Origin of the sequence: Nitrospira sp. ND1, assembly GCF_900170025.1 — a bacterium.
Classification (GTDB): domain Bacteria; phylum Nitrospirota; class Nitrospiria; order Nitrospirales; family Nitrospiraceae; genus Nitrospira_A.
Genome location: NZ_FWEX01000005.1, coordinates 288,357 through 519,042 on the forward strand (window position 1 = coordinate 288,357; position 230,686 = coordinate 519,042).

Annotated in this window: 211 protein-coding genes, 1 tRNA gene and 10 pseudogenes (2 of these 222 only partly in view); 176 read left to right on the forward strand and 46 right to left on the reverse strand. The window is 58.3% G+C overall.

The features are described 5' to 3' along the window. From NSND_RS01460 to NSND_RS01470, 3 genes are all read left to right on the forward strand, one after another. Positions 1 to 132: the final stretch of an HD-GYP domain-containing protein gene (locus tag NSND_RS01460; RefSeq protein WP_080877278.1), read on the forward strand. 1,215 nt of this gene lie to the left of the window's left edge; 132 of the gene's 1,347 nt are visible here — the last part of the coding sequence; the start codon falls outside the window, past its left edge; the stop codon is at positions 130 to 132. 68 nt (positions 133 to 200) lie between these two features. Beyond that, entirely contained in the window at positions 201 to 2,393 is a 2,193-nt protein-coding gene (locus tag NSND_RS01465) for a B12-binding domain-containing radical SAM protein (protein ID WP_080877279.1), read from the forward strand. A 261-nt stretch (positions 2,394 to 2,654) separates the two neighbouring features. Then, complete coding sequence (locus NSND_RS01470; RefSeq protein WP_080877280.1) at positions 2,655 to 3,485, forward strand: PEP-CTERM sorting domain-containing protein; 831 nt, start codon at positions 2,655 to 2,657, stop codon at positions 3,483 to 3,485. A 361-nt stretch (positions 3,486 to 3,846) separates the two neighbouring features. Here NSND_RS01470 and NSND_RS01475 read toward each other — a convergent pair whose 3' ends face one another. Continuing rightward, positions 3,847 to 4,482, reverse strand: coding sequence for a peroxiredoxin (locus NSND_RS01475; protein WP_080877281.1), 636 nt, complete (start codon positions 4,480 to 4,482; stop codon positions 3,847 to 3,849). A 211-nt stretch (positions 4,483 to 4,693) separates the two neighbouring features. Between NSND_RS01475 and NSND_RS01480 the strand changes: the two genes are divergently transcribed. Continuing rightward, entirely contained in the window at positions 4,694 to 5,062 is a 369-nt protein-coding gene (locus tag NSND_RS01480) for a pentapeptide repeat-containing protein (RefSeq protein WP_080877282.1), read from the forward strand. 15 nt (positions 5,063 to 5,077) lie between these two features. On the opposite strand, the gene NSND_RS01485 is transcribed toward NSND_RS01480, so the two are convergent. The 5 genes from NSND_RS01485 to NSND_RS01505 form a co-directional block, all read right to left on the reverse strand. Further along, the gene (locus NSND_RS01485; protein ID WP_080877283.1) at positions 5,078 to 8,026 is read right to left on the reverse strand and encodes a DUF748 domain-containing protein; all 2,949 of its coding nucleotides are present in this window, start codon (positions 8,024 to 8,026) and stop codon (positions 5,078 to 5,080) included. Positions 8,027 to 9,381: 1,355 nt separating this feature from the next. Next, on the reverse strand, positions 9,382 to 9,954 hold the full coding sequence (locus NSND_RS01490; RefSeq protein ID WP_080877284.1) for a hypothetical protein: 573 nt from the start codon (positions 9,952 to 9,954) through the stop codon (positions 9,382 to 9,384). A gap of 366 nt (positions 9,955 to 10,320) precedes the next feature. After that, positions 10,321 to 10,563 (reverse strand): hypothetical protein, encoded by a 243-nt coding sequence (locus NSND_RS01495; protein ID WP_080877285.1) that lies wholly within the window; start codon positions 10,561 to 10,563, stop codon positions 10,321 to 10,323. A 2-nt stretch (positions 10,564 to 10,565) separates the two neighbouring features. Then, a complete protein-coding gene (locus tag NSND_RS01500) occupies positions 10,566 to 11,279 on the reverse strand; it encodes a hypothetical protein (protein WP_080877286.1) in 714 nt (237 codons plus the stop codon). Next, positions 11,276 to 11,485, reverse strand: a complete 210-nt coding sequence (locus tag NSND_RS01505; RefSeq protein ID WP_080877287.1) for a helix-turn-helix transcriptional regulator — start codon at positions 11,483 to 11,485, stop codon at positions 11,276 to 11,278. Before NSND_RS01505 ends, NSND_RS01500 begins: the two co-directional genes overlap by 4 nt. Before the next feature lie 202 nt (positions 11,486 to 11,687). Here NSND_RS01505 and NSND_RS01510 point away from each other — a divergent pair, with 202 nt between their 5' ends. After that, a complete protein-coding gene (locus NSND_RS01510) occupies positions 11,688 to 12,353 on the forward strand; it encodes a hypothetical protein (RefSeq protein WP_080877288.1) in 666 nt (221 codons plus the stop codon). 63 nt (positions 12,354 to 12,416) lie between these two features. Here the strand turns inward: NSND_RS01510 and istB are convergent, their stop codons facing one another. Together istB and istA are read right to left on the reverse strand one after the other, a co-directional pair. After that, the gene (gene istB / locus NSND_RS01515) at positions 12,417 to 13,181 is read right to left on the reverse strand and encodes an IS21-like element helper ATPase IstB (RefSeq protein WP_369974234.1); all 765 of its coding nucleotides are present in this window, start codon (positions 13,179 to 13,181) and stop codon (positions 12,417 to 12,419) included. An 11-nt stretch (positions 13,182 to 13,192) separates the two neighbouring features. After that, a complete protein-coding gene (istA, locus tag NSND_RS01520) occupies positions 13,193 to 14,530 on the reverse strand; it encodes an IS21 family transposase (RefSeq protein WP_080877289.1) in 1,338 nt (445 codons plus the stop codon). Positions 14,531 to 14,747: 217 nt separating this feature from the next. Between istA and NSND_RS01525 the strand changes: the two genes are divergently transcribed. The 8 genes and pseudogenes from NSND_RS01525 to NSND_RS21995 all read left to right on the forward strand — a co-directional run. Beyond that, positions 14,748 to 15,809 (forward strand): integrase core domain-containing protein, encoded by a 1,062-nt coding sequence (locus NSND_RS01525; protein ID WP_080877290.1) that lies wholly within the window; start codon positions 14,748 to 14,750, stop codon positions 15,807 to 15,809. Positions 15,810 to 15,816: 7 nt separating this feature from the next. Beyond that, positions 15,817 to 16,158 (forward strand): annotated as a pseudogene (locus NSND_RS01530) (IS3 family transposase); the annotation flags it as partial. 742 nt (positions 16,159 to 16,900) lie between these two features. Continuing rightward, positions 16,901 to 17,401 (forward strand): rolling circle replication-associated protein, encoded by a 501-nt coding sequence (locus NSND_RS01535; protein WP_143833342.1) that lies wholly within the window; start codon positions 16,901 to 16,903, stop codon positions 17,399 to 17,401. A gap of 240 nt (positions 17,402 to 17,641) precedes the next feature. Then, positions 17,642 to 18,700, forward strand: coding sequence for a protein kinase domain-containing protein (locus tag NSND_RS01540; RefSeq protein ID WP_080877293.1), 1,059 nt, complete (start codon positions 17,642 to 17,644; stop codon positions 18,698 to 18,700). Positions 18,701 to 18,756: 56 nt separating this feature from the next. Next, positions 18,757 to 20,190, forward strand: a complete 1,434-nt coding sequence (locus NSND_RS01545) for a tetratricopeptide repeat protein (protein WP_143833343.1) — start codon at positions 18,757 to 18,759, stop codon at positions 20,188 to 20,190. Between the two features lie 211 nt (positions 20,191 to 20,401). Then, a complete protein-coding gene (locus NSND_RS01550) occupies positions 20,402 to 20,701 on the forward strand; it encodes a ribbon-helix-helix domain-containing protein (RefSeq protein ID WP_080877295.1) in 300 nt (99 codons plus the stop codon). Positions 20,702 to 20,759: 58 nt separating this feature from the next. Then, positions 20,760 to 21,038, forward strand: coding sequence for a helix-turn-helix domain-containing protein (locus NSND_RS21990; protein ID WP_369974226.1), 279 nt, complete (start codon positions 20,760 to 20,762; stop codon positions 21,036 to 21,038). A gap of 352 nt (positions 21,039 to 21,390) precedes the next feature. Further along, positions 21,391 to 21,984, forward strand: a pseudogene (locus tag NSND_RS21995) (site-specific integrase); the annotation flags it as partial. A gap of 157 nt (positions 21,985 to 22,141) precedes the next feature. Here NSND_RS21995 and NSND_RS01565 read toward each other — a convergent pair. After that, positions 22,142 to 22,217 (reverse strand) — tRNA-Thr (locus NSND_RS01565). Between the two features lie 307 nt (positions 22,218 to 22,524). On the opposite strand from NSND_RS01565, the gene NSND_RS01570 reads away from it, so the two are divergent. The 41 genes and pseudogenes from NSND_RS01570 (at position 22,525) to fliW (ending at position 60,588) form a co-directional block, all read left to right on the forward strand. Continuing rightward, positions 22,525 to 23,940, forward strand: coding sequence for a sigma-54-dependent transcriptional regulator (locus tag NSND_RS01570; protein WP_080877297.1), 1,416 nt, complete (start codon positions 22,525 to 22,527; stop codon positions 23,938 to 23,940). Between the two features lie 296 nt (positions 23,941 to 24,236). Further along, positions 24,237 to 26,291, forward strand: a complete 2,055-nt coding sequence (locus NSND_RS01575) for a tetratricopeptide repeat protein (RefSeq protein ID WP_159450570.1) — start codon at positions 24,237 to 24,239, stop codon at positions 26,289 to 26,291. Beyond that, a complete protein-coding gene (locus tag NSND_RS01580; RefSeq protein ID WP_080877299.1) occupies positions 26,291 to 27,580 on the forward strand; it encodes a two-component system sensor histidine kinase NtrB in 1,290 nt (429 codons plus the stop codon). The genes NSND_RS01575 and NSND_RS01580 overlap by 1 nt, the downstream gene beginning before the upstream one ends. Continuing rightward, a complete protein-coding gene (locus NSND_RS01585) occupies positions 27,577 to 28,995 on the forward strand; it encodes a sigma-54-dependent transcriptional regulator (protein ID WP_080877300.1) in 1,419 nt (472 codons plus the stop codon). The genes NSND_RS01580 and NSND_RS01585 overlap by 4 nt, the downstream gene beginning before the upstream one ends. Before the next feature lie 169 nt (positions 28,996 to 29,164). After that, positions 29,165 to 29,572 (forward strand): flagellar basal body rod protein FlgB, encoded by a 408-nt coding sequence (flgB, locus tag NSND_RS01590; protein WP_080877301.1) that lies wholly within the window; start codon positions 29,165 to 29,167, stop codon positions 29,570 to 29,572. A gap of 60 nt (positions 29,573 to 29,632) precedes the next feature. Next, positions 29,633 to 30,082, forward strand: coding sequence for a flagellar basal body rod protein FlgC (gene flgC / locus NSND_RS01595; protein ID WP_080877302.1), 450 nt, complete (start codon positions 29,633 to 29,635; stop codon positions 30,080 to 30,082). Positions 30,083 to 30,084: 2 nt separating this feature from the next. After that, positions 30,085 to 30,396 carry a flagellar hook-basal body complex protein FliE gene (gene fliE / locus NSND_RS01600; protein ID WP_080877303.1) on the forward strand — a complete coding sequence of 104 codons (312 nt, stop codon included), beginning with the start codon at positions 30,085 to 30,087 and terminating at the stop codon, positions 30,394 to 30,396. Positions 30,397 to 30,445: 49 nt separating this feature from the next. Beyond that, on the forward strand, positions 30,446 to 32,002 hold the full coding sequence (gene fliF / locus NSND_RS01605) for a flagellar basal-body MS-ring/collar protein FliF (protein WP_080877304.1): 1,557 nt from the start codon (positions 30,446 to 30,448) through the stop codon (positions 32,000 to 32,002). A gap of 11 nt (positions 32,003 to 32,013) precedes the next feature. Next, positions 32,014 to 33,009 (forward strand): flagellar motor switch protein FliG, encoded by a 996-nt coding sequence (gene fliG / locus NSND_RS01610; RefSeq protein ID WP_013248823.1) that lies wholly within the window; start codon positions 32,014 to 32,016, stop codon positions 33,007 to 33,009. Continuing rightward, positions 33,010 to 34,059 carry a response regulator gene (locus tag NSND_RS01615; protein ID WP_080877305.1) on the forward strand — a complete coding sequence of 350 codons (1,050 nt, stop codon included), beginning with the start codon at positions 33,010 to 33,012 and terminating at the stop codon, positions 34,057 to 34,059. It abuts the gene before it with no gap. After that, positions 34,049 to 35,356 (forward strand): FliI/YscN family ATPase, encoded by a 1,308-nt coding sequence (locus NSND_RS01620; protein WP_080877306.1) that lies wholly within the window; start codon positions 34,049 to 34,051, stop codon positions 35,354 to 35,356. Before NSND_RS01615 ends, NSND_RS01620 begins: the two co-directional genes overlap by 11 nt. Further along, the gene (locus NSND_RS01625; RefSeq protein ID WP_080877307.1) at positions 35,353 to 35,793 is read left to right on the forward strand and encodes a flagellar FliJ family protein; all 441 of its coding nucleotides are present in this window, start codon (positions 35,353 to 35,355) and stop codon (positions 35,791 to 35,793) included. The genes NSND_RS01620 and NSND_RS01625 overlap by 4 nt, the downstream gene beginning before the upstream one ends. A 65-nt stretch (positions 35,794 to 35,858) precedes the next feature. Continuing rightward, a complete protein-coding gene (locus NSND_RS01630; protein WP_143833345.1) occupies positions 35,859 to 36,422 on the forward strand; it encodes a MotE family protein in 564 nt (187 codons plus the stop codon). 513 nt (positions 36,423 to 36,935) lie between these two features. Then, positions 36,936 to 38,195: a flagellar hook-length control protein FliK gene (locus tag NSND_RS01635; RefSeq protein ID WP_159450571.1), complete on the forward strand. Its 1,260-nt coding sequence runs from the start codon at positions 36,936 to 36,938 to the stop codon at positions 38,193 to 38,195. 11 nt (positions 38,196 to 38,206) lie between these two features. Then, positions 38,207 to 38,497 carry a flagellar hook assembly protein FlgD gene (locus tag NSND_RS01640; RefSeq protein WP_049787298.1) on the forward strand — a complete coding sequence of 97 codons (291 nt, stop codon included), beginning with the start codon at positions 38,207 to 38,209 and terminating at the stop codon, positions 38,495 to 38,497. Positions 38,498 to 38,570: 73 nt separating this feature from the next. Continuing rightward, the gene (gene flgE, locus NSND_RS01645) at positions 38,571 to 39,794 is read left to right on the forward strand and encodes a flagellar hook protein FlgE (RefSeq protein ID WP_080877310.1); all 1,224 of its coding nucleotides are present in this window, start codon (positions 38,571 to 38,573) and stop codon (positions 39,792 to 39,794) included. A gap of 333 nt (positions 39,795 to 40,127) precedes the next feature. Further along, positions 40,128 to 40,664: a flagellar basal body-associated FliL family protein gene (fliL, locus tag NSND_RS01650; RefSeq protein WP_080877311.1), complete on the forward strand. Its 537-nt coding sequence runs from the start codon at positions 40,128 to 40,130 to the stop codon at positions 40,662 to 40,664. 24 nt (positions 40,665 to 40,688) lie between these two features. Beyond that, complete coding sequence (gene fliM, locus NSND_RS01655; RefSeq protein ID WP_080877312.1) at positions 40,689 to 41,660, forward strand: flagellar motor switch protein FliM; 972 nt, start codon at positions 40,689 to 40,691, stop codon at positions 41,658 to 41,660. Next, entirely contained in the window at positions 41,651 to 42,064 is a 414-nt protein-coding gene (gene fliN / locus NSND_RS01660) for a flagellar motor switch protein FliN (RefSeq protein WP_369974235.1), read from the forward strand. Before fliM ends, fliN begins: the two co-directional genes overlap by 10 nt. Before the next feature lie 57 nt (positions 42,065 to 42,121). Then, on the forward strand, positions 42,122 to 42,490 hold the full coding sequence (locus NSND_RS01665; RefSeq protein WP_080877314.1) for a FliO/MopB family protein: 369 nt from the start codon (positions 42,122 to 42,124) through the stop codon (positions 42,488 to 42,490). Continuing rightward, the gene (gene fliP / locus NSND_RS01670) at positions 42,477 to 43,277 is read left to right on the forward strand and encodes a flagellar type III secretion system pore protein FliP (protein WP_200810454.1); all 801 of its coding nucleotides are present in this window, start codon (positions 42,477 to 42,479) and stop codon (positions 43,275 to 43,277) included. The genes NSND_RS01665 and fliP overlap by 14 nt, the downstream gene beginning before the upstream one ends. A 10-nt stretch (positions 43,278 to 43,287) precedes the next feature. After that, on the forward strand, positions 43,288 to 43,557 hold the full coding sequence (gene fliQ, locus NSND_RS01675; RefSeq protein ID WP_013248837.1) for a flagellar biosynthesis protein FliQ: 270 nt from the start codon (positions 43,288 to 43,290) through the stop codon (positions 43,555 to 43,557). A 16-nt stretch (positions 43,558 to 43,573) separates the two neighbouring features. Further along, positions 43,574 to 44,362, forward strand: a complete 789-nt coding sequence (fliR, locus tag NSND_RS01680; RefSeq protein ID WP_080877315.1) for a flagellar biosynthetic protein FliR — start codon at positions 43,574 to 43,576, stop codon at positions 44,360 to 44,362. After that, on the forward strand, positions 44,355 to 45,437 hold the full coding sequence (gene flhB / locus NSND_RS01685; protein WP_080877316.1) for a flagellar biosynthesis protein FlhB: 1,083 nt from the start codon (positions 44,355 to 44,357) through the stop codon (positions 45,435 to 45,437). The genes fliR and flhB overlap by 8 nt, the downstream gene beginning before the upstream one ends. A gap of 22 nt (positions 45,438 to 45,459) precedes the next feature. Beyond that, positions 45,460 to 47,568, forward strand: a complete 2,109-nt coding sequence (flhA, locus tag NSND_RS01690) for a flagellar biosynthesis protein FlhA (RefSeq protein ID WP_080877317.1) — start codon at positions 45,460 to 45,462, stop codon at positions 47,566 to 47,568. Further along, entirely contained in the window at positions 47,565 to 48,848 is a 1,284-nt protein-coding gene (flhF, locus tag NSND_RS01695; protein ID WP_080877318.1) for a flagellar biosynthesis protein FlhF, read from the forward strand. The genes flhA and flhF overlap by 4 nt, the downstream gene beginning before the upstream one ends. A 28-nt stretch (positions 48,849 to 48,876) precedes the next feature. Beyond that, positions 48,877 to 49,743, forward strand: a complete 867-nt coding sequence (locus NSND_RS01700) for a MinD/ParA family protein (protein ID WP_080877319.1) — start codon at positions 48,877 to 48,879, stop codon at positions 49,741 to 49,743. Positions 49,744 to 49,761: 18 nt separating this feature from the next. Then, complete coding sequence (locus tag NSND_RS01705; RefSeq protein ID WP_080877320.1) at positions 49,762 to 50,523, forward strand: sigma-70 family RNA polymerase sigma factor; 762 nt, start codon at positions 49,762 to 49,764, stop codon at positions 50,521 to 50,523. 159 nt (positions 50,524 to 50,682) lie between these two features. Beyond that, complete coding sequence (locus tag NSND_RS01710) at positions 50,683 to 51,558, forward strand: diguanylate cyclase domain-containing protein (protein ID WP_080877321.1); 876 nt, start codon at positions 50,683 to 50,685, stop codon at positions 51,556 to 51,558. 278 nt (positions 51,559 to 51,836) lie between these two features. Continuing rightward, positions 51,837 to 52,604 (forward strand): flagellar hook-basal body protein, encoded by a 768-nt coding sequence (locus tag NSND_RS01715; RefSeq protein ID WP_080877322.1) that lies wholly within the window; start codon positions 51,837 to 51,839, stop codon positions 52,602 to 52,604. A gap of 9 nt (positions 52,605 to 52,613) precedes the next feature. Then, a complete protein-coding gene (gene flgG / locus NSND_RS01720; RefSeq protein WP_013248846.1) occupies positions 52,614 to 53,405 on the forward strand; it encodes a flagellar basal-body rod protein FlgG in 792 nt (263 codons plus the stop codon). Positions 53,406 to 53,438: 33 nt separating this feature from the next. Further along, positions 53,439 to 54,236 carry a flagellar basal body P-ring formation chaperone FlgA gene (flgA, locus tag NSND_RS01725; protein ID WP_080877323.1) on the forward strand — a complete coding sequence of 266 codons (798 nt, stop codon included), beginning with the start codon at positions 53,439 to 53,441 and terminating at the stop codon, positions 54,234 to 54,236. A gap of 109 nt (positions 54,237 to 54,345) precedes the next feature. Further along, positions 54,346 to 54,939: a flagellar basal body L-ring protein FlgH gene (locus NSND_RS01730; RefSeq protein ID WP_159450573.1), complete on the forward strand. Its 594-nt coding sequence runs from the start codon at positions 54,346 to 54,348 to the stop codon at positions 54,937 to 54,939. Between the two features lie 241 nt (positions 54,940 to 55,180). Continuing rightward, positions 55,181 to 56,171: pseudogene (locus NSND_RS21565) on the forward strand (flagellar basal body P-ring protein FlgI). A 36-nt stretch (positions 56,172 to 56,207) separates the two neighbouring features. After that, positions 56,208 to 56,519 carry a rod-binding protein gene (locus tag NSND_RS01740; RefSeq protein WP_159450574.1) on the forward strand — a complete coding sequence of 104 codons (312 nt, stop codon included), beginning with the start codon at positions 56,208 to 56,210 and terminating at the stop codon, positions 56,517 to 56,519. Between the two features lie 104 nt (positions 56,520 to 56,623). Then, a complete protein-coding gene (flgM, locus tag NSND_RS01745) occupies positions 56,624 to 56,929 on the forward strand; it encodes a flagellar biosynthesis anti-sigma factor FlgM (RefSeq protein ID WP_080877326.1) in 306 nt (101 codons plus the stop codon). Between the two features lie 73 nt (positions 56,930 to 57,002). Continuing rightward, positions 57,003 to 57,455 (forward strand): flagellar protein FlgN, encoded by a 453-nt coding sequence (gene flgN, locus NSND_RS01750; RefSeq protein WP_080877327.1) that lies wholly within the window; start codon positions 57,003 to 57,005, stop codon positions 57,453 to 57,455. An 11-nt stretch (positions 57,456 to 57,466) separates the two neighbouring features. After that, positions 57,467 to 58,861, forward strand: coding sequence for a flagellar hook-associated protein FlgK (flgK, locus tag NSND_RS01755; protein ID WP_080877328.1), 1,395 nt, complete (start codon positions 57,467 to 57,469; stop codon positions 58,859 to 58,861). A 31-nt stretch (positions 58,862 to 58,892) separates the two neighbouring features. After that, the gene (gene flgL / locus NSND_RS01760) at positions 58,893 to 59,783 is read left to right on the forward strand and encodes a flagellar hook-associated protein FlgL (protein WP_080877329.1); all 891 of its coding nucleotides are present in this window, start codon (positions 58,893 to 58,895) and stop codon (positions 59,781 to 59,783) included. 73 nt (positions 59,784 to 59,856) lie between these two features. Beyond that, entirely contained in the window at positions 59,857 to 60,102 is a 246-nt protein-coding gene (csrA, locus tag NSND_RS01765) for a carbon storage regulator CsrA (protein ID WP_013248855.1), read from the forward strand. A 9-nt stretch (positions 60,103 to 60,111) separates the two neighbouring features. Then, entirely contained in the window at positions 60,112 to 60,588 is a 477-nt protein-coding gene (fliW, locus tag NSND_RS01770; RefSeq protein WP_080877330.1) for a flagellar assembly protein FliW, read from the forward strand. A gap of 336 nt (positions 60,589 to 60,924) precedes the next feature. Here the strand turns inward: fliW and NSND_RS01775 are convergent, their stop codons facing one another. Both NSND_RS01775 and NSND_RS01780 read right to left on the reverse strand, forming a co-directional pair. Further along, positions 60,925 to 63,696, reverse strand: a complete 2,772-nt coding sequence (locus NSND_RS01775; RefSeq protein ID WP_159450575.1) for a response regulator — start codon at positions 63,694 to 63,696, stop codon at positions 60,925 to 60,927. Positions 63,697 to 63,773: 77 nt separating this feature from the next. Beyond that, the gene (locus NSND_RS01780; RefSeq protein ID WP_080877332.1) at positions 63,774 to 65,027 is read right to left on the reverse strand and encodes an HD-GYP domain-containing protein; all 1,254 of its coding nucleotides are present in this window, start codon (positions 65,025 to 65,027) and stop codon (positions 63,774 to 63,776) included. A gap of 213 nt (positions 65,028 to 65,240) precedes the next feature. Between NSND_RS01780 and NSND_RS01785 the strand changes: the two genes are divergently transcribed. The 19 genes from NSND_RS01785 (at position 65,241) to NSND_RS01875 (ending at position 89,741) form a co-directional block, all read left to right on the forward strand. After that, complete coding sequence (locus NSND_RS01785; RefSeq protein WP_080877333.1) at positions 65,241 to 65,954, forward strand: flagellar brake protein; 714 nt, start codon at positions 65,241 to 65,243, stop codon at positions 65,952 to 65,954. 196 nt (positions 65,955 to 66,150) lie between these two features. After that, positions 66,151 to 67,344, forward strand: coding sequence for a DegT/DnrJ/EryC1/StrS family aminotransferase (locus NSND_RS01790; protein ID WP_080877334.1), 1,194 nt, complete (start codon positions 66,151 to 66,153; stop codon positions 67,342 to 67,344). 52 nt (positions 67,345 to 67,396) lie between these two features. Beyond that, complete coding sequence (locus tag NSND_RS01795; protein WP_080877335.1) at positions 67,397 to 68,344, forward strand: NAD-dependent epimerase/dehydratase family protein; 948 nt, start codon at positions 67,397 to 67,399, stop codon at positions 68,342 to 68,344. A 30-nt stretch (positions 68,345 to 68,374) separates the two neighbouring features. Next, positions 68,375 to 69,445: a GHMP family kinase ATP-binding protein gene (locus tag NSND_RS01800; RefSeq protein WP_080877336.1), complete on the forward strand. Its 1,071-nt coding sequence runs from the start codon at positions 68,375 to 68,377 to the stop codon at positions 69,443 to 69,445. A gap of 2 nt (positions 69,446 to 69,447) precedes the next feature. Further along, positions 69,448 to 70,209: a sugar phosphate nucleotidyltransferase gene (locus tag NSND_RS01805; protein WP_080877337.1), complete on the forward strand. Its 762-nt coding sequence runs from the start codon at positions 69,448 to 69,450 to the stop codon at positions 70,207 to 70,209. 95 nt (positions 70,210 to 70,304) lie between these two features. After that, entirely contained in the window at positions 70,305 to 71,429 is a 1,125-nt protein-coding gene (locus tag NSND_RS01810) for a pyridoxal phosphate-dependent aminotransferase (protein ID WP_159450577.1), read from the forward strand. Further along, positions 71,413 to 72,921: a B12-binding domain-containing radical SAM protein gene (locus NSND_RS01815; protein ID WP_235000132.1), complete on the forward strand. Its 1,509-nt coding sequence runs from the start codon at positions 71,413 to 71,415 to the stop codon at positions 72,919 to 72,921. The genes NSND_RS01810 and NSND_RS01815 overlap by 17 nt, the downstream gene beginning before the upstream one ends. Positions 72,922 to 72,946: 25 nt before the next feature. Next, complete coding sequence (locus NSND_RS01820; protein ID WP_080877339.1) at positions 72,947 to 74,785, forward strand: thiamine pyrophosphate-binding protein; 1,839 nt, start codon at positions 72,947 to 72,949, stop codon at positions 74,783 to 74,785. 10 nt (positions 74,786 to 74,795) lie between these two features. Next, entirely contained in the window at positions 74,796 to 80,156 is a 5,361-nt protein-coding gene (locus tag NSND_RS01825; protein WP_080877340.1) for a glycosyltransferase, read from the forward strand. Then, positions 80,146 to 81,339 carry a glycosyltransferase family 9 protein gene (locus NSND_RS01830; RefSeq protein ID WP_159450578.1) on the forward strand — a complete coding sequence of 398 codons (1,194 nt, stop codon included), beginning with the start codon at positions 80,146 to 80,148 and terminating at the stop codon, positions 81,337 to 81,339. Before NSND_RS01825 ends, NSND_RS01830 begins: the two co-directional genes overlap by 11 nt. After that, positions 81,336 to 83,153, forward strand: a complete 1,818-nt coding sequence (locus tag NSND_RS01835; protein ID WP_080877342.1) for a CgeB family protein — start codon at positions 81,336 to 81,338, stop codon at positions 83,151 to 83,153. The genes NSND_RS01830 and NSND_RS01835 overlap by 4 nt, the downstream gene beginning before the upstream one ends. After that, positions 83,150 to 84,826 (forward strand): glycosyltransferase family 9 protein, encoded by a 1,677-nt coding sequence (locus NSND_RS01840; protein WP_080877343.1) that lies wholly within the window; start codon positions 83,150 to 83,152, stop codon positions 84,824 to 84,826. The genes NSND_RS01835 and NSND_RS01840 overlap by 4 nt, the downstream gene beginning before the upstream one ends. Before the next feature lie 44 nt (positions 84,827 to 84,870). Further along, positions 84,871 to 85,413: a hypothetical protein gene (locus NSND_RS01845; protein ID WP_080877344.1), complete on the forward strand. Its 543-nt coding sequence runs from the start codon at positions 84,871 to 84,873 to the stop codon at positions 85,411 to 85,413. 236 nt (positions 85,414 to 85,649) lie between these two features. Beyond that, a complete protein-coding gene (locus NSND_RS01850) occupies positions 85,650 to 86,477 on the forward strand; it encodes a flagellin N-terminal helical domain-containing protein (RefSeq protein ID WP_080877345.1) in 828 nt (275 codons plus the stop codon). A gap of 67 nt (positions 86,478 to 86,544) precedes the next feature. Then, the gene (locus NSND_RS01855; protein ID WP_080877346.1) at positions 86,545 to 86,916 is read left to right on the forward strand and encodes a flagellar protein FlaG; all 372 of its coding nucleotides are present in this window, start codon (positions 86,545 to 86,547) and stop codon (positions 86,914 to 86,916) included. Positions 86,917 to 86,943: 27 nt separating this feature from the next. Then, positions 86,944 to 88,335, forward strand: a complete 1,392-nt coding sequence (gene fliD, locus NSND_RS01860) for a flagellar filament capping protein FliD (protein WP_080877347.1) — start codon at positions 86,944 to 86,946, stop codon at positions 88,333 to 88,335. 14 nt (positions 88,336 to 88,349) lie between these two features. Then, entirely contained in the window at positions 88,350 to 88,742 is a 393-nt protein-coding gene (fliS, locus tag NSND_RS01865) for a flagellar export chaperone FliS (RefSeq protein ID WP_080877348.1), read from the forward strand. Further along, entirely contained in the window at positions 88,729 to 89,073 is a 345-nt protein-coding gene (locus tag NSND_RS01870) for a hypothetical protein (protein ID WP_080877349.1), read from the forward strand. The genes fliS and NSND_RS01870 overlap by 14 nt, the downstream gene beginning before the upstream one ends. Positions 89,074 to 89,129: 56 nt before the next feature. Continuing rightward, complete coding sequence (locus tag NSND_RS01875) at positions 89,130 to 89,741, forward strand: PilZ domain-containing protein (RefSeq protein WP_080877350.1); 612 nt, start codon at positions 89,130 to 89,132, stop codon at positions 89,739 to 89,741. 296 nt (positions 89,742 to 90,037) lie between these two features. On the opposite strand, the gene NSND_RS01880 is transcribed toward NSND_RS01875, so the two are convergent. Beyond that, positions 90,038 to 90,967 carry a nucleotide-binding protein gene (locus tag NSND_RS01880; RefSeq protein ID WP_080877351.1) on the reverse strand — a complete coding sequence of 310 codons (930 nt, stop codon included), beginning with the start codon at positions 90,965 to 90,967 and terminating at the stop codon, positions 90,038 to 90,040. 198 nt (positions 90,968 to 91,165) lie between these two features. On the opposite strand from NSND_RS01880, the gene NSND_RS01885 reads away from it, so the two are divergent. The 9 genes from NSND_RS01885 to NSND_RS01925 all read left to right on the forward strand — a co-directional run bounded on the left by NSND_RS01885 (position 91,166) and on the right by NSND_RS01925 (position 99,878). After that, entirely contained in the window at positions 91,166 to 91,396 is a 231-nt protein-coding gene (locus NSND_RS01885; RefSeq protein WP_080877352.1) for a helix-turn-helix domain-containing protein, read from the forward strand. Between the two features lie 110 nt (positions 91,397 to 91,506). Beyond that, complete coding sequence (locus NSND_RS01890) at positions 91,507 to 92,370, forward strand: CheR family methyltransferase (protein WP_080877353.1); 864 nt, start codon at positions 91,507 to 91,509, stop codon at positions 92,368 to 92,370. A 12-nt stretch (positions 92,371 to 92,382) separates the two neighbouring features. Beyond that, positions 92,383 to 92,763 (forward strand): chemotaxis response regulator CheY, encoded by a 381-nt coding sequence (gene cheY, locus NSND_RS01895; RefSeq protein ID WP_080877354.1) that lies wholly within the window; start codon positions 92,383 to 92,385, stop codon positions 92,761 to 92,763. 26 nt (positions 92,764 to 92,789) lie between these two features. Beyond that, the gene (locus tag NSND_RS01900; protein ID WP_080877355.1) at positions 92,790 to 93,440 is read left to right on the forward strand and encodes a protein phosphatase CheZ; all 651 of its coding nucleotides are present in this window, start codon (positions 92,790 to 92,792) and stop codon (positions 93,438 to 93,440) included. An 8-nt stretch (positions 93,441 to 93,448) separates the two neighbouring features. Further along, the gene (locus NSND_RS01905; protein ID WP_080877356.1) at positions 93,449 to 95,341 is read left to right on the forward strand and encodes a chemotaxis protein CheA; all 1,893 of its coding nucleotides are present in this window, start codon (positions 93,449 to 93,451) and stop codon (positions 95,339 to 95,341) included. Positions 95,342 to 95,436: 95 nt separating this feature from the next. Next, entirely contained in the window at positions 95,437 to 96,420 is a 984-nt protein-coding gene (locus NSND_RS01910) for a chemotaxis protein (protein WP_080877357.1), read from the forward strand. 81 nt (positions 96,421 to 96,501) lie between these two features. Next, complete coding sequence (locus tag NSND_RS01915; RefSeq protein ID WP_080877833.1) at positions 96,502 to 97,599, forward strand: protein-glutamate methylesterase/protein-glutamine glutaminase; 1,098 nt, start codon at positions 96,502 to 96,504, stop codon at positions 97,597 to 97,599. A 48-nt stretch (positions 97,600 to 97,647) separates the two neighbouring features. Next, positions 97,648 to 99,333 (forward strand): methyl-accepting chemotaxis protein, encoded by a 1,686-nt coding sequence (locus NSND_RS01920; RefSeq protein WP_080877358.1) that lies wholly within the window; start codon positions 97,648 to 97,650, stop codon positions 99,331 to 99,333. A gap of 26 nt (positions 99,334 to 99,359) precedes the next feature. Continuing rightward, positions 99,360 to 99,878 carry a chemotaxis protein CheW gene (locus tag NSND_RS01925; RefSeq protein ID WP_143833347.1) on the forward strand — a complete coding sequence of 173 codons (519 nt, stop codon included), beginning with the start codon at positions 99,360 to 99,362 and terminating at the stop codon, positions 99,876 to 99,878. A gap of 57 nt (positions 99,879 to 99,935) precedes the next feature. Here NSND_RS01925 and NSND_RS01930 read toward each other — a convergent pair whose 3' ends face one another. Then, positions 99,936 to 100,178, reverse strand: a complete 243-nt coding sequence (locus NSND_RS01930) for a hypothetical protein (RefSeq protein WP_143833348.1) — start codon at positions 100,176 to 100,178, stop codon at positions 99,936 to 99,938. A gap of 129 nt (positions 100,179 to 100,307) precedes the next feature. On the opposite strand from NSND_RS01930, the gene NSND_RS01935 reads away from it, so the two are divergent. The 26 genes and pseudogenes from NSND_RS01935 to NSND_RS22000 form a co-directional block, all read left to right on the forward strand. After that, positions 100,308 to 101,078 carry a flagellar motor protein gene (locus NSND_RS01935; RefSeq protein ID WP_080877360.1) on the forward strand — a complete coding sequence of 257 codons (771 nt, stop codon included), beginning with the start codon at positions 100,308 to 100,310 and terminating at the stop codon, positions 101,076 to 101,078. 82 nt (positions 101,079 to 101,160) lie between these two features. Next, on the forward strand, positions 101,161 to 101,940 hold the full coding sequence (locus NSND_RS01940) for a flagellar motor protein MotB (protein WP_080877361.1): 780 nt from the start codon (positions 101,161 to 101,163) through the stop codon (positions 101,938 to 101,940). Between the two features lie 111 nt (positions 101,941 to 102,051). Then, entirely contained in the window at positions 102,052 to 102,282 is a 231-nt protein-coding gene (locus NSND_RS01945) for an STAS domain-containing protein (RefSeq protein ID WP_080877362.1), read from the forward strand. Positions 102,283 to 102,322: 40 nt separating this feature from the next. Further along, on the forward strand, positions 102,323 to 103,438 hold the full coding sequence (locus NSND_RS21570; RefSeq protein WP_080877363.1) for a methyl-accepting chemotaxis protein: 1,116 nt from the start codon (positions 102,323 to 102,325) through the stop codon (positions 103,436 to 103,438). Positions 103,439 to 103,475: 37 nt separating this feature from the next. Beyond that, positions 103,476 to 103,847 (forward strand): response regulator, encoded by a 372-nt coding sequence (locus NSND_RS01955; RefSeq protein WP_013248894.1) that lies wholly within the window; start codon positions 103,476 to 103,478, stop codon positions 103,845 to 103,847. Positions 103,848 to 103,967: 120 nt separating this feature from the next. Further along, complete coding sequence (locus NSND_RS01960; protein ID WP_080877364.1) at positions 103,968 to 106,085, forward strand: chemotaxis protein CheA; 2,118 nt, start codon at positions 103,968 to 103,970, stop codon at positions 106,083 to 106,085. A 60-nt stretch (positions 106,086 to 106,145) separates the two neighbouring features. Continuing rightward, the gene (locus NSND_RS01965; protein WP_080877365.1) at positions 106,146 to 106,655 is read left to right on the forward strand and encodes a chemotaxis protein CheW; all 510 of its coding nucleotides are present in this window, start codon (positions 106,146 to 106,148) and stop codon (positions 106,653 to 106,655) included. Between the two features lie 25 nt (positions 106,656 to 106,680). Then, positions 106,681 to 109,131, forward strand: coding sequence for a methyl-accepting chemotaxis protein (locus tag NSND_RS21880; RefSeq protein ID WP_159450579.1), 2,451 nt, complete (start codon positions 106,681 to 106,683; stop codon positions 109,129 to 109,131). Positions 109,132 to 109,336: 205 nt separating this feature from the next. After that, complete coding sequence (locus NSND_RS01975) at positions 109,337 to 109,798, forward strand: DUF420 domain-containing protein (protein ID WP_013248898.1); 462 nt, start codon at positions 109,337 to 109,339, stop codon at positions 109,796 to 109,798. A gap of 4 nt (positions 109,799 to 109,802) precedes the next feature. Beyond that, positions 109,803 to 110,621, forward strand: a complete 819-nt coding sequence (locus NSND_RS01980; protein WP_080877367.1) for a CheR family methyltransferase — start codon at positions 109,803 to 109,805, stop codon at positions 110,619 to 110,621. Between the two features lie 5 nt (positions 110,622 to 110,626). Further along, on the forward strand, positions 110,627 to 111,244 hold the full coding sequence (gene cheD / locus NSND_RS01985) for a chemoreceptor glutamine deamidase CheD (protein ID WP_080877368.1): 618 nt from the start codon (positions 110,627 to 110,629) through the stop codon (positions 111,242 to 111,244). A gap of 78 nt (positions 111,245 to 111,322) precedes the next feature. Then, on the forward strand, positions 111,323 to 112,372 hold the full coding sequence (locus NSND_RS01990; RefSeq protein WP_080877369.1) for a protein-glutamate methylesterase/protein-glutamine glutaminase: 1,050 nt from the start codon (positions 111,323 to 111,325) through the stop codon (positions 112,370 to 112,372). Positions 112,373 to 112,402: 30 nt separating this feature from the next. Then, on the forward strand, positions 112,403 to 112,741 hold the full coding sequence (locus NSND_RS01995) for an STAS domain-containing protein (protein ID WP_080877370.1): 339 nt from the start codon (positions 112,403 to 112,405) through the stop codon (positions 112,739 to 112,741). 32 nt (positions 112,742 to 112,773) lie between these two features. Beyond that, entirely contained in the window at positions 112,774 to 113,124 is a 351-nt protein-coding gene (locus NSND_RS02000) for an STAS domain-containing protein (RefSeq protein ID WP_080877371.1), read from the forward strand. Positions 113,125 to 113,147: 23 nt separating this feature from the next. Next, positions 113,148 to 114,416 (forward strand): PP2C family protein-serine/threonine phosphatase, encoded by a 1,269-nt coding sequence (locus NSND_RS02005; protein WP_080877372.1) that lies wholly within the window; start codon positions 113,148 to 113,150, stop codon positions 114,414 to 114,416. Continuing rightward, complete coding sequence (locus NSND_RS02010; protein WP_159450580.1) at positions 114,416 to 114,775, forward strand: Hpt domain-containing protein; 360 nt, start codon at positions 114,416 to 114,418, stop codon at positions 114,773 to 114,775. The genes NSND_RS02005 and NSND_RS02010 overlap by 1 nt, the downstream gene beginning before the upstream one ends. Beyond that, complete coding sequence (locus NSND_RS02015; protein WP_080877374.1) at positions 114,772 to 115,671, forward strand: ATP-binding response regulator; 900 nt, start codon at positions 114,772 to 114,774, stop codon at positions 115,669 to 115,671. Before NSND_RS02010 ends, NSND_RS02015 begins: the two co-directional genes overlap by 4 nt. 104 nt (positions 115,672 to 115,775) lie before the next feature. Continuing rightward, positions 115,776 to 116,015 (forward strand): hypothetical protein, encoded by a 240-nt coding sequence (locus tag NSND_RS02020; RefSeq protein ID WP_080877375.1) that lies wholly within the window; start codon positions 115,776 to 115,778, stop codon positions 116,013 to 116,015. Between the two features lie 385 nt (positions 116,016 to 116,400). Beyond that, positions 116,401 to 117,501: a non-hydrolyzing UDP-N-acetylglucosamine 2-epimerase gene (gene wecB, locus NSND_RS02025; RefSeq protein ID WP_080877376.1), complete on the forward strand. Its 1,101-nt coding sequence runs from the start codon at positions 116,401 to 116,403 to the stop codon at positions 117,499 to 117,501. A gap of 69 nt (positions 117,502 to 117,570) precedes the next feature. After that, entirely contained in the window at positions 117,571 to 117,798 is a 228-nt protein-coding gene (locus NSND_RS02030) for a DUF433 domain-containing protein (protein ID WP_080877377.1), read from the forward strand. Further along, positions 117,798 to 118,163 carry a DUF5615 family PIN-like protein gene (locus tag NSND_RS02035; RefSeq protein WP_080877378.1) on the forward strand — a complete coding sequence of 122 codons (366 nt, stop codon included), beginning with the start codon at positions 117,798 to 117,800 and terminating at the stop codon, positions 118,161 to 118,163. The genes NSND_RS02030 and NSND_RS02035 overlap by 1 nt, the downstream gene beginning before the upstream one ends. A 51-nt stretch (positions 118,164 to 118,214) precedes the next feature. After that, positions 118,215 to 118,424, forward strand: a pseudogene (locus NSND_RS20820) (UDP-N-acetylglucosamine 2-epimerase (non-hydrolyzing)); the annotation flags it as partial. Positions 118,425 to 118,690: 266 nt separating this feature from the next. Next, positions 118,691 to 118,930, forward strand: coding sequence for an AbrB/MazE/SpoVT family DNA-binding domain-containing protein (locus NSND_RS02040; RefSeq protein WP_080877379.1), 240 nt, complete (start codon positions 118,691 to 118,693; stop codon positions 118,928 to 118,930). After that, a complete protein-coding gene (locus NSND_RS02045) occupies positions 118,927 to 119,322 on the forward strand; it encodes a PIN domain-containing protein (RefSeq protein WP_080877380.1) in 396 nt (131 codons plus the stop codon). The genes NSND_RS02040 and NSND_RS02045 overlap by 4 nt, the downstream gene beginning before the upstream one ends. A 3-nt stretch (positions 119,323 to 119,325) precedes the next feature. Then, positions 119,326 to 119,559: pseudogene (locus NSND_RS02050) on the forward strand (UDP-N-acetylglucosamine 2-epimerase (non-hydrolyzing)); the annotation flags it as partial. Beyond that, positions 119,550 to 119,594 (forward strand): annotated as a pseudogene (locus NSND_RS22000) (hypothetical protein); the annotation flags it as partial. The pseudogenes NSND_RS02050 and NSND_RS22000, both read left to right, overlap by 10 nt. Before the next feature lie 139 nt (positions 119,595 to 119,733). On the opposite strand, the gene NSND_RS02060 reads toward NSND_RS22000, so the two are convergent. The 3 genes from NSND_RS02060 to NSND_RS02070 form a co-directional block, all read right to left on the reverse strand. Further along, positions 119,734 to 119,988 (reverse strand): Txe/YoeB family addiction module toxin, encoded by a 255-nt coding sequence (locus tag NSND_RS02060; RefSeq protein WP_080877381.1) that lies wholly within the window; start codon positions 119,986 to 119,988, stop codon positions 119,734 to 119,736. Then, positions 119,985 to 120,236, reverse strand: a complete 252-nt coding sequence (locus NSND_RS02065; protein ID WP_080877382.1) for a type II toxin-antitoxin system Phd/YefM family antitoxin — start codon at positions 120,234 to 120,236, stop codon at positions 119,985 to 119,987. Before NSND_RS02065 ends, NSND_RS02060 begins: the two co-directional genes overlap by 4 nt. Before the next feature lie 395 nt (positions 120,237 to 120,631). Then, on the reverse strand, positions 120,632 to 122,503 hold the full coding sequence (locus NSND_RS02070; RefSeq protein ID WP_143833349.1) for a heparinase II/III family protein: 1,872 nt from the start codon (positions 122,501 to 122,503) through the stop codon (positions 120,632 to 120,634). 361 nt (positions 122,504 to 122,864) lie between these two features. Between NSND_RS02070 and NSND_RS02075 the strand changes: the two are divergent. The 10 genes and pseudogenes from NSND_RS02075 to NSND_RS02120 all read left to right on the forward strand — a co-directional run. Next, positions 122,865 to 123,527: pseudogene (locus NSND_RS02075) on the forward strand (GDP-mannose 4,6-dehydratase); the annotation flags it as partial. Between the two features lie 290 nt (positions 123,528 to 123,817). Then, positions 123,818 to 125,155, forward strand: a pseudogene (locus NSND_RS02080) (IS1182 family transposase). A gap of 163 nt (positions 125,156 to 125,318) precedes the next feature. Next, positions 125,319 to 126,578, forward strand: coding sequence for a glycosyltransferase family 4 protein (locus NSND_RS02085; RefSeq protein WP_080877384.1), 1,260 nt, complete (start codon positions 125,319 to 125,321; stop codon positions 126,576 to 126,578). Between the two features lie 30 nt (positions 126,579 to 126,608). Beyond that, entirely contained in the window at positions 126,609 to 128,075 is a 1,467-nt protein-coding gene (locus NSND_RS02090) for a lipopolysaccharide biosynthesis protein (protein ID WP_080877385.1), read from the forward strand. After that, the gene (locus tag NSND_RS02095) at positions 128,072 to 129,292 is read left to right on the forward strand and encodes a hypothetical protein (protein WP_080877386.1); all 1,221 of its coding nucleotides are present in this window, start codon (positions 128,072 to 128,074) and stop codon (positions 129,290 to 129,292) included. The genes NSND_RS02090 and NSND_RS02095 overlap by 4 nt, the downstream gene beginning before the upstream one ends. Continuing rightward, the gene (locus NSND_RS02100) at positions 129,267 to 130,472 is read left to right on the forward strand and encodes a family 10 glycosylhydrolase (RefSeq protein WP_080877387.1); all 1,206 of its coding nucleotides are present in this window, start codon (positions 129,267 to 129,269) and stop codon (positions 130,470 to 130,472) included. The genes NSND_RS02095 and NSND_RS02100 overlap by 26 nt, the downstream gene beginning before the upstream one ends. Positions 130,473 to 130,474: 2 nt before the next feature. After that, positions 130,475 to 131,944 (forward strand): phenylacetate--CoA ligase family protein, encoded by a 1,470-nt coding sequence (locus tag NSND_RS02105; protein WP_080877388.1) that lies wholly within the window; start codon positions 130,475 to 130,477, stop codon positions 131,942 to 131,944. A gap of 232 nt (positions 131,945 to 132,176) precedes the next feature. Continuing rightward, complete coding sequence (locus NSND_RS02110) at positions 132,177 to 133,271, forward strand: glycosyltransferase family 4 protein (protein ID WP_080877389.1); 1,095 nt, start codon at positions 132,177 to 132,179, stop codon at positions 133,269 to 133,271. A 165-nt stretch (positions 133,272 to 133,436) separates the two neighbouring features. Then, positions 133,437 to 135,206, forward strand: coding sequence for a heparinase II/III family protein (locus NSND_RS02115; RefSeq protein WP_159450581.1), 1,770 nt, complete (start codon positions 133,437 to 133,439; stop codon positions 135,204 to 135,206). Continuing rightward, the gene (locus NSND_RS02120) at positions 135,187 to 135,927 is read left to right on the forward strand and encodes a WecB/TagA/CpsF family glycosyltransferase (RefSeq protein ID WP_200810458.1); all 741 of its coding nucleotides are present in this window, start codon (positions 135,187 to 135,189) and stop codon (positions 135,925 to 135,927) included. Before NSND_RS02115 ends, NSND_RS02120 begins: the two co-directional genes overlap by 20 nt. 132 nt (positions 135,928 to 136,059) lie before the next feature. On the opposite strand, the pseudogene NSND_RS02125 reads toward NSND_RS02120, so the two are convergent. Then, positions 136,060 to 137,171, reverse strand: a pseudogene (locus NSND_RS02125) (IS3 family transposase). 68 nt (positions 137,172 to 137,239) lie between these two features. Next, a pseudogene (locus tag NSND_RS02130) lies at positions 137,240 to 137,485 on the reverse strand (transposase); the annotation flags it as partial. A gap of 457 nt (positions 137,486 to 137,942) precedes the next feature. Here NSND_RS02130 and NSND_RS02135 point away from each other — a divergent pair. The 11 genes from NSND_RS02135 (at position 137,943) to NSND_RS02185 (ending at position 153,354) form a co-directional block, all read left to right on the forward strand. Then, positions 137,943 to 138,632 (forward strand): VPLPA-CTERM sorting domain-containing protein, encoded by a 690-nt coding sequence (locus tag NSND_RS02135; protein WP_080877391.1) that lies wholly within the window; start codon positions 137,943 to 137,945, stop codon positions 138,630 to 138,632. Between the two features lie 141 nt (positions 138,633 to 138,773). Next, positions 138,774 to 140,327, forward strand: coding sequence for a VPLPA-CTERM-specific exosortase XrtD (xrtD, locus tag NSND_RS02140; protein ID WP_159450583.1), 1,554 nt, complete (start codon positions 138,774 to 138,776; stop codon positions 140,325 to 140,327). Between the two features lie 2 nt (positions 140,328 to 140,329). After that, positions 140,330 to 141,958 (forward strand): glycosyltransferase family 4 protein, encoded by a 1,629-nt coding sequence (locus NSND_RS02145; protein ID WP_080877393.1) that lies wholly within the window; start codon positions 140,330 to 140,332, stop codon positions 141,956 to 141,958. Positions 141,959 to 141,972: 14 nt separating this feature from the next. After that, positions 141,973 to 144,399, forward strand: a complete 2,427-nt coding sequence (locus NSND_RS02150; protein WP_159450584.1) for a tetratricopeptide repeat protein — start codon at positions 141,973 to 141,975, stop codon at positions 144,397 to 144,399. A gap of 105 nt (positions 144,400 to 144,504) precedes the next feature. After that, positions 144,505 to 145,023, forward strand: a complete 519-nt coding sequence (locus NSND_RS02155) for a polysaccharide biosynthesis/export family protein (RefSeq protein WP_235000135.1) — start codon at positions 144,505 to 144,507, stop codon at positions 145,021 to 145,023. Positions 145,024 to 145,167: 144 nt separating this feature from the next. Beyond that, positions 145,168 to 146,262: a hypothetical protein gene (locus NSND_RS02160; RefSeq protein WP_143833351.1), complete on the forward strand. Its 1,095-nt coding sequence runs from the start codon at positions 145,168 to 145,170 to the stop codon at positions 146,260 to 146,262. Positions 146,263 to 146,291: 29 nt separating this feature from the next. Beyond that, complete coding sequence (locus tag NSND_RS02165; protein WP_080877397.1) at positions 146,292 to 148,061, forward strand: GumC family protein; 1,770 nt, start codon at positions 146,292 to 146,294, stop codon at positions 148,059 to 148,061. 61 nt (positions 148,062 to 148,122) lie between these two features. After that, positions 148,123 to 148,947, forward strand: a complete 825-nt coding sequence (locus tag NSND_RS02170; RefSeq protein ID WP_080877398.1) for a CpsD/CapB family tyrosine-protein kinase — start codon at positions 148,123 to 148,125, stop codon at positions 148,945 to 148,947. Between the two features lie 7 nt (positions 148,948 to 148,954). Further along, a complete protein-coding gene (locus tag NSND_RS02175) occupies positions 148,955 to 150,355 on the forward strand; it encodes an AAA family ATPase (RefSeq protein WP_080877399.1) in 1,401 nt (466 codons plus the stop codon). A 34-nt stretch (positions 150,356 to 150,389) separates the two neighbouring features. Further along, on the forward strand, positions 150,390 to 152,540 hold the full coding sequence (locus NSND_RS02180) for a bi-domain-containing oxidoreductase (protein WP_080877400.1): 2,151 nt from the start codon (positions 150,390 to 150,392) through the stop codon (positions 152,538 to 152,540). A 91-nt stretch (positions 152,541 to 152,631) separates the two neighbouring features. Then, positions 152,632 to 153,354 carry a response regulator transcription factor gene (locus tag NSND_RS02185; RefSeq protein ID WP_159450585.1) on the forward strand — a complete coding sequence of 241 codons (723 nt, stop codon included), beginning with the start codon at positions 152,632 to 152,634 and terminating at the stop codon, positions 153,352 to 153,354. On the opposite strand, the gene NSND_RS02190 is transcribed toward NSND_RS02185, so the two are convergent. Next, positions 153,322 to 154,185, reverse strand: coding sequence for a CHAD domain-containing protein (locus NSND_RS02190; RefSeq protein WP_080877402.1), 864 nt, complete (start codon positions 154,183 to 154,185; stop codon positions 153,322 to 153,324). The genes NSND_RS02185 and NSND_RS02190 overlap by 33 nt on opposite strands. Positions 154,186 to 154,304: 119 nt before the next feature. Here NSND_RS02190 and NSND_RS02195 point away from each other — a divergent pair, with 119 nt between their 5' ends. After that, positions 154,305 to 154,802, forward strand: coding sequence for a SixA phosphatase family protein (locus NSND_RS02195; RefSeq protein ID WP_080877403.1), 498 nt, complete (start codon positions 154,305 to 154,307; stop codon positions 154,800 to 154,802). Between the two features lie 173 nt (positions 154,803 to 154,975). Here NSND_RS02195 and NSND_RS02200 read toward each other — a convergent pair whose 3' ends face one another. The 9 genes from NSND_RS02200 to NSND_RS21130 form a co-directional block, all read right to left on the reverse strand. After that, positions 154,976 to 156,529, reverse strand: coding sequence for a Ppx/GppA phosphatase family protein (locus tag NSND_RS02200; protein WP_080877404.1), 1,554 nt, complete (start codon positions 156,527 to 156,529; stop codon positions 154,976 to 154,978). Beyond that, the gene (phoU, locus tag NSND_RS02205; RefSeq protein WP_080877405.1) at positions 156,530 to 157,198 is read right to left on the reverse strand and encodes a phosphate signaling complex protein PhoU; all 669 of its coding nucleotides are present in this window, start codon (positions 157,196 to 157,198) and stop codon (positions 156,530 to 156,532) included. It abuts the gene before it with no gap. Between the two features lie 20 nt (positions 157,199 to 157,218). Then, complete coding sequence (gene pstB / locus NSND_RS02210) at positions 157,219 to 158,082, reverse strand: phosphate ABC transporter ATP-binding protein PstB (protein WP_080877406.1); 864 nt, start codon at positions 158,080 to 158,082, stop codon at positions 157,219 to 157,221. 18 nt (positions 158,083 to 158,100) lie between these two features. Beyond that, positions 158,101 to 159,750: a phosphate ABC transporter permease PstA gene (pstA, locus tag NSND_RS02215; protein ID WP_200810459.1), complete on the reverse strand. Its 1,650-nt coding sequence runs from the start codon at positions 159,748 to 159,750 to the stop codon at positions 158,101 to 158,103. Continuing rightward, a complete protein-coding gene (locus NSND_RS02220) occupies positions 159,743 to 161,947 on the reverse strand; it encodes an ABC transporter permease subunit (RefSeq protein WP_235000136.1) in 2,205 nt (734 codons plus the stop codon). The genes pstA and NSND_RS02220 overlap by 8 nt, the downstream gene beginning before the upstream one ends. Before the next feature lie 23 nt (positions 161,948 to 161,970). After that, on the reverse strand, positions 161,971 to 162,990 hold the full coding sequence (locus tag NSND_RS02225; protein WP_080877408.1) for a PstS family phosphate ABC transporter substrate-binding protein: 1,020 nt from the start codon (positions 162,988 to 162,990) through the stop codon (positions 161,971 to 161,973). A 251-nt stretch (positions 162,991 to 163,241) separates the two neighbouring features. Beyond that, positions 163,242 to 163,946, reverse strand: coding sequence for a helix-turn-helix transcriptional regulator (locus NSND_RS02230; protein ID WP_235000137.1), 705 nt, complete (start codon positions 163,944 to 163,946; stop codon positions 163,242 to 163,244). Positions 163,947 to 163,989: 43 nt separating this feature from the next. Beyond that, positions 163,990 to 164,301, reverse strand: a complete 312-nt coding sequence (locus tag NSND_RS02235; protein WP_159450588.1) for a DUF2934 domain-containing protein — start codon at positions 164,299 to 164,301, stop codon at positions 163,990 to 163,992. Positions 164,302 to 164,516: 215 nt separating this feature from the next. Continuing rightward, entirely contained in the window at positions 164,517 to 164,687 is a 171-nt protein-coding gene (locus NSND_RS21130) for a hypothetical protein (protein WP_159450589.1), read from the reverse strand. A gap of 217 nt (positions 164,688 to 164,904) precedes the next feature. Between NSND_RS21130 and NSND_RS21135 the strand changes: the two genes are divergently transcribed. Further along, positions 164,905 to 165,609: a response regulator transcription factor gene (locus NSND_RS21135; RefSeq protein WP_080877411.1), complete on the forward strand. Its 705-nt coding sequence runs from the start codon at positions 164,905 to 164,907 to the stop codon at positions 165,607 to 165,609. A 109-nt stretch (positions 165,610 to 165,718) separates the two neighbouring features. Here the strand turns inward: NSND_RS21135 and NSND_RS02245 are convergent, their stop codons facing one another. Both NSND_RS02245 and NSND_RS02250 read right to left on the reverse strand, forming a co-directional pair. Then, positions 165,719 to 165,958, reverse strand: coding sequence for a hypothetical protein (locus NSND_RS02245; RefSeq protein ID WP_080877412.1), 240 nt, complete (start codon positions 165,956 to 165,958; stop codon positions 165,719 to 165,721). Between the two features lie 162 nt (positions 165,959 to 166,120). Then, the gene (locus NSND_RS02250; protein WP_080877413.1) at positions 166,121 to 166,669 is read right to left on the reverse strand and encodes a phosphate-starvation-inducible PsiE family protein; all 549 of its coding nucleotides are present in this window, start codon (positions 166,667 to 166,669) and stop codon (positions 166,121 to 166,123) included. A gap of 224 nt (positions 166,670 to 166,893) precedes the next feature. On the opposite strand from NSND_RS02250, the gene NSND_RS02255 reads away from it, so the two are divergent. Further along, entirely contained in the window at positions 166,894 to 167,532 is a 639-nt protein-coding gene (locus NSND_RS02255) for a response regulator (protein WP_080877414.1), read from the forward strand. A 3-nt stretch (positions 167,533 to 167,535) separates the two neighbouring features. Here the strand turns inward: NSND_RS02255 and NSND_RS02260 are convergent, their stop codons facing one another. After that, a complete protein-coding gene (locus NSND_RS02260; protein ID WP_080877415.1) occupies positions 167,536 to 167,931 on the reverse strand; it encodes a phosphate-starvation-inducible PsiE family protein in 396 nt (131 codons plus the stop codon). Between the two features lie 519 nt (positions 167,932 to 168,450). Between NSND_RS02260 and NSND_RS02265 the strand changes: the two genes are divergently transcribed. Together NSND_RS02265 and NSND_RS02270 are read left to right on the forward strand one after the other, a co-directional pair. Next, positions 168,451 to 169,611 (forward strand): PstS family phosphate ABC transporter substrate-binding protein, encoded by a 1,161-nt coding sequence (locus NSND_RS02265; protein WP_080877416.1) that lies wholly within the window; start codon positions 168,451 to 168,453, stop codon positions 169,609 to 169,611. A gap of 162 nt (positions 169,612 to 169,773) precedes the next feature. Then, on the forward strand, positions 169,774 to 170,469 hold the full coding sequence (locus NSND_RS02270) for a hypothetical protein (protein WP_080877417.1): 696 nt from the start codon (positions 169,774 to 169,776) through the stop codon (positions 170,467 to 170,469). A gap of 447 nt (positions 170,470 to 170,916) precedes the next feature. On the opposite strand, the gene NSND_RS02275 is transcribed toward NSND_RS02270, so the two are convergent. Further along, positions 170,917 to 172,428, reverse strand: coding sequence for a porin (locus tag NSND_RS02275; RefSeq protein ID WP_080877418.1), 1,512 nt, complete (start codon positions 172,426 to 172,428; stop codon positions 170,917 to 170,919). 259 nt (positions 172,429 to 172,687) lie between these two features. Here NSND_RS02275 and NSND_RS02280 point away from each other — a divergent pair, with 259 nt between their 5' ends. Then, entirely contained in the window at positions 172,688 to 173,377 is a 690-nt protein-coding gene (locus tag NSND_RS02280) for a response regulator transcription factor (protein WP_080877419.1), read from the forward strand. 236 nt (positions 173,378 to 173,613) lie between these two features. On the opposite strand, the gene NSND_RS02285 is transcribed toward NSND_RS02280, so the two are convergent. The 4 genes from NSND_RS02285 to NSND_RS02300 all read right to left on the reverse strand — a co-directional run bounded on the left by NSND_RS02285 (position 173,614) and on the right by NSND_RS02300 (position 178,930). Further along, entirely contained in the window at positions 173,614 to 173,997 is a 384-nt protein-coding gene (locus tag NSND_RS02285; RefSeq protein WP_159450591.1) for a CBS domain-containing protein, read from the reverse strand. A 212-nt stretch (positions 173,998 to 174,209) separates the two neighbouring features. Then, entirely contained in the window at positions 174,210 to 174,785 is a 576-nt protein-coding gene (locus NSND_RS02290; protein WP_080877421.1) for an OmpA family protein, read from the reverse strand. 74 nt (positions 174,786 to 174,859) lie between these two features. Then, on the reverse strand, positions 174,860 to 178,558 hold the full coding sequence (locus NSND_RS02295; RefSeq protein WP_080877422.1) for an aldo/keto reductase: 3,699 nt from the start codon (positions 178,556 to 178,558) through the stop codon (positions 174,860 to 174,862). A 147-nt stretch (positions 178,559 to 178,705) separates the two neighbouring features. Continuing rightward, positions 178,706 to 178,930, reverse strand: coding sequence for a hypothetical protein (locus NSND_RS02300; protein WP_080877423.1), 225 nt, complete (start codon positions 178,928 to 178,930; stop codon positions 178,706 to 178,708). Between the two features lie 450 nt (positions 178,931 to 179,380). On the opposite strand from NSND_RS02300, the gene NSND_RS02305 reads away from it, so the two are divergent. From NSND_RS02305 to rnd, 4 genes are all read left to right on the forward strand, one after another. Beyond that, positions 179,381 to 180,823 (forward strand): NAD-dependent malic enzyme, encoded by a 1,443-nt coding sequence (locus NSND_RS02305; protein WP_080877424.1) that lies wholly within the window; start codon positions 179,381 to 179,383, stop codon positions 180,821 to 180,823. Positions 180,824 to 180,970: 147 nt separating this feature from the next. Beyond that, positions 180,971 to 182,230 (forward strand): putative Na+/H+ antiporter, encoded by a 1,260-nt coding sequence (locus NSND_RS02310; protein ID WP_080877425.1) that lies wholly within the window; start codon positions 180,971 to 180,973, stop codon positions 182,228 to 182,230. Between the two features lie 116 nt (positions 182,231 to 182,346). Further along, entirely contained in the window at positions 182,347 to 182,976 is a 630-nt protein-coding gene (locus NSND_RS02315; RefSeq protein ID WP_159450592.1) for a J domain-containing protein, read from the forward strand. A gap of 3 nt (positions 182,977 to 182,979) precedes the next feature. Further along, positions 182,980 to 184,185: a ribonuclease D gene (rnd, locus tag NSND_RS02320; protein ID WP_080877427.1), complete on the forward strand. Its 1,206-nt coding sequence runs from the start codon at positions 182,980 to 182,982 to the stop codon at positions 184,183 to 184,185. Positions 184,186 to 184,387: 202 nt separating this feature from the next. Here rnd and NSND_RS02325 read toward each other — a convergent pair whose 3' ends face one another. Together NSND_RS02325 and arsC are read right to left on the reverse strand one after the other, a co-directional pair. After that, positions 184,388 to 184,630, reverse strand: a complete 243-nt coding sequence (locus tag NSND_RS02325; protein WP_200810460.1) for a DUF6116 family protein — start codon at positions 184,628 to 184,630, stop codon at positions 184,388 to 184,390. Positions 184,631 to 184,710: 80 nt separating this feature from the next. Beyond that, on the reverse strand, positions 184,711 to 185,061 hold the full coding sequence (arsC, locus tag NSND_RS02330) for an arsenate reductase (glutaredoxin) (protein WP_080877428.1): 351 nt from the start codon (positions 185,059 to 185,061) through the stop codon (positions 184,711 to 184,713). A gap of 102 nt (positions 185,062 to 185,163) precedes the next feature. On the opposite strand from arsC, the gene NSND_RS02335 reads away from it, so the two are divergent. Next, positions 185,164 to 185,541 (forward strand): hypothetical protein, encoded by a 378-nt coding sequence (locus tag NSND_RS02335; protein WP_080877429.1) that lies wholly within the window; start codon positions 185,164 to 185,166, stop codon positions 185,539 to 185,541. A gap of 135 nt (positions 185,542 to 185,676) precedes the next feature. Here NSND_RS02335 and NSND_RS02340 read toward each other — a convergent pair whose 3' ends face one another. Further along, positions 185,677 to 186,066: a hypothetical protein gene (locus NSND_RS02340; RefSeq protein ID WP_080877430.1), complete on the reverse strand. Its 390-nt coding sequence runs from the start codon at positions 186,064 to 186,066 to the stop codon at positions 185,677 to 185,679. Between the two features lie 3 nt (positions 186,067 to 186,069). Further along, positions 186,070 to 186,297: a hypothetical protein gene (locus NSND_RS02345; RefSeq protein ID WP_143833353.1), complete on the reverse strand. Its 228-nt coding sequence runs from the start codon at positions 186,295 to 186,297 to the stop codon at positions 186,070 to 186,072. Between the two features lie 233 nt (positions 186,298 to 186,530). On the opposite strand from NSND_RS02345, the gene NSND_RS02350 reads away from it, so the two are divergent. The 4 genes from NSND_RS02350 (at position 186,531) to NSND_RS02365 (ending at position 191,648) form a co-directional block, all read left to right on the forward strand. Continuing rightward, positions 186,531 to 187,664: a citrate synthase gene (locus tag NSND_RS02350; RefSeq protein WP_080877432.1), complete on the forward strand. Its 1,134-nt coding sequence runs from the start codon at positions 186,531 to 186,533 to the stop codon at positions 187,662 to 187,664. 289 nt (positions 187,665 to 187,953) lie between these two features. Next, the gene (locus NSND_RS02355; protein WP_080877433.1) at positions 187,954 to 188,409 is read left to right on the forward strand and encodes an Hsp20/alpha crystallin family protein; all 456 of its coding nucleotides are present in this window, start codon (positions 187,954 to 187,956) and stop codon (positions 188,407 to 188,409) included. Between the two features lie 231 nt (positions 188,410 to 188,640). Beyond that, positions 188,641 to 190,095: a class II fumarate hydratase gene (locus tag NSND_RS02360; protein ID WP_200810461.1), complete on the forward strand. Its 1,455-nt coding sequence runs from the start codon at positions 188,641 to 188,643 to the stop codon at positions 190,093 to 190,095. 182 nt (positions 190,096 to 190,277) lie between these two features. Further along, positions 190,278 to 191,648: an FAD-dependent oxidoreductase gene (locus NSND_RS02365; protein WP_080877434.1), complete on the forward strand. Its 1,371-nt coding sequence runs from the start codon at positions 190,278 to 190,280 to the stop codon at positions 191,646 to 191,648. A 21-nt stretch (positions 191,649 to 191,669) separates the two neighbouring features. Here NSND_RS02365 and NSND_RS02370 read toward each other — a convergent pair whose 3' ends face one another. Further along, the gene (locus tag NSND_RS02370) at positions 191,670 to 192,530 is read right to left on the reverse strand and encodes an NAD(+)/NADH kinase (protein ID WP_080877435.1); all 861 of its coding nucleotides are present in this window, start codon (positions 192,528 to 192,530) and stop codon (positions 191,670 to 191,672) included. 286 nt (positions 192,531 to 192,816) lie between these two features. Here NSND_RS02370 and NSND_RS02375 point away from each other — a divergent pair, with 286 nt between their 5' ends. The 14 genes from NSND_RS02375 (at position 192,817) to thiE (ending at position 207,079) form a co-directional block, all read left to right on the forward strand. After that, on the forward strand, positions 192,817 to 195,246 hold the full coding sequence (locus NSND_RS02375) for an ATP-dependent Clp protease ATP-binding subunit (RefSeq protein WP_013248988.1): 2,430 nt from the start codon (positions 192,817 to 192,819) through the stop codon (positions 195,244 to 195,246). Between the two features lie 248 nt (positions 195,247 to 195,494). Continuing rightward, on the forward strand, positions 195,495 to 196,553 hold the full coding sequence (gene tsaD, locus NSND_RS02380) for a tRNA (adenosine(37)-N6)-threonylcarbamoyltransferase complex transferase subunit TsaD (RefSeq protein ID WP_080877436.1): 1,059 nt from the start codon (positions 195,495 to 195,497) through the stop codon (positions 196,551 to 196,553). Then, positions 196,504 to 198,273 carry a GTPase HflX gene (gene hflX / locus NSND_RS02385; protein ID WP_235000138.1) on the forward strand — a complete coding sequence of 590 codons (1,770 nt, stop codon included), beginning with the start codon at positions 196,504 to 196,506 and terminating at the stop codon, positions 198,271 to 198,273. The genes tsaD and hflX overlap by 50 nt, the downstream gene beginning before the upstream one ends. Before the next feature lie 33 nt (positions 198,274 to 198,306). Next, positions 198,307 to 198,978, forward strand: coding sequence for an endonuclease III (gene nth / locus NSND_RS02390; protein ID WP_080877438.1), 672 nt, complete (start codon positions 198,307 to 198,309; stop codon positions 198,976 to 198,978). After that, entirely contained in the window at positions 198,975 to 199,853 is an 879-nt protein-coding gene (locus NSND_RS02395; protein ID WP_159450593.1) for a YicC/YloC family endoribonuclease, read from the forward strand. Before nth ends, NSND_RS02395 begins: the two co-directional genes overlap by 4 nt. Before the next feature lie 30 nt (positions 199,854 to 199,883). Beyond that, positions 199,884 to 200,600, forward strand: a complete 717-nt coding sequence (gene gmk / locus NSND_RS02400) for a guanylate kinase (RefSeq protein WP_080877440.1) — start codon at positions 199,884 to 199,886, stop codon at positions 200,598 to 200,600. After that, positions 200,593 to 200,955 (forward strand): DNA-directed RNA polymerase subunit omega, encoded by a 363-nt coding sequence (gene rpoZ, locus NSND_RS02405; RefSeq protein ID WP_080877441.1) that lies wholly within the window; start codon positions 200,593 to 200,595, stop codon positions 200,953 to 200,955. The genes gmk and rpoZ overlap by 8 nt, the downstream gene beginning before the upstream one ends. Positions 200,956 to 200,964: 9 nt before the next feature. After that, positions 200,965 to 202,224 carry a bifunctional phosphopantothenoylcysteine decarboxylase/phosphopantothenate--cysteine ligase CoaBC gene (coaBC, locus tag NSND_RS02410; RefSeq protein ID WP_080877442.1) on the forward strand — a complete coding sequence of 420 codons (1,260 nt, stop codon included), beginning with the start codon at positions 200,965 to 200,967 and terminating at the stop codon, positions 202,222 to 202,224. 3 nt (positions 202,225 to 202,227) lie between these two features. Then, positions 202,228 to 202,905: a tetratricopeptide repeat protein gene (locus NSND_RS02415; protein ID WP_080877443.1), complete on the forward strand. Its 678-nt coding sequence runs from the start codon at positions 202,228 to 202,230 to the stop codon at positions 202,903 to 202,905. A 143-nt stretch (positions 202,906 to 203,048) separates the two neighbouring features. Further along, entirely contained in the window at positions 203,049 to 203,543 is a 495-nt protein-coding gene (aroQ, locus tag NSND_RS02420; RefSeq protein WP_369974236.1) for a type II 3-dehydroquinate dehydratase, read from the forward strand. A 25-nt stretch (positions 203,544 to 203,568) separates the two neighbouring features. Further along, a complete protein-coding gene (efp, locus tag NSND_RS02425; protein WP_013248998.1) occupies positions 203,569 to 204,129 on the forward strand; it encodes an elongation factor P in 561 nt (186 codons plus the stop codon). Continuing rightward, positions 204,126 to 204,701, forward strand: a complete 576-nt coding sequence (accB, locus tag NSND_RS02430) for an acetyl-CoA carboxylase biotin carboxyl carrier protein (protein ID WP_235000139.1) — start codon at positions 204,126 to 204,128, stop codon at positions 204,699 to 204,701. The genes efp and accB overlap by 4 nt, the downstream gene beginning before the upstream one ends. Positions 204,702 to 204,883: 182 nt before the next feature. Further along, positions 204,884 to 206,233, forward strand: coding sequence for an acetyl-CoA carboxylase biotin carboxylase subunit (accC, locus tag NSND_RS02435; RefSeq protein WP_080877445.1), 1,350 nt, complete (start codon positions 204,884 to 204,886; stop codon positions 206,231 to 206,233). Positions 206,234 to 206,464: 231 nt separating this feature from the next. Continuing rightward, positions 206,465 to 207,079, forward strand: a complete 615-nt coding sequence (gene thiE / locus NSND_RS02440) for a thiamine phosphate synthase (protein ID WP_080877446.1) — start codon at positions 206,465 to 206,467, stop codon at positions 207,077 to 207,079. Here the strand turns inward: thiE and bioD are convergent. Further along, on the reverse strand, positions 207,003 to 207,767 hold the full coding sequence (gene bioD, locus NSND_RS02445) for a dethiobiotin synthase (RefSeq protein ID WP_080877447.1): 765 nt from the start codon (positions 207,765 to 207,767) through the stop codon (positions 207,003 to 207,005). The two genes, thiE and bioD, sit on opposite strands and share 77 nt — an antisense overlap. 273 nt (positions 207,768 to 208,040) lie before the next feature. Further along, positions 208,041 to 208,796, reverse strand: coding sequence for an SDR family NAD(P)-dependent oxidoreductase (locus NSND_RS02450; RefSeq protein WP_080877448.1), 756 nt, complete (start codon positions 208,794 to 208,796; stop codon positions 208,041 to 208,043). A 109-nt stretch (positions 208,797 to 208,905) separates the two neighbouring features. Between NSND_RS02450 and NSND_RS02455 the strand changes: the two genes are divergently transcribed. After that, positions 208,906 to 209,811 carry a hypothetical protein gene (locus NSND_RS02455; RefSeq protein ID WP_080877449.1) on the forward strand — a complete coding sequence of 302 codons (906 nt, stop codon included), beginning with the start codon at positions 208,906 to 208,908 and terminating at the stop codon, positions 209,809 to 209,811. Here the strand turns inward: NSND_RS02455 and NSND_RS02460 are convergent. After that, positions 209,701 to 212,682, reverse strand: coding sequence for a proline dehydrogenase family protein (locus NSND_RS02460; RefSeq protein WP_159450594.1), 2,982 nt, complete (start codon positions 212,680 to 212,682; stop codon positions 209,701 to 209,703). The two genes, NSND_RS02455 and NSND_RS02460, sit on opposite strands and share 111 nt — an antisense overlap. A gap of 386 nt (positions 212,683 to 213,068) precedes the next feature. Between NSND_RS02460 and NSND_RS02465 the strand changes: the two genes are divergently transcribed. From NSND_RS02465 to amrB, 14 genes are all read left to right on the forward strand, one after another. Beyond that, entirely contained in the window at positions 213,069 to 213,902 is an 834-nt protein-coding gene (locus tag NSND_RS02465; RefSeq protein WP_080877451.1) for an acyl-CoA desaturase, read from the forward strand. Positions 213,903 to 214,163: 261 nt separating this feature from the next. Beyond that, positions 214,164 to 215,051, forward strand: a complete 888-nt coding sequence (locus tag NSND_RS02470; RefSeq protein ID WP_080877452.1) for an Mrp/NBP35 family ATP-binding protein — start codon at positions 214,164 to 214,166, stop codon at positions 215,049 to 215,051. 44 nt (positions 215,052 to 215,095) lie between these two features. After that, the gene (locus NSND_RS02475) at positions 215,096 to 215,401 is read left to right on the forward strand and encodes a Rieske (2Fe-2S) protein (RefSeq protein WP_080877453.1); all 306 of its coding nucleotides are present in this window, start codon (positions 215,096 to 215,098) and stop codon (positions 215,399 to 215,401) included. Between the two features lie 78 nt (positions 215,402 to 215,479). Beyond that, the gene (locus tag NSND_RS02480; protein ID WP_080877454.1) at positions 215,480 to 215,848 is read left to right on the forward strand and encodes a hypothetical protein; all 369 of its coding nucleotides are present in this window, start codon (positions 215,480 to 215,482) and stop codon (positions 215,846 to 215,848) included. A 7-nt stretch (positions 215,849 to 215,855) separates the two neighbouring features. Further along, entirely contained in the window at positions 215,856 to 216,209 is a 354-nt protein-coding gene (locus NSND_RS02485; protein ID WP_080877455.1) for a hypothetical protein, read from the forward strand. Positions 216,210 to 216,346: 137 nt separating this feature from the next. Next, complete coding sequence (locus NSND_RS02490) at positions 216,347 to 216,793, forward strand: DUF4124 domain-containing protein (protein WP_080877456.1); 447 nt, start codon at positions 216,347 to 216,349, stop codon at positions 216,791 to 216,793. A gap of 98 nt (positions 216,794 to 216,891) precedes the next feature. Next, positions 216,892 to 217,266, forward strand: a complete 375-nt coding sequence (locus tag NSND_RS02495) for a hypothetical protein (RefSeq protein WP_080877457.1) — start codon at positions 216,892 to 216,894, stop codon at positions 217,264 to 217,266. Beyond that, positions 217,263 to 219,113 (forward strand): glutamate mutase L, encoded by a 1,851-nt coding sequence (locus NSND_RS02500; protein ID WP_235000140.1) that lies wholly within the window; start codon positions 217,263 to 217,265, stop codon positions 219,111 to 219,113. The genes NSND_RS02495 and NSND_RS02500 overlap by 4 nt, the downstream gene beginning before the upstream one ends. Before the next feature lie 314 nt (positions 219,114 to 219,427). Further along, positions 219,428 to 220,555, forward strand: coding sequence for a hypothetical protein (locus NSND_RS02505; RefSeq protein ID WP_080877458.1), 1,128 nt, complete (start codon positions 219,428 to 219,430; stop codon positions 220,553 to 220,555). Continuing rightward, positions 220,552 to 221,799 carry a DUF6754 domain-containing protein gene (locus tag NSND_RS02510; protein ID WP_080877459.1) on the forward strand — a complete coding sequence of 416 codons (1,248 nt, stop codon included), beginning with the start codon at positions 220,552 to 220,554 and terminating at the stop codon, positions 221,797 to 221,799. Before NSND_RS02505 ends, NSND_RS02510 begins: the two co-directional genes overlap by 4 nt. After that, complete coding sequence (locus tag NSND_RS02515) at positions 221,796 to 222,446, forward strand: hypothetical protein (RefSeq protein WP_080877460.1); 651 nt, start codon at positions 221,796 to 221,798, stop codon at positions 222,444 to 222,446. Before NSND_RS02510 ends, NSND_RS02515 begins: the two co-directional genes overlap by 4 nt. A gap of 101 nt (positions 222,447 to 222,547) precedes the next feature. Then, the gene (locus tag NSND_RS02520) at positions 222,548 to 223,393 is read left to right on the forward strand and encodes a hypothetical protein (RefSeq protein WP_080877461.1); all 846 of its coding nucleotides are present in this window, start codon (positions 222,548 to 222,550) and stop codon (positions 223,391 to 223,393) included. A 4-nt stretch (positions 223,394 to 223,397) separates the two neighbouring features. Continuing rightward, positions 223,398 to 224,153 (forward strand): hypothetical protein, encoded by a 756-nt coding sequence (locus NSND_RS02525; RefSeq protein WP_080877462.1) that lies wholly within the window; start codon positions 223,398 to 223,400, stop codon positions 224,151 to 224,153. Positions 224,154 to 224,298: 145 nt separating this feature from the next. Next, positions 224,299 to 225,561, forward strand: coding sequence for an AmmeMemoRadiSam system protein B (gene amrB / locus NSND_RS02530; RefSeq protein WP_080877463.1), 1,263 nt, complete (start codon positions 224,299 to 224,301; stop codon positions 225,559 to 225,561). A gap of 905 nt (positions 225,562 to 226,466) precedes the next feature. Here the strand turns inward: amrB and NSND_RS02535 are convergent. After that, positions 226,467 to 226,853: a hypothetical protein gene (locus NSND_RS02535; RefSeq protein ID WP_143833355.1), complete on the reverse strand. Its 387-nt coding sequence runs from the start codon at positions 226,851 to 226,853 to the stop codon at positions 226,467 to 226,469. 165 nt (positions 226,854 to 227,018) lie between these two features. Continuing rightward, positions 227,019 to 227,540, reverse strand: a complete 522-nt coding sequence (locus NSND_RS02540) for a peptidylprolyl isomerase (protein WP_143833356.1) — start codon at positions 227,538 to 227,540, stop codon at positions 227,019 to 227,021. A 418-nt stretch (positions 227,541 to 227,958) separates the two neighbouring features. Here NSND_RS02540 and NSND_RS02545 point away from each other — a divergent pair, with 418 nt between their 5' ends. The 3 genes from NSND_RS02545 to NSND_RS02555 form a co-directional block, all read left to right on the forward strand. Continuing rightward, positions 227,959 to 229,488 carry a ComEC/Rec2 family competence protein gene (locus NSND_RS02545; RefSeq protein ID WP_080877465.1) on the forward strand — a complete coding sequence of 510 codons (1,530 nt, stop codon included), beginning with the start codon at positions 227,959 to 227,961 and terminating at the stop codon, positions 229,486 to 229,488. Positions 229,489 to 229,649: 161 nt separating this feature from the next. Next, positions 229,650 to 229,901, forward strand: coding sequence for a hypothetical protein (locus NSND_RS02550; RefSeq protein ID WP_143833357.1), 252 nt, complete (start codon positions 229,650 to 229,652; stop codon positions 229,899 to 229,901). A 175-nt stretch (positions 229,902 to 230,076) separates the two neighbouring features. Next, positions 230,077 to 230,686, forward strand: partial view of a class I SAM-dependent DNA methyltransferase gene (locus NSND_RS02555; RefSeq protein ID WP_080877467.1) — the beginning only. Its footprint extends 950 nt past the window's final position; only the first 610 of its 1,560 coding nucleotides appear in the window; the start codon lies at positions 230,077 to 230,079; the stop codon falls past the right edge of the window.

A 230,686-nucleotide genomic window follows, 5' to 3' on the forward strand; every position in this document is an offset into this window, starting at 1 on the left:
CTCCAAACAGAGTCGGAGCTCAGCATTCTTCGGGCCATGCCGCGTGACGAGTTGCCAGGGAATGTGGTCGAGTACTTTCGCATCAAGCGATGGACCGGGTACTTTATCCAATCGTCCATGCGCGCAGCCTAGACAAACCGGGCGGCTCGCCCCGAGCGCACAACTGGCAGCGCTACCCTGCAGTATGGTATCTCCCTCGCATGGCCAAGCCACGCGTCCTCCTGCTTATTCCTCCGTTGACCCAACTGAATACGCCCTATCCTGCGACCGCCTACCTGACGGGATTCCTGCATTCACGGGGATATGAGACCGCGCAAGCCGACCTCGGCCTTGAAATGGTGTTGCGCCTCTTCTCTCGATCGGGGCTGGAACGGGCGTTTTCCCGCATCAAGCAGACGGATCGGCCGTGGCGAGGGGAAGTCCAACAAATCCTGGCCCTTGAAGACGCTTATCTCGAAACCATCGAGCCCGTGATCGCGTTTCTCCAAGGGAAAGACCCGATGTTAGCTCCCCACCTCGCACGCCCGGGATTTCTTCCGGAGGGCCCCCGTTTTGCCGCTGATCGTCGGCCCGGAGAAGGATCGCTCGCAGCCTCGCCGACGGACACCGCCCGGCACCGCGCCACGCTGTACATTGAGGACCTCACGGACCTCCTCCAGAGTACCGTTGCTCCCCACCTGTTTCTCAATCGTTACGCCGAACAAATCATGCAGGCCACCTCGTCATTCGACCGGATCGAGGACGCTCTGACTCGACCGCTCAGCCTCACGGACGAATTGCTGCTCGAGGCGCTCCGGCCTCATCTCCACCGGACCGTACCCGATGTCGTGGGCCTCACGATTCCCTTTCCCGGCAATCTGTTCGGCGCCTTGAGGATTGCGCAGGCGATCAAGGCACAATCACCACCTACCGTCATCGTCTTGGGTGGCGGATATGTGAACACCGAGCTGAGACGACTCGAAGACCCACGACTGTTCCAGTACGTGGATTATGTGACGCTGGATGACGGGGAACGCCCCTTCCTCTGCCTCTTGGAACACCTGGCAGGCGGGCGGCCCGAGCTCCTGCTCCGACGGACGTTTCTCTGCAGAGACGACCGCGTCATATTTCGAGACGGCAGTCATGAACCGGACATTCCGATGCATGAGCTCGGCCGACCGACCTATGCCGGACTCCCACTGACCGACTACCTCTCAATCCTCGACAGCCTGAACCCCATGCATCGACTCTGGTCGGAAGGCCATTGGAACAAGTTGACCGTGGCGCACGGCTGTTATTGGAAGCAATGCACGTTCTGCGATGTCGGGCTGAACTATATTTCGCGCTATGAGGTAACTCCGACCGACGTCCTGATCGACCAGATCGAGGCGTTGATTCAAGAGACCGGGCAACGGGGCTTCCATTTCGTCGATGAAGCCGCACCGCCGGCCGCGCTCAAAGCCCTGGCCCTTCGCCTGCTCGAAACCGGCCTGACCATTTCCTGGTGGGGGAACATTCGATTCGAAGAGGCGTTCTCCCCCGATTTGGCACGGCTGCTGGCGGCATCCGGCTGCATCGCTCTTACCGCCGGGCTCGAAGCCGCGTCTGATCGCTTGTTGGAACGGATGAAGAAAGGGATTACGGTAGACCAAACGGCGCGGGTGGCGGCGGCCTTTCGCCAGGCCGGCATCCTGGTGCATGCTTATCTCATGTACGGGTGTCCCGGTGAGACTATCGCCGACACGGTAGATTCACTGGAACGTGTGCGGCAACTGTTTGCGAACCATCTCCTGCAGTCCGCCTTCTGGCACAAATTTACAGCCACGGCCCACAGTCCCATCGGGCTCAATCCGGCTGCGGAAGGCCTCACGATCCTCGGCCCGACATTCGGAGGGTTTGCCGAAAACGATCTCCGCCACGCCGACCCCAACGCGACCTGCCCACCCTGGCTCGGCGAAGGCCTGCGCGCCGCGTTGCTCAACTACATGGAACAGGCCGGATTCGATATCCCGTCACAACGCTGGTTCTCACATCGGGTCAAACCGCCACGGGTAACGAAGACCTGGCTCACGCAGGCGCTGGCGGCTTCCTCTGCCGTGCCACTGACTGCCGAACGACGTTGCGTCTGGATCGGCGGCAGGCCTGTGGTCGCGGCAACCGGACGTACGCGCACCAAGGTCATTCTTCCGACACGCACAGAGGATTTTACGATCAGCCTGGCGTCTCCGCACGCTGAATGGCTGCTCCGCTTCCTGCACGAATCGACTCCTTCGCCTAGCCGGAGAAATCACGCATACCCCCGCCTCGCCGAAGTCCGCGATCGATTTCCGGCCGCCGGCGCGCGCGGATTCGATCGATTCAGCAGGGGCTCCGCCTGGCAATCGATCCGCCAAGCGGGCCTCCTCCTGGTGTAAGACTTCGCGCGTTTCCACCACCCGTACCTCCCCAATAGTCACGCGCATCTATCCACACACGACTGCATGGTTTTCCGTACATCGAATGTATCAACTTAAGACATTTGTTCATTCATGAAGCATTCGAAAATGTGACTTGTAGTACTTATTAGCATTTTGTTGTAAATGACGAAAAAATCATGCGCAGCGTGTTGACATCTCTGCGTACTTACACTACATGTGGGGCCTACTTATGAGCTCACTTTACAGAGGAGATGCACTATGCTCATCACACGATTGCTAACCCCATTGCTGGCTACCGGCATTCTCTTGTCGGCGCCGCTTTCGGCCTTAGCTATCGCCGTCTATTCGTCCTCCGGTCCGAACGCCGCATCGATTCAAGGTTCCGTCGATGGCTTCAGAAACGATCTCGGAACGAACAACGGCGTGGGTGGCTCGTTCACAGGCGGTCGCCGGGAAATCAATTGGGACGGGGTGCCTGCCGGATTCTCCGACCCTAACAATCTGCCGGGAAACTTCTTCAATTCCAATTCGGCTCGCGGCGCCGTATTTGAAACGCCTGGATCCGCATTCAGGGTCAGTGCAAACTCTGGCTCGGCTACGCCGGTTCGCTTTGGCAGCATCAATCCCTCTTTTCCAAGCAGTTTTTCCGTGTTCAGTTCCCAGAAACTCTTTACCGCCATCGACAGTAACATCGTGGATGTAAGATTCTTTGTACCCGGCACCAATCAACCGGGAGCCGTGCGCGGGTTCGGGTCGCTCTTCACCGACGTCGATTTGGCCGGTCCTACCACGATTGAGTTTTTTGACTTTCACAACAACAGCCTGGGCAAACAAACTGTCCTCAACACGCCGGGTGTGACCAGTCTTTCCTTTCTGGGTGTCTCTTTGGAGCAGGCCATCATTAACCGCGTCAGGATTACCGCAGGAAACGCCGCCCTCTCGGCGCTGGACGGATTCGACTTTGTCGCCATGGATGATTTCATCTACGGCGAACCGCAAGCAGTCCCGGCTCCGGCCGCCGTCCTTCTCCTCGGAAGCGGCTTGGCTGTCCTGGTGTGGGCGCGGCGGAAGTCTCTCCTTCCCGATTAACCAGGGTTTGCACCTTTCCAATGGCAAGGGGGAGTCGGCCTGAAGCTGACTTCCCCCTTGTGCGTTCTACGCGTCGTTTCCTAAGCCTATCGATCTCTTGCTTCGCCACCTCGTATCTTGCTTCAGGCCACGTTACCTAAGCGCGCTATTCTGGATCGCGATCGACACCCTTACGACGCAGACGACAGCCGCAGATCCACGCCTTGTGGATTGACGGGGACTGGATATAGAACCAGGCGGCAAGGAGGGAACAGCTCAATCGGTGACTAAACGTCCTGCAGATTACGGCTCTTACTGAAACGAAAAGAGGAGCCGACCTATTGGCAGGCTCCTCTCATCTCGACCATCGTCGAAGCTCGCGCTACTTATTGGGCTGCGGAGTCAGCCGAAGATAGGGCTTGATCGATTTGAAGCCCTTCGGAAACAGCGTCTTGGCTTCGGCATCGTTCACCGCCGGGGTGATGATGCAATCCTGCCCGTCCTTCCAGTTCACCGGGGTCGCCACCTTGTATTTCGCCGTCAGCTGCAGGGAATCCACCACGCGCAGCAATTCGTCGAAATTCCTCCCGCAGGAGGCCGGATAGGTCAGCATCAACTTGATCTTCTTATCCGGCCCGATCACGAACACCGAACGCACCGTCATGCTATCCAGCGAGTTCGGGTGGATCATGTCATACAGATCGGCGACCTTCTTCTCCGGGTCGGCAATGATCGGGTAACTGACCGTACAATTCTGGGTTTCGTTGATGTCCTTGGTCCAGCCGCGATGCGAATCCAAGGGGTCCACGCTGATGGCGAGAACCTTCACGCCACGCTTATCGAACTCCCCTTTGATCCTCGCCATATAACCCAATTCTGTCGTACAGACGGGGGTATAGTCCTTCGGATGTGAAAACAGAATCCCCCACCCGCCGCCCAGCCACTCGTGAAAGTTGATCGTCCCTTCCGTCGTCTCAGCTGTAAAGTTTGGGGCATCGTCGCCCAATCGTAGTCCCATGATTTCCTCCTTCAATATCCGGTCTGACCTGGTGATGGCACTGCGTACGGGAGCAGAAAGACGAGATTAGAGTACCGTTTCTCGTCAGTCCGGCGCAAGCGGAAGCTTGCGCGAAGAATGCCGCAAGACCGGTGGCGGGACGAACCGCCTGCCGCCACTCAAGTTTTCACTCGCGTATCCGATAAGAAACTCAGGTGCCACAGGAGAGCGTATGGAGAACACGAAACCACCCGCCACCGGACTCCGAATCTCCGACGATCCCATGTACCGCTTGCTTCGAGAGGGGTGCATCAAGGAGTTCAACGTCAAACGGGCGGGAGGCGAACCGGTGGACCTGACCCGCTGCGACTTGCGGGGCCTCGACCTGCGTGGGCTGGAGACGGATGGATTGGACTTCAGCGAGTGTTACTTTCGGCAAGCCGATCTTCGAGGTATCGATTTCCGCAACGCGAAGCTCGAAGGAGCCAGCATCAATGCGGCCAAGATTTCCGGAGCCTACTTTCCCACCGAATTGAGCGCGAGTGAAATCGAGCTCTCACTGCTGCACGGGACACGAATGCGGTACCAGCCCAAGCCCTGACCCTACCCAGACCGCTCAACTTCCCGTCAGATTCAGCCTGACCCGAACCTGTTTTCCCTCTGAAGGCGCCAGTTCCGCGTCGATCAGGAAGACGCGATCCTCGGGCAACCCGCCCTGCTCGATCAGCCGCTCACGAATGGCCCTGGCGCGCCCTTGTGCCAATAGGCGCAACTCCGACTCCTCAACCGTCATTGCCGGAAAGAGCTGTTGTCGCAGTTCGTCGGCCGTCAACACCCGTTCGACGAATTTCCCCCCCGGGAGCTCTTCACGCTTCATCGGTTGCTTTCCCAACTTCTCCGCATAGAGATCACTCAGGAGTTCAAACTCCCGCGAGGGCGAGGGCACAGCTTGCAGATTTTTGGTTCCCCCCTGAGTAAATCGTCGCTGCACCTCGGTCACAATTTTCTGCAACGCCAGGGCTTCGCGGTCTCGCGCAGGATCGGCCGCACCCGCCACATCCACCCGTAACGCCGGTCGTTCCTGGAGTGCCTTGGCAATCGACTCGACCTTTCGCTGCTCCACACTCTCCAGGACTTCGCTTCCGGCCATGAATTCGATGAACTGCAAGTCTTCACCGCTGCCGCCGACAAGGCCCCCCAGCGCCGAAAACGGAGAGGTGGCCACTTTGGTGATCAGATTGACCAACGCATTCAGCACCACTCGGCCGTAGCGAAAGTCCGGTTCATTCAGATCACCGCGCACCGGCATATCGATATCGATCCGCCCCCGTCGGTCTTTCAACAACCCCACGGCCAGACGAACCGGCAGGCTCGTAGCATCCGGGCTGTCGGTTTTCTCCCCGAAGGTCAGCTGATCGACCAGGACCTTGTTTTCCCCCACAAGTTGCTGCTTCGACACCTGATACATGAGGTCGAGCGAGAGCTTGCCCTTGGTGATCGGATAGCCGACATACTTGCCCGCGTAGGGCGACACCGCCGTCAGGTCGACGCCCTTGAACAGGAAGGTCAGATGCGTATACGTATCCTCGCTCAGGGGATTGATCTGCCCCTGAATCTTGAGCGGTGCCACTTCGTCGACTGTCCCGGTCAGGGCCACCTCCGCTTTCGCGATCTGCTTGGAGGACAGGCCCTTGATCGTACCGCTCAGATTTTGAATCCCGGTTGTGATAACCGGTTCGATCGACTCGTCGATGAACGTGGCCGACAATTTGGACAATCGGACGACATTCACGTCGATGGGAATCGGAGCCGTCGCCTTCTTGACAACTGTCGCCTCAACCGGCTTCGATACCGGCGGCTGTGCCGGACCTTGAGCAGGAGCCTTCATCACACGCGAAAGATTCGTGGTTCCGTCTTTGGCCGTCACAAACCGGATCGCCGGATCGCGCCACGCAATCTCCCCGATCTTCACCCTCGTCGGGGCCACCTCCAGCGCGACCTTGTTCAGCCCCAGTGCCGTCCAGCCAAGGAACTCATGGGCAGACACTCCGTCGGCCACATGCAGACTATTCAGCCCCAGCTGTCCCGTGTACTGGATCATCGGTTCCGGGTCATGTTGGCTGCGATACACCAGCTCCCCGTCCAATTCCAATTCGCCGTCTCTGATTTCAACCTGCATGCGACGGTCGAGATAGGGCTGAAAGGGCCGCAGACCGATATGCGCCAATTTGAGGGTGAGCGCAGTTTGCAGGGGTTCCAGTTGCAGCGTGCCCTTGCTCTCAACGGTGCCCTGTTGATTGAGCCGAAAACCGGCTGACACCGGCCACGAGCCCTTCAACGGCACATGGATCCCGTTCACCGTCACATGCAGGTCATCGATTGCCAACTGCGCCGGCGTCTTTAGACTCCGATCTTCGAACGCCACCTGCGCCTTGGTTACCTCAATCGCCTGCACGTCCACCGACCAGGACTGCCCGGAATCCGTCGCAGGCCGCTGCGGCTCAACCGGGTCCTCCCGGGAAGCCGCAACCGGAGTAAAGAGTGGTTTAAAATTCACGACGCCGTCCTCGGCAAGCCAGGCACGGATCTCTGCACCGCTCAGCGCAATCGTCCCGACTCCCGCCTCCCGCTTTGGAAGGTCCATGCGAATGCCTTCGAACGCCAACGCCGGCACCGTCATGACCGGATCACGCTCCCCCGCCGCAGACAGCCGGAAATCGGACAGTAGGAATTTTCCCTCGTTCACCTGCAGGTTGACCGGAGCAGCCGAAGTATCAAAGTGATACCGGGCATCGACGAGGACGGCCCCGCTCAGGATGTCGAATCGAAATCGATCGCGCAGACTCGGCCAGAACGTGTTGAGTTTGACGTTTGACAGAGAGACATGCCCGTCGGATTCCAGCGGATCGAGGTGGACCGTCCCTTCCCAGGCCAGCGTTTCGCCCTCGCCGAACTCGGCCGAGAAGGCATAGGCGTTTTCACCCCCGCGCCGGGTGCCGAAATTGCGCAGCGTGATCTCAATCGGCACCACATCGATCGTCACCGGTTTGCGTTTCGAATCGTCCCGGTACTCGATGACCCCCTGCCGGATGCTCAGAAGACGGATCTCGACCGGCGGCACAGGGGCGTTCTCCGCCTTGGTATCGGCTGGTGGGGCAAGATCGGCCGGTGAGTCTTGAGACGGCGGCACCAGCCCCAGCAGATTCAACGTGCCATCGGCCCGGATGTGGACAAGGCCAAAGGGGAGGGTCAATCGGATTTCGTCGAACAGATAGGCCGACCGCACCAACGAGGTCCCTTCGAAGTCCACGAAGAGTTCTTCGAACCCCAGCATGGGCGTCTGATCCGGCTCCCGAATCTCGAAGGCCGTCAACATCAGCGAAAAGGTAAATGGATTGATCCGGACGTCACCGAGCACGACAGGGTGCCGAAGACGTTCGGCCAAGGCAGGAATCGCGTAGGTCTTGACGGCATAGGGCGCGACGACAAAACCGAGCAGCGCATAGAGCGCGACGATGCCACAGAGCACAATGAGGGCTGTTCGATACCGCGACAAGAGCGTCATGTCAGGAACACGTTGAGGAGGTGGTGCGCCCGGTTGGAATCGAACCAACGACCCTCAGCTTAGAAGGCCCACCAGAAGCCAATGATATTAATAAAGATTTAGTGTGATTGTATCGCCTAAACGAATGCTAAACCAAGCGAAAATCTTCCTTACAGGTGGGATCAAGTAGGATTAGGTTGGACTGGCATTCGGGAGTGAAACTGGGAGCGAACCGGGAGTAAAACCGGGAGTGGAATTCGGAGGAATTTCTGAAGAACTATCAGGTTCTATCTGGCTAGGACGTGGGCCCTGCATTGTCACGATAAAGTGTGCTCTACCGTAGAACTGAAATCCCCACAAAGATGAATCTGGAGCGTCCCACGCTCTGCAATAGCGGTATTTGAACACCGTGTCGCCTATGTTCACTAAATTTGATGACGTCAGGATTTCAGTGAGTGGTGCGAGATCGGGTCTATAGTGCGTCTCAACCGTCACTCCTGGAGTCAATCTTTGCCGGTAGTGATGCCACATTAGGCCCACCGCTATGCGTTCAACGACTCGCCGTATCCGGAGCGAGTTAAAGCCGATTTGTGCCGCCCTTCCCACGTAAAGGCCCCCTGGTGTCCTTACTTCACAAAGTCTGGCTTGGCTCAGTACCGCTCTGCGCAAACCAAGCCCTGTGTTTGGCATGACTCGTTCCGCCCAGAGTCTGGTTGCGACTGGATCTCTGTATGCGGCCTCACCCGCGACCATGAGACGAAAATATTCGTCATCCAATTTGAATGATTGATTGCAGGTCGGGCAGGCTGGCACCGTTACGAGATTTAGAGGTCTGGGCTTAGGGAAAAGACATTTAGGCGGGACGTGATCTCTCGTAGGTATTAAATTTGTCGCACTACAATAAATGCAGATTAATTCTGGGCCCTTGGAAGGAGGCATTTTATTGTAATCGTATTCCGTTCTTTGGCATGGTTCTATAGCAGATCTATTGTTTGACCTTCTGCGACAAGACCGTCGCATCGCGGGCGATGTACTTATTCGAAAGGCCCAAAGTGCGACTGATTGCGATTTATCGCGCTAGTCTATGAAATATAAAGAGAAAGTGGTCATAGCCGCGCCAACTCGGTTAGGACCATTTATGACCAAATTCGACCTGGAACCGTGACCAAAACCGTGACCAAGAAACTACTTAGATCAGGAAGACACCTTCTAGCTCACAGGATGGAATGGCTCCACGCCCTTTATCTATTATCTATCGAACCCTTGAGTTCATCATGCAACGGCAATCCTAGCACTGCGTGAGTTACATCGAGCTCCCTTGAACAGCGATTTTGGTTTCGAAGCCATAGATGGTCGGCTTATGGCTAAAAGCAACTTCACACCAGTTTGCCAGTCTGAAGTGCTTTGCCGATCCCGAAGGCAATCCGCCGCGATGCCAACGCTTGCGGAAACTCTACCTTAATAGGAGCAAGGTCATTTCCGATTATCCAAGCATGATCTAATCCGGGCTGACCGACGAGTCCCAGGTACTTCGTCTCGGTACGGAGAAACACACATTCGATAACTTTCCAGCTTTCAGCATGAGCACGACCTTCCTTTGCAGCAAACGAGGCAAAGGCCGCTCTTCGCTCGCTAAGAGGGGGTACTTGGGGATCACCTATGACAACAGTGTCGTCAGATACTGGCTCGCGGTCAGCGATCCATCCAGATCCGGTGTATTCGATTAGGAGATCCTGAACGGTCATACCGGATTTGGGTATGTATTCGAGGCAATTGTTTGATGAAATAGCAAAGAATGGCTCATCCTCATCGAACTCGAAAATAACTAGGTCTGAGTCTTGATGCGCGAGAGTAAGAACGAACGGGACATTTTCGCTAGGTGTTCCATCGGTACTGAACTCCAAGGCGAGATATTCGTTCATTTGCAAACGTAATTCCGACATTTCCATGATAGATCACTCAGCAGTAAGAAGAGTGTGTCTATTGGGAACCCCGCCCCTGTCCCCGCGAGTCCAGCCTCGTGATTCTACTTTAACCATATAGATCAAGTGAAGCGGGGGCTGCGCCCCCGATCCCCCCGGCCGTCCGGTCCAATGGTCCGGATCGGCCGGGCGGCCTCGTTGGTCGGAATCTATGCGCGACCAATCTCCCCATGGTTTTAGTACCCCTATTCTCTTCTATACGATTGCAACCAACATTCAAACAGGGCGGCGGCCAAGCTGACGCATCGCCGCCTTTCAAAAGGTTGGAGCATCCTTCCCTCTCACCCGTGAGGGATAGTGGACGGGTGACAGGGAGAAATGGATTAGAACGTATCACCGTCGCCCCGTCAGCCCTGCACACTCCACACAAAGCCAGACTTCGCACATCACGTCGTTCTCCGCATAACAGAACCGCACCCACGCTCGTTCAATTTGGCAGAACTCACAGAGCCGTTCCTTGGTATGTTCAGGACAAAGCCAGGCTTTCCGCGCCCGGTCATAGGTGGTCGCTTCCCGTCCGCAACAGGCCGGGCCGAACAGACTCGGCAGCTTTAGATCGCATCGATGCCAGATCATCCTCACACCTCCTGGTAGACCAGCCCCTTCCCCAGCACGAGTTGCAGAATGGTGCCGCTAAACCAAATGGGATGCCCAGAGAGCAGATCCTCCCAGGTCTTAATGAACACGATTCGAGGGATTTCGATCTCGCCCCTGATCCGGCGATAGGCGTTCCGGGTGGACCACTGGTGGCGCATTTCTTCCCAGAGTCGGCTGATGGGAAAGCCGAGGGACCGTTTCCAGGACCAACACATATTCACGTAGCCGCATTGATCTTGGACGTATTGGCTGATGACGTAGCGGCTCAGCCGGTTCCGGGACCGATGGCTGGGCTGATAGGCCTTGATCCAGACGACTGGAGCCCCGTGGAGGGCCTGCCATTGCGTGGAGAGCCATTCCTGAGAGATCCAGAAGCGGCGAGCACGCTCCCCATCCGGCACCCGCCAAGCCCAAAAGATGTGCAGCACGCCATGCCCTTCTTCCGTCCTGACCTGGTAATACTCCAAGCCCTGAAAGCCGAGTTGACGTTCGATCCGTTGACGCAGTTGCTTGTGATGATACGTCAGCTTCTCCGCATCCCCGCCTTCCGCCGTGGACAGCGTGACCCACAGCACTTGGAACTGGTGGCATTCCCAGAACCAGAGGAGCGACCGCACCCGGTGATAGCCTCGTTTCTGCTTTCGCGTCCATTCCCCCGCCACTGGTTCCCGCCGAAACTCCTTCCAGCGGCTCATCGGGCAGCCTCCGCTTGAGGAATCACCGGCCTCAGGCCGGCAGCCAGAATCCGTTCCAATTCCTCAATGGGAATCCGCACGGCGCGCACCGACGGCTTCACATAGGCGATCTGCCGTTTCAGGATGGCTTTCCTAATCGTGCTTTCTTTGAGCCCTAACCGGTTCGCCGCTTCTCGAATGGTGATCAATTTTGTACTGGGGACCATCGGACACCTCCTTACAGAATGGTTCAAAAATGATCACGGCTGATATTATTGAGCCGTGATTCTTCTTGACACCCATTAGCAAGGCGGAGGTACACTTGCCAAACACATTCCGGTGGAGACGGCCCTTTCGCACGACACATTTTTCGGTGGTGTTGGGATTAAGAACTGAGGGAGGGGTCCACGTGAAAAAGGAGCCGAAGGCATGAGCGCACAGGGACATGCAGAGCAGGACTTTCAATTGGAGTATGAGAAGGCGATGGAGCGTATCCAGACGATGCCAGATGGCGCCGTGGGTTGGATGCTCCGGTTTTTACAGACCGACCTGGAGGCCTTGACGCCCACGGAATGGACGCTGGTGGCGTTTGAGGTCGCGGCCTTTGTCGATGAGACGGGGGAGCGGTATGGCGGGATGATGGCCCCGGAAAGTGGCTGGAGCGTGGAGGGCGTGCCTCATGCGAAGAACTATCAGACGATACCGAGTCGCAAAGAAGCCCTGGACATTCAAGCTACCGTCCTGGAGCAGTTAGAGCTCTATTGGCATGAAGGCTACACCACCTTCACGTTTCCGCAGATGACGCTGGTAGCGGTGTCGCCGGGTGAGGGGTCTGACGAGGCCGGGACGGTCATCGTGAGCGCGAAACGCAAGGCGAAGGAGTTTGAATACCGATTTGTCCACCTCCTGGCCCAAACGGGGGACTACATTCGACGCTGTCCGGAATGCGCCACGATCTTTTTCGCGATCCGACGCGACCAGCTATACTGTCAGCCGCGCTGCCAAAACCGAGTCGCAGCGAGAAAGTGGCGCGAGGCCCAGAAGACCGGGGAGCGAAAGGAGAGCCACCGTGGCAAGAAAAGCAGGAAAGGATAGAGGCATCTGTCAAGGGTCACCCAAATGTCCTCAGTTCGGGGCATCGAAAATTCCCCACCCGGATTACGTCGTCGTCGCGTCGTCCATTCGCACGAGCCCCGCTTTCAGCTTCTCCTTGAGCCGGTAGGAGTGCCCGCGGATATTGATCGTGATCGCGTGGTGGAGCACCCGATCCAGGATCGCCGTCGCGAGCACCCGGTCCCCGAACACCTCCCCCCAGGCGCCGAAACTCTGGTTACTGGTCAGAATCATCGGCCCCTTCTCGTAGCGCCGTGAGATGAGTTGGAAAAACAAATTGGCGCCGGTCCGGTCGATCGGCAGATAGCCAATCTCATCGATGATCAGGAGGCGGGGAATCGTGTACAGCTTCAGCTTGTCGTCCAGCCGATTCTCCGTGAGGGCCCGGGTGAGCGTCGCAATCATGGCGGCCGCGGTGGTGAACAACACGCGATAGCCCTGTTCGATCGCTTTGAGCCCCAACCCAATCGCCAGATGGCTTTTGCCGACGCCGGGCGGCCCGAGCAGCACGACGTTCTCGCCGTGCTCGATGAAGTGGCAGGTCGCGACCTGCTGCAGGTGCTTCTTATCCAGCGAGGGTTGGTAGGTAAAGTCGAAGGCCTCCAGGCTCTTCACGAACGGGAAGCGGGCGAGACTGGTGCGCATCGTGATGTTCTTTTCGGCCTTGGCGGCCACTTCTTCGCCCAGCACCTGGTCGAGGAAGTCGGCGTAGGAGAGGTCCTTGGCCGCCGCCTCTTGCAAGAGCGCATCGAGCCGCTCGCGGCTCTTCAAGAGCCGCAACCGCGTCAACTGTTCACGGAGCCGTTCCAGTTGTGCCGGGTTCATCGCGGCACCTCCTGCGCCGTCGCGCTCCCGCACACCGCCTCATAGCACGCCAGATCCCGCACTTCGACCTCCGGCATCGCGCCCGGAGGCAGGGCCGGGGCCGTCCAAGTGGATCGGCGTTGGCGGGCGGTCCGTGCACTGGCGCCGGGGCCGTGCTCGGGTAGGATGCAGAATTGGTGGGTGCCGGGTAAGACCGGATGCCGCGCGACCTCCCGGTCGCGATGGAAGATGTACACGAGATCGCCCCGGCGCTGCACCTCGACCCGCTGGCCGATGAGGCGGAAGGGCACGGAGTAGCGGTTGGTCGCCAAGCTGACCAAATAGTCCTCGGCCACGATCCGTGAGACACGGGCCTCCTGCTGGAAGCTGCGTTGCCCCGCCAGTGGCACCAGCTGCCCGCGTTCTCGCGCAAAGCGTGCAATGGGGGGTTCGTGGGTCGTGCCGTGCAGCCGACAGTCTGCGATGGTGGCGTTCCATTCATCCAGCTGGGCTTGGAAGTCCACGAGATCGATGAACGTCCGGCCGGGCAGAAAATTCCGCTTCACATACTTCACACCTGATTCGACTTTGCCCTTGGTCTGCGCCCGGTACGGTCGACAGACCCGCGGCTCAAAGCCCCAATAGTCGGCAAACGCTTTGAAGGTGGGATTCCAGATCCGCCGCCCCGTGTCATCCGCGTAACACACGGTGCGTGGGCGATCATAGAGATGCTCCCGGGTGTGGCCGCCGAAATGGGCGAAGGCCCGTTCATGGGATTCGAGAAACTGGGCGAGCCGCTCATCCGCACAGGCGTAATAGAACCCGCGGCGACTGAAGCCCAGCGTGAGCACGAACACGTGGACGACCTGCGGGCCGGCGCGAAAGGACACCAGGGCTTGGCCCCAATCAATCTGACTTTGCTGCCCCGGTGGGGTCTCAAACCGGAGCAGGGCCCGGTCTGCGTGCCCCTGGACTTCGCGCAGCGGGGCCACACACCGCTTCACGGTCTCGTAACTGCCGGTATAGCCGCGGCTTGCCCGCAGCTCCTGATACAGAATCCGCGCCGAGTACCCGACCTGTGGGGCGCGGGTCTGCACAAAGTCGGCATGGGCGGTCAGGAGGGTCTCCGCGACCACCGCCCGCTGGTATGGGCGCCAGGTCGGCTGTCGCAGACTGCGGCGTACGGTCTTGCGATCCAGGTCCAATCGCCGCCCAATCTCAGAAATGGACACGCGCTCCTCATCAAACAACCGCCGGATCTCCGCCCACCGTTCCTGATCCACCATGCACGCCTCCCCAGGTTGGTCCACCTGGACGCGCATGATCGTCGTCTCGCTCGTCTCGTCAAGTCCCATCTCCCGCCTCCTTCTGGTAGAGGGTGGGGAGAATTCAATGACCACACCTGGGGATTATTGGATGACCGCTGACACTCGCGTGCCGTCATCGGCTGGGCGATGGGCCCGCGCTTGACCGGAGAGTTAACCGAACAGGCCCTCCGCATGGTGAAATATCTTGTTGAGAATGGGCCCCTCCACTGCGCTAGAGTCGCAGCGCCATTGAAGGAGGGACAGTATGTCGACGATCACGACCAAGGAGTTGACGACACTGAAGATCCCCAGACGGTATCACCACACCGTCAAGAGCCGCCTCGCCATCGTGCACTATGCAACGGACTTCGGGATCAAAGGAGCGGCCCGGCGGTTCGGCCTGGATCGGAAGACGGTCCGAGCGTGGCGCCGCCGCTTGCAGGCCGCCGGTCTCGTGGGCCTGGTTCCGCGCTACCCGCCGATCCGTGCACGCCGCATTGCGGAGTCGACCGTGGCGTTGATTGAACACGCCCGGCGCGATCTGATGTACGGGGCGGTCCGCACCCGGATTTGGCTCGAGCGTGTCCATCGGATCCGGGTCGCCGCGGCTACGATTCGCCGGATCTGCCACCGGCTCGGCTATCCATCGCTCCGCCGAAAACCCTCACGACGTCCTCGGCAACTAACGCTCTTCAGTCGCGAGCGACCGGGGGACTGTGTCCAGGTGGACGTCAAGGAAGTCAAAGTGGCAGGTGCGAAGTATTTCCAATACACCGCTATCGACGACTGCACGCGCTATCGGATTCTCCGTCTCTATCCCCGGAAAAATCATCAGACCAGTCATACCTTCTTCAGCACCCTTCGGGCCGCGCTCCCATTTCCCATCCGCAAAGTACAGGTCGACAACGGCGCAGAGTTCTCGCTCGCCTTTGCCCTCACGGTTCAACAGGCTGGGGTGCGGCTACGCTACATCAAGCCGCGATGTCCGGAGCAGAACGGCAAAGTCGAACGCAGTCATCGTGTTGATAACGAGGAGTTTTGGAGTCGGTCAACATTTGCCGGTTTCGCACCGGCGGCCGAAGCCGTACTGGCCTGGGAACACCGTTACAACCACGAGCGCTTCTCCATGGCCCTTAATGGCCTCACCCCGGCCGAGAAACTCGCAACATTCATGGCTCCGTCTCCGCTTCCGTCAGGCACCGTCCTCCCGCATCCGGTTCCCGCTTCGACCTCGACCATGGACCCGCCGCCAATCGCGTGTCCTGAGCCACTTGTGCGACGCGTGCTCTGCCACAGTCACGACCTAAACCCTGGGGTCACTTCTTGACAAGTCATTACACATGGCGCTCGCCACGCGGCAGCCCTCAGCAGGACTCCTGCATCACTCCGATCGCGGGGGGCAATATGCGGCAGGGGCCTACCAGCAGTTGCTCACCACGTATGGCATCACGGCCAGCATGAGCCGCACCGGCAATTGCTGGGACAACGCCTGTGTCGAGAGCTTCTTCGGAACATTGAAGCGGGAACTCGTGTACCATCGGCACTATGCCACACGAGCGGAAGCGAAACAGGACATCTTCGAATACATCGAGGTGTTCTACAATCGGACGCGTCGGCACTCGACCCTCGGCTATGACTCCCCGGCCGAGTACGAAGCGAGAGCCGCAGTCGCGTAACCTGGTGTCCATCAAATCGGGGGAAGGTCACACGTCCGTCTGATTTGTGGAGCTGGCGAGAGGAATCGAACCCCCAACCGGCGGTTTACAAAGCAGTCCTGAGCCTCTTTCCTCACATCACTCTACAGCATCAGATCCAATAGAATCGCCTGATCCACCATTGGGTTAGGCGATAGTGCCATGTTGCGTGGAGTTGTCATTCAAAAGGGTAAAAAGGGCGGTTACGGTTACACTTTTGGTTACACTTTTTGAGGTGAGGTCGAGCGTGGACAGGACAGAGAAAGAACCAACGCAGCAATCGAGGCTGTCCCGCTCGGCCGGTGATGCCGGTGCGCGGGGTGGCGCAAGCCACCCGCGCACGGGAGCCGCGCCAGCGGCATCTCCTAAACTTGACAGGAGGACATTTCTCGGCGAACACACCTGGCCTCACATCACACTACCTCCCGCAGGAAACGTCTGGTCCATCACGATTCATGATTTTGGAAAACAATGGGTTGAAATGTCTTGGGGAAGGTTAGATCCGATTCAAGGCAAGAGAGGAGAAAAAGGCGCATCGCGGAATAGAAAGATGAACGAGTCACGGGCACGAGGCCGGGCCAAAGGCACTATTCGGAAGAAATGCCTGACCATCGGAGCCGACCATCTGGTGACCTTGACCTACCGAGCGAATGTGAATGATCGAGACCGTGTCTTACACGATCTGGAACGGCTACGGCGAGCACTCTCGCGATCAGGCTGTTCCATGCCTTATGTCGCGGTCCTGGAACGGCAACAGCGTGGGGCGTTGCATCCGCATCTGGCGGTGAAGGGTTTTCGGGATGTGCGGCTATTGCGGCGGTGCTGGTACAAAATCGTCGGCAATGGTCAGGGACAAGTGAACGTCAGAGGGCCCCGGCCAGGAAGTTCACCGGTTAAACTTGCCCGTTACCTGTCGAAATACATCAGCAAGGATTTCGACAATATGCCGCGTGAGTTTGAAGAGCACAGATACTTTTGCTCATTAGGCGTCAAGGTGCCGACGGAAAAACATGAGTTTATCCTGGACCGAAGGGCAACAGACGTGGAAAGGAAAATGTACAGCCTCATGCGACGAGAGGCGTTACGTCGCGTTGGCGTCTGCTGCCGTCTCACGGAATGGATGGGTGGGGCAGGCACCTACGGCTGGATGGCTGGTTTTGAAGATGCCTCAATCCGGACGGTTAGCAAAACTGATGAAAGTGTGCCGATTGGTCCAAGCCCGTGACAGTTCCACGCCGGAGCATGCTATAGCGCAGGCGTTCTGGGGGAAAGGGGGTGTCGAAGACTCCCCCTTCTACGAAACGTTTATATCGCATCGGTGTTATTGAATTAACCCTCTGCAACTAGTGAATCAATGTGAGCAGGCGATTGAAGCGATTCGATTATCAGCATAAAATGCCTTCAACCCTCTCCCTCAATACTTATTGTCTTTTGTATCACTGTCATAAAAAGGATTGACTGACATATGAATGGTCGCCAAGTCCCCAACGTTGCCTCGACTCCGGCGGAGAATTTGGAAAATATGGATCTCGGCAACGGCTGGACTGTAGCAAGCAGAATCACACGTAAGAAAAGGAGCACGGGGGGGCACTTCTCCATCGGATACAAAGTCGTGGGTGCGCAGGGTAAAGAAGCTTTTATGAAAGCATTGGACTTTTCGGCAGCTTCGCAGTCACAAGATCCTATCCGCGAGCTACAGAAGCTTACTGAGGCATATAACTATGAGCGTGATTTACTGACGAAGTGTAAGAATCGTCGATTAAACCGTGTGATGGTACCCATCATCGATGGCACGATACATGTTCCGGGCTATGGAATTTATAGTCCGGTTTCCTACTTAATATTTGAACTTGCTAAAGGCGACATAAGGGATGTCCTGTCAGATTTCTCAAAGTTTGACCTGGTGTGGTGCCTAAAGTCCCTTCATAACGTAGCAGTGGGGCTGCATCAATTACACAGTTCGGGAATTGCTCATCAGGACCTTAAGCCCTCCAATGTCTTATTCACCAACACTAACGAATCGAAACTCGCCGATCTGGGCAGGGCTACTGCTCAAGACCATCCTTCTCCTATCCATCATTATCAGGTGCCCGGAGATTTAGGCTATGCCCCAATTGATTTGAGTTATACCCCGACAACTGTCGATGGTTTCGAAAAGAGATTTTTGGCAGATTTGTACTTGATGGGAAGTCTATTCTTTTTCCATTTCACAGGTGTAGCAGCGGTCCATGCATTGCGAATGAAGATTCAGGGAGTACCTTTGAGTAATACTTCGTTCCTGGCCGATCTTCCCTACCTTCAACACGCTTACGAAGAGACACTTGTTGATCTGAGGAGGGGAGTTGAGCCACTAGCCGGTGCTCTTGTAGAACCAATTATTCAGATCGTCAGGCAGCTTTGTGAGCCTGATCCTAAAAGGCGTGGTGACCCGCGATGGAAAGATTCCATAGTGCCTAGCTATAACATGGAAACCTATATTTCCAGACTAGACTTGCTCTGCAAAAAGGCCGAGTTGCTGCTATGAGTCTAGGAGCACTAGATAAAGATCGACAGGTAATCCCCCGATGGCATACCTACCCAATGGCGAGGTGGCTGGGAGTAACTGCGTCAGTTGAAGGTCAATTGCCAACGCCAGCATTGGGTGATGATTATCAGGAGAAGGTTGCCTCCTGGGAAAAATCAAAGCGTTTAGGTCACGCATCAGATCTGGTCGGCAATGCGCTTATATTGAATCAATTTGGTGATCAGAGCGCTATAGCTGCAGCGCAGTTCATTTTTGATAATAGCGAAAAAGCCTCTCCTCTTCTCTTGGAAGTTGCAGAAACGTTTCTTCGCCTATCGAAAAATGAATCGCTTGCACTCCCCAATGTCATAGTCCCAGATGAGAACAATCGCGTCCGAGAAGTAATTTCTAGATTGAAGGCAAGAACGAGAGAATATCCAAGAAATCCAATTTTGTGGATGGATCTGGCATTTTATTACAGTGCACTAGGCCAAACCGAATTAGCCGATCGGGCTGTGACTGTCGCACTGTCATTGAACCAGGAAAATCGGTATCTCCTGCGGTCTGGAGCGCGCTTCTTCATGCACCTGGGGACGCCAGATAAAGCACTTTATTATTTGCGCAAAAGCAACAGTGGACAACAAGACCCTTGGATTGTGGCTGCTGAAATTGCCATCACAGATACCATCGAAGGGACCTCTCAGCGAATGAAAAGTGCGCGAACCATGCTTGAAAATAAGTCCTACGCCAAGTTCCATCTTTCAGAGCTTGCCAGCGCATTAGGAACTATAGAATTAAAAAGCGGAGCACGAAAAAAGGGGAATAAGCTATTTGCTCTCGCCCTGGAAGAGCCCACCGAAAACACTCTGGCTCAGATAACCTTTCTGCAGAACCGTCACGGGGAACCGAGGGGAGCGATTAGTCCTGACCGCTCTGCTCAATCATTTGAAGCAGAGGCAATGTTAAAGGCGCATAACTATGATTTTGATGGCGCTCTAGATGCCTCAAAAAAATGGTTCGCGTATCAACCCTTCAGCTCCCGTCCTGCCGTACATGGATCGTACATAGCAGGCGTCGCTCTTGGAAAGTATGAAGAAGCCATAAAGGTGGCACGGATGGGACTTCTCTCGTCACCTAAGGACGTCATGCTTAAGAACAATCTTGCTTTTTCCTTAGCCTCTGTTGGGAGAGTGGAAGAAGCCAAGGGTGTCCTGGAAGGGATTGAAGAGGACAGACTTTCTGAAAGTGAAAAAAACACCCTAACCGCTACAAGAGGGGTCATATCTTTCCGTAGCGAAGACCATGCGGAAGGCAGAAGACTGTACGGCATCGCCATTGATGGCTTCAAGAAAGAGAAGAGCACAAGGTTAGAAACACTGGCGAAGTTTTTTTGGGCTAGAGAGGAAGAGCGGATAGGCTCGGGGCTTGGGAGGCAGATGGCGGAAGAAGCGATAAAGAATGCCAAGAAACTTGATATACGAGAGTTGATGGGACACTTCGAAAAAAAATAGTGACTGTGGTTAAGGTTGTCGTTTCTGATGAACCCTCCTTCTTTCTCTCCTGACGCGTTTCTCCCCTATATCTCTGCATAACGCTTTGGCAGCATATCGCTCAAGCGCGATCACGGACTGTAGTAAATGGCTGATATAAAAGCCAAGTTTTGACAATTGACTTTATTATAGCAGGCGGCTATAAACACATTATTATAACGGAGGGCTATAAATGAGTCCTAAGCCTAAAAACACGCCGCACCGAGTATTGCTATCGTTGCCCACAGATCTCTACGAGACGATTTCACGCGTATCGGCTGCTATGGAGAAGCCGCGAGCCGAAATCATCCGCGATCTACTAAGTGAACAGCAGCCAATTCTCGAACACATGGCCACGATGTTGGAACAGGCAAAAGCGGGAAAGCTTGATCAGGCTATGAAGGGATGGAAGAAAATGACCGGGGAGGCGTTAAAGGGCCTTGGAGTAATCATGAATCCGCCTGATCTTAAGAAATCCAAACTAAGATCCTAGCGGCGTTATCGGACGTCAGTGTGTAAAAACCAGATTTAAACGGAAGGGGGTGATGGAAATGTCAGAGGAAGTATTCAAACGGCTGTATTCAGTCAGAGAGGCGGCTCGATACCTGGGTATCAGCCAGTGGGCGGTTCGGCATCTCAATTGGTCCAGCAAACTGCCCTGTGTACGGCAGGGACGACGAGTCCTATTCGATATTTACGATATGGACCGGTTCATCGAAAACAACAAGAGGGGGGGACATCATGGGGATGCTTTATCGACGCAAGAAACGCGATCCGACGACAGGGACTTTAGCCGAACAGGGCCCATATTGGATGAAATATTACGTTGACGGCAGACCTATCCAAGAAAGCACGAGGACCAGTGATAAGGAGCGAGCCAAACGGATTCTTAAAATTAAGGAAGGGGAGATCGCTGCAGGGCTGTATCGTGGGCCCAATATCGACAGAACACGCTATGAGGACCTGGCTGAGCTCGTGAGACAAGATTACGAATTAAACAAGCGTAAGACTGGACGTCGGGTCAGTGAATATCAGCACCATTTAGAACCATACTTCCGAAAGATGCGGGTGTCCGCCATCACCACTGAGCGAATCAAAGCCTATATCGTGAAACGCCAAGGAGAAGGCGCGGCAAACGCCACCATCAACCGGGAAACTGGATTTCTGAAGCGTATGTTTCGGATGGGCTTTCAACAAACACCACAACTGGTCGTTCGGGTTCCCCATATTCCCCAACTCAAGGAATACAACATTCGATCAGGATTCTTTGAGCATGAGGATTTTCTCGCGCTTCGAGGCGCCTTACCTGACTATGCCCAGGTGGCTGCAACACTCGCCTACTACAGCGGGATGCGAATGGGGGAGGTCTGCTCGCTGCAATGGCGGCAAATCAATTGGACAGAAGGGAAGCTGTTCCTGCAGGCCCAGGACACCAAAACCAATACGCCCAGAGTTCTCTATCTAACAGGCGATCTCTACCGGGTGCTGTTGGCCTGGAAGACACGCTGCGACCACAAATGGCCTGTTTGTCCCTGGATCTGCCATCGTGGAGGAATTCGCCTACAAAGTTTGAAGCATTCTTGGCGGAAGGCGTGCGAGACGGTTGGCCTCGGCGGGATGGTGAAAGACGAGAAGAAAAAGCACTTGGTGTGGGTAGGTAGAATCCCACATGACTTCCGTCGTACGGCTGTCCGCAATATGGTGCGGGCCGGAGTGCCGGAGAAGGTGGCCATGTCCATTTCCGGCCATAAGACTCGAAGCGTGTTTGACCGGTACAACATTGTGAACGAACGGGACCTCGAACAGGCCGCGCGCTCACTCTCTGCGTACTTTGAGCGTCAGACGGTTACACTTACGGTTACACTCGCAGAACTGCGAGGGGAGAGTAGTGGCTCTGTAAGCCGCCAACCGGTTGATTCGTCAGTGGAATTTATGGAGCTGGCGAGAGGAATCGAACCCCCAACCGGCGGTTTACAAAACCGCTGCTCTGCCAATTGAGCTACGCCAGCCCGCGAGATCAGCTACCTGATTAATACCAAGTGAATCTGAAAGGAAGATTTCGAACCCTACAATTCTTCTTCTCACCTGTCAAGATCTAGGCTGGGTGCGATCGGAGAGAGAAGCTCGCTTTGTGTAGGATCTGATGGCTCAGCTATGCAGGCCATCCTTACTTTCACTTGAATAAAGTCTCAATTCCCAATAAGCTGACTCTGTGTTCAACCATTCAACGAGAGAGTTGTTTCTCGTAGTGCGTTCTAGTCATCCTTATTTAGCCGAACCTGATTTCTTTGGTCCCCTCAGAGAGGAGTGCCCTTGATGAGCCAGTCACATATTCTCGTGATTGATGATGATCCTGCTGTGCGTCAAATCTTGGCGGAGACGCTCGCTGGTGAAGGACATCAGGTGACGGTCATGTCCAGTGGGCTGGACGGAGTAGAGGCTGTCAAGGATCAGCCGGTACATGTGGTGCTGACGGATCTCCAGATGCCGGGGATCGATGGGTTGGAAACCATTGATCGAATCTCAAAAGTCGACTCCAAGATTATTGCGATTGTCATGACGGGTTATGGGACAGTCGACTACGCGGTACGGGCGATGAAAGCCGGCGCATTTGATTTTATTACCAAGCCCTTTGAGCCCGATACCGTGGCGGTAGTGGTCCGAAAAGCATTGGACGTCTACAAGTTGAAGCAGGAAAACCATCTGCTTCGAAAAGCCGTGCGAGATCAGTATCGCCTGGAGCATCTGGTGGGGACGAGCGCACCGATGCGCATGGTACTTGACTTTGTCGAAAAGGTGGCCGATAGCGACAGCACAGTGCTGATTGAAGGTGAGAGTGGGACCGGCAAGGAATTGATCGCGCGGATGTTACATTTCAACAGCATGCGGAGGGAGCGTCCGCTAGTCCCGGTCAACTGCGGGGCCATTCCAGAAACCTTGTTAGAGTCCGAACTGTTCGGGCATGAGAAGGGGGCCTTTACCGGAGCGGCCCATACGCGCCTCGGGCGATTCGAGCTGGCTCATGGCGGAACCATCTTTTTGGACGAGGTCGGGGAGATGAGTTTGCCGTTACAGGTCAAACTACTGCGGGTGTTGCAAGAGCGATGCTTCGAGCGCGTGGGCGGGACAAGGACGATCAATGTCGATGTCCGTATCATTGCGGCGACGAATCAGGATTTGGCGCAAGCGGTTCAAGAGCGCCGGTTCCGACAAGACTTGTATTACCGGCTGCACGTGATTCCCATTCACATTCCGCCATTGCGGGAACGCCGTAGCGATATTCCGCTTCTGGTCAACCATTTCATCGCCCAGTTTAATCAATTGCGGCGGACGGAGATTCTAGGTATGGAGCCCGATGCGTTAGCGCGCATGATGGAAGAAGAATGGCCGGGGAATATCCGGGAACTTGAAAACATGATCGAACGTCTCTGTGTGTTGAAGAAACGGGGCATGATCACTATGAGCGATTTGCCTGAGCGGCCCGTCAAAATGAATGCCGCGAAGGGAGTCGAGTCGCCCGAGCAGTTTGTTCGCTTTTCGGAAGACGGGATCAATTTGACCAAAGAACTCGAACACTATGAAAATAGGCTTATTGGGGAAGCGTTGCGAAAGGCCAATGGAATTACCAGCCGAGCCGCACAGTTGCTTCAAGTGAATCGAACCACACTGGTGGAAAAGCTCAAACGGAAAGGATTTGATCCCAAGACTCACGGGTATTCGGTTCAAAACTAACGTTCCTCACACGTTCTCTCCTCTCACACGTCATTTTTTTGACCGGTCCCACAAAGTGCCTGTCGGGACTTCTGACAACACCTGCTGTCCAGTTTTCGCTGCTGACCGAAATCCTCAAGTGATGCCGCGATTTGGATGATTCCAGAAAGGGCACAGGACTTGCTGATTTGCCCCCTGTGCAATACCGAACTTCGCCACAACAACCCGTCAGGATCCGTATAGGTCTGGCATTTTTCCTGGGTAGTCTGTTCCTCGCTGGGGGCTCTTCTGTTATGGCTGCCGGTGGACCCTCGACGATGCGACAGCAATTACCGGCCATGATGCCTGAGCCGTCGGAATTGGTTCGAGGCGCACTTCCTGATCCAGGGCCTCGCTTGGAACGGATTCCCGAGAGTCCTGAATGGGGTGAGTTTGAACGGGGAGTGGCCCTCTACAATCAGGGGCAGTATCTCGAGGCGCGACTTCACCTGACTAACATGCTGAGAGAGCATCGCGAGATTCCGCTCCGCTCGTCTATTCAAGCATTTCTAACAGAAAGCTCCTTAAAGAGTAGCGCACAAGAACTGAGGCCTCTGGAAATCATCGATCAGTACAAGGCCCTGATTCGAGAAGATCCTCAGTCGACAAATGCCAGGCGGGCCGCCTGGAGAATCGGCGATGTGTATCGTGTCGAAGGTTGGTACCAGGAGGCGCAGATCGCCTACCAGCATGCGCTCAGTCTCTCCGAGCGAGATTCCTACGATGCCAATCGAGCTATGCTCGGTCTGGGCTATGTCTTTCGAGGCATCAAGAGTTGGAAGGACAGCGTACAGACGTTTGATCACGTCCTGAAACGAACCACGGACCCCACGCTGCTGGTGTCCGCGTCGCTGGGACAGGCCCACAGCCTCTATCGAATGGGACGGATCAAGGACGCTGATGGGTTGTATGAAAGCATCAGCAGCCGCTGGCCTGGCGCTCTTCGGGCGGACCCGTTTGCATTGCTGCGTTACGCGGATACAGCCGGAGAAGCCCACCGCGGACCGGTCATGCGGGAACAGCTCCTCCATTTCTACAACCTGTATCCCTCCAGGCCGGAGAATCCATTTGTGTTGATGCACCTGGCCGACAGTTACAAAGAGGCCGGGCGATGGGAAGATGCGAGCATTTTTTATGCGGCGTTGTTGAGCCAGTATCCGGATGCGCAGGTTGTGCCCACGGCCAAGCTCCGATATGCGGAGGTGCAGGAGCATCTCGCTCCCGAAGGCGAGGAGGTCAATCTTCGGCACACGATTGCCGCACATCTCGCGAATGTTCCCCTCAAGCCCGGTGAAATGCTCAGCCCGCGCCAGTTGTTCGAAAGCAGCGCCAAGCAATATGAAGACTCACCGGTTGGAAGCGAGGCGTTATTTCATCTCGGGGAGGCGTTGGAGCGGGCAGGAAAGCGGGAAGACGCGCTGAAAGCCTACGAGCAGGTGGTCCAGCGGGCAGGGAAATTTGAGAACGATCCCTGGCCGGAGAAGGGCGGGGCGCAGCTCGTGAGATTTCTGCGCCCCCGGCTGGAAGCGGCACTTAAAGCAGACGACGATTTTGAGCTCATCAACCTGTTCCACCGTAACGGCCCGTTTGCCGATCGGCTGTACGCCGGTACGGAACTGCTGCTTAAGGTGGCCGAGGCGCATCGTCGGCTTGGATTTCCCATCGAATCGGCGCGGCTCTTTCAGTCGTTGATTCGAGACTCGAAAGCCGAGGCTTTTCACGAAGTCGCCTTAATGGGTCTCGGCGATAGTTACTTGGAACAAAAGGACATGCGCGCGGCCCGGGCCGTCTTCGAGCGGTATCGGTTGCAATTTCCCGTCGGCCGGTTCGCTGGACAGGCGCTGATTGGAATCCTGACGTCCTTCGAGGGCGAAGGAAACACGTCTGGGTTGGTGAAGCTTGGAAAGCAGTGGTTGATACACAACCCTCGCCACCCGGACCGCGCATTGGTTCAGCTGAAGGTAGCCGATGCGTTGAGGCAGGCAAAACGGGATGCCGAAGCCGCTCCCCTCTATGAGAGCGTACTCAAGGCGGGGATGGACCTGTCCGCATTGGACCGGCTGCGATATGCCGATGTTTTGGCAAGACTGAATCGTCAGGAGGCGGCGCTGGCCCTGTATAAGCAGGCATTGGTTGCGGGGTTGGAGCCTGAACAGGAAGCCTGGGCCCAATTTCAAATCGTGCAGCTGGCCAGGGGCGTCAAGCGTGAAGAGTTTGCACGGAGCGGGCTTCGCGCACTGAACGAGAACAGCGATAGCCTGGTTCGGCGTATGGCCGCCGTGCTGCAGACCGAGCTGCCTGAGCCCACTTCCGCCGCAGGAGGCAAAAAGTGATGACAGCGCGCGATGCCGAAGCATCGAACAACGATCTGCTGACACGTGCGTTCCATGACTTTGACCAGGCTGCCACCGTCCTTCAACAGTCGTATGACGCGTTGACGACACGGCTGCAGCAGATGGATCTCGAACTCGCGCAAACCAATGCCAGTTTGCGCGAACATCTACGTGAGACAGAAGAAATGCGCGCCCATGTGACAGCGGTGTTGGAATCGTTGGATACGGGTGTGATCGTCGCGGACTCGCAGGACTCGGTGGTGCGGTGCAATCACGCCACGGAACGTCTGTTGGGGGTTCCGCAAGCCCGCCTCAGGGGGCGTCGAGCGACAGAGGTGCTGGAGGAAATCCGGAAAGACCACGGCGAGTACCCGCTGGTACTTCCGACGGGCGTGACCATTGCCATCTCGCAGAGCGACTTGACCGATGAAACCGGGAGTTTGATCGGCAAACTGGTGTTGATCCATGACGTGACCCACATTCGACAACTGGAAGACCGTTTGCAGCGACGCAATCGGCTGGAGGCCATGGGGCAGATGGTCGGTAACATCGCGCATGAGATCCGGAATCCTCTGGGCAGCGTTGAATTGTTCGCGTCGATGCTGCGCAAGGATCTGCGTGACCAGCCGCATTTGCGGACATACGCGGAGCATATCTCCGTGGCGGTGCAGGCCATGGACCGGTTGTTGTCGAACCTGCTCGTCTATACCAGACCGGACTGTTCGAGGCTGGCATGGCAGGATACGGAATCGCTGATTCGGGAAGTACTTACGCTGGCGAGCCATGCCATGTCACTGGCTTCGATCGTGGTCCGTTGCGAGATCGATCCCCGCGTTCCGAAAATTTGGTGTGACGGCGGGAAAATAAAACAGGTGCTGCTGAATCTTGTTCTGAACGCCGTCCAGGCCATGCCCGAAGGCGGCAGCCTGATATTGTCCGCTCGTATGGCGCCGGAAGAAATCTCAGAATTGCCTGCCATCCAACTCACGGTCAGTGACACCGGCACGGGGATTCCGCTCGAGCTGCAGTCGCGGGTATTCGATCCGTTTTTTACCACGAAAGACCATGGGACGGGATTGGGGCTCGCCATCGTACATGCGCTGGTCGAGGCTCATCACGGCCGCATCGATGTGGAGAGCAGGCCGGGGCAGGGGACCTCATTTGTCATGAGATTACCCCAGGGTTCCATACAACAGCCAACGCTGTCTGCGCGAAACGCCGCGTTGGTCGGCCGGTCCGTGCAAACCCGCCCAATCGAGAATGCAACCGAAGAGGAGATCTACGAATGAGCGTGCAACAGGATTTACAAGGCCCCTCCGCCACTTCCGAAGAAGCTCGGATGGTCCTGATCGTCGATGATGAACCCTCGATGAGAACGGCCTTATCTGAAACCGTCCGCAGATTAGGCTATCAAGTCCGGGGGGCGATCGACGGCGTCGACGCAATTGAGCAGATTGAACGAGTGAAACCCTGGCTGGTGGTGACCGATTTAAAGATGCCGCGCCTGACCGGGCTGGAACTCGTCAAGGCCATCAAACAAAAATCCCCCCAGACGTTCATTGTCCTGATGACCGCCTACGGCACGGTGGAGACAGCGGTGGAAGCGATGAAATACGGCGCCAATGACTACATCTTAAAGCCGTTCTCGACGGACCTATTGGAACGAGTGATTCTCAACCTGCAGGCCACCACGGCGCCGGACGAGCAGGAAGGGCCCGCCACACTGGAAGCGCGGGCGATTTTGACGCAGGACCCGGGCATGATCCGCCTGCTCACCACGCTGGAGGGTGTCGCGGCGAGTCAGGCGACCGTGCTGATCAGCGGCGAGAGCGGGACCGGGAAGGAACTCCTGGCACGCTATATCCACGCGCGCAGTCCGCGCGCGCATCGCCCTTTCGTGGCGTTGAATTGCGCCGCACTCCCGGACAGTCTCCTCGAGAGTGAGTTGTTCGGCCACGAACGCGGCGCATTTACCGGAGCCATTCAGAAAAAGTTAGGCAAGTTCGAAATGGCGCATACCGGGACGCTGTTTCTCGATGAAATCAGCGAAATGAATTTAGGCTTGCAGTCCAAACTTTTGCGCGTCTTGCAAGAGCGTGAAGTCGATCGTATCGGTGGGCGCGAGCCTGTTCCAGTGAATATTCGCGTCATCGCCACGACCAATCGCTCCCTGTATCACGAAGTCACCCAGGGCCGATTCCGTGAGGATCTTTTCTATCGGTTGAACGTGTTTCCCGTCACGGTGCCTCCGCTTCGTGATCGGTCGGGCGATATTCCGCTTCTGGCGAGACATTTCCTTCGCTCCTCGGCACAGCGAAACGGACTCACCATGCCGACGTTGTCCGAGCGGGCGATCGCCGATCTCCAGCAGCGTCCCTGGAAAGGCAACGTTCGTGAACTCGAAAATGTCATGGAGCGTGCCATCCTGGTAGCCACCGGAGGGGCGGTCGATGTGGATCATCTGATGCCGGGCGATGGCACGGTGCCGGTACGGGAGGTAGAGGCCGGCGACGCGATCGTGACGCCCTCCGCGCATGGGTCGCTATGGGAGATGGAACGGGATCTTATTTTCAAGACCCTGGCCCGCGTGAAAGAAAACCGCACGCATGCGGCGAAGGAATTGGGGATCAGTATCAGAACGCTACGGAATAAATTGCGGGAGTATCGCGACATGGGGTACCAGGTCGAGGCCGAGAAGTCCTAATGTCGCTTGCAGGGAGATGGGCAGATTATTCTCCGAGGTGGACATTTTTGCCGGGTGCCGACCTAAGCGGCGCACCAAAAAAGGACGCGGTCCGGATTCGATGAGCCGCAAGCGCGGTATACGTATTGCACATCCTGCGATGGTGAAGCTTTTCTAAGGAGCGTCGGACATGACTATTTTTGACAGAACCATGCAGTTGTTGAGTCGGTCGCTGGATCTTCGCGGTGCTCGCCAGCAGGTGATCGCGGCGAATATCGCCAACGAAGAAACGCCCAAGTATCGCGCGAAGGATTTGAATTTCGGTCAGGCACTGGCCAATGCACAGCAGGGCAAGTTGCCGATCTCTCTGGTTTCCACCAACGCTCAACATTTCGGGCCACAAGGCACTGGTTATCAACGGGTCCACGGCCAGCTCGAAGACGTGCCGGCAGGCGATCTGCCGCTGGACGCCAATTCCGTCAACATTGAATTGGAAATGGCCAAAATGTCGGATAACGCTCAGCAATACAACACCGCAGCGACCATCATCGGGATGAAGTTCAAAGGTCTTTTGGGTGCCATTCGAGAAGGACGGTAGGCGCGATCGTGGGAAACACTCAACTCATGACTTCCGGAAGCAACCAGAAAGAGGTGTGTGATGGAATTGACAGATAGCCTTGCGGTCTCCGTCTCCGCGCTGGATGCCCATCGGCATCGACTCAATGTCATTGCCAGCAACCTGGCCAACGCCCAGTCGACGAAAACCAGCACGGGCGGTCCCTATCGCCGCCGTGATGTCGTGTTTCAGGCCGCGCCCGTATCCTCGGCGTTTCAAAAGGCCTTCAAGCAAGTGACGTCCGGACCAGGCCGTCAAGCGTTGGACGGTGTCAAAGTCGCTCGCGTCATCGAAGACAAGAAGCCCGGACAGACGGTATATGACCCGCGTCATCCCGATGCCGATAAAAAGGGATTCGTGACGATGCCCAATGTGAATGTCATGGAAGAGATGGTCAACATGATCGGCGCCTCGCGCGCCTATGAAGCGAACGTGCAGGCGATTAACGCGACCCGCACCATGTGGAATCGTGCGTTGGAGATCGGGAGGTAGTCATGTCTGATCTGCGTATTGCGGGAGCGAATGGCTTCCGACCGATTGAGATGCCTGAGATTCACGAGGCGGGGCCAGGCGGTGAGGCCGGCGCAGCGAACTTCATGGGCTCCCTCAAGGAGGCCATCGGGCATATCAACGATGCACAGACCGGCGCCAGCCAGGCCGTCGATGCGTTGGTGACCGGGCAGAGCACCAACATTCATCAAACCATGGTGGCATTGCAACAGGCCGATGTGTCTTTTCAGTTGATGATGCAGGTGCGGAACAAGCTGGTCACCGCCTACGAGGAAATTCAGCGGATGCAGATTTAGGCGGTTGTTGTCCGGTCGCCGGTCTCATGCATAAAGGATTCCACACCGTATGTTTTCAAAATTCAGCCAGTTCACGATCAACCAACGCTTCATCATCCTGCTCGCGCTCGCCGGGTCCATTGCAGGACTGGTCGCGGTAACCCTCTGGACGCAACAGCCGGATATGCAGGTGCTCTTTGCCAACCTGGCGGTCGATGATGCGTCAGGCATAATCGACAAACTGAAAGATGCGAAGGTGCCCTACGAGACGGCCAACGGAGGGACCACCGTGCTGGTGCCCAGCGCGCAGGTGCATGACTTGCGTTTGGAGATGGCGGGGCAAGGTCTCCCGCATGGCGGGGGCGTGGGATATGAGATTTTCGATCGGACGACCATGGGCATGTCCGATTTCGTGCAGAAGTTGAATTATCGACGGGCCTTGCAGGGCGAGTTGGCCCGCACCATCACTCAAATGCCGGAGGTGGAACGAGCACGGGTGCATTTGGCGATTCCTGAACGACGGCTGTTCGCCACCGAGCAGGACCGTGCGCGAGCCTCTGTGGTGGTGTCCCTGCGCGCCAGTCAAACGTTGTCGAAGGCGCAAATTCAGGGCGTGGTGCACCTGGTGTCCAGCAGCGTCGAAGGGCTTCAAGCTCGCGATGTGACCGTCGTCGATGGCCACGGCAATTTATTGTCCAACACCTCCAGCGATGAATCAGCCGGGCTCTCCGGAACCCAGATGGAATATCAGCGTACGCTGGAAAAGGACATCGAGACTCGTATTCAAACGATGTTGGAACGGATTGTCGGCGTCAATAAGGCCGTGGTGCGCGTGTCGAGTGTGCTGGATTTCCGCAAAATCGAAACCACCGAAGAACGCTACGATCCGAACGGGCAGGTCGTTCGCAGTGAGCAGCGCGGACAGGAAAAATCGAGCGGGGTGAACGGCGCCTCGGGCGGCGTGCCCGGCGTCGAGTCGAACGTGCCGGGTGGCACCGAAGCCGAAGGCGGACAAACCAGCTCGAACAACAACCAGACGAAAAATGAGACGGTCAATTATGAAATCAGCCGGACCGTGTCGCGCATCGTGGAGCCGACCGGCACCATCAAGAAGCTCTCGGTCGCAGTCCTGGTAGACGGCACGTATGAGGGCGGGGGCAAGGCGGGCGAAGGCGGTGCGGATCAGCCCAAGAAATATGTGCCTCGTTCTGAGGAAGAAATGAAACGCATCGAAGAAATCGTCAAGAAGGCGATGGGGTATTCGACCGAACGGCAGGATCAAGTGGAAGTGGTGAGCATTCAGTTCGGGCTAGGAGCGGAGGAACCGGCCGGTGGGGTCGAGGCCACGCCGGATGCGAGCAAGGCCTGGATGCCTTACGTGCGCTACGCGGTCGGCGGTGTTCTGTTTTTCCTGATTTTCTTCATGGTGGTTCGCCCGCTGATGGTGATGCTGGTTCAGTCCGCGCCCGCAGCCGGCGGCGGCGAGACGCCGGCGCTGCCCGCGTCGGTGGGACAGGTTGAAGCGGCCATCAGCGGCAAGCAGCCGGGGCAGATCCTCGATATGGCCAAGAACAACCCCGCCAATACCGCCGTCGTCGTGAAACAGTGGTTGAAGAGTAACGCCTAACCAAGCAGATCATGAATAAAGAACTGTCGGGCGCACAAAAAGCGGCGATCCTACTTCGAGCCATCGGTGAGGAAGCGGCGGCGGCGGTGATGAAGACCCTCGACCCGAAGGATATTCGCAAGCTCGGGAGCTTCATGAAAGAGACCGCAAACATTACGAAACAGGAAGAGGACAGCGTGATCGCCGAATTTGAGCAGGCGAGCTCATCCGGCGAGGTGCAATTCGAGGGACGCGAATTCATGGAAGCCATTCTGAAGAAGGCGCTGGGTCCTGAAAAGGCTGCCAGAATGATGGAGTCCTTGAATACGAAGACCTATCCAGGTATCGACGCCCTGAAGTGGGTCGATCCCCGAACCGTCGCGCAAATTCTCAAGATCGAACATCCCCAGACGATCGCCGTCTGCCTGGGACAAATGGAAGCCGAACAGGCCAGTGCCGTGCTGGCGTTGTTGCCGGTACATCTGCATGCCGACGTGTCGCTGCGATTGGCGACAATGCAAGAAGTGCAGCCGGAAGTGCTGTCCGAATTGAGCGATAGTTTACAGGAAATTCTGTCGGCTTCGATGGGCATGTCGAGCATGTCGGTCGGCGGCGCCGAGCTGATGGCCGATATTCTGACGCGTGTGGATAAGAACACCGAAGGGGCCATTATGGCCAAGATCACCGAACGCGATCAGGCCCTGGCAGAAAGCATCCGGGCGCTGATGTTCGTCTTCGATGACCTGGTGGAACTGGATTCCCGCGGCATGCAGGAACTCATGAAGGAAATCAGCAAAGAAGACCTCCCGGTCGCGCTTCGTGGCGCCACGCCGGAGATCAAGGAGAAGTTTCTCAAGAATATGTCCAGTCGCGCCGCCGAAATGCTCAAGGAAGACATGGAAACGCGCGGGCCGGTCAAGGTATCCGATGTCGAGAAAGCGCAGCAGAACATTCTCAAAGTCTGTCGCAAGCTTGAGGAGGAAGGTCGCATCGTGATCGGGGGCGGGGGAGGCGAGGAGTTGCTGTAGATGAGAACCGTTGATGTGGGAAGTCGCCTGCCACAGATGTCTCCCGCGGACAATGAGAAGGAACTCGCCCCACGGGCCATTCTCATCGTTGACGACGAACCATCCATCGGCTTCCTCTTGACCGAAATGCTGCAGTCCACAGGGCACCCGATTCTCACGGCCGGGTCTGTCAGCGAGGCCCTGACGCACCTCAAGTCCCGCCCGATTGCCGTGCTGATCGTCGATGTTCAATTGGCCGGAACGGATGGAATTGCTTTCTTGCAACAGGCGTTGGAGGTCGATAGCCGTCTCCTGAGTATCGTTATGACCGGACACGGCAACATCGAACTGGCTGTGCGTGCCATGAAATCAGGCGCCGCGGACTTCTTAACCAAACCGTTCGAAGTGGAATTGGTCAGACAATCCGTGTCGCGACTGCTGGAGCTCTATCGTCTCAGGCAGGAGAATACGGTCCTCACGCGCACCTTGATTCGTTCCGGCAACATTCAGTTGCGGACGGTGCCGCTGGCCGATTTCAGCCGAGGGAATCGGCCCTTCGGAACGGATGACGTGACCGAATTCGAGCGGGGCTTGGCGGAGGGGGAAAAGCGGGCCACGGAGCGGGTCTCCTCGCTGCGTCAACGGGAACAGGCGCTGGTCGCCTCACTGATGGCGCAGTTGGAGGGAAGCTGGCGCAATCTGCACGACACGGTGGAAGAAGAAGTCGCATCCCTTTCGTTCATGATCGCGCAAAAGGTCCTGCGCGAACTGGTGACGGAAAAACGTGAGGTGATCGTGACGCAGGTACGAACGGCACTGGCCCATTTGCATGAAAGCGGGCTTGTCCGGATCCGGGTGCATCCGTCGGATCTGCCGCTGCTCGAAGCGTCGCGGGCGGCATTGAGTCAGACTCCGCATGGGCTATTGACCCTGAAATTTGAAACGGATCCCGGTATTAGCCCGGGGGGCTGTCTCGTGCAGGCGCAGAGCCTCTTGATCGACGCCACGCTGGATACCCAACTGCTGCGGCTCGGTGAAGCCTTGAGAAAGCGGGATACCGGTGAAGCTTAGCGAACGTCTCGAACAAGTCGAACCCTTGTCCGTCACGGGCCGGGTGGCCCAAGCCGTCGGGATCGTCATTGAGGCCTCGGGGCCGTTCACCTCTGTCGGAGAGGTCTGCGAGATCACTCGCGAAGGTGGTCATGGCGCCGTGATGGCAGAAGTGGTCGGATTCCGGGAGGATCGTGTGCTGTTGATGCCGCTGGGTGAAATGCAGGGCATCGGACCGGGCAGCCGTGTCGTGATGAAAGGGCACGTGGCTTCGGTGTCGGTCGGACCGCAGATGTTGGGGCGCATTTTCGATGGACTCGGGCACCCGCTGGACGGATTGCCGCCGGTGCGCACCGACGTCCAGGTTCCATTGTATGCGCCTCCGCTGAATCCATTGCATCGCGCCAGAATTACCCAGCCGGTCGATCTTGGCATTCGGTCGATCAATGCCCTGTTGACCTGCGGCCAAGGCCAGAAAATCGGCGTGTTCGCCGGCTCCGGGGTGGGAAAAAGTGTCTTGTTGGGCATGATCAGCCGGTATACGCAGGCGGACATCAGGGTCATCGCCCTCGTCGGCGAACGGGGCCGCGAGGTCAAAGAGTTCCTGGAGCGCGACCTGACACCGGAAGCACGGGCCCGCTCCATCGTTGTAGTCGCGACTTCGGATCAACCGCCGCTGGTGCGCATTCGCGGCGCCTTAGTGGCGACGGCTATCGCCGAATATTTTCGCGATTGCGGCAAACATGTGTTGCTGATGATGGATTCCCTTTCCCGCCTGGCCTATAGCCAGAGGGAAGTCGGGCTCGCCATCGGTGAACCTCCCACCACCAAAGGGTATACACCGTCCGTCTTTGCCGTGTTGCCGAAGTTGTTGGAACGGGTCGGACCGGCACAAAGCGGGGGCAGCATTACCGGGCTCTATACCGTGCTTGTCGATGGCGACGACCTCAATGATCCGGTCGCGGATGCCGTACGCTCCATTCTCGACGGACACATTGTGCTCTCGCGTGAACTCGCCGCGCGCAATCACTTTCCGGCCATCGATATTCTGCAGAGTACCAGCCGGGTCATGCGCGACATTGTCACGCCGGCACACTATGCCGCGGCACGATTGGTCCTGGAACGCACGGCGCTCTATCGGCGATCTGAAGATCTCATCACACTGGGCGCGTATAAGCCGGGCACGAGCAAGGAGCTGGATAAAGCCGTGTCCGCTCATGAAGGCATCACGGCGTTTCTGCGGCAGGAGACGAAGCAGTCCGTCGGGTTGTCGCAGTCCATTGATGCCTTGCTGGCGCTGGCGGGAACGATTCAATGAACGTGACCGTGCTCCGCACCTACGCGATCCAACTTGAAGAGGTCGCCAAGCTCGAGTTGGCGGAACTCGCGAGCGCGCTGCAGCAGACGGTCGACCGTATGACGATGTTGGATTCGCGGGCGAGGGCGGATGCCGACCAATATTTGCTCCAGGTGCGACAGGGGAGCACCGTGGATCAGGTGTACGGTCACCTCGACGCGATGGATCAGGCCATCGCAGCACGGAAGAGCATGGAGCAGATGCAGAGGGATCAACAGGTCAAAATGGAAGACAAACGCGGAGAGCTCCTGGAAGCCATGCAGTATCGCAAGAAGCTGGACCTCCTTGATGCGCGCGCCGCGCTGGAACGACGTCGTCGACGAGAACGGCAGGATCAGCAGCTGCTGGATGAACGAGCCTGGCGACGGAGTCCATTACAACAGGGAGAACGGGCATGATCGCGATGGCGAGGGGTGACGTTCGAACAATCTGCACAAGGGGGATCCTCAGGGTTGCCTTCAGTGTGGCCCTTCTGGGAGGCATGGGCACGGCAGTCGTCGCGGATGAAGGTGCTCCGGCGCCGGCAGCAGTGAAGGAAGAACCAAAAGCCGACGCGATCAAAAAAGAGGTCCAAGGTCCTGCCATCAGCACGCCGCGTGAAATTTTTCAGATGCTGGAGCAGCGCAAACGGGCCCTGGATAAGCGTGAGGCGGCGTTACGCGGATCGGAGATGCATCTCCTGGAACTCAAAGCGGAACTCGAACAGATTGTGACGCGGCATGAACAGGCAGTTGAGGCTGAAAAAAAGCGTCGTCAGGCAGCCCAGAACAAGGCGACGAGTGAAGCGGAGAAGCCCAAGCCGACGGCCAAACCGGGAGGGGCGGCCAACGTCAATCAGACCCAGCTGGCGAAAATCTACGAAGCGATGCCGGCTGAGGAAGCCGCCGCCCGTCTGGAGCGTATGCCGGATAGGAAGGCGCTCGAAGTGTTACGCCTGATTAAGGGCAAATCTGCCGGGGCGATCCTCGCTGAAGTCAAACCGGAGCGCGCTGCCCGCCTGACCGAACAATTGCTGACGGCCCCGTAAACAGACCCTTCGTGTCCCGGTGATTCGGCAGGTTTTGCCGTCACCTCCTGCAGAAACTTCCGTCTTCAAGTCTCCGCGTTTAGTCCTCCTTGCAAAAATCCCGTGTCATGCGCGCTTTTCTCGTTCGACGTGGATGGCACGGCCTTTGTAATGCTGTTCCATGACAACGCACGGGGTTCGAAACGGACAGGAACACCTATGGCCACTGACATGCAGCCCTTCTTGAACGGAATTCCAAGTCACAGCACTCATGGCGCCCCAGTCGCGCGAGAACGCCAGGCGACGGCTCACGGTTCGGCGCCATCTCGCACATTCGATTCGTTGCTTGAGCGAGCAGAAGCCCACCGGGGGGCGATGACACCGGAACCGGCCTCAGCTCGAGCCGCATCGAAACCGGCTTCACCGACTCGTTCGTCGCATCATTCCAAGGTGGAATCAGACAAGCAAGGAGCTGCTCGCTCTAGGGAGTTCGCACGGCAGGAACGAGCTGCCAGCCTAAAAGAAGAGTCCTGTGTGAAGGCTGACTGTGTGTCCGACACGGAAGTCGAGAGCCCCAATGCTGAAGACAATACTGAACAGGCTGAGGATCAGAGCACGCAACGGCAGGAGATCCTTGTGGCCGCGTTGCTTCTTCCCACGCCTGCGGTCGCACAGACGCCAGTACAGATCAGTGGTGAAACGGATTCGGAATTGGACCCCTCTGCGGATGGCGCCGGAAAAGTGGCGCCTACAGCCGCCACAGGCCCTCACGAGACGCCTTCCGCTCAGCTCGCAGCGCTGGATCCCTCGGTACAGACATCTGAAGAGGCACTCGTCGGCCAGGCTGCAACGGCCCAGGCGCAGACGTCAGACATAAAAGAATCCGCTGAAAAAGAACAGCCAGGCGAGGGAATGATTGATATGTCGGCGTTCCCTCATCCCGACAGTCATGGTGAGGCGAGAGAAGTGAGCGCGGATCGAACGGACGCGGCCGTCACCGCGAGCACGATCGATCCGGAGAAAGTGACGACTGTCGCTGCGGCTGTCACGACACGCACGGCAGAGGCAGGAGGCATGAAACAGGCTGACGGCGATCGGGTTGACCGGCCGGCATTTCTTGAAGATCTCGCACAGGACAGTCCGGTGAGCACCGAACAGGGAAGTGCGAACGCCGGGAAATTTCTCGAGAATGAGTCAGAGCCGTTTTCCGACTCTTCTGCCGATGCCGATCGCTCGATGCCGAATAAAGCCATGAGCAACGGGCCGATCGATCGTTCGTTGTTCCTGGACCGGATGAGTGGACTGAATCAACCGGCCCCGCCTCCCTCCGAAAGCGCCGTCGGCCGCAACGAGGCCGGCCAGCCCGCTGCAGTCCTGCGAGCAGCAGAAGCCGAACGCATGAGCGAGCTTCGAGGAGCCTCGCCCGTCTCACAAAGCGTCATGCTGGACTTGGATCCCCTGGACATGGGCCCCTTGCGAGTCCGTGTCATGATGAGCGACCAAACGGTCCATGCGCATATCCGGACGGAACATGGAGAACTGGGACAAGGCCTCCTGCAACAGGGGCAGTCACTGGAATCATCGCTCCGCACGACAGGCCTCGAAATGGGCATGTTGCGGGTCACCGTCGATCAACAACAGGGTCGGAACGACAATGCCTGGATGTTTCAACAGCAGCATCAGGATCGCCCGACGACCTCGTCCGGCCAGCGGTCCACGACGGGAGAAGAAGAGCGCAGTGCGAGGGGAGAGACCGGCGACTACACGAATGAACGCGTCAGTATATTTGCATGATTGGAGGTCCCATGGATATCAGCAAGGTGATTACACAGGCGACACCCCCAGACTCATCCACGCCGACCACCGATGGTCCGAAGCCGCTGGGAAAAGACGATTTCCTGAAGCTGCTCGTCACCCAGCTTCAGCATCAAGATCCGCTGAAGCCGATGGAAAATGAGGACTTCGTCGCGCAAACCGCACAGTTCTCGCAGCTGGAACAAATGTCCAAGCTGGTGTCCTTGATGGAGAAAAGTGTGACGCTTCAGGAAAACGCGCAGAACAAAACCGCGACCACCGGCACGACGGCCGTCGCATAACGGCCATCGCCCTGCGGTGCGGGCGAACGCTTGGGAGAACGTTTCAGGTCGTGGTAACAAGGAGGATGAGACAATGGGCATTTTAACGTCGATGTTTACGGCAGTGACCGGCTTGAGCTCCTACGGCAACGCCATGGGGGTGATCGGGAACAATATCGCCAACGTCGGGACCGCAGGATTTAAGTCCAGCCGGGCGACCTTTTCGGACCTGATTTCATCCAGCCTGGGCGGTGGCTCCGGCAGCGATCAAATCGGTCTCGGCGTGTTCCTCAACGATGTGCAGACCAATTTCTCCCAAGGGTCGATGACGACCACAGGCAATACCTTCGACCTGGCGATCGATGGAAACGGCTTCTACCTGGTGAGAAACACGTCCGGCGCCAATTTCTATTCGCGGGCCGGCCAATTCAAAGTCGACAGTGTCGGTCAGGTCGTCGATAGCAGCGGAGCTCTGTTGCAAGGCTACCAGGCCGACACGAACGGCAACATCACGAGCACGATCGGCGGCATTACACTGACATCGAGTGCCGTACCGCCGGTCGCGACGACCAGCGCCGAGATACTTGGGAATCTCAATGCCAATGCGACGGCGCCGACGACAGCCTTCAGCGTCACCGATACGACCTCCTACAATTTCTCCACGGGCATGACGTTCTATGACTCCCTGGGGAACTCCCATCAAATGCAGTTGTATTTCCGCAAGACGGCGGCGAATGCCTGGGGCGTGTACTCTCAAATCGACGGGGGTGCGGCTGCCGCCCAAACCAACATGACGTTTAACGCCAGCGGCGCCGTGACCGCGGGCGGAACACAGACGGTGACTGCGACACTGACCAACGGCGCCACCACGCCGCAGGCCATGACGGTGGATTTGTCCTCTCTGACGCAATTCGGCGCCGCTTCCGGTGTCGCGAGTCAAACGCAAGACGGCTATTCATCGGGCACGCTCGACCGCATCAGCGTCGATAAAGAAGGACGAGTGATGGCCCAATTCACGAACGGGGAAACACGTGCTCTTGCTCAGGTCGTCTTGAGCCGCTTTACCAATCCCGACGGCTTGGTCAACGTCGGCGACAATCACTTTCTGGAGACGGTCGAGTCCGGGGCGGCTCTGGCCGGTGCCCCGACCGTAAATGGATTGGGCAGAGTCCTGTCGGGAACCGTGGAGCAATCCAACGTGGATCTCGGGAAGGAGTTTGTGGACATGATTATTACGCAGCGCGCATTTCAAGCCAATTCACGTGCGATTACGACGAGCGACGAAATGTTGCAGGAACTCGTGAATCTCAAACGGTAAGCGAGGAGGGCCCTGATGCGCCTGGTAAGCACGCGTCAGGGCCCAAGTCGGCAATTTCTACCTAGCGTTTCGCCAACACACAGTCCCCTCACGTCTTCTCACCGTCGTCAACATTCTGTCGGCCCTCGCAAAGCCCGCGTCACTCCGCTGACACGGTCTCAGGCCCGGTCTTCGTTCGCACGTGCCCGGGAAACGTCGTGACCTGAAATCAGTGGGTTATCGCAGGCGCCGGTCCAGAGAGCGAAATCTGTAGAGGCCTGTTGTCGGTCGTCGCGTGGCATATGCATTGCACAACCGAGCAGCGCCGGCAAACACTGTCCGCAGGAGGTTCGTATGTCAGAAGCAACTGAAGAGAAGGCGCCCGCAGCGCCCGCGGGTATTCCCATGAAGATGGTCATCATCATCGTCGCGGGGGTATTGGTTCTCGGCCTGGGTGGCGCCTTTGCGATGTTCAAAATGATGGGCGGACCCTCCGGCGAGAAGGCGCATAGCGAAAACGGAGGAGAGAAGCAAGTCGCTCACGGGGAGGCCGAAGACAAAGGCGGGGGGCATGGGGCCGTTGCCGATGCCAGTGCGATTGCCGACCTGGACCCCTTTATCGTCAACCTTGCGGACACGCCTGAAATTCGTTACCTCAAAGTGACCCTCAAGGTGGAGGCCGACAGCTCAAACACCGTTGAGCAGATCAAAGCGCGCACTCCGCAAATCCGCGACGCCATCCTCGTGTTGCTGACCGGGTTGGATTCCGCCACCGCCCGCTCGCCTCAAGGTAAACACAAATTGCGCGAGGACATCACGGATCGCATCAACGGGTTGCTGCCGAAAAAGTCGGTGAAGTCCACCTACTTCACGGAATTCGTCATTCAATAGTCGATCGTCGTTCGCCGGGACGCCATGGATAAAATACTCTCTCAAGAAGAAATCGATGCCTTAATGGGCGGCGTCATGTCCGGCGAAGTGGAGACGGCTCCGAAGGAAGAGGAAGATCCGGGCGGGGTCAAAACGTACAGCCTCACCAGCCAGGAACGCATCATTCGCGGGCGTATGCCCACGATGGAGATGATCAACGATCGGTTCACGCGTCAGCAATCCATCTCCTGGAGTGCCGTGCTGCGCGAGAAGATCGAATTCAGCGTCCTCGGCACCCAAATCATGAAGTTCGGGGACTTCATTCAAAAAGTTCCGGTTCCCTCCTCCTTCAATCTGTTCGCCATGGAGCCGATGCGAGGCAACGGGCTCTACGTCATGGATGCCATGCTGGTGTACCTGATTGTGGATTTCTTCTTCGGTGGAAAAGTGCAAACGCATGTGAAGCCTGAAGGCAGAGAGTTCACCACCATTCAAGTTCGGCTGATTAAGAAGCTGGTTCAGCAGGCGCTGGCCGATCTGGAGAAAGCCTGGCAGGCCGTGATGCCGGTGAAGATCGGGTACTTACGATCGGAGAGCAACCCGCAGTTCGCCATGGTCGTGACGACGTCTGAAATCGTCGTGGTGGTGACGTTACAGGTGCACCTGGGCGACATCTCCCGCGAAATGTTTATCGCATATCCCTACTCCATGTTGGAGCCGATCAAAGAAAAACTGTATTCCGGTTTGTTTGCCGACAATGTCGAGCAGGACAGCAGTTGGGGCAGTCGTTTCAAGGATTCCTTACAGGAATGCGACGTGGCTATGACCGTGCAGTTGGGAACCGCGCGTATCAATGTGCAGGACTTGCTCAATTTCAATCCCGGCGATGTGTTGATGCTCGACCAACATCCCGGCGATCCGATGCTGTGCCTGGTCGAGGGCGATCCGAAATTTCAAGGGCAGCCCGGGATCTTTAAGGGTAATCATGCGTGCCGCGTGACCAAGATATTGGGGTAGAGCGTCCCGGAACTAAAGGAGATTTGCGCATGGGCAACGGAGACACCACTGCACCGTCGGACGCTTCCAATGCCGGCGCCGGGGACATCAACGTGCAACCGACCTCGTTTCCCCCTGTTGACAATCAGAACGCCGTGCCCGCCAACAAGAACATCGAGTTTGTGCTCGATATTCCGCTGCAAGTGACCGTGCAGATCGGCTCGACACGGATGCTGATCCGGGAGTTGCTGCAGTTGGGGCAGGGGTCGGTCATCGAACTCAACAAGCTGGCCGGCGAACCGATGGAAGTGCTGGTCAACAACAAATTGGTCGCGCGCGGCGAAGTCGTCGTGGTCAACGAAAAGTTCGGGATTCGCCTCACGGATGTCGTGAGTCCGAATCAGCGCATTCAGCAACTCGGGTAGTCGGCGCAACGTGCGGCAATGCCGCCGCTCCGGCGGCGAGAGGAATGAACGGTCCCCATGGAGATTTGGGAAAGCGTGGTTCGCATGGTGTCGGCGCTCGGGGTCGTCCTGGCATTGATCCTGGGTCTGCTGGCCGTGGCGCGATCCGCCGTCGGGCGTCGGTTTCTCCCTGTGAATGGCGCACCGTTGGTCAAGATTTTAGGAAGTGGTCCGCTCGGATCCAGAAAGCACGTGATGGTGGTGGCAGTGGCAGGAGAGGTGCTCATCCTGGGCACCACCGCCACCGATTTGGTGCCGCTCGGAAAAATTGCCGATCCTGACGTCGCGAAACGCCTCATCGCCGAGGCGTCCGTGCTGCCGTCCGGAGCAGCAATCGGAATCCCCGGGTCCGGCAACCTTGAGGAGACAGCACGTGCACACAGCTAGTCTCCTGAGCCCGCCGAGAGAGGCGTCGGCCGCGCAACGTTCCGGATGGTGGGCCGGTCTCCTCATCAGTCTGGTCGTGCTCGCCTGCCTGTTCAGCGTCTCCTTCGCATACGCCGAAGGGCCTTCCTTGACGATCGATCTCGGCCAGGGCGGCAGCAAGCAGACTGCCGTGGTCCTGCAGATTCTGGCCCTGTTCACCGTCCTCTCCCTAGCGCCCGCCTTGTTCATCATGGTGACGTCGTTTACGCGTATGGTCATCGTGCTGTCCTTTCTTCGCCAGGCCATGGGGACGCAGCAGGTACCGCCCAATCAAGTTCTGATCAGCCTCGCGTTGTTTCTGACCATGTTCGTGATGGCTCCCGTCGGACAGGCCGTCTACAAGGATGCCCTGCAACCGCTGCTCGCCGAGCAAATCGGGTACGAAGATGCCTGGAATCGAGGGATTCAGCCGATCCGGGCGTTCATGTTGAAACAAATGCGCGACAAGGATCTCGAACTGTTCATGGAGCTGTCGCATGCGCCCAAAGCGACGCAAGTAGAACAGGTGCCGATCCACGTGATCATTCCTGCCTTCGTCCTGAGTGAGCTGCGCATTTCGTTTCAAATCGGATTTCTCCTCTACATTCCGTTCCTCATCGTGGACATGGTCGTCGCCAGCGTCCTGATGTCTATGGGCATGATGTTGTTGCCGCCCGTCATGATCTCCTTGCCGTTCAAATTGATTTTGTTCGTGCTGGCTGACGGCTGGTATCTGGTCGTCGGATCGATGGTCAGGAGCTTTCAGTAGGAGCGCACGCATGACGATTGAAACAGTCACAGAAATCGGTCGCCAAGCGATTGAAACCACCATGCTGGTGTCGGCGCCGATCTTGGGTTTGAGCCTGATCGTAGGGTTGCTGGTCAGCACCTTTCAGGCGATGACTCAGATCAACGAAGCGACGTTGACCTTTGTGCCTAAGGTGCTGGCGGTGTTCGCCGCCACACTCTTGTTTCTGCCGTGGATGATGGGTGTCCTCATTGCATTTATGACCCATATCATCACGAGTATCCCGTCCCTGATTCACTGATAGGCCCGTTACTACGATGAGCGCTGCGCAAACCCTGCATCTCGCACTGCCTCAGTTCCAGGCCTTTTCCATCCTGCTGGTGCGGATTGCCGGCATTGTCAGCGTCTTTCCTATCCTCAATACGCGCACGATTCCAATGCCGGTCAAAACAGGACTCGTCGCCACGCTGGGCCTGGTCTTGGCGCCGATCATTCACCTGCCGAGCCTGCCGACGGATCCGGCCTTGGTCATCGCCGGGATCGGCAGCGAGTTTCTGATCGGGCTGACGATCGGTTTGGCAGTGCGACTGCTGTTCTCGGGCTTCCAGGTCGCCGGTGACATGATCGGCACGCAGATGGGCTTCAGCGCCATTCAAATGTTCGATCCCATGAGCCACCAGAACACGCCGATCATTGCACAATTTCAACTCACGCTCGGCTCCTTGGTATTCCTCTCTCTCAACGCGCATCTGCTGGTGGTGCATGCGATCGGCATGAGCTACGAATACGTGCCGCCGTTCGGCGCTTCGTTATCCGACGGCATCGCTCAGGATATCGTTCACCTGGCGCAGAACATGCTGGGGGTCGCCCTCAAGCTCGCGGCTCCCGTCTTCGCGACTCTCCTGATCGTCAATACCGTCCTGGCAATCCTTGGTCGGGCGGTACCTCAGATGAACGTGTTCGTCACGAGTTTTCCGATCACCATCGGGGCGGGCTTCCTCGCGATGAGCCTGGCGATGCCCTTCACCTTGTTGTTGTTTGAAAAAGAATTCGAAACCCTGGTGGAAACCATTCTCGGACTCCTGAAGGCACTCGGTCATGGCTGACAGCGGACAGAATCGGACAGAACAGGCAACCCCGAAACGCAAAGCGGATGCGAGGGCGAAAGGCCAGGTCGCTCTCAGCCGGGATGCCGCCATGGCAGTAGGATTGCTGGGGAGCTTGGGCGCCCTCTATTGGATGACGCCGGGCATCCTGAACAAGCTTCGAGAGTCGCTGCAGTTGTGGCTGAGCAAATCCATGGAGGAGTCCACACAGCGGACACTGAGTCTCGACCATCTGCACTTGATCTTAAGGCAGATCGGGATCGATGTGTTTATCATGCTCGGCCCGGTCATTGCCGGGATCGCGGTGGTCGGCGTGGGTGCCAACCTCATGCAAACCGGTTTCCTCTGGAAGCGAGACGGACTGCAGTTGGAGTTTTCCCGCATTAGCCCGATGGGCGGTTTCTCACGGCTCTTCTCCGTCCGGTCCTTCAGCGAACTGGTGAAATCGTGGCTCAAGATCTTCGCCATCGGAGGAGTCGGCTATCTCACGATCAAGCAGGATATGCTGTTGTTCTCTCCTCTGACACAATTCGGCATGGAGACGCTCTTGCCGACGGTAGGGTGGGCGACATTCAAAGCTGCGCTCATGATGGGCGGTGCAGCCCTGGTGATCGGCGGCCTCGACTATGGCTTCCAACGGTTTGAATGGGAGCGTGACCTCCGCATGTCACGCGACGAAATCAAAGAGGAAAGCCGGGCGGCAGAAGGAGACCCAGGGCTGAAGGCCAAGATCCGCAGCACTCAGAGAGAGATGTCCCGGAAACGCATGATGGCAGAGGTACCCAAGGCCGACGTGATTATCACCAACCCGACACACCTGGCGGTGGCCCTGAAATATGACTCCAAGGCGATGGGAGCGCCGGTCGTCGTCGCAAAAGGCGCCGGCTTTGTCGCGGAAAAGATCCGGGAAATCGGTCGACAACACGGAGTCATGATCGTCGAAAACAAGCTGGTCGCACGAACCCTCTTCAAACTGGTCGAGGTAGGCCGGGAAGTGCCCGAGGATCTCTATCGTGCAGTCGCCGAAATCCTGGCGTTTGTGTATCGCGTGCGCGGCAAACTGCCGCCGGCGTAGATCCGATTGGATTGGAGTCTAGATGGCGAACGAGAGCACATCGGTTTCCACGACCTCCTTGGTCAAACACCCCGACATCATGATGTCCGTGGGGGTTGTGGGCATTTTGATGGTCATGTTGATTCCTCTTCCCCGGTTTTTTCTGGATCTGCTCCTGGCCTTCAACATCACGCTGTCCATCATCATTCTGCTGGTCGGTATGCAGGTACGCCGTCCGTTGGAATTCTCGGTGTTCCCTTCGATTCTGCTGATGGTGACACTCCTGCGTCTCGCCCTCAATATCGCCTCCACGCGCTTGATTCTCCTGCACGGCAATGAAGGCGCCGCCGCCGCAGGGGAGGTCATCCGGGCCTTCGGCACCTTCGTGGTCGGCGGCAACTATACCGTCGGGCTCGTGGTGTTCACCATTCTCGTCATCATCAACTTCGTGGTCATCACGAAGGGCGCCGGGCGCGTCGCCGAAGTGGCAGCCCGGTTCACCTTGGACGCGATGCCCGGCAAACAGATGAGCATCGACGCCGATCTGAACGCCGGCCTGATCAATGACAAAGAGGCCCGCCAACGGCGGAAGGAGATCGCCCAGGAAGCGGATTTCTACGGCGCCATGGACGGTTCGAGCAAATTTGTGCGCGGCGACGCCGTGGCGGCCGTCATCATCACGCTCGTCAACATTCTTGGCGGGTTGACGATCGGTGTGTTGCAACAGGGCATGACGCTGGCGGCAGCGGCGCAGACCTATACGTTGTTGACGGTGGGTGAAGGCCTCGTGGCGCAAGTGCCGGCGCTCATTGTTTCAACCGCGGCCGGTATCGTCATCACTCGGGCCGCCTCCGAGGTCAACTTAGGATTTGAGATCAGCCGCCAGGTCCTCATCTCCCCGAAGGCGATCGGCACGGCTTCAGGGATTCTTATCACGCTGGGCCTGGTCCCGGGCCTTCCCCATCTCGCATTCCTCGCGTTGGGTGGCCTGACCGCCTGGATGGCGTATCAGATCAACGAACAGCAGAAAACCGCGGAAGCCGTTCCGACACCGGCCTCGCCTCAGGTCAAGGCCGAGGAGGCCGGCACCCAGGTGGTCCCCCTGGATCTCATGGAAGTGCAGGTCGGATACGGTCTCATCAGCCTGGTGGACGGAGGGCAGGGTGGCGCCCTGCTGGACCGGATCAAGGGGCTCCGGCGACAGTTCGCCGAACAAATGGGCTTTGTCCTGCCGCCGATCCATATTCGCGACAACTTGCAGCTTCGGCCCAACGAATATGCGGCGCTGCTCAAAGGCGTGGAACTCGCCAAGTCGGAGGTGATGCCGGCGCATGTGCTGGCGATCGATCCTGGTACGGCTCAGCGAGGAGCTATCCATGGGCTGCCGACCAAAGAACCGGCGTTCGGTCTGCCGGCCATGTGGGTACCGGAGCAGCAGCGTGAACAGGCGCAAATAGCGGGGTATACGGTCGTGGATCCGGGATCGGCCATCGCGACGCACTTGTCTGAGTTGATCAAGCGGCATGCGCATGAACTGCTGGGGCGGCAAGAAGTACAGGGCTTGCTCGATCAACTGGGCAAAAATCACCCCAAGCTGGTTGAGGAAGTGATTCCAAATCTCATCCCGTTGGGCACGCTCGTCAGAGTTTTGTCGCATCTCCTGCGAGAGGGTGTCCCAATTCGTGACTTGCGGACGATTCTTGAAACTATTGCCGACCATGCGGCGACCACAAAAGACGCCGATATTTTGACGGAAGTCGCCAGGCAAGCGCTGGGACGGACCATCACGAAGCAATATCTCGCGCCAGATGGCTCGTTGCCGATCATCGGACTGGATCCGCGATTGGATCGTACCCTCGCCGATCAAGCGAATGCAGCCGGACAGGGAACCCAGTGGGTGCCCGATCCGCTGGTGGCACAGAAACTGCTCACTGCATTGAAGGCTGCCGCGGAACGCATGGTCGGTCGCGGGCATCAACCGGTCATTTTGTGCTCGCCTTCGTTGCGACGACATCTGCGGAAACTGACGGACAGAATTTTGCACTCGGTTCCGATTTTAGGATTGAACGAGGTGGAAAGCGTGACACGTTTGCAGGCAGTGGAAACCGTACGGCTCGACCTCGAGGTCGGTGAAACCAGGAGCTTGGCATGAAGGTACGGACATTCCACGTCAAGTCGATGCATGAGGCCATTCGCTCCATTAAGGACACATTAGGGCCGGATGCGGTGATTCTGTCCACGAAACGCGTGCGTTCCTGGGATAACGGATTCGGGTTGTTGGGCGGGTCGGTATTGGAGGTCATGGCGGCCATTGAAGATGACGCCGCCGTTCCCGAGGCCGCGCCGCTGCTCGGTGAAGATGAGCAGACACGTGCGGCCGTGACTCCTGCGCCGATGGTGCCGGCGGAGGAATCGCGTTTTCAAAAAACCCTGCAGGGAGCGATGGAAACGGGGAAGGAGCAGTCGCGGCCGGCGGCTCGTCAGGTTCCAGGTCCTTCGCGGGAGACTCGCGCGACATCGACGTCCACACACAACAATGGGGAGAACCAGGGCGCAACGTTCCAGTCCTTCCAGCGCGTCTATGAAGACCTCTTGGCGCAGGGCGTCGAGCATGCCACGGCGGAAGCCTGTCTGCGGGAACTGCGTGAAACGTTGGTGGAGCAGGGGTCCGCTCAGCGGAACTCCTCACTACAGTTGCTCCGGACAGTGTTGTTGGATCGGGTCAGCACGGCCGGCCCTTTGCTGAGCGCGGCAGGGGAACAAAAGATTGCGCTGTTCGTCGGCCCCAGCGGAGTCGGCAAGACCTCGACCATCGCCAAACTGGCGACGCACTATGGCATTGTCGAGCAGCGGAGTGTGGCCCTGATTACCATGGATACGTATCGGCCTGCGGCGGTGGAACACCTTCGCTTGTATGCCGAAGTCCTGGGTATCGAGCTCTCGGTGGCAGCATCCTGTGAGGAGGCCCGCGCCGCGATTGCGCAGGCCCGTGAAGCGGAACTGATTTTGATCGACACCACAGGGTTCAATCCCTATGAACCCATCACGGCGCAACGTTGGAGAGGGTTGCTGAACGGGGCCTATCCCATGGAGGTCCATCTCGTCCTCGCAGCAGGCACACGAGTGCCGGATCTCGTGGTCAGCACCAGTCAATGCGTAGACGTGCCTGGCCTCCGGTTGTTGTTTACCAAACTCGACGAGACGGCGGGCTATGGCGGCATCTTCGAAGCCACTCATCGCACCGGCATCCCGCTGTCCTATTGGGGAACCGGTCAACGGGTGCCCGATGACTTGGTTCAGGCGCAAGTCGATCGCCTGGGCGACCTGCTGCTGGGGGGGCAGGTACGGACGCCGGCGACCGGCACCACTCAGGCGTGGGAGCGGCACACGACACCGACATTTGTGCCCGGTATCAAGACCTACGCGCGATAGGCGACTGACGAACAAGAGGGGAGTGACGATGGCGATGCAACCAGGAATTTTGGATCCGCAGATGAGAGCGCTTGATGACAACGTCGGTCCCTCCCGCACGCAAGTGATTACCGTCACCAGCGGAAAAGGCGGGGTGGGGAAGACCAACGTGGTGGCGAATACCGCCATCGCCCTGGCCCAAACCGGAAAGCGTGTGCTCGTGCTGGATGCGGATCTCGGGTTGGGAAACGTCGATATTCTGCTCGGTCTGACACCGAAATATACGTTGGAGCACGTGCTCGCGAAGACCTGCCGGCTGGAAGATATCGCGCTGACCGGCCCGCATGGCATTACCGTCCTCCCGGCCAGTACCGGCATTTCTCAGTTGACGATCCTGACGGAAGCGCAACAGCTCATCCTTCAAGATGAACTTGAGCGATTGGCATCGAACATGGATGTGTTGTTGATCGATACCGGGGCGGGCATTTCTTCGACCGTGACCTACTTTGCGGCGGCGGCCCAATCCATTATCGTCGTGGTGTCTCCCGAGCCGACCTCCATGACGGACGCCTATGCGTTGATGAAAGTCCTGTTGCGGCAATACCGGGAACGCCGCTTCCATGTGCTCGTCAACATGGTGAAGTCGCCGCGGGACGCCGCGCGGATCTTCCGGAAACTGGAGTTGGCCGTCAGTCGATTCCTGCATATTTCGCTGGATTACCTGGGCGCGATTCCCTTGGACGACTATGTGCCGATGGCCGTGACCCAGCAGCGGGCCGTCATCGATCTCTTTCCGCACGCGCCGGCCAGCCGTGCGTTTCGAGAACTGACTGAGGCGGTGGCTCAGTTAACCCCACCGGCGCTTCCCAAAGGCACAGTGCAGTTCCTCTGGCAACAACTTTTGCGGACGCACTGACTGAAAGGACTGTAGCGAATGATGGACGCTCGAAAAATGTCTGCGCTCAGAAACGCCCCGCGTCGGGTGATTGCGGAAGCGGATCGTGAACGGGTGATTCAGGAATTCACCCACGTCGTGAAGGCCATGGCCCATCGACTGGCGTTTCGCTTGCCGGCCTATATGGACGCGGAAGATTTGATGTCCGTCGGAATCATGGGACTCATGGATGCCATGGATAAGTACGATCCGACCCGCGAAGCCAAATTCAAGACCTACGCAGAGTTTCGCATCCGTGGCGCCATGCTCGATGAAATCCGGTCGATGGATTGGATCCCGCGCTCGGTCCACGAGCGGATTACGCTCCTTCAAAAGACCTATTCCGAGCTGCTGCACAGACTCGGACGCCCGCCGACAGACCAGGAAGTCGGCAAAGAGCTGAAGATGTCCACGGAGGAACTGGATGAATTCCTGACTCGCTCACGTGGCGCCGTGGTGATCAGCCTGGACGATCTCGGCGTGCAGGATGCGGACGGGCATAAGATCATCAGTGTGTTGACCGACTCCAATCAGCCGGATCCGCTCTCGGTCCTAGTGAGCGAACGGGCACGCCACGTGCTCGAAGCTGCAATCCAGGATCTGCCGGAGAAAGAACGGTTGGTATTGTCGCTTTACTATTTCGAGGAACTCACGATGAAGGAGATCGGGCAGGCGCTCAAGGTGACCGAATCGCGAGTATGCCAGATTCATTCGAAAGCCATCCTCCACTTGAAAGCGCGGCTCGAACCGGTCGATGTGTAACGTGCCCCTCCGGACGGTGTAGCAGTCGTTGCTGTTCGTTCGTGTCGGCGGCGGCCATGCATCGTCGCGCGGGCTACACTGCCTTTAGTTTCGCCTCCTCTTCTCCGATACCTTCCTAGCTCAACATACCGTTGGCTGCGATGCTCCATTGGGGAGGGTATGCATTCGTCACGTCCTGAACTCAACACCTCGAGCGACCGCAACGGGTCGGATTCAACGAACCGGCATGGGTGGCCCGACGACGAAGCGGGTACCGAATCGCTTCAGAGCGCTCGACTCGGCGTAATGGCCTGTATCCTGTTCATGGCCGGCGGATTGTATTGGACTGCCTCCGTGGGCCTCCTGACAATGTCGGCGTTGACGGCCTATCCCGTCATGATCTCCGCCGGCATTCTCCTCACGCTGATGGTCTTTGGCGCGACACTCTGGACTCCGCGGGGCCCACAATCGGCTTCCAGGATGCATTCACTGTCGGAAGAATCGAACGGGTCCGGCATGAACACCTACGACTCGGTCACCGGATTGCCGACCTATCGCCTCTTTACATCTCTCCTCAATCAAGCCGTAGTGCACGCTCTCAAGTATGGGCGGCCCGTGGCGGTCCTGATGATCGAACTCGATCACTTCACGCCGAAAACCGACGAACAGGCGCAGATCAACCTCAACCTCATGTATCGCGTTCACGCAGCGCGTGTGAAGAGCGCCCTGCGCACCACCGACACGGTAGCGCGAATTGCCGAACGCACCTTTGTCGTCCTGTTGGATCAGGTCACAGGTCCGGAGGAGGTGGTGGCCATCGCCAGGAAGATGCAACTCACGATATCGCTGCCGGTCACCCTCGACGGGCACGAATTGTTCCTCACCAGCCGCATAGGAATCAGCCTCTCCAACCAGGACACTATGGACAGTGACGCGCTCCTCGATGTGGCCACCCGGGCCGTCGCAACGGCTCGTGCCGAAGGGTACGCTCTCTATGGACTCCCCGGTGCGATGGTATCCGCCTCCGTTGATGCAACCTCCACGATCGCTGCGTGATCTCCAGAATTCTCGTTGCGCCCCATTCTATGTAGGCAGGACTTTCCCTGCTTCCGGCAAAGACTTCCCGTTTGCCACGTCGTTTGACAGGCGCCGTTGACGGCGGAAGAATTTCCCTCCGGCCGCTCAAATACCTTCCGGTTCCCATCTCTCGACAATCACAAGGATTTTCGTCCGGCGATCGCTTCGGCTGTGCCAGGCCGTCTGACGTATTGCGATGGCATGTCCATTGCTAACTCCCCCTGTAGCACAACAGGTTCATCTGGACAGTACAAACTATGAATCGAGCCATCTACCCCATACTCTCAGGCGCCGTAGCCCAGGAAAAACAACTCACGGTCTTCGCCAATAATCTGGCGAACGTGAACACGGCCGGATTCAAGCAGGACCAGCAGGGATTCCGCGGCCTTTTCGCCCGGGCCAGTTCGACGGGGATGGGAGTGGTGTCAGGAGGCCTCTCCTCCGCCATTTCGACCAGACCGGCCGGTCCCAGCGAACGGGTCTTTGCCGAAGTGCATGGGGTCCGAACGGCCTTTGAGCCGGGGCGGATCCGCATTACCGGTAATCCACTGGATGTCGCCATACAGAACGATGGGTTTTTTGAGGTCAAGACCCCGGACGGGGTTCGCTATACGCGCAACGGCATCTTTTCTCTCGACAGCCAACGACGCCTGGTCACCAATCTCGGGCACCCTGTCATGGGGACCAAAGGGGAAATCAAGGTGCCGCCCGGCAACATTCAGATCAATGCGGAAGGGGCGATCCAGGTGGACGGCACTCCGATCGGCAGCATCAAGGTGGTCGAGTTCCCGGAGAACGCGATGCCGCAAAAGTTTGCCGAAGGACTGTTTGTCGGAGGGAAACCGACGGTGTCGACAAGGCCGCAGGTGCAGTCGGGACACATCGAAGAGTCCAACGTGAATTCGTTGAGTGAAATGGTGAAGATGATGCAAGGCATGCGCAGTTACGAGTCGGCGCAGAAATTGATCCAAACGATGGATCGCATGACCGAAACGGCCATTCAGGATCTGGGTCGGGTGCAATAGGAGGAGCGTATGATTCGCGCAATGTGGACGGCCGCGACGGGCATGACGGCCCAGCAACTGAACGTGGATACCATCGCCAACAATCTGGCGAACGTGAACACGAACGCATTCAAACGCAGCCGTGCGGAATTCGGCGATCTGCTGTATCAGATTCAACGCCTACCGGGCACGAACGCGTCGAACGTGGGCGTCTTTCCTGTCGGCGTGCAGGTCGGGGGCGGTGTGCGTCCCATTACGGTGGCCAAGGAATGGGTGCAAGGGAACATGCGGCAGACCGGGAACGATCTCGACCTGGCTATCGACGGCGCCGGATTTTTCCAAGTGACCCGGCCCGACGGGACCATCATGTACACCCGCAACGGATCCTTCAAGCGCGATAACGTCGGCAACCTCGTGACCGGCGACGGCGACCAGCTCAACCCGGTTATTACGATTCCGTCGGGCGCGCTGAAAATCGATGTCGGCCAGGACGGCACCGTCTCCGTTCTGCTTCCCGGCGTCACACAAGCGTCGCAGGTGGGGCAGATTCAGCTGGTCCGCTTCGACAACCCTTCGGGCCTGGTGGCGATGGGCGGCAACCTATTCCTGGACAGCTTTGCCTCCGGACCGGCGCAACAGGGTACCGGCGGATTCTCGACCGGCTTCGGCACCTTGCAGCAGGGATTCCTGGAAAGTTCGAACGTCAACCTGGCGGAGGAGATGGTCAACATGATCATCGCCCAACGGAGTTACGAAATTAACTCCAAGACCATTCAGGCATCCGATGAAATGATGCAGATTGCCAACAACCTGCGCCGGTAATCGGCGCCGCACCTTCAACCAAGGGTGACACCTGTGAATCGACTCAGTCTCCTGTCTGTTGCGACCATCAGCCTGGTCACGAGCGCCGTCCTCCCGGCCATGGCAGGGGAGCGGGCTCCGGTCCGGCCGCTGTTCCAGGTGCAGGGGGCTGTTGCGCATCAGGCGCAGGGCCTCCCGCAGGCCCGTGGGAAACGGCTCATCTATCCCGAACAAATCCGCGGGGTGATCCACGATTTCGTCAAACGGGAACTGGCCGGACGCGCCGTCGACTGCCAGGTGGCGATCGGCGATCCTCAGCAGCCGATCGTCGTACCCTCCGGGACGGTCGATCTGCAAGTCAGCGCCGGTCGATCGGACGAACCGCTGGGACGTCGAGTGTTCCAGATTCATCTGGCCGTGAACGGGCGATTCATCAAGACCGTCGATGCCACCGCCGATGTGGCCGCCATTGTCGAGGTGGTGGTGCCGGTGCGGTCGATCAAGGTCGACGAGGAAATTGCGGTCGACGACGTCACCACGGAACGGATCGTCCTGTACGACCTGAAGCAACCGTTTGTGACCAGTCCTGCCGAGGTCATCGGTAAAGCGGCCATTCGCCCGCTTCCGCCTCAAAATGCCATACGCATGACCTCGGTGCGGCGCCCTTTCGCCGTGCACAAGGGCGATCGGGTCACCATTGAAGCCCGGCAGGGCGGGTTGTCGATTCAAACCGTCGGAGTCACCAAATCGCATGGTGAATTGGGTCAAACCATCACGGTCTCCAATGTCGATTCCGGCAAGGAATTGCGGGCGACCGTCGTTGCCCCGGGGGTGGTCCGTGTCAGTTTTTAACCGCTCTCTCATGCAATGTCGCCCCATCGGATTCATCTGGTGCGGTCTGGCGCTGTGTGTGCTGGTCGGTTGTTCGGCCTCGCCCAGCACGAAGCAACAAAAGGTGGAGATGGCCAAATTGCCACCGCCGAAAACCACGGGATCGCTGTGGCAGGAAGAGAATGGGCGGGCCTATCTCTACGAAGATCTTCGCGCCATGCGCATCGGCGACATCATCACGATTCTAATCGTGGAAAAACACAAGGGCTCGAAGAGCGCCGACACGAACGCAGAGAGAGACTCGACTATTTCGAATGGAATCGGCGGCACCGGGATGGGCTATCTCGGCATCCCGGGAATCCGCCTGGGCGGAGAAGCCAAGCGAGGGTTCGGTATCGATGCCAGCGCCAAGAGCAAGTTCGGCGGCAAAGGCGCAACCAACCGGGAAGACACGTTGACGGGCACGATTTCGGCCATCGTGACGGAGGTGTTGCCGAACGGAGACTTACGGGTCGAGGGCCGACGTGAGGTGACCGTCAATTCGGAACGCCAGATCATGACCATCGGGGGCATCGTCAGGCGCGTGGATGTGAATACGAAAAACACGGTGCAGTCGAGCGCCATTGCCGACGCCAAGATCGAATATTCCGGCCTGGGCGTCGTCGACGATGTGCAGCGGCCCGGCTGGCTCGTCAGAATTCTGGATTGGGTCTATCCGTTTTAGTCGCAAGTCCGTCGGGAAGCATCGACCAGCCACAGGAGTCATCATGACGAGGCCGCGCAAACAACAACGGGCGATGATCACGCAATGCTTTCGTCTCATGCTTTCAAGCGGGGTGCTGCGACCGGCCTCAATGGATCCCGGCCTCCTTGCCCGCCCCTGGACACCTCCGCCGCCGAAACCGGCGCCTGTTCCTGAAAGACAGCCACAAGGAACGGCCTGGTTTCGGCGGACCGTGGTGGGCATGCTGGCCTTTCTCACGATCACGTTATTTACGGCCTCATTAGCTCAAGCTGTTCGAGTCAAGGATGTGGCCACGATCGAAGGCGTGCGCGAAAACCAGCTGATCGGGTATGGCTTGATCGTCGGTCTCGACCGGACGGGCGATCAGGTCATCGGCGGCCAGTTCACGATTCAAGCCATGATGTCCATGTTGAACAAAATGGGTATCAATCTGGTGATCGATCCCATCCAGTTGCTCACCCGCAATATCGCGTCGGTGATGGTGACGGCGAAGCTCCCGCCGTTTGTGAAACCCGGCATGACGCTGGACGCGGTCGTCTCTTCCATGGCCAATGCGAAAAGTCTCCAAGGCGGCACGCTGCTGTCGACGCCGCTGAAGGCGCCGAACCAACAGGTATTTGCGGTCGCGCAGGGGCCTGTCTCTATCGGCGGATTCCTGGGCCGTGTTGCTGCGACACCCAGATTTCACTACCGCCATTCGCACGGCGGAGGCGATCGACGGGACCTTCGGGAAGGGCACGGCTGTTCCGGTGAATGCGGGCCTCGTGAAAACGTCGCTTCCCGCAACCTTTCACGGCCGAGTCGTGGAATACATCGCCACTATGGAAGGACTGGACGTGACCGTCGATGTCGCCGCCAAAGTGGTGGTGAATGAACGCACCGGTACGGTCGTCCTCGGCGAACATGTCCGGTTATCCACATGCGCGATCTCGCATGGCAACCTCACGATTTCCGTCAAGAACACGCTCAACGTGTCACAGCCTCCGGCTCCGTTGATCGGCTCGACCCAAGGGCAAACGACGGTCACTCCCGATGTGCAGACGGAAGTGACCGAACAGGAGTCGCGACTGATCGTGGTCGATCAAACGGTGACGCTTGGAGAAGTGGTACGGGCACTCAACGCGGTGGGCGTGACTCCGCGAGATCTCGTGGCCATCCTATCGGCCTTGCGTTCTGCCGGAGCACTTCAAGCGAATCTTGAGATTGTCTAAGAAAGGGCCACGCTTCCAATGGAAATACAAAATTTTATGTCCAGCCAATTGGATCTGGCCAAAATGGCGACTCCGCAGCCGCTCGGATTCCGCGGTCCGGCCGAACAGGGGCCGGCAGGGGACAAGGCCCGCGCGGCGCTCCATAAAGCCGGGCAGGAGTTTGAAGCGTATTTCATCTCGTATCTTATTAAAAATATGAGGGAAACTGTTCCGAAGGGACTCCTGGACCGGAAAAGCGAGCAGGTCTGGTACTCCTTTTACGATCAAGAGATAGCCAAATTGTCCACAGAAGCAGGGGGGATCGGCATTACGGCATTCGTCGATGCCTATGCGGAAAAACTTCCCTAATTCGATCGCTTTTCCTAAAGTTCCCGGCCGATCCCGCCGATAGAGTACTCGACTAGGGGAAAGGCCTTTCGGAAGACCCTGGCTATGGGGGAGGAGAAGCAGTCATGGAGATCTCACATAACGGCCGAGCGGCAGATCTCGCGAAAATCCTGTTGGGAGTTCAGGACACTGAACGGACACACAATAAGAAGACCGCGTCTCAAGGGACGCAGTCACAGGATCGTGTCCAGATTTCCGAACAGGCCAAGGAACTCCAGCGTCTGAGGGCGGCAGCGGAACAGCCGGATGCGGAGCGTGATGCCAGAGTCGGTCAAATTCGTCAGTCGGTCGAAGGGGGCACGTACAACGTGGACGGTAAGAAGGTTGCGGATGCCATCATTCGTAACGTCCTGACCGACGCAGTTCTGTAACGCCCTTCGCGTACGGCTCGACTCTTCGATCACGCGGCCTCACATGGCGGAACCGTTCGTTTGAAGGGGAGACATGGTGTCGACCGTACCGCAGCCACTTTCCACAGCGTCGGACTCCCTTCTTTGCCGCATGCTCGACAAGGTCACGGCCTTTCAGGCCCTGCTGCTTGAGGAGCAGGACGCCATTCGCTCCCTTTCGTTTGGACAATTCACCTCCGTGACCATGCGAAAAACTCAACTATTGGATGAGATGCGTGAATTGGAACAGCAACGCCGGAACGAAGCAACCTTGTCTGGTTCGTATGGCTCGCCGCCCTCGCTCAAGCAACAGGAGGCTGATCTCGTCGCGGCGATCGGGCAGACGGATCGGCTGAACCGGTTCAACGCCGCCCTCATCGGGCAGTCGCTCGAGTTCTTGCAAGGCACGCTCCGGATCTGGCAGCGCTCACCGCAGTCGGCGGCACTCTATTCGTCCTCGGGTGCCGCGGTCGCAGGAAACGGCGGCAGAGTGAGAGCCAAAGGATAACGGGTGGTCGTATGTCGGGACTCAATGGATTATTCGGCATCGGTTCCAATGCGCTGGCCACCTTCCAGCGCGCCCTGTCCGTCACAGGCCAGAATATCGCGAACGTCAGCACCCCGGGCTACTCCCGGCAAGAGATCACCCTCAGCGAAAGCCTGCCCGAGAATGGTCAGCCGGGTCAGATCGGAACCGGCGTCACGGCCACTGAAATCCGCCGCTCCGTCGATAGCTTTGTGGAACGTCAATTGTTAAGTTCCAACGAGCGGGTGGGGCAGTTCGGAGCTTCACAGAAAGCGCTCTCGCAAATTCAATTGGTCTTCAACGATGCGAACGACCAAGGCATCGCGGCGGGACTCAATGAATTCTTCAAGGCCTGGCAGGATGTCGCCACCAATCCTGCAGATCTGACGGCCCGTACGGTGCTGCTGACAAAAGCCGATGGATTGACCAAACTCTTGAACCAGGCCGACGCACAACTGTCGGCTCAACGCACCTCCCTCGATGGCCAGGTGCAGAGCAGCATTAACGACGTCAATGCCCTGGCGAGCAAGATTGCCGATCTCAACAGCCAGATCAAGCTGACAGAGATCAGCGGCCAGCACGCCAATGATTTACGCGATCAACGCGGTCGCTTTCTCAACGACCTTGCCGGCCTGGTCGAGATCTCCTCGATTGAGGACGCGACCGGACAGGTGACGGTATTCGTGGGAATTGGGCAGGTGCTGGTCGCTGAGAAGACAGCCTACACACTGACCGGTGTCGCGAACGTCGCCAATAACGGGCTCCTGGATGTGCGCTACGATGGGGGAACCGGACCCAATACGGATATCACGTCGGCGATCAGCGGCGGCCGCCTCAAGGGTTTGATCGACGCGCGTGACACGACCGCAGCCGGTCTGCAGACATCGCTCAATACCCTCACCTCTCAACTCGTCTCGCAGGTCAACACCCAGCATCGCCTGGGGTACGGTCTGGATGGATCCACGACGCAGGACTTCTTCACGGCCTCAGGGACCGCGGCCGGCACCATCAGCCTGGCCCTGACCGATCGACAGAAGATCGCGGCCTCATCGACGGCCGCCGGCGTGCCCGGCAACAATGTGAATGCCCTGGCGTTAAGCAATCTGCAAACGGCCTCGGTGGCGGGATTGGGCAATACGACCTTTCAGGGATACTACAGCGCGATGGCCGGCAGCTTCGGAGCGACCCTGCAGGGAGCCACACGCGATCTGCAAGGGCAGGAGATCCTGCACGACCAGCTGCTGGCGCACCGGGCGGAAGTGTCCGGAGTATCGATGGATGAAGAGCTCATCAATCTGTTGAAGTATCAGCGCGCATTTGAGGCAGCCTCGAAACTCATTACCACCAGCGATGAGATGCTGCAGACGATTCTGACCCTGAAGCGGTAGCCGCCTTCTCATCTCACAGGGAGCAGCCAGTATGAGAGTCGCCGACCAACAAATGTACGGAATCCTGCTCGGCAATCTTCAACGCTCCCGGTTGCAGATGCTCACCTCGCAGGAACAAATTTCCAGCCAAAAACGGGTCACCAATCCAGCGGACGATCCGAGCGCATTCGGACAGATCGTGCTCGACAAGTCCGCGCTTTCGCAGACGACGCAGTGGGTTCGCAATATCAATTTCGGGACCTCACGTGTGAATGCCGCCGATCAGGCCTTGGGACAGGTCCAGAACCTGATCACCAGAGTGCGGGAGCTGACCATTCAGGCCAGCAGCGACACGACGTCCGCAGAAGGGCGTCAGAGCATCGCCAAAGAGGTCCGGCAGCTTCAGCGCCAGCTGGTTCAACTCGGCAACACGGAAGTGGCGGGGCAGGCGATCTTCGGCGGTACGAAGACGGATGTGCAGCCCTTCACGATCACATCAGGAGATACGGTCGCCTATCAGGGCAACAGCGAGACCCAGTCCATCGCGGTCGGTGAAAATCAAACCGTGCAGATCCTCGTGCCGGGAAGCAGCATCTTCACCGGATCGACGACCAACATGTTCGATTCGTTGCGGGACCTCCTCACGGCTCTGGAAAGCAACAATCGCTCCGGTATTCAAGCCGGACTGGGAAATCTGGATTTGGCGACGGCTCAAATCAGCGATGTACAGGGCACCGTCGGCGCTCTCGCCAACCGCCTCCAGGTCACGCACGACGCCTTGGACACGGCCACCTTGACCATCACAAAATCCATCTCAGACAATCAGGATGCGGACCTTGCCACGGCCATTACGCAACTCCGCCTCCAGGAAGTCGCCGTGCAGGCCGCCAGTGAAACCTTCACCAAAATTTTCGACTCGTCGTTGATCAACTATCTCCGCTGATCGACGCTCAAGTTCACCTTCATCGAAACCGATATATCCATGTACTTGTATCCACACGCCAAGGAAGGCTTGTATGCTGGTCTTAACACGACGCCGGGGAGAAGGCGTGACCATCGGTCCCGATGTTCGCATCGTGGTGCTCGGCATCAAAGGCGGCCAAGTCCGGCTCGGGATCGAAGCACCGCCCAATGTGCAGGTGCATCGCGATGAAGTGCATGCGAGGATCCAAGACGAAAATCGCATCGCCGCCGGGCCAGGGGTTATTCCATTGGAAGCGTTTCGTCAATTGTCGAACAAAACCGGGCGTCGTGGAGGTTGAGGAACCGTCATGAAGTGTCAGTCGACCAGGTTCGGGACTTTTGAGGTAAATGACGACACGCTCCTGGTGTTTCCTTCCGGTATTCTGGGCTTTCCGGAATGGAGCAAGTACGTGCTGCTCGATCACGATACCGAGGCCCCGTTCAAGTGGCTGCAATGTGTCGAAGAACCCCAGCTGGCCTTCGTCATCCTGGATCCTGACTTCTTCAAGCCCGATTATCAGATCGAGGTGTCGTTGGATGCGCTCATCGAAATTCAAAAGCAGGACAGCGATGAACTGTCCGTCGTCACGATCTTGACCATTCCTTCAGATGATCCCACTGCCGTGACGGCCAATTTGCGGGGACCGCTGGTCATGAATCACCGGACCAGGCTCTGCAAGCAATTAGTCCTCTCGGAGGATTGGCCGACTCGATATCCTCTCTTTTCCGCTCCCCCCGCACAACGCCCCACTCCAACGGCTCCGCTTCAGGCGACAGCCGGCTAAACACGCATCACTCATCGCGTACCGGGCTCAGCGTGCGCCGTGTCGGTATGACAATAACCCGCTGGATGCGCAAAAAGGCCGTCTTCATAGTCCGTCGTTCGTGAAACGTCGTTCGTCTCTCGTCTGCAGAAAAGAGCTTATGGCATAGAGCTCATAGCGTATGGCCAGAAATCGAGAGTGGGCATCTCTACTCTCAGCTGTATGCCACCAGCGATACGCTCTGACCGCGACGAGATACGCTTCACGATTCACGGATGTCGAGGACGCCGCTGGCGGACTTTTTCCGCATCCTGCTAAAAAAAGAGCGTTGCGGCTTTCCCATGCACTGTGAATAGACTAGCGCGACTGAGCCGGGTCGGCTGGTGTGATCTGGCGCTCCAGCACCGCAACCAGTTGCTGAACCGTACGTTCGAGCTGGGCGAATAGGGCAGGGGCTTCGGCGAGCGTCCCGAGACGTCCGTTGGCCTCCAGCTGACTTGCCAGGAGCACCACCTCCGGTGCGCACAAATTACCTGCCGTGCCTTTGAGGCTATGAGCCGCCCGTTCAAGAGCGACTCCGTCAGCCTGCTTGATGGCCGCTTCGATCTCCTGGACCATAATCCGGTGGCGCTCCAGGAACAGACGAATCAATTGATCGAACAAATCCACATCGCCGCCGATATTGACCAACATCGTGCTCGCGTCAAATACGCGGGCATCGGTCTTCGTCATTTCACGGGGAGGCGTCGGGGCCGGCGCATGGTCGGGGGTCGCTAGGGGAGCCCACCGCTGCAAGAGTCTGCCGAGATCGTCCGTCTTCACCGGTTTGGAGAGATAGTCATCCATGCCGACGGCTTTGCAGCGCTCGCGGTCTCCCGGCATGGCGTTCGCCGTCAGCGCAATGATGGGGATATGGGCACGGGTGCCGGATGCGTCGGACTGTTGTTCCTGTTCTCGAATCCGGCGGGTCGCCTCATATCCATCCATCGTCGGCATCTGGCAGTCCATGACGATCGCGGCATAGAGCCCCCGCTCAAACGCCGCTACGGCTTCCTGGCCGTTGGACACGATGTCCGGCTGATAGCCGAGGCGTTCCAACATACGGACGGCCAGCTTCTGGTTCACCACGTTGTCTTCTGCGACGAGGATACGCGGGCGGGCACGCTGTTCGGCCAAGGTGTGGCGGGTGATCAATGTCGGGGCAATCGTCGGTCCCGTCTCCACCCCTGGAACGGTGGCGGTGGCCGATCCCTGCAGTCCAAACACGACGCGGAGGCAACCTTGGAGCTGGTCATGGCGTACAGGCTTCGTCAGATAGGCGGTAAAACCTGCGCGCCGCGCTCGTTCCGCATGACCGGGCTGAATCAGGGAGGTCAAGACAATCAAGCGAACCCCGGCTCCTTGAGGGTGGGTCCTGATATCCTGGGCCAGTTGGAGTCCATCTTTCCCCGGCATCAGCATATCGAGCACCGCCGCGTCGTAGGGCCGGCCTTGTGCGGCGGCCTGTTCCAGCATCTGAATGGCTTCATCGGCATGGCGCGCCTGGCCGTCCTGCATACCCCAGCCTGATACCAGATGATGAAGAATGGTGCGATTGGACTCATTATCGTCGACAATCAGAATGCGGCGACCGCTCAACTCGACCGAGGGAACGATGGCCGGCGCACAGACCGCCTGCTTCTGAAATCTCGCAGTGCACCAGAACGTGGTGCCCTGGCCCGGTTGGCTGCGTAGCCCGACCTGGCCGCCCATGAGTTCCACCAATTGTTTGGAGATGGCGAGACCGAGTCCCGTCCCCCCGTATTTCCTGGTGGTGGAACTGTCGGCTTGGGTGAAAGCCTGAAACAGTCGTGACTGCACGTCTTCGCTGATGCCGATGCCGGAGTCCGTCACCTCGAACTTGATGATGACCTCGGAAGGGGAGTCGCGCTCCAGAAACGCCTGCAGGGTGACTTCTCCGCGTTCGGTGAACTTGATGGCGTTGCCCACGAAATTGGTCAGCACCTGCCGCAGCCGTCCAGGGTCGCCGCGCAACGCGTTCGGCACGGCGGCATGGACCAGGCCCGTAATCTCCAGGCCTTTACGCTGAGCCCGTTCCGCGAACTGGGACAGCACGTCTTCAACGGTCGTACGCAGATGAAAATCGAGATGTTCCAATTCCAACTTGCCCGCCTCGATCTTGCTGCATTCGAGCACATCGTTGATCAGTGAAAGTTGCGCTTCTCCGCATTGCTGGATGGTATTCGTGAAGGACCGTTGCTCTTCGGTCAACGGTGTCTCCAGTAACAAGCTCGCCATCCCGATGACGCCGTTCATCGGCGTGCGCAATTCGTGCGTGATCATCGCCAGAAACGACGACTTCGCCCGTGCCGCCGTCTGCGCCTGCTGGAGTGCCTGGTCCAACTGGCGGTTGCTCTCGCGCAGGCGATCGGCGGTCTCGTTGAGCGCCCGGTGAGTTGCATGCACTTCGCTCAGATCGGTGGCAAAGGCCCGCACGAGGCCGTGTCCGGGTACCGGACAGAGAGTCCAGCTATAACACGCGTCGCCGCGCACGACTTCCTGGGACGTCAAGGTCCGTCCCTCCAGTAAGCAGGTCGCGACAAGAGCGGGAAGGTTATCCGGAAGGATGTCCGGCTTGCCTGCAAGGTCGTATCCGAAGCGACCGAGTACGTCTGCCATGGCCGGATTCGCATAGACCAGATTTCCGTGCCGGTCGATTTCCACAATCGGATAGGGACTTTCCTCGGCCACTTCGGCCAGACGGTCACGGTCTTTCTCCAATTCGACTTCGCGTGACACATCGCGCAGGGTCATCAACGTGGCGACCGAGGGAATCCCGGAGATGCGGAGGTGTTGCCATTCGATCACCGTGGAATTGCCGGCGTCGCTTTCGTCAGCTCTCGTCGCCTGGCCGGCGGGGGGAAGCGGCCCGTCAGCCAGTTTCACGATCCCCGTGGCCCGAAGCGAGTCGCTCAGATCGAGGCGCTGACCGATGAGGTCCGATAGCGCTTGTCCCGTACAGGCCGCCGGGGATCGCCCGAAAAGACGAGCGGCGGTTCGATTCACGAAAATAACCGTTTGCTCGGCCGCCAGAAGACAGATGCCGAGCGGCACAGCATCCCACAGCAAGGTTAAGACCTCCGGAGGCACGGCAAGGCCAGCGACGTGCTGAGGCTGAGGGGCACGTGGATGCTGAGGATGGTGCGTCACGAGCGAGCACCTACGGCAGGTTCAAGATATTGCGGGAGATCGACCTGTTCCAGCTTTGGATCCAATGCCCGAAGAATGGTGCGGGTCGGTTGGTCGGGCGGTTGGTTTTGAAGGTCGACTTCAAACGGCTCCTGTTGGCTGTGCCCTTCAGCCCCCTTGATAATTCGAATACGTGGCCGCAAACGGTCTTCATGATTCAGACCGACGACCAGGGCGCATTCATTCGTATTGAGCTTGATGAGGCTCCCGAGAGGGTAGACGCCCAGGGCCTTGATGGCGACTTCCACCAGCGTCTTCTCGTAACGGCCTTTCGCTCCAAGCACGAAGAGCTGCCGAATTGCATCGTGAGGCAGCAGGGGCGGACGGCCATGTCGCGCGCTGACTAAATCGTCATAGGTGTCCGCCAACCCCACCAGTTGCGCCAGCATGGAGACAGCTTCCTGCTTCAGGTGTTGAGGAAACCCGCTCCCGTCCTGATATTCATGATGTTGCAGGATAATGCGGGAGACCGCATCGGGGATCGAGCCCACTTGAGTCAGTACGGTGGCCGCCAATTGAGGGTGTTGCTTCATGAGGATCTGCTCCTGATCGGTCAGCGGAGTGGTTTTCCGATACAGGTTGCGCGGGAGTCGCACATAGCCGATGTCATGAAGCAGAGCCCCCAGTCCAAGAGATTCCAGGTCGGCTTCCGCACAGCCGTTTTCCACGGCAAGAATGAGGGTGAGCACGCACACATCCATGCCATGATTGGCGAGGGTGGCGTCAAATCGTCGGACTTTATCCAGACAGAACTGGATCAGCATCGCTTCCGGCTGTGCCACGATCTGCTCCAGTAGCCTGCTCACGATCGGCTTGAGGGCCGCGATCTTCGGCGGGTTACCCGCTTCGAGGTCACTGAAGACGCGTTCCACGGCGGCCATGCTTTCCCGATAGGCCGCGGCAGCCACTGCGGCCTGTGGGACTTGCGCGCTTTCCTGGGGCACGGCGGCTTCAACGCTTACCGGTGGCGGTTCATCCGGAGGAGGCGCAGTGGCCGGCGCTGGCGGGGCGGCAGCCCCGACGTCCAGCCCGCGGTCAGTATCGATGGTGACGACGAGGATGCCATGGCGTTTGAGTTGCACGATGTCGTCGGGATTTGAAACCAGCCACTTATGGAGGAGAAACGGAGTGCGGTACCAAGGCTGATCCAAACCGGCGATAAACATGCCGACGGTGAGTTGATCGATGGGGATGTGCTTTGTCGAGGCCATATCAGCGCTGTACCTACTCCTCAGGACGGATTGAACTGAGCGCAGTCCTTCCGGTGTTTCATCTATGCTGTAGAGTTCATATCGGTTGATCTGAAGCCGGTCTTTACCTGTGCCGACCACGCAGCTCCATAGGCTCCTTCAGGTCTTGCAGCCGGCGACCGATAGAGCTGACGAGGGTGTGTCTATGCGCCTGCAGGCGCGGGGGAAAAGCATATGAGCGAACTGGTCATCTGTCGACATCCGTCCTCGTTTCTCTCGGTCGGTCTTTCGCTTCAGCTCAGCGTGCCGAAGGACGAAACGCAAGGGCAGTATGGCTCATCGGTCCTGGGGTGGAAACACCGGAGTTGGATCGTCTGTGAATGGCCGTTTCATTTGGGACAGCCGATTCCCTGCGTGAAAGGGACCCTCTGTCTGTTGCGGTATATCTATGAAGGAAAAATGATCGGATATCGCGCGGAGGTACTGGAGACGCAGATGCAGCCCTTCCCGTTTCTGCTGCTCGCATTTCCCTCCGAGCTGGAGGAGGTGCCGCTCCGGAAGCATGGACGGGTGTCGGCACAGGAGCCGATCGTGCTCTCTGCCGTGCAGGAGTATGCATCCAGCTCGCGAAATGAACCCCCGATCCGCATCGGCGGGCTCCTGAAGGATTTGAGTGCCTCCGGCTGCGCCGTTCTCATTCAACGTCCGGTCCAGGACTTTTACCTGGGGATGGCTCTGCGTGTTGAGTTCGAAATCATCGGCACCGGACACGTCAACAATCTGACAGGGGTCGTCCGAAACCTGTCACTGCAGGCCGACGGAACGCACCTCGGCCTGGAGTTCCGGTTCGACGGCAAAGAAACGATCGAGTATCGGGGATGGGGAGGATCGGTGCGGAACGCGCTTGAATCCTTCCTGCATCGGAAACACTCCTTCGAGTCCGCCTAGACTGCAGCGGTTGCCGTTGACTGGGAAGTTTTTGCCCGGTCGTTTGCGGCGACTCGTTCCCTACGCCCAGAAATCCCGTCGTTTCAATTCCTCCCGCCGCACACGTCAGTGGCATACATCTTGATTGGTATCCCGTTGCCACACCTCGTCCTGTGAGGGACGCAGGCCACGTTCAGGAGCAAGAGGGACGACAATCATGACGCTTCACGCACAGAGTGCCAAGCTCAATCCTCGCTGGTGCCTCGCGCAGGATACGATCGACCGGCAGGATATCGACCATTTGATCGAGTGGCTGCGGACCTATCCTCGCCTCACCAAAGGGGCGGTGACCCTCGACTTCGAGCGGCAATGGTCGGAATGGTTAGGGCGTCCCTATTCGGTGCACTGCAACTCCGGCTCGTCGGCCAATCTTTTGATGTATTACGCATTGCTGCGCTCAGGCAAGCTGCGCAACACAACCGTGATCGTCCCGAGTGTGGGATGGGTGACGTCCATCGCCCCGGCAATTCAATTCGGCTTTACACCCATCATGTGCGAGGCCGATCCGGATACCTTCGGCCTCGACCTCAACCATCTGGAAGACCTCTTACAACGCCATGACGCGCAGACGGTGTTACTCGTCCAGGTACTCGGAGTCCCGCATCGCATGCAGGAGCTGCAGACCCTGAAGGACCGGTACGGGTTTTATCTGCTCGAAGATGCCTGTGCCGCCATCGGCGCGGAATATGGCGGTAAGAAGATCGGCACATTCGGCGACATGGCGAGCTTCTCCTTCTATTTCGGCCACCAGATGTCCACGATTGAAGGCGGCATGGTGTCGACCAGCGACAAGCAGTTGGCGGACATGCTCTTAATGCTGCGCAGCCATGGGTGGAGCAAGGACCTCGACCAGAGCAGCCATCAGGCGTTACTGACGCAATACCAGGTTGACGATTTCCACTCGCCTTTTGTGTTTTACGAGCCGGGCTTCAATCTCCGCTCGACCGATCTCAATGCCTTCATCGGCATCGAGCAACTGCACAAGCTGGACTGGATGACCGGCCGACGGCAGGCCAATCACGAACGGTACCTGCAGCACTTGGGTAGCCGGTTTTACACTCAGCGGCCGCCGACAGGGAGCAAAGTTGCCAGCATCTCCTTCGGTTTGCTCGCAGATTCGACGGAACAACGCCGTCGGATTGTCCGGGCATTGGTTACAGAAGGGGTGGAAACGAGAATTTTCTCCGCCGGCAATCTGGGGCTTCATCCTTTCTGGATGAACCGCTACGGGAAGGCCAGCTTCCCTGTGGCAGACCGCATACATCATTGCGGCTTCTTCCTGCCCAATCACGCCTCCATGAACGAACAGGATGTGGCTCACATCGCGCGCATTGTCCTGGAGGCCGCGTGACAGCATCGTTGTATATCAGCAGCTATGTATTCACAGGGGAGCTCGTTCGATCATGACGACAGCCTCAACCCATGTGCTCGTGACCGGCGGCGCCGGTTATCTCGGCTCCGTGCTCAGCAGAGGTCTATTGGATCGGGGGTACAGGGTCACCGTCCTCGACAATTTCATGTATCGCCAGAACAGTTTAATGGACTGTTGCGACGAGGAGGGGTTTCAGGTGGTGCGGGGCGACTGCCGGGACGAACGCCTGCTGACGGATCTGCTGCGAACCGTCGACATCATCGTCCCACTTGCCGCCTTAGTCGGGGCGCCGCTCTGCGACCGGGACCGCGTCGGGGCCTACACGGTGAACTTCGAAGCCGTACAACTCCTGTGCAAACTGTCTTCTCCCCGGCAGCGGATTATTTTCCCCGTCACGAACAGCGGCTACGGAATCGGTCAACCGGGAGTGCCCTGCACGGAGGAGTCACCGCTTCGCCCCATCAGCCTCTATGGCGAGACCAAAGTGAAAGCCGAGCGGGTGGTGCTGGATCGGGGAAACGCCATCACGCTGCGCCTGGCGACGGTGTTCGGCGTGTCGCCGAGAATGCGAATGGATCTGCTGGTCAACGACTTTGTCTGGCGCGCCGTGCAGGATCGCGCCGTCGTCGTATTCGAAGGGCACTGCAAACGCAACTATATCCATATCCGGGACGTCGTCCGGACGTTTCTGCATGCCATCGATCATTTCGATGAAATGAAAGATCGTCCGTACAACGTGGGGCTGGACGATGCCAACCTGTCGAAACTCGAACTCTGCCGGGTGATCCAGCGATTGATACCTCACTTCGTCTCGTTCGAGGCGCCGATCGGCGAGGACCCGGATAAGCGCGATTACATCGTCTCCAACCAGCGTCTCCTGGCCACCGGGTTCAAGCCGGAGTGGTCCTTGGAACGCGGCATTCGTGAATTGATGAAGTGTTACACGATCATCAAAGCCGGTCAGTATGCCAATGTCTGATTCGAGAGCGGATGGACGGGGAGGGCATCGATGATTATCAGTCGAACACCGTTCCGAATGTCCTTCTTCGGTGGCGGCACCGATTATCCCGTGTGGTTCCGTGAACATGGCGGAGCCGTTCTCGCCACGACCATCGACAAGTATTGTTACATCAGCTGCCGCCGCCTGCCGCCGTTCTTCGAACACCGGTCGCGCATTGCCTATTCGCGTATCGAGCTGGTGAAAAACAATGAAGAGATCGAACATCCCGCCGTTCGCGGAGTCCTGAAGTATCTCAACATCAACGACGGCCTGGAGATTCACCACGACGGGGATCTGCCTGCGCGAACCGGCTTAGGCTCGAGCTCGTCGTTCACGGTAGGCCTGCTCCACACCCTTTATGCCCTTCAACACATCATGCCCAGCAAAGATCAGCTGGCCCAAGCGGCCATCCATGTCGAGCAGAACGTGCTTGGCGAAGCCGTCGGTTGCCAGGATCAAGTGCTCGCGGCGCATGGCAGTCTCTGCAAAGCGACGTTTTTTCAGAACGGAGAGATCGGGCATACCCCGATCATCATGCAACCCGACCGGCTTGCCGCCTTTCAGAGCCACTTGCAACTCTACTTCACAGGGTTTTCGCGGATTGCGTCGGAGGTGGCTCGCGAGCAGATCGATCGCACGAGTCAACGCAAAGCCGAACTGTTTGCCATGCTGGAAATGGTCGAAGAGGGCATCACGATCCTCACCGGCGGCGGCGACCTAGCTGCGTTTGGAACCCTGCTGCACGAAGGCTGGATGCTCAAACGCCGCTTGACGTCACGGATCACCACTCCGGCCATCGACGAGATTTACACGGCGGCCAGGGCGGCCGGCGCACTGGGCGGAAAGTTGCTGGGCGCCGGAGGCGGAGGGTTCATGCTCCTGTTTGCCAAGCCGGAGGACCATGAGCGGATTCGCAGCGCTCTGCCAGGATTGTTGCAGGTTCCGTTTAAGTTTGAAGGCCTGGGTACACAGATCGTGTTTTATCAGGAAGATCATCTCATGCTCGACGACGTGTGGGCTCACAACTCGGCTGATACGGCCTCCCAACTGAAGGCCGCGTTACTCGGAAAGGCAGCGTGAAGATGGGCCGGTTTGCGGATTGCGATGTGGTCATTCTGTGCGGGGGGCTCGGTACACGCCTGCAATCTGTCGTGGCGGATCGCCCGAAATCGATGACGGAGATTCATGGCCGCCCGTTTGTGGCATGTCTCGTCGAACATTTTCTGCGCCATGGCACGCGTCGGTTTATTTTCAGCACCGGATACAAGGGCGACATGATCGAGGACTGGTTTGGCCGCCATCGAGGCGGGTATGAAACCCTGTTCGTCCGCGACCCCGCTCCGCTGGGAACGGGCGGAGCGGTCGCGCAAGCGATGAAGCTCGTTCGCAGCAATCCATTTTTGGTGCTGAACGGAGACTCCCTCTGTGAGCTCGATCCGGAGCGACTCCTGCGGTTCCATACCCGTAAACGCGCCCGCGCGACGATCGCGGTCACCCAAGCCGACTCACGGGAAGATACCGGAGCCGTCACGTTAGGGGAGGACGACCGCGTCCTGTCCATGGTGGAGAAGCCGCGCACCAGAACGACGGGCTATCACAATGCCGGCATCTATCTGTTCGATCGTACCGTCGAGGCGCTGTTTCCGAACAGTCGTTCCTGGTCACTGGAGCGCGAGTTACTTCCGCAGCTGGTCACCGAACCGTTCTATGGATTTGTCACAGCCAGCGCGCTGTACGACATCGGCACCCCCGAACGCCTCGTGCATTTTCGCGAGGTCTGGAAAGACCCGTCAGTTCATTTTCCGGTCACATCTATGCATCAGGAACAAGGATCGCTGTTGTAATGGCTCATCGGACAGTCCCGGGTTCACAGACAACGCGCCGATTGGCATTTTCATCGCGAGGTGAACGCCTGATCGGGCAGGAGATGTTCCGGGTCATGGATCGGGCTCAAGCCCTGGAGCGGCAGGGGTATCGCATCTATCATCTGGAACTCGGCAATCCCCGCATGGCTCCGCCGGGTGAAATCGTCGACGGCACCGTGCAGGCGCTCCGCGAGAAACAGCTGGGATATGCGCCGATGGCCGGTGTGAAGGAATTACGAGCCGCGTTGGCGGCTCGATACACCTCGTTGACGGGCGAGGCGCTGACCGACTCCCAGGTCGTGATCAGCCCTGCGAATCTCCTGATTCATCAGTTTCTGGACATCACCTGCAATCCCGGCGATCGCGTGGTGCTGTTCACGCCGGCATTTCCCTCCTACTGGGCCGCTGCGACGCATCAGGGACTTCAGGTCAGGCCGGTGCCGCTTTCTGAGCGCGACGGATTTCACCTGACCCGACAGGCCATCGATGACGCGCTGGCTGCCGGACCAAGGGCGATTGTCGTCAACAACGCCAACAACCCCACGGGGGCCCTCTACGATTCGACGATTCTGCGCGCGCTTGCGGCACGCTGTGAAGAGACGGGCATCTGGCTGTTAAGCGATGAAACGTACGCCGATCTGACCTTCGATGGTTCGTTCGTGACCCTCGCCTCGGCGCGAGCCGGATACGTCGTAGCGATGTCGTCCTTTTCAAAGGTGTGCTCGATCCCAGGGTTTCGAACCGGATATGCCTTCGCCCATGAGGCGGTGGCGGCAAAACTCGCGCTCTCCAATTCCACCCTCTATTCCTGTCTTCCCCTGTTTACTCAACTGGGTTGCTTGGCCGGTATGAAGGTACTCGATACCTATGCGAACGAGGTTCGATCACGCGGCTCCCGCCTCATCGGATCCTGCCACGACCGCATCAACCGCTCCGGCATCCTGCATTGCCACAAGCCGGAGTCAGGGTTTTATCTGTTTGTCGATATCGCGCGCACCGGGCTCGACGATATGACCTTTTGCCGGCGACTACTGGACGATCACCATACGGCGGTCACCCCAGGCCGTAGTTTCGGCGAAGCCTACGCGTCGTTCATTCGCATAGCCGTGTGCGGGCAGGAAGAGGATGTGCACGAAGGCCTGTCGCGTACGATCGCCTTTGCGCAACAACTGGGAGGTTGCCGTGTCCAAGCCGCTTGACGTGTTGCTGATCACCCCGCCTAGTCGGGTACAGGTGTATCAGGAGTTGAGCCGGGACTTCGCCGCCATCGAACCGCCGGTCTGGTCTGGTTTGATCGCGACCTTCCTGCGACAACACAGCTGCTCCGTGGCCATTCTGGATGCCGAGGCAGAGGGGTTGAACCACCAGCAGACGGCGGATCGGATCGCCGCCATTGCGCCGAGACTCGCGGTCTTCGTGATCTATGGGCAACAACCGTCCGCCTCCACACAATGTATGCCGGCCGGCCGGAAGGTGTGCGAAATCCTGACTGCGCTGGCCGATATTCCCACGCTCGTGATGGGGACTCACCCGTCGGCCCTGCCGAAGCGCACCCTGCTGGAAGAGCCCTATACCTATGTCTGCCAGGGAGAAGGTCCTGCCACGATTCTCGGTCTGGTGATTGCCTTACGCGCACCGCAACATTCGCTTCGCGAGGTTCCCGGCTTATGGCACATGGAGAAGGGTGTGCCGGTCGGCAATGCGCCGGCGCAACTGCTGACGAATCTGGATTGCGAGGTGCCGGGGCAGGCCTGGGATCTCCTCGACATGACCCGCTATCGCGCCCACAACTGGCATTGCTTCGGCAATCTTGAGGCGCGGGCTCCGTACGCGTCGTTGCAGACGAGTCTGGGCTGTCCCTTCACCTGTTCGTTCTGTTGTATCAATTCACCCTTCGGGACTCCCATGTTACGGACCTGGAGCCCGGACAATGTCATTGCGCAGATCGACCGGCTGGTCCGGGACTATGGCGTCACCAATATCAAAATCCCCGATGAAATGTTTGTGCTGAATCGGCGGCATGTGATCGGCATTTGCGATCGCATCATCGAACGAGGATACCGGCTCAATATCTGGGCCTACGCCCGGGTGGACACGGTCCAGGACGAAGTGTTGGCGAAACTCGCGCGGGCGGGATTTACCTGGCTGGGGCTCGGCATCGAATCCGGAAGCCAGCATGTCCGCGACGGCGTCGAAAAGGGCCGCTTCGTCGAACGGGACATTGTGGCGACGGTCGACAAGATCCGCTCGTACGGCATTCATGTAGCGGCCAACTATATCTTCGGCCTACCGGACGACACGATGGAGAGTATGCGCGCGACCTTGGACTTGGCCCTCACGCTGAATACGGAATGGGCCAACTTTTACTGTGCCATGGCCTACCCCGGCTCGCCGCTGTATGACCTGGCGAAGCAGAAGCACTGGACGCTGCCGGATGATGAAGGCGGCCCCGGATGGATCGGTTATTCGCAACATGCTTACGAGTGCTCTCCCTTGCCGACCGACAGCCTCACGGCCACACAGGTGTTGGCGTTCCGGGATCGCGCATTCATGGAGTATTTCACCCATCCGGACTATCTCGGCATGCTCCGGCAGACATTCGGAGCGCAGGTCGCCACCCATGTAGAGGGCATGTGCCGGCACCAGGTCCGCCGTCGTCATCACGATGTGGTCACCGATGCAGTTGCGTAGCGACAGAGAGGGGAAAGGAGCGGTCATGATCAAGGTTGCAGACTTCATCATTCATACATTGGCGGAGCGCGGAATCGACAAGATGTTCGTGGTCTACGGCGCCGCCAACGGTGACCTGATCGATGCGTTTACACGCACCGCCGCCACGGAATACGTCGCCGTCATGCACGAGCAGGCCGGCGGGTTTGCAGCCGAGGCCTATGCAAAAGTGAAGGGCGTGCCCGGTGTAGCCATCGCCACCAGCGGACCGGGCGGGATGAATCTTCTCACGGCGATGGGCAACTGCTTTTATGACTCCGTGCCCTGCGTCTTTATGACCGGCCAGATCAATTCCCGGTTCCTCCGGCCCGATCCTGCCATTCGCCAGATCGGATTCCAGGAGACCGACATCGTCGCCATGGCGGCTCCGGTCACGAAGTACGCGAAAATGATTCTGAAGCCCGAAGATGTTCGGTATGAGCTGGAGAAAGCGCTGTGGCTTTGCCAGGAAGGACGGCCGGGACCGGTACTGTTGGATATTCCCCTCGATGTCCAAAAGACGATGATCGATGCCAAGAAGCTCATCGGCTTCGAGCCCCCGGCCGCCGTGAGTTTCGACCTCACGGTGGTCGATGAGCAGATCTCCCGGTTTATCACCGAGCTCCAACATGCTGAACGACCGGTCATTCTCGTCGGCGGCGGCGTCCGCCTCGCGGATGCCCAGGATGACGTGCGCGCCTTGGGACGGCGGTTGAACGTGCCCTGTTTTCCGACCTGGAATGCCTTGGACGTGATCAGCTCGGACTATGAAAACTACGGCGGCCGGGTCGGCACGTACGGGGGAGCCGGCCGGAACTTCGGAATTCAAAACAGTGACTTGCTGCTGTCGATCGGCAGCCGTATCTCCGGCCGCATTACCGGCGGCAATGTCCAAAGCTTTGCGCGCCAGGCCAAGAAGTTCCTGGTGGAAATCGATCCGGCCATGGTGCAACGGAAGTTTCAGCAGGTTCCTTTCGATGTGAACATTCTCTGCGACGCCAAGGTGTTCACTCAGCGCCTGTTGATCGCCCTCGATCGGCGGAGCAAACCATTGCCGAACTATTCGGGCTGGACAGAACGGGTGATGGAATGGAAACGCCAGTACGATCCCGTCCGGCCTGAATTTTTCGCCCAGCGTGAGCGGGTGCACCCCTATGCATTCATGCGTCGCCTTTCCGAAAAGATGGGTGCCACGGATATTCTCGTCGGGGATTGCGGCGGCAATATCGTCGTCAGCAACCATGCCTTTGAAACTAAATACGGGCAGCGGAATCTCACGAACAACGGCAACTCTCCCATGGGATTCTCGTTTGCCGGAGCGATGGGTGCCTGGTTTGCCGCGCCAAGCCGTCAAGTGGTCTGCACCATCGGGGACGGGGGCTTCAACATGAATCCTCAGGAACTGCAGACCTTCATCAATTACGGCGTCAAAGTTAAAACCTTCATTCTCAATAATCACATTTACGGAATCACCAAGGCCTACCAGGAGACCAATTTTCAGGGCCGCGCGGAGGCCTGCGGGCCGAAGGGCTACAACCCTCCCGATTTTCTGAAGATCGTGCAGGCCTACGGAATCAAGACGGTGGCCATCCACAACCATGCCGAGATGGATGCGAAGATTGAAGAGGTACTGCAATTCGACGGGCCGGTGGTCTGCGATGTGGACATGCATGAATTCCACACCTACGAGCCCAGGATCTTCGGATGGAAGACGCCCATCGAGGATATGTATCCCTATCTGCCGCGTGAAGAATTCCGAGCCAACATGGTTATCGAACCGGCTGAGGGCTGGATGAACCCGGAATACCCGGACGTCGTTCGCCGGAACGATCGGTCACAGCCGTAAGGGGACTGATATGTCGCAAGGTGCACGTGAGACAAACCGAGTGACTCCGCTGGACGTTGAGTACTACCAATTCTGCCGCGAACAGCTGCGTCCCTATTTCGGTCGGGTGATGTGGGCATCGCAAGGACTCCCGCTTCGCCACGTAGTGATGCAGGAACTGGTGCGGCTGGAGGCCTCCCGGCAAGGTGCAGGTCCGTTTCATATTCTTGAGGTGGGATCATGGGCCGGGGGATCGGCTATTACGTGGGCCGAGGCGTTGACCCGGCATCATCGAGCCGACGGCCGTGTCGTCTGTGTGGATCCCTGGAAGCCGTATTTCGATGTGAAGAAGCGGCCGGACGCGGCCGTGTACCGTGAGATGTCCGACGCCTTGGCCAACGATACGATCTACGAGTTGTTTCTGCATAACATCACCACTGCCGGCCATGCGGGGCTGGTCCTTCCGCTTAGAGGGGCCGCCACAGCCATGTTGCCGGCCCTTCCGCGGAACTATTTCGATCTCGTCTTTGTCGACGGCGACCACTCCTATGCGGCAGTGCTGGCGGATATTCAGGCGGCCGGGGGCCTGATCAAGGATGGGGGCGTCTTGTGCGGTGACGATCTGGAACGTCAATCATTCGAAATCGACCAGGCCTATGCCCGCACTCAGATCGAGTCGGACTACATTCGCGATCCGCGATCGGGGCACGAATATCATCCCGGCGTCACGTTGGCCGTGGGGGAACTCTTCGGTGAAGTGTCCCAAGTGGCAGGGTGCTGGGCGGTGAGAAAACGCGGCACTGGTTGGGAACGCTTCGACATGTCACCGGCGCGCTGTTCTGAGGATCGTATTCCCGCTCATCTCATTCGCCGGGACCCCACGGTGGATCAGGAGTTTCAACGCTGGCGGGAACAACGAAGCCGACCGGCGAGTGTGGCTGTGCCCAGGGGAGCGGAACGCGGCGAACAGGTCCGGACTGCTTCGGCAGTTTCCAGAGCTTCTGTCGCCGCTCCTCGGCAACGAGCCCTGTTGATTCAATTGGATTTCCAAACCTGGGCCACCGCACGCCCTTGGACCTATAGCGCAGCTTTCGGTGTGCAGGAAGGTTTGCGGGCGAACGGCGTCGAGTGTGTCACCGTGCCGGCAATCGCCGAGAACGCCTGCTCCACGCCTGCGTCATGGGTCTACCATGCCAGGAAGGCCCTGGCCGGTCAGCACTTCGATCAGGTATGGCTCTGGCTCATCCATACGCCTCTCGACCAGGCTACGCTGGAATGGGTCGCTCAATTGGCGCCGGTGCGAGTCGGGGTCCTCATGGAGTCGCTTCGCTACGATGCGGACGACTATTCCTGGGCGCCACAGTTGAAAGGTCGTGCCGCACACTTGGAAGCGCAACTTCCCTATTTGACCCATGTGCTGGCGCCGGACGAGCAGGATGCCGCCGAGCTCCGGACGCGTGGATTCGCCAACGTGCTCTGGTGGCCGCCGATGGTTCCGGAACGGTTCATCGTTACTCCCGCCGGCGCTCCGACCCAGCCACAGGCTGTCTTCCATGGAACGCCGTATGGGCGGCGGCAGCATTGGGTGAGTGAGCCATCACTGAGCAGGCGTCTGCAATACGCGAAAGGGGCTCAGCCTCCTACGAACAATCAGCAGTTGTTCGATCAGTTGCAGCAAGTCGCGGCCCAATACCTGGCAGAAGGCCATGCAGTCACCGACGAGGCTATCCGGGAATATGCTCAATCCTTGCAACAGATCCGCCTCGCCGAATTCAACGAGTGGATGGGGCACCTGGCTCAATGGCCGGCTATCGTGAACCTGCCGAGCCTCGCCAAATTTTATGGCGGACGGGTCATCGAAGCCATGGCGGCCGGTCGACCGGTGATCTCCTGGGACATTCCCGGGCATCCGAAGAACAGGGGACTCTTCGAACCGGAGAAAGACATCCTGCTGTTCCCCCAGGATGCGCCTGAAGCCCTTGCCGGGCAGATCGACCGGATTCTGCATGATCGCGCATTGGCCGAGTCCCTGGCTCAGCGGGCGCAGGGCAAGATCAAACGGTATCACACAGCCGAACGACGCCTTCAGGGAACCTTGGAGTGGATTCGCACCGGACAGACTCCGGACTATGGCTTGTCGGAACAGGCAAACTCCCCATCCGCAGCCCAGACCACGGTTCCGGCGCCTGCAGCTCAATCCTCGCCGTCCGCCACAGGGTTGCCGACGGCAGACCCGATTTCCCACCCATCAGCCAAGGTGTCTATGGATCAGAATGCCTTTTATGTAGACCTATTCGTGAACAAACCGGCTTGGTCGACACCCGAACCGAACGCCGATGAAGCGGCGCGCTGGTCGAAGATTGCGTCGTTCCTTGAACATGTCGTGCGACAGACGCGGCGCGAGACTCCCGGTCGCACGCTACGCATTCTCGATGTGGGTTGTGGTCGAGGATGGCTGACGAATCTGGCGACAGTCTATGGGACCTGTGAAGGCATCGAGCCGGTGGCCGGCGTGGTCGAGCATGCGCGTCGGATGTTTCCCCACATTCGGTTCGAGGCGGGCACACCCGAGACGGTGTTGGCCAGGCCGGACTTCATGCCGTTCGATATCGTGCTCTGTTCAGAAGTCATTGAACATGTCCCCCATCCAGAGAAGCCGGGGTTCGTCAGCCAACTGGCGCAGCTCCTCACCAGTGAAGGCTATCTCATTCTGACGACTCCGCGCGGGGATGTGTGGGAAGAATGGCGACGCATCGCTCCGCCCAATCAGCCCGTTGAGGATTGGGTGACGGAGCAGCAGCTGGGCCAACTATTGGCCGACGGTGGCTTTCATCATTTGGGACTGGAACGCATTCCGATCGAAGTGCCTTCCCTCCGGTATTTCCCGGCGGCCACCGCCCATGACTATCGAACCAAGACACTCATGCCCATTTATCAGGTCTGGGCCTGCCGTCGCACGGCGGCGACGGGGACGCACCCGGTGCCGTTTACACGACGACCGATGGTGTCGGTGATTGTGCCGACCTATAACCGGCCGGACCGCTTGCGCATGGCCTTGGAGAGTCTCAACTCTCAGCAGTACCAGGATTTCGAAGTGATCGTGGTCAATGACGGCACGACTCCGGTCGAATCCGTTGTCGCTGAGATGAACCGTGCCGGACGAACGACGCTTGTGAATCATGACCGCAACCGGGGACTGGCAGGGGCGCGCAACACCGGTCTTCGCCATGCCACCGGGACCTACGTCGCCTATCTCGATGACGATGACCGCTTCCTGCCCGATCACCTGGGCACGCTCGTCGCCTTTCTCGAACGTGGCACCCATCAGGTGGCCTACACCGATGCCTGGCGTGTCACCGAACAAGAAGCGGGAGCCGAGGCGACGGTATTGCGTCGTGACCGGCCCTACTCCTATGAGTTCGATGCTCAGCGTCTGCTTGTTCACAACTATATTCCGGTGCTCTGTCTGATGCACCGGCGGTCCTGCCTCGATGAGGTGGGCTTGTTCGACGAAAGTCTGTTCGTCCATGAAGACTGGGATCTCTGGATCAGGCTCGCCACCGTCTATCCTTTTGCGCACATCGCGCAGACGACCGCAGAGTTCACGTGGAGAACCGACGGCTCATCGATGACCAGTCACGATCACGATGCCTTCTGCCGCACCACCGATATCATTTATCGAAAATACTTTCCGTACGTGGCGGCGAAGCCGACAATGCTGGAGGCACAACGACACCATTTGGCGGGGCTGAAGGGCCGGGCAAAAACGCCATCGTATGCTTGCTCGATCGTTATTCCCGTCTGGAACAATGCGGCCTTGACCCGGCAATGTCTGACGGCGCTGGCGGAGGTCACCGACGACGTAACCTATGAAGTGATTCTGGTCGATAACGGATCGACGGACGGCGTGCAGGATTTTCTCCGGACGCTCGGGGGTGACGTACAAGTGATCCGCAACGAAGAGAACCTCGGATTTGCCAAGGCCTGCAATCAGGGCGCGCGGGCGGCACGCGGCGAATTCCTGGTGTTTCTGAATAACGACACGATTCCATTGAAGGGATGGCTGTCGGCGCTGGTCGAGGACATCCGCGCCCACGCGGATGTGGCGGTGGTGGGCAGCAAACTCCTCTTCGAAGACGGGTCGATCCAACATGCCGGCGTTGCCTTCTCACGTGAATGTCTGATGCCTTACCATATGTATCGCGGAGGTCGCGCCGAGGCGGCCTGTGCAAACAGACGGCGCGAATTGCAGTGCGTCACCGCCGCATGCATGCTCGTGCGCCGTAGCGTCTTTGAGCAGGTGGATGGATTCGACGAAGGCTATCGAAACGGCTTTGAGGATGTCGATCTCTGTCTCAAAATTCGGAAGCAAGAGTGGAAGATCGTCTATCAACCCAAGAGTGTGCTCTATCACCTGGAAAGCAAGACACCGGGCAGGAAAATACATGAACTCGACAACAGCCAACGCCTCCGGGAGCGCTGGGGCGCCTGTTGGTGGGTGACGGATGAAGATCTCCTGCACTTTGAAGATGGATATGCCATTCACACGCATGTCACCGACGGCATATTGAGCTACCGTCTTCAAGTGATTGCCGACCCGGAGACCAAGACCCAACGGGCGATCCTGGCGGAGGTCCAGGGGGCAGCTCTTCGCCGCGACTTCAATGCCGTCTCCGCCTTCCTCGCGCGCGTGGATGAGTGGCCCGCAGACCCATGGATCCTGCGTTGGGGGGTGCTCGTCTGTCTCGGGGTCGCCCAACCCCAACTGGCTATTCCATTCTGGCGACGCATCCTCACCTTCGAGGAAGACGCCTATGCCCGTATCGGACTGGCGAAACAAGCGCTGGAAACAGGTGTGTTCGATGAGGCGGACTTCCATTTGACGGCGCTGCTGCAACAGGACCCTTCGCATGGAGAAGGTTGGCTGCTGCGCGGGATCGTGGCCATGCAACGCAACGCGTATCAGCAGGCGGAAGAGGCGTTCGAGCGGGCGAAACTCTCCGGTGCCGATTCACGCAAAGCCTCCTTGGGCATCGTCATGGCGGCGATGGGTGCCGGGCGGGCCGAAGCAGCCTGGTCGCAATTGATGGCCCTTTGTGCGAATGAGCCGGACGACGAAGAATGTATGCATTGGCTGCTCCGATGCGGAACCATGCTCCAACGGTGGGAGGCGGTCGCCTCGCGACTCGCGGCATTTGTCGCCCGCAATCCGGGCAATGTCGCCATGCGGTTTGCCTTGGCAGGGGTGCTCTTGCGATCCGGACGGCGAGGGGACGCGCAACGAGAATTCGAACGGCTGCGCGCACTGTCCCCGACATTCGAAGGAATGGACGAACTGGCCAGGCAACTGGCCGAGGCCGAGGGCCAACTGGTTCCAGACCATGCTGCATGAGTCCACACAAAACAGCCGGGCGATGCTGATCCAACTGGCCAGATTAGGAGATCTGGTGCAGTCCCTTCCTGCGATCGAAGCCTTGGTGGATGCCGATCCTGAAACGCCATTGGATGTCCTTTGTTCGGCCCCCTTGGCAACGGTCCTTGGTGAAGCTCGAAACATCGGCCGTGTCATTCCCTGGGATGGCGCGCGATGGCGGGCCTGGGGCGAGCAGTGGTCGGAAGACCCGCACGGAACTCTTCGCGCCGCGCAGGCGTATCTTGCAGGGCTCGGGGAGAGCACCTACGGCCGGATCTACCCGCTGAATCAACACAACCGTAGCCTTCTGCTGACGCATCTATTTTCCAGCCCGAGTGTGCGCGCGGATTGGGACGACCGTTCAGAGGCGCGCATACGTCCATGGGCCGAGTATCTCCGGCATATCGCGACACACCGTGGGAACAATCGGGTGCATCTGGCCGATGCCTGGTGCGGCATGAGTGGAGTCAGGCCACGAGGTCGGGCGCCGCTCTTCCAGCCTCCGGCCGTCGAGCTTCCCGACGACCTCGCTCCCATCGGCGAACGGCAGGGTCTCTGGATCGCGTTGGTCACCGGCGCAGGAGAGACGGATCGTTGTGTCTCACCGGCCACATGGGGCCGATGGACCAAAGAGTTTCTGACACAGACAGACGCAGGACAGGTCGTGCTGATCGGAAGCGGACGCGAGCGTGAAACCGGACAGGCCATTCTCGAATTGGTTCCCACGTTGCTCCAAGGGCGTGTCTGGGACGCGACCGGCCGCACAAGCATCCCTCAGTTGATGAAGCTCCTCCACAAGTGCCGATGGGTAATCGGAGCCGACACCGGTCCGCTTCATTTGGGGACGTTGATGGGAAGTCGAGCCATAGGATTCTATTTTTCTCATGCCCGGGTGCACGAAACCGGCCCATACGGAGAAGGGCATTGGGTGTATCAACATGCCACGCAGGCCCCGCCTGACAGCTGGCCCATCAGGGAAAGTATCGCGTTGATCTGCGACGACCAGCGTCGTGCGGCGGCCGATTGGACTCTCTGGAGGAATCGTATGGACCACTGGGGGACGAGTTTTGATGACGGTTCAGAGCAGGAGCGCGTCGAGGGCGCCCGCGCGACTGTCTGGCGAAACCTCTCTCCGACACTGTGCGAATCGGTTGCCGCATGAATATGTTCAACGACAACGTTGCCCGGTTGGCCCTAAGGGATGAGCCTCTCGCTGCGGCGGTGAAGGCCTCGGCGGGCGGCGCACTCACGATCGAGCCGGCGCGGAGCGGCGTGCCTTCGGCGCGACGATCCGGCCGGTGGATTCACAGCGCCTATGATCCGCTCCGCGAAGCGGACACCTGGGCCGAAACCCATGCGCCCGCCTGTCGGGAAGGTGAAACCGTCGTCGTGGCCGGCGTCGGGCTGCTGTACCACGTTGAGGCACTTCGGAAAAGACTGGCGTCGGACATTGTGGTCGCGGTGCTGATCTCCGATCTCAACGAATTTCATGATGCGCTCGTCGCACGGCCCCTCGGATCATGGACCGACCACATTCGCTGGCTCTCCGGAACGCCGGTCGAGATCGCTGACCGACTGAGCAAGACGGGCCGCGCCCTGCGCTGTCTGTCCTATGCTCCGGCCACACACACGGATTCAGACTTCCACAGTGCGTTCGAGGAAGCCTTACGTCGCGGAGTCGCGCGACAGGCGGGTGGACAGCTGACGATTGCGCTGGTGGGGCCCATTTACGGCGGTTCGCTGCCGATTGCGCGTTATGTGAGACGGGCTCTGGAAACCCTCGGGCACAAGGTGCACTGGATCGATCACAGTGTGCATGCGTCAAGTTATGAGGCGATGGGGACGCTGAAAGATGCGCGCAATCGCCAACTGATGCAAGGTCGCATGGCCGAAGTCTTGAGCCAATGGACCTTGGCCTCTCTGGCCGAGTCACCTCCCGACCTCGTCTTGTCGCTGGCTCAGGCCCCGTTGACGTTGCCGGTGCTCGAACATCTCCGCAAGAAGAAGTTGCTGACCGCCATGTGGTTCGTGGAGAACTATCGCCACTTGACCTATTGGCAACAGATGGCGCCGGGGTATGACTACTGGTTCGTGTTTCAACGGGGGGCCTGTCTCGATGCCTTCCGGCAGGCGGGTGCTCGGCAGGTCAGCTTTCTGCCCATGGCGGCTGACCCCGAGCTGCATCGCCCGATGGATCTGTCGGATGAGGAACGGCGCACCTATGGTGCGGATGTCTCCTTCGTCGGCGCAGGGTATCCGAATCGCCGGCGTCTGTTCCCGGCACTGCTGCGCCGACCCTGGTCGTTCAAACTCTGGGGGAATGAGTGGGACGGAGCCGACGAGCTCCAATCCGTCCTCCAACTCAACGGCGCACGGATCGATACGGACACCTGCATGAAGGTGTTCAACGCCACGGCGATCAATTTGAATGTCCATTCCACGACCGGCGCGGGCCTTGATCCGCAAGCTGATTTCGTCAATCCACGGACTTTTGAACTGGCAGCCTGCGGCGCCTTTCAGTTCGTCGATTCTCGCTCCCAGTTGCCGGAATTTTTCACCGACCGGGAGTTAGTCTCGTTCCGGAACTTCGATGACATTCCCGGACTCGTGGGGCAATGGCTCGGAGATCCGGCGGCTCGGCAAGCCATGGCCGCTGCCGCCCGCACACGTGTCTTGGGCGCGCATACCTATGTGCATCGGATGCGGGACTTGTTGGGACACATCGGATTGTCTCAGCCCGATCGAGTCGGGGCCGTGCTGCGAGGAGACCGACAGCAAGAAGCCCTGCTCTCGCGTTGCGCCGGAGATGCGCCGCTGGAATCGCTGCTCAAGGCCTTTCCTGCCGGACAGCGGGTTGAGTTGAAGGATGTCGCCGCACGAATTCGCAGCAAAGGCTCGACCGCGACACTCAAGCGGGAAGAATTGATGGTGTTGATGTTGGATGAATACCGGAGCGAGACACGCGATCTGTTATGAGCAAGCAAGTGCTTCTCATCAATATCACCCGGATGGGCGATCTCGTGCAAATGGGCACGTTGCTGCAACGCCTCCAGCATGAGTGGCCGGGAGCCGCCGTCGATCTGGTCGTGGATCGACGCTTCGCTCCGATCGCGAAACTCCTGCCTCACCTCCGACACATCATCGAGTATGACTTTCATCGCCTGGTCGACGAGAGTCGCGCGCAAACGAAGGATGTCGTGACCCTCTACCGTGAGATGACAGGCTGGGCGGCGCCGTTAATCGAGGCCCGGTACGACCGCGTCGTAAATTTGACCTTCAATCGCCGGAGCGGACTGCTGGCCTCCTACGTCGGCGCCAAAGAGATTCGAGGCATCGCGGCTCCGAAAGACGGGGACGTGGCCATCCATAACCCGTGGATGGCCTATTTAACCGATGTGCACAGTCAACGGCAGTTCAATCACTTCAATCTGGTAGATATCTACGCCTTGGGCGGAAGCGGTACCGGACCCTTTGCACCCTTGTCGCTCGACATTCCCCCGGGCACGGCGCAATGGGCACGTGATTTTTTTGCACCGTACGGCGGACAACGGATGCCCTGGACGGCGGTGCAAGTCGGGGCCAGCGATCCTATGAAGGCCTGGCGACCGGAACTCTTCGGGCAGACCCTGGCCGCGCTGAGTCGGCAGACACCGGTCGGATATGTCTTTATCGGGACGGAGAGCGAGCGGAAGGCGATTGAAACCGCACAGATGGCCTATCGGCAAGCCGGTGGACGCGGGCCTCTCTGCGACGCGGTCGGACGGACCACGCTGCCTCAGCTCGCTGCGGTGCTGGCCCAGTGCCGACTCCTGCTGACCAACGACACCGGCCCCATGCACCTCGCAGTAGGAGTGGGCACTCCGGTGATCGATCTCTCGGTCGGGCATGTCGACTTTCGCGAGACGGGTCCCTATGGACCGGGGCATTGGATCGTCCAGCCGGATATGGGGTGCGCGCCCTGCGGATTCGATCAGGTCTGTTTGCACCACGCCTGCAAGGATCGGCTGGTGCCGGATCAAATTGCCGCGCTGTGCCTGCATATGCTCAATGGAGGCGCATTTCCAGAAAAATTAACCGGCATCAAGATCTATCGGTCCCGCGTGGATGAGGACGGGCTGGGAAGCACTGAACTTCATGCAGGACGGGAAGATCCCACGGTCAGCTGGTATGGCCGATTCTGGCGGCGGTTCTGGTTCGAGCAATTTACGGGTCGTCCCAGTCTGGTACCCATGGTTTCGGAGCCTCCGCCCGACTGGAAGGAGAGCATGGCACTCCTGGATCGGCTTATGCCTCTCGCGGCCAGGCTGGTATCCAGAGCAGAGGAACTGGTTCGTTTGACCGCCCGACGGCCGTTGCCGATCAGTACCCTGCAGCAGATGCAGCTTGAGGAGAGCGGGGAGCGTCAGACGGTTGTGGCGCTCAGTCTCCAATCTCCGGCGACCGCATCCCTGGCCGTGGCCCTTGTGCGGGATACCCACAACGACGACGGCCACGAACTGACCGGCATGGCCGAAGCCCGTCTTGCCACCTATCGGCGCTGGCAGAACAGGCTGCATGTGGTCGCGGCCGGTTTCCGTGCTTTCAAGACACCGCAAGGTTTCACACCACGTGGAACCAGGATGGCTATTCCCATGGCGCCTATTGGATAGCGACAGAAGACGTACGTTTGACACTCGGCTAAAGGAGTCCGATCATGCATATCACCCTCGATGGCGAACAGTGGCAGATACCGGATGACACTTCTCTCATGAACGCCCTGGCGTTTCTCAGCGACAAAGCTCATGCCCAACATCGCATCGTGACGTCGTTGACGGTCGGCGGGAAGGCCATCAGCGATCGCGATTTGGATCCGGCCTTTTTGAATCAACGGGGGCAAGATGTGGGAGAGGTGTCCGGGCGGTCTCAATCGCTGCACGCCATCATTACAGATGCGAAACAGACCATCGACCGGTTTGCCGCGCAGTTGCGAGCCGATGGCCTGGTCCTGCTCGGCCCGCTCCGCTCGGGAACCGGGCAGGTGGGAACCATCGATGCCTGGCTGGGCCGTCTTGCAGATTATACCGAAATGCTGGAAGCCGGTCAGGCACAGGGTGTCGCAGGACTGTCATCCGCGCCGCTCCTCCCGTGGATACAAGAACTCCTGGGCGCGCGAACCTTCGCCGACCCCATCCGGGTCGCGGATCTGCTGGAGTATGAATTATTACCCCTGCTCACTGAATCCAGTCAGGCTGCTTAGTGCCCGTTGTTCTCCGATAGGACTGCTCAACGGATGATGCCTCCTATTACACCCGTTTCCTACCTGCCAGGGCGCTCTTAAGTCTTCCCGACAGCCTACCGATAAGGGGCACAGCAATACGGTAGCGAGGCGCAGCGGGGATGTGGCCACATCTCCACCAGGCCTGGTTACCACCTCGTCGGCACGGACGCTGGCGATTCCGAGAGTAGTGCGGAAGCTTCAGGAGGAAGTACGTCATGGCATTAGTAGTCAATACCAACGTTGCGTCGCTGGCAGCTCAGCGTAACCTGTCGATCAACCAGGCTCAATTGGGTCGTTCCGTTGAGCGGTTGTCGTCGGGCTTGCGGATCACCCGTGCCGCGGACGACGCGGCCGGATTGGGCGTGTCCGAAACCTTGCGCGCCCAGATCCGTAGTATCAATCAGGCCAACCGGAACGCCGGAGACGGCATCAGCTTGACGCAGGTGGCCGACGGCGCTGCCGCGACGATCGGCAGCCTGTTGTCTCGTATGCGCGAGCTGGCAACTCAGTCCGCCAGCGGGACGCTGGGAACGACCGAGCGGTCGTATCTGGACCAGGAATTTGTGTCATTGCGTTCGGAAATCGACCGCATTGCCACGACGACGGAATACAACGGTCAGCCGCTGTTGAGCGGAGCCAGCAACACGTTTGAAGTCTTTATCGGCTTCAAGAGTGGATCGGGCAATTCGTTGAATGTGGCCTTGGCCGACCTCGACGTCGCGGCGGTCGGATTGACCGGCGCCAGCGTATCGACGGCGGTGGCGGCGCAAAGCATGCTGGCAAATATCGACAGCGCAATCAGCGCCGTGGCTACGGCCCGCGCGAATTACGGGTCGATTCAGAGCCGGTTCGAAGTCGCGATCCAGAACTTGACGGTCACGGCTGAGAACTTCACGGCAGCGGAATCCCGGATCCGGGACGCGGACATTGCCCAAGAGACATCTGTGTTCACGAAGAACCAGATCCTCACCCAATCCGGCATCGCGATTTTGGCGCAAGCCAACTCGTTGCCACAGCAAGCCTTGGCGCTGCTGCGAGGATAAGGCATCAGCCGCCGGATAGCCCTCCCGTATGGGAGGGCTATCCACGGATTGAACCGAGGAGGGTAACATGGTCCACCAGGTTTCGAATCACAAGGACCTCCCCGCAGCCGCCACCCATGCGAGCCAGAGCGGACCTCAACATGCCGTTGACAAGAAGGCTGAGGCCCAGCTCCCTGAACCTGAGACGTCCACGACTGAGGTCAAAGGGGAGGTCAAAGGAAAGGATCTGGAACAGGCTCTGTCGCGGGTACGCGAGGTGTTCCAGAAGGCAGACTCCAGATTGGAGTTTAGCGTCGATCCGGATCTGGATCGGGTGGTGGTCAAGGTCATGGACGGGGATTCCGGAACCGTGATCCGCCAGATTCCGCAGCAGGAAGTCATCGATCTTGCGAAGAGGTTGGAGACGCCGACCGGGCTGCTCCTGCACCACAAGGTGTGACCTGCTTCACGACATGAAAGGGATGTCATGGCGATTAGTTTCGGCGGGTTAGGAAATGGTGTGGACTTTGGTCAAGTCGTCTCCGAGTTGGCCAAAGTCCAACGCCTGCCCATCGACGCATTGACGGCGAAGAAGAAAGATCTACAGACCAAACTCACCGATTATGGCGCGCTCGGCAACAAGCTGCTCGCGCTTCAGAGCGCCGCGAATGCCCTCCGGCTTCCCAGCAGCTTCAATCGATCTACCAGCACCGTCAGCGATGACAACATTCTCACGGCTCAAGCCGGCGCGGGAGCAGCGACCGGCAGTTATACGGTGCAAGTCACTCAGCTGGCCAAAGCCAATCAAATTACGAACAAAGCCGTCAAGGCGGTCTCCGGCACCACTGAAGTAGTCTCGAGCGGCGCCGGCACCTTTACCTTTCGGGTCGGAAGCGGAACGGATCAAACGGTCACCCTCAGCGCCGGCGCGACACTCGACGATCTTCGTTCTGCGATCAACGATCTGGGAGCCGGTGTGACCGCCTCCGTGATCAATACGGGAACGGAAGCAAGCCCGGCCTATCGACTGACGTTAACCGCAACCGCATCGGGCGCGGCCAATACCATCACCGTGGTGACCGATACGACCACTCTCGATTTCACGAACACGACCGGGACGGGCGGCAACGATACGCTGCAGGCAGGGCAGAATGCCATCGTAGTGATCGGCGATCCCGACCAAACCACGATTTCCATCGAGCGCGCGTCCAACGTCATCTCCGATGCGATTCCGGACGTCACCCTCACGCTCAAATCGAAAACCGTCACGACTCCCGATCCGGAACCGGTCACGGTGAATATCAGCAACGACCCCGCGAGCGTCAAGACCAATATCAAAACCCTGGTGACTGCCTATAACGACATCGTGAAGTTCGTCAACGATCGGACCGGGTACGACATCACGACGAAGACCGGCGGGATCTTCTTTAACGAGAGCACGGCGAAAAACGTCTTGAGCCAGTTGCGTACGGCCATCTCCGGAGAGGTCAGTGAACTCTCCACCTATAAGTCGCTTGGCGCGGTTGGATTTAAAACGGAACGAGACGGGACACTCACTATTGATGACGCCAAGTTAGACTCGGCGATGGCGAGCAACTATGTCGCCACCCGGGCCTTGTTTGTGACGCAGACGACCTCGAGCGGCATTGCAGACCGTATCGTGAAAGCGGTCGACTTCCTCGACAGCGTCGACAGCGGCGCCTTCACGGTTCGAAAAAACTCCATCACCAGCCAGATCAGCAGACTCACCGATCAAATCGGCCGCAAAGAAGATATCGCCTCGCAATATGAGGAGCGACTGCGACTTCAATTCGCCTCATTGGATGGATTGTTACAGAAACTACAATCACAAACCAGCGCCCTTCAGGCGCTCAGATAAGTTATAAGGTCATTATGATCGCCACCGCCGCGAACGCCTATCAACAGACTCAAGTCATGACCGCCAGCCGAGTGCAACTGATCGTGCTGCTGTACGATTCCGCGATTCAATCGATGGAGCTGGCCCGGGAAGCCATTCTGACGAACCACTACAAGGACAAGGCCCGTTTTCTCGATCGCAGTATCGCGATTGTCGGGGAACTGTCCAGCGTCCTGGACTTCGAGCGAGGCGGTGAGATCGCGGTCTCGTTGCACCGGTTGTATGACTACATGGTGCAGCAGTGTATCCAGGCCAACCTTCGGCACAACGGCAAGCACCTGGACGGACCGATTCGCTGCCTGACGACACTACGAGAAGGTTGGCACGTTGTTGCGAGGCAAGAAGCGGTGGCGCATGTCGGCAGCTAGTTCACTCGATACCGGTCCTCTCCACGATCACCGCTCCATCGAACAGCTCACCATTCAAGCTCTGGAGGCCGCCCGCGCCGGCGACTGGGATCAAGTCGACGCCTGCTATAGCGCGCGCGGAATCAGGCTGGCGGCCTGCGAACTCGATCGCACAGTCGCGCAACAACTGCTGCGCATGGATGAAGAAGTTCGCGCGGCCATCCTGGTGGCGCAGGCAGGAATATCCGGCCAATTAGCCGATGCCGCCCAAGTGAAACGACACCTGCGCCAATTACGTGAAAGTAGCGGACAACTTGCTTCCGAGCGTGTCACGATAGATCGTGAAGCCTGACGCGCTGAGCCCGGGCGACATGCCTCGGTCGTTTTCCTTCACCGCAGAGGTTCGGTATGACTCCGTCACATGACCGGTTTCGTCAGGCCCCCCACACCGATAGCAAGAATGAAGAGCGTCGCGAATGGTTGCGCATCGAAGATCGCTTGCTACTCGAGTACCGTCGTTTCGACGAACCGGCCGAAGCCATGAACGCCCATCTCCCTCCGGCGACAGAAGATACGATCGCCACGGCCGTGTCGAAACCGACGATTGATCTGCTGGTCCGGGCAGGGGAGACGTTTGCAAGCTCGCCGTTATTACCCTGGGTCTCAAAAATCGACTGGATGCTGGAGACGATTCTCAAGTCCCTCGTGAAAAGTCATCCCGGGAGCGTCGCCATCGCACGGCTGACCGATGTCGATATCAGCGCCGGCGGGCTGGGCTTCGATACCCCGCGTCAGTTTCAGGCAGAGGACCTGTTGGTGCTGAAGGTGATCCTGCCTCCATTCAGCATGATCGAGGCCACGGCGCGCATCATCCGGGTGACTCCGGCCGAGAGGGACTCGACGGGCTATCATGTCGCCACACAGTTTATGGAGTTGGGCGGGGACGAGCAGGAGCTGATTATCCGGCATATTCTGCAGGTGCAAGCCGAACGTCTGCGGGCGAGAAAATCCGCGCACTAACCCGGACTATTCATGAATACCTGCTCCGGCGTCCGATCCTGTCTCCCGGCGAGGCTGTTCTCGTTCAGCCGCCCGGCCGCCTCACCGGCTCGGCGGCGCGCACAGACGTGGCGCTCTTTAGTCATCACGCCGTGCGCCCTCGACGAACTGCAAATACGCCTGCGTCGACCTTACGTGCGAGAGGCCTCGGCGGGCTTCCGTCTCGAACGCCTCGCGACGACATCCATAAATAATCCGGCTAACCTGTCGGATCCGCGGCTCTCCGCGAGGAACCTGGATCCGGCGAATGCTGCGGCCTATGCCGCCTGTTCAGGTGAGGGAGCGGTTTCAGCCTGAGTCGTTTCCGGGTGAGCCAGGAGAGTAAGGAGCGTCTGAGCGGCTTTCTCGAGAGCCAGGGATGCGGGCGCCGTGGGCTCAAATTCGACGACCGGAAGATAACTACGCACTGCACGTGTCATCGCCGGATCATCCGGAATCTCTCCCAGCATCATCAGATCCCCGCCGACATATTCCTGCAACAGCTTCTTCAACTGCAGCACATTCACACGCGACTTCCCGGACACCCGATTCACGATCAGGTAGGGGTGAAATCCCTGGAGTGTCCGGCTGGCGGTCTCCTTGGCATTGGGATCGGTTTCGCTGACCGCCTGGATGACCTCATCGATGCTGCAGAAATCCCGATCGGAGAGGGTCTCTGTGACGGCATCGCGCGACAGGAAGGCCGACAAGACACGACGAATCGCTGCCAACTTGATAAATCGGTAGAGGTCGAGCACCGACGTCGGATCCGGAGTGGCCACTGTCAGATAGTGGTCCGCCATCAGAAAGAAGTCCAGCGCATGATAACTGGTGCCTGCGCCGATATCGACAACGATGACGTCGGCTTGCAGTTGCCGGAAATGGCGAATCAACCGCTTTTTTTTGGCATAGGGAAGATTGGCCGTCGCCAGGGTATCGCCTGTGCCGGGAATCAACTGGAGAAAGGGGTGTGCCGAGACCTGCTGGAGGACGTCATCCAAACGTTCAACCCGCCGTTCTACAAAATCCGTCAAGGTGCGGGGAGGGTTGAGCATGCCGAACAGAATATGGGCATCCGCTCCACCCACGTCCAGATCCGCCAAAACCACCCGCTTGCCTTGTTTGGCCAATAACATGGACAGATTGGCAGCGATCACGCTTTTTCCTACACCGCCCTTGCCTGAGCCGATTGAAACGATCATCGCCATAAGGAATGGTCTCTCACCGTTGTGTGTGTTTCGCCGTTTCTTCTTTCGGTCTGCCTGGAGCAAAACATAAGCACCATCGACCGGCAGCGCAGTACATCCCTCGTCACCGCTGAATTGTCCTACCGTGCCTATTAAACCCCATCACCTAAGAACGGGCAACTAAAGTTTGAGACGGCGCCCACCGATATCGTATCCGTCATGAATGATGCCATCACAGCAACAACCAAAGTGAACCTCGACGGTGCATCGCCTTCGGACAGCGAAATTCTAACCGTGCTGGATGTCGCGCGCTTTCTGCGCGTGCCCAAGTCCACGGTCTATAAGCTCGCGCGCCTCGGACAATTGCCGGCGTCCAAAATCGGAAAGCATTGGCGGTTTCTTCGACGCGATATTCACGACTGGATGCACAACCGGACTCAGCAGAGCTGATCTCTGTCTGAGAGAGCATCTGCCGGGGTTCCAGAAGCATGAGCCACCCGGGCGGCGTTGTCGTCCGATGCTCGAGCCCATCACCACGGACGGGTTAGACGAGGGAATCGATGGCCGACACCAACACGGTAAGAAAAGCGGATCTCCCCGCGCCCAAGCTGTCTCCCGACACGTTCAAACAGCTGAGGGATCTGATCTATGAAAAGACCGGCATATTCTTTCAGGACAATAAGACCTATCTGCTGGAAAGCCGGCTCCTCCCTCGATTAAAGGCCTGCCACTGTCAGACGTTCGAGAGTTATCTCAACTTCCTGCGCTTCGATGCATACCGGGACCGTGAAGTCACCGAACTCTATACGGTCATCACCACCAATGAGACCTACTTTTTCCGCGACGAGGCTCAGCTCGACAGCTTCATGAAGGTCATGATCCCGGAAGTGATGAAGACGAATGCGGGCACAAAACAGATCCGCATCTGGAGTGCCGCCTGCTCCACGGGCGATGAGCCTTATACCCTTGCCCTGCTGCTGCGGGACTATGCTCCGCTCTCAGGCTGGACCATCGACATCCTGGGAACTGATATCAGCGAAAATGTTCTGAACATTGCGCGGACCGCGACCTACAGTTCCCACTCCCTGCGGAAAGTCCCGCCAGGCATGCTGGCAAAATATTTCACCGGCAAACAAGAGCAGCAGACGCTCGTGCCTCAGGTGAAGGACATGGTGCGGTTCATGAACGTGAACCTCTACGACCGCCCCAGACTCAAGCTGATCCGCGGCATCGACATCGTGTTCTGCCGCAACTGCCTGATCTATTTCGACGAAAAAGCCAAAGGGCAGATCGTATCGGACCTGCGCGACGCCTTGCGCCCCAAAGGCTACTTGATGATCGGATTCTCAGAAACATTGCACGACACCACCGGGCTTTTCAGAACCATTCATGCGGGCCGTTCCGTCATTCATGAGAAACAGTAAGGAGGATGATTCATGCCAGCCGATCCAAATATGAAGATTCTCGTCGTCGATGACATGTCCACCATGCGCCGCATCGTGAAAAATATCCTGAAGCAGCTCGGCTTCAACAATTTAGAGGAAGCCGAAAACGGGCAGGAAGCGCTGACCAAGTTAAAAGCCGACACCTACGGCTTCGTGGTGTCGGACTGGAACATGCCGGTCATGATGGGCATCGATATGCTGCGCGCTATTCGTGCGGACGAAAAACTTAAGAAAATCCCAGTGCTGATGGTCACAGCCGAAGCGCAGAAAGAGAATCTGATGGAGGCCGTCCAGGCCGGCGTCAGCAACTATGTCGTCAAGCCGTTCACCGCCGAGACGATGCAGGAGAAGATCAACAAGATTTTCAAGTAGTCGGCTCTTAACCGGTGAGGGTGACGATGGCACAACCACAGGCGGCGGCAAAGAAGCAGATGGCGGTCAATGAGGATGAGCAGGAGGAAAAGGCGCCTGACACGAAACTCTACGAGGAGCTCGGAGAACTGGCACGCTTCATCGATACCACGATGAAGACGCTCTCCGAATTCAGCGCCCCGGTCAATGCATCGACGGAACAGTTGCCGCAAGCGCAGACGCACCTGCTCAATCTGAAAACCCAGACCGAACAGGGAACACACCGGGTCATGCTTGAAGTGGAGGCCATCCAGGACAACCATGCCCAAATCAGTAAGATGCTGAAGGAGATGACACAGACGCTCCAGCAAGCACAGGTGTCCCCCGCGCTCATACAACAGATGCACACACTGGGGCAGACCCTCGGGCAAGACGACAAGCGACTGCTCGATATTATGACGGCGCTGTCGTTCCAGGACCTGGTGGCGCAGAGCGTCAACAAACTCGTCACGATTCTGGATGAAGTCGAGCACAAGCTGCTTCAGCTCGTGGTGGTCTTCGGTCCCTATCAAAAACAGGCTGCGAAGACCGATCAGGGCAAAGCCAGCGAAATGTTGAAGCAACTGGAAGCGACGAAGAATACATCGATGGATCAGGACCTCGCGGACGAAATCTTGAAGCAATTCGGTTTTAACTGAGGTGGGTTATGAGCGATGAAATGCAGGAAATACTGAACGACTTCCTGACCGAATCCAATGAGATGCTGGAAGTCTTGGATCAGCGATTCGTCACCCTGGAATCCGATCCCACGAACACGGACCTTTTGAACGAAATTTTCCGTGCGATGCATAGCATGAAAGGATCCGCCGGCTTTCTCGGCTTTAATCACCTGGTGGACGTCGCGCATCGCGGAGAGAACATTCTCAACAAACTGCGCCAGGCGGAAATGGCCGTCAACCCGGCGATCATCAGCGTCATTCTTGAAACCATCGATGTGATCAAAGCGATTATGGCCGACATTCGCGAGTCGGGTACCGACAACCATGTGGCCACGGCCGCCATCGCGTCCAAACTGGACGAGATCCTCAACGGCACAGCCCCGAGTGCGCCTCAGGCCTCGGCACATGTTGAACCAACGCCGGCTGCGCCGAAGGTCGACACGTTCACACCCGCTCAGGAGGCCTCGGCGGCGCCGACGCCGACGCTGGGTGAAATTCTGGTGAACGACGGCCTGGCCTCCAAAGAACAGGTCCTCGATGCACTCACCGCCCAACAACACCAGCCGGAGCCCAAGACGCCGTTGGGCGAAATTCTGCTCCAGGCTAAAGCCATTACCGAGCGCGCCCTGGATCAGGCGCTCCACAAACAAGAAAAACAGCCGAAACCTGTGGAAGAGGATGCCACCATCCGCGTGGAGACCAAGCGCCTCGACAGCGTGATGAACCTGGTCGGAGAGTTGGTCTTGGGTCGCAATCGTCTGATCAAGATCGGGACGCAGTTGGAACAAAACCATGAGGCCGATCCCCAAGTGCGCGTCTTGAGCGAAACGCTCGCGCAACTCAATCTGGTAACCACCGACTTGCAGCTCGCCGTCATGAAGACCCGTATGCTGCCGATCAAGAAGGTGTTTGCCAAGTTGCCTCGCATGGTGCGTGACCTCTCGCAGAAGCTCAACAAGCAGGTGCATCTCGAAATGCGCGGCGAGGAAACCGAACTGGATAAGTCCGTCGCCGACGAAATCGGAGACCCCCTCGTGCACCTGGTGCGTAACGCCATCGATCATGGCATTGAAACTCCGGCAGAACGACAGGCAAAGGGCAAGCAGGCAGGGGGGCAGCTCACCATTGCTGCCAGCCAGGAAGGCAACAGCATCGTCATTCGCATCAACGACGACGGTCGCGGCATTCAAGTCGAGAAAATCAAAGAAAAGGCGCTGGCGAAGGGTTTGGTCAGCGAAGCCGAGCTCGCGACGATGGAGCATCGTGAAGTCTTGAACCTCATCTTCCTTCCTGGATTCAGCACGGCGGAACAGGTCACCGATGTGTCGGGTCGTGGCGTGGGCATGGATGTGGTACGCACCAACATTCGAAAAATCAACGGCAGCGTGGATTTGGAATCCGAGCCAGGCAAAGGCAGCCAAATCATCATCAAGCTGCCGCTGACCATTGCAATCATTCAGGCGTTGATGGTCGAAGTCGAACGCTCGATTTTCGCCATCCCGCTGAGCACCGTGATCGAAGCGGTCCGGATCTCACGGTCGGACATTAAGACGATCAACGGGCGTGAAGTGCTGCATTTGCGAGATCGTGTCCTGCCGCTGATACGTCTGGCCCAGGAGTTCGATATCCCGACGGATAAAGAGCGTGAACGATTTTATGTCGTCGTCGCCGCGTTGGGCGATCGACGAGTCGGCGTAGTCGTCGATGAGCTTCGGTCCCAGGAGGAGGTCGTCATCAAGTCCATCTGGGACTATCTGGAAACGGTCAAAGGCGTGTCGGGAGCCACCATTACCGGCGAGGGTAAGGTCGTGTTGATTCTGGACACTTCGGAGTTGGTCCAGAACGCCCAGGCCTGGCACAACTCCGGAATGGCCGTCTAACGGTCGTCACGGCGGGTAAACAGAAACAAGTGAAGGATAGTTACCTGGGTCGGCTAGGCGATAGATGAACAGCGACGTGCGAGATCGGAGGAAGTATGTCCACTCTCATTAATGAAATCGATGCTCGAACCAGATTGGCCGGGGCCAATCAGATGGAATTGCTGCTGTTTAAACTCGGTACGAACGAAATTTTCGGGATCAACGTATTCAAGGTGCGTGAAGTGATGAAATTGCCGGAGCTCACCCAGATTCCGGAGGCCGACAGCCGCATCGTGGGGATGGCCAATATTCGTGGAATCATGGTTCCCGTGGTGGGCCTTAAACGAAGCCTTGGATTGGGGACGGAAAACGAGGGTCAACCGGGAGGGCCGGCAGGAACACATCCCTATTTGATCGTGTCCGAATACAACGGAAGTTTGCAAGGCTTTCTCGTCGCCGGAGTCGATCGGATCATTCGCTTCTCATGGTCAGCCATCAAGACACCACCGGCGATTGTCAGAGAAAACAACAAAGGTGCGGTCACGGCCGTGACGATGCTTGAAGATGGCCGCATGGTCCTGATTTTGGACGTGGAAAAAGTGTTGAACGACATCTGCCCCCGCTCGGACGATGAAGTGTTCGCCGGTATGGTGGCCGCTCCGGCCCTTAAATCAAAGTGCATGTTGTTCGCCGACGATTCATCCGTGGCGCGAACGCAGATTCGCAAGGCGTTGGAACGCCTCGAGATGTCCTACATCATGGCCACCACCGGGGGAGAAGCCTGGTCGAAGCTACAAGCCCTCGCAGATCAGGCGACGGCGGAAGGCAAGGAGCGAGTGGACCAGATCCAATGCATTCTCAGTGACATCGAGATGCCGGAAATGGATGGATTCACACTCACCAAGCACATTCGTGCCGATCCGAGACTGGCACACCTGCCTGTTATGTTGCACTCTTCGCTGACCGGTGCCTGCAACATGGAAAAGGGTAAGGCAGTCGGGGCGACCGATTACATCACCAAATTCGACGCCAAAATGTTAGGTGAGAAACTCGCATTCCATATCGAGGAGTCCAACCAGCAGGCGCAGAAGGCCGCATAAGCATAGACTTCACGAGCGGCCGATGATCCGGAGGATCACTTAAGCTTTCGGGGCAGACGGCCGATGTATCGGTTAGAGATTATGGCACTTCCACTATCACAGGCACAGCGTGCAACGAATCCAGTCCGCGTCTTGGTCGTGGACGACTCGGCCTTCATGCGAAAAAGCCTGACGACCATGCTCGAAGAGGGCAAACAGATTCACGTGGTGGGCGTCGCCCGGAACGGCGAGGAAGCGATTCAACAGGTCCAGCAGTTGAAACCCGATGTCGTCACGATGGATGTGGAAATGCCGGGGATGACGGGCCTGCAGGCGTTGCAGCAGATCATGTCGAAATTCCCTGTGCCGGTCATTATGGTCAGTTCGATTACTGTCGAAGGCGCTCAAGAAACCCTGCAAGCGTTGGAATGGGGCGCGGTTGATTTTGTACCGAAACAACTCGATGGTGTCGTGTCCAAGATTGCGGACATTCAACACCAACTGGTGTCCAAAGTGCTGGCCGCCAGATACGCCGGCGCGAAGCTGAAAAGGATGCCGGTGACGGGAAGCGTGAAGCCAGGCGTGATGCCGGCCAAAGCGTTAAGCAGCCAATCGGTGAGTGTGACTCGTGGCAGCAAGCTCATTGCCATCGGCTGTTCCACGGGAGGTCCTCAGGCGTTATTTGAAATCATGCCGACTATTCCGGCGGATTGCCCGGCCGGCATTGTCATTGTTCAACACATGCCGAAATCATTCACCAAACCGTTCGCCGACCGACTGAACAATCTCTGCGCTCTGGAGGTCCGTGAAGCTGTGGATGGCGATGAGGTGAAGCCTGGTCGAGTGCTCGTCGCTCCCGGAGGCATGCAGTTTCGCATCGTCAAGAAATCGATCACGAGTTCGGTCGTCAAGCTATCACCCAATATCGAAAACCATCCTCACGCTCCGTCGGTCGACATCATGTTGAAATCCGTGGCGGCGCTGTATGGCGAACGCACGATCGGGGTGATCTTAACCGGGATGGGACACGACGGACTGGAGGGGATGAAAGCGATCAAGGCAGCGAAGGGTCGGACCGTGGCGCAAGACGAGGCATCGAGTGTCGTGTACGGCATGCCGAAAGCCGTCGTCGAGGCCGGATGTGCAGAGAAAGTGGTTTCGCTGTCCAAAGTGGTCGGCGAAATCATGAATATGGTGTGAGAAGGATCTTCAGTTCAACCGTTCACGCATGGAGAGGTAGGAGGAGTTATGGGGAGCATGATGAAGGGTATGACCATCGGACCTAAGTTCATTCTGTCGATATCCATGGCGGCGTTCGTTGCCATCGCCATCGGACTCTTCGTCTTGTATCAGCAAGAAGAAGACAAGATGGACACCATGTTGGTCGGGCGTTCTCAAGTATTATCACAACAAATCCTAATCGGACGAGCCTACATCGCCACCAACTACGCCGCCAAGATTAAGAAATCGAAGGCCGGCTCGGAGATTCAGGTCCTAAAGGATCATGCGGGTAACGCGGATGCGATTCCAATTCCGGCCACCGCAGTCCGAGAAATGGGTGAAGAAGCCACCAGGTCTGGAATGTATAGCGCCAGACTCGTGAGTCAGAACCCCATGAACCCCTCAAATTCCCCGAAAGACAATTTCGAGAACGAAGCGATCAGAGCCATTATGGCCGGAGCCGAGAGTTACGCTCGGCGGGATGATATCAACGGAGTACCGACCTTTCGCCGTGCGGTCGTAGATAAGGCGACGACGGCTGCTTGCCTCAGCTGCCATACGAGCAATCAGGTCGGGGACACGCTCGGCATGTTGAGCGTGTCTTTGCCGATGGGCCCTGCCATTGCACTGTCCAGTAAATCCATGTGGCAGACCGGCGGCCTGATGGGCGGCGTGGTCGTGATCATCATGGCGATCACCTATTTCCTGCTCCGCACGATCGTGCTGCAACCTTTGGGAAAAATGAGCGACATTTCGCGAGACATTGCCAAGGGAGAGGGCGACCTCACCAAGCGTGTGCCGGCTGAAGGCAACGACGAAATTGCTCACATGGGCAAATACTTCAACGAGTTCATTGAAAAATTGCAGCAGATGATCAAGAAAGTTGCCCACGTGACGGACAAAGTGGCGTCCGCCTCGGTGGAATTATCCGCGACTGCTGAGGAGATTTCAAAGGGCACCGACACCTTGACGTCGCGCGCGTCTCAAACTGCCGCCGCGGTGGAGGAGATGAATGCGACCGTCGGCCAGGTTGCGCAGAACTCCGGTAAAGCAGCCAGTCTGGCGCAAGACACCGTGAAAACCGCTCAAGAGGGTGGAACCGTGGTGTCGAGCACCATCTCCGGTATGCAACAGCTGTCTGAAGCTGTGTCGAATTCCGCGACCATCATCTCTGATCTGGGCAAATCGTCCGACCAGATCGGCGAGATCGTGCGCACGATCGAAGACATCGCCGACCAGACCAATTTGCTGGCCTTGAACGCGGCGATTGAAGCGGCTCGAGCCGGTGAACAGGGTCGGGGATTCGCCGTGGTGGCCGATGAAGTCCGGAAACTTGCGGAACGGACCACCAAAGCGACCAAGGAAATCGGCGACATGATCCGACAGATCCAGCACGATACACGGGGCGCTGTGGACTCGATGCAGCAGGGCACCCAGAAAGTCACGGCGGGCGTGGACCTGGTCAACAAGACCGGTGAAGCCTTGTCGCAGATCGTGCGCATGGTTTCGGAGAGCGCCGATATGATTCGACAGATTGCCGTGGCGTCGGAACAGCAGTCGGTCGCGACGCAACAGATCGCGAGCGATATTGAAAACGTGGCGAAGGTCACCAAAGAATCGTCGTCCGGCGCACACGAGTCGGCGAAGGCGAGTCAGGATCTGAGCCAGTTGGCGGTCGAATTGCAGGGGATCGTGGGTGGATTCAAGCTCTAAGCAGCAACCACGAGAAGGAGCCCAGCATGAGTGCGACTGAACAACAGGTGCAATCTCACTACCAGGCGACCGCAGACACTCCTGCGGACCGTCTGGAGGAGAAGACCGGTGACGATCTGCTGCAGTTCGTGATTTGTCTGATCGGTAGCGAAGAGTTCGCGGTGGATGTCCTGAGTGTGCAGGAGATCAACCGGATCGTGGAGGTCACGCGAGTCCCAAAGACGCCTCCCTATGTGGAGGGAGTCATCAATCTGCGGGGCCGCATCATTCCCGTACTGGACCTCAGAAAACTCTTTGGCCTGAGCGGAGCCCAACAGACCACCCAAACGCGTATCGTGGTGGTCTCGGTACAGGCACGACTGGTCGGGCTGATCGTGGATTCAGTGGAAGAGGTGTTGCGGGTGCCGAGAAGCGCCATTGAGCCGCCGCCTTCGGTCGGCACAATGGCCGGTGCTGAATTCACCCAGGGAGTCGGGCGGATCGATGACCGCCTTCTCATTCTGGTGGATCTGAGTCGGCTGCTCTTGGCCCGGGAAGCAGCGTAAGAAGCTGCCTACCGTGAGTGGGGTGCTGCAGAAACGTTGCGATCATCCAGGGGTGCGTTAGGAACTCTGGGGGTCGGAAGAGGGTGGCTGGGAGGGTCCGCGACGGCTTCGGGCGTCAAGGACCCTCTCAAGCAACTGCAACGACTCCGTCAACACATCCGAGGCGCAACGCAAGGTGACATGAAACTGTTGCATGGCTTCCGGCCAACGCCCTTCTTTCTGCAGGACCTGAAACTTCCGATGTTGCTCATCGAGAATGGCTTGTTTGGCATCGAGCATCAAGCTATCGGCAGGACCCACAAGAGCACCTCCATACAAGACAATTGTGACTCGACCGCACGCTATCAGAGTGTTTCCGAACGACGCAAGCCCACCATTCTGGGTACAGCGATACGCTGCGTCCGGACACGGTGGTGAGGTAATCGACCAGTGGATATCGCAACAATCTTAGGTGTCGTCATCGCGATCGGGTCCATCCTGGGCGGCCAGGCGCTCGAAGGCGGCCATGTCGGATCAGTCCTCCAATTGACGGCGTTTATCATCGTCATGGGTGGAACGATCGGAGCCTGTTGCGTCCAAAACCCGCTCTCCGTCGTCCTGAAATCCATCAGCATGGTCTCGCTGGCGCTGACCAATCCTCCCCACGACGTCAAAGGCACCATTACACAGATCCTCGACCTGGCTAACGTCTCACGCAAGCAAGGGTTACTGGCGTTGGAAGGAAAACTAAAGGACCTGCACGATCCATTTTTCAAAAAAGGCATCCAGTTGATCGTCGATGGAACCGACCCGAAATTACTCCAGGAAATCCTGGAAATCGAGGTCGAACACCATGAAGAGGAAGGGGTCCATGCGGCCAAGGTCTGGGAAGCTGCCGGCGGATATGCGCCCACCGTCGGGATTCTTGGCGCCGTACTAGGGTTAATTCACGTGATGGAAAACCTGGCAGACCCGTCAAAACTCGGCGGCGGTATCGCCGTTGCGTTCGTCGCAACGGTCTATGGCGTCGGCGCGGCGAATCTGTTCTTCCTGCCGATCGGCAACAAAATGAAATTCAAACTGAAGGAAGAGGCCGGGTTGCGGACCATGGTCATTATGGGGCTCGTCGGTCTGGCCCAGGGCGAAAACCCCCGGCTCTTACAGGAAAAGCTCGAGAGTTTCCTCCCTCCGCATGAGCGGAGCAAAGAAGACAAGAAATAACGTCGCTCGTCGTGCGTGAAACGTATCTCGCCGGCGAGATCTGACACTTCACGTTTCACGTGCGACGATTCACGGGGATTCGATGGCGAAGAAGAAACACGAAGAGCACGAAAACCACGAACGCTGGCTGGTGTCCTATGCGGACTTCATCACGCTGCTGTTCGCCTTTTTCGTCGTCATGTATTCCGTCTCGTCCGTCAACGAAGGCAAGTATCGAACGGTGAGCGACTCGATCAAAGCGGCATTGAATCCGGTCAACAGTACTCCCACCAGCCGACTCCCATTTGCGGTAGGCGACTCTAAGCCGAAGATGATTAATACCGACATGGCGAGTGCCAATGAGCCGGTCATTCGACGGATGAAGGAGATACTCAAGAAGATTCACCCTTCGCTGGCTCTCGAGATGCCGGATATCAAGATTGTGGAAACCGGCAACGGGACCATTATGATTTCCCTGCCCGAATCGATTCTCTTTGCGAGCGGTGAAGCACGGATACGCCCCGAAGCCTTACCCTTCTTGAAATCTCTGGCTCAGATTCTGATCGAGTTGGATCGCCATGTCCGCATTCTCGGGCACACGGATAATGTGCCGATTCGAACCGCGCAATTTCCTTCGAATTGGGAACTCTCGGCCGTACGCGCCGTCATGGTCGTGAGAATCTTCTCGGAACTCTATGAAGTGCCGATTTCACACCTCTCCGCGACCGGATTTGCCGACTCGAAGCCGGTTGCAACCAACGATACGCCTGAAGGACGAACGAAAAACCGTCGCGTCGAAATTATAATTCTGGAGAAGAGTCTGACCGAGGAAACTCTGGATTCCATGTTGCCGGGGAATGTCCCTCCGGCGCTCCCGTTCTGAGAGCAGTCGATCCCTACAGCTCCTACAGCAACACCCTTAGGTGTTAAGAATTTTCCGACACTGACCGATACGTATGTGTGGCGAAGTTCACCTCTCGAAAGGAAGACGTTCATGATCCTCAAGCCGGCTGGTGATTTGACGATATTCGAAGTCGGTGCGTTGTACGAGGAAATCAAACAGGCGGTTACCGCCCACCCTCAAGTGGAACTGGACCTGTCCGAAGTGGACACACTCGATGCCTCAACGATGCAACTGCTTATTGCCGTCCGCCGGTCCGAACGTATTGTGCTGACAGGGGTGACTGATCCGATGCGATCGCGCATGGCTGAATTGGGCGCGTAACGATCATCCACTTCTTCACCACGTACGGGAAACACTGCCGATGATGTCATACGTATCAGTCTCACTGGGAGCCTTCTTCGCCGGTACCTGTGTGGCCTGGATGTGGTGTCACCGCCGAACGGCTTCAGCACACCGGGCGCTCCAGGCCACCCATGACGCCATGCAGAAAGAGCAGGCGGAACGAACCGCCGCGTGGGAACAACTCGCACACTCCACCATTCCCCTGGTTGCCGTCCTCAACGCCCAAATGAAAACGGTGATCAGCCAGACGGAACAGGCCGCCACCGATCTCGGGCAGCGGTTCGGTATGATCGCCGCCCGCGCGACGGCACAGGCGAAGGAATCGGCGCATCTTTTCGGTGACGGCGAGATGAGTCTCGATACGGTCTTGAAGACGACCGATACCATGCTTGAAGGATTCGTCGGTGACGTCATGAAGTCATCGGAAATGGCCCTCCAGATCGCGACCATTATGGACGAAGTCGAGCGGAGCACCAAGGCGATCACCGGCATGATCGGAGAGATCGAATTCATTGCGGACCAAACCCGATTGCTGGCGCTCAACGCCGCCATCGAAGCCGCCCGGGCCGGAGAACATGGTCGTGGATTTGCCGTCGTAGCCGATGAAGTGACCAAACTGGCGAACCGCTCGGGGCAAGCTGCCAGCAGCATCAACAGCCTCGTCATGGACGTGCAGAAGAACACTACGTTGGCGATGGGCACAGTAGAAAATCTGGCCTCTGTGGACCTGAGCAAAACCCTGTCGATCAAGCACCGTCTCGATAAGCTGACGCGTGACCTGGCCGAACGGAACAATACGCTGAAGTCGGCCGTGATGAATTCCAAATCTCATGCGGATGAACTGGCGCGGGACGTCGGTCAAATCATCATGGCGCTTCAGTTCCAGGACATCACTCGACAAAAACTGGAACACGTCATCGAACCACTCACCGAGGTTCGCACGGTCATGGATGCCTTGATTCGAGGCATGTTGCACGAGCAGGAGGGAGCCAAAATGGACTTCCTCGCGAAACTCGACCGCAGCTACACCATGGAAGAAGAACGCGCGGTGTTCCACCAGGCCGCAATCGGGTATGTCCCCGCGCCATCGGAGGAGAGTGCGCCTTCGGGAGACGCCAATGTCACGTTGTTTTAGGTAACGTCGGTTTATCAGAAGAATGAAGGAGTGCGCCATGGCGAAAACAGTGTTGGTGGTCGACGATTCTCCCACGATGCGACAGATGGTGGCGTTCACCCTGACCAGCGCGGGCTATCAGGTTGTGGAAGCCGGCAACGGCAAAGAGGCGGTCGGCAAAGTGAACGGCGGGGCGAAGCCGGACCTTGTCGTCACCGACCTGAACATGCCCGAGATGGACGGCATCACCCTGATCAAGGAGATCAGGAAGATGCCGGCTCTCAAGTTCACTCCGATCTTGATGCTGACGACGGAAGCGTCCGACGACAAGAAAAAGGCGGGACAGGCCGCCGGAGCGACCGGATGGATCGTGAAGCCGTTCAATCCCGAGCAGATGATGGCCGTCATTAAAAAAGTGCTGCCCGGTTGAACTGCATCACCCGCCGACGGTCGCGCGCCATCCGCAGTCAGAACGTGGTAGCGACCAGGTGGGTGTGACTCTTCCATTTCGATTGACGAACGACGATTGACCGATGACGAGGCCCATTATATGAGCACTGATCTCTCACACTTCAAAGACGCGTTCTTCGAAGAGTCCCAGGAACACCTGACGACCATCGAGGAAGGATTGCTCCAGCTTGAACAGCGGCCGGGCGACATCGACTTGTTGAACCGAATTTTTCGCGGAGCCCATTCCATCAAGGGTAACAGCGGAATGTTCGGGTTCACCGCCGTCTCCCAATTTACGCACAAGATGGAATCGGTCCTGGATCAGCTGCGCAGCAGTCAAATGGTCGTCACGGTCGCCATCACGGATTTGTTGCTGCAATCGCTGGATTGCCTCAAAACCCTGATCGATTGCGCCCGCACCGGAGCCGCTCCCGACGAAACGCACGTGGCGGCGCTTGGCGCCAGGCTGGAAGCGTGCCAGGGAGGGGCAGCTTCCGGACAACAACCCCCTGTGTCCGCAACGGCGCGCCAAGCTCCGGGCATGCATCGCTACAGCATTACCTGGGTGCCGCCGCAGTACCTGTTTCAGCGAGGGCTGGATCCGGCGCAGTTCCTCAAGGAACTGGCAGGCCTGGGTACCGTCACGCATGTGACCCTGGACGCCGGCCGCTTGCCGGCACTGGCCGAACTGAATCCCGAGCTCTGCTACCTCGGCTGGACGCTGGATCTAGAAACCGCCAAAGACCTGAAAGTCATCGAAGCCGTCTTCGATTTCGTCCGCGAGGACAGCACCCTGACGATCGTGGACAATCCGGTCGATACACACGCGACCGCCGCACTGTCCGAGGGGGCGAAGCCATTGGGTGAAATCCTCGTCGAAACCGGGGTCGTCTCGCAGACTCAGTTGAATGAGGCGTTGTCCCAACAGAAGAAGGTCGGGGAAATCCTGGTCGAACAGAAAGTCGCCACTCCGGAGCAAATCTCCGAGGCGCTCAAAAAGCAATCCGAAGGCGCCGTACCGGCCAAGAAGACCGAAACCCCGTCGATCAGAGTCGATACGGTCAAGATCGATCGCCTCATTAACCTGGTCGGGGAGTTGGTCATTACTCAGTCCATGTTGAGCGATCTGGGGTCTCGTTTTGAAATGAGTCAGCTTCCGGTCCTGCTCGAACGCGTCGCACAATTAGAACGCAATACGCGTGAAATCCAAGAGCGCGTCATGGGGATTCGCATGGTCCCGATCGGGAATGCCTTTAGCCGGTTCCCCCGCCTGGTGCGCGACTTGTCCGGCAAAGCCGGAAAGAAAATTCAACTGATCCTGTCCGGCGAAGAAACCGAACTCGACAAAACCGTGATCGAATCGATCGGCGATCCGTTGACCCATCTGGTGCGGAATTCGGCAGATCATGGGCTGGAACCGCCGGATGAACGCGTGGCCGCGGGAAAGCCGGAACAAGGCATCATCCGCCTCAACGCGTTTCATGAAGGCGGCAGCATCTGCATCACCGTCGAGGACGACGGCCGCGGCCTGAATCGGGACAAGATCCTGGCGAAGGGCGTTAAACAGGGATTGATCGCCGAATCCGACAAACTGTCGGACGAGCAAATCTGGATGCTTATTTTCAAACCCGGGTTCTCCACCGCTGAAAAAGTCACGGATGTGTCCGGCCGCGGTGTCGGCATGGATGTCGTGAAACGCAACATCGAAGGCTTAGGCGGCACGGTCAGCATCAAAACCGTCACCGGCAAGGGCACCACGTTCACACTCAAACTTCCGCTCACGCTCGCGATCATTGAGGGGATGACCGTCCGGGTCGGTCAGGACACGTACATCGTGCCGCTCCTCTCGATCCTGGAGTCGATTCAGCCGAAGCGCGAGATGCTCAAAAGCATCGTCGGCAAAGGAGAGTTGGTCAATGTTCGCGGCACTTATCTTCCACTCATGCGTCTGTACGACGTGTTTCAGTTGGAGCCGGAACTCTCGGATCCTACGAAGGCCATTCTGTTGATTCTAGAAACCGAAGGCGAGCGCGTCGCGGTCATGGTCGATGAAATCCTCGGGCAACAGCAGGTCGTGATCAAGAGTATGGAGCAGAACTTCAGGAAAATCGAAGGGGTGGCCGGAGCCACCATTCTCGGCGACGGCACGGTCGGGTTTATTCTGGATGTGCGCGGATTGCTCAATATCGCGCGGCAAGGAACCGCGAAGGCGGCTTAGAGACGGCCTCAGAGACAGGATCGACGGGTTGGATACCACGAACAGGGCGAGGAGGATACGATGGCGACTCAGGAGTTGGCGGGCAAAGATTCGAATCAGCAGATGGGAATTACGACAGACGGCAGTCAATTCCTCACCTTCCAGCTGGGGGAAGAACTGTACGGGGTCGACATTCTCCGGGTTCAGGAAATTAAAGGCTACACGGCAGTCACTCGCATTCCCAATACGCCGGCCCACATCAAGGGTGTCCTGAACTTGCGCGGCACCATCGTGCCGATCGTTGAGCTCCGGACGAAGTTCGGCATGCCGACGATTGAGTACACCATGTTCACCGTGATCGTAGTGGTCGTCGTAAAAGAGAAAATTATGGGCCTCGTGGTGGATGCAGTGTCGGATGTCCTGGATATCGACAAGAAAGACATCCAGCCCGCTCCGCAGTTCGGAGCGCAGGTGGACGTGAGCTTCTTGAACGGCATCGGCAAGGCCGGGGACAAGCTGGTGGCGCTGCTCGATATGGATCGTCTGTTGACCGATGGAGACATGCAAGAAGCCGAGAAAGTCGCAGCCTAACTACTCACAGTTAAGGAGATTGGACATGGGATTGAATGTTGAATTGTTGGAGTCGAGTTTTAAGCTGGTAGCCCCCAAAGGCGACGCGTTGGTCACGAGGTTTTACGAGCGGCTATTTAAGAAGTACCCGTCGGTCAAGCCTCTGTTCAAGAAGACCTCGATCAAGGAGCAGAAAAAGAAGCTGCTGGCGTCCTTGGTCCTGGTGATTCAGAACCTCCGTCGCCCGGACAAGCTTACCTCCGTGTTGCAGGACATGGGAGCCAGGCACGTCGGATACGGCGTGAAGCCGGCCCATTACGATGCGGTCGGAGAAAATCTTCTGGCCGTGCTCGGCGAAGTCGCCGGACCGGCATGGACCCCTCAAGTGAAGCAAGCCTGGACCGAGGCCTACGGGGCAATCAAGACCATCATGCTCGCCGGAGCGGAGCGTGCACATTCCACACAAGGAGAGAAGACGATGAGTAAGGCAAAAGAGAAGCAGGATGCTTCCGCCGGAGCAGACATGCTGGGATTCTACTTGGGAGCCCTCGATCAATCGCAGAACAATATTCTGCTGTGTGATCGCAATCTGGTCATCACCTATGCCAACTCGACGGCCAAGAAGACGCTCATCTCGCTGGAGGCCGAAATCAAGAAGGTGCTGCCGAAATTCAATGCCTCTGCGGTCGTCGGCGTCTGCATCGACGACTTTCACGTGGATCCGAGCAAACAACGCAGGATCTTGTCGAATCCTGCCAACATGCCGCACCGGGCGGATATTCAGATCGGACCGCTAACCCTCAGCCTGTTGGTCACAGCCATCATGAGCCCAGACGGGGAGTACCTGGGAAATGCGTTGGAGTGGGCCGATGTCACCGAGAAGCGAAGACTTGAGACTGAAATGTCACGGCTCAAGGCGTCTCTGGACAATGCGCGATCCAACGTCCTCGTGTGCGACCGCAGCTATACCATCGTATATGCCAACAACCAGTCCGTCACCACATTGCGTCGGTTGGAATCCGATATCCAAAAAGTCATGCCGGGATTCTCCGTGGCTAAAGTGGTCGGGTCTAACATCGACCAATACCACAAGAATCCTGCCCAGCAGCGAGGATTGCTCGACAATCCCAAGAACCTGCCCTACAGGACTGAGATCAAGATCGGACCATTGACGCTCGACCTTGCTGTGGCAGCGATCATGAGCGAAAAAGGCGATTATCTAGGCAACGTCGTGGAGTGGGCGGACGTCAGCGCACAGAAAAAGGCGCAGATAGAAATTGATAAACTCATCGGCGCGGCGGCGGCAGGACAACTCTCCGAACGGATCAAGGCCGAAGAATTCGAAGGCTTCTTCAAGTCGCTCTCGGAAGGCGTCAACAAGATGCTCGATGCGGTCGTCACGCCCTTGCACGAAGCGCAAATGGTGCTCACCGCAATGGCGGCAAACGATCTCACCAAGACCATGACCGGTCATTATCAGGGCGAGTTCGAGCAGATGAAGAGCAGCCTGAACGGCGCCATGAACACGTTGAGCACGGCCATTTCGACAGTCCGGGATGGAGCGGAAAGCGTGACCGCGGGCGCCGAACAGATCACCAAGGGCAATGAGGATCTCTCACAACGCACTTCAGAGCAGGCCAGCGCGTTGGAAGAAACCTCGGCCTCCATGGAAGAGATGACCTCGACCGTGAAGCAGAATGCGGACAACGCAAAACAGGCCAACCAGTTGGCGATCGCGGCGCGCGACATCGCCGACAAGGGCGGGTCCGTGACGGTCCGCGCAGTGGAAGCCATGGGCGAAATCAATAAGAGCAGCAAGAAGATCGCGGATATCATCACCGTGATCGACGAAATCGCCTTCCAGACCAATTTGCTGGCCTTGAATGCTGCGGTGGAAGCGGCCCGGGCAGGGGAACATGGTCGCGGGTTCGCAGTTGTCGCCGCCGAAGTGCGCAACCTCGCGCAACGGTCGGCGACGGCCGCCAAGGAGATTAAGGGATTGATCAACGAATCGATCCAACGCGTGAACGACGGCAGCGAGTTGGTCAATCAATCCGGCAAGACGCTGGAAGAGATCGTCAGCTCGGTCAAACGTGTGACGGATATCATCGCCGAAATCACGGCGGCTTCCCAGGAACAGGCCCAGGGCATCGACCAGGTCAACAAGGCCATCATGCAGATGGACGAGACGACCCAGCAGAACGCGGCGTTGGTGGAGGAAACCACGTCGGCCAGTCAGTCGATGAAAGATCAGGCGCAGGAACTCATGCGTCAGGTGGAAGTGTTCAAGGTCGATACGAACGAAGGCCGTCGGGAGGCGAATCCCCGGCCCTCGACCGGAAAGACCGCGGTTAGATCGGGTCCCACCGCCTCGAAACCGGTCCTGAAAAAACCTGGATTTTTATCGAAACCCGGTGATGCCAAGGAGCCTGCCGGGGTTGCTGCCGGAAACGGTCACGACCGTCGAAAGAAGGACGACAATTTCGAAGAATTCTAGATTCCCCGCCGCGGGAGTGGGCATATTTTGCCCACTCCCGCGACGATCCTCACTTGTTTGTACCTGCGCTTTTCCTTCTTTCCTCCAGCCCGGAACCCCTCAAGAAACAGATTCTAGCGACCGATATATGCAGGTGCGGGTGTGTTCGTACTGGATCAGCAAGGATAGTTCCGGTTGATTCCACCTTCTAGCCCAGGGACGGATCATGGACCTTAAAACAATCCTCTGGTACCTCGTCCTCTCCAGTCTGACGGTCGCCTATTTGGTTGTGCTGGCCGGCGTACGGGCCGCCAAGTCGCACGATGTCTCGCACCACTCGCATCGCATGATCGTCGGGTGCACGATCGTGGGTATCTGGTTGGTGGCCTACGTGCTCAAGCAAGCGATCTTCGGCCGCGAATCGTTCAAAGGCCCTGACAGCGCCTATTGGAGCGTCTATGTGCCGGTGTTCGTCACGCACATGCTGCTCGCAGTCACGACCATAGGGTTGGGCGCCTACAACCTCTATATGGGCCTCCACCGTCTGCGGTACGGAAGCGTCGGGGCCATGGTGGCCGGCATGACGACCCACCGGCGGATGGGCAATGCACTGGTCTGGACGTTCAGCGGCACGATGGTCACCGCGTATCTCGTCTATTTGATGTTGTTTGTCTGGTACCGGAGCTAACACGATGGATTATGCCATTACGAAACAGGAATACGAGCAGATCCGCACCCTATTGTACGACGAAAGCGGCATCTCACTGGGGGACAGCAAGCAATCCTTGGTGGTGTCCCGACTCACCAAACGTTTGCGCGACCTCCAGATGGAGGATTTTTCCTCGTACTACGAGTACGTCACCCGGGATGAGAGCGGGGAAGAATTCACGCGGATGCTGGATCTGCTGTCCACCAACAAGACGGACTTCTTCCGCGAGCCCAAACATTTCGACTTTCTTCGAGAGCGCATTCTCCCCACGCTGGAACAGGAGAAGCGCATTCGCATCTGGTCTTCCGCCTGCTCGACCGGAGAGGAGCCGTACACCATCGCCATGACGTTGCACGAGGCCGTGAAGAATCCGGCCTTGTGGAACTTTCAGATCCTCGCGTCGGACATCTCCACACGCGTGCTCGCCCATGCCGCGAAAGGGCTGTACGCCGAGGAGCGTGTGCGCGAGGTTCCGGAAAATATTGTGAAACGCCATTTCCTCCAGGGACGCGGGGACAGCGCCGGACTGGTCAAGGTGAAGCCGCACCTCTCCGCCATCATCAAGTTTCGCCGTATGAACCTGATGGACGACCGTTTTCCGATCAAGGCGCCGCTGGATCTCATCTTCTGCCGGAATGTGATGATCTATTTCGACCGTCCGACGCAGGAACGGCTGGTCAACAAGTTCTATCATCATCTCAAACCGGGTGGGCATCTCTTTATCGGCCACTCGGAAAGCCTGCAGTGGGTGTCCCATCCATTCAAAACTCTTGCACCGACCATCTATTGGAAGGAAGGCTGAGACGCATGGCTGTAGTCGATACCGACACATTCTCCCATATCCGGCGGATGCAGGATAAACGGTTTCCGACCGAGGTTGCGTGCATTCTGCCCGGCGAGTTTTTCGTGAGTCGGGAACCCATGGTGGTCTATACCGTCCTCGGGTCCTGTATCTCGGCCTGTATCCGAGACCCGATCGCGGGCGTCGGCGGCATGAATCATTTCATGCTGCCGGCACCGAAAGAACACCAGTCGGGCGATGCCTGGGGAGGGGAATCCACACGGTACGGTTCCTTCGCCATGGAGCAATTGATCAACGAGATCCTCAAGCGCGGCGGGATGAAGCACCGGTTGGAAGTGAAACTCTTCGGTGCAGGGAGGATTTACGAGGGCAATATCGACGTCGGGGCCCGGAATACGGAATGGGTCCTTCATTTCCTCAAAAATGAAGGGTATGCAATCGCAAAAAGCGATCTCGGCGATGTGTACCCCCGGAAAGTGTATTACTTCACGGATTCGGGCCGGGTGTTGATGAAGAAGATCGAACGAGTGAAGAATCGGACGATTGTCGAACGGGAAACCGAATACCAGCATCGGATTGAAGTCGAACCGGCGACGCCACAAGACAACATCACGTTGTTCTGAGTCCGGTACGAGATTTGCCGACCGGCAGGCACGGCGGCGGATTCAGGTGGTGTACGCTGATCAGATACGAGGGAGGATATGGGAAAGATACGAGTGCTGACGATCGACGATTCTGCCCTGATGCGGCAGGTGCTGGCCGAACTGCTTTCCAAGGATCCTGCCATCGAAGTGATCGGCAGTGCGCCGGATCCCTATGTGGCCAGAGAAAAAATCAAGACGCTCAACCCCGACGTGCTCACGCTGGACGTGGAAATGCCGAAGATGGACGGACTCACGTTTCTCGAAAAACTCATGCGTGGGCGCCCCATGCCGGTAATTATGGTGAGTTCGCTGACGGAAGCCGGTTGCCAGACCACACTGCGGGCGTTGGAGCTGGGCGCCGTCGACTTCATTACCAAACCCAAGATCGATCTCCGTGAGGGGATGGACAATCTCGCCGACGATCTGATCGCAAAAGTTAAAGGCGCGGCCACGGCTTGTATCCGGCGGGGATCCTCGGCATCGGGTCAGAACGGCGCCCGACCGGCGGTCCTGAGTTCGGCCATGATCAAGACCACGGATATGATCATCGCGATCGGCTCTTCGACCGGAGGCACCGAGGCGGTCAAGGAGGTGCTGCAAGTCCTGCCACCCAATACTCCTCCGGTCCTGATCACCCAGCACATGCCGGAGCGGTTCACCAAAACCTGGGCCGACCGGATGAACCAACTCTGCCGCATCTCCGTCAAGGAGGCCGAGGACGGAGACAGCGTCCTGCCGGGGCATGCGCTGATTGCTCCCGGCAATTACCACATGACGCTGGTCCGCAGCGGCGCGCGCTATTCGGTCCGCATCAACCAAAACGAACCGGTCAATCGCCATCGCCCCTCGGTCGACGTCATGTTCGACTCCGTCGCGCAATATGCCGGCGGCAACGCGGTGGGTGTGATCCTGACCGGAATGGGCGGGGACGGCGCAAGGGGCCTTCTGCGGATGAAGGAAGCCGGCGCCTATACCATCGCCCAGGACGAGGCATCGTGTGTGGTGTTCGGGATGCCGAAAGAGGCCATTAAGCTCGGCGCCGCCGAGATCGTCCGGCCGCTCAACGAGATTGCGACGACTATTTTGACCCATGTCACCCGTGCCTGATCGTTCACCTTTTCGCATAGAGGAGCCATCATGAAAATTACTCAGGAAACTCATAACAAGAAAGCGACTCTGAGACTCGAAGGGAACTTTACCTACACGCAGCGCAAAGCGTTTCAGGAGGCGCTGAAGACCGTCTCCACCGATCAAGTGGAGGAAGTCGTGATCGACCTGTCGCAGGTCGCGTTTCTCGACAGCGCGGCATTGGGGTTGCTGATGATCAGCCACCGGCAGTTAGACGGCGAGAAACGCACACTCTCGCTGGCCTATCCTCAGCCGACGGTTCGCCAGATCCTCGAACTGGCGAATTTGCACAAGACGATCCCGATGATCGATGCCGGCGTGTCGACCCTGGCCAAGAAAAGCGCCTAAGGTCGCGACTGAGCTCGGGAGAGGAGCCGTGCATGCAGATCACTGAACGCCGTATCGGGCAGTCCATCATTCTCGATCTGACAGGTGAACTCAGCTACGCCAACCGCACCACGTTCAAAGCGGCGGTGGAACGGAGTAAGCGAGCCGGCTGTCGGCATCTCATTTTAAACATGCAAGGCGTTCGTTTTCTGGATAGTTCGGCTCTCGGTACGTTGGCGCTGTTGGCCCAGAGCTTTCCGGCCACGCAAGGCATGGTCAGCCTGCTGAACCCCCAGAGCCATGTCAAAGAAATCATCACCCTGGCGAATCTCCACCAGATCCTGCCGGTTTATACTTCGGAACTGGATGCCCTTGCGGGGAGCCGTCTTCCCGCGGCCGGATAACACCGGGATCAGGAGCAGCAGACGTGGCTGAGCCAGCCCATCGCATCGTGGATGAACCTCTTGCCGGGAAGGCCGCCAAGCCTGTGCCGGTCATCCTCCTCGTCGACGACGATGAGATTACCCGTATCAGTATGGCCGGGCGGCTGAAACGGTTGGGCTATCGGGTCATCGAAGCCGACGATGGAGTCGCCGGATTGGCCGCCATCCGTGCACAACGTCCCGATCTGGTGATTCTCGATTGGATGATGCCGGGTCTCGACGGCCCCAGCGTCTGCGAGGCGATCCGTGCGGACGGGGAGTTACGGTCCAGCCAAGTCGTGCTCATGACCGCCCACGACCAGCCCGAACAAATTGCGGAGGGTCTCTCGCGCGGCGCCGACGATTTTCTCAGCAAAGCGGCGAGCAAGCAGGAAGTCCTGGCGCGGGTGCAGGCCAGCCTCCGATCCAGTGCGCTGGTCCGCGAAATCGAACGCACGCGCGATGATCTCGATCGCTCTCATCGGCTGCTGTCCGCGAAGCAAGCCGAACTGGAAAGCGAACTGCAATCGGCCGCGGATTTCGTGCGCGCGCAGCTTCCTCTCCCCGGCATGCCGGCTCCGGGAGTCAGCATGCAGTGGGCCTACCAACCGTCTCTCGCCTTGGGCGGCGACTTGTTTCAGGTCAGCGCCTGGGGCTCCGAGACGCTCGGGCTCTATATTCTCGATGCGTCGGGCCACGGTGTGGCGGCCGCCTTGCGTGCCGTCGCACTGATGAGTTTCTTGCGTGAAGACAATCTCGCGAAAGCCGTCGGCAGTTTCGATCCGGGGGCTATCATCACGGAAGCGAACCGTCGGTTTCCGCTGACCCAGGACGGGGAATATTTCACCCTGTGGGTCGGGCGTCTGCATCTTCCGTCGCGGACCTTATCGTATGCGGCAGCGGGGCACTGCGGCGCCTTTCTCCATTCCCTAGAAGGTGCCTCGCAATGGTTAACTTCAGCGAGCCTCCCGCTCGGGTTCGATCCGACCATCGCCTTCGACAGTGCGACCGCACACTTGCAGCCTCGGGATCGTCTGTATCTTCTGAGTGATGGGATCTATGAAGCCCCGTCGCCGACAGGGGAACTGTGGGGCAGGGACCGTTTGCAGGCCACACTGGAAAGGCACCGTACACACACGTTGGCGCACAGCATCGGAGATACCATGACCACGGCTCGACAATGGCTGGGGGGCGACATTTTCCCCGACGATGTCGCGCTTCTCGGCGTCGAAGTGCTGGACGGCGGCTCGGCCTCGGCAAAGGAGAAGTCGTAATGGAAGCTCAGCCCGTCATGGACCTGGCAGCCGCCATGGAACGGTTCGACGGCGATCAGGACTTATTTCTGACCCTGGCCGAGATGTTTCTCGAGCGTTCGCCCGCCGCACTCGCGGCAATCCAGACCGCCCTCGCAGATAAGAATCTTCCGATGCTGGCCAAGGAAGCGCACAAATTGAAGGGATCGGCCATGGAGTTCTGCGCTCGCCCGACCGTGGCCGCTGCGGCGCAGCTTGAAGAATCAGCCCGACAGTCGGCCGTGAGCGAGACGGCGGCGATGGGAGAGCAGGTCCATGCCGAAGTGCAGCGACTAACGGCCGCCCTGCAGGTGATCATCGAGAAAGGATTTCCTGCGTGACACGTCCCGCCGCATCCAGAACGCTGTTGGTCGTGGAGCCCTGTGCCGAAACGCTGGCCATGGTCCTGGAACAGGCGAAGACTCGAGACCTCTCGATCATGACAGCTCCTGATCCGCATGTGGCCTTGGCGATGATGGACATGGCGTCGCCGGATGTGCTCATGACCGACCTGTTTCTTCCTGAGCCGAACGGGATGATGCTGATCCGCGAAGCGCTCAAGCGAAACGCACGGACGGCGGTCATTGCGACCACCCGGGCTGGGAATGAACAGGCTCTCCTGGAAGCTGTTCGAGCCGGCGCGGGAGATTGTCTGTACAAACCGGCCCGGGCAGAAGAACTCGGCATGGCCCTGGATCGGGCGCTCCGGAGAATCCCTCAGACCATCGACGATGTCCCGGGCATCGAGCAGTTGGAGTATCGTCTGGTCATCGGAACCGATCCCGGAGACGTGGAATCCTGCGTGACCTGGCTGATTGAGAGTACGGCTATGGGGCTTCCCGAAACCCAACGGCTGCGCCTTCGCACAACCTTGATCGAGCTGATTGTCAATGCGGTGGAACATGGCAGCCTTGAAATCTTCTATCGGGAAAAACATGAGGCGTTGAGCACCGATCGCTTTGATGACCTGATCGCTGAACGACGCCGCAACCCCCGCTTTGCCCAACGTCGCGTCATCGTCCGAGCGCTGTATGACAAGTTCCACCGCCGCATGCGGTATGCGATCACGGATGAAGGAAACGGCTTCACCTGGAACCGCTTCCTGACGCGATCGGATCAACCCTGCGACAGTCGCGACGCAAACGGGCGCGGCGTATTCCTCGCCAAGGCCTTCTTTCCCGATCTCACCTACAACGAGCGCGGAACCGAGGTCACGTTTTCTGTACCGCTGCCCTAGGGCGCTCAGTCGCCGGCACCCCGGCTTGACGCGCAACGTAACCACAGTTTATCTTCCCGTCGTCGATCTCATTCTCTTGTGACACGCTCACTCGTGAGGCACCCATGACTCGTTGCACGCGCCTGACGCTCTCCCTCGTATTCCTCTCCCTGTTAGCCGGGTGCAGTACCAGCGAATGGGTGCATCCGAACCGCCCGAAGGATCAATTCACCCAGGATTACAACAAGTGTCAAGCCGACACGCTGCGCGATCCCAAGCTGCAACAGGGCATTCAGTTGCTCATCATTCAGGCCACCGAGCGCTGCGTCCAGAAACAGGGATGGCGCTTGGTGGAAAAAGAGTAGGCGAGCGCGTCTGTATCGTTTCCAAGCCGATCGAGCCCCCTCCGGAATGATTCGCTCCACATGCCTGTTCGCCCGGCTGAGCTTCAACGGGTGAACGGTTCGACTCGCAACACCGCCCCCCGGTATCAATGCCCGCCCGCGCGTGAACAGAGCCGTTTTTGTTGACTGACGGGTCCGGCTCCGCTATGTACATGGTGAGACGCCCCTCGCCATAACATTCCGTCGGTTTTACCACGTGCATCCCGGATCAGCCGGGGCCGTGCACCGGTATCGGGCCGTCGCTCAACTCATCGTCGCTTGAGCATGTACGCAGTGAACCTCATGGCCCTGCCTCGCCGGCGAGGACTGAATCGCAGATTGCACAAACCCAGACAGGATTAGATTTATGAAACGTATCGATCTCATCGCCGGCGCCCGGCCGAATTTCATGAAAATCGCGCCGATCATCGACGCCTTGAATGCCGCTCGCTCGAACGGCAGCGAGTTGCGCTTCCGCCTCATCCATACGGGACAACACTACGATCGAGCCATGTCGGGAAGCTTTTTCGAAGAGCTCGGCATACCGGATCCGGACATCAATCTGGAGGTGGGATCGGGGACGCAGGCCGAGCAAACGGCCGGTATTATGGTGAACTACGAGCGGGTCCTGACGAAAGAGAAGAGCGACCTTTGTCTGGTCGTCGGGGACGTCACCTCAACCATGGCCTGTTCGATCGTGGCGCGCAAAATGGGCATTCCCGTGGCCCATGTGGAAGGCGGTATCCGCTCGAACGACTGGACGATGCCGGAGGAGATCAACCGCGTGGTGACCGATTCCATTACCAATTGGTTCTTCACGACCAGCGACACCGCCAACGATAATCTACGCCGGGCCGGTATCACGGATGACCGGATTTTCTTCGTCGGCAACACCATGATCGACACGTTATTAAAGCAGCTCCCGCGTTTGCGTCCGCCGGCCTGTTGGAGTTCGCTCGCGCTGGAACCGAACCGGTACTTCGTCGTGACCCTGCACCGTCCCGCGAATGTGGATGGCGAGCAGCAATTGCTTGGACTGCTGAAGGCCATTGCAGACGGTACTCACGGGTTGCCGGTGGTCTTTCCGGTGCACCCGCGTACCGCCAAGAATTTGCGTGAAGCCGGTAAGACGCTTCCTTCCATGCACTATGTCGATCCGCTGGGTTACCTTGAATTCAACTATCTCGTCAAACACGCCCGCGGGGTGATTACCGATTCAGGCGGCATCACCGAAGAAACGACCGTGCTCGGCGTGCCCTGCCTGACCTTGCGCGATAACACCGAACGGCCGGAGACCGTCACGATCGGGACCAACGAGTTGATCGGAACCGATCCGCGCAAACTCCCTCCGGCCCTTGCGCGCGTGATGGCCGGACAGTGGAAGAAGGGCGCGATTCCGCCGAAATGGGACGGGAAAGCGGCGGAGCGCATCGTGGCACATCTGAAGGACCTACTGGCGGGGCAATAAAAGAGCGGTGACGGTCGCCACCTGGGCCTGCAACATGACACACGACTCTCCAATAGAATGGAGGACACCATGAAAGAATTGAATCGTATCACCATGGACCCAGCGGTCATGGGGGGGAAACCTTGTATCCGGGGTATGCGAGTGACCGTCGGGACAATCGTGGGTGTAATGGCGACGGGAAAAGCGATTGAGGAAGTGTTGGCGGCCTATCCCTACATCGAACGGGAGGATATTTTGCAAGCATTAACCTACGCAGCCTGGCGTTCAGAGGAAAAAGACCTTCCATTGGTTTCCTGATGAAGTTTCTTCTCGACATGAATCTTACGCCTGACTGGCTACGCGTGTTCACTGCGGCAGGGTGGGACGCCATCCACTGGTCGACCATCGGCGATCATCGCGCGACCGACGAAGTCATTATGAAATGGGCCAGAGACAATGCTTATGTAATCGTCACGCATGATCTAGATTTCTCAGCATTGCTCGCCGCAACACGGGCAGTCGGCCCAAGCGTCATACAGGTGCGCACACAGAACGTGCTGCCCGACGCGCTTCGAGTCGTGCTCATCAATGCAATCGAGCAATTTCGCCGGGAACTCGAAGAGGGGGCGCTGATCTCTATTGACCCCCAACGCGCCAGAGCACGAATCTTACCGTTTGACTAGCCGGCGAACCGAAGAAATGCACCGCTCGTTCTTGAATGTGGTTCCGAATGATGCCTGGCTGTTCATGATAACACCGAACGACCGGAGACCGTGACGATCGGGACCGACGAACTGATCGGAACCGATCTGCGCAAACTCCCTCCGGCCCTCGAGCGCGTGATGGCCGGGCAATGGAAGAAAGGCGCGATTCCTCCCAAATGGGACGGCAACGCGGCAGAGCGCATCGTGGGACATCTGGAAACGCTGCTCGTCTCTGAATAAACCGGTCGAAGGGACATGAGCCCCGATTATTCATGAATGCCGTCGCGAGGCGTTCGAGACCGACGCCCGCCGGGGCTTCTCGTACGCGAGGCCGACGCAGGCGTACCGACAGTCCGTCGAGGAGGCCGAACGAGAACGTCCCCACCGGGCGAGAGGATCGGACCCCGGAGCAGATACGCATGAAGAGTCCGGGCTAAGGCCATGACCTTGTGCTTCTTCTATCGTTACGCTAATGTAATGAATAGTTGTTACTGTAAGGAGGCAGAATGTCCACGTCGACGTTGACGAGCAAAGGCCAAACCACCATACCGATAGAGGTGCGGAAGCAGCTCAATCTCCATCCCGGAGATCGTCTGGAGTTTGTGATCGATGAAGATGGACGTGTCTTGATTTTGCCCGCGAGTATCGATGCATCGGAACTTGCCGGCATGCTCAAGCGGCCCGCTAAGCCGGTCAGTGTCACTGCGATGAATCAAGCGATTCGCAAGCGCGGGGCACGGCGATGATCGGAATCGATACCAATGTCCTCATCAGACATTTGGTGCAGGACGATCCCGGACAGTCGCGCGCTGCAACCCACATCATTACGAAGCAATGCACACGTGACGATCCGGGGTTCATCAATCGCATCGTGTTGTGTGAAATGGTCTGGGTGCTGGAAAGCGCGTATGGGTATTCAAAGGCGACCGTTGTGAGCGTGCTGGACAAACTCTTGCGAACGAGCCAGTTCAAGATAGAGGATCCTCAGTCAACGTGGACGGCCTTTCGTATGTATCAACATGGAAAGGCGGACTTTGCGGATTGTTTGTTGGGAGCCACCAATCGGTTAGCCGGCTGCGACTCGACGGTCACCTTCGATCAAGCCGCAAGCAAGTTGGAAGGGTTCCGGGCGCTGTAGACCCCCTGTCTGACCCTGCATGACAACACAGAACGGCCGGAAACCGTCACGATCAGGACCAACGAGTTGATCGGAACCGATCCGCGAAAAATCCCTCCGGCCCTTGCGCGCGTGATGACCGGCCAGTGGAAGAAGGGCGCGATTCCGCCGAAATGGGGCGGCAAAGCGGCAGAGCGCATAGTGGGACATCTGAAAACGCTGCTCGCCTCTGAATATGGTACCGGGGTATGCGAGTGACCGTCAGGACGATTGTGGGTTTATCGGCGGCGGGAAATGCGATTCAGGAAGTGTTGGGGGCCTATCCCTCCATCGAATGGTCCAGAGACCATGCCTGTGTAACGGAAAACGAGGGCAAGAGTCTTCCCATCGATCAACACTCAGCTTGCCCCAATTATTCCACTACCGAGCGCTTCAGTAATGGAAACGCAGCTGAGCGATCATCAGAGCATCACTCTCGACGCGGTACACCATGCGATGTTCATCGGTTATTCGGCGCGACCAGAATCCTGAAAGCGCATGCTTCAATGGTTCAGGCTTGCCCATGCCCGCGAATGGCTGACGCTGTGTCTCGCGTATCAGCTTGTTGATTCGCTCGACCATGCGCCTGTCTTGCTGTAGCCAGTACAGATAATCTTCCCAGGCCTCCTCGGCGAAGATCAGCTTCACTTGGCCAACTTCCGCTGAACCCCTTTGCCGGCGTTCAGCTGTGCCGCGGCAGCAAGCAGACGTGTGGCATTGGCGGGGGTGCGCAAGAGATAGGCGGTTTCTTCAAGCGCCTTGTAGTCTTCGAGCGAGAGCATGACGACGGACTGTTCTCCGTTGCGAGTAATGATCAAGGCTTCATGGTCGTCGCACACGCGGTCCATGGCGCTTGCAAGGTTTGCGCGAACGGCAGTGTAGGTGATCGCATCCATAGCGGGCTCCTTATCTGTACGTCTTACTGTACAGTTGTGGCAGTCGAATGTCTAGCCTTCCGGACAAACTCTCATTCTGACATCGCGAAACTGACCCTGTGCCCGAGTCTGGGTATGACGAACACGGCACACATCAGCCCTGTGATCGTCGGCTAATCGGAATAGAGGATGCGTGGTCGCGCGGAGACGGGAAACGAAGCGATCGCCGGGGAAAACTCCTAGCCCGGATTATTCATGAATGCCGTCGCGAGGTCTGCGAGGCCGAAGCCCGCCGTGACTTCTCGCAAGCGAGGCCGACGAAGGCGGACTCGCAGTCCGTCGAGAAGGCCGAACGAGAACAACCCTGCCGGGCGAGAGGATCGGACGACTGAGCAGGCATTCATGAATAGTCCAGGCTACACGAAGCGCAAACGAGTCATGAATTCATGCGGGATCGAACCGGTGTAATCGACTCGCAGCGTCGTAATCGGATCCTTTGAGCCGTACCGTTTCGAAGCCCATCCACCCACCGGTTGCACGCTACCCTCACAGAGCGTACTCGCGCCACCTTCAATGGTGAGCAGGAGCGGGTGATCGAACCCTTCCAAACGATAGCCTCCATCCACAGGAATCGGCCGGCAGCCCAAATGCCAATTGAGTTCCACATGATGGGTGCCGGTGCCCGTAAGCCAGTCCCAAATCATCCAGGAGCCGGGCGGCTCATACGACACCCCGCGTAAATGGGTCACACCCAATCGATCCTTGTATCCATAGTGCCTCGCGATCACGGTGATTTTCCCTTCCGGTGTCTCATCTTTGTAGACCAGGCGAGTCTCGAAGGGCAGTGACCAGGCCAACGGGCCGTCCTGGACCGCCTGATCCAGCCCGTCGATGGTCACCGTATTGTGGGCCCGTGTACTGCGAAAATACATCCGCCACTCTTCATTGCCGGCGCAGGTGTAGGTGCCCGGGTCGATCAACACATCGCGCGCGCCGACCTGAAGAAACAGAGACAGGGCGTCGGCATGACCGTGCGCAAACCGGGGCGCCATGCCCAATGCACCATGATCGAAAATCGCCTTGTCCTGCATCCGGCCGCGAATAATCGAATAGCCGGAGAGATGAAAGGTGGTCAGCCCGGGGGAATGCGGCTTGTGAGGGTGAGCGAAATGCATGTACGGAGAGAGCGCGTGTTCATCCTCACCTTCCCCGATCCGCGGCAGGCTCCCGTCGGTGGAATTGCGGAACTCCGAGAGAAAATCGCAGCTGCGCGCGAACACCTGGCGGATCTTTTCCGGAACGGGCGCCTGCCGATGATCGAGCAGCGACAGCACCATCCCGTAGAGATCCGTGCAGAACTGAAGGTACCCCATTCCCTGTTCCTGACTACCGCCGTCATGACTGATATGCCGGGGAGTTTCTTCTTCCAGCAGGTAATGCCCGAAGGCGAGCCAGCGCTCGGCCATGTCCAGTTCAGGCAGGAGACTGCCCGCATAGATCAACGCCACCGCCGCGGCCAATGTGTCACGAGGAGTAGTCAGGCGCAGCGACAGGCGTTTCCGGATCAGCTCCGCATGGCCGAACATGAGGGTCAGCAGCGCAGGCCACAGCGGCGCAGAGTCGGGCACCAACGGGCGGAGTGCATCCACGGTATGACACACGGCCAGCAGTCGAAGTGCGCATTCCGTCGGGGAGATATAGTGGATCCCGGTCAAAAAAAGATTCGCCTCGACCCAGGAGACGAGCTGAGCCTCCACCGCCGCCACGGCGCTGGTGCGCACGGCCGGGTCAGCCTGTTGCGCCAGCAGGGCCAGGAGCACCAGGTGCTGAAGGCGTGAAGGCTCCCATGCGATACGAATATCTCCGCAGGGGTTGCCGGCATGAACCGGAATGTCGGCAAAAAACCGGCGCGGCCACAGCGCTCCCGTATCCGGCGCTCGATGCCAACAGGAGCCATCGGGAGCCCAGGCCCAGGAATACCCGAAGATGGTGACGACGCCTTTGAGCAACGCGTCCAACTGTCCGTCATCGGCCGGAAGATGCCAGGGCAGGGAAGGCAGCAGCGGCGAGGGACTCGTGCAGAATGAGTACCGCGGCACATCCTGCGCGGAAAATTGTCGATGGAGCGATTGCCTGCCGAGCCCCTGCCGCAGGTGGAGCAGCGAAAACAGCGCCCGTTCCCGCGCATGGCTCCACCATTCCAGACGTCCAGGCGCAGCGAGCGCTTTCACCGACGAGGCGAGGCGTTGGGGAAGGGCATCGGGATTGAATGAAAGCGTTACGCGCAATGACACGCCATACAGAATGAGTGGGAAAGAAAATTGTGAACAAGGCTCCGTCCATTCGGCCTTGGTAAGGTGCACCGTCGATGAAGGCACAGTACATTCGTCGTGCGCTGAGGTCAATGCCGAAATACCACGTAAAGACCGGCCGTCAGTCCTGACACAGTTCAGTGCGGCAATCCGCGGTGAGTGTGTCACGATAAGACATCGTCTGTATGGATCTGGAGCCAGTGGCGAACGGCACTAACACTACGTAGCGGAATTGTGATAAGGAACAAGGCTCTCCAAGTCAGGTGAGCGTACTCCGCCTGACCCGCGACACCCGCAGGTGTGCTGTTGAGCCAAGAAAGAGGGAGCAACGCGACGCGTGAAGAAAGCACTCATCACAGGTATCAGCGGACAAGACGGGTCGTATCTGGCAGAACTACTGCTGGCCAAAGGTTATGAAGTCCATGGGATCGTCCGTCGCTCCAGTTCCTTAAATACGGCCCGCATCGACGGTATCTACCAGGATCCGCACGTGCCGGAAGCGCGGTTGCGGCTCGTCTACGGAGATCTGAACGACGCCAGTTCGCTGAATCGAATCCTCCGCACGATTCAACCGGATGAAATTTACAACTTAGGCGCCCAAAGCCACGTGCGCGTCAGCTTCGATGTGCCCGAGTACACCGCAGAAATCACCGCGCTGGGAACCGTCCGCCTTTTGGAGGCCATTCGGGAGTCCGGAATCAAACCCAAGTTTTACCAGGCCTCCTCCAGCGAAATGTTCGGCAAGGTGCAGGAAATTCCGCAGCGGGAACAGACCCCGTTTTACCCGCGCAGTCCCTATGGCGCCGCCAAAGTGTATGCCCACTGGATCACGGTCAATTATCGCGAGGCCTACGATCTCTTTGCCTGCAGCGGCATCTTATTCAATCATGAATCCCCTCGACGCGGCGAAACCTTCGTGACCAGAAAAATCACGCGGGCCGCGGCTCGAATCAAGTTGGGGGTTCAGAAAGAACTGTACCTCGGCAATCTCGATGCCAAACTGCCTTGCACAAGTTGCTGACGATCCTCAAATGCGATGCTGAAACATCGGAGGCTCTGGCGGCAGATGGAGACACAGCATGCCTAAGGAAGGTCTGATTAATTCCTGACTTTGATGAGTCGGTGTCTAAAACAGAGGGAATCTAACTCATTGCTGTCTGGAATTTTGGATTAATCAGACCTTCCCTAAATCACAAGACTGTTGCTTTTTTTTCTCACAGCTAGGAGCCTGTCCGAGTAACGCCTAACTTTTGACTGGACAGGCAATACGCGATGTGGTTTCTCTGCTGCATGGCGAAAAGATTCAAATCGTGGGACGTCGATCAGCTGGTGCTGCTGCCTCCAGCGATTCAGGAACTGGTACCCACGGGACATCTGGCACACTTCGTGCGGGACATGGTCCGAGACTCGCTGGACCTGTCGGCAATCCTGAAGACCTACACGGAAGATCGCGGGTTTCCGCGGTACGACCCCGTCATGATGACCGCCCTGGTGCTCTATTCCTACTGCCAAGGACGCTACGCCTCGCGGCGGATCGCGAAGGCGTGGGAGGAGCGGGTAGATTTCATGGCGGTGACCGCCCGCCAGGCACCAGACTTTCGCACGGTTAGCGATTTTCGGAAGCGCCATCTCACGGCGTTGGGCGAGCTGTTCACGCAAGTGCTCAAGCTATGCCAGAAGGCGGGGTTGGTCACGTTGGGGCATGTCGCGCTCAATGGAACGAAACTCAAGGCCAACGCCTCGAAGCACAAGGCGATGAGTGATGGCCGCATGCAACAGGCCGAAGCGGACCTGGCTGCGACGGTGCAGGGGTGGCTGGAGAAGGCGGAGGCCCTCGATGCCCGAGAAGATGTGGAGTGGGGCCGAGACCGTCGTGGGGATGAACTGCCAGCGTGGAACACGGAGAAACAGCACCGGCTGGAGAAGATTCGGCAGGCGAAGATCGCCTTGGAGGCAGAGGCTCCTGCGACCGCCCAGGCCACGCACACGCGTCGTGCGGGCAATGCCGAGGCTCGGCCTCAGCGCGGCCGCCTGCCCATACACCCGCCAGGCGTCCCTCGGGACAGGGCCCAGCGCAATTTCACCGATCCCGAGAGCCGATTCATGAAGACGACAGAGGGCTTCGTGCAAGGAGACAACGCGCAGGCGGCGGCGGATGCGGCCAGCCAGATCATCGTGGCGCCCCGAGTAACGGCGGCAGCCAACGACCGGCAGCAACTCGCTCCGATGGTGGCCCAGATCAAGCAGAATACCGGTCGGCAGGCACGGGAGTTATCGGCCGATGCTGGACTACAGTTCTGAAGCCAACTTCCGAGAGCTGAATCGGCGTCATATCCATAGTTACGTCACGACGGGTCGGCAACAACACGGGCAGGCCTCGGCCGGCGGAAACCGTCAGGCGAAGACTGGGCTCGAACACGAGCCATGCAGGTGAAGCTGAGACGGGGTGGTCGTCGCAGTCGATATCGGCTGCGCAAGCAGACCGTGGAGCCCGTCTTCGGCCAGATCAAACAGGCGCGTGGGTTTCGGCAGGTGCTGCTGCGGGGGATCGAGAAGGTGACACAGGAGTGGAGTCTGGTGTGCAGCGCCCATAACCTCCTGAAACTGGCGAAGGCCCTCACCAGGTAAGGGTGTGAGCCCGGCACGATTCCGCCTTGAGGTTCAACGCGGCCGAGTTCCTCGGGGCATGTCATCCCGCCCCTTCCCAATGAGAACATCTGAGCAGCTTCTAAGAAAGCCGGCTTTAATCGCTCGTCGGATCATTAATCGGACGGGCTCCTAGGGAGCAAGAATGACCATCGGGCAGACGAGGCGAGACAGATTGCGATTCGTTTTTCTGGCAGCCGACCCCTTTCCTCCAGTTCGCCCAGATGTGATGACCTTGTTTGGTCGGGAGCTTATTCGCCTGGATCATCAGATTACCTGGATACTCACCTCTAAAAATCCAGCTGAGCCGCGGCTGGAATTATTATGGCCCTGTGGTCCGCTATACCTTGGTGGGCGGCGAAGTGGTACCAGTTTTGTAACCAATCTGTATAATCGGTGGCGTGACCTCCTAAACGACCTGAAGCTCATTAAGATTCTCCGAACCGGATCCTTTGATTTCGTGCAGCTGAAAGACAAGTTTCTGGCTGTCATCCCGACGATATTGATCGCCAAGTGGTACAAGACTCCCTTTTTCTATTGGCTCTCATTTCCTTACCCGGAAGAGGCCCAGTATCTTGCCGATGAGAGCCACGGACCGACGAGGTACTACCAGCTGGTACGATACTGGTTATTCAACCTAATTCTCTACAAGATTGCGCTCCCGGCTGCATCACATGTGTTTGTTCAAAGCACCCGCATGAAAACCACTCTTGTAATACACGGCATTTCTCCCGAAAAGATTACTCCTGTGCCAATGGGAGTTTCGTTAGTCGATATTCCTCAGTTAACACCCACTCAAAATACTAATGCCCGAGAGCCAAATCAGCCATACTATTTAGTTTATCTGGGAAGCTTGAGTCATCTCCGAAAGTTGGGATTTCTTTTGCGCGCATTTACTATCATTCAACGCGCAGAGCCAAGGACCCATCTAGTTTTCGTGGGAGGAGGAAATTGTCAGGAAGATGAACATGCTCTGAAGGAAGAGGCCCACGCACTCGGACTTCAGAGTCTCCTCACCATCACCGGTCTACTCCCGCGTCAGGAGGCCTGGGCACATGTCCTGAAGGCCGATGTATGCTTGTCCTACATTCCACCTTCACCAGTTTTTGACGTGGGGAGTCCAACGAAACTAGTCGAATATCTAGCACTCAATAAAGCGGTCGTTGCAAATGACCATCCAGAGCAACGTGAAATTCTGACGCAAAGTGGAGCAGGACTGTGCGTAGCGTCAACCGAACAGGCGTTTGCTGAGGGGGTCCTTCATCTCTTGAGTCATCCTGAAGAAGCCAAATTGATGGCTGAGCGCGGTCGCCCCTATATTGCTTCGAGGCGCGATTATCCTTTGCTTGCTGAAATGCTTGAGCAGAAGTACTTCACAATCCTCCAGCGCCACAGCAATTCTTAGCCCTTGATTCCACAGCGCGAGATCTAGACTATGTTCATCCGAAATGTATTCCATCTCGGCCTTGCAAATGTGGCTGCTCAAGTACTGAGTCTTTTAATTGTTCCGCTGCTTACCCGACTGTACAGTCCGCTGGACTATGGCGCATTCTCAATTTACCTCGCAGTCCTGAGTACTCTGATTCCTATCTCAAGCCTGCGGTTTCATACAGCGATTGCTATCGCAACGAAGTCTGAGGATTCAATGGCGGTATTCATGATCGCCCTGGGCGTGTTGGGTTTTGGAACTACATTTCTATTCCTACTCATCTCACCGATTCTCTATTGGGATGTCTTGCCAGATAAGTGGAGTGGTAGCGGAATTCATGCCTTGCTATGGATATTGCCGCTCAACTTCGCTGCAATTGGGGTGTCTCAATTACTAACGTCCTGGCTCATGACTCATAATGACTATCGTTCTACCGCGGCTGCCCGTGTTGCAGAGTCATTTTCAGATCGGGCAGTTAGCTGTCTCTGCGCACTCTCGTCAATCACACAACATCTCGGCCTCGCCTGGGGACGTCTTCTTGGATCGGTGACGTCAACGTATGTTTTACTACGAGCTGCTCGCCGTTCTTATGAAAGAGGAATGTGGGCATCGCTCTCACTGCTACAACTATTTCGCATCATGAGTCGTTACCGCCATTTTGCGCTGGTTTCTTCGTGCGCCACTCTGTGCGATAGTGCTGCACGTCAAGCGCCCGCATTGTTGCTCGCCATCTACTATTCGCCAGTGACTACTGGGTACTATGCACTTGCTTTTCAAGTTGCGAATGTCCCCTTACTCATTGCCGGGGATGCACTGGCTAGTACCTTTTTTCAAAGAGCTATACTCAATCGCGGAAATTCTGCGAAGCTGGCAAATGATACGCTTAGGCTTTTTCGGACTATGTTGTGCGTGATTATACCCGTGACACTGGCGTTATGGTTTCTAGGAAAACCCTCCTTTCGTCTGGTATTCGGGGCCTCCTGGGAACAGGCCGGCGCCTATGCAGAAGTCCTCGCAATCGGTTTCCTCTTTATGTTTTTGCACCGCCCTTTGAGCGTGCTTTTCGATGTATTCGAAGCCCAGACGGCTCGCTTGTGGTTTGACACCATAAATCTCGCACTTCGAACCATAACCATTATTGGATTAGCATCTTGGTTTCAGGATCCGACAATTGTATTAATCGGCATTACTACGGTCAGTGCAGGTTTGTATGGGATTGGAATTCTGTATCTTCTTCAAGTCGCTGGTGTAACCGTTCACCAGAGCGTGTCTTTACTCTCCAGACAGGCACTACTCTTCGTTCCTTTAGGACTCGCGCTCTGGCTCATTGTACCGATGGGCATCGCTGCTCAGCCCAATATTGCCCTCGCACTATTCGCACTCGCCTCGCAAGCATTCATGTTGTTTCATTATGAGAGAGAAACCATTTCGCTCGTGGCATCATTGGCGACACCAAGACAGCGTACCTCATGAAATGGACTAAGATATTGCTTTGCGCCGCCCTGGCATGGCTCCCATTTTCAGTAGGAGCCGCAACATTCGAAGTCGGTCTTGTGACGCTAACACTTTACATGACGAGCATTCTGCTCCTAATCCCCATGGCGCTCTATCGTAAACTCATTGGGAAATATCCGTTTGGTCTTCGTCTGATAGACTATGGAATCATCTTGCTCTGCAGCTCATACCTTACGTCCACACTCTTTGCCAGCAATCCTCTGGGTGCAGGATACCTTGCCGTCCATGCCATCTTTGTTCCTGTAGCATCGTATTATGTAATTAAGGCTCTCGTCGAGACGGAAAAGGAATACCGACATACAATCACAGCTCTGACAATTGGATTTTCGCTGTTCTCCTTGGTGGCGTTGGCGGCTTTCATTGAATCCGGAATGACCATGCGCGTGCGCGTCTTGTCTCGGGATGCGATTGCGGTCAGTACCATGAGTATGGTCGCCCTAGTTGTTCTCTTTATCTCTACAACTGCTCCGCGCCTTATCCGCAGGCTCGGTATATTGGCAAGCATGGGTGGACTCGTAGCCTCGATGGCGCGTTCCTATCTTGTGCTCCTTGTCTTTGCTCCAGGGATCTGGCGAATCGTTCGAGCCGGAAGGGGGTTCCTCTTGATTGTGATATTTCTAGGAGCAAGTCTTGGAGGAACTCTGTTCTTGTCGTCCAACTTAGAGCTGATGAAAGCTAAAGGGTGGAAGCCTGGCCAGGAAAATGGCATTGAACGACTAACAAATATCGAGTACTGGAAGGAGGGCCTTCACGGCCGCTTACTCACATTTCGAGAAAGCCTCCGCCACTTTGAAGCAGCACCCATCTTTGGGACAGGATTACGGCCACCCGACGAGTTGGGCTCTACGGTTCATAATTTCCATCTGGAATGGTTAGAGTACGGTGGAGTGGCTGGATATTTGCTGTGTGCCGGCATCCTTCTCCTTCACTTTATGTCCAGTCAAACAATTGCTGTAACTGATCCCTGGTGTGCAGGAAACCTCACGATGATGTTCCTTCTCTTTGCCAACGGCCTTACCAATGGGATGATGCACGGGCTCATGCCATACCTTTTCTTTATTCTCCTGGGGCTCAATGAGGCTCGGCTGAACATCTCCAAGCAAGGCAGCACAGTTCCTCCGCAAGGAGTGATAGAAAACCGGAGCACGCATGAACCACGTATTCTTGGGTTCTAATATGCGCCTACAAAACCCCGCCTTCCAACATGGGCAATGGCTGGGATCAGTGTTCCCACTTCTTGCCTGGCTTATTCTTATTGGCATTCAAATGGCCTTCCCCCTCGCTTCTTCGGCAGAAGTATCTCCAAAGCCAGGCCGTGTACTCTTCGATGAAGATTTTTCATGGCTGACTCAAGAGGGAGCCGACCGCTTGCTCCAGCATGCCCAAGAAGCTGGCTTTGACACTATCATCCCATGTGTCTGGCACGGTCGAGGTGTAACATGGCCATCGAAGCGCGCCCCACGAGAGCCTCGATGGGAGCAGACCGTCAACCAAAACCCAGACCCTCTTGGATACCTCATCAAGAAGGCCCATGCCCTGGGAATCAATGTTCATCCTTGGTTTACGGTAGGACTTCGCCAAAAAGATTTCTTTTCGGAATTTGCGGAGCCTGGCACGCCCGAAAAGTCGTTCAATTGGCATCATGCAGGATTTCAAGACTGGATGGTTGGGATCATCCTCGAAGTCGTCCAGAAATATGATATCGACGGACTTAATCTAGACTATGTCAGGACGAAAGGGCACTGCACCGGCTCGTCTTGTGAACGGAATTACGAACTAACACGCCACCGCAATTTGCTGAGAGACATCGCTTCCCGATCCTTCGATCAAGCAGCTAGGGAATCGCTGATTATTTGGAATAATCATGCTGTCGGAAGTCTGATCGAGCTCGTTGCCCAAGAGGGGAGGCGTATTCGGCCAGGCCTGTTCATCACCATTGACTCATTGGCTGGCGATCAACAGTGGATGGAGCAGGGTGCTAATGGGCTGGTTTGGGCACAAAACGGATGGATCGACCTTATCTACCATATGGACTATGGCAATCCATTAAACACTTCATTTCTCACTCAGTTACGGCGGACAATTACAGATCGGACCAAGGTGGCAATCCTCATTGGGAACTACGAAGTTAACCCTTCCAACCCAGCGCTTACGACCGCAAGATCCTCAACTCAAGTCCTGCAGCTCCTTGCGCAAAGTCGTGAGCTTTGGCCGGAAAGTTCGGTCACCGCCCTCTACGAGTATCGATTCTTGACAGACGAACAGATTGCGGCCTTGCGTGCGGGTCCGTTCAAGCCTTCGGATCGAACAGGTAATGCACTACTCGAGCCCCCTACTAATATAAGGATCCATTGAAGATGCCACTCGAAGATCTACTTTATCCATTCCTCAAGTCCTACACGAGCGCTCCGCAATGGGTGAAGTCCACTCTGGGATCGGTGTACGCTATGATTCCTTCCCGTCTGAAATACGGGTCGGCTTATGCTCGATTCTACAGCGAAGCAGTCTGCACAGATGAACAGACTCTTCGTGCGTTGATCGAGCAGAAGCTGTCAGACACGCTCACCAGGGCCATTCAAACAGTGCCCGCCTATGAGGAATACAGATCATTGCTGGCCACATCGACATGCCCCCTTGAGTTACTCCACCAGATCCGTCCCATCACAAAAGAGATGATCAAGAATCAGCCTGACCGGTTTGTTTCATCATCATTCGCAGCCCATCATCGGATGCCGATGTTTACAGGGGGCTCTACCGCGCAACCGATGCGCTTTTACTTGCAGAAGCATGTCACGCGACCGAAAGAATCGGCCTACGTGGACATATGGATGAAGTCCTTGGGCGTCAGCCAACAGGACATCACGCTGGTCCTGCGCGGGAGAACTGTACCCACGGCTGGCAAACCGAACGGTCGACTGTGGATGTATGACCCAATCAGACGGCAGCTCATTTTGAGTTGTGATCATCTTGAGCCTGAATATATGGATGGGTACACGCACCCTCTACGGACGTGGAAACCCACGTTCATCCACGCCTTTCCATCAGCGGTCTATGCGCTCGCAAAGTGGCTGCATGATCATCCCGCACTTGATATTACGAACAGCGTCCGCGCAATCCTTCTCACATCTGAGACGATCTATGACTATCAACTTGCGGCAATCCAAGCCGTATTTTCCTGTCCCATTGTTCCTCACTACGGACATTCAGAACGCGTGTTGATGGCAGCTGGGCGATCAGATGATGGGCGCTATTTGTTCTGGCCTCAGTACGGGCACGTTGAACTCCTGGGCCCACACAACCAGCCAATCACCCAGCCCGGAGTGATCGGAGAGATCGTCGGCACCAGTTTTGACAACCATGTCATGCCGTTTATCCGCTACCGCACCGGAGACTTTGCCGCCCTGAGCGATCGACACCATCCGAAGTTTCCCTTGTATCCAGTCTGCGAACGTATCGAGGGGCGGCTCCAAGAGTTCGTTGTCTGCCACGACCACCGACTGGTCTCCATCACAACCTTAGGCGCAGCCCATTTTGATCTGCTCGTCGACGTGCACGAGATTCAATACGAGCAACATGAGCCCGGCAAGGTCGTGCTGAATGTGGTTGTTACCACCCCGCTCAGTCCGGCAACTCAGCGAGCGATTGTTCGGGCGGTCGAACAAAAAACCCAAGGTGGATGCACCCTGACCGTGCGGACAGTGCCTCGAATTGAGCGAACCGAACGAGGCAAACACCGGATGATGATTCAGCATCTTGATATCCGGAGATATCTGGGCGCTTCGATCGACCCAACGATATTAACCCACCTCAAACCATCATCATGTTGAGACCAAGTCTCGATAGCCTCAGAGGCATTGTCCCCGTGGTGTCGGTCTATCGATTGCGTAGTCTGTTACGGAAACGATCAATCGGCTAACTCGCGACAACGCGCAATGGAAGAGGCGATTCGTAGATTAAAAGCTGGATCTCCAATTACCGTAAAGGACGCCATTATCAGTAAGGGGCTTTGATCGTCCAGAAACACTGCAAAGTGATACTGAAACACATGCTTAAGATACCATGAAAATTGTGATGATTGGGACATCATATGATTCCAAGGGTGGCATCGCTTCCGTTGTTAGCGCCTACCGGGTCGCAGGAATGTTTGAGCGGTGGGGAATTGTATATCTCCCTACCCACGACGATAAGGGCAACCTACACAAGTTTCTAATTGTCATAAAAAGTTATGCAAAATTCATGGGCCTATTGGCTAGAGGCCAGGTGGGGCTATTACACGCACATGTGGCCTCTCGATCAAGCTTCCTGCGCAAATCGATGTTCATTATGCTCGCAGTGACTGCGCGTAGACCCGTGATTTTTCATCTTCACGGGGCAGAGTTCATGCTGTATTACCACGAGGAATGCGGCGCGGTGCGCAAGTGGTTTGTCCGATTCGTTTTGGATCACTGTGCTGTGATTATTGGGTTATCGCGCTCATGGCAGGCGAATCTTACTAAAATCACCAGTAGCAGAAACGTTGTCTGCATTCCGAATCCTGTATCGTTTCAGAAGCTTAATACACTGCGGTCGCCACGGGAGCCAGCTACGCTATTATTTCTTGGGCGTTTAGAGAAACGAAAAGGTATCTACCAACTCCTCGAAGCGATTGCGAAACTTTCGCCGAGCTTTCCGCAAATAAGACTACTTGCCGGCGGTGACGGTCGCCTCGAAAACGTAGCAGAGCATGCCAGGCAGCTAGGAATTCAAGATAGGATAACGTTACTCGGTTGGGTCCAAGGGAGTCAAAAGGAGGATTTACTAGCACGAGCGACTCTCTTTGTTTTGCCTTCATACAATGAAGGCTTACCAATGGGCTTACTAGAGGCTATGGCTGCGGGACTCCCGGTTGTCGCAACCACTGTTGGTGGAATTCCCGATGCCGTGGAAGACGGCGTGGAAGGTTCACTGATATCTCCGGGTAATGTTGACGCCTTGTGTGCAGCCATAGAGAAGTTGCTCCTAGGTTCGCAACTCAGGCAGCAGATGGGTGAAGCCGCTGTACGGAAGGTGCGAGATCAGTTTGCACTTAATAGGGTAGTTCCCAAGATTGAAACGCTGTATGTTGAATTAGGTGCCACCCCAATCCTGGAAACCAATTCTGTCACCCCCAGTTGATCGACCACGCAAGGTTGCAAGTAAGGCTCGATGCGTAGTCTAAGTTGGTATATCAAGCGTGCAAGCGTCATGCATCCCAGAGAGGTGTTTCACCGCATCGGGGAGCATGTTGTACTAGCTAGATTGCGCCGTGAGCACAGATTTGGTGAGACACGACCCAAGGAAGTGGAACGACCGAATGATTTCCAATTTTGCACGGAAACAAGCGATCAGCTCCCCGCCTTAAGTTGGAATTTTGATCCGACTGATGACAGGATTCACCAACTTCTTCAAGGGCAATGGTCAGCCCTCGGCTTTCCCTGGAAATGGGAACCTGATTCTCACCTGTGGAGCCGCGCACCGGATACCGGTAAGGCTTGGCCAAGCATATTTTTTGGGTCAATTCCTTACCATGCCGGAAACCCGTTTGGTGATATTCGCGTAGCATGGGAACCGTCCCGATTGCAGCAACTGGTTAGCCTTGCGCTGCTCGTGCGCCAGGATGCAGCCCACGCGGAGCAGGCGATCGGGTTATTGGAGAACATCCTCGCTTCCTGGATTGCAGCAAACCCGCCGCTCACAGGAATCCACTATGTCTCAGCTATGGAATGCGCCCTACGGTTGATTGCTGCATGCCATGCGGTAGACTTGGTTCGCATGAGACTCCGAACGCAAGAACGCACTCAAACGAATCTGTTGCAGCTAGTAGCCTCCCATGCGCCCTTAATCGCAAAGCGGTTATCCCTTTATTCCTCTGCGGGTAATCACACCATCGCGGAGGGGTGTGGGTTGGTCTACGCTGGAACGCTCTTTCCCGAGTTTTCAGGCGCATCGGAGTGGAAATCTATCGGCATGCGCATTCTTGCACAGGAGTCGGCGAGACAGATATTGCCTGATGGTGGCGGGATTGAACAGGCACTCGGGTATCAGCTTTTCATTATCGATCTACTGGGACTCGTACAGGCATTACTTGAACATCATGCCGAGTCCGTACCAGCCACAATTGCTAACGCAGTGCGAAAGGGGAGAGCGTTTCTGATCGCCTTCGGCGACAGCCCGAACAACCTGCCTTCGATCAGCGACAAGGATGGGGGATATGCACTGTCACGCCATCTGCGAATCAGTTGGGATGGAGTTGCGGATCGAAGTGTGGCTAAGATCACATTCCCTGACTCCGGGTACACGATACTTCGCGGTCGCTCGTCATCGCCTTTTCGCTTGGTTCTCGACCATGGGACCTTGGGCATGCCGCCATGCTTTGGTCACGGCCATGCGGACGCTCTCTCCATCATTTTGTATTTCGGTGAGCAAGACATTTTTATTGATCCGGGAACCTACACCTATTCCGGCGACCCAAGATGGCGAGGTTACTTTCGTGGAACTCAAGCGCACAACACCGTTATCGTAGATCGACTCGACCAGGCCGTTCAGGAAACTGCCTTCCTCTGGTCGCAGCCGTTCCACTCGAGCCTCTCGCATCAGCATGTTACTCCGGAGGGGGTAATAACAGTTATCGCAAATCATGATGGCTATAAGAGCCGCCTTGGCGTAACTCATTGGCGAGCAGTGATCTACGAGCCGGCCGGTCGTTGGCTCATCTGGGACTACCTGTCCGGCTCGGGCAGCCATGACCTTGAACTGAACTGGCATCTTGCTGTTGAACCAAAGACCACGCCCAATGGATACATCCTCAAGTGTGACGATGGCCTCTTGCATTTACTCATTGAGGGGGGTAAGACCACGCTGCATCGAGGCGAGACTAATCCGATCAGCGGCTGGCGATCCAGACAGTATGGAATGAAGGAGCCGATTTCAACCCTCTGTACGACCTTCAGCGGAACCCTTCCCCATGAATTTGTCACACAGATACAGCTTGATGGTGTCGGTCCACCTGACAATTTATTAACTACACTGTCGTTCTTTCTGGAATTCGTACATGAAACCCAAGCGCATTGAGATTCTCGGCATTCCAGTTGACTGCGTCACCATGGACGAAGCCGTCGATTGGGCTGAATCCATGATTCATGGACGCCAACCTTGCACTGTCTTGGCAGTAAATCCTGAGAAGATTATTCGTGCCCAGCAGGATCGCGAACTCCTTGACCAGCTCCGGTCTGCCGATCTGCTTATCCCTGACGGCATCGGTGTCGTCCTTGCAGCCCGACTCTTGGGTTTGGGCCACGCCGAGCGAGTCCCTGGTTCCGAGCTGATGCCCCAACTTTGCGAGCGGGCTGCCTCGAAAGGTTATACGGTTTTCCTCTTTGGGGCGAGCACGGCAGTCAACCAGCAAGCTGTCGCAGTCTTACGTGACCGATATCCGGGGATTCGCATAGTTGGCTCCCAACATGGTTATGTGAAAAAAGAAGAGATGCCCTCACTCGTCGCGCGCATCAACGAGTGCCAGCCCGACCTTCTCTTTGTTGCCTTAGGTAGCCCGCACCAAGAACTGTGGATGTCTCGCTATCTCCCACAATTGAAGGTGAAGGTCTGTCAAGGTGTCGGTGGCACGTTTGATGTTATTGCGGGTCGTGTGAGACGTGCGCCAAAGTTTTTCCGCAGCCTGCACCTAGAATGGTTTTATCGTCTCACCAGCAACCCTGGTCGGCTTCGTCGCCAAACAGCCCTCCCGATATTTGCCTATCGCATTCTGAAAGAACGTTTTATTCGTGCGGCCTAAGACATGACTAAGTAGGGTAGAAGGCTAGAAATAACGCATGCCGGAGTTATGATCCCTTTCGAGCGTGAGCCTCATCCTGCTCAGGAAGTCCTGACCAGCCGGGAGTTTTTGTACCACCTCATTTGTTAGTCTTCAGCTTGCCAGCTGGACCGTCTCGGGGACCGGTGGCTGCCCCCCGAGACTACTGTGTGGGCGGACCGTATTGTCGTGGATCCGCCACTGTTCTGTCAGAATTTACGCTTCCTTCAGCGTGTAGAACAGCTCGCCGTTCAAGAACTGCGCGCGCATTTTGCCATTGAACGATTCGATATAACCGTTTTCCCAGGGGGAGCCGGGCTCAATGTAGAGCGGCTCCACCTGCAGAGTCTTCAGCCACCGGCGCAATTTCCTGGCAATGAACTCCGGCCCATAGTTGTCGGACCGAATGTGCTGCGGCACGCCGTGGTGCAGAAACAGCTCGGCCAACAGGAGGACCACGTCCTGGGAGCCGAGCCGGCGCGCCGCCAGCGACGCGAGACATTCCCGCGTGTACTCATCGAGCACCTTCAAGATGCGAAACGGACGCCCATCCTGAGTCCGCTCCGCCACAAAGTCATACGACCAGACCTGATTGCGGTGGGTTGGCCGGAGACGCACGCACGAGCCGTCGGCCCGCCAGAGTCGCGCGCGTTTCGGCTGCTTCGCCGGCACCTTCAAGCCTTCGTGCCGCCAAATCGTATACACGCGCTCCTTCCCCACGTCCCAGCCCTCCCGTTGTAACAACCACGTGATCGTTCGATCGCCATATCGCCCATACTCTTTCGCCAGTTCGATGACTCGAAGCCGCAACCGCTCGTCCGTCGGGGCTGGCTGCGAGACATAGCGATAGCTGGATCGACGCTGGCCGATCGCCCGGCATGCTCGGCGCTCGGAGACGTGCAGCACCGCCATCGCGTGGCGCACGGCCTCTCGCTGCCGCGCCGGGCTTAGAAGTTTCCCGATGCGACTTCCTTCAAGATCGACAGATCGACGGCCTGATCAGCCACGATCCGTTTGAGCCGCAGATTCTCCTGTTCCAGCGCCTTGAGCCGTTTGGCTTGATCCACGCGTAGGCCGCCGTACTCCTTTTTCCATCGATAGTAGGTTTGTTCCGTGATGCCGACCTTCCGGCACGCCTCCCCAACGGTACCCCCTTTGCCACTTTCCAACTCGACCGTGCGCAGATGTTGGATGATTTCTTCCGGGGTGTACGATTTGCGGGGCATGGGATGACCTCCTGGGTTGGGGGTCCAGACTAACATTGAATCTGGACCAATTCAGCCCGGCTAGGTCAATTCTCCAGGGCCAGCTGGCCAATCTTGGCGTGGTGCGTTTTGAGATCCGGCGTATCCGGCGTCGGCGGGGTCCCGCCAAACACGTCTGCAGCCCGCGCCAGCAATTGCTGCTTCCATTCGGTGATCTGGGTGGGATGCACCTGAAACGGCTCGGCTAAGTCGGCCAGCGTCTTGTCGCCTTTGAGCGCGACCAACGCCACCTGCGCCTTCAACGTGGCCCCGTGATTCCGTCGTGTTCGCTTCATCGCCTCGCTCCTTTATGTCGCCACCGCGCGGTGTGGCGTTGGTGAAGCCAGGCTACCACTTACCACGCTGTCCGAATTTCCGGAGCCCCCTCTACCGACACAACTAGGCACGGGAAGGTGATAAAAAATCCCTTCCTGCAATCGTTCGACTGGTGCTTAATGGCCCAGGCTTTTTAGCCCTACCATGAGCCGATCATGTATTGCGGTGCTTACGATGTAACATACATATACATCCACTCCCCTTTTTCGTATCAAAGCGATACAGAGTGAAGGCATTTCCATCCACTTAATGAAAATACCTATTCAATATTCTGATTTGGAGAAAAAACTCTTGCGCAGTTTCTTAGTTTTAAGTATGGTTCAAAAAACATTCGTGATAAGTAGTCGAGTCAGATGATCCTCTGCTTCTTATCGAGGCAGGCGTTTGCGATATTACTTACTGCGTTAAGGAGAAAAGATGAGCTACTTCAAACACAGAATCTGCCTTAGAACGGTAGGCCTGACGGTGGGTGCTTTAGGTTTTCTATTTGTGGCTATGCCCAGCCAGGCGGCTAATGTCCCATTCAATTTCAGCGGCTCGGTTGCGGAAGTTCACGGCGGTGTCTTCACATCGGGAGGATCCGGAGTGAACGGGTTCGGTTCGGCGCTTCCAGTGTCTGGAAGCTTCACCTACAACTCCTCCACTCCAGACGTCTTGCCCGGGGATCCCATGTGGGGCCTGTACGCCAATCCAATCCAGAACATGACCGTCAAGGTCGGAAACTACACAGCCACCTTCAGCCCTGGATCCAGCGTCATGCAAGTGATCAACAACCCGGGACTCGGTGACACGTTCAAGGTGACGCTCAATGGATTTACGAGCAGTCCTGCCGCGGTGAATAGCTTGACACCCACGACATTCGAAATGGAGTTGGTCAATCCAAACGGCAACGTTTTCGCGAATGATCACTTACCTACCACGCCTCCAAGTCTCTCATCGTTTGCTTCCAACCAATGGCGCCTGGTGTTTAGCGGCGTAGGGAACAGAGTACAGGGAGCGCTGACATCCCTAGTTCCATTGCCTGCGGCAGTGTGGTTGTTCGGAGCCGGTTTGATCGCGTTGGTCGGACTAGGGTCACGAGGCCTGGCTTCACGAAAAGATTCGTAGGTTTCGTGAGAATCCGTTCATCCGCCTTCACGCACAGCGCGCACGTTACCCTCGGCGACACTCTTACGACCCGCGCAACTCGCCGTCATGTCTCCTCTCCTCCGCCTGGGGGAGAGGACTAGAATTCTATCAAGGTGTATCGTGGCCGTCATCGCGTTGATTCTTGTCGCCCTACTGGGCTACATGTACGCTGACAGCTTAGTCTTCTTATTTGACCAATGGGGGAGTGATGACTATAGCCATGGACTTTTTGTTCCGGTCATCAGCGCGATCCTCGCGTGGCAGCAAAGACACCGGTTGGCCGGAATGGGCCTCACTCCGTCCTGGTGGGGATCAATAGTCGTTCTCGCTGGTCTTGCGCTGTATGTCGTCGGCAATCTTGCCACCCTGTATCTTATATTACACCTCTCCCTCTGGATCGTGATCGTAGGGTTGGTTCTCTCTTTCATCGGACTTAAACCGCTTCAGAAACTGGCATTCCCTATTGCTTATCTCCTGACCGCTATCCCCTTACCGGTATTCTTCTACAATGTACTCTCGGGCCATCTGCAATTGTGGTCGTCCGCCTTGGGCGTTGGAGTGCTCCAGCTCATCGGGGTCACGGCGTTTCGTGAAGGAAACGTAATCGATCTCGGCCCGGTGCAATTGCAGGTCGCGGAGGCCTGCAGCGGAATCAGGTATCTGTTTCCGCTGACATCCCTGGCTCTGTTGTGTGCGTACTTCTACCGCGATCGCATGTGGAAACGAATCCTGTTGGTACTCTCGGCCTTACCAATTTCGGTACTCGTCAATGGTTTGCGCATCGGGGTCGTCGGCATCCTCGTGGAGTGGTATGGGCCCCAGGCGGCGGAAGGATTTCTGCATCTCTTTGAAGGATGGGTCCTGTTCCTCTTCACCTTGACCATGCTGGTGGCGGAAATGTGGGCCCTCTCACGCGTGCAACCGCTTCCCGGTGGTTACGGCTTTCTGAACCGATTCCAGATTTCTCAAGGATCGGCTAGCCCTGAATCGATCCCAGCAGCCGCTCGGGCCGCACCGGCCATGGTGTTGCGGGTACCGGCCTATGTCGGCAGCCTCGCGCTTATTCTCCCAGTGGCGCTATTTTCCTGGTCGGCCGGCGAGCGACAAGAAGTGCCACCGGAACGAACTGCCTTCGTCGACTTCGGCATGCGAATCGGAGAATGGCAAGGCAGTCCACAACCCGTGGAGCCTCAACTCATTTCTGCACTGCGATTTGATGACTATTTGCTGGCTGACTACGCGGCGTCCGGCTCAAGCCCCATCACCCTCTACATGGCCTACTATCGGTCCCAACGAAAGGGACAGTCAGCCCATTCCCCGCAAAGTTGCATTCCTGGAGGAGGGTGGGAAATCACTTCCCACACTACCCTCAATGTGTCGGCAGATGGGAAAACGTCGCCGGCGATACAAATCAATCGTGTGCTCATCCAAAAAGATCGGCAGAAACAACTGGTGTTCTATTGGTTCAAGCAGCGCGATCGGCACCTTGTCAGCGAATATCTCGTCAAGTTCTACCTGTTCTGGGATTCATTGATGCGACAGCGCAGCGATGGAGCCCTGATTCGACTGTCCGCCGCCGTCGATCCAGGTGAAGATGAGCAAGAAGTCGAGCAGCGATTATTGCAATTTGCTCGAGGCATTCAGCCTCAACTCACTCGGTATATTCCGGACTAACCATGACCAGTGCGATCTTTTTCAGCTTCATCACTTCCCTGTTTATCTGCATGGCGTTGATCCCGCCGCTACAACTGAACGCGGGTCGCTGGAGCTTCATGGATCTTCCCGGCGAGAGAAAGGTCCATGCGAATCCGATTCCGAGGATCGGCGGCATCGCGTTCGGCTTCGCGGCACTCCTGTCCGTTTTCTTCTGGGCACCGCAGGATCCTATCATCACGCCGGTATTGGTGAGCGCGACAATCATCCTGGGTTTCGGCATTTGGGACGACCGTGCCAACCTGAATTACAGAACCAAACTTGTCGGGCAATTGCTGGCCATCTTCGTGGTAGTCATTTTCGGTCACATTCACTTCGAACAGATTCCGTTTCTTCACGATGAAGAAGCGCCGCTTTGGCTGACGATGCCCTTGACCGTGGTATTTCTTGTCGGGGCCTCGAACGCGGTCAACCTCTCCGACGGCCTCGACGGTCTAGCAGGAGGTCTAGCCTTTCTGAGTTTTGCCGGCATTGCCTATCTAGCCTATCTGTCGCACGAGACCACCGTGTTGGTGCTGGCAGCGGGATTCTTAGGCGGCTTACTGGGATTTTTGAGGTACAACACCTATCCGGCCAGGATTTTCATGGGCGACGCGGGAAGCCAATTGCTCGGGTTCTCGATGGGCGTCCTCGTACTCCTCATGAGTGACCCTGCGCGCGCCCCCTTTCCTGTGACTGTAGGACTGCTGGTGCTGGGCTTGCCGTTTCTGGATACGCTTGCGGTCATGGGGCAGCGGCTTGCGAAGGGCCGGTCGCCCTTCATCGGCGACCGGAACCATGTCCACCACAAGTTGCTGGCTCTCGGACTCTCGCACCATGAAGCCGTCATCGTGATCTATGGGATCCAGGCGGTGATGGTGGGCCTCGCGTATCTTCTGCGCTGGCAATCCGATGCCCTGATTTTCACCATGTATGGCGCATTTGCCCTGGCCATGTTCGCCCTGTTCGTCGCGGCCGAGCGGGGAGGCCTTCTGCTATCGGAAACGTCGAAGGGCCGAGTGCTCTCCGATACCAAATTGGCCCGTGCCGGGATATGGCTCAGCGACATGGCGCCGCGGTTTCTCGCGGTCGTGGTGCCGTTGTTCTTGATCGCGAGCGTGTTCTTGCCGGGACATGTCCCGATGGATGTCGGGTACGCGGCCTTCAGCCTGTTCGCCGTGGTCTTGGGAGGTCTGTGGTTCATGCCCGAATACCGCTCCCATTTTGTGCGCGGGGGCCTGTATGTCGGCAGCGCTTTCCTGATGTATATGGGAGAGCAGTCGGGCATTCCGGAGATCTGGCCCATCTACGTGACGCAGAATACCCTGTTGGCGCTCATCGCCCTTCTGGTGTTATTGAGCATGCGATTCAGCCGCGGGAATCGATTCCAGACCACACCCCTGGATTACCTGATGGTATTTTTCGCCTTGATCGTCCCCTTGCTGCCGGAAATGCGAGCCGATATGCCGACCCTGAGCATTCTCGCCGCCAAGTTGATCGTGTTGTATTTTTCGTTTGAGTTATTACTCCATTCGTTCGTCGACCGAGTGAAGCACTTGGGGTTCCTCTCGTTATGGGTCCTGTTCGGATTGGGAGTGAGAGCCTGGCTCTAACGTGGAGACGATCAATGAACCGTAGCGTAGCAATGAGAGACCGTCAGCCATCAGCCTTCAGGCCTTTCGCAGCCATGGCCGCGTTGGCGTTGATGCTCACCTTGTCGGCCTGTGGAGGCCCCCAGGAGCGGAAGGCGCAATATCGCAGCAAAGCGCAGGATTATATCCAGGCGGGGAACTTCCCGAAGGCCCGGGTGGCGTTGCGAAACGTACTGAAGATCGATCCCAAAGACGCTGACGCCTATTTTCTCGTGGCACAGGTAGAAGAAAAGGAAAAAAACTGGCGCAATGCGGTCGCCAACTACCAGCAAGTCATCGATATCGTACCGGACCACAAAGAGGCCCTCATTATCTTGGCCAAGTACTATCTCGAAGCCAAACTGGTGGATGAGGTGGGACGGGCAGCGGACAAGGTGCTCGCAAAACATCCGCAAGACCCGCAGGCACAGGCGCTGAAGATCGCCCTACTCGCGCAGCATGACAAGATGGATCAGGCGAGGGTCCGGGCGGAGGAGTTGAGCAAAAGATACCCGACCGAGCCGGATGTCGCGATTCTCCTGGCCACGCTGTATGGCCAGATGCGTCGCTCGCAAGATGCCCGAGCGACGTTGCAAGCTGCGCTTCACGCACATCCGCATCATCTGGATCTCTTGCATAATCTGAAAACCATCCTCGACGAAGCCCACGACGACAAAGCCACGGAACAGGTCTTACGCCAGATCATTCAGGAAGAGCCCACGTTATATGACCATTGGCTGAAACTGGCCCGCTTCCATGATCAACGCCACGCGGCCGAACAGGCAGAGCAGGTTTTGCGCGAAGCGGTACAGGTCTTTCCCGACAGCGAGCAAGCCTGGTTGGCACTGACTGATTTCTTGAGCCTGCGCAGAGGGAAAGAAGCTGCAGAGAAGGCCTTCCGCCAAGCCATGGAACGGTTACCCTATTCGACCAATGTCCCGTTTGCCTTAGGGGCTCTATATGAGCGCCACAAAGATCTACCGAGAGCCAGGCAGATGTATGAGTCGGTAATAAAAGAACACGACAAAAAGCCGGCAGGATTGGATGCGCAGGTCAAAATCTCGCAGCTTGACTTCAGTGCCGGGCATCAGGCGGAAGCCGAACGACGACTGGCGGAAGTGTTGCGGCAGAATCCCCGTTCGGCCGAAGGCTTGATACTGCAAGGGAAACTTGCCCTCATTGGAGGAAATGGAAAAGATGCCGTACAAGCATTTCGCACAGTGCTTCGGGATCAACCCGAATTGGCACACGTGCACTATTCGCTTGGGCAAGCCTATCTGTTGACCGGAGATTCGCAGCTCGCGCGCGAGAGTTTCGAGCGGGCCATGGCGCTCTATCCTGATATGGTCGAGCCGAATTTGGCGCTTGCCATATTGGAAAGTCAGAGCGGACAATTCCAACGGGCCAGAGTGCGCCTGAACGAAATTTTAAAGTCTCATCCTAATCATATCCCGACGATGGAGCGCCTCTTTGCCCTAGATCTTGGGGCAGGTGATTGGAACCATGCACGGGCGACCCTGGAGAGCTTGCGTCAAGTGGTCGGAGATACTGCCGTGACCATGATGGCGGAGGGCCGCCTCAAGGAGGCCCAAAAGGACTTCGCAAGAGCGACCGTGGCTTTTGAGCGGGCGGCGGCGATGACCCCCGAGGCGCGGGAACCCTTGTTAGCGGTCGTTCGGCTCGATCTGGATCAAAAACAACCGGATCATGCGCGGCGCCGCCTGGAAACTGTGGTAGCCGCAAATCCCGCCCATCCCTACGCCCACGGGCTACTCGGAGAAGTCCTGTCGATTGTCGGTCGGCACGATGCCGCAACCGCACAATTCCGTGAGGCGACCAGAATCAATCCGACCTGGGTGCTCCCCTGGATAAACTGGGCGACGCTGTCGCTTTCGCAGGGCCAGGCGGACAGTGCAATCCGAACATTAAGAGAAGGCCTCGTGGTCAACTCGACCAGTGAAGAACTGCAGATGCTGCTGGCATCGGTCTTGGCAAACCAGGGTTCGGTCGATGAAGCCATCGGTGCATACGACGCCGTGTTGCGGATGAATCCCCGCAATGTCCTCTCTGCGAACAACCTCGCGGCTCTACTCGCTGATTTCAAAGCTGATGCGCCGCATCTGGAACGGGCCTTTCTCTTGAGCCGCGACTTTGAGAAAGAGGCGCCGCACCCGCTATTTCTCGATACGCTGGGGTGGGTTCGGTTGAAAATGGGGCATTTGGATGATGCGGTTCGTCTCATGCGGCAAGCGATTGCCAAGGCCCCGGACCTTCCGATGCTCAATTATCACCTCGGCGCGGCTCTCTATCAGTCGGGTCAGAATGTCGAAGCCAAGGTGCATCTCGTAAAAGCGCTCAAGAGCACAGAACAATTCCAAGGGCGACGTGAAGCACAACAGCTGCTCGCCCGAACGAGTGGATAGGAGTCGTAAGCCATGCATCATAGTTTCCAGATCGTTCAGAGAATCGCATTCGGATTGATCATAGGTATGTTCCTGACCGCCACTGTGAGCTGTCAATCTGCTGACATGCGCAGCACGGCTCAGGAAGCATCAAACTCCGACCAGGGGTACCGGCTCGGCCCCGAAGATGTCCTGCTTATTTCCGTCTGGAAAGATGAACACCTGACTAGAGAAGTTCTCGTCCGGCCGGATGGCATGATTTCTTTTCCCCTCGTCGGAGACGTGCCGGCTGAAGGGCGAACGGTGGAAGAACTGCGCATAGACCTCACCAAACGGCTGATCAAATATATTCCTGCCGTGAACATCACGGTCGCCGTCATCAAGCCATTGAGTTACAAGGTGTATGTCGTCGGCCGTGTGACAAAGCCCGGCGAATTCCTGGTGGGCCACTATACCGATGTGCTCCAAGCCTTGAGTCTCGCGGGAGGACTGACTCCGTTTGCGGCGGAAAACGACATCAAGATCGTGCGTCGGGTGATGGGCCAACAGCAGACGTTTCCATTTCGGTACGGTGATGTGCGGAAGGGCATGGATCTGGAACAGAATATCATCTTACAGCGCGGCGACGTCGTGATGGTGCCATAACTCGTGAAGTTGTCGTCGCAGAGTTGGAAAAGGGGGCAGAACGCCCGGTCGTCAGGAAGGAGACTGGCTTGGCTGACGGTGGTGTGTTTGATCCTGCACATCACCGTTCCAGGGTTTGCGGCCGAATGGTCACTCGTACCCTCGATGAGCACCAAGGCATACTACAATGACAACCTGTTACTGACGCCCTCACCCCATGATCCGACCTACGGCTATTGGATTTCACCAGGAGTAGAATTTGCCGGAAAGACCGAACGACTGGAGGTGAGCGGCAAGACAGCGCTCGACCTCGTGGACTACTACGGAGACGTGAAAGACCGATTTACGAATGTATTCTTGCCGTTGACGATGAAGTATCGGACGGAGCGAGACGAATGGGGATTCACCGGGGGGTTTACCAGAGACAACACGTTGATGGGGGAGTTGTTGACGACCGGAATTGTTTTACGATTCACCCAACGGAACCTGTGGAACTTGAATCCGAGTTGGACGAGGATGATCACTGAAAAGTTTGGCTTTCAAAGTACATTCCAGTTCAGCGATGCGAGTTATCAAGACGGCCTCCGCCTTGGGCTGGTCGACTATCAGGTGTTTGGGGGAACGGCCGGGTTCCTATATCACTTGACGGAACGTGACGATGTGCAAATAGTTGGAACCTACACCAACTTCCATACGACCAATGCACCCTTTGGACTGAGGGCCTATTACCCGGGAGCCATGTTATCCGTCATTCATAGCTTTACAGAAGGGTTGAAGGCAACGGCCTATGGTGGACCACGGGTTGTCAGTTCCACCACCCAGGGCGGCGGGTTTAGCCAGAAGACAAATGACACAATTTGGGTCTACGGGGCGATGCTGACCCAGCAGTTCGAGCGAGCCAGCCTACAATTGAGCGTGACCCGTGATATCGTTCCCAGCGGTTTCGGACTCTTGCTTCAGACCGATCGAATTGGAGCATTGACCTCCTATAACCTCACCGACACCTTGACGGCTTCCTTGGATGCTTCTGGGTATATCGTGTCAGGGGTAACCAGTCAGGCTCAGGGGGGCACCCTACCAGAGCAGCGACTTTTTTACCTCACGCCGAAACTGGCCTGGCACTTTTCAGAATGGTGGAGAACCGAGGTTTCCTACAGTTATAACTGGCGTGATGTGGAGACCTTTAATGAGCCGGTCATGTCGAATACCCTCATCATCATGTTGACGTATTATCCACCGAAACTGGCCATCTCGAATTAGGTTTGGGGCTTAGGAAAAAGGATATCTCCATGACAGGTCAACCACGATCACAAGAACCAGAAGCCACGATCAATCTTGGAGACTATCTTGCGATATTCAAGCGCCGGAGAACCGTTATTTTTTTCGTAGCGGGGTTTCTCTTGTGCCTCAGCCTGGCCGCGGCAGTGCTCTGGCCTCCGACCTTCAAATCCACCGCAACGATTCTGATCGAAGAACAGGAAGTGCCTGCGGAACTCGTCCATAGCACCATCACCAGTTACGCCGACCAACGAATTGAGATGATCAAGCAACAGGTCATGAGCCGTTCCAGTCTCTGGAAGGTCGTGGAGCAGTACAATCTGTACCCCGAAATGAGACGTGAAAACCCCACAGAGGAGGTCATCAAACGTTTCATCAAGGATATCGAAGTTGAAGTCATCAGCGCCGATGTCATCGACAAACGGACGCAGCATGCGACCAAGGCCACCATTGCTTTCACCGTGTCCTACAACAGTGGGGCGCCTGATACCGCCCAACGTGTGGCGAATGAACTGACCAGCCTGTTTCTCGGCGAGAATCTCAAGAGCCGCGAACGCCAAGCACAAGAAACCACTACCTTTCTGAAACAAGAGGCGGAAAGCCTCGCGGCGCATATCGAAGAGGTGGAGGCCAAACTGGCCACGTTCAAGCAACGCGCGGCCGGTGCCTTGCCCGAGTTAATGCCGCTGAATCTCCAAATGATGAACCAGTCGGATCGTGAGCTGATGGACCTCGATCAACAGATCCGCAGCCTTGAGGAGCGGAAGTCGTATCTCGACGGGGAATTGGCAACCATTAAGCCGAATACACCCATCCTGTCCGTCACCGGAGAACGTATCCTCGATAGTGTGGAGCGGTTACGTGGACTCCGGGCGGAATATGCCGGAGTGGCCGCGAATCTGTCGTCGGACCATCCAGATGTGATTAAGATGAAACAGGAAATCTCTGCGCTGGAGCGGGAAACCGGGGCGAATCCGGAGACTGAAGAGGTCGCCAAACAATTGATCGATGCCCGGGCCAGGCAGGCCACACTTGCCGACCGCCTCGGAGAGAACCACCCCGATGTGTTACAAACCCAACGCACGATCGTGGTGCTGGAACGGGAACTCCGTCGGATCGGCACGGGTGCCGGCAACAAGCCGATGCAGCGTCCGGAAAATCCTGCCTACATCAACATTCAGGCACAACTCAATTCGGTGAATTCATCTCTGCAAGCATTGAAAACCAGCCGTACGACCGTCAAGCAACGTCTTCAGGATTATGCCAAACGCATCGAGCGGACTCCGGTGCTGGAACCGGACTATCTGACGCTCGCGCGCGACCGCGACACCTCGTCCCAAAAATATCAGGACATTCGCTCGCGACTCCTGGAGGCCAAGGTGTCGGAAGGCCTCGAAGTGCAACGGAAAGGCGAGCGGTTCTCGCTCATCGATCCTCCGGGGCTGCCGGAATCGCCGGAGAAGCCCAACCGGAAGGCCATTGTGCTGTTGGGGTTCATCCTGGCGCTGGCGGGCGGCGCAGGGGCCGCCGCGCTCACGGAGCATCTGGACCATTCTATTCGTACCCCTGAACAACTGGTACGAGTGTCGCAGGCCTTCCCCCTGGCGGTTATTCCTTACATGCCCAATCGGGCAGATCTGGCTCGTGCACTCGCCAGAAGAAACAGGATTCGTCTCACGGGCCTGGGAACGGTGGCCCTGTTGGTGCTCATCTGCCATCTGTTTTGGACCCCCTTGGACGTGGTGTGGTTCGCGGCCTTGAGGAGATTCGGCATCGAATGACCGTGGTCATCTCGCAACGTGAGGTCGTTGAGCTTGTCTGCCAGTATGGAAAGGGGTAACCATGGAATGGTTTCAAGCGGCGCTCGATCGCTATAAGCAACAGCAGCACCAGAGCCCTCCCAGATCCGGTCCCGGACGAACGCAGCCTATGCGGGCGATTCCGGCCACAATCGTGTATACCCGTACGCGCTCGATACAGATCCCCGAACCGGTGCTGAGGGAGCAGCGTATCCTGGCCGGCTTTGAAGGAGGGCCGTTCGTAGATTCGTTCAAAATCCTGCGTACCCAGGTGTTGCATCGAGTCAGAGAAAAAGGATGGAATGTCATCGGCGTGACCAGCCCAGGCGAGCGAGAGGGAAAGACCTTCACCGCCGTGAACCTGGCCGCCAGTCTGGCCATGGACGTGACGCAATCCGTGCTGCTGGTCGATGCGAACCTCCGGCACCCCAGCGTACATGAGATGTTCGATCTGGGTGAGTGCCAGGGACTGGCCGATTATTTGCTGAACGATGTGCCGATCGAACAATTACTGGTGCATCCCGGTATCGGCCGCTTCGTTCTTCTGCCCGGAGGACGGACCGTGTCACACTCGGCGGAAGCCCTGACTTCTCCGAAAATGGTGGCCCTGGTCGAGGAGTTTAAACATCGCTATCAATCGCGTATGATCCTGTTCGACCTGCCCCCGATTTTGCAGACCTCGGATGTACTGGCCTTCTCGCCGTATCTCGATGCCATGCTTGTGGTGATTGAAGAAGGACGCACAAAAGCGGAAGATGTGGAACGAGCGCTATCGCTTATCAAACCGTCGACACCTGTGCTGGGGACGGTCGTCAACAAAGTGGGCCACGCGACGGCCACGCCGGCGACCATGAAGAGAATGATATAGGCCATCGATGTATAAAAGCTTCTACCGCCTCCACAGCAAACCGTTCTCGCTGCTGCCGGACAGTGAGTTTCTCTATCTTGGTTCGACCCACCGCACGGCCTATAGTTTGCTGGAGTACGGCCTCCTCACCGAAGCCCCATTCATGGTGCTGACCGGCGATCCCGGCATGGGCAAGACCTCGCTGCTTCAAAAATTGATCGCGGATACTCGCGACGCCTTTTCGATCGGCTTCCTCACCAATGCCCGCTACGATGTGGATCATCTGCTGCCGTGGATTCTCTTTGCGCTTGGTCTGAACAACAAACAAGTCGATCCGGTCGAAGCCCAGCATCTCTTCGCCAATTTTCTTGCCCAGGAAAGGGCACGGCACCGGCGGGTAGTACTGATCATGGACGAGGCGCAAAATCTGGGCGTGAAACTGCTCGAGGAGTTGCGGTTGCTCTCCAATTTGAATCAGGAAAAGACGCTGCAACTGCAAATCATCCTCTCAGGCCAACCGGATCTGCAAACACTCCTGCGCCGGGTGGATATGACCCAGTTCGCGCAGCGGGTCGTGGTGGATTACCATCTGCAACCCTTCACGGAGGAAGAAGTCGCGCACTATATTCGCCACCGTATCCAGCTCGCAGGATCAACGCAACCGCTCTTTAGCGCCCCGGCTTGTGCCTTGACCTACCGTTTGAGCCAGGGAAATCCACGGTTGATCAACCAAGTGTGCGAAATGGCCTTGACCTATGGGTATGCGCAGCAGGCCACGCGGATCACCGCGAAGCTGCTGGCGCAGGCGGCGCTCGATCGACGAAAGAATCGAATCCTCCCGCTGGCGGAACTGGACGATCTGGAAGAGCTCGCGGCAGGGAAGGATGCGGAGGAGCCAGATGCGCAGGAATCCATCGCGCAATCTCTACCATCACGTGAGTCCCCGCCACAAATCGAGAGCCAACAACCTGTCGGCGCGGCAGAACCCTACTATCAGCGGGGAATGACGCTCCGGAAATCTCAGGACTATATCGCCGCGATCGCCCAATTCGAGCAGGCCGCACGAGACCCGGCCTACCACCTTCGGGCGTTTGGACAGATCGGGCTCTGTTACCGGGCGCTTGGTCTTGTCCCCCAGGCCGTGGCGGCATTTCGAAAGGCCTGCATGGATTACAACGCGCCGCGCACGCAAAGTTTAAGCGTACGCTATCTGTTGGGGCGAACCCTGGAGCAGTTGGGAGAAAAACCGGAGGCCCTCGAGCAATATCGGCTGATTTTCCGTACCGACCGGACTTTCAAGGACACGGCCGTTCGCCTCTCAAGTCTGGAAGGGGATCAGACCCGCGAGGCAAGCCAGCCGGGTACCCACTCCTGGGGATTCGGACAAGCCTGGAAACACGTCCGGCAGTTGTTGAAGGGAAACAGTTGATCACAGAACCATTCCGACGCCGGCAGTCTCTTCCATGAAACAAATTCTTCAACATAAACGGTCCGGAGCGGTGAAGGTAGAGGAGGTCCCTCCGCCTTCACTGCGAGGTTGCGGGCTGCTCGTGCTCAATGAAGCCTCCCTCATCAGCCCGGGAACCGAGAAATCGACGATTCAGAGCACGAAAAAGTCGCTGGCCGGCAAGGCCATGGAACACCCGGAGAAGATCAAGAAGGTCCTCTCTGCGATTCAGACAGACGGGCTCGCGCTCACACTCTCCCGCGTGTTCGATAAACTGGACTCGCCGGCCTCGTTGGGCTACAGCTGCGCGGGCACCGTGCTGGAGGCTGCTCGCGACGCGGGATCCTTTACGGTCGGGGACCGCGTTGCCTGTGCCGGGCAAAACTATGCGTCCCATGCCGAAATGATCTACGTGCCGAAACATCTCTGCGTGAAAATTCCGGACGGCGTGGATTCCGAGGATGCATCTTTTGTGACGCTTGGAGCCATCGCTCTGCAGGGCGTTCGTCAGGCGGAGCCCTGGCTGGGAGACCGGATCGCCGTGATCGGCCTTGGACTGCTCGGCCAGCTGACCGTGCAATTGTTGAAGGCATCCGGTTGCCGTGTGTTGGGATCCGATGTCGATCAATCCAAGTTGCAGTTGGCGCGTGAGTCGGGAGCGGATTTGGTAGCAATGTCCTCTGATCTTGCGGATGCAGCCGCGACCTTTTCCGACGGCCATGGCGTGGATGCGGTGATCATCACAGCCAGCACCAAGGACAATGGTCCCATCGAAGTGGCCGGCGAGATCGCGAGGAAAAAGGGGAGGGTGGTGGTGGTCGGCGCGGTGGGAATGAATGTGCCTCGCGAATCGTACTATCAGAAGGAGTTGGACCTGCGCCTCTCCATGTCCTACGGCCCAGGACGCTACGACGCCGCCTACGAGGAACATGGGCACGATTACCCGTTCGGGTACGTACGCTGGACAGAGCAGCGGAACATGCAGGCGTTTCTCGAACTCGTTGCGACAGGGAAGGTGCGCCTCAAGCCGCTGATCACCCATCGCTTTCCCATCGAGCAGGCGGAGTCGGCCTATGCGCTGATGATGGAGGGCTCGACACCCTATATCGCAATGGTCATCACATATCCCTCCGATCGGGCTCGTCCTTTACCGCGAACCATTGCCGTCGGGACAGCCCCGGCCGCTCGCCCGGTCATGCTGGGAATCATCGGAGCTGGAAACCACGTAAAGGATATGCTGCTCCCGCCGCTTCAAAACATGGAACACGTCGGCATTCGCGGCATCTGTACCGCCTCGGGAATCACAGCGAAGACCCTGGCCGGAAAAATCACTGCCGCCTATTGCACGAGCGACAGCCAGTCCATTCTGGATGACCCGGCCATCAACACGGTGCTGATCGGAACCCGCCATGACAGCCATGCCGCCCTGACGATCAAAGCACTACTCGCGGGCAAGCATGTGTTCGTAGAGAAACCGCTCTGCCTGACGGAAGACGAACTGAAGGACATCCGCTCCGTCTATGAGAAGAAGGCACCAGACGGGTTACACTTGATGGTGGGCTTCAACAGGCGGTTTTCTCCACATGCACAGGAAGCCGGGAGGTTTTTCGCATCGCGAGTAAATCCGCTCGTCATGCTGTATCGAATCAACGCAGGACGCATTCCAGCCGATCATTGGATACAACATCCGGACATAGGAGGCGGGCGCCTCATCGGCGAAATGTGTCATTTCGTCGATTACATGCAAGCGCTCTCGGCCTCGTCGCCCACTTCGGTGTATGCGTCCAGAATCGGACGTCATAGCTCCGGCATCACCGATGACCAATGCAGTATCGTAGTGAATTTTGCAGACGGATCCATCGGCACCATCATCTACACGGCAGAGGGGGACAGCGAACTTCCGAAAGAACGCTTTGAGGCCCATGCGGACGGCAAGTCGCTCGTCATGAACGACTTCATAGAAACGCAGACCTATAAGGACGGCAAGAGTACCGTGTTCAAGACCGCAAAACGGGACAAGGGGTTTACAGAAGAAATGTCGCGGTTCGTCAAATCCGTTGCGGGAGGACAAGCCCCGGTCATCCCGTTTGAGCAGATCGACGCCGTGACACGGGCCTGCTTCCTGGCCGTACAAAGCCTGCGCTCCGGTGTTGCCTATCGCCTCTAGACAGACGACGAGTGCGGCCTGCCCCATTCCAAATCAGTTCCCCTCAAGTTTCCTCCTCCGCCGACCGATGATGGTTCAGGGGAGTGCCTGCATGGGTTTGGAAATCATTGAAATTGTCGAAGACGACCAAGGCCAGGCCAAGTTGTTGGATCAGATCCTTCGGCAAGCCTCGTTCCGGACCAACGTCGCATTCGATGGCCCGTCCGCGATGCAGGACGTGTGGCGGATCAAGCCCTCTTTGATCATGGCCGACGATAACCTGCCCGGTCTGACCGGTCGGGAAATGTGCAAACGCCTCCGGCAGGACCCTTCCACAAAATACATTCCCATCATTCTCCTGTCCGGCTATTCGTCTGAGGAACGTCGTGTCGAGGCGCTCGACGGCGGAGCCGATGACTTCATCGTCAAACCCTATGCAACGGCCGAACTCGTCGCTCGCGTGAGGGCGCTGCTGCGCCGATCTCAGCAGGGACAAGGACAGGAGGAGGACCTCGGTGAGGATCTCGCCTTGACGGAGAGTCTGTACGTGGCAATGTACCGCGGGCAGAAGTTGACGCTATCCGTTCATGAATGGAAATCACTGCGGCGACTGACCAGTACGGTCGGAAGCGTGGTCCCGCGAGAAGAACTCAGCACGCTCCTCTGGGGAGACGACGCTCTGATGCATGACGGGGTAATCGACCGGTGCATGGAGCAACTGAATAAAAAACTGGCCGGGGAGGGCCCGGCTGCGGGACACATCAAAATGGTTCCAGGCGGCTTTCGCCTGATCATCCCTTCCTCAGAGAAGCCGGACATCGTCCAGGCTCAATAACGCGCCTTTGCGATCGCCCTCGCTCCACAGACGGCCTGCGGCCAGTGCATCCAGCAACCAGGCCAACTCTTCCGGCACTCGTCTCGCCCGGCGACGGGCCCGCTTCCAGTCCCGTTCGATACATGCCTGCACGGTGAGATTCAGCCTCTTGCCCCAGCGCCTGAAATCCGCCATTTCCTCATACCGTCCCAATAGGGCCTGAACCTGTTTGATCCGTTTCAGCCCATCCTGTTTGGCCGCCGCTTGTCCCGGCAGCCATTCCGTCTGATAGCGGATCGTCTTCAGGGTGAGACGCAGCGCATGGAGACGTTTTCGACTTGGCTTCTCCAGGGCCTTCTCGATCAGCCGCGAGAGGAGGCGCTCATGCTCATGCCTCAAGACTTCCAGTCGGTGCTTCACGGAAAGACCCGGGGGAGTGATCATCGGAAGCGCCTGTTTCCAGACCGCCTGTTCAATCTTGCGATAGGTTTGCGCGCGAGTCAGCTTGCGTTCCCGCTCGACGATCCAGGACTCGACGGCAGTGATGTCCGACTCGGGAGCTTCAATCTTCATCAGATATTGCCGGAAGACCTGCAAGGCCCGGAGCCGACTCAAGCGACTCACAGTCCGGGCCATCATCGCGGCACGGTCACGATTATTACAGAGCTCCAGTAATGCTTGAAGTCTACGGCAGTGAGTACGAATCGAGTGGATGGTGTCGGCGGTGCCGTCGCCCGCCATCGCGTGGCGGATCAAACGAAGCACGGTAGCTTGGTAGGCAGCAGCCGCCTGAACGACTTCTTGCCCGAAACCGGATGATGCGGTATGAATAGGGGAACGCGGCTTCCTCATGCCAACCTCAAAGTAGACATGAGAGGTGCCGGCCGGAGAACAGCGATAAGACTTCGAGGAACGATTGAACTCGTGACCGCCACCCGATCACCGACTTGCTTCCTGTTGGAGGATGCCCGATGGACTGCCTCTTCTTTCGACATGGTATCGCGATCGAGCGTCAGGAGTGGAGCGGGCAGGAACAGGACCGTCCACTGACCGACAAAGGCGCAGCGCGAACCCGAGAATCCGGCAAGGGACTGCTCAATCTGCGCATCAAACCGACGCATATCCTTTCAAGTCCCCTGGCGCGTGCGCACGAAACCGCCGCCATTCTTCAATCCTTGATTCGTCCCAAGCCGAAGATCCGGATCTGCGCCGAACTCAGTCCAACAGCGCATCCGCGCACCCTGTTTGCGCTGCTGGATGCGCTCCCGCCGGACGCCGTCGCGCTCTGTATCGGCCATGAACCTCACCTGAGCCTGGCAGCCGGAATCCTGCTCACGGGAAAACCTTGCAGCGGCCTGTCGCTCAAAAAAGCAGGGGCCTGCCTGATCCACATCGAAGAGTCCGTGCGGCCCTCGGCAGGACGACTCGCATGGTGGCTGACCGCAGCACAATTGCGCGCCCTGGCCTGATCACCCGCCGGATCAGACACCAATTCAATAATGAGAGCATGCCGACCACGCAACGTACTACCTGACCGGCCGGGATATTCTCTCCGAGACTGCTCATAGAAACAGACAGGGCGTCGCACATGCGCACCCTGCGAGGGAGGGCGGGGGAAACAGTGCCCGAAGCGGCCGATGCCTTAGTTGCCTTCGTCCTCCTGACTTGTGGTGACGAACTGAACCGGCCGCTTGAATACCTTCTCGAAGAGATCGCTGCGACCACGCGCCGCCCAGATTTCCAACTCGGCATCACCCGACACGTCCACTGTGATGACGACGGTCTTGCCGATTTTGACCTCGACGTTCCGCACCACCGAAAACTGGCTTCGATCCAATCCGTCGGCAATACGAAGCAGGGCCGACAGCACGTTGATGATGCGCTGGTTCCCTTGCGGCAACGCGGTGAACTCACTGTGCTTTCGCGTCGGCACCGAGCGGCGGTGATACCGCGCGATATTCGCCACCAGATCGATTTCCTCGGCGGTGAATCCGGAGAGATCGCTGTTCTTGATCAGGTAGTAGGCATGTTTGTGATGCTGGCGTGAATTGATCAAATATCCGATATCGTGCAGGATGGCCGCGAACTCCAGCCACTCACGCTCCCGCTGCCCGAATCCGTGCAACGACGTGGTTTGATCGAACAGGCGTAAGGCGAGTCCGGCGACATGGAGCGCATGCGTCTCGGAGACATGGCACCGGCGAGCCAGGGCCAGGATGTTCCGCTTCCGGACATCGGGAATATCCCGTTCCGCCTGAATGCCCTCGTGGTGGCGCTGAATGAAGTCGTAGATGATCCCTTCCCGGATCGCCTTGTCGCAAATCGTCAGCTCATCTTTCCGTAACAGGTCGAGCAGAATTCGAAACACCATCGTCGCAGGAAGCAGCGTATCCACGCGTTTGGGATCAAGCCCCGGCATGGCCAGCCGGGTTTTCAGCGTGGCGTCGGCCAGACGTTTTTCAACGGCGGCAATTTCTTTCGCCGAAATTTTCGTGAGGTTCAGCTGCTGGAGAGGGCGGCCCGTGCGCTGCAGATAAATGACTTCGGCCAGGTTGCCCGCCATCCCGGAAGTGGCGATGATCTGCTCCACGCGTTTGGTCTTATAGGTACCGAGCGCCTGCTTGAGTTGACTGGTCACCGCTTCTTCCAATTCGTGCAGCATCGCCTTGGAGGGGGGTGTCTTCGTCAGATACAAATCTTTGAGCCGAATCGCTCCCAACTTGAGGCTGCGAGCCTGATAGATCGTGTCCCGGTTCCCGACGATCACCTCGACCGAACCGCCTCCGATATCGATCACGAGGGTCGGCGGCTCAGGGAGAGCGACGCTGTTCTGCACGCCAAGGAAGATTAAGCGGGCTTCTTCTGCGCCGGTGATGACCCGCACCGTCAACCCGGTTTGTTGCGCGACATGATCCAGAAATTCCCCGCCGTTTCGCGCCTCCCGCACCGCGCTGGTCGCCACGCCTTCGATCCGCTCGTAGCCCTTGTTCCTGGCCAGCGTCACCAGGTTCCGGATGACTTCGAGTCCGCGCATCATCGCTTGGTCGGAGAGGCGGCGGGAGGTGAACACTCCGTCGCCGAGACGGGTCATGTCTTTGAACCGGTCGAGGATCTTGTAGGTGTAGTCCGGCTGCACTTCCGCCAGGACCATATGAATGGAATTGGTGCCGATGTCGAGGACGGCCAGTTTTGGCATCTACAGGCTCGCTGAGGGAGCTATGTGCCGGATGTTCTTGCCTTCAACCATGTAGACGACCAGCTCCGCGATATTGGTGGCATGGTCGGCGATCCGTTCGAGGGACTTCGCCACAAAGGTGAGGCGGATCGCGCGGGTAATGGTCCGCGTGTCTTCCAGCATAAAGGAGAGCAGTTCTCGAAACAACTGCTCGTTCACCTCATCGACAAAATCGTCGTCGGCGCACACCTTCCGCGCCAGCACCGGATCTGAATTCACGAAGGCATCCAGACAGTCCTTGACCATACGCATCGTCCAATTGGCCATGCGCGGAATATCGATGTAGGGCTTCAGCTGCGGCTCGCCGTTCAGCTCCAGGGCGCGCTGCGCGATGTTGTCGGCCAGATCGCCCATCCGTTCCAGTTCGGACGAGATCTTCATCCCCGTCGTCACGAATCGCAGATCGCGGGCCGTCGGCTGTTGCAGGGCCAGCAACTGGATGCAGAGCTCGTCGATCTCGACATCCAACGCGTTGACATCGTGGTCCTGCTTGATGACGTCGACCGCCAGATCGGAATCCCTATCCACCAGAGCCTGGAGGGCCAGTTGAATCTGCGATTCGACGAGGCCTCCCATGCGGAGCAATGTCTGCTTGAGATGCGCGAGGTCTTGATCGAAATGTCGTTGCATGCTCCAACTCCTCCCGCGAGTTATCCAAACCGCCCGGTGATGTAGTCTTCCGTTCGTTTATCATGCGGGGTCGTAAAAATCGTCTTGGTATCGCCGAACTCTACCAATTCGCCCATCAGAAAAAAACCGCATTGATCCGACACGCGCGCGGCCTGCTGCATGTTGTGCGTCACGATCACCACGGTGTAGGTATCCTTCAACGTATAGATGAGTTCTTCGATCTTGCCGGTCGCGATGGGATCCAGGGCCGAACAGGGCTCGTCCATCAGGATGACGTCGGGCTGGACCGCCAGCGCCCGCGCGATGCACAACCGCTGTTGTTGTCCGCCGGACAATCCCAGGGCACTTTGCGTCAACCGGTCCTTCACCTCATCCCAGAGTCCGGCGCCCTGCAGGCTATGCTGCACGAGTTCATCCAGGGACCGCTTATCCTTGGTGCCGTGCAGACGCGGCCCGTATGCCACATTGTCGTAGATGGATTTGGGAAACGGGTTCGATTTCTGAAAGACCATGCCCACACGTTTCCTGAGATCGGTGACGTCGATGACGGGGTCGAAGATGTCGACACCGTCCAGTTCCACACGCCCCACCGCGCGCGCGCCTTCCACCAGGTCGTTCATACGATTCAGGCAGCGCAGCAAGGTGGATTTTCCGCACCCCGACGGGCCGATAAAGGAGGTGACCGAATGAGTCCGTACCGTGAGTGAAACCCGGAACAGAGCCTGTCGCGGGCCATAATAAAAATCCAGGTTTCGGACCAATATTTTTGCATCGACGGAGGTTCCTTGCGTCTCCTGGGGACGGGTGAGGCGCGATTGCGGAACGACCGGACGCACCGGGAATGTCTGGGCCGTCGGCGACACGCTGCGAGTTTGGAGATCCATGCCAGTTCCTTTCTGAAATCAAACCGCGGAGGCGGCAAAACGTTTCCGCAAACGATTGCGCAGGCGCACGGCCGTCCAATTCAGCAGCACAACCACGAGGATCAGAATCAGCGTGGTCATATAGACCATCGGTTTGGCCGCCTCGACGTTCGGCGACTGAAATCCGACGTCATAAATATGAAACCCCAAGTGCATGAACTTTCGATCGAGGTGCAGGAAGGGAAGGTAGCTATCCAATGGAAGGGCGGGCGCCAACTTCACCACCCCGGTCAGCATCAAGGGCGCCACTTCGCCGGCCGCCCTGGCCATGGCCAGGATCAGCCCCGTTAGAATCCCCGGTAACGCACAGGGGAGGATGACATGCCGGATTGTTTCAAATTTGGTCGCGCCCAACCCGATCGACCCTTCCCGGAAATCTCGTGGCACTGCAGACAGGCCTTCTTCGGTTGCGACGATCACTACCGGCACCGTGAGCAGAGCCAAGGTCAGCGATGCCCAGAGAATGCCGCCGGTGCCGAAGGTGGGATTGGGCAACGATTCCGGAAAGAGCAATTGGTCGATCGTTCCGCCTAAGGCATAGATGAAGAAGGCCAACCCGAATACGCCGAAGACAATGGACGGCACACCGGCAAGGTTATTCACCGCAATCCTCACCAGCCTGACCAGCAGACCCTGCTTCGCATATTCCCGCAGATAGACGGCCGCCATGACACCGAACGGCATCACGGCCACGGTCATCAAGAAGACCATGAGAACTGTGCCGAAAATCGCCGGGAAGATCCCGCCCTCCGTGTTCGCTTCACGGGGTTCGCTGGACACAAACAGCCACAGATTCCGGACATAGGCGAGGAGCTTCTCGCCCCAATGCATCCCGTTCGGCCGGCTGACGGCCAACACCTGATCGAGAGACAGCCGCACCGACCGGCCGGTGGAGAGCGTCAGGAACAGAACCTCCTGCCCGGCCTCCTTGTGCAACCGCTCAAGCACCTCAGTCTTGGCGAGATAGTCTCGTTCCAGCTCGGCAATCCGATCGAGGAGGAGCCGGTCTCCGTCGGCATCGCCGGGGTCGAGTCGGCCGCTCAGCGTCAACGCATGTCGGGCAAGCCTGGCCTTCTCAATCCGATAGTTGATGGATCCGATTTCCTCCCGCTCCAGATGTTCGATGCGGCGACGTAAGTGATTAGCCCGTTCCACCAGCGTCTTGACCGTCGTCCACGAACTCCCGCTCGCGCTTCCTGTCGCTGCCCCCTCCATGCCGACCGTGATGCGACCGAAGGCAGGCCCCCACTCACGTCGCTCGACCACCGTGAGATCCTCGGGACGCGCGCTCGTCACTATATCCGCAGCATTGATCCACCGATATTCGGCCCCGAACACATCCCGATTGCCGACCCGATACCGAAAACGGCGCTGTCCGTCCGGCGAGTCCGGCGTGACCGAATTGGGGATCACTTCTTCTCCCACCACCTGACCGATCACCGTCTCCTGCGTCTTGAGCGTCGTCTCCTGCAATGCACCGGGCCAGAACTGCCCCAGGCCGTTGATCATAATCAGCCCCAGCATGCCGGCCACCATCAACAGGCTAAGCGCCACACCGGAGGCCGTCATCCAGACGAACAGTTCTCCGCCCCGCCAGAATTGCTTCATGAACTTCGACCGTTCACCCATGGCTGTATTTATCCCGGAGCCGCTGACGAATGAGTTCCGCCAACGAGTTGATGACAAACGTGACGATGAACAAGAGCAGGGCGGCCAGGAACAACACCCGATAGAGACTTCCGCCATGCGGGGCTTCCGGAATTTCTACCGCGATATTGGCCGACAGCGTCCGAAAGCCGTTCGCCCAGTTCCAATCCAGAATGGGAGTATTCCCCGTAGCCATCAGGACGATCATAGTTTCTCCGATCGCGCGGCCGAACCCGATCATCACGGCGGAAAAGATTCCAGGGCTGGCCGACAGCAGCACCAGATGCAGGACGGTTTGCCAACGAGTCGCTCCCAGCGCGAGCGACCCGGCGATTTGGATCTTCGGCACATTGGAGAGCGCCTCTTCGGCGATACTGTAGATCACCGGGACGATGGCAAACCCCATCACGATACCGACGATCAAGGCGTTGCGCTGATCGTATTCGATACCGAGCCGGCTTGAGAGCCAGGCCTTGACGTTCCCGTCGAACCACCAGCCTTCGATGAACGGATTCGCCCAAAGACACCCGGCGATGCCCAATCCCATGAGAGGGATCAATAGCAGGGCTTCCTGCCCCTGCGGAAGGTGCCGTTTCACGGACAACGGACAGAGGTACCAGGCGAACGAGGCCACGATAACCAGCACCGGCAACACCAGCGCCATAGCGGCCACGGCCGGGAGCATTCGCTCAAGGAGGGGCGCCAGCCAGAGTCCGGCAAGAAAGCCGAGCACCACGGTCGGCAATGCCGCCATGACTTCAATAATAGGTTTAATTTTCGCGCGCAGGTCCTGATGCATGAACTGCGAGGTGCACATCGCCGCCAGAATGGCAATCGGCACGGCGAGAAACAGGGCGTACATCGTCCCTTTGAGCGTTCCGAATGCCAGCGGCAGCAGACCGAGCTTCGGCTCGACATCATCCGACCCGGAGGAGGATTGCCATACATGCGCCGGCTGATCGTACCCCTCGTACCAGACCTTGCCGAACAATGTCTCGAGCGTTACTTCGGGATAGGCGTTCTGTACCTGGTACAGCGACAGTTGCCCGGCCCCGTCCAATGCGATCAATCCGTCGCCTTTCGGGGCGAACGCCACGGCGCGGATCGGAAATTCGCTGGTGGCCAGCCGCAACAACGTTTGAGAAGAAGTCGCATGGTGCAGGAACAGATTACCCTTCCTGTCGCCGGTCACAAACCCCTTGACCCGTTGCGACGGCGCAAATGCGGTGACCGGCGCATTGTGAGCGCGAAGGGTATGGGTTCGAGTCAGTGTCCAACCGGACGGAGCATCGGCCCGTCGCACAAGTCCCCAGGTCGACACCGCACCGTCCTCAGACATGACCACCAGGCTCCGATCGCCACTCAGAAACCCCAACGTCGTGACGGCCGTCGAGGATGCGGCGACCGTATAGGCGGCCCTCATCTCCGGCGACTCCGTCTCGGACAAGGCGACATGCACCACCTGTCCGTCCGCGGTTCCCACATACAGATTTTCAAGTAACGCATCCAGGGCGAGGGCCGTCACCACACCTTTCGGTTGCGGCAGTTCCGTGATGATCGGATGGTCGCCCGCCACGTCATCCGCCGCGATGCGCACGACGAGCAGCCGGCCGCCCTTCGACAGGAGGGCCAGCAGACTTCCGTGATCATTGGCCCGGTAAGCCAGCCGGACGATGGGGCCTTTCGTCAGTGGAATAGGTTGACCGGCGCGAATATGCGGGCGCTTGCGTCGCTCGCCTCGATCGGTAAATTCCGTCGTGGTGCCGACTTTCAAGAACAGGACTTCACCATCGGCTGTGCCCACGGCCAACCGCGGAGCATTGCCGCCTCCGGACGCCATCGCCGTGATCTGGCGGCTCGTTACCTGTGCCGGCATCTCCAACGGGATGGGTTGGCCCGATGCCAGATCGAAGAACTGAATGGCTCCTGATGTGAACACCTGCGCGATCTCACGATGTTCATCGACCGCCACCTGAGCCGGACCTTCGTCCACAAGGAGGGCCGGCACACTCAAGCGTTGAGTCAACTTCGCGCTCGGCGCAGTGAACAACGGGGTGACTTCGCGAAACAGAAAAAAGAAGATCCCGAGAATGCTGACGATGGTCGCCAGCCCACCGACGGTAATAATGGCCCGGGCAAGCCGATCGAACAATGTTCGGAGATGCACAGGCCTCAGCATCAGTCGGAATCGCTCCGTGATCATTACCGGATCTGGCTCAGCTGCTTCTCAGCCATGGCGGCATCCACGGGGAAATACCCGTCCCTGAGCACGTCTGATTGCCCCTCTCTGCTGTAGACGTAGGTGAGAAACTCTTTCACGATGGGCGAGAGGGGTTTCCCCGGAGCCTGATTCACGTAGATGTACAAGTATCGCCACAGCGGATACGTGCCGTTCCTCGTGTTCGCCTGGGTGGGTTCGACGAACGACTGACCGGCCTTCGCCGCGAGCGGAAGCATTTTCACCCCGGACGTGGTGTAGCCGATCCCGCTGTACCCGATGCCGTAACGATCTTCGCTGATCCCTTGCACCACCGAGGCAGAGCCGGGTTGTTCCTTCACCTGATCCTTGAAGTCGCCATTTTTGAGCGCATGTTCCTTGAAGAATCCGTACGTGCCGGACGCTGAATTGCGGCCGTACAGACTGACTGGCGCACCGACCCAGTCGCCGGTCAACCCGAGTTGCCCCCACTTGGTCAGGTCGACGGCATGGCCGTGCCGCCGGGACTTGGAAAACAGCGCATCCACTTCCGCAACCGTGAGCCCCTTGGTCGGATTGTCCTTGTTGACGAAGAGCGCCAAGGCGTCCACCGCGACCGGGTAGGGCGTCGGCGGGTACCCGAACTTCGTTTCGAATGCGTCGATCTCGCTCGACTTCATCGTCCGCGACATCGGACCGAGTTGAGCCGTGTTTTCAATGAGCGCAGGCGGTGCCGTGCTGGACCCCTTCCCCTCGACTTGAATTTTCACATTGGGATATTGCTTCCGGAACCCTTCGGCCCACAACGTGATCAGGTTGTTCAGGGTATCGGAGCCGATGCTGTTGATCGTCCCGGACACGCCGCTGACCTTTTGATAGGGTCGTAACGTGGTGTCGGCGCCGTTCGCTTGTCCGGCGCAGGCGGCCGGCATCACGATCAGCGCATAGAGAATCGAAAACACGAGGACGGTCGTCAGCGGATGCCCACTCGCCGGTTCGCGCACGGTATTCGACTCATGACGCATGTCAGACTCCTTTTTGTCCTGCATTGCACTCTATGGAAGAGAGATTTCAGGATGATCGACACAGTATTAAGATCCGGTTAACTCTGATGACGGAGAACACAGCATGCGGCTTCAGTTTGTTGCACCGGATCCGTGCCGGTCTCGACCAGTCGCATGCGCTTCGGACCTATTCGCGGGCACGCAGGGGATGCGAAACTAGGCCGTGATCTGCACCTGAATCGGCTGTTTCCGCCTCTCTCGTATGAGAGCGCTTAGATGGGCGGACTGCACCTCACGAGGCTCTTCTGATGAACCCATCGGAGCAGTTTCAATCGGGTATTGATGCCCAGCTTCTGGAACAGATTGGTCAAATGATGGCGGACGGTGATGGTCGAGATGTGAAGGAGGTCGGCAATGTCTTTGTTGGACAGGCCTTGTCCGACCAACAGGGCGATCTCCTGTTCACGATCGGTCAAGGGAGAATCAAGGCGTTCATGCAAGGAGGGACTCGCAGGGTCCTGACAGACGGTCGTTTCCCTGCTATCCGACGGGGTTGGGTCATTGCGCTCCTGCCGCCGGGAGGTTCCGGGTAGCCTGCGGAGGTAGTCGACGGTTGCGAGCAGGATCTCTACCGGTTGAATGTTCAATACAATGCTGTCGATGCCGGACAGCAGGAGCCCGCTCGTACCGTGTCTATATTCCATGTCGCTGATGGCGATGATCCTGATCGCCGGAGCGGACATCCGTACCCTCCGCACCAGATCTGCGACGTCGATTTCTGACTCAAGCACCACAATGAGCGCCCGGGGCTTCTCGCGCGCGACGATCGCCTCCGCGTCCGATGCGTTGACCGCTTCCCCAATCAGCCTGACCTGCGGGTGAGTCGTCAGGACAGCCTGAAGACCGAGGCGAACGAGATCACTCTTGCAGACGGTCGCCAGGGCAAACGATGAATCGGCTGGTTCGCCTTCGCTCACTGGACCCATCATTCCCGCCCGAGATCTACCGCCCTCTGCCCCGTTACACATAGGATGAGCCCGACAGACGATCGAGGGGATCCTGCCTCGTGGCTGCGGATTCTGAGAGCGTCAGCCGTTCGGCCTCCAGCCAATCCTGGCGATCGTGCCCATCCTGCCGTCCACGGCGCTGATATAGCTCATAGGCCAGTTTCTCAATACGTATCCTGATCTCCTCGGCCGCTGCTCTGCCGCCGGCCGGTTGCGGTCGCCGCTCGCGGACGAGCCGTGGGCGGGAAGACGTCTTCTTGACCGCCTTGGGTGGGCTCCCTGTCTGCTTATTGTCTGCGCTTGATTTGATCCGTCGTTGTGCCATCGCTGAATCTCCTGGTTGCATCGAACTGAACCTTCCCTCTTCCGACAGAGAGGCATCACATGGACAATCTGCACGGCACGGGTCTGTCAAGATTTTCGGAAAACCATTGCGCGATAGGATGGTGAAGACGCGGAGTCACCGGCCACTCGCAGTGTCTATGGGCAAGAGCCTCACCCAACACTCTGTGTTGAAGTCTTGCCGGTCCCCGGCTGTCCTTACAGGGGATCGGCTCGTGCGGACTCGTTGTCCTGCGCAAGGTCAGAAGACGCGCCTGATCCTGCGCTCACGAGGTGAATCGTCATGAACGGACCCAAGACCGTAAGGGTGAGGTTGACGCTGCCTTGCTCCGAGGGCAGGGTCGTACGACTATTGCTCCATGAAAACATCTCACCCTCCTCTATGCTGGGAGGCCAGCATAGGAGCGTGACATTTCATGAGACTCACCGTTTCTTTAACATCCGGTTAAACCGGACCATTTCTGGATTATTTTCACGAAGCCTTATGCGCTGCGGCGAACGTGAGCGGGGCTGTGGCTGTCGAAGTAACCTCTTCGCAATGCAGCCTTGAGGAAGATGAAACAGGTCAACGGTAGGGTCCGTTGCTATGGGTTCTAGGATCGTCCAAATCATTGAAGACGAGCCGCTCCACGCCGACCTCCTGGACCGCGCCTTGCGCCAGGCCCAATTCGCGACGACGCTTGCCGCGGATGGTGAGAGTGGATGGCGTGACGCGCAGCGACTGCTGCCTTCGTTGATTCTGCTCGACCTCATGCTGCCGGGTCTGAGCGGCCATGAGGTTTGCCGATTGGTCCGACGCACACCGTCTACGCGCCATATTCCGATCATCATGCTGACGGCCGTCGGAACAGAAGCAGACCGTATTGCCGGCCTTGAGATGGGAGCAGACGACTACGTGGTGAAGCCGTTCAGCCCGAAGGAGGTCGTGTCCCGCGTTCAGGCCGTGCTGCGCAGAGTCCATGAGACACGTCGTGAGGACCCTGTTCTGTTTTCCGATACCTCCATCACAATGGAGGGGCCTTACTTCGTCCTGTCCTTGCAGGAACGGCAAATCACCGTCTCGAACACAGAACTGAGGCTGCTTCAGTACCTGCTGCCTCGGAATGGGGAATTAGTGCGCGGCGATGAATTGTTGAATCTTCCAGGCGAGGAGCTCGGGAGCACGAGCAGAGAAGAACTTGAGCACCGTGTGCGCTTTCTTCGACGAAAGCTGGAGAACAGCGGGACGGGATCGATCGAGATGTTGCCGGGATCTCGTTATCGTTTCCTGGCCCATCCGGGGTCAACCTGACACAACCGGCCGGAATACCGCCTCATTCGGAACGCTGCGGCACTCAACCACGACTACCCGGCGGGGACAGGCTTTCTCTAGGTGTCACCTGAGACCCGCCACGCAAGGATCAGCCGGCGCAGGCTAAGACCCGCACTCTCGGCGATATCCGTTCGATCTCGTACTCGAAGCCCCTTCGAAGCAGGATGATCTCTCCGCGCCGGCTCAGCTCGTCGACGGTCTTAAAGACCTGGTTCCAGCTGAGCTCCGGCAGCAGGGTCACGACCTGCTCCAGCGTCAGGGATTTTCGCAGGCATACGAGATCGAGGATCAGACCTTCGCTGGTGGGGGAAATGGATGGATGCACCATGGCACGCCTCCTTGTTGGGAATCCTTCACTCACCCTTGTCGCAGACCCGGGTAACTGTGGAGTCGGCGATCACGTGCAGACAGTAACATGGGGAAACCGTATGTCTATGCAATCAACGCCGCATCAATTCTGAGTTAACTCGTTCCAGGGATCGCCTCGCCGCTAAATCTCTTCGCGGCCGCAGAACGATCCTCTCCCGGTTCCGTCGCCTTGCGCCGGCGAACAACGCACCGCCACCACCCGAATCGCTCCGAGCGCCAGGAGAATGGCTCCAAGCGAGAGCAACTTCATGTGGTCCGCATCCTTGAACCAGAGAGAAATGATTTCCGTCAACATGACCACGAGGATCGTATCGACGATGAAGGTGACTTTGACGCGGCCTTCTGAAAAATAGGTCAGCGTGGTCTTGAACACCTCCACCACCGCGAGAAGGATCAGCGTGTCAACGATGATCTGCCGGAGCCCGATCTCCACCGGGGCATGCAGCAGCAGTCCGATATCCAGAAAGGTTTTGACGACCCCGCCGGTCAGGGCGATGAGGATCGTCAGAATGAGCAGGCTGAGGACTGCCTTGATCCCTTTCATCCAGAGTTCGGTGAGATCCGTGTCGATCACATGTCCAACAAACTCCGAGAGGCGGTTCATGCGAGGCTGAGAGTGGCTGAAGGTCATACCTGGTGTCTCCTGGTTGTTGCCAATGGTGCCGTTCATAAAGGAGTCAATGGCTGTCCGATTCCTTTATGGTCGGTATCACCACACATCCTATGGGGAATGTACCGGGTCACTGTTCCATCCTCGTCATCGATGTATTACAACGCGGTTACGTTTCACTCCGATCAGCTCAGCGTTCGCTTCCGGACAGCCGGACCTGCGATGTTGCACAGCGTTAACAGGCCTTTGTCGCTCCCGTAACAGTGGTGGACTACCATGACCCGATGACACTGAACATCGTACAAATCATTGAAGACGAACCTTTGCATGCGCAACTGCTGGACCACTCTCTCCGGCAGGCCCGCTATCGCACGAATGTGGCGCACGATGGCGTCACCGGGTTGGCGGACGTGATGCGACTCACGCCATCGCTCATCCTGCTGGACCTGATGCTTCCGGGGATGAACGGACAGGAAGTCTGTCGTCGCATCCGAAGCGAGCCTGCCACGAAACACATTCCCATCATGATGATCAGCGCCCTGGGGAGTGATGAAGACCGGATTTCAGGAATACGCATGGGCGCGGACGATTATGTTGCGAAGCCGTTCAGTCCACGGGAGGTCGTATCTCGAGCGCAGGCCTTGCTCCGGCGATCCCAGGCTCAATGGGCCACCGCACCATGCCTCTCAGGCTCGCCGGTGACGATCAAAGACCACTGTCTGCAGCCGAAAGACGGCCGATCATTTGGTGGGATCGATCGAGACCTTCTCCGGAATCGGGTATCGTCATGTTGCCGCGACTCACCTCAGCGAATCCTCCCCCTCGTCCCGCATACGACACGATTCTCAGTGCGAGCAGGGCAGTTGGATCCCCCCCGTTCCAGTTGGACGCTTACGTCAGGCCGGTTCTCCAAACCGTCATAACTCTCACCGCGTCCGGCGGCACCCCCCGCCGTTACCCTCTCCATGGGCCGGGGAACAGCGCACCGCCACCACTCGTATCGCTCCGAGCACGAGCACCTTCATGTGGTCCGCATCCTTGCACTCGAGCAAATTGATTTCCGTCAACATGACCATGAGAATTGTATCGTCGAGAAAGGTGACGTTGATGCGGCCTTCAGAAAAATAGGTCCACGTGGCCTTAAACACTTCCACGACCGCGAGCCAGATCAGCGTATCGACACTGCTCTGGCACAGCCCGATTTCAACCGGCACATCGAACAACTGTCGGATATCCAGGAAGGTCTTGGTGACCCCGCTAGGCAGGGCGATGAGGATCGTCGGGATGAGCAGACTGGGACGGCCTTGAGACCTTTCATCCATGCGTCGGTGAGATCGGTGTCCAGGAGCCGATCTATGATACCGTTAACTCGACCGACGCGTGGCTGGACCTCAAAATAAGTCATGCGTTCGTATTCCTTTCCTGTCCACCCGAAATGGTCTTCGACCTGAAGTCACCACCCGTTCCTGATCATCGCGGACCACAACCCTGCAAACAGCCCGACCAGGAGCAGCATCGTGAAGAGAAACGTGCCGTTGCTGGAGACCGGTACCATCAACAAATCAGAAAGCATCGGGCACCTCCTTGATGAACCATTGCCTTCACTCTCGCCTCACAGTTTAGAACCCCACTGTTCCAGACAGCTTAGAGGCCGATTAGGGAACGGTTACGTCTTCGGAACGGGCTGGACGGGAAGAGTTAACACGGAGTTAACGAGCCGCTAATAGCACAGCAATTGGCCCGGCGTATCCTGCGAGACATTCAAACAGGTTTGATCGATCACGATAACGACAGGTATCGACAGTCATTCGGGACATCCACAACTCATACGGAGGCATCACATGGCACACGTGCAGCAGACAGGTTCCCATCACCGACCGAGAGCGCAAGCGTGGGTCGCGGCGGCAGCCGCCGCCATGCTGATCCTGACGGGCTCTCAGGTCCGCGCGGAGCACGCGGGATTGAGCGGCGGCAGTGGCCCCGCCGTGGACCCCGCGATCGAGCCCTATGTGAACCACAACGGTCTCCAGGGGAAACTGAGCATCGCCGGGTCGGACACCATGCGACCGCTGATTGCAAAGCTCGCGGCGCAGTTCTCCAGTCTCCACCCAGCCGCGCAGATTGCGGTCGAGGGAACCGGGTCGAGCGCAGCCATCCGCGAGTTTTTGCTGGGCCTGTCCTATCAACGGCGGGGAGACAAGGTTCAAGGCAGGGGCACGGCCGGCTCCACGACGGTTGAATTGCTGGCCTCTTCCCGGCAGTTGACGGAGGATGAATCCAAGGGCTTTGAGTCCAATTACGGCTATCGCCCCTTGGAAGTCCCCATCGCCATGGACGCTGTCGCCATCTATGTGAATAAGGACAACCCTCTTCAACGGCTGACCTTGGCGGAAGTGGATGCCATCTTCGGGAAAAACCATAAACGGGGCCTGGCCTCCGTCACCAATTGGAGTCAAATCGGATTGGGCGACTCCGCGCTGGCCAAACAGCCGGTTCACCTGTACGGGCGAGACAAGCGCTCCGGCACCAGGGAGTTTTTCAAACATGTCGCCCTGAAGGACGGGGAGCTGCTGGACGACGTGATCGAACAACCGGGTTCGGCGTCGGAGATCATTGCAATCGCCCAAGACCCGCTGGGCGTGGGATATGCCGGCGCCGGCTTCGACATCTCGGCTGTCCGTCAGGTACCCATTGCCGCCCAGCCGGAAGGACCGGCCCTGTTGCCGTCGGTCGAGACCGTCACCTCCGGTGCCTATCCGTTGGGCCGTTCGCTGTACCTGTATGTGAAGAAGGGCCCCAAAGACAAGCTGGATCCGGTGGTTGAAGAGTTTCTAGCCTTCGTGAACAGCCGCCAGGGACAGGAAACCGTGGCGCGGGCGAACTTCTATCCATTGACCTCGACGCAGGTGGCAAAGAATCGTCAGGAGCTGGGGCTGGCCAAAGGGGCGATGGTCACCATCCCACCTCAGGACCTGCAGGTCGCCGAACAACACGCACGGTAACACCCCTCACCATCGCATCTGCGACGAGGGAACGGACAGGGAGCGCCTGGTGCAAAAGGCGCTCCCTTTTCTGTTTTTTTTGGTATGATGCGCGCGATTCGGCCCCCGATGTTCGTGACCACCGATCATGCGTTCCCACGAACCAGAGACTGGAGAACAGGAATGGATCCCATGTTGCGTCGAACCGTCATCCTCCCCTTGCTCCTTGCCGCCGCGGCGCACTTCGGCTGCAGCACCCCGCCGCCGCCACGCACCTCATATCAGGATCCTATCACCGCGATCCGGCTCTACGTGGATGACCGTGCCCAGTCCAGCCATCAGCACCCCGCCGACATCTCCCCGGAACAGATGGCGAAGGTGCTGGGCGGCCTGCGTGTCTTTCCGCGATCCGGATTCATCGGGTCCTTGATCTCGGGGCAGGCTAGCCCCAAGCCTGCCTTTGCATCCACTGAAATCCAGGCCTTGGCCCCGAGACTCAGCCGCGCGTTTACGGAGGCCAAGCCCGATGAACTGGTGACGTTTTACCGTCGTTTTTCCGACAACAACACCGGGCTGGCCGTCACGTCCGGCGGGATGTTCGTCCAGGACGGGTATCTGACGGTGGTCCTCGCCAACGATCGGACGCTCCCGACCGATGGCATGAACCAAAACATGGTGACGGATTTTGATCCGATCGACAGTCCGCTCGTTCCGATTGCGCGCACGAGTTTTCGACTTGAATTCGCGCAGCCTTCGGCGCTGGCCGCACCCGACAAACGACCCGCTTGGCCCTATATCGACGAAGGCCGCATTCTCGCCATCGACCTTCGGCGGCTGTCCGCCGAGCCTAGATCCTCGGCCGTCCATCCGGCGCCGTAATTCCTTTCATATCTTAGGATCGTGCCGCCAGCCGACAAGACGTACTGTCTTCTCGGTCGGCGGCCCACATCCTGTGACGAATGGCATCGCCTCTCGTCACGGGCCGGCGGTCCTCCGAGAGGCCGAGGCCTGCACCAGGCGGCTGTTGAGACTACGCGAGCCGAGCTCGTCCGCCAGCATGCCGGTTTGTCGCGACGATCTGTAGGGGAGGCTCTTATGAAGAACGGGGAGGGGATTGTCGTGAACAGGTGGGACTGGCGATTGAGACTAGCCAGCTAGTCCGCCAAGACCCGTCGTTCGTCTCTCATGACAGCCCGGTGTTGCGGATCCTGACGAGATACGCTTCACGATTCACGGATGTCGAGAAGGCCGCAGGCGAGACTGGCGAGTAGGAAGGCGGGCGTCCTGGACATGGATTCCGAACGCCCGCCAAGGCCTAGGCTCTCGTTAGTTCCAGAACCATTGCGTCATGAATCGCATCTGCGAGGCGTCGAAGTCGTTTTGGGCACGGTTCGCGACCAGCGTACTGTTCAAACCGTCCTTTGACATCCACTCCGCCACCACTCTGAAATGGGTGTCCGGCTCCCACACCAGACCGATATTCCAGGTGCGTGATTGGCCGTCCGGCGCCCCGTTGATTGATTTGAAGCCGCCGTAGTATTCCCCGTAACGCACATAGGGCGTCAACATACCGACATCCGAGTAGCGCCAGGTATAGTACCCTTGCACGTACCCGCCGACCACGTTGCTCTCTTCGATGAAGTTGGTTTGCGCGTTCCGTTTCGGCCCCCGGCCCACGGTGAACTCGGCCAAGAGTCCCCAAGGTTGCGGCGGGGTCCAGACATAGGCCGTGATTCGCTGATCCTTGATATCGCAGCCGCTCTCCGAGGTCAGGGTGCTGATACAGCGGGCGGCACTGGCGACCGTGGGCTGACTGGCTCCCTGTACGGAAAACACGCCATGGTAACCAAGCACACCGGCTTCGAGCAGCCGACCGTTCCGGAATTGGAAGGGATAGGAGAGTTTGGCGCCGATGTGTTTGTCCTTATTCAATTCCAACCGGCTCCTGCCTTGTCCGTTGTAGACCATGATCCCGAACACGCCATAGTCGCCGGGCCCGTTGTGATACGCGGCCAGTTGGGTAAACCGCTCCTGGGCGACCTTTGGACTCCAGTAGTAGGCCACGCCCAGATCGCGTTCGCCGGGCGCGCCGCTCTGAATGGATTCGTGCCGGTCCATTTCCTGCCGGTTTGTGCTCGACCGGTAGGTATCGAATGCGTTGGGAACGCGTTGTAGACCGAAGCGGAAGCGGTGCACCTTGTCCTTGGTGAGGTAGTAATCCACCATGGCGTCGATCATTTCATTGTTTGCCGGCGTCTGTTGCCCACCTTCGAGCGCGAACTGCATGAAGAAGGCCACTCGTTCCGACACTTGCCCCTGGAACACCAACCGCATCCGGCGGATGTAAAATTCATTGCCCTGCTGGTCGCCGAAGCTGTCGCCCAGAGGATTGTCGAAGAGGCGATTCGTGGGCGCCATATTGTACTTGTATTGGATGTACCCGGTCATGCGGATCCGTTCGTACCAGCGCGGATTGCCGGACATCTGCAATTCCGACGACTGTTCGAACACACGGCGTTCTTCCTCGGCCTTGAGACGGATCCAGTCTTCCTGCGTGATCACGCCTTTCTCAAGCAACAGGCTTTCGAGTGAGGTACTCTCGATCGAGAGGCGCTGACCCGATGTTTCTCGGTCGGTACTGTTCGCGGTGGGTATCGCCTGAGGTACCGACTCCATGGCGGAAAGCGCCTGGATCGATTGAGCGGGCCCCTGGGCGACGACTGTCGGCGCAGCATCGTTTGCGCCGGCCGATGCCTTCAGCGGCAAGAACAACAGCGCTCCGGCGATGCCGAGCGTCGCGGCAGACCATTTCAAGACACACATCCCCCCGTACTTCATTCAGCCCTCCTCATCGTGTGATGTTCGTACCGTTTGGCACATGACCATAGCCGGCAGTACAAGTGATAAAAACCAGATGATTTCACGGGCGCACTATCGATCGGCTTCGTGACAGTGCTGTCACCGCCTGGTTAAGTCTTTGTAAACAGCCGTTGAAGCCAGTCGGCCGACGAGAGAATTTACACGCACGTAACATGTCGATGACCCCTCAACAATCTCCCGACGCCATAGTGCGTCCTCGAGAGGAGGGTTCAGCCGCATGACCGACTTGAAAAAGACGATTCTTCTGGTGAGCGCCGATCGGACTGCCACCGGCTCTTTGGAGAAACTGCTCGAGCTGAACGGTTATCGCGCCTGGGTGTCGACGACACTGGCCGCCTCACTGAGCGAGATCCGGCGACGGCCTCCAATGTTGATTCTGTTGGACCGACAGATCCTTGCCACGGAGGGAGGACGCCGGGATCAGTTTCCTCCTGCGATCCCCATCATCGTGCTGCAGCCGTTCGACAAATCCTGCGGTCAGGATGAATGCCTCACCGAGCTGGACGCCGGCTTCGACCTCGTCTTTTGTTCTCCCCATTCCCGGGAACTCCTGGCGCATATTCGGGCGATCCTTCGTCGACACAACATGCCATCGGCGGCTCCATCCGTTCTTCGCGTCGAAGGGCTCACGATGGATATCTCCCGCCATGAGGTGACGGTTGAGGGAGCCCTCGTCGAACTCACACCGAAGGAATTTCGTATCCTCCATCAATTTCTTCTCGCACCGGGTGTCGTGCTGTCGAGGCAAGATCTGCTCAACCGTGTCTGGGGGGAGGACTATGCCCTAGAAGAACATGCGCTGGATGTTCACATTCATTCGCTACGCCAAAAAATCGAAGCAAACCCTGCCAAGCCGATTTTCATCGTGACCATTCGCGGGGTCGGATACAAACTTCAGAGCCCCTGAGCGTTTTCATTTTGCGCTCTCTTTCCCGGACACCGCTCCTGTTGCCGCGGACCACCGCCACATTGACTCAGATGACATCTTGACCGGGTGCAGATAGATGTCCTCGAATAGGAAAAGGGGCGGCGAGTGCGTCGCCGGGGCAGGTAATAGAAGAGGTGATGGGTGAGGAAGAGGGGAGAGTTGGCCTGCTCCTACCTGGCAGGCCGTCGATGGACAAGTACCGATGCGGTGACGAGTTAGAACTCGTCCACCGACACCGGCTGCAACAGATCCCGTACCGAAAGAACCCCGACGATCGCGCCGCTCTTCAGGACACCCAGATGGCGGGTGTGGTGATGTTGCATGAGATCGGCCGCTTCCGTAATCGAACGGCGCTCATCCAAGCTGATGACTGGGCTGCTCATGATCGATTCCACGGGAACAAAATGCACCGGCCTGTTTTCACCCACGACTTTTCGAACGATATCGGACTCGGTCACGATGCCGACTACACGGTCGTTCTGCTCGATAAACACGCTGCCGACGTGGCGCTCGTTCATCACTCTGGCTGCGTCCGCCGCCGAAGTGCCGGCCGGCACCGTCACCAGTTTCTTCGTCATGAGATCGCTCACTGTCACCATACTGTCTCCTCCTTGTTGAATGTGTGTCATCGGCGGCTGTCTCTCACCTTGCCGATGCTCTAACAGGGAAGATACTCCTGTTACGTTCCAGGATGGTTAGGCGACCGTAAATTCTATGTTACGAATGATCCGACAGGGAAAAGGGAGGAGGACAGGCGCGGCACAGGCGAGGATCGCCCATGCCGCACCGTGAGAGGAATGCCGGGGAACGACTACTCTTTCACTACGAAGTGGACGCTGCGATTCTTCTGCCAGCAGACCGGATTGTGCTGAAGACACAACGGCCGGTCTTTTCCGTAACTGGTCGTATCGACCTGGAGCTGACTCATGCCCAACGATTCGAGGTAGCGTTTCACGGAGAGGGCTCGCCGTTCACCTAACACCAGATTGTATTCGGAGGTCCCGACTTCGTCACAACGGCCTTCCAGCAACACCTTGGTGATCCGGTTGTCTTTCAACCGCTTGGCATTGGCCTCGACCGCCGTGAGCGCATCGTCCCGCAGGACGTATTGGTCAAAATCAAACAGCACATCGGGGAACGGAATGTTCTGCTCCCCGGTCGCATTCCGCGCGGCCATCTCCACCGATCGCAACGGCACCGGAGCCGGTTCCGGCGGGGCGGGGATTTCCTGTACCGGAGCCGCAGCCACACGCTCCTCCGCGCGGGGCTTCGGTGGAGTCGCCGTCACTCCTCCACTGGTTCCCGATTTGCTCGCGCAGCCGTCAAGAAACAAGGGGCCGGCGACGGCAAGCAATCCGAGCAGGACAAACGGGCGCAAACGTATCATGAAAACCTCCGGCGCTAGGTGAGTTCGTGGAGTGGACGAGGCACAGAATAATCAAATCGAACGAACAGGGCAAGTTACTTCTTCTCGGCACAGCGATCGTAGACGCGTCGCGAATCCGACAACGGCTCCCACCGTAGGATCTGCAACGCATCGTCCACATAGGCCGGCGTGCGCATTCCGTTGAGCACGGACGTGACGCCCCCTGTGCTGGCGAGAACCCACAGCGCCTTCTGCGACAAGGTCGCCTTCCGTCTCTGTTCGGGCAACAACGGATCGATGGTTCGATGCAGGTCTTCGGCGCGCAGCCGGCTGCGCTCACTGGCTTCACGATGCAACGTTCGCAGGAGCGCGAGGAGTTCCGGTACGTACCGGTCACGCCAGGTTTCCCACTGCTCAGCAATGGTACCCGTAAACGCTTCGGAGAGCGCGCGAAGCACCTGATTCACGTGGGGTGCAATCATCTGCGTTTCAATTTGTTCCCAATGTTCCAAGCCCTGCACTTGCGTGCGGATGCGGTTCAGTTCGTCGGCCCATCGGAAAAAGTCTGCGGGAAGCATGCCTTGGCCGCTGTGGGCCACCGCCGGCGCAAGATCCTTTCGATACTCTTCTTCCAACAGGGCGACCTTCTGTCGTTGCGTCTCGAAGTCCGCCTCCGGCGCCGGCACCGGCACATCGGCCAATCGCACCACGCCGCCGCGCTGGGCCGGCATCGCATTCAGCGGGCGATTCACGAGCACCGCGACACCTTCCCTCAGGGCTTCATCCAGCAAGGTGCTGCCGTTGTCCGGACCCGTATTCTTGATCAACGCCGCGCCGGACTCGTGCACATTCATCGGACACTGCAAAACCGTGAAATGGTGAGCGGCCGCTCCGACGTTCTTTGCCGCCGCCTTCGCGGCTTCAATCATGCGAGACACGGACGTGGCGCCGGGCTCATCCGGAGAGGCCGTGGACGTATTGGACGAAACGCCGTACCCGCGCAGCCGGCCCGCTTCAACCTGCCTTTCGCAATACTCGAATGCCAGTTGCAACCGCGCATAAAATTCATCGCGCACCGTGGGCAGCTCCCGTTGCTCACCGGCGCCGAGACGGGTCGCGTGGGACAGGAAATACTCCGGGTTGTGGAGCAAACAGACATCCAGCGTCGCCAATCCCAGGCGATCCAGCGACAGCGTCAATTGATCTGCCAGGAACTCCGGATGGATGCAATGCCAGATGTCGTCGCCGTACTTCACCATGTCCGGATAGGGCTTCCCGGATTTTTCCCGCGTTTTGGCCTGGGCCAGATTCTGGCCCTGCACATAGCCGATCTTCGACACCACGATGATTTCCTCACGGGCTACTTCACCGGCACGTATCAATTGCTGCAGGACCGCACCCACCACTTGCTCGCTCTCACCGTCCATGTAATTCGTCGAGGTATCGATCAGGTTGCAGCCCGAGCGAATCGCCTTGATCAGGGCCTCTCGATGCTCCGCTTCCCGTTGCCCGACCCGGTACGTGCCGAATCCGAGACGGCTGACCGTCAGTCCTGTCGCCCCGAACGGCCCGAACCCGTTCGCCAACGAGCCGGCCCCGGTGGCATCGTGAATCTTCCGGGCCGCGTAACCGGCCGTGCCCTGAACGGTCGCGGCCCCCGGATACAAATTTCCGCTCAAGACCTTTTGTTCGGGCGCAGTCAACGGCGGTGCAGCTTTGTGCGATGGATCGAGCAACGCAGGGAGATCCGCGGGATCGGTGATCGGCTGTCGGCAGGCAAAATTCCGGCAGACATACAACGCCGCCTTGCCGCCGACCAGGGCCTTCCCTTGCAACAGCGGATGGGTCGGCTCGGACTGCTGCGATGTCCGATAGGCGATAACACGATTCGAAATATAGGTCCGGCTGACTGCCGCGCATAACGCGACGGTGTTAGAATCGCCGGATGCCCCGATGACGGCAATTTCAACCGGACCGCTGGTCAACAGATCGACGACGATCAGACTCTTCGCAAATGCGCGCGGGTAGCGGGCAATCTGGCGCCCATAGGCGCGCACAGCCGCAGCAGCCGCTTGCCGGAAATCCTCCCGCCCGAAGTGATAGGACAATCGGGCCAGCACCGCTGCCGCCACAGCATTCCCGCTCGGCGTGGCTCCGTCCGGACCTTCACGACTGCGCATGATCAAGGCTTCGTGGCCCGTGGCGGTGGTGAAGAATCCGCCCTGTTGACTGTCGGAGAAATCCGCAAGGATGCGCTCCGCGAGCCGCACCGCCGCAGACAGGTACCGCTCGTTGCCGCCTGCTTCATAGGTGTCGATCAAGCCTTCGGCAAAATAGGCATAGTCTTCCAGGTAGGCATCCAGGTGAGCCGTGCCGGCGCGATAGGTCCGCAGGAGTCGTCCGTCAGTCTTAGCGAGCGTCGTCAGGAGGAACTCACATGCGCGTTCGGCAGCGGCCCGATACCGCGGCATGTCGAACACCCGCCCGGCTTCCGCCATGGCGCTGATCATCATTCCGTTCCAGGCCGTGATGACCTTGTCATCGAGTCCGGGCGGAACGCGTTTCGCGCGCGCCGCATAGAGCAACGGCTTCACCCGATCGATGGTCTCTTGCAAGTCCTCGACGGTCAGCCCCAACTCTTTCGCCACCAACGCGACGGACTTGGCCGTATGCAGCACATTCTTGTGCTCCCAGTTGCCGCCCGGTGTGACATCGTAATAGGCACAGATTCGCCGCACATCCTCTTCGTTCGAAAGCACCGCGCGAATTTCCTCCGGCGTCCAGACGAAGAATTTCCCCTCCACCCCTTCGGAGTCGGCATCGGTTGCGGAATAGAACCCGCCCTCGGGAGACGTCATTTCCTTCAGAACATAGTCGAGGGTTTCACAGGCCACGCGACGGTAGTTTTGATCTCCGGTCACTTGAAACGCTTCGACATAGACGCGCGCCAGCAGGGCGTTGTCGTACAGCATCTTCTCGAAATGGGGCACCAGCCACCGTTCGTCGGTGGAGTAGCGCGCGAAGCCGCCCCCGATCTGATCGTAGATCCCGCCGGCCGCCATGGCATCCAACGTAGTGCGGACCATCGTGAGCGTATGGGGATCCTTGGTGCGGTGATAACAATGGAGCAACAGCGAGAGGCCGGTGGCAGGCGGAAACTTCGGGGCGCCGCCGAATCCTCCGAGCTTGGCATCGAAGTCCTCTGCAAACTGGGTCACGGCCATGTCGAGCTCGGCTTCGCCGACCGTGGTCGGGGAAGGGGCGTGACTTCCGTCCTGCAGGCGCGCGGTGAGGGTCGCGGCTTGGGTCAGTACGCCCGCATGATCTTTTTCCCAATACTCGGCAATTTTCTTGAGCAGGGTGGGGAAGCCAGGACGGCCCCATCGATCCTCAGGCGGAAAATAAGTCCCGGCAAAAAACGGTTTCTGATCGGGAGTCAGGAACACGGTCATGGGCCAGCCACCCTGATTCCGGTTCAGCGCCAGCGTGGCCTGCATGTAGATCTCATCAAGATCGGGCCGCTCTTCGCGATCGACTTTGATGCACACGAAATGTTGATTCATGATCCGGGCGATCGCCTCGTTCTCAAACGATTCCCGCTCCATGACATGACACCAATGGCAGGAGGAATAGCCGATCGAGAGGAGAATCGGCCGCTTCAGTTTCGCGGCTTGCGCCAACGCTTCAGGTCCCCAGGGATACCAATCCACCGGGTTATAGGCATGTTGCAGGAGATAGGGACTGGTCTGCTGTATGAGGCGATTCGGCTCGCGGCCGGGGGTTGTGCTGGTCATGCGCGAACCGTATCACGCACCGATTGAATGGGTCAATGAAGCGAAGGAGAGAAGGAAGGGCAACCGCGCGAGGCAAAAAAATTGGCTCGCGCCGGCATCCGGAGTCGCGAGCCAATTTGGACTACGAAAGAACGTCGGAAGCGAGGATCAGTGTCCGCCCTTCTTTTCGTCCTTCTTCTTCTCTTCGCCGAACACGGTCTGGGACAGGTGTCCACCCTTCTTCTCTTCCTTCTTCTTGTCATCGCCGAAGAGGGTCTGGGAGAAGTGGCCGCCCTTCTTCTCTTCCTTCTTCTTGTCGTCACCGGCGAACGACGGGGCGGTGAATGCAACGAGAATGGCTGCCGCTACGAATGCAAATAGAGCACGCTTCATGGAAACCCCTCCTTGAAAGGTTGAGAATATAAGTGCCCACCACAAGGGCGGGCCGAGGGTAGCCAACCTGTCAAAAAAAGTCAACGAAACTCTTCACCATCTTGTTTTGCCTCCGCAGACAGCCCGCCAGGGCCTGGGACGCCCCCTGGCGAACAGCTCCACAATCTTTTCCGGTTGGATTCGAATCAAAGCTGAATTCTCAATGTGATATGAGCCGAACATCAACTCATCATTGCGTCTTCATCCTCTCCAGCGACAGCCAGCGTTCTCGTGTCACCGTTCCTGCGACTCTTACATCTCCAGTGCGCGCATCAGAAGATCCCTGAAGACAGCTCTTGCTCGGTGGGACACGGCAGCCCTGCACAGCGAACCGGCCATAGTGTTGTCACCCGCGTGTCATCCACTGTGATACACTCTTGAACAAGGCCACTCACATCCGGGTCGCAGCCTATGACCACCGATGACATCGGTCCCTATTCCAACTACCGCCTGACCGTCCGCCTCGCACTCCTCAACAAACCGGGTATCTTCGCAAAAGTGGCCGGGCTGCTGGCCGAAGAGGGGGCCAACCTCGGGGCCGTAGACATCGTGTCGGCGAATGCCGAACGCATGATCAGGGACATTACCTTCGACGTGCAGAATGAGGCCCACGGAGAACGTGTCCTCGAACGGCTCGAAGCCCTGCCGGAAGTGAATGTGCTCTCGGCATCCGACCGGATTTTCCTCCTCCATCTGGGCGGAAAAATCAGAGTCCAGAGCAAAGTCCCGGTCAATACGCGCAATGTCCTCTCGATGATTTACACACCCGGGGTGGGGCGTGTCTGCCAGGCCATCGCGAAAGACCCATCGAAAGCCTATGCCTTCACGATCAAGAGCAATAGCGTGGCCGTCGTCACCGACGGGTCTGCGGTACTGGGTTTGGGCAATCTCGGTCCCTCCGCCGCACTTCCGGTGATGGAAGGCAAGGTCATGTTGTTCAAGGAATTGGCGGGCATCGATGCCTGGCCGATTTGTGTCGCCACGCAGGCCCCTGATGAAATCATCCGCATCGTGCGCGGCATCGCCCCCGGTTTCGGCGGCATCAACCTGGAAGACATCAGCGCCCCGCGTTGCTTTGAAATTGAACGCGCACTCAAGACATCCCTCGACATTCCCGTCATGCACGACGATCAGCACGGTACGGCCGTCGTCCTCCTGGCCGCTCTGACCAATGCATTGAAGGTAGTCGGAAATCGAATGGAAGATGTCCGGATCGTGGTGAACGGCCTGGGCGCAGCCGGAACCGCCTGTTGCCGTATTCTGCTCGCCGCCGGGGCGTCCCATCTCATTGGGTGCGACAAGGAGGGTATCGTGCTGATGGGTGATGCGGAGGAACTGCGAGCCTGCCGCACCGATCTTCACGCCTGCATCCGTCGGGATCAGCCGCGCGGGACGCTCCACGATGCCTTGAAGGGCGCCGACGTGTTCATCGGGCTCTCCGTGGGCAATGTGCTGAACCGGGAGGATCTCGAACGGATGAATCAGGACCGGATCGTCTTCGCGATGGCCAACCCCGATCCGGAGATCGAACCGAAGGTGGGCGATGAGGCCTCACGGATCTTTGCCACCGGCCGGTCGGACTTTCCCAACCAGATCAACAACGCCCTGTCGTTTCCAGGAATTTTCCGCGGGGCGCTCGACGTGCAAGCCAGCGAGATCAACGAAGCCATGAAGCTGGCGGCGGCCGAGGCCATTGCCGGTTGTGTGCCGGCCGAAGCCCTGTCGGAGGACTACATCATCCCCAGCGTGTTCGATCGCGACGTGGTGCCGCGCGTCGCGAAGGCAGTGGCCGCGGCTGCGCGCGCAACCGGCGTGGCCCGCCGCCGTATCCGGATCGACGACGACCTCCGCTGACCGTGCAACCTTCTACCCCCTCCCGTTTCTTTTCTTGCTTGGCGTAGTCCTCGCACCCCATGTACAGTAGGCACATATTCTGATGGACTGGTTCGTCCGCGCGTCAGCCCTAGCCGGGGTTCCCCGCGACCGCCCTGAAAAATCACCGTGACGCCAACCACAATCGAAATGATCGGGACCGCTCTGTTCGTCGTCGCGATCCTGCATACCTTTTCCACCGCATTTTTTGAGCACCTGGCCCATACAAGACCGGCGCATGCCGGGCTGTGGCACTTGCTGGGGGAAGTCGAAGTTGTCTTCGGCTTCTGGGCGCTCGTCCTCATCGCCGTCATGTTCGTCACCGATGGGCCGGCTGCCGCGACACACTACCTCGATTCACGCAACTTCACGGAACCGCTGTTCGTCTTCGCCATCATGGTCATCGCGGGCACGCGCCCGATTCTGCATGCCGCCACGAGCGGAGTTCGGCTGCTCAGCACGGCCCTCCCGTTGCCGCACAATCTGAGCGCCTATTTCACCATTCTGACGCTGGTGCCGTTGCTGGGGTCATTCATTACCGAACCCGCAGCCATGACCCTGGCCGCCCTGATGCTGCGCGACCGGTTTTTTCGGAACGGCCTTTCGAAGCCCTTGAGGTATGCCACCCTGGGAGTGCTGTTTGTGAATGTTTCGATCGGCGGGACGCTCACACCGTTTGCCGCGCCTCCGGTCTTAATGGTGGCCGGCACCTGGAACTGGGACTTCCCGTTCATGATGGGAAACTTCGGATGGAAAGCCGCGGTCGTGGTTGTCGTCAATGCGCTGGCTGCGGCGCTGCTGTTCCGTAGGGAGCTCTGTCGAATCTCTGCAGAGGGCCGCGAAACAGCACATGGCAGGGTGCCCTTCACGATGGTCGTGCTGCACCTGGTCTTTCTTGGGCTAGTGGTGCTCTTCGCCCATCACCCGGTGATGTTCCTGGGAGTCTTTCTGTTCTTCCTGGGTGTCGCCCAGGCTTACGAACGACACCAGGATCGCTTGATCCTGCGCGAGGGCTTACTTGTGGGATTCTTTCTGGCAGGCCTGGTCGTGATGGGTGGGCAGCAACAGTGGTGGCTGCAACCGATCCTGCTGAGCATGAGCAACGATGCGGTCTTCTTCGGGGCGACTATTCTGACGGCCTTCACCGACAATGCGGCGCTGACCTATCTCGGGTCGCTCGTGGAAGGCTTGTCGGATGGATTTAAATACGCGCTGGTGGCCGGTGCAGTCACGGGCGGCGGCCTGACCATCATCGCCAATGCGCCGAACCCTGCCGGCGTGGCCATGCTTCGCGGCCACTTCGAGGATGAGTCCATCAATCCGCTGGGACTCTTCCTGGGTGCGTTACCACCCACGATCCTCGCTGCGCTCGGCTTTTGGTGCCTGTAGACCTCTCAACCCTTCACCAGACCCCGATGCTCCGCTCTTATCGAAGCGCAAACGGTTGTGCTAAGATGCCCACGACCTTGCCAGGAACCCTGGAGGGTCACGCCCAACGAGGACTTGTGGCCTTTTCGACCAATCGCCTGTTTAAATATCAGCGAGGCATGCGGCGGCGCATCGGCATGTTACGCGCCAAGAATGTCGACAGCATGGAGTTTGCCGTCGACTTCATGATGCAGGAACGGGTCGACAGCTACTTCCGCATCGAACCTGGGCTCGAAGAAGTCGAACGGTCGCTGCAACAGATCGAAGAGGAATTGGAACTGGTGAGGGATGTTTCGGGCGCCATTCGGCTGGAGTCCCGATTGGAGTTCGTCGAAGACCGCTGGGACGAACTCGACAGTGAAGTGCGGGAACGTCCGCGCCGCCGGCGCCGCAAAATCAACCTGGCCGACTTTCTCAAAGCCGCGGGAGGGGAGGGAAGTCCCACCGGCGCGACCAATGAAGTCACCAATGCCTACGATGCCTATCAGATTCTGGGCCTCGAGTTCGGCACTCCGCTCGCCGATGTGACCACGTCCTTCCGTCAACGCGCCAAAGAACTCCACCCCGATGCGCGCAACGGCGACCGCAGTTCAGAACCAGAGCTCCGGCGCATCCTCGAAGCCTATCAATTTCTCAAAGAATACTTGAGCCTGAGCAACACCGAACCGCCGATTTCACGCGGGGCGGAATATCGCCCCACTGAGTAACCCATGGCCACACTGGAACCGGAACAGACGTTCATTACCTCCGACGATGCACTCGATGCCCTCTGTGATCAACTCCTCAACAGTTCGGTCATTGCCATCGATACCGAGTTTATGGGGGAGGAGCATTTCATCCCCCGCCTGGAGTTGATCCAGGTCGCAGCGGAAGGGGTGGCGGCGGTCATCGACTTCCCGGCCGTGCAAGAGACCGCGCCAATGGCCCGATTCTGGGAGCTTGTCTGCGATGCCCGCATTGAAAAAGTGCTGCATGCGGGACGGCAGGACCTGGAACTGTTTGCGCACCATGCCGGACGTCTGCCGAAGCCGTTTTTCGATACGCAAATCGCCGCCGCCATGGTCGGCTACGGCGCGCAGACCGCCTATGCCAACCTGGTCCAGCGCGTCCAGGGTGTGAAACTCGACAAGGCCCATACGTTTACGAATTGGAGCCAGCGGCCGCTGAGCCGGGAGCAGCTGATTTATGCCCTGGATGACGTGACCTTTCTGCTCCCGGTGCATCAGCATCTCCGGCAGAAATTATCCGTGATGGGTCGCTCGGAGTGGGTGGACGAGGAATTTGCCCGCTTGGAGGTCTCTCTCGGCGCGCAGGCGCGGGACCCGCTGGAGCGATATCAACGAATCCGTGGATGGGATAGCCTCAAACCACGCGCGGCCGGCGTCCTGCGCGACCTTGCAGCCTGGCGTGAAGGGGAGGCCCGGCGTCGCAACGTCCCGCGAGGACGAGTGATGCGTGACGAGGTGCTGGTGCAACTGGCCCGTCAAACACCGCGCACACTGGATCAATTGCGCGGCATGCGGGGGATGTATTCGTCGGAAGTCGAACGGAACGGACAGGCGCTTCTCGCCACCATGCAGCAGGCGTTGGCGCGACCGGAATCCGAATGGCCCGAGGTCCCGCGCGATCGCAAACCGGATCCCGAGTCCACCGGCGTGCTGGAGCTGCTGCAGGCTGTGCTGAAGTCTCGTGCCTCCGTGGAGAACATTGCCCCGACGTTGATCGCCACCACCGGTGACTTGCAGGCCCTGGTCGAACGCGCCTCGCCGGTGGAGGAGATGGACATTCCCGTGTTGCGGGGATGGCGGCGGCAACTGGTCGGAGAAACACTCCTCAGCGTCTTATCCGGCGATCTGAAGGTGTGGATCGACCCACAACTCGGCAAACTCCGCTTCGGCCATCTCGATCACGCGTAACCTCCGCCGTCTAGCACGCATTCTTCATGAGCACTTCTGCTGCAATCGCGGATTCGCTGCTACTACGCGCCTTCGGCTGGCAGGCTCGCCGCTCGGTCCCTCGACGTACTGTTCAAGTACGCCTCGGTCCCTCACAGCTCCGCATGCCCGTCTCGCAACGCGACTGCGCGATTTCCCGACGAACTGTCATGAGGAATGCGAGCTAGCGCGTCGCGCCTCGCGTGGCTTGAGCGCGGCTCTGAGTCCGACGCTCTTTCCACAACCCCAGCAACAACGTCAGCAACGCCAGGCCGATTTCGTCGGCCAGCGGGATCACGTCCGGCACAATGATGTCCGCCAGGGTGAGGAGGGCGAACATCACGAAGAGAGACGGAAAGCGAAGGTTGAGCCGCTGCAGAATCCTTCCGAGCAGCGACACGCGATCAACGGAACTGAATGCGAACATAAGTCCGGCCCTCCGTCATCCCCCCCGGCGCCTCCACAACTGGGTCTACAGATGCGCTCGGTTCAGCGTTCCTTGGAAGCTCACAGCATTTGAGTGATCGTGTCCGCCGGGCGCGCCAGCATGGCCTTGTCGCCTTTTTCGACCAGCGGACGCTGGATCAAATCCGGATGCAGAACCATCAGGTCGAGCACATGGTCCTCGCTCAGCGCCGGGTCGGATAGCTTCAGCGACTTGTAGAGATCTTCCTTCGTCCGTAAGACCTCACGCGCCGTCAGTCCGGCTTTCTTCAGCAGGGCCTTGAGCCGGCTCTTCGTGAAGGGTTGCTCATAATAATTGATCGCCTTGAACGGTTGCCCGCTTTCGCGCACAATCCGGACGGCCTCGCGACACGTTGAACAAGTGGGCTTCTGATAAATCGTGATCTCCGCCATACCTTCAGCCTCTCTCCTTCTTATAAGGTTCCCTTGACGCAAATTTTTGACCTGTGTTACATGGACACACGAGACTTCACCCTAGAGCGATACTGTTGACCTATGCCAATTTTCGGAACCGACACCAGCGACCAGGCCGGCAAATTTTCCTGCGCGTCAGCGGCGCAACGCACCCTGAAAGATCTGCGCACCAAACGCAAGGGGCAACCCGTGTTTGTCGTCGGACACCGTTTGGAACGGAAAGGCAAGGAAGCCACCTTTGAAGTCTTTAATGACCGCCTGGCCATCATTCGCTTCGATGACGACGCGAAATTAGGTTACGACCCGCTTGAACTGCTGCTGCCGACCGAGATCGACGAGCAGGGGGTGGCGTATTTCGAAATTCGCACCTGCCGGCAGTGCGAGCAATTCTTCCCGCTTACGGCCGACGAATGCGACGCCGACGAAGAACCGACCGTCTGTCCCGACTGCGCATCGTAACTGCCAACTCCCAGGATGCGCAAAAAGTCCGTCCAGCAAGGCCGCAGCGAGTGAAGCGTCGAATCGTACCCGTGCAGTACGGTGAGGCGCTGAACGATGCGAGAACGCCACTGGCGGATTTTTTCCGCATCCTAACTAGTCTGCCAACGGCGCAATTTCCACCGCCTTCTTAATCAAGCAATCCCCGGCATATCCCTGCAGCGCCATCGGCAGCATACTGGCATCGAGAACCCGTGCCGCGCTGACCTTGAATCCGTCTTCTATCTTCATTCCTTCGAGCTTAAGCGCATGACAGACTTCCAGGGTGCGCCAGACCGGATTCCCGAGGATCGTTTCTCCCGGCAGGAGCTTCAAGTCGGAGACGGCACCGTCGAGCAGCGCCTTGGCCGACACGCGCGACCTGTCTTTCGGCACATCGCTGACGACGGCAAACACGACCGTGTCGTCATCGGCCCAGACCGGGACGAACAGACTCAGTGTCACCCATATCACGATTCCCCACACCCGCAAGCGGAACCAGCTCATGCCTCACCTCGTGGTTGCGTACGGAGACTGATTAGAAGGGATCCGGCGATCCGCGGACGGGGCTTCGGCGGGCGCGACCGGGATGGATCCGGCGCCGGGCCCGCCATGACTCAAGGTACTGCGCCCGATGCGTGGTTCAACGGAAGAGGCTGCCGGTCGCTCATCGCGCCCGAGCATGAACAAGGCCACACCCAACACCAGAAGCCCGAGCAGCACAAGGATCCGTGTCACACCGGTCACTCAATGCCTCATAGAAAGTCACACGTCGTTCGAGTGAGTATGCCAAGCGGGCCGCACCAATTCAAGGTGAGAGCTGAGTCGGCACCGCGGATCATGGTAAGCTCAGCCAGGCACGTGTGTGGACAGTGGCGTCGAAGCAGCGGCACGCGGGCGGGCATCTCCAGGCGCCGGATGCATACGTGGTGGGTCATCATTCGTGTTGTTGAAGAGAGGAGAGGAAGACTATGCCGCATGACTTCATGCCGGGGCTTGCCGGTGTTCCTGCCGCAAAATCAGCGATCAGCGATGTCGATGGAACGCGAGGCGTGCTTGAATATCGGGGCATCCGCGTCGAGGAACTCTGCCAGCACTCGTCGTTTCTCGAAACGAGTTATCTGCTGTTGTTCGGTCGACTGCCGACCGCACCGGAGCTCGCGCAGTGGGTAGATGACGTCACGCACCACCGACGTATCAAATTTCGCATCGTCGATCTGTTGAAGGTGATGCCCGAGCATGGGCATCCCATGGATGCGTTGCAGGCGGCCGTCGCGGCACTCGGGATGTTCTACCCCGGCCGCAATGTGAAGGACGTCGCCAACAACTACTGGTCGGCCGTGCGCCTGATCGCCAAACTGCCGACGATCGTAGCGGCCTGGGCGCGCCTGAGACGCGGAGACGAGTACATCCCCCCGCGAGACGATTTGCCGTTTTCCGATAACTTTCTCTATATGCTGACCGAAACCGTTCCACATCCGTTGTGGAGCGAAGTGTTCGACGACTGCCTGATTCTGCACGCCGAACACACCATGAATGCCTCGACCTTTGCCGGCATGGTGACGGCCTCCACTCTGGCCGACCCGTACACCGTCGTCGCCTCCTCGATCGGCGCGCTGAAGGGCCCGTTGCACGGCGGCGCAAACGAAGAGGTCGTCATGATGCTGAGGGAAATCGGCAGCCCGGCACAGGCCCGTGCGACGGTGGAAGCCAGACTGCAAGGGAAACACAAACTCATGGGGTTCGGGCACCGGGTCTACAAGGTGAAGGATCCGCGCGCGACCGTGCTGCAGGACCTCTGCATGCGTCTCTTCAACGTCTGCGGAACGTCTCCGCTGTATGAAGTGGCGGTGGCGGTGGAGCAACTCGCGGGCGAACGATTGACGGATAAGGGGATATACCCGAACGTCGACTTTTACTCCGGCATCATCTACGACAAAATGGGCATCGAGGTGGATCTCTTTACGCCGCTGTTCGCCATGGCGCGAGTGAGCGGATGGCTGGCGCATTGGCTGGAGCAACTGCGGGAGAACAAACTCTATCGGCCGGACCAGATCTACTCCGGCGAACATGACCGGCACTACGTGCCGATCGACAAGCGGTAGCGGAGTGACGGTTACTCCGTGCGACCGATGAACCACCACAAGACAATCGATGTCACAAACATGATACCGCCGAGCAGCGCGTAAGACATGTATTCCAGCATGGTCATCGCCTCCCTGTGTGAAGAGGGCTACTAAATAATGCCGGAGGTCTCAATGTCAAGACCCCGTCACCGACTTTAACTCTTCCGGCCCAGGGCTTGACTTCGGCTTCGTGAAGATTACCTCCTTTCTAGTACGTAGGATGTTCCAAGTGAACAGCGTCAACACATCCACACAAGGAGGTTCCACCATGGCGATTGTACGATGGGATCCGTTCAGGGAATTGGAGGAGATGTCCGACCGGTTGAACCGGATGATTGCGCGACCCTCAACCGGCACGGCTACCGGACAGGGGAAGGAAGTCATGACCGTTGCCGACTGGACTCCGACCGTCGACATCAGCGAAACCGAAAGCGAGTATGCCATTAAGGCTGAGCTTCCCGAGGTCAAGAAAGAAGATGTGAAGGTCACGGTCGAAGATGCGGTCCTCACCATTCAGGGTGAACGGAAACAGGAAAAGGAAGAAAAGGGCAAGAAGTACCATCGTATCGAACGGTCGTACGGTCGGTTTGTCCGGAGCTTCACACTTCCCGATTCGGTCGACGAGAGCAAGGTGAGGGCAGAGTATGCGGATGGTGTTCTGCATCTGCATCTCCCGAAATCTGAAAAGGCGAAACCGAAACAGATCGACGTCAAGATCTCCTAACGAGATCAGGTGCCATGAGAAGGAAGGCCCGCCCCCGGCGGGCCTTTTCTTTTTCACCATCCCGCCTGCCATCGCATCACCGTCTCACCGTCGGCCCCGGCCGCTTGGTTCACGGACGGGTGAGCGCTCGTTCCACTCCCCGGGGCTTCCATGCTTGTGCTTCCGCACGGGGACCGTTTAAGATGCGCGGCTCCAGCACGTCAACCGCCAGCTATTCGAGGAGACCCGACGATGAAGAAAGCTTCGCGCACAACCGGCACCGCCGCATCCATGACCACTTCCACGCGCATGGAGCGCGACACGATGGGAGAACTGCCGGTTCCCTCCAATGCCTATTACGGGGTCCAGACCGCCCGCGCGATCGAGAACTTCCCGATCAGTTCGCTTCGTATTCCCCGCGCCATGATCCGGGCCATGGGACTCATCAAACGCGCCGCCGCTTCGGTAAACCATTCGTTGAAACTGCTCGACAAGAAGCCGGCGGACGCCATCGTTCGCGCCGCCACCGAAGTGGTGGAGGGACGTCTGGATGCCGAATTCCCGGTCGACATCTTCCAAACCGGCTCCGGCACCTCGACCAACATGAATACCAACGAAGTCATTTCGAACCGGGCCACGGAACTGCTCGGCGGCGCCAGGGGCAGCAAACTGGTGCACCCGAACGACCATGTGAACCTGGGCCAATCCAGTAACGACGTGGTTCCGACCGCCATCCACATTGCGGCCTCGGAAACGATTCAACGCCAACTGATTCCCGCACTGACGCAACTCCACAAGGCGCTCAACGGCAAAGCTCGCGAGTTCGACAAGATCGTCAAGATCGGCCGCACCCATTTGCAGGACGCGACGCCGGTCCGGTTGGGACAGGAATTCGGCGGCTACGCCAGACAAATTGAACTGGGCATCGCACGGATGAAGCGAGCGCAGGCGGCGCTCAGCGAAGTGGCTCTAGGAGGGACCGCCGTCGGCACCGGACTCAATTGCCATCCGAAATTCGCCGGCAAGGTCATGGCCATCATTTCGAAGGAAACCGGATGCGCTTTTAAGGAAGCCGTCAATCACTTCGAAGGACAGTCCGCCCAGGATTCGTTGGTCGAAGCCAGCGGGGACTTGCGCACCCTGGCGGTCAGCCTCATGAAGATCGCCAACGATATTCGCTGGCTCGGGTCAGGTCCTCGCTGCGGACTCGGCGAGATCAATCTTCCGGAAACCCAGCCGGGCTCATCCATCATGCCGGGCAAAGTCAATCCGGTCATTGCGGAATCCGTCACCATGGTCTGCGCTCAGGTGATCGGCAATGACGTCACGATCACCGTCGGCGGCCAGGCGGCCAATTTCGAATTAATCGTCATGCTGCCGGTGATGGCTTACAACCTGCTGCAGTCCATCGAGCTGCTGGCGACGGCCTCCACGAACTTTGCAGTGAAATGCATTGATGGGATCAAGGCCAACGAGGAACGCTGCAAGAGTCTCATCGAAGAAAGTCTCGCCATGTGCACCGCGCTCGCGCCGGTGATCGGCTACGAGGCGGCCGCAAAACTCGCCAAGGATGCCTATAAGTCCGGCAAGACCGTCCGGGAAGTGGCTCGCGAACAGAACGTGTTGCCGGAAAAGCGACTCACGCAACTCCTCGATCCCTGGCGTATGACCCAAGCCGGCGGACCGGTCGGGAGTGCAGGCGGGTAGACGACCGCCAGACCGGCTCACCGGGCGTGATAATCCGACCACACCGGGGTTCACCGGGACGGTCGGCGATTTTGACAGCCCAAGGAACCCTGTGCTAACGTGCGCAAAATTTTTAAACTTTCGACCGTTCGACGGTCTTCGTCATTAATGATTCACTTTCGATATAGATTGAAGGGTAGATAATGAGCGCAACCGGTTCTGAGACAAGCGGACATGTCGTCATCGTCGTGGGCGCAGGCCCGGCTGGAATGGCCCTGGCCAAGAAGATGGCGGATGCGGGCCACGAGGTCATCATTCTCAATCGCGACATTAAGTTCGGCGGGTTGGCGGAGTACGGAATCTTCCCCAGCAAGCTCAAACTGCGTGGTGGGTTGAAGAAGCAATATTGGGACATGCTCGAGCAGCCCAATGTCCACTACTTCGGCAACGTCTCAGTCGGGCAGGGTAAGGACCTCACGGTTGAAGATTTGCGCGGATTGGGTGCCAGCGCCGTCGCCTTCTCCATCGGCGCGCAAGGGACAAAAGCCATCGGGGTTGAAGGGGATTCCGCCAAGGGCGTGTTCCATGCCAAGGACGTAGTGTACCACTTCAATCGCCTGCCGGGTTTCGGCGACCGTCCGTTCGACATGGGAAAACATGTCGCCATCATCGGCGTCGGCGACGTGATGGTCGACATCGCCCACTGGTTGATCAAGTATAAGAAGGTGGAGCGTGTCACCGCCATCGCCCGCCGCGGGCCGGTTGAGCGCAAATACAACCCGAAAGAAATCCGGGCCGTCTGCTCCAACATGGATCAGGAAGGCATCGCCACGGAATTTGCCCGCATCAAGGACCGGCTGGCTGCAGTCGGTCAGAATGCCGACGAAGTGCTGGCGAGTATGACCGCCGAATTTACGAAGTGTGAACCCACAGGCAGCCCCTCCAAGATGGGCTTTCGTTTTCTGGCCTCCCCGAAGCGCGTACTGGTCGACGCCAACAATCGCGTCCGCGCACTTGAGATGGAAGAAAATAAGCTGGAGCCGAAAGGTGAAGACACCGCCGCGGTCGGACTCAAACAATTGTATGAGTTCCCCGTCGATAGCGTCGTGTTTGCCGTGGGAGACCGGGTTGATGAAACCGTGGGGCTCCCCTATAAGAACGGCGTCTACGTCACCAACCCGAACAAGACCGGAAACGATCCGGACGATTCCCTCTTTCAAGCGTATGACGAGAAATCAGGACAGATCGTTGATGGCGTTTTTCTCGCCGGTTGGGCCCGCAAAGCCAGCGAAGGTCTGGTGGGGATCGCCAAGCGGGACGGGGACTGGTGCGCGGAAGTGATCTCCCGCTACTTGACGACTCAAGCGACGCGCTCACGAGGAACGATGGATGGAGTGATCGCGAAACTTCACACCATCCTCAAGGATCGAAAGAGTCGGCCGGTGGATCTGGAAGGACTCAAAGTGTTGGATACGGTGGAAAAAGCTCATGCGGCCTCTCCCGAGGCCATCGGAGAGTTTAAGTTCGCATCGAACGCCGACATGCTGGCCCATATCGAACGGGGGCGCGGCTAGCCGCGCCCCACTCAGCCTCGTTTACCCGTCGCCCCATTTCAGCTTCTCTCGCAACACCTCATAATAACTACTCTCAGGGAAACGGATCAGTCTGGTCATGTGCTCGGAGGCCCGGATCTCCACCGTGTCGCCCTGGGTCAATGCCACCCCGACCTGGCCGTCGAGCGTCGCCATCGCTCCATCATCTTTACTGGTCAGGACCACTTCAATTTCTGCGCTGGCAGGCACGATCAGCGGTCGATGTGTCAGCGTGTGCGGGCAGATCGGCGTCAGAATCAATGACGGGACCGCCGGATTGATGATAGGACCGCCGGCTGAAAGCGAGTACGCAGTCGATCCGGTCGGGGTGCTGATGATCAGCCCGTCCCCGCGCAGGTTCGTCACAAACTGCCCCTGAATTGCGATCTTGAGTTCAATCATCCGGGCAAGCGTGCCCTTACTGATGACGACATCGTTTAAGACCACGCCGCGGGCGACCGTTTCGCCGTGCCGATGAACATGCGTCTTCAGCATCAGTCGCTCGTCGAGCACGAAATCGTTCGCGAACATCCGCTCGAGCGACGGATACAAATTGTCCAAGACGACTTCGGTCAAGAATCCCAGACCGCCCATATTCACACCGAGAATCGGAATGCCGCGCTCGCCGGCCAATCGCGCCGCATTGAGCATCGTGCCGTCGCCTCCCAACACGAGCAAAACATCGGCCTTGCTGGCGAGATGCGTTTTTTGAAACCCGCCTTGTTCGCCAAGCAGCGTCGTCGCGGTCGTATCCAGGAGGACGTCGATGTTCCGGGAACGAAGCCACGAGACCACGGCTTGCACCGTGCTTTTCACTTCCGGAAATTTTGGTTTCGTCAGGATGCCGATGCTCTTACTTTTCATACATGAGACCGCGTCGCGAGGAGATGAGAAGCCAATTGAAAGGTGCGGGATTGTATCGAGATGATTCTTTTACTGTCAAACGAGCGCGCAGCAAGAATGAGATTTCCTCCGCCGCGCGCGCCGCTGTTTCAACAGGCGCCGCGCGGCTCTCGCGTTTCGCTCAATACCTTGACACCCCATATTGCGCTAGTTAGAATCACATCATCAGTATTTTCGAGCCTTTGACCTGCATTGAATCACTCAGCTAAGGCTTCTCTTACAGACCCCATCACCATAAGGAGGCGGGATGTTCGAACGGTTCACGGACAAGGGTCGCAAGATCATCATCCTGGCACGTGAAGAAGCCGAGCGCCATCAGAACGATTACCTGGGCACCGAGCACCTGGTGTTGGCCATCCTTCGCGAGACGGATGGGATTGCGCTGATGATCCTCAAGAAAATGGGGCTCTCCACCGAGCAGATTCGACTCGAAATCGAGCGGAATCTCCCGGGCGGGGGCACAACGATGACCTTCGGGGAAATTCCTTTCAGCCCGCGGGTCAAGAAAGTCATCGAGTACGGGGTTGAAGAAGCCCGGTTGCTCGGTCATAACCACATCGGCAGCGAACATCTGTTGCTCGGTCTCCTTCGTGAGGAAGAAGGCATCGGCGGGAAGATTCTCCGGAGTCTTGGCGCCAACCTCCTGACCGCCCGGCAACTCACCGTCACCTTCCTGCGTAAGTCTGCGCCGCGTGAGCGGGACCGCAAGAGCAATACGCCGGCCCTCGACGAATTCGGACGCGACCTGACCCAGCTGGCCCAGGAGGGGCAGCTGGATCCCGTCATCGGCCGCGCGGACGAAATCGAGCGTGTCCTGCAGATTCTCAGCCGACGGTCGAAAAACAATCCCGTACTCATCGGTGAATCGGGGGTGGGGAAAACAGCCATCGTCGAGGGACTCGCCCAGCGTATCATCGCGTCGGAAGTCCCGGACAATCTGCTGTCCCGTCGCGTCATCGCGCTCGACCTGGGCTCACTGGTGGCCGGCACGAAATACCGCGGCCAGTTTGAAGAGCGCCTCAAGGTCGTGATGAAGGAGATTGTGCAGGCCGGGAATATCATTATCTTCATCGACGAGTTGCACACGTTGGTTGGGGCAGGGGCGGCAGAAGGATCCATCGATGCCTCCAACATGCTCAAGCCGGCGTTGTCCCGCGGCGAGATTCAATGCATCGGCGCCACGACGCTCGACGAATATCGTAAACACATCGAGAAGGACGGCGCGCTCAAACGTCGGTTCCAACCCATCCACGTACAGCCCCCCAGCACGGATGAAACGGTGCGGATCATCCAGGGCTTGCGGGACCGGTACGAGGAACACCATGGGGTGGAAATTACGGAAGACGCCATCGTGGAAGCCGTCAAGTTGGCGGATCGCTATATTACCGACCGGTTCCTGCCGGACAAGGCGATCGATCTGATCGACGAAACCGGCTCGCGGGCGAAGTTGCAAACGTACGCGCTCCCGACTGAACTCAAAGCGCTGGAGCAGGAGCTCAAGAAAATTTCTCGCGATAAAGAGCTGGCGATCTCGATGCAAAACTTCGAGGAAGCCGTCCGCCATCGCGAAGAAGAGGAGCGCCTGCGAAAGCTCCTCGATGAATCCAAGCGGGAGTGGAAGAAGAACCAGGAGAAACACAAGCCGACCATCGGCAAGGAAGAGGTCGCGTATGTCGTGTCGAAGATGACCGGCATTCCGCTCTTCAAGTTGGAAGAAGAAGAATCCAATAAACTGCTCCGCATGGAAGAATTCCTCCACAAGCGGGTCATCGGACAGAACGAGGCTATTTCGGCAGTGGCGCGTGCCATTCGTCGATCCAGAGCGGGTCTCAAGGAAGCGAAGAAACCCATCGGGTCCTTCATTTTCCTCGGCCCGACCGGTGTCGGAAAGACGGAATTGGCGAGGACGCTGGCGGAGTTCCTCTTCAACAGCGAAGACGCGCTCATCCGAATCGATATGTCCGAGTATCAGGAAAAGTTCACGAGTTCACGCCTCTTCGGAGCCCCTCCAGGATACGTAGGTTACGAGGAAGGCGGACAGCTCACGGAAAAGGTTCGACGTCGTCCCTATTCGGTCGTGCTGTTCGACGAAATCGAGAAAGCGCATCCGGACGTGTTTAACGTCCTGCTGCAGGTGCTCGACGACGGTGTCCTCACGGACAGCCTGGGTCGAAAAGTCGATTTCAAGAACACGGTCGTCATCATGACCTCGAACATCGGCACGAAGATGATCCAAAAAGGCGTGTCGCTCGGATTCCAGAATGATGAAAAGGGCGGACAGGCCTTGCGCCGAAAAGAAGACGTGATGGGAGAACTCAAGCGTTCGTTCAGCCCGGAGTTTTTGAACCGGATCGACGAAATCGTGATCTTCCATTCCCTGGAGAAGGAGCACTTGATCCACATCCTGGATATCCTGCTGCACGAACTGAATCTCCGCCTGATCGACAAGAGCGTCAGCATCGAGGTGGACGACGAGGTGAAGCAGTGGCTCATCAAGGAAGGATACGAGCCGCTCTACGGTGCGCGCCCGATGCGCCGCATCATCCAGCGGGCGATCGGTGATCCCCTGTCTGAAGAACTCATCAAGGGTCGCTTCAAGGAAAACAGGAAGATCAAAGTCGTGCTGCGCGACGGTGCGCCGGCCTTCATCGAACAAGAGGCGATGGCAGGCGTCTAGCGCGAGCGAAGACCATTACGAGAGGATCGACTCGTCGTTGAGATCCTAGAGACCACCCGGCAACCCCCGCGGTCCACAACCGGATCCGGGGGTTGTCGCATTTTACGGCAGGATCAGTTGTTGTCCGGATTTCCTTACGAACAGCACCAGTCACAGTGTGCGCCCACTACGACTGATCTCGCCCCTTGGAATGGCGCGCGCATGCATAACCAGGTTCACATGCCGTCACCCTATCGGCAGTTTTCTCTATGAAGCCTCCTGCATCCACGACGATTCTCGGCATCGAAACTTCCTGCGACGAGACTGCCGCAGCGGTGCTCGACGGTGAAGGGCATGTCCTGGCCAACGTGATTTCTTCCCAGCAAACCGTCCACGAACGGTTCGGCGGGGTGGTGCCGGAATTGGCCTCACGTGCTCATATTCAGAATGTGGATCACGTCACACGTCAGGCTCTGGACGCAGCAGGTCTCACCTGGCAGGATCTCGGCGCCATCGCCGTCACCCAGGGACCCGGCTTGGCCGGCGCCCTGCTGGTGGGTATCAGTTATGCCAAGTCCTTAGCCTACGCGCTTGGCATTCCACTGGTCGGCGTGAGTCACCTCGAAGGCCACATCGCCTCAGCCTGGATCGACCGCCCGTCATTCCCGAGAACCTGCGTGGTGTTGATCGCCTCAGGCGGGCACACGCATCTCTTCCACGCAACGGAACATGGCGGCTTCCACCTGATGGGACGAACGATCGACGATGCTGCAGGCGAAGCATTCGACAAGGGCGCACAAATGCTCGGGCTCGGATACCCGGGTGGACCGCTCATCGACGCCGCGGCCAGAAAAGGCAGTCCGGCAGCCGTGCGATTTCCTCGATCGCGCGTGAGAACCGGACAACTGGATTTCAGTTTCAGCGGTCTCAAGACGGCCCTGCTCTATCACCTCCAGCGCATGGATCAGGAAGCCATCGTCCGACAACAGGCCGACCTGGCCGCCGGGTACCAGGAAGCGATCGTGGACGTGTTGGTCCGTCAGACATTCGCGGCCGTGCGACAGGCAGGCGTCTCAGCCCTCGCCGTCGTCGGCGGCGTCTCGGCCAATTCCAGGCTGCGAGCACGATTGACGGAGCGGGCAGCTGGGGAGGGGATTCAATTGGGACTCCCGGCCCTCTCATACTGCACAGACAATGCGGCCATGATTGCGGCGGCAGGCCAGCGGGCTCTGGAGCAGGGCAGGCTGGCATCCTTCGAGTGCGAAGCGATGCCGAATTATGCGTTGCCGGCATCGTCGGGCGGCGAAACGGTGCGTCGCAGATCCTAACGTTCGAGTACCAAGGAGCATCACCATCCCCGCGATTCACGGACACGTCACCGGGCTGAAAGCCAGTCACCTCGCGGCATTGGAGCGATTGTATCGACGCCGTGTGCCGTCCTCAGCCGTCCTCACGACCGAACTGGCGCGCACGACCAGCCAGTTGACACGTGAGATCCGCCGTCCCATCGGTCTCCTGATCACTCGCCGCGGGGTCATCGAACAGGTCCTCGTGGGAACCGGCTGCGCACCCACCTTCGAGTCGCTGGCGAAGTTCAGAGTCGGATCACATTCCCTCCGCGGTCTCCGGCTGATTCGCACGCATCTCCACGATGACCCGTTGAGCCAGGACGATTTGACCCACCTGGCGCTCCTGCGATTGGATCTGATCGGGATCCTGGGCGTAGACGAAAAAGGCGAGCCCAGCCTGCTGCATCTGGCGCATCTGCTCCCACCCAACCAACAGGGAGAAGTCTGCCGCATCCTGAAACCGGTCCCGTTCCACGATCTGGACCTTCAACTGGACACGTTCCTCCATGCGCTCGAAAGCGATTTGCAGCGATCGGATACCAAGCACGACGTCGCCGCCGGCACCGAATCGGCCATTCTTGTCAGCGCGGCACCCAAGAGTCACGCGGAACAAGAAGAGCATCTAGAGGAGCTGAATGAATTGGCTGAGTCCGCCGGGGTCCGCGTGTTGGATCGAATCGCCCAGCGCACTCACGAAGGGTACGAGCGATACTTGCTCGGGAAGGGCAAACTGAAAGAGGTTGTGATGCGCGCGCTCCAGAAGGGAGCCGACCTCGTCATCTTCGACCAGGATCTCGCCCCGGCGCAAGCCCGCGCCATTTCCGAGGTGACGGACCTGAAAGTGATCGATCGCACGCAGCTCATTCTGGATATTTTCGCCGGGCGCGCCCATACCCGTGAAGGCAAAGTTCAAGTGGAGCTGGCTCAGCTTCGGTATCTTCTGCCGCGACTGTCCGGGCATGGCACCTCGTTGTCGCGCCTTGGAGGCGGAATCGGTTCTCGCGGCCCCGGTGAGACCAAACTGGAAACCGATCGCCGCCGCATCCGTGATCGCATCGCGCACCTGGAGCGGGAGATCGACGACGTGGCCCGCCATCAAGATCAGCGCCGATCCCGACGTGTGCGCCAGGGGCTTCCGATCCTCTCCATCGTCGGCTACACCAATGCAGGCAAATCGACGCTGCTCAACACCCTGACCCACAGTCAGATCCCGGCCCAGGATCGTCTCTTTGAAACCCTCGACACGACGAGCCGCCGCCTTCGTTTTCCTCATGACCGCGAAGTCATCGTGACCGATACGGTGGGGTTCATCCGGGATCTCCCCAAAGATCTGGTGGGAGCCTTTCGCACCACGCTGGACGAATTGCGGGATGCCGACATACTCCTGCATGTGGTCGATGCGTCGGCACCCAACGTCGATCAACAGATCACCGCCGTCGAAACCGTCTTGCAATCGCTCAACCTCGACACGATTCCCCGCGTCATGGTCCTGAACAAGTGTGATCGCCTCTCGGCACATGAGGCCGGCGTCCTCTGCCAGCGGTATCACGCGATCGGTATCTCGGCGCCGAACCGTGAGACGCTGCGCCCGTTGATCGCCCACCTTGAATCCCTCTTGCCCGCCATTCCGACACCCCCGGGATACGAGGAAGATCCTGACCAGCCGCCTCAGGACCTGGCGCTTGCATCTCACTCCTGACCTCTGCACAATTGGCCGCCACCACACCGCATCATGAAAGTCGCCACAACAGATCAACCGGCCGGCGTGACAACCAAACGCCGCCTCGCCCGGATGTTGACCGCATTACGCGCGACCTCACCGGCGATGAAAGTCGAGCTCGACCATCGCACGCCCTGGGAGTTACTGGTCGCCACGATCCTGTCGGCGCAATGCACCGATCAGCGGGTGAATCAGGTCACCCCGAATCTGTTCCGTCGCTATCAGCAGCCTCGCGATTACGCTTCGGCCGATCCCACGGAATTGGAAGCCCTCATCCGGCCGACCGGCTTCTTCAAAACAAAAGCCAGGAACCTCATCCACTGTGCGAAGGCCGTGGCCGGGCAGTTCCAGGGAGAGGTTCCCGATACGATGGAAGCACTCACCACGCTACCGGGAGTCGGGCGAAAGACGGCGAATGTCCTTCTTGGCAACGCATTCGAGAAGCCGGCCATCGTGGTCGACACACATGTGAAACGAGTGGCCGGACGGCTCGACCTGACCCGCCATACGGATCCCGAAAAGATTGAGCTGGACCTGCAACGCTTACTGCCGGCAGACCAGTGGACGGAAGGATCCCAACGGCTCCTTCTGCATGGCCGATACATCTGCCTCGCGCGCACACCGAAATGTCAGCATTGTCCGATCTATGCCGATTGCCATTGGAAGGGGAAAACCGCACGATGATTCGAAGCATGACGGGGTATGGGAAAAAGGACGGCACGTCACAGAAAGCCGGCGTCACCGTGGAGATCCGTTCGGTCAATCACCGCTTTCTCGAAGTGGCAGTCAGACTGCCCCGGTCGTTGGCGCAACTGGAGGACCAGGTTCGAAAAACCGTCCAGCAACGCTGCCTCCGCGGACGAGTCGACGTGTCGGTCTCGGTCCATTCCGCCGGCGGCAGCCTGAAGACGGTCCAGATCGATCAGGCGTTGGCCAAACAGTATCATACGGCCCTCAAGAAGCTGCAGAAAACACTGGGGCTGCGGGGAGCGGTGGATGTTTCCACGCTCGCGGGATTCCGGGACATCCTGTCTATTTCCGATGAGCCGGTCGATGCCGGGCAACTGACGAAAACCGTGCTGCGGGTACTGGGAGGCGCGCTCACAGACCTTGAGAAGATGCGCCGACGGGAAGGGGAGGCACTCGCCAAAGACCTGGCTCTCCATCTGGATGCGATCCGTGAGGCCAAGTCCCTCGTGGCGGAAAAGGCCCCGGTACTGGCCAAGCATGCATTTGAGCGCATGAAAGGCCGGATTGAGACCCTGCTGCAGGCCGAATTGCCGGATCCGGCCCGGCTCCAACAGGAATTAGCGGTGTTTGCCGACCGTTCGGACATCTCAGAAGAATTGGTCAGACTTGAGTCACATATGCTACAGTTCGACCAGCAGCTCCACAGTAAGGAGTCGGTGGGGAAGACCTTAGAGTTCCTGCTCCAGGAAATGGGGCGGGAAGTGAACACCATCGGCTCAAAGGCCAACGACGCCGACATCGCCGCGTTGGTGGTCCGAATGAAAGCCGAACTGGAAAAATTGCGCGAACAAGTTCAGAATGTCGAATAGTGTCGGCCCTGCGCCGGCATCGAACACCCTATGAATACCGCGCCCGTTTCATCCAACGATAAACCGCCCCAAGTACGGCGAGGCATTTTGTTTATCATTTCGGCTCCGTCGGGGAGCGGGAAGACGACATTGTGCAAACAGATCACGGCCAATGTCCCTGGATTGTGGCATTCGATCTCGTACACCACACGCAAACCGCGCCCGGGCGAGGTGGATGGGCAGGATTACCATTTTCTCGATGAGCCGGCCTTCCGCCAGATGATCGATCGGAATGAATTCGTCGAATGGGCCCATGTCTACGGAAATTTGTACGGCACACCGCGCAAGATGCTGACCGAGAAAATGGAACAGGGCATCGACGTGCTGCTCGAAATCGATGTGCAGGGCGCGCGCTCAGTGAAAAAAAAGTTTGAAGACGGCGTGTATATCTTCATTCTGCCGCCGTCGTTCGACACGCTGCGGACAAGGCTTCAAAACCGGGCTGGGGACTCGCCGGACGAAATTCAACGCCGCCTGCAGAAAGCCAAAGAAGAGGTCTGGAGCTACCGGGAGTACTACTACATCGTCCGGAACGACGACCTGAAGCAATCCTTGAAAGAGCTCGAAAGCATTTTCCTGGCGGAACGGATCAAAACCAAACGCCTGAACATGACGTGGTTGGAAGAAAAATTCATTCTCGACAAAGAGGGCAAGCAGGGGAATTCCTCCTCCGCCCCCGCATCAAAGGAGCACTTGCATCATGGGTGAAATGTTAAGTTTGTTACCGGAATACGCCACCGGGGAGTTTGATTCACGCCACCGGCTGGTGATTATCGCCGCGCAGCGGGCGAAACAACTCGTGCAGGGCGCGCGCATGTCCGGCCCGTCCAAATTCACCAAAGAAACGAGCATCGCGCTCGACGAAGTCCTTCGGCACAAGGTCAAATTCCTGATCGGACAGGAAGCCCGCGAGGCCATTAAAGAATCCAAACGGGTCAAGGAAGGTGAGACGGAACGCCTGGCCATGATGACCGGAGAGGACGCCAAGGAAATCAAGAAAGAGCTGAGCGTCTACGTCGACGATACCGTCAAGCCGGCCCCTGCTCCGGAGGGCGAGGAGTAGTCCCGCTTCGTGCAGACCACCGGCCCCTCACTCACCGGTGTCCACCTTGTGCTCGCCGTCACGGGGAGTATAGCCGCCTATAAGGCAGTCGGGCTCTTGCGCCTGCTCCGTCGCGAAGGCGCGACGGTGAACGTCGTCATGACGGCAGGGGCCTGCCGGTTCGTGACCCCGCTGACCTTCGAAGTGTTGTCCGGTTCCCACGTGGCCACCGACCTCTTCGAAGCCCACCAGGAAATGCTGCACCTCTCCCTGCCGGAGCAGGCGAAGGCTATCCTGATTGCCCCGGCTACAGCCAATTGTCTGGCCAAAGCCGCGCTCGGGCTTGCCGACGATCTCCTCTCGACCATGCTCCTCACTACACAATGTCCCGTGATTTTCGCGCCGGCCATGGACGGGGATATGTGGCAACACCCGACCGTCGTGGAGCACGTGGCAACGCTGCGAACACGCGGCGCAGTCATCGTCGAACCAGAAGAGGGCCCGCTGGCCTCAGGCCGTTCAGGGCAGGGACGGCTGGCCGATGAAGCACGAATCCTTTCGGTACTCCAGGCCACGCTCCACCCGCGTCGGGATTGGTCCGGTCGCCGTCTGCTCATTTCCGCCGGCCCTACGCAGGAAGCCATCGACCCCGTGCGGTTCATTTCCAACCGGTCCTCTGGAAAGATGGGATATGCGCTCGCCGAAGCCGCGCAGGCACGCGGCGCGGAGGTCCTACTGGTCTCAGGCCCCACGGCCCTGACCCCGCCGGCCGGCGTGGAGTTGTGTCCAGTGACAACGGCTGAGGAGATGCGCAAGGCTGTCATCAGCCGGTTTTCCTGGAGCGATACCGTCATCATGGCTGCCGCCGTGGCGGACTTTCGCCCGACACAACCCGCTGCACAGAAACTCAAAAAGCGACGGAGTCCCGTCACCAGCCTGGAGTTGTCGCCGACCGACGATATTCTCAGGGAATTGGGCGAGCGCCGGACGACACAGGTGCTCGTGGGGTTTGCGGCGGAAACTGAGGATCTGCTTGCTCATGCGCGGGAAAAGCTGCAAGCTAAGGACGTCGACCTGCTGGTCGCCAATGACGTGACGGCAGCAGGATCGGGATTCGGGTCGGACACGAATCGCGTGTTCATCCTGGATCGTGACGGCCGCGCGGAGGAACTCCCCCTGTTACCCAAGCGTGAGGTCGCAGACCGCATTTTGGACCGGGTCCTGACCCTACCGACCGGCCGAAGGTCGACGAAGCCAGCCGCAGGAACAGGGACACATCGCAAGGAGTAGGGCGTGGCTTCTTCATCGCGTATCGATCCATCGACCGCCGCCGAAATCGACCGCCTGGCCACCGCCGTCGCAAAAGACCCGCGCTCGAAAGAATTCCTCCCCCTCGCAGACGAATACATCAAGGTCGGCATGTGGCAGGAAGCAGCGGGCGTACTTGAAGACGGCCTCAAGGTGTATCCCGGCTTTGTCACCGCCATGGCGGCATTGGGCCGGGTGTACGATCAATTAGGGCAGGCGGTGAAAGCGAAGGCCATTCTTGAAGACGTCGTCAGACAGCGCCCGGACAATCTTCGCGCGCATCGTATTCTCGCCAAGCTCTATCACGCCGAAGGGAACGCCGACTTAGCGTTGCTGTCCTGCACAGCCATCCTGAACGCCAACCCGTTCGATGAAGAGGCGGCCTCAGTCAAACGCAGCATCACCGGAGCACCTGACAATCCTCCGGCCGCCAAACGCGAGAAGAAACGAATCGTCACGGAGCCTAGACCCGACGGCACAAAAGCTGGGGCTCACATCACGCCCGCTCCCGAGCCAACCGTATCCACGTCATCTATGGCATCTGAGCCGGTCACTGAAACACCGGGCCGGCCGACCCCGGATCTGCCTGTCGTGAAACATGCGGCCGCGATCGCGCGACTGGAAGCCTGGCTGCGAACCATTCAAGCCCAACGCGTTCATTGACTGCCCCCCCCAGGCGGACCCACGCTCGTCCCGCCCTCTGAACAACGTTTGACCCACTCCTGACACCCTGTTAGAATGCCGCCGCTGCTGGCATCTCTATCCATTGCAGCCTACTGATAACGGGGGCGCGCGACAGACACATGCTGCGGCTGCTAGTGCTTCATGGTCCCAATCTCAATCTCCTGGGAACGCGAGAGCCATCCGTCTACGGACAGGCGTCCTTGCCCGACATCGACAAGTCGATTGTCCGTCGCGCAGGCGAGCGGGGGATTGCGGTGCAGACCAAACAGACGAATGTAGAAGGGGAACTGGTCACCTGGATTCAGAACGCCAGGGGCCATTTCGACGGCATCATCATCAATCCGGCCGCGTATACCCATACCAGCATCGCGATTCGCGATGCGATCGCCGCCGTCGCCCTACCGACGGTCGAGGTGCATTTGTCGAACATCCATCAGCGGGAGGAGTTTCGCCATCACTCCTTCATCGCCGGCGTCGCCCTGGGACAGATTTCCGGATTCGGTCCCACCGGCTATCTGCTGGCGCTGGACGCATTGGCCGCGCACCTCGAGGCCGTCAGCAAGGCATCACGCCCTCGGACGGCCCCGAAGAATAAACCCACGGCTTCGCGCCGTTGAACTTGTTGTACCAAGGAGAGTTGTTGTGATTTCGACCGCAGAGTTTCGGAACGGCAGCCCGTTAATGGTAGAAGGTCAACCCTTTTATATCGTGGAATTTCAGCACGTCAAACCCGGCAAGGGCGGGGCATTCGTCCGGACGAAGCTGAAGAGTTATCTCTCAGGCAACGTCCTCGACAGGACCTTTCGTTCCGGAGAAAAATTCGACACACCCCAGATCGAAGAATGCGACATGCAATTCCTGTATGCCACGAACGATTCCTACACGTTCATGGATACGGAGACGTATGAGCAGTCGACCTATGAGAAGAGCCAGTTGGGAAGCAACGCCGATCTGCTCAAAGAAAACATGATCGCCAAGATCCTGATCTACGAGCACCGGCCGATTACGGTCCTGCTGCCGAACTTCATCGAACTCAAAGTGGTCGACGGTGAACCGGGCGTGCGCGGCGATACGGCCTCGGGCGGCAATAAGCCGGTGATCGTCGAGACCGGTGCCACGATCAAGGTGCCGCTCTACCTGGAAATCGGAGAAACGATCCGCATCGATACGAGAACCCGTGAATTTGTGGAGCGCGTGCGTTGAGCTCATCAGGTAAAAAGACAGGAAAAGGCCGGGGGGCCGGGAAGCCGATCGTCCTGCCGAGCGCCTTTGCGCCTCGATCAACGGCCGCTGAGACACTGCTCTCTCCGGACCAGGCCGCGCAGATTCAACAGTTGGCCGACCTGCTCAAGCGCAACCATCTGACCGAGTTGGAAATCGAGCGCAGCGGAGTCCGTATCCGCATCAGACATGAGCCGGTAATCCGGACCACGACGGCCCAGACGGTGGAGACCGCCACGAACCAGTCGACCTCCACCGGAGCGACGCCGGCGGCGCAGACCCGTCCACCCGCAGAAACGGATGGCCAGGTCACGATTACGTCTCCTATCGTCGGCACCTTCTATCGCTCGCCCTCACCGGATGCAGACCCATATGTGGAAGAGGGGGATTACGTGAGGAAGGGCCAAGTGCTCTGTATCGTCGAAGCCATGAAGCTTATGAACGAAATCGAGTCCGAGGCCGACGGACGGATCACGAAAATACTGGCGGAGAGTACCAAGCCTGTCGAGTACGGACAACCTCTCTTCTTGATAGACCCCAACGCCACGCCCTAGCCGACGAGATCATGCGGGTTCATGGCGAGACGATCCGGGGATACGTTCCTCAAGCATGTGGGTCCGACGGCAGACGGCACATGCCGGGATCCTGCAACAGAACCGGATCAGGTCTCATCCGTGGCAGAGCAAACCGTTTAGAACCAGGCGGACACAGAGAGTGACCCGCGCCGGAGTATCCTGTGTTTAAGAAAGTGTTGGTTGCCAATCGTGGAGAAATCGCCCTTCGGGTGATCCGCGCCTGCAAAGAGCTCGGCATCAAAACCGTTGCGATCCACTCCGAAGCCGATGCCGCAAGCTTGCACGTGCGGGCTGCGGACGAGCACGTCTGCGTCGGACCGCCGGAAGCCGCCCTCAGTTACCGCAATATCCCCAACGTGCTGAGCGCAGCCGAAGTCACCGGGGCCGATGCCATTCACCCCGGCTATGGATTCCTCTCAGAGAACGCGCACTTCGCGGAAGTCTGCGAATCGATCGGCGTCAAATTCATCGGCCCGACATCCGAAAACATCGCGCTGATGGGCGACAAATCAAAGGCACGGGAAGTGGTCGCCAAGAAAGGCCTCCCGGTCACCCCCGGCAGCCCCGGCGAACTCCGGAGCGAACAGGATGCGCAAGAGGCCGCCAAGACCATCGGCTTCCCCGTGATCATCAAGGCCTCGGCCGGAGGCGGCGGACGGGGCATGCGCGTGGTGAACAAACCGGAGGAGCTCGCGCGAGCGTTTCAAGCGGCGCAAGCCGAGGCGAAATCCACCTTCGGCCACGACGGCGTCTATCTCGAGCGCTACTTCCTCGAACCGCGCCACATTGAAGTACAAATCGTGGCCGACAATCGGGGCCATGTGGTCCACCTCGGCGAGCGTGATTGCTCCATTCAACGACGTCACCAAAAGTTGGTGGAAGAAACCCCGTCGCCTGCCATCGATGAAGGATTACGGCGCGAAATCGGCCGGGTGGCCGTCCAGGCCGTGAAAGCCATTCGCTATTGCAACGTCGGCACAGTGGAGTTTCTCCTCGACAAGGATCGCAACTTCTTTTTCATGGAAGTGAACACCCGCATCCAGGTCGAACACCCCATCACGGAAATGGTGACCGGGATCGACCTCGTGAAAGAACAGATCCGGATTGCCTCGGGCATGCCCCTCTCGTTCAAGCAGCCGGACATCAAGTTGAACGGTCACAGCTTCGAGTGCCGGATCAATGCCGAAGACCCGGAAAAGTTCACGCCCTGTCCAGGGCAGATCACCAAATATTCCGCCCCTGGCGGCTTTGGCGTGCGCGTCGATTCCGCGATGGAACCGAATGCCGTGGTCGTCCCGTACTACGACAGCCTGATCGCCAAATTGATCACGCACGGACGTGATCGCCAGGAAGCCATGGCCCGCATGCGCCGCGCACTCGATGAATTTGTCATCGAAGGCATCAAGACGACGATCCCGCTCCATCGGAAAATTTTCAACGATCCCGATTTCCAGAAGGGACACGTCTCCACGACGTTCCTCGACCGCTTTCTTGCCGGCCAGTCCTCGTAACAGTTTGCTGACAAACAGATCTCATATATCCATGGGGATCACCAGCAGGCCGTTCAAAATGGCCGTCCGGCAAGGCCGCAGCAAGCGACGTGGCGAATCGTACCCCTGTCGTACGGTGAGGCATGGAGCGACGCGAGAACGCCGCTGGCGGACTTTTTCAACGGCCTGCTAAACAGGGAGCCCGCCACGTCTCAGCCCACCCGACAACCGTTCCTCAAGGGCTTATACCTCGTGCTCGACCCCACGGTCCGGCCGGACCGCCCGCTGCCCGATCTCCTGCGCGAAGCAGCCGCGCACGGTGTCCGGCTCTTTCAATATCGAGACAAGCAGGTCACGATGAGAGACGCCTATGCGAAGGCGCTCGCGCTGCGTCAGGCCGCAACCGACGCCGGCGCCCTCTTGATCGTCAACGATCGTTGCGATTTGGCGATGGCCGTGAACGCGGACGGGGTGCACCTGGGGCAGGACGACCTTCCCATCTCCTACGCCAGACGCCTCATGGGGCCGGGAAAAATCATCGGACTCTCGACGCACAATGCAGCTCAGGTGCGCGAAGCCGTCACCGCACAACCCGACTACGTGGGGTTCGGCCCGATCTTCAGTACGTCCACAAAAGCGGATCACGACCCGGTGGTCGGTCTGGAAGGATTACGCGCGGCGCGCGCGTTGACCACGCTGCCGATGTTTGCGATCGGCGGCATTACGGCTGAGTCGGTTGGTGAAATTATGGCGGCAGGGGCGGATGGCGTGGCGGTGATCTCTGCGATCCTCAAGGCTCCGGACCTCGGCGCGGCGATCCGGACATTCCAACAGCATTTGCCCACACCAGATTCGCAAGCGCCCTGATCAGGCTGCTCTGTGCCAGCGCCTCGACGGCGCCGGACCAATCAGCGCCAAGTTGTGGCTGATAGGGCAGCGGACCCAACACCGGAACACCGGCTCGCTCCCGCAACAGCGCGACCGTAGACGCAGACTGCTCCTGCTGCGCGGGGGTGGTGGACAACGCCGTCTCGTTCAACACGACAGCCATCACCGCACAGTGACGTTGCCGAAGGCCCTCCAGCGTCAGCAGCGCATGATTGATCCCACCTAACCCGGCCCGCCCCACAAGTACGACGGGCAGCCCGATCCGGCCGATCAAGTCGCGCATATCCCAATCCTTCCCCATCGGCACGAGCAGACCACCGGCGCCTTCAACCACAACACAAGAGTCCCGGGCCGCAAGCCGTTCGTAGCGTCTCATGATCTCCTGCATCTCGATTACACTTCCTTGCGCGGATGCGGCGGCAAAGGGGGCGAGCGGCGCGGGGAACCGGTAGGGAGACACCTCATCGATCCCATCGGATACTCCCGCCGCAGCCATGAGTCGCCCCGCGTCGCTCTCACTCAGTTGCTCGGGAAGCACCCCGGTTTCGACCGGCTTCATCACCCCGACAGAGCGGCCAGTCTGGACCAGCCTCCGGACCAATGCGGAGGACACGAGGGTCTTTCCAACGCCGGTATCCGTACCGGTGACAAATATCCCGTTACCCATTCTCTGTTCTTCCCATTTACCACCCGTGAAACACACTGTTTCGTGCTGTGAAATCGACGACTCAATTTCCCAACAGGATGCTCAAAACGGCGTCCAGCAAGGCCGCAGGGAGTACGACGACTGAGGAGGTACACACCAAACTTTGTCGACCCGTTCACCAATCAGATACTCTTGGTGAACGGATAGACCCCTTCAGTACTCCCTCTTATACTTCCAATGTCGCAAGGAGACGTACGACCGAGAACGAAGCTGGGGGCCGTTTTCAGCATCCTGCTAGAGAATGCGACTGTCCAGGTTCCACACTTGCCCCGACATATCGGAGAGCTGCGCAAGTTGGCAAATCGTCCTGCTTACATCAGCCAGATTCGAGACACGTCCCAGCACATGGTCGTCGAGCCGATCACCGGTAGGAAGCGAGTCACCGGCCATGCGCGTTTGCTGCCAGCCGGGACAGACCAGATTCACGCGAATATTAAGCGGTCCCCATTCCCGCGCCGCGGTCTTCACCAAGCCGATCAGCCCCGCCTTCGACGCCGCATAGGCGGCTTGGCCGTTCGTTCCCTGCAATCCGGCAAAGGACCCGATGACGACGATGGACCCACCGCCCTGCGGCATCATGTCGTTCACCGCGGCGGTCATGCAGCGATAGGTGCCTGTCAGATTCGTGTCGATGATCTGTTGCCATGCTTCTTCCGGACAGGTCACCACCAGATGCTTCGACGCGATGCCGGCATTACAGAGCAGGGTGTCGAGCCGGCCGCGCTGCGCCCGGATCGCATCCAGCATCGCCTGGACCTCAAGGCTCGACCGTACATCCGCCTGGTAGAGGGCACCCTGACCACCGGCCTGCGAAAGCAGCGCGAGGGTTTGTTCGGCTGCCGGCCGTTGGCGGAAGTAATGCACCCCCACCCAATACCCGGCATGGGCGAAGGCCAGACAGAGCGCACGACCGATTCCGCCGGACCCACCGGTCACCAGTACCGTCCGGCGTTCACGAACATCTTGAGCTGCGGGAGGGAATGCGGACATCACGGCGTGCGATTATGAGAGGAGGCACAGGAGAAGGCAAGGCTGGACCTGCCGGCTTGCTGCGGAGAATCGGGTATGGTACCGTGATTTTTTATACTGGAGGACAGCCGTGATCGTTCAGACCTTGGTGCGCTCGACCGTGATGGCAGTGGGCATGTGCGGGTTCCTGGGCATCCCGTCGGCTCCTGGGCAGGCCCGGGCAACGGAGGCAGGACAAACCATCGCCCAGTCTGCCGACTATTTCCCCGACACCGTCGGCACACGCTGGCAGTACCGCGGACAGATCTCGGAAGGGCCTCTCCAAACGATCGAGAACAAATACTTCTTCAACGTGTCGTCGGTGACCGGAACCCGCACTCTCAAGGGCGGCGTGGTCGTCAACGTGTTTCATGACACCAACCCAGGCAACCATGGCGCATCCGACAGCTTTTACCGCCGCGATGCGGCAGGCGTGGTCTACTACGGCTCCGAGCCGGGCACGCCGTTAGAGAAGCAGCTCGTGCCGTATCAGATCATCCGGTTCCCGATGAAAGTGGCCCAATCCTTCCAACAGTTCAATCGCATGGACATCGATTTCGGCAGTGACATCGATGGGGACGGCACCAACGAACATGTGGACGTCGAAGGAGTTTCGACGGTGATCGGCCAGGAATCGATCACGGTGCCAGCCGGCACGTATCCCGACGCCGTGCGTGTGGAAGCGCGGATGACCCTCAAGATTCATCTCTCTTCGGCTGATCGGACAGCGGTCGGTACCGACGTGATGACGGCCTGGTTCGCCAAGGGAGTGGGGCTGGTCAAGTATATCGAACGGCAGGAATTGGCCGCACTCAAGGAAGACCGGGGCAACACCACCGATATCACGGAAGAACTGGAAGAGGTCACCGTAAAATCAGCGCCCGCACTACAGGGTCGGAGCGAATCCTCGCCGGAGCGTCTGCTCGCTGACGACACGCGCGACCATGAATTGTTTCAGGTACTCTTCGCCCCCGGCCTTCGCCCCTATACCCGATAGCCGGTGGCCGCCGAACGGTTGCCGACCGACCAGGGCGCCGGTAATCGAACGGTTGATGTAGAGGTTGCCGACATCGAACGCCTGACGCGCCAGTTCGATATGCCGGGGACTGCGCGAGTAGAGTCCCCCGGTCAAGGCGTAGGCGGTGCCGTTGGCGAGCTGGAGCGCCTGTTCGAACGATAAAGCCCGCATCACGGCCAGCACGGGGCCGAAAATTTCTTCCTGTGCCAGCCGGTGAGTCGGCTCGATCCCTGCGATGACCACCGGTCCCACGGCATGACCGGGGCCCTCCATCGACCGATCGACCACCACCCGGCCTTCGCGTCGCCCGATCTCCAGATAGTCCCGAATCCGTTTCTGAGCCCGTCCGTCGATCACCGGACCGAGCTGGGTCGCCGGATCCTCAGCCGCGCCGATGCGCAGACTCATCACCGCATCGGCCAGTCGTTGGATGAACGCATCGTGAATCGAATCTAAGAGGATCACACGTGAACAGGCGGAACATTTCTGTCCCGCATAACCGGTACACGATTGCACCACACCGGTCACGGCTTCATCGAGATCCGCCGTGTCATCGACGATGATGGCATTTTTGCCGCCCATCTCCGCGATGACGCGTTTGACGAACTTCTGTCCCGGTTGTTGAACCGCAGCGGCCTGCACCATGCCCAATCCCACATCCTTCGATCCGGTAAAGGCAATCGTCGCGACAGACGCCTGAGTCACCAGTTCACGCCCCACGTCGGGACCACCCGGCACGTACTGCAGGACGCCCGCCGGGACCCCGGCCTGCCTCAGAATCGTGGCGAGCCGATAGCCCATGATCGACGCGCGCTCAGACGGTTTGAACAAGACCGGATTTCCGGAGACCAGAGCCGCCGCGACCATACCGGCAGGAATGGCGAGCGGAAAATTCCAGGGCGCGATGACAACCGTGACTCCGCGCGGACTCCAGAACAACTCGTTCAACTCACCGGGATACCGGCCCAAGCGGGGCGGCGGATCAAGCTGTTCCATTTCTCCGGCGTAGTACTCCAGAAAATCGACCGCCTCGGCCACATCGGCATCGGCCTCTCGCCAGGGCTTGGCCTCCTCGAACACTTCCCAGGCCGCCAACTCCCAACGTTGCTCACGCATCAACGAAGCGGCCTTCCGCATCACGGCGACCCGTTCCGCAACCGCACGATGTTTCCATTCATCGGCATGAGACTCAGCGACCTTCACGAGACCAGCCACGTCGGCAGGCAGATAACTCTGCACGATGCCGACCAGTTGTTCCGGCTGACTGGGATTGAAGGAACGTAGATCCGCTCCCGTCGGGAGAGGCGTATTCAGCTTCGAGACCTCAAGCCGCTGCCCCAATTGTTTGCGCACGTGATCGATGGCCTCGGCCATGGCGACCCGGACTTCGGCTCGTGAAAAATCCGCCGCCGGTTCGTTCACAAAGTGAGCGCTCCCCACGGTGGAAGAAGCGCCGGCCTCAGGCGCCCTCGGGGAAGGAGGCGAGGGGAGGGTCGCATCGGGCGGAGACAGCAACAAAGACAGAGGCTGCGACTCCACATATTCCTTCCGCAGGAACGATTCGTTCGACGTGTTCTCCAACAACCGCCGCACCAGATAGGCCATGCCGGGAAGGAGTTCTCCGACCGGAGCATAGAGCCGGAGCCGCCGGCCACGATCACTCATCGCATGCTGAAACGGCTCGGCCATGCCGTAGATCATCTGATATTCCCAGGCCTGAGACTGTAGCTTCAGCGCCTCGGCCACCGCCTCGACCACAGCCAGACTTCGAAGGTTGTGCGTGCCGAACGCCGGCCGGATCACATGGCTCTGCTCCAGCAGCAATCGAACGAGCCTCTCATAGTTCACATCCGTCTGTGTCTTGCGTTCGAACAGCGGCATCGGCCAGCCACGTTGCCGATAACGAATCGCGTCGGAGTCCCAATAAGCGCCCTTCACGAGCCTGATCGTGACGGGTACCAGCCGCTCCCTGCTCCAAGTCAACAGCCGCTGGACATCGTCATACGTATCGGTGCGATAGGCCTGCAGCGCAATCCCTGCATGGGGAAACGTTCGGTAGGGTTCTTCCATAAACAGGCGCATGAAAATCGAAAGAATCAGCTCCTTGGTGTCCGCCTGTTCCATATCGAAAATGACCGAGGCGGGGAGTGTGCCGGCAAGATTCAACAACGGCCGCAGGCGGGCAGCGACTGCGCGATAGCTGGATTCGGGATCGATGGGATCGAGCTGTGAATAGAGGGCCGAAATCTTGATCGACAATTGCACGCGGGGCAGGGGACCAAGATGATCCCGTTCGAGTAACGGCGCAGGGGACCAACCGGGACAGGCCTCACCGAGGGCCTGCAAAGCCGCGAGGCAACGATCACGATAGGCATCCGCCTCTCGCTCGCTGACACTGGCTTCACCCAGTAGATCCACCGAAAAAGCCCGCCCGTCCTCCCATAACTTACGGAGCGTCGGAACGGCCTGCTCGATGGACGCACCGGCGATGAAACTGGTGGCCATCTGCTCCACCTGATGCCGGATGGCCTTTCCACTGAGCGATGCGCCGAGCTTGGTGGAGGCAAGCGCCTTGAGTCCCCATTGGGCACCGAAGAGGTGTGCGCTCATCACGCCGAAATATTCCTCGGCCAACTGCACGACCCGTGCATCGTCGTGCAACGAGGGCAGGACATCGATAAACCGGAACAGTTGCGCCTTGAACGCGGGATCTTTCATCGCCAGGTTGATGGCCGCCTGCGACCACCAGCGCGAATCGAACAGGCCGGGCGCCCGCCCGCCGGAACGCCGGGCCAAGTCTTCACCAATCGCGCGGATACGGGGTTCGAGCGGGGCAGGGTCGAGAGGCATCGGTTCCTCCTGAACCAAAATGAGAGGCTCTCTGCAGTATACACCGCAGTGCGCGACTTGAATATTTGAGGACGAATAGGCCGCGGTCCATCTTACGCAGGATGGATTTCGCATCGTTGCCAGGAACAGCGGGATACGGATTTGGCTCAACCACAGGCACGCGGAGTCGAGTGTACGTAACTAGCGGAACCGGCATATGCGTATCGCCCCGGCGAACGATTTCTTCAGGACGTCCCAGCTAATCGGCCGTTGTGTCATCTCGCGACACTTCTGTGCTTGAAAATCCGCCTGCCGCTCCGGTAGCATGCGCCGTTTGCCTTGACCTACACCATTTACATGGCGGTGCACTGTGGCGATGAGTTGCGCACAGGTTCCGAAGGAGTACGATGGCCGACTCGACCACACAATCCGTCTGCTGGGGCACCGTGGCCCTGTTCACTGCAATCACGCTGCTGACCTTCGTCGGCGTCCCGCTCTTCGCGTACTTCTATGACTACACCCTGCTCGATTGGGTCCTGCTCGCCGTCCTCTATATCGTGACCGGCATGGGGATCACGGTCGGCTATCACCGCATGATCACCCATCGCAGCTTCGAGAGTCATCCCTGGGTGAAAGCCTGCCTCCTGGTGATGGGAGGCTGGGCCGTGCAGAACTCCGCCCTCATGTGGTGCGCCGATCACATCCGCCACCATGCGCACACGGACGAAGAGGCCGATCCCTACAATGCGTCGAAGGGATTCTGGCACAGTCACGTCGGCTGGTTGTTTTTCGATACCCCGTATCGTGAGGACCGGTTTGCAGCGAAACTACGTACCGACCCGATGATCATGTGGCAACACCGGTATTACTGGGTGATCGTGGCCTCCGGCTTCCTGCTACCATTTGCGCTGGGATACCTGAACGGTGGCTTCACCAGCGGGCTGGGCTGTTTCCTCCTCGCCGGCGTCCTGCGAACCGTGCTGGTCCTGAACTCCACGTTTACGATCAACTCCCTCTGCCATATGGTCGGCACCCAACCCCACGGCACGCAGGACAGCAGCCGCGATAGTTGGTTGATCTCATTCGTCAGCTTCGGCGAGGGCTATCACAACTATCACCACACCTATTCGCACGACTATCGAAACGGATCGAAGTGGTACAACTTCGACCCCTCGAAATGGTTGATCTATTCGTTGTCGTTGTTTGGCCTGACGTATAACCTGCACAGGGAACGCACCTAGCAGGCGTGAGACGTGAAAGGTGAAACATCCCCTCGCGTCGTTCAGGTATGCTCGATTCTCGTTCTTACCTGCTCCATTCAACCGTGAGCACTGATCACTGAACGTTCCCGAGACGTTTCGTCCCTCCCTTTCATCTCGCCCTCTTCTACCCAGCTGCGCACTGCGTCTACTGGCCCATTTCTTTTCCCCGGGGCGATAGCTTAATATGCAATGAAACCCGCGAATTCCATCCCGACCCGCGAGGTGGTAGGAGGCAGATCTATGGCAGAGCAACAAGGTGGCGCACCGCATCAAGAAGAGGCGGCCGCCAAGCCCAATATCATTCCCGGAGTCAAACACGTCGTCGCCATCAGCAGCGGCAAAGGCGGCGTCGGCAAATCCACGGTGTCGGTGAATCTGGCCGTGGCCCTCGCCCTCACCGGAGCCAAGGTCGGATTGCTGGATGCCGATATTTACGGCCCCAACATCCCGATGATGATGGGCGTCGAAAAAACACCCGAACAGAAAGACGGCAAGATCGCCCCGGCGGAGAGCCACGGCGTCAAACTGATCTCCATGGGATTTTTTGTGCCGGAAGATACCGCTGTCGTGTGGCGCGGACCGATGGTCCACACGGCCATTCAACAGCTCTTCCGGGATGTCCTGTGGGGCGAGTTGGATTATCTGCTGATCGACCTGCCGCCTGGAACCGGCGACGCGCAACTGACCCTGACCCAGTTGGTGTCCCTGTCGGGCGCCGTCACGGTGACGACCCCGCAGGAAGTGGCGCTGCACGATGTGCGCAAAGGCATGATGATGTTCCAGAAGGTCAACGTGCCCCTGCTCGGCATCGTCGAGAACATGAGCTTTTTCCTCTGCGGCCATTGCGGCGAACGCACCGAGATTTTCTCTCACGGCGGTGGAGAACGGGCTGCGGAGAAACTGGGCATTCCGTTTCTCGGACGGGTGCCCATCGATCCGGCCATTCGCGCCGGCGGCGATACCGGGAACCCGATCGTGGTCGCCAAGCCGGATTCACCGCAAGCTCAGGCGTTTCGCGAGATCGCCGCGAAACTTGCGGCAGCATTACAAACGGGCGAGGCAGGGGCGGCAAAGAGCCGGATCGCCAGTCTGTTAGACAAAATCAAACGGCCGGCGACGGGCAATTAACCGGACGCCCGATCAAGGAAGATGGACGTAGTCAGGGAGGATGTATGGGCGAGCTGATTAGAATCGCAGGAACCGCCGACGTGAAGCCGGGAGCCGGCATGGTGGCGGAAGTAAACGGTAAGGCCATCGCGGTGTTCAATGTGGACGGCGCCTTTTATGCCATCGACAATACCTGTGTCCACCGGGGCGGCCCGCTGGGCGAAGGGGATGTGGAAGGGGATGTGGTGTCCTGCCCCTGGCACAACTGGCAGTTCAACGTGAAAACCGGCACCTGCGTCAACAACCCCTCGGCGAAAGTGACCGCGTACGAAGTCACGGTCGAAGGCACCGACATTAAAGTCCGGCTGTGACGCAAGACCGGCCCGCGCCGGTCACCAGGTCACGGCAGCGAATGAATGTTTCCGGCACCACAGTGAATGGAGGCTCCGATGGCAGACAATACGCTGACCCCGAAACACATTGAGATCGCCGAAACCTTCGTGCGGCTCTACGTCTTTCTGACGCAGTACATCGACCGTTGCGAAGATGAAGCCGCGCGCAAGGAATACCCGGAAGCAGAACTCCAAAAACACCTCGGCGAAACCCGCGCCAAGATGATGGAGATCCTGAAGGTCAACCCCGTCGTCAAGGGCAAGGTGGAAAAAGAGTGTGAACGTGTCCTGGCATTGGGCAGCAAGTGTCTGATGGGCGGAACCGAAAAGGTGGCCGCGCTGGATGTGCTGGGAGCTGAGCGGGTCATTCTCAAGAACAAGACCATCGCCTTGAGCGATCTGTTAGCCGTGTATCGCGCGCTTTAATCGTTCGATGTCCACCCCGGCTGGAGAGAAACACCAACTCGCCGGTTTCGACGCCAGGGAACGAGGGTTCAATCGTCCCGTGGAATTCGTGCGGACAGCCTCGGGGTACCAGGCGACGTTGCGGTATGAAACGACGCACATCGTCACCCCGGAAGCGCCGAGCGCAGGCGAGGCCCTGCAACAATTGATCACGACCCTCCAGCAAGAGGGCTACACCCAGCTGCGCAGCCAGCAGAGCTACCGCGACGGCTTGTACCTCGGATCGCAGGAGCTGTGGGTGGAATATCCGGACCGGCAGGCAGCCCCGCAGGTCGGACTCCTGGGCCTGCTGAAGAAGTGGATCGGCCGCTCACCGGGCTGAGGGTCGCCACAAACCCCTCGCCGCACCGCGGCGAGATTGACTCTCCTCCGTCTCACGCCTATAGTCCATCCAGGTCAGCGACTGATCGTTCGTCCGTCAGCCTTCACCAGACAGGATCCGGCACCGGAGAATTGACGATGCGCTGGGTTCACGTCCTGCTTCTCACCATCATCGTGCTGCTCCCGGCGGGTAAGGCGACCGCGAAGGTCTACCGTTGCCAAGGCGCCAGTGGCAGCACAGTCCTGACAGACCAGCCGAAGGGCAAGACGGGTTGCGTCGCCATCGACACCGCCACCCCCCCGCTCCCGGGAGGATTCACCCCACCGGTCGAGCCGAGCGTACCGGCACAGGTGGAACTGCCGGCGAATGCGATCCCGCCGTCCATTTCGGCCGCACCGATGGTTCCTCGCCAACCCGGTCCCGGTGATCCTGCGTTATCGCCGGCCGTTGCGAAGGATGCCCCCGAGAAGGCCCCACCAGAAGCGCAACGTTGCTCACCACGCGTCAACCCGCTGAATCCCTTCGCCGGAATGAATTGCTCACCGGCATCCGGCGAACCCCCGGCAGAGAACAAGAACCAGTAGCCCCTCGTCGCGCGCCTCACCACCGGCTCGATTGACTCTCCCGATGCCCCTTCATATAATGCCGAAACGAACCGTTTAAGCTGATCTCCCAAGCACTTATGTCTGCCTTCTCCGCTGGTTTTTTATCCCGTCGCGCACAGGATTTTCGAGCCGGTCTCCGGCACGCATTTGCCGTGCGTCCTGAACAAGCAGCCTTCACGATCGAAGACCTGGCCCTGCTCGAACGGGTCGCCGACGCCGTCGTTTCGCGCGGCATGGCCGCACCGGCCACGTTGTTTCTCGAGTCGATGGGACCCATGAACTTTCTCGGCAGCCAGGCACTGCACTTTCTGGCTCCCGTCGTGGAATGCGTGCTGACCGGTACGGAGATCGCGCAGGTCGCGCGCCTGCTGGAACGGCGCGATTCCATTCACCGCCTGACCGCCCTCATCGAAGCCAAGGCCGCGGCTCCCAAAGGAGCGCCCGCTCGATGACGGCACAGCCTCACTCGCCGGCGGCACCAGCAGTGACTCATCCCTTGAATGTCATCGTCGCAACCGATTGCGGCAGCACCACCACCAAAGCCATTTTGATCGAAAAGGTCGGGGAGGAGTATCGCCAGACCTACCGTGGTGAAGCGCCGACGACTGTCGAAGCCCCGTTCGAAGACGTGACCCGCGGCGTGTTAAACGCCATCGCGGAAATCGAAGAACTCTCCGGGCGCACGATTCTGGACGGCGACCGCATCATCACACCCAACCAGGCGGCGCAGGGCGATCCCAAGCGAGGCGTGGACATTTACGTGTCCACCAGCAGCGCCGGCGGCGGACTGCAGATGATGGTCACCGGCGTGGTGCAGAACATGACCGGCGAGAGCGCGCAACGCGCCGCCCTGGGCGCCGGCGCCATCGTCATCGACGTCTTGGCCTCGAACGACGGACGGCTGCCCTACGAAAAGATCGAGCGGATTCGAACCATGCGCCCGGACATGATCCTGATGTCCGGCGGCACCGACGGCGGCGCCGTGACCCATGTGGTGGAAATGGCGGAGTATATCGCCGCCGCCGATCCGCGTCCGCGCTTCGGCAGCACCTACCGGCTGCCGCTCGTGTACGCAGGCAACACAGACGCCCGGCCGCAAATCAAAACCATTTTAGGCGAAAAGACCGCCTTGGATTTTGCCGACAATATCCGTCCGGTCCTTGAGCGCGAAAACCTTGCGCCGGCCCGCAACAAAATCCACGACCTGTTTCTCGAACATGTCATGCAGCAGGCTCCCGGCTACAAGAAACTCATCGAGATGGCGGGCGCGCCCATCATGCCGACCCCGGCGGCGGTCGGCGTCATCATGGAGACCATCGCCAAACGTGAAGGCATCAACCTGATCGGCGTCGATATCGGCGGCGCCACCACCGACGTCTTCTCGGTGTTCAACGGACTCTTCAACCGCACGGTCAGCGCCAACCTCGGCATGTCCTACAGCATTTCGAATGTGCTGGCGGAGGCGGGGCTCGACAACATCATGCGCTGGGTGCCGTTTACCATCGACGAACAGACCCTGCGCAACCGCATCAAGAACAAGATGGTGCGGCCCACGACGATTCCGCAATCGCTCGACGAACTGCAGATCGAACATGCCATCGCGCGCGAGGCCCTGCGGCTGGCGCTGATCCACCACAAATCGCTTGCGACGGGACTCAAAGGCATCCAGCAGGAGCGCACCATTTCCGATGTGTTCGAGCAACGGACTTCCGGCAAGACCCTGATCGATCTGTTGAAACTGGACTTGATCGTCGGCAGCGGCGGCATCCTGTCCCATGCGCCGCGCCGTATTCAGTCCATGCTGATGATGGTCGATGCCTACGAACCGCTCGGTGTCACGACGCTGTCGGTCGACAGCATCTTCATGATGCCGCATCTCGGCGTCCTCTCCACCGTGAACGAGCAGGCCGCCACCGATGTCTTTGTCCGTGATTGCATGGTCTATCTCGGCACCTGCATCGCCCCGATCGGACAGGGGAAAGACGGGGAGCGCTGCGCCGACTATGAAATCGCGCTACCTGATGGACGAATCGAGAAGGGTCAGCTGGCGTTCGGAGATCTCAAACTCTTCGCCTTGACGCGGGAGCAGCAGGCCACGGTGACGATGCAACCGGCCAAACAGATCGATCTCGGGAACGGACCGGGACAGTCGTTCACAAAAACGGTGAAGGGCGGCGTGGTCGGGCTCATGCTCGATGGACGCGGTCGTCCGTTGCAGTTGCCGGGCGAGCAGGCAGCCCGCGTCGCCATGCTGACCAGATGGTACCGGGCAGTAGGGCTATACCCGGTGGGGAGCTGAGAGTCGAATGCTGGGAGCGGATGGCGTAGAGCGTATGGTGAAGAGCGGGGAGCATATAACAGATGGCAAGGAGAAGAGAAGCCTCGCACCGCATGCTGGATGCAAACTGTTCACAGAAAGCATTTGCAGTTCGCTCGTGTATGAAGGCTAACTCCTCTCGGCTATTAACCATCAGCTTTTATCATGAAGAGGTTGCTCAAAACGCCCTGCAGCGAGGCCGCAAGGCGCGAGAGCCCCGAGTCGTACCGGAAGTCGTACGGTGAGGGGAGCGAGCAACTGAGAACGAAGCGGTAGGGCGTTTTCAGCAACCGACAATGGCGCACAGTTACACACCAGGCCTGACTGTCACCGAACAGACCACCGTTCGCCGGAGGCGTATCCTGCCGCTGCCGGGAACCGTCCTGGTGAGGGTAGGAGACGTCGTGCACGCCGATACGGCGGTCGCCCGTGCCGAGTTGCCGGGCAAGGTCGTTCCGCTCAATTTGGCCAACCAGCTGGGTATTGCGCCGGATGAGATCAACGACTATTTGATCAAGAAGGAAAAAGACTCGGTCCAGAAAGACGACGTGCTGGCCGAGAACAAACCCTTCATCAAATGGTTTAAGACCGAAATTCGCTCGCCCATCACCGGCAAGGTGGAGTCCGTCTCCACCATCACCGGACAGATTCTGTTGCGGGAACCGCCGCGCATCCTCGAATTGCGCGGCTATATCGACGGCTCGATCGTCGAAGTGCATCCCGAACAGGGGGTGACGGTCGAAACCTCCTGCAGTCTGGTGCAGGGCATCTTCGGCATCGGCGGGGAGACCAGCGGTGAATTGGTCATGGGTGTCACGGCGCCGGATCAACCGCTGACGCCTGAGCTGTTGACGCCGGCCATGAAGGGCAAGATCGTGATCGGAGGCGCATTCCTCTCCGCCGCCACCATGACTCGCGCGAAGGAACTCGGCGTCATCGGTCTCGTCGTGGGCGGGATTCACGACAAAGATCTGCGCGCGCTCCTCGGGTATGATCTGGGCGTAGCCATTACCGGCACCGAGCAGGTGGGCTTCACCCTGATCCTGACGGAAGGCTTCGGCACGATCCCGATGGCGCCCAAGACGTTCGCGTTGCTGTCCGCCCACGCAGGGCACAAAGCCTCTGTTTCGGGTGCGACGCAAATTCGCGCCGGCGTGATTCGTCCGGAAATCATCATTCCACAGACTTCACGCACCGGAGCCGCCCGGCCGGACCGGGTCGAACGCGAAGGGATTCAACTCGGCGATCCCGTGCGAGTGATCCGCGATCCGTTGTTCGGCAAGATCGGGGCGGTGTCCGGGTTGCCCTCGGAGCTCAGAGCGATCCCGACGGAGAGTGAAGTCCGCGTGCTCGAAGTCCGGTTTCCCGACGGCACGACCACCGTGGTGCCTCGCGCCAATATCGAAGTGATAGAGGGAGCATGAGCCGCATACAGCCTCGCCTTCGCATTCTGTCCCTCGCCATCGCGATGCTCGCGTGCCTGCCGTCGCTCCTCTTGGCACAGACCCTCCCGCAGCAGCTTCGGGTCATCGACACACCCAGCGATGGGGGAGGCAGCCTCACGGTCCTCTGGGCTCCCTCGGCAAGCGACAGCGCCGCGTGGAAGTATCAAATCCTGTTGCATGAAGGTAGCGTGCCTTCAGACCCGTCCGCATGGAAAGTCGTCGCGGAATTTCCGGCCAACACCCGGTATGTTCGCGAGGGTAAGACCGCCTGGTGGACGAGATCAGGCGAACCTGGCGACCATATCTTCCTGCTCAAGAACGGGAAAGGCATCGAGCTCAAAGCGAACCAGTCCTATGCCGTCACGGTGGCCGCCGCGAATGGACAAGAACGGGTGATCGCACTGCCGATCGTCGCCTCGCCTGAACCGAACTGGATGAACTGGAACCAACTGAACAACCTGGTGCTGGCCTTGATGTTCGGCGGGGTCGTGTTTTACGCCATCAACCTGGCCAAGCGGAAAGAGATCTTCTTGCGGCGTATTCCCGGGCTGGATGCCGTCGATGAAGCCATCGGGCGCGCCACGGAATTGGGCAAGCCGATCCTCTACATGACCGGGGCGCACGATATGAACGACCCTTCGACCATTGCCGCCGCCGTCATCCTGGGGCGCGTGGCCAAGAAAGCCGCCGCGTATGAGACCGAGTTGCTGGTCCCGCACCGCGAGCCGATCACCATGGCCGTCTGCCAGGAAATTACCAAACAAGCGTATATGGAAGCCGGAAAACCGGACCTCTTCAAGGACGACGCGAACTTTTTCATTACGAGCGATCAGTTCAGTTACACGGCGGCGGTGGACGGCATCATGCTGCGCCGAAAACCGGCGGCCAACTTTTTCATGGGCTCATACTTTGCAGAATCGCTGCTCCTCACGGAAACCGGCGCCAGCACCGGAGCCATTCAAATCGCCGGGACCGATTCGGATCACCAGCTGCCGTTCTTCGTCACGACCTGCGACTACACCCTGATCGGCGAAGAACTTTACGCCGCCAGCGCCTACCTGTCGAAAGAGCCGATCCAGATCGGCACCCTGCGCGGCCAGGACCTTGGCAAGGCGTTCGTATTGGGCGTGATCGGAGTCGGAACGTTGTTGGCCACGCTCGCCGTCATCACCGGCAACAACTGGGCGCAGCCGCTGCTCGACCTCTTCAAGGATCTCAAATGATGTTCCTTCGCCGACAACTGCCGCTGCTCATCACGATGATCACCGGCCTCGTCATGGCCGCGCAGTACTATGTGCCGCATCCGGCATCGGAGCAATTGCTGACCACGGTCACCAAGTGGCTGCAAATCATCGGCGGCTTCGCGCTCGTGCTGGGTATTACCAGCCTCTTCCACGTGCATGCGTCCAAAATCCGGCGGAAGGAAGCCGGATGGGCCTACAGCCTAGTCCTCTACGTCGGGATGCTGGGCACGATCATCGTGGGGCTCTGGAACGGCGGCAAAGAAAGTATCGACGGGGCGCTGACGTCGTTTGGATGGGTCTACTCCTACACCCTCGTGCCGCTGCAGGGCACCATGTTCGCGATCCTGGCCTTCTTCATCGCCTCCGCCGCCTACCGGTCGTTCCGGGCACGCAGCCGTGAAGCGGCGGTGTTGTTGGTAGCGGCCGTCATCGTCATGATGGGGCGGGTGCCGCTGGGCGAATATATGTTGCCGATCAGCGGGGATCTCTCGAGCTGGATTCTGAATGTCTTGAACGCGTCTGTGCGGCGCGCCATTTTGATCGGCGTCAGCCTCGGTGCCGTGGCCCTCTCATTCAAGATCATCTTCGGCGTCGAACGCTCGTATCTGGGCGGAGGCAAAGAATAACGCGTGAGACGTGAAAGGTTAAACGTGAAACGTAAGTGCCCTCGTCTCGACTCTCTACCGTCTGACGTTTTACGTTTGACGTTTCACGTCCGGGAGCAAGCGTGACCTTCGCTGAACGCATGTTGCGGATCGACCGGCGGATCATCTTTCTGGTGATCGGCCTCTGCACGCTCCTGCCGCTGCTCTTTCCCGTGGGACTGCCCATCAAGATCTCCTCGGAAGTGCGGGGCGTCTACGATTACATCGAGGCTTTACCCGAGGGGTCGGTCTTCCTGTTGTCGCTGGATTTCGATCCTGCATCCAAACCCGAGCTCTATCCGCAGGCCATCGCAATTTTGCGCCATGCCTTCAAGAAAAATTTGCGCGTAGTCGGCATGACCCTCTGGGTGTCCGGCACCGGGTTGGCCGATCAAATCCTGTCGCAAACCGCGAAGGAAGCGGGCAAGGAAAACGGGAAGGACTATGTCTTCCTGGGATGGAGTCCCGGCGGCAGCGCCGTCATCCTGAACATGGGACAGGACCTCTACAACGCCTTCCCGGCGGACTATGGCGGCAAGGCAACCAAGGGCCTGCCGGTGCTGGCCGGAGTGCAGAACCTGCGCGATGTGACCTATGCAGTGAGTTTGGGCGCAGGCAACCCCGGGGTCGAAGCCTGGTACGTCTTCGGCAAAGACAAGTACAAGTTCGAACTCGGCGGCGGCTGTACCGGCGTCATCGCGCCCGGCCTCTATCCGCTGCTCAGAAGCGGCCAGATCAACGGGTTGATCGGCGGGTTGCGCGGAGCGGCGGAATACGAAACCTTGATCGGGCAGAAGGGGAAAGCGGTCGCCGGCATGGATGCGCAATCGGCCACGCACCTCGCCATCATCGTGCTCGTCGCCATCTGTAACATCTTCTACTTTACGTTGCGGCGGCAGCAGCGCCGGCACGACGGGTTAGGGTCGTAGCCGCATGGATCTTTCCTTCGACGTCATACTCGGCGCCTGGATCGCCACAGGGTTGACCCTCTTCATCCTGTCGTTCCTGTACGAGGACAATCCGCTGTTCAAGCTGGCTGAGCACCTGTACGTCGGCGTGTCGCTCGGCTATACGATTGTCAAAACCTACGACACAGTGGTCATGACCCTCATCCTGCGCCCGATCCTCGACAAGGGCGAATGGTCGCTGCTGATCCCGGTCGCCATCGGCATGCTCATGCTGACCCGGTATGTGCCCAAAGCCGCCTGGCTCTCGCGCTATGCCTTCGCCTTTATCGTGGGCATCGGCGCCGGTCTCGCCATCCCCCGCACCATTTCGTCGTTTATTCTGAAGCAGATCGAAGACACGGTTCGCCCGCTCCTGGCTATGGCCCCGGGCGGCGGCATCACGTTCGACTATTCGCTGTTGAATCCCGCGAGCCATGTGAACGCCATCATCATTTTGATCGGAGTGGTGTCCGTCCTGTTCTATTTTTTCTTCTCGGTAGAACATTCCGGACCGGGCAAGGCTGTCGCGCGCGCCGGCATCCTCTTTCTGATGATCTCCTTCGGCGCAGCCTTCGGGTATACCGTTATGGCCCGCATGTCGCTCCTGATCGGCCGCCTGACGGACCTGATCGAATTCTCCGACGCCTCCTACGGACGCCCCACACTCTGGCTCGTCCTCTTGACCGTCGCCACCCTCATCGTGCTGAGCCGGCGCGGCAGCGCCCATCCGCCGAAACAGTAGGCACCTGGCTGACACCCGGTGCCGTCGTTCGCGATTCGTGCCAAGACACGCATCTTCTTTCCTCACGAGAGACGTTTCACCTTTCACGTTTTACCTTTCACGACGGGCTTGCCCACCTTGCGCCTGAGAAGTTGCCTCCGCTACAATGCCGCTCATTATGGAATCAACGCCGACCATCGCCGCCAAAGATCCCGCACAATACCCGCTGTTGCGTAACCTACAATTCTCGCCCATCAAGGAAGGGGAGGAGCAGTACATCGTCCTCTGGGACCCGACCGGGTTGAGCAAGGAACGACTGGTCCTGCCGTTGAATTATTTCTTCATCGTCCAGCATCTCGACGGGGAGCACAGCGTCCAGGACATCGGCGCGATCTACCTGAAGCGGTTCGGCGAGTTCCTGATGCCGAATAAGGTCGAGCAGCTACTGGCCGATCTGGATACGAAGTTATTCCTGGAAGGGACGCGCACCGAACAGGCCAAGCAACAGGCGTTGACCGCCTATCGCCAAGCGCCCGCCCGATTGCCGCAGTTTTCAGGCCGCAGTTACGAAGCCGACGCCGCCAAACTGCGCGCCCAGATCAACGGCTTCTTCACCTCCAAGGAAGGACCGGAGGTCAAGGCATCCGAACATGCAGGCAAGCTCATCAAGGGGCTCGTCGCACCGACCTACGAACTGAAGCACGCCGGACCGATCTATGCCTGGGCCTATAAGGAATTGCAGGAAGCCCAGCAACCGGACCTGTACGTGCTCATCGGCACCGCCTACTCGGGGCTCGAACAACCAGTGGCGATGACGGACAAGGATTTCGAGACACCATTGGGGCTCGTGAAGGTCGAACGCGCGGTCACCGATCGCCTACGCGAGCAGATTCCTTCAGCCTTTACCGACGAATTGGCACATCACAATGAACATGCATTGGAATTTCAGCTGCCGTTCCTGCAAGAGAGTCTCGGCAAGGACCGGCCGTTTACGATTGTTCCGATCCTCACGTCGTTTTCGGCGGACAGCCTGCGCGATCCGCAAATACGGGAGCAGGTCGAGACGTTTCTTCAGGCCTTGAAGGACGCCCTCGTGGCCACCGGCAAGACTTACTGTGTGGTCGTGGGCGCGGAACTGGCCCACATCGGCATGCGATACGGCGACTCGGCGCCGCCGACGGATTTCTCCTTCCACCGCTGCATGCAGATCGATCTCGAGATGCTCAAGCATGTCGAGAACCGTGACCCGGAAGAGTTCGCGAAGTTCATCCAGAAAGAAAACGATCAACGCCGCATCTCCGGCTTCTCGCCGATCTACTCGCTGCTGCGTTTGATTCAAGCGGAGACGGGGCAGGTGTTACGGTACGATCGTGGCATCACGGATCAGTATAATTCGACGGTGACGTATGCCAGCATGGCCTTCTTCTAGGTCAGGCTGCTGAAAAAGCCCGTCACCTGCGTTCTCAGCTCGACAAAATCCTCAACGTAGCCAGAGGCTACGCCTCCGGTTTTCTCTCGCCTGCGGCCTTGTTGGACGGACTTTTTGAGCAGTCTGCGCCGGAAGTCACGCCGTCATCCTAGGTACGCCTCGCTCCTTCGCTAGCTGCGGCCTAGCGGGACAATCGTTTTGACCGTTCTGCGGGCAGGCTGCTGAAAAATCCCCCTACCTTCGCTCTCGGCTCACCAAAATCCTCAACGTACCCCCATGGGAAAAGAGCCTGTCCCGGCAGGCGAAGGGTGGGCGGGTAAGAATGTCACGCCTCCGGTTTTGCCTTACTTGCGGCCTCGGTAGACGGCTTTGTTGAGCAGCCTGCGCCGGAAGTCACGCCGTCATTCTCGAATCGCCTCGCTCCATGAATGGAGCCCGAAGCTACGCTTCAGTCTTCCTGCCTCGACGAGTCACGTTTTACGTCTGATGTTTGACGACACTCGGCTGCAGGCTGTTCAGAAAGGCCGTCCAGCAAGGCCGCAGGAAGCACGGCGACTGAGGAGGTACATACCAAACTTCGTTTGACCCGTTCGCCGTGACAGATACTCTTGGCGAACGGATATACTCCACCAGTAGTCCCGTTTTATCTCCCATACGTCGCAGGGAGACGTGCGACCGAGAACGCCGCTGGGCGGTCTTTCTGAGCAGCCTGCTAGCCCGCATGATTCATGACGGTTCGTCGCGAAATTGCGGAGTCACAAAGCGAGACGGACGCGCGGAGCCGTGAGGGAGGAAGGCATCCTTGAACAGGATGTCGACCGACCGAGCGGCGAGCCCGCCCGCCGACAGGCTAGTCGCAGCTGCGAATCCGCGATTGCAGCAGAAGCGCTCATGAATCATGCGGGCTAGTAAGCGGGCATGCCGCCGGCCGGATCGGTATATCTGGTGGGTGTGGTGAAGCGATCCCAGGTGGTGACGACGCCTTCCTCGAAGTACACACGAAACGCGCTGGTCACGCAGGCATCCCGGCCGATGGGCGGGTAGAGCCAGACTGTGACCATCCGGCCTTCGTCCTCCACGTCTTTTTTACACACCGGCGACCCGCGCGCGAGATAGACCTGATCCTGGTTCATGCCGCGCAGGATCTTCCCGCGATCGATGGCCCAGCGCATGCCTTCAGGATAGGACGGATAGTGGTCGGTCATCAGTCGATGACGTTCCGTGTCGCATCCGGACAGCGCTACGGCCAGCAGGAGAATGCTGTTGCGAAGGATCGCACGCAACGGAGACATCAGCATGCACTCCGAGTCACATGAGGCATCAGGCAGCCGGCATATTGGAGGAAGGTTCGAGAGAGCACAAGACGATATAGGGGAACATGAGGCCCCGGAGGCCGGATGAGACGTTCAGCGGTGATGGGAAGCAAACTGTAGGGCCTTTAGCCATGCTCGCTGCCGCTACTCCTTCACCGTCACTTTCATGCGAATCGCTTCGAGCGGGTTGTCGCGCTCGTCGCAGGGCAGCTTCGCAATCATGTCGATGATTTCGATGCCCCGGATGATTTCGCCGAAGATCGAATAGCGACGATCCAATCCGCCGTTATCCTGCAGCGAGATAAAGAACTGCGACCCGTTGTCGTTGAAATCGCGGGTGCTGTTGCCGTCGCGCGGCATTTTCGCCATGGAGATGGCCCCGCGTTTGTGCGGCCGGTCGTTCGGCTCGGGATTCAAGAAGTAGCCTGGTCCGCCGGTGCCGTGCAGCATCCGGTCGGGTGTCTTGCTCAGCGGATCGCCGCCCTGGATGATGAAGCCCGGCACCACGCGATGAAACGTGGTGTCGTCGTAGAAGCCCATCTTGGCCAGGTTGATGAAATTTTCGACATGGCGTGGCGCATCGTCCGGGTAGAACTTAATCCTGATCTCCCCGAACTTCGTAATGATCGTGGCACGAGGATCTTTTTTCTGAAATTGCATAATCATGGGACCAAATCTAACAGGGCGGGGATTCCAACGGCAAGAGGGGCGGATCCCGCATGCACCGGACGGCGAGTCACGAACCACAACCTCCGTTTTGACAGGCGTGATTTCTCACAGTGAACGGCGTATTCTCTGCCGAAACCATCGAGCCGCCGATGACCGGGCTTAGCGGAGGGTTACGCCCAATGGAAACACAGGCGGGAACTCACCTGCACCCGCAGGCTGCTCAACAAAGCCGTCCAGCAAGGCTGCAGCGTGAGACCAGGGACACTACAATTGTTCGCAGGCTGTTCAGAACGGCTGTCCGGCAAGGCCGCAGGAAGCACGGCGACTGAGGCGTACCCTTGCGGTACGTCGCAGGGAGACGTGCGACCGGGAACGCCGCCGGCAGTCTTTATCGACAGCATGCGAGGGAGGGCCTATGCCTGACACAATGGTGCTGAATGTCGATCTGGCGGATGTGTGGGAGGAACGGGGACGGAAGAAGCTCATCCGGACCATTGCCTGGGGCGACGAAGTCACGGTCCTCAAAGTAGCCGCGACTCACCTGGAGGTCGGCATTACCGTCTTTCGCGAGAAACCGGACGGCAGCATCCTACCCGAATCCATCACCGGCTATATCGAACCGACAAAATCGTCCGGCCTCAAAATCGCCACTCTCACCAAACCCCTCGCAGACAATCAGGTCCTGAAGGTCAATTTCGTCGATGTCCAGCAGGGCGACGGCTCGGTGATCGAATCGCCGGACGGGAAGATCATCCTGGTCGATGGGGGAGACAACCAGATGTTCGCGCGGTACCTGGCCGGACGATTTCGAGGGACCACGGCAGAGAACCCACAACCCATCGACTGCATCCTCGTCACTCATGGAGATGCGGACCATTTCGCCGGCCTTCCCGAGATTCTCAAGTCGGAAACGAACAAGGTGAAGCGCAAACGCCTCTTCATGCAGCCGAAGCGGGTCTATCACAACGGCATCGTGAAGCGCCCGAGCAAGATGAACAACAAGGCCGTTCCTGACACCAAGCTGCTGGGCCCGACCAAAACGATCAACGGACAACTCTATCTCACGGGGCTGGAAGACAATCTGCTCGACGTGGCCGATGCGGAGATGAACGAGCCGTTTCGAGAATGGAAAAACACCTTGGCCACCTACAACAGCCGGAGTGAAGTAGCGTTCCGGCGTCTCCAGTTCGGAGACAACCAGGCCTTTGAGTTTTTCAATCGGGGCGATCTGCGCATCGAGACCTTGGGGCCGATGACCGCCACCGTGGGCGGACAACCGGCGCTGAAGTTTCTCGGGGAACCCCCGAAAGGACCGAGGATCGGGCATGACTCGCTGAGCGACAGCGACGAAGGCTTCACCGGCCACTCTGCCTCCCACACCATCAACGGCCATTCGATCGTGTTGCGTCTGAGTTACGGCGGGTTCAGCTTTCTGTTTTCAGGCGATCTCAACGATGAAGCCAGCCGGACTCTGGCGCGGGAACACAACCGGGGCAACCTCAACTTACGATCGGAAGTGTTCAAGGTGCCGCATCATGGGTCGGCCGATTTTTCCGGCGCCTTCATTCAAGCCGTCTCGCCGATCGTGAGCGTCGTGTCGAGTGGGGACGAGAGCGCGCGCAAAGAATACATCCATCCGCGAGCTACCCTCATGGGAGCGTTGGGCAAATGGTCGCGAGTGCCCGAACCGCTCATCTTTGTGACCGAGTTGGTCGCGTTCTTTGAGGAGGAAGGCCCGTCCCGTCTGCAGGACGAGAAGAAGGCCAAGAAACGGGGACCATTCTACGGATTCAGCCGCACCGCCTACGGCCTCGTGAAAACACGCACAGACGGCACACGCCTGTTCGTCTATACCGACAGCGGAAACGTCCAGATGAAGGAGGCCTACGCCTATGCCCTGGATACCTCCGGGGTACCGCAGCCCTCTGAGGTTACTCGCGCCTGATCGGCAGGTGTTGCTCAAGGCCCTCCGGACGAGCCGCTACTCTTCCCCCCACGAGATACGCTTCACGAACAACGATAGACGATAATTTTTGTCTCCTGTGACCCCGGATGTCACGGTCATCGAGTACAGTAGCCGGTGAACGACAGAAGGGGAGGGCGGCGATGCGATCTACAAGGCTTCCGGCGATATTTATGCTTCTGGCGTCGACCTCAACAGCCTGGGCAGAGCCGGGGTTCGATGAAAAGTACCAGCGGGACTTCAACATCTTCAATCCCATCAACCAATTCAATCCGAACAATCCGTTCAACCCCATCAATCGGTATCGCCCGGAGAATCCGCTGAACCCGATCAACAAGTACAACCCCAACACGCCCTTTGCGCCGTTGGATGGGGGAGGCGGGTGGAAGCGATGAGGCGACTCATGCCTTTCCCGATTCCAGCGAGAGACGCTTCACGTCCCTCGACACCTAGGCACCAACCAGTCGCTTTTGCCGGTAAAAACGCGGGTGATTAAAAGACACGAACAGGGTATTCTGCGGCCGCAATCAGGCAAGTATTGAGTTCCAATCGGAGAAGGATAAGTACGCAATGGCGCCTAAAGGAAAGACGGCTGCGAAGGCGGAGACGGGTGCCAATCTCGGCTTTGAAGCGAAGCTGTGGGCCGCCGCCGATGCGCTGCGAAACAACATGGACGCGGCGGAGTACAAGCACGTGGTCCTCGGTTTGATCTTCCTCAAGTACATCTCCGACGCCTTTGAAGCCAAGCACGCCGAGCTTGATGCACAACGGAAGCAAGGCGCCGATCCGGAAGACCCGGACGAATATCGGGCGGCCACCATCTTCTGGGTGCCCAAGGAAGCCCGGTGGTCCCATCTCAAAGCGAATGCGCCACAACCAACCATCGGCACGCTGGTCGATGATGCCATGTCGGCCATCGAGCGAGACAATGCCTCCCTCAAAGGCGTGCTGCCAAAAGACTTTGCCCGGCCGGGGCTCGACAAGGTGCGGCTCGGCCAGCTCATTAATCTCGTGAGCGATATCGCCCTCGGCAGCAGCAGCGACCGTGCCAAGGATACGCTGGGCCGTGTCTATGAATACTTCCTCTCCCGGTTCGCCAGCGCGGAAGGCAAAAGCGGCGGGCAATTCTACACACCCTCCAGTGTGGTGCGTGTCTTAGTCGAGATGCTCGCCCCCTACA

Excerpts from the sequence above, each read along its gene's own strand:
- NSND_RS01465 (WP_080877279.1), top strand. The coding sequence starts at position 201 with ATGGCCAAGCCACGCGTCCTCCTGCTTATTCCTCCGTTGACCCAACTG.
- NSND_RS01470 (WP_080877280.1), top strand. The coding sequence starts at position 2,655 with ATGCTCATCACACGATTGCTAACCCCATTGCTGGCTACCGGCATTCTC.
- NSND_RS01475 (WP_080877281.1), bottom strand. The coding sequence starts at position 4,482 with ATGGGACTACGATTGGGCGACGATGCCCCAAACTTTACAGCTGAGACG.
- NSND_RS01480 (WP_080877282.1), top strand. The coding sequence starts at position 4,694 with ATGGAGAACACGAAACCACCCGCCACCGGACTCCGAATCTCCGACGAT.
- NSND_RS01485 (WP_080877283.1), bottom strand. The coding sequence starts at position 8,026 with ATGACGCTCTTGTCGCGGTATCGAACAGCCCTCATTGTGCTCTGTGGC.
- NSND_RS01490 (WP_080877284.1), bottom strand. The coding sequence starts at position 9,954 with ATGGAAATGTCGGAATTACGTTTGCAAATGAACGAATATCTCGCCTTG.
- NSND_RS01495 (WP_080877285.1), bottom strand. The coding sequence starts at position 10,563 with ATGATCTGGCATCGATGCGATCTAAAGCTGCCGAGTCTGTTCGGCCCG.
- NSND_RS01500 (WP_080877286.1), bottom strand. The coding sequence starts at position 11,279 with ATGAGCCGCTGGAAGGAGTTTCGGCGGGAACCAGTGGCGGGGGAATGG.
- NSND_RS01505 (WP_080877287.1), bottom strand. The coding sequence starts at position 11,485 with ATGGTCCCCAGTACAAAATTGATCACCATTCGAGAAGCGGCGAACCGG.
- NSND_RS01510 (WP_080877288.1), top strand. The coding sequence starts at position 11,688 with ATGAGCGCACAGGGACATGCAGAGCAGGACTTTCAATTGGAGTATGAG.
- istA (WP_080877289.1), bottom strand. The coding sequence starts at position 14,530 with ATGGGACTTGACGAGACGAGCGAGACGACGATCATGCGCGTCCAGGTG.
- NSND_RS01525 (WP_080877290.1), top strand. The coding sequence starts at position 14,748 with ATGTCGACGATCACGACCAAGGAGTTGACGACACTGAAGATCCCCAGA.
- NSND_RS01535 (WP_143833342.1), top strand. The coding sequence starts at position 16,901 with ATGCCTTATGTCGCGGTCCTGGAACGGCAACAGCGTGGGGCGTTGCAT.
- NSND_RS01540 (WP_080877293.1), top strand. The coding sequence starts at position 17,642 with ATGAATGGTCGCCAAGTCCCCAACGTTGCCTCGACTCCGGCGGAGAAT.
- NSND_RS01545 (WP_143833343.1), top strand. The coding sequence starts at position 18,757 with ATGGCGAGGTGGCTGGGAGTAACTGCGTCAGTTGAAGGTCAATTGCCA.
- NSND_RS01550 (WP_080877295.1), top strand. The coding sequence starts at position 20,402 with ATGAGTCCTAAGCCTAAAAACACGCCGCACCGAGTATTGCTATCGTTG.
- NSND_RS21990 (WP_369974226.1), top strand. The coding sequence starts at position 20,760 with ATGTCAGAGGAAGTATTCAAACGGCTGTATTCAGTCAGAGAGGCGGCT.
- NSND_RS01570 (WP_080877297.1), top strand. The coding sequence starts at position 22,525 with ATGAGCCAGTCACATATTCTCGTGATTGATGATGATCCTGCTGTGCGT.
- NSND_RS01575 (WP_159450570.1), top strand. The coding sequence starts at position 24,237 with ATGCGACAGCAATTACCGGCCATGATGCCTGAGCCGTCGGAATTGGTT.
- NSND_RS01580 (WP_080877299.1), top strand. The coding sequence starts at position 26,291 with ATGACAGCGCGCGATGCCGAAGCATCGAACAACGATCTGCTGACACGT.
- NSND_RS01585 (WP_080877300.1), top strand. The coding sequence starts at position 27,577 with ATGAGCGTGCAACAGGATTTACAAGGCCCCTCCGCCACTTCCGAAGAA.
- flgB (WP_080877301.1), top strand. The coding sequence starts at position 29,165 with ATGACTATTTTTGACAGAACCATGCAGTTGTTGAGTCGGTCGCTGGAT.
- flgC (WP_080877302.1), top strand. The coding sequence starts at position 29,633 with ATGGAATTGACAGATAGCCTTGCGGTCTCCGTCTCCGCGCTGGATGCC.
- fliE (WP_080877303.1), top strand. The coding sequence starts at position 30,085 with ATGTCTGATCTGCGTATTGCGGGAGCGAATGGCTTCCGACCGATTGAG.
- fliF (WP_080877304.1), top strand. The coding sequence starts at position 30,446 with ATGTTTTCAAAATTCAGCCAGTTCACGATCAACCAACGCTTCATCATC.
- fliG (WP_013248823.1), top strand. The coding sequence starts at position 32,014 with ATGAATAAAGAACTGTCGGGCGCACAAAAAGCGGCGATCCTACTTCGA.
- NSND_RS01615 (WP_080877305.1), top strand. The coding sequence starts at position 33,010 with ATGAGAACCGTTGATGTGGGAAGTCGCCTGCCACAGATGTCTCCCGCG.
- NSND_RS01625 (WP_080877307.1), top strand. The coding sequence starts at position 35,353 with ATGAACGTGACCGTGCTCCGCACCTACGCGATCCAACTTGAAGAGGTC.
- NSND_RS01640 (WP_049787298.1), top strand. The coding sequence starts at position 38,207 with ATGGATATCAGCAAGGTGATTACACAGGCGACACCCCCAGACTCATCC.
- flgE (WP_080877310.1), top strand. The coding sequence starts at position 38,571 with ATGGGCATTTTAACGTCGATGTTTACGGCAGTGACCGGCTTGAGCTCC.
- fliL (WP_080877311.1), top strand. The coding sequence starts at position 40,128 with ATGTCAGAAGCAACTGAAGAGAAGGCGCCCGCAGCGCCCGCGGGTATT.
- fliM (WP_080877312.1), top strand. The coding sequence starts at position 40,689 with ATGGATAAAATACTCTCTCAAGAAGAAATCGATGCCTTAATGGGCGGC.
- NSND_RS01665 (WP_080877314.1), top strand. The coding sequence starts at position 42,122 with ATGGAGATTTGGGAAAGCGTGGTTCGCATGGTGTCGGCGCTCGGGGTC.
- fliQ (WP_013248837.1), top strand. The coding sequence starts at position 43,288 with ATGACGATTGAAACAGTCACAGAAATCGGTCGCCAAGCGATTGAAACC.
- fliR (WP_080877315.1), top strand. The coding sequence starts at position 43,574 with ATGAGCGCTGCGCAAACCCTGCATCTCGCACTGCCTCAGTTCCAGGCC.
- flhB (WP_080877316.1), top strand. The coding sequence starts at position 44,355 with ATGGCTGACAGCGGACAGAATCGGACAGAACAGGCAACCCCGAAACGC.
- flhA (WP_080877317.1), top strand. The coding sequence starts at position 45,460 with ATGGCGAACGAGAGCACATCGGTTTCCACGACCTCCTTGGTCAAACAC.
- flhF (WP_080877318.1), top strand. The coding sequence starts at position 47,565 with ATGAAGGTACGGACATTCCACGTCAAGTCGATGCATGAGGCCATTCGC.
- NSND_RS01700 (WP_080877319.1), top strand. The coding sequence starts at position 48,877 with ATGGCGATGCAACCAGGAATTTTGGATCCGCAGATGAGAGCGCTTGAT.
- NSND_RS01705 (WP_080877320.1), top strand. The coding sequence starts at position 49,762 with ATGATGGACGCTCGAAAAATGTCTGCGCTCAGAAACGCCCCGCGTCGG.
- NSND_RS01710 (WP_080877321.1), top strand. The coding sequence starts at position 50,683 with ATGCATTCGTCACGTCCTGAACTCAACACCTCGAGCGACCGCAACGGG.
- NSND_RS01715 (WP_080877322.1), top strand. The coding sequence starts at position 51,837 with ATGAATCGAGCCATCTACCCCATACTCTCAGGCGCCGTAGCCCAGGAA.
- flgG (WP_013248846.1), top strand. The coding sequence starts at position 52,614 with ATGATTCGCGCAATGTGGACGGCCGCGACGGGCATGACGGCCCAGCAA.
- NSND_RS01730 (WP_159450573.1), top strand. The coding sequence starts at position 54,346 with ATGGCCAAATTGCCACCGCCGAAAACCACGGGATCGCTGTGGCAGGAA.
- NSND_RS01740 (WP_159450574.1), top strand. The coding sequence starts at position 56,208 with ATGTCCAGCCAATTGGATCTGGCCAAAATGGCGACTCCGCAGCCGCTC.
- flgM (WP_080877326.1), top strand. The coding sequence starts at position 56,624 with ATGGAGATCTCACATAACGGCCGAGCGGCAGATCTCGCGAAAATCCTG.
- flgN (WP_080877327.1), top strand. The coding sequence starts at position 57,003 with ATGGTGTCGACCGTACCGCAGCCACTTTCCACAGCGTCGGACTCCCTT.
- flgK (WP_080877328.1), top strand. The coding sequence starts at position 57,467 with ATGTCGGGACTCAATGGATTATTCGGCATCGGTTCCAATGCGCTGGCC.
- flgL (WP_080877329.1), top strand. The coding sequence starts at position 58,893 with ATGAGAGTCGCCGACCAACAAATGTACGGAATCCTGCTCGGCAATCTT.
- csrA (WP_013248855.1), top strand. The coding sequence starts at position 59,857 with ATGCTGGTCTTAACACGACGCCGGGGAGAAGGCGTGACCATCGGTCCC.
- fliW (WP_080877330.1), top strand. The coding sequence starts at position 60,112 with ATGAAGTGTCAGTCGACCAGGTTCGGGACTTTTGAGGTAAATGACGAC.
- NSND_RS01780 (WP_080877332.1), bottom strand. The coding sequence starts at position 65,027 with ATGGCCTCGACAAAGCACATCCCCATCGATCAACTCACCGTCGGCATG.
- NSND_RS01785 (WP_080877333.1), top strand. The coding sequence starts at position 65,241 with ATGAGCGAACTGGTCATCTGTCGACATCCGTCCTCGTTTCTCTCGGTC.
- NSND_RS01790 (WP_080877334.1), top strand. The coding sequence starts at position 66,151 with ATGACGCTTCACGCACAGAGTGCCAAGCTCAATCCTCGCTGGTGCCTC.
- NSND_RS01795 (WP_080877335.1), top strand. The coding sequence starts at position 67,397 with ATGACGACAGCCTCAACCCATGTGCTCGTGACCGGCGGCGCCGGTTAT.
- NSND_RS01800 (WP_080877336.1), top strand. The coding sequence starts at position 68,375 with ATGATTATCAGTCGAACACCGTTCCGAATGTCCTTCTTCGGTGGCGGC.
- NSND_RS01805 (WP_080877337.1), top strand. The coding sequence starts at position 69,448 with ATGGGCCGGTTTGCGGATTGCGATGTGGTCATTCTGTGCGGGGGGCTC.
- NSND_RS01810 (WP_159450577.1), top strand. The coding sequence starts at position 70,305 with ATGGATCGGGCTCAAGCCCTGGAGCGGCAGGGGTATCGCATCTATCAT.
- NSND_RS01820 (WP_080877339.1), top strand. The coding sequence starts at position 72,947 with ATGATCAAGGTTGCAGACTTCATCATTCATACATTGGCGGAGCGCGGA.
- NSND_RS01825 (WP_080877340.1), top strand. The coding sequence starts at position 74,796 with ATGTCGCAAGGTGCACGTGAGACAAACCGAGTGACTCCGCTGGACGTT.
- NSND_RS01830 (WP_159450578.1), top strand. The coding sequence starts at position 80,146 with ATGCTGCATGAGTCCACACAAAACAGCCGGGCGATGCTGATCCAACTG.
- NSND_RS01835 (WP_080877342.1), top strand. The coding sequence starts at position 81,336 with ATGAATATGTTCAACGACAACGTTGCCCGGTTGGCCCTAAGGGATGAG.
- NSND_RS01840 (WP_080877343.1), top strand. The coding sequence starts at position 83,150 with ATGAGCAAGCAAGTGCTTCTCATCAATATCACCCGGATGGGCGATCTC.
- NSND_RS01845 (WP_080877344.1), top strand. The coding sequence starts at position 84,871 with ATGCATATCACCCTCGATGGCGAACAGTGGCAGATACCGGATGACACT.
- NSND_RS01850 (WP_080877345.1), top strand. The coding sequence starts at position 85,650 with ATGGCATTAGTAGTCAATACCAACGTTGCGTCGCTGGCAGCTCAGCGT.
- NSND_RS01855 (WP_080877346.1), top strand. The coding sequence starts at position 86,545 with ATGGTCCACCAGGTTTCGAATCACAAGGACCTCCCCGCAGCCGCCACC.
- fliD (WP_080877347.1), top strand. The coding sequence starts at position 86,944 with ATGGCGATTAGTTTCGGCGGGTTAGGAAATGGTGTGGACTTTGGTCAA.
- fliS (WP_080877348.1), top strand. The coding sequence starts at position 88,350 with ATGATCGCCACCGCCGCGAACGCCTATCAACAGACTCAAGTCATGACC.
- NSND_RS01870 (WP_080877349.1), top strand. The coding sequence starts at position 88,729 with ATGTCGGCAGCTAGTTCACTCGATACCGGTCCTCTCCACGATCACCGC.
- NSND_RS01875 (WP_080877350.1), top strand. The coding sequence starts at position 89,130 with ATGACTCCGTCACATGACCGGTTTCGTCAGGCCCCCCACACCGATAGC.
- NSND_RS01880 (WP_080877351.1), bottom strand. The coding sequence starts at position 90,967 with ATGGCGATGATCGTTTCAATCGGCTCAGGCAAGGGCGGTGTAGGAAAA.
- NSND_RS01885 (WP_080877352.1), top strand. The coding sequence starts at position 91,166 with ATGAATGATGCCATCACAGCAACAACCAAAGTGAACCTCGACGGTGCA.
- NSND_RS01890 (WP_080877353.1), top strand. The coding sequence starts at position 91,507 with ATGGCCGACACCAACACGGTAAGAAAAGCGGATCTCCCCGCGCCCAAG.
- cheY (WP_080877354.1), top strand. The coding sequence starts at position 92,383 with ATGCCAGCCGATCCAAATATGAAGATTCTCGTCGTCGATGACATGTCC.
- NSND_RS01900 (WP_080877355.1), top strand. The coding sequence starts at position 92,790 with ATGGCACAACCACAGGCGGCGGCAAAGAAGCAGATGGCGGTCAATGAG.
- NSND_RS01905 (WP_080877356.1), top strand. The coding sequence starts at position 93,449 with ATGAGCGATGAAATGCAGGAAATACTGAACGACTTCCTGACCGAATCC.
- NSND_RS01910 (WP_080877357.1), top strand. The coding sequence starts at position 95,437 with ATGTCCACTCTCATTAATGAAATCGATGCTCGAACCAGATTGGCCGGG.
- NSND_RS01915 (WP_080877833.1), top strand. The coding sequence starts at position 96,502 with ATGGCACTTCCACTATCACAGGCACAGCGTGCAACGAATCCAGTCCGC.
- NSND_RS01920 (WP_080877358.1), top strand. The coding sequence starts at position 97,648 with ATGGGGAGCATGATGAAGGGTATGACCATCGGACCTAAGTTCATTCTG.
- NSND_RS01925 (WP_143833347.1), top strand. The coding sequence starts at position 99,360 with ATGAGTGCGACTGAACAACAGGTGCAATCTCACTACCAGGCGACCGCA.
- NSND_RS01940 (WP_080877361.1), top strand. The coding sequence starts at position 101,161 with ATGGCGAAGAAGAAACACGAAGAGCACGAAAACCACGAACGCTGGCTG.
- NSND_RS01945 (WP_080877362.1), top strand. The coding sequence starts at position 102,052 with ATGATCCTCAAGCCGGCTGGTGATTTGACGATATTCGAAGTCGGTGCG.
- NSND_RS21570 (WP_080877363.1), top strand. The coding sequence starts at position 102,323 with ATGATGTCATACGTATCAGTCTCACTGGGAGCCTTCTTCGCCGGTACC.
- NSND_RS01955 (WP_013248894.1), top strand. The coding sequence starts at position 103,476 with ATGGCGAAAACAGTGTTGGTGGTCGACGATTCTCCCACGATGCGACAG.
- NSND_RS01960 (WP_080877364.1), top strand. The coding sequence starts at position 103,968 with ATGAGCACTGATCTCTCACACTTCAAAGACGCGTTCTTCGAAGAGTCC.
- NSND_RS01965 (WP_080877365.1), top strand. The coding sequence starts at position 106,146 with ATGGCGACTCAGGAGTTGGCGGGCAAAGATTCGAATCAGCAGATGGGA.
- NSND_RS21880 (WP_159450579.1), top strand. The coding sequence starts at position 106,681 with ATGGGATTGAATGTTGAATTGTTGGAGTCGAGTTTTAAGCTGGTAGCC.
- NSND_RS01975 (WP_013248898.1), top strand. The coding sequence starts at position 109,337 with ATGGACCTTAAAACAATCCTCTGGTACCTCGTCCTCTCCAGTCTGACG.
- NSND_RS01980 (WP_080877367.1), top strand. The coding sequence starts at position 109,803 with ATGGATTATGCCATTACGAAACAGGAATACGAGCAGATCCGCACCCTA.
- cheD (WP_080877368.1), top strand. The coding sequence starts at position 110,627 with ATGGCTGTAGTCGATACCGACACATTCTCCCATATCCGGCGGATGCAG.
- NSND_RS01990 (WP_080877369.1), top strand. The coding sequence starts at position 111,323 with ATGGGAAAGATACGAGTGCTGACGATCGACGATTCTGCCCTGATGCGG.
- NSND_RS01995 (WP_080877370.1), top strand. The coding sequence starts at position 112,403 with ATGAAAATTACTCAGGAAACTCATAACAAGAAAGCGACTCTGAGACTC.
- NSND_RS02000 (WP_080877371.1), top strand. The coding sequence starts at position 112,774 with ATGCAGATCACTGAACGCCGTATCGGGCAGTCCATCATTCTCGATCTG.
- NSND_RS02010 (WP_159450580.1), top strand. The coding sequence starts at position 114,416 with ATGGAAGCTCAGCCCGTCATGGACCTGGCAGCCGCCATGGAACGGTTC.
- NSND_RS02020 (WP_080877375.1), top strand. The coding sequence starts at position 115,776 with ATGACTCGTTGCACGCGCCTGACGCTCTCCCTCGTATTCCTCTCCCTG.
- wecB (WP_080877376.1), top strand. The coding sequence starts at position 116,401 with ATGAAACGTATCGATCTCATCGCCGGCGCCCGGCCGAATTTCATGAAA.
- NSND_RS02030 (WP_080877377.1), top strand. The coding sequence starts at position 117,571 with ATGAAAGAATTGAATCGTATCACCATGGACCCAGCGGTCATGGGGGGG.
- NSND_RS02035 (WP_080877378.1), top strand. The coding sequence starts at position 117,798 with ATGAAGTTTCTTCTCGACATGAATCTTACGCCTGACTGGCTACGCGTG.
- NSND_RS02040 (WP_080877379.1), top strand. The coding sequence starts at position 118,691 with ATGTCCACGTCGACGTTGACGAGCAAAGGCCAAACCACCATACCGATA.
- NSND_RS02045 (WP_080877380.1), top strand. The coding sequence starts at position 118,927 with ATGATCGGAATCGATACCAATGTCCTCATCAGACATTTGGTGCAGGAC.
- NSND_RS02065 (WP_080877382.1), bottom strand. The coding sequence starts at position 120,236 with ATGGATGCGATCACCTACACTGCCGTTCGCGCAAACCTTGCAAGCGCC.
- NSND_RS02085 (WP_080877384.1), top strand. The coding sequence starts at position 125,319 with ATGACCATCGGGCAGACGAGGCGAGACAGATTGCGATTCGTTTTTCTG.
- NSND_RS02090 (WP_080877385.1), top strand. The coding sequence starts at position 126,609 with ATGTTCATCCGAAATGTATTCCATCTCGGCCTTGCAAATGTGGCTGCT.
- NSND_RS02095 (WP_080877386.1), top strand. The coding sequence starts at position 128,072 with ATGAAATGGACTAAGATATTGCTTTGCGCCGCCCTGGCATGGCTCCCA.
- NSND_RS02100 (WP_080877387.1), top strand. The coding sequence starts at position 129,267 with ATGAACCACGTATTCTTGGGTTCTAATATGCGCCTACAAAACCCCGCC.
- NSND_RS02105 (WP_080877388.1), top strand. The coding sequence starts at position 130,475 with ATGCCACTCGAAGATCTACTTTATCCATTCCTCAAGTCCTACACGAGC.
- NSND_RS02110 (WP_080877389.1), top strand. The coding sequence starts at position 132,177 with ATGAAAATTGTGATGATTGGGACATCATATGATTCCAAGGGTGGCATC.
- NSND_RS02120 (WP_200810458.1), top strand. The coding sequence starts at position 135,187 with ATGAAACCCAAGCGCATTGAGATTCTCGGCATTCCAGTTGACTGCGTC.
- NSND_RS02135 (WP_080877391.1), top strand. The coding sequence starts at position 137,943 with ATGAGCTACTTCAAACACAGAATCTGCCTTAGAACGGTAGGCCTGACG.
- NSND_RS02145 (WP_080877393.1), top strand. The coding sequence starts at position 140,330 with ATGACCAGTGCGATCTTTTTCAGCTTCATCACTTCCCTGTTTATCTGC.
- NSND_RS02150 (WP_159450584.1), top strand. The coding sequence starts at position 141,973 with ATGAACCGTAGCGTAGCAATGAGAGACCGTCAGCCATCAGCCTTCAGG.
- NSND_RS02155 (WP_235000135.1), top strand. The coding sequence starts at position 144,505 with ATGCGCAGCACGGCTCAGGAAGCATCAAACTCCGACCAGGGGTACCGG.
- NSND_RS02160 (WP_143833351.1), top strand. The coding sequence starts at position 145,168 with ATGAGCACCAAGGCATACTACAATGACAACCTGTTACTGACGCCCTCA.
- NSND_RS02165 (WP_080877397.1), top strand. The coding sequence starts at position 146,292 with ATGACAGGTCAACCACGATCACAAGAACCAGAAGCCACGATCAATCTT.
- NSND_RS02170 (WP_080877398.1), top strand. The coding sequence starts at position 148,123 with ATGGAATGGTTTCAAGCGGCGCTCGATCGCTATAAGCAACAGCAGCAC.
- NSND_RS02175 (WP_080877399.1), top strand. The coding sequence starts at position 148,955 with ATGTATAAAAGCTTCTACCGCCTCCACAGCAAACCGTTCTCGCTGCTG.
- NSND_RS02180 (WP_080877400.1), top strand. The coding sequence starts at position 150,390 with ATGAAACAAATTCTTCAACATAAACGGTCCGGAGCGGTGAAGGTAGAG.
- NSND_RS02185 (WP_159450585.1), top strand. The coding sequence starts at position 152,632 with ATGGGTTTGGAAATCATTGAAATTGTCGAAGACGACCAAGGCCAGGCC.
- NSND_RS02190 (WP_080877402.1), bottom strand. The coding sequence starts at position 154,185 with ATGAGGAAGCCGCGTTCCCCTATTCATACCGCATCATCCGGTTTCGGG.
- NSND_RS02195 (WP_080877403.1), top strand. The coding sequence starts at position 154,305 with ATGGACTGCCTCTTCTTTCGACATGGTATCGCGATCGAGCGTCAGGAG.
- NSND_RS02200 (WP_080877404.1), bottom strand. The coding sequence starts at position 156,529 with ATGCCAAAACTGGCCGTCCTCGACATCGGCACCAATTCCATTCATATG.
- phoU (WP_080877405.1), bottom strand. The coding sequence starts at position 157,198 with ATGCAACGACATTTCGATCAAGACCTCGCGCATCTCAAGCAGACATTG.
- pstB (WP_080877406.1), bottom strand. The coding sequence starts at position 158,082 with ATGGATCTCCAAACTCGCAGCGTGTCGCCGACGGCCCAGACATTCCCG.
- pstA (WP_200810459.1), bottom strand. The coding sequence starts at position 159,750 with ATGGGTGAACGGTCGAAGTTCATGAAGCAATTCTGGCGGGGCGGAGAA.
- NSND_RS02220 (WP_235000136.1), bottom strand. The coding sequence starts at position 161,947 with ATGCTGAGGCCTGTGCATCTCCGAACATTGTTCGATCGGCTTGCCCGG.
- NSND_RS02225 (WP_080877408.1), bottom strand. The coding sequence starts at position 162,990 with ATGCGTCATGAGTCGAATACCGTGCGCGAACCGGCGAGTGGGCATCCG.
- NSND_RS02235 (WP_159450588.1), bottom strand. The coding sequence starts at position 164,301 with ATGGCACAACGACGGATCAAATCAAGCGCAGACAATAAGCAGACAGGG.
- NSND_RS21130 (WP_159450589.1), bottom strand. The coding sequence starts at position 164,687 with ATGTTTTCATGGAGCAATAGTCGTACGACCCTGCCCTCGGAGCAAGGC.
- NSND_RS21135 (WP_080877411.1), top strand. The coding sequence starts at position 164,905 with ATGGGTTCTAGGATCGTCCAAATCATTGAAGACGAGCCGCTCCACGCC.
- NSND_RS02245 (WP_080877412.1), bottom strand. The coding sequence starts at position 165,958 with ATGGTGCATCCATCCATTTCCCCCACCAGCGAAGGTCTGATCCTCGAT.
- NSND_RS02250 (WP_080877413.1), bottom strand. The coding sequence starts at position 166,669 with ATGAACGGCACCATTGGCAACAACCAGGAGACACCAGGTATGACCTTC.
- NSND_RS02255 (WP_080877414.1), top strand. The coding sequence starts at position 166,894 with ATGACACTGAACATCGTACAAATCATTGAAGACGAACCTTTGCATGCG.
- NSND_RS02260 (WP_080877415.1), bottom strand. The coding sequence starts at position 167,931 with ATGGATGAAAGGTCTCAAGGCCGTCCCAGTCTGCTCATCCCGACGATC.
- NSND_RS02265 (WP_080877416.1), top strand. The coding sequence starts at position 168,451 with ATGGCACACGTGCAGCAGACAGGTTCCCATCACCGACCGAGAGCGCAA.
- NSND_RS02270 (WP_080877417.1), top strand. The coding sequence starts at position 169,774 with ATGGATCCCATGTTGCGTCGAACCGTCATCCTCCCCTTGCTCCTTGCC.
- NSND_RS02275 (WP_080877418.1), bottom strand. The coding sequence starts at position 172,428 with ATGAAGTACGGGGGGATGTGTGTCTTGAAATGGTCTGCCGCGACGCTC.
- NSND_RS02280 (WP_080877419.1), top strand. The coding sequence starts at position 172,688 with ATGACCGACTTGAAAAAGACGATTCTTCTGGTGAGCGCCGATCGGACT.
- NSND_RS02285 (WP_159450591.1), bottom strand. The coding sequence starts at position 173,997 with ATGGTGACAGTGAGCGATCTCATGACGAAGAAACTGGTGACGGTGCCG.
- NSND_RS02290 (WP_080877421.1), bottom strand. The coding sequence starts at position 174,785 with ATGATACGTTTGCGCCCGTTTGTCCTGCTCGGATTGCTTGCCGTCGCC.
- NSND_RS02295 (WP_080877422.1), bottom strand. The coding sequence starts at position 178,558 with ATGACCAGCACAACCCCCGGCCGCGAGCCGAATCGCCTCATACAGCAG.
- NSND_RS02300 (WP_080877423.1), bottom strand. The coding sequence starts at position 178,930 with ATGAAGCGTGCTCTATTTGCATTCGTAGCGGCAGCCATTCTCGTTGCA.
- NSND_RS02305 (WP_080877424.1), top strand. The coding sequence starts at position 179,381 with ATGACCACCGATGACATCGGTCCCTATTCCAACTACCGCCTGACCGTC.
- rnd (WP_080877427.1), top strand. The coding sequence starts at position 182,980 with ATGGCCACACTGGAACCGGAACAGACGTTCATTACCTCCGACGATGCA.
- NSND_RS02325 (WP_200810460.1), bottom strand. The coding sequence starts at position 184,630 with ATGTTCGCATTCAGTTCCGTTGATCGCGTGTCGCTGCTCGGAAGGATT.
- arsC (WP_080877428.1), bottom strand. The coding sequence starts at position 185,061 with ATGGCGGAGATCACGATTTATCAGAAGCCCACTTGTTCAACGTGTCGC.
- NSND_RS02335 (WP_080877429.1), top strand. The coding sequence starts at position 185,164 with ATGCCAATTTTCGGAACCGACACCAGCGACCAGGCCGGCAAATTTTCC.
- NSND_RS02340 (WP_080877430.1), bottom strand. The coding sequence starts at position 186,066 with ATGAGCTGGTTCCGCTTGCGGGTGTGGGGAATCGTGATATGGGTGACA.
- NSND_RS02350 (WP_080877432.1), top strand. The coding sequence starts at position 186,531 with ATGCCGCATGACTTCATGCCGGGGCTTGCCGGTGTTCCTGCCGCAAAA.
- NSND_RS02355 (WP_080877433.1), top strand. The coding sequence starts at position 187,954 with ATGGCGATTGTACGATGGGATCCGTTCAGGGAATTGGAGGAGATGTCC.
- NSND_RS02360 (WP_200810461.1), top strand. The coding sequence starts at position 188,641 with ATGAAGAAAGCTTCGCGCACAACCGGCACCGCCGCATCCATGACCACT.
- NSND_RS02365 (WP_080877434.1), top strand. The coding sequence starts at position 190,278 with ATGAGCGCAACCGGTTCTGAGACAAGCGGACATGTCGTCATCGTCGTG.
- NSND_RS02370 (WP_080877435.1), bottom strand. The coding sequence starts at position 192,530 with ATGAAAAGTAAGAGCATCGGCATCCTGACGAAACCAAAATTTCCGGAA.
- NSND_RS02375 (WP_013248988.1), top strand. The coding sequence starts at position 192,817 with ATGTTCGAACGGTTCACGGACAAGGGTCGCAAGATCATCATCCTGGCA.
- tsaD (WP_080877436.1), top strand. The coding sequence starts at position 195,495 with ATGAAGCCTCCTGCATCCACGACGATTCTCGGCATCGAAACTTCCTGC.
- hflX (WP_235000138.1), top strand. The coding sequence starts at position 196,504 with ATGCGTTGCCGGCATCGTCGGGCGGCGAAACGGTGCGTCGCAGATCCT.
- nth (WP_080877438.1), top strand. The coding sequence starts at position 198,307 with ATGAAAGTCGCCACAACAGATCAACCGGCCGGCGTGACAACCAAACGC.
- NSND_RS02395 (WP_159450593.1), top strand. The coding sequence starts at position 198,975 with ATGATTCGAAGCATGACGGGGTATGGGAAAAAGGACGGCACGTCACAG.
- gmk (WP_080877440.1), top strand. The coding sequence starts at position 199,884 with ATGAATACCGCGCCCGTTTCATCCAACGATAAACCGCCCCAAGTACGG.
- rpoZ (WP_080877441.1), top strand. The coding sequence starts at position 200,593 with ATGGGTGAAATGTTAAGTTTGTTACCGGAATACGCCACCGGGGAGTTT.
- bioD (WP_080877447.1), bottom strand. The coding sequence starts at position 207,767 with ATGGGTAACGGGATATTTGTCACCGGTACGGATACCGGCGTTGGAAAG.
- NSND_RS02450 (WP_080877448.1), bottom strand. The coding sequence starts at position 208,796 with ATGTCCGCATTCCCTCCCGCAGCTCAAGATGTTCGTGAACGCCGGACG.
- NSND_RS02460 (WP_159450594.1), bottom strand. The coding sequence starts at position 212,682 with ATGCCTCTCGACCCTGCCCCGCTCGAACCCCGTATCCGCGCGATTGGT.
- NSND_RS02465 (WP_080877451.1), top strand. The coding sequence starts at position 213,069 with ATGGCCGACTCGACCACACAATCCGTCTGCTGGGGCACCGTGGCCCTG.
- NSND_RS02470 (WP_080877452.1), top strand. The coding sequence starts at position 214,164 with ATGGCAGAGCAACAAGGTGGCGCACCGCATCAAGAAGAGGCGGCCGCC.
- NSND_RS02475 (WP_080877453.1), top strand. The coding sequence starts at position 215,096 with ATGGGCGAGCTGATTAGAATCGCAGGAACCGCCGACGTGAAGCCGGGA.
- NSND_RS02480 (WP_080877454.1), top strand. The coding sequence starts at position 215,480 with ATGGCAGACAATACGCTGACCCCGAAACACATTGAGATCGCCGAAACC.
- NSND_RS02485 (WP_080877455.1), top strand. The coding sequence starts at position 215,856 with ATGTCCACCCCGGCTGGAGAGAAACACCAACTCGCCGGTTTCGACGCC.
- NSND_RS02490 (WP_080877456.1), top strand. The coding sequence starts at position 216,347 with ATGCGCTGGGTTCACGTCCTGCTTCTCACCATCATCGTGCTGCTCCCG.
- NSND_RS02495 (WP_080877457.1), top strand. The coding sequence starts at position 216,892 with ATGTCTGCCTTCTCCGCTGGTTTTTTATCCCGTCGCGCACAGGATTTT.
- NSND_RS02500 (WP_235000140.1), top strand. The coding sequence starts at position 217,263 with ATGACGGCACAGCCTCACTCGCCGGCGGCACCAGCAGTGACTCATCCC.
- NSND_RS02505 (WP_080877458.1), top strand. The coding sequence starts at position 219,428 with ATGGCGCACAGTTACACACCAGGCCTGACTGTCACCGAACAGACCACC.
- NSND_RS02510 (WP_080877459.1), top strand. The coding sequence starts at position 220,552 with ATGAGCCGCATACAGCCTCGCCTTCGCATTCTGTCCCTCGCCATCGCG.
- NSND_RS02515 (WP_080877460.1), top strand. The coding sequence starts at position 221,796 with ATGATGTTCCTTCGCCGACAACTGCCGCTGCTCATCACGATGATCACC.
- NSND_RS02525 (WP_080877462.1), top strand. The coding sequence starts at position 223,398 with ATGGATCTTTCCTTCGACGTCATACTCGGCGCCTGGATCGCCACAGGG.
- amrB (WP_080877463.1), top strand. The coding sequence starts at position 224,299 with ATGCCGCTCATTATGGAATCAACGCCGACCATCGCCGCCAAAGATCCC.
- NSND_RS02535 (WP_143833355.1), bottom strand. The coding sequence starts at position 226,853 with ATGTCTCCGTTGCGTGCGATCCTTCGCAACAGCATTCTCCTGCTGGCC.
- NSND_RS02540 (WP_143833356.1), bottom strand. The coding sequence starts at position 227,540 with ATGATTATGCAATTTCAGAAAAAAGATCCTCGTGCCACGATCATTACG.
- NSND_RS02545 (WP_080877465.1), top strand. The coding sequence starts at position 227,959 with ATGCCTGACACAATGGTGCTGAATGTCGATCTGGCGGATGTGTGGGAG.
- NSND_RS02550 (WP_143833357.1), top strand. The coding sequence starts at position 229,650 with ATGCGATCTACAAGGCTTCCGGCGATATTTATGCTTCTGGCGTCGACC.